A 229061-nucleotide genomic window follows, 5' to 3' on the forward strand; every position below is an offset into this window, starting at 1 on the left:
TTCCGACCTGGCTGCTGCGTATGACCAGGCGGCGGGAGTGGAACGCCTCGCCGAGCGGCAGGCTGACCTTCCGGTCGCCGTACCAGCTCAGTTCGAGGACGGTGCCCTCCGGGGCGAGGAGTTCGAGCGAGCGGGCGAGCCCTGCCTCGGTGGCGCTGGCGTGGACGACCAGGTCGCGGTCGCCGTCCGCGTCCGCCGGGAGCGCGAAGTCGACGCCGAGGGCCTGTGCGATGTCGGCGCGTGCCGGGTTGGCGTCGACGAGTTGGACCCGGGCGGCGGGATACCGGGCCAGGAGCGCGGCGACGCTCGCGCCGACCATGCCGGCGCCGACCACGGTGATCCGGTCGCCGATCAGGGGTGCCGCGTCCCACAGGGCGTTGACCGCGGTCTCCACGGTTCCGGCGAGTACGGCGCGCGAGGCGGGCACCGTCTCGGGCACGGGAGTGACGGCGCTCGCCGGGACGACGAACCGGGTCTGGTGCGGATAGAGGGAGAACACGGTCCGCCCGAGGAGATCCGTCGGCCCCGCCTCCACCACTCCCACGTTCAGGTACCCGTACTTGACCGGGCCGGGGAAGTCGCCCTCCTGGAAGGGCGCCCGCATGGCGGCGTGCTGGCTCTCCGGCACGCCGCCGCGGAAGACGAGGGTCTCGGTTCCGCGGCTCACCCCTGAGAAAAGTGTTCGCACCACGACCTCGCCCTCGGCGGGTTCGGGCAGTTGGGCGTCCCGGATCTCGCCGAGGCCGGGAGAGCGGAGCCAGAAGGCGCGGGCGGAGCGGTCCATTCGGCATCCTCCTGGGTGGTCCATGTGAATGGGCTGAGCAAATCGGCTGAACGATCGGGCGGCGAGCCACGTACCGACCTTTGCGAAGCCGCGCACAAGGTACGCGGCAATGATCGACTCTGTCACCTGGCCGGAGGATGTGCGGTGGCCCTGAACAACACGTACGACGCGAGGCTCTTGCAGCAGGAGACGGCCGTGGGAGCGGGTGTGCAGCTTCTGTTGCTCACCGTGCTCGGCACGGCGCTCGGCATGGGGCCCGCGGGCTGGCTGACGGGACTGGCGTTCGCGCTCGCGACGTGGGCGGTGCTCTCACGCGCCCTGCATCGCACGCGGCCCCGTTCCTTCGGACCCGCGAACCGCGTGACCCTGGGCCGGGCCACCCTCGTCGGCGGAGTGACCGCGCTCGTCGCGGACTCCTTCCAGAGCCCGCCGCCCGTGACGGTCCTGGTGGCCCTCACGGCGGTCGCCCTGATTCTCGACGCGGTCGACGGCAAGGTCGCCAGGCGGACAGGTTCCTCCTCCGCGCTGGGCGCGCGGTTCGACATGGAGGTCGACGCGTTCCTCATCCTGGTGCTCAGCGTGTATGTCGCCACGACCGTGGGCCCCTGGGCCCTGCTGATCGGCGGCATGCGCTACGCCTTCGTCGCGGCCGCCCGGTTCCTGCCCTGGCTGAACAACGCCCTCCCGCCGAGCACGGGCCGCAAGACCGTGGCCGCCCTCCAGGGCGTCCTGCTGCTGCTCGCGGGCTCGGGAATCCTCCCGTACGCCCCCACGTTCGGTGTCGTCGCTCTCGCCCTCGGTCTGCTGACCTGGTCGTTCGGCCGTGACATCGCATGGCTGTGGCGAACGCGAGGCTCTGCCGAGCGAGAGGTCGCGGCGGTCGAGGTGGAGCTCCTCCACCGGGAGACGGCGGGTGTGGGCGCCCCGTAACGGGGCTGTGCCCCGTAAGGGGCGCGGGGAACTGCGCGGCCAGCCCCCACAGACCCGCAGTCGGCGTACGACGTTGGCTGCGGGTTGTGTGTGGCTGATCGCGCAGTTCCCCGCGCCCCTTAGGTGGTGAATCAGCGTCCGATCTTGTCCAGTTCCGCGATCTCATGGTCCGGCAGGACCAACTCCGCCGCGGCGATGTTGTCCCGCAGGTGGGCCCGTGACGACGTGCCGGGGATCAGGACCGTGGTCGCGGAGCGCTGGAGCAGCCAGGCCAGGGCCACCTGCTGGGGCGAGGCGTCCAGGCGGGCGGCCACGTCGGTCAGCGTCTGCGACTGGAGCGGGCTGAAGCCGCCGAGAGGGAAGAACGCGGCGAACGCGATGTTCTCCGCCGCGCACCTCTCGACGAGCGCGTCGTCCTGGCGGTTGGCCAGGTTGTAGAGGTTCTGCACGGTGACCACCGGGGCGATGGCCTGCGCCTCGGTCAGCTGGGCGTCGGAGACGGAGCTGACGCCGAGGTGGCGTATCAGGCCCTCCTTCCGCAGCTCGGCCAGGGCGCCGAACTGGTCGCTCAGCGGCTCCTCGTCCGTTCCGCCGTCGTTGGAGCCGACGCGCAGGTTCACCACGTCGAGGGCGTCCACGCCGAGGTGCTGAAGGTTCTCGCGGACCTGGGCCTTGAGGTCCTCGGGGTCACGCGACAGGATCCAGCTGCCGTCGTCACCGCGGCGGGCGCCGACCTTGGTGACGATGCGCAGGTCGGCGGGGTAGGGGTACAGGGCCTCCTTGATGATCTCGTTGACGACGACGGGCCCGTAGAAGTCGCTGGTGTCGATGTGGGTGATGCCCCGCTCGACGGCCTCCCGCAGTACCGCGACGGCCTCGTCCCGGTCCTTGGGCGGCCCGAAGACGTTGGGACCCGCCAGTTGCATGGCTCCGTATCCCATGCGGGTGATCGTCAGACCGTCCGCCGGGGTGAGGGTTCCGCCGGAGACCGTGCCGGTTGCGTCCGTCATGGTGTGCCTTTCGCTGCGTGTCCATGGCTGTTCTGTGTCTGTTTGTGCGGAGACGGGATCGTCTTGATGTGCGTGGACGGATTCGTCCTCCGCCGCTGCCGACTCTGCGCCCGATCGACGACGGTCGGCAGTACCCCGCTGTTCCTGGTAGTGACAGGGACAGTCACCGGCGCCGGGACGGACCTACGGTGGAGTCATGGACGCCACGAACGCCCTCGGAGAGTTCCTGCGGGCCCGCCGCGCGCTGATACGGCCCGAGGACGCCGGGATCCGCCGCGGCGGCGGTCTGCGGCGCGTACCGGGACTGCGGCGCGAGGAGGTCGCGATGCTGGCCGGGATCAGCGCCGACTACTACCTGCGTCTGGAGCAGGGCCGCGACCGCAACCCGTCGCTCCAGGTCCTGGAAGCGCTGGCCGACGTGCTGAACCTGGACGCCCCCGCCACCGCGCACCTGATCGGCCTGACCCAGGCGCGCCCGTCCCGGGCCCGTCGGTCTGAGCGCTCCGGCGACCGTGGACGCGCCGCGCAGAAGCCCGAGCCGGTGCCGCCCGGCATTCTGCAGCTCATCGACGGTTGGCCGAGCAATCCCGCGTACGTCGAGAACAGGTTCACCGATGTGCTCGCGGCCAACCCGCTGGCGACGGCCCTGTCCCCGAGCCACTCCCCCGGCGTCAACCTCATCAGGGCCATCCTTCTCGACGAGAGCGAACGGGAGCTGCGCCGGGACTGGGAGGAACTGACCGAGGCGGGGGTCGCCGCTCTGCGGGCCAATGTCGGACCCGATGTCGACGATCCCCGCCTGGTGGAACTCGTGGGCGAACTGTCCGTACGCAGTGAGCGTTTCCGCCGTCTGTGGGGCCGTCACGATGTGCGGCCCAAGCACGCGCGCGTCATGCGGCTGCGCCATCCGAAGGTCGGCGACCTCGAACTGCAGTCCAACAAGCTGGTCATCAACGGCACGGACGGCCTGATCCTCAAGGTCTTCCACGCCGAACCGGGCAGCCGCGACGCCGAACTGCTGGCCATACTGGGGAGTTTGACGGCGCCCACCGGCGAGAGCCGGAACCCGACCGGCTCCGTCGAGCACCAGGCCGTCGACGAACAGTGACGGCCGTCGCCCGGACCCCTGGTGAGGGCCCGGGCGACGGCCGGTCCGTCGGCCTCCGGTCGCGTCAGCCGCGCACGCCGGGGGTGACGGTCTCCTGTTCCGTACGCGACACCTCGTGGTCGTCGGCGGCGGCCCGGGGTACCCGGGACATACGGTTCGTCCGCTGGACCGGGACGAGGAGTGCGGCCAGGGCCGCGGCGAGGCAGAGCAGGGCGAGCAGCGTGAATCCGTGGGTGTAGCCGGACGCGTACGGCAGACCCGAGGGCTGCAGGTGGCCGGTCACCAGGACGCTGGTCACGGCGGCGCCGATGGATCCGCCGATGGTGCGGATGTTGGCGTTCATGCCGGTCGCGGCGCCGGTCTGCTCGGCCGGGACGCTGCCCACGATCAGGTTGGCCATCGAGGCGAAGGCGAGACCGATGCCGAGGCCGAAGACGCCCGACACGAAGGCGATCTGCCACTGCTCGTCGTGCCAGAGGGCGAGGAAGCCACAGGCGACCGCACCGAGCGCCGCACCGGTGGTGAGCAGCTTCTTCGCTCCGAGCACCGGCTCCAGACGGCCGCTCAGGATGCCCGAGACGAACATCGCGATCAGCATCGGCAGCATGAGCAGTCCGGACGCGGTGACGCTCGCGCCGAATCCGTACCCGGCGGAACTGGGCGTCTGGACGAAGCCGGGCAGGAAGGACCAGATCGAGTACATACCGGCGCCGAACAGCAGTGCGGCGGCGTTGGTGGTCCACACGGCGGGCAGCCGCATGACGCGCAGGTCGATCAGCGGGGAGCGGGAACGCGACTCGGCGAGCAGCCACAGCGCGAAGAGCACCACGGCGGCGGCGAACAGTCCGACCACCCGGGCGGAGCCCCAGCCCCACTGGCCCGCCTGGCTGAGCGGCAGCAGCAGCGCCACCAGCCACGCCGACAGCAGGACGGCGCCGAGCCAGTTGACGCGGCCCTCTGCACGGCTGGGCGACTCAGGGACGTACCGCAGGGCGATCAGCGCGGTCACCGCGACGATGCCGACGGGGAGCCAGAAGAGCCAGCGGTAGCCGAGCGCGCTCACGACGGGACCGGCCGCGACCATGCCGACACCGCCGCCGGCGGCGATCACGGCGGACAGGTTGCTGATGCTGGGGCTCACCCGGTGCGCGGCGAACTCGTCCCGGATGATGCCGAAGGACAGCGGGAACAGCGCGCCGCCGATGCCCTGGACGACCCGGGCGACGATCAGTACGCCGATGGTCGGGGCGAGCGCGGCGAGCAGACACCCGAGCAGCACGGCCACCAGGACGGCGACGAGGGTGCGCTTCTTGCCGATCAGGTCGCCGACCCGGCCGAGGATCGGCGTGAAGACCGAGGCGGACAGCAGGTACGCCGTCATCACCCAGGTCGCGGTGGACTGGGAGGTGTTCAGTGCGTGCTGAACGGTCGGCAGGGCCGGTGCGATCAGCGACTGGAGCATGGAGAACACGCCCGCACCGGTCGCGAGGACCGCGAAGGTGAGGCGGGTGGACTTGCGGGGCATGAAGAGCCTCTCCGAACTGGTTGCGGCCGAGAGCCTCGGACCGCGACCGTACGGGCCCGGGGACTGCCCGGGGGCAGCACAGGGCACGGCGACGATCACGGGGTGGCGGCCCTCCCGGCTTCGGCGCGGCCGAGAGCCGGGAGGAGGTCGCGGAAAGTGTCAGGGGACGGGCGATGCGCTCAGGCGCAGGACCCGCACGGGTCCGGGCCCGGGGGCCCGCCCGTATGCGGGGTGGCGTCGCGTCGTCGATGCGTGCGGCCGCACGCGTCCACGTCGTACGCACCCCGCACTGTTAAAGTGGAGGTACCCCTCCACTGTAGCGGAGGCACACCTCCGCTTCAACCTCGTCCCGCCTCTGGAGGCACCAGTGACCGCCCAGTCGTTCCCCGTCAGTGAGATCGTCGCGTCCCGGCGGCCGCACCGGAAGGACGCGGCGCGCAACTACGACGCCCTGCTCACGGCCGCCCGCGAGGCCTTCACGGAGCACGGCGCGGAGGCCTCCCTGGAGGACGTCGCCCGTCGCGCGGGCGTCGGCATCGGCACGCTGTACCGGAACTTCCCCACCCGCAGGCATCTCTTCGAGAGCGTCTACGCGGACGAGGTCATCGCCCTGTGCCGGGTCGCCGAGGAGGTCGCCGAGCTGGAGCCGTGGGAGGCGCTGACGACGTGGCTCGACCGGTTCGCCGACTACATGGTGACCAAGCGGGCCGTCCGGGAGGCACTCAACGACGAGTCGGAGATCTTCACCGCCTGCCGCGAGTCGATGTACGCGGCCGGCGGCCCGCTGTTCGAACGGGCCCAGCGGGCCGGCGCGGCCCGCACGGACATGGACTTCGTCGATCTGCTGCGCATGGTCGCGGGCATCACCGCGACGGCCTTCGACGACGACGCCCAGCGCGACCGGGTTCTGGCTGTCGCACTGGACGGCGTACGCGCGTCCCGCTGACCGGGGTCAGTACTCCAGCTCGGGGCGCAGCCGCAGCGGCCCGGCGACGCCGTGGAGGTGGCGCAGTACCTGGCCGTAGGAGTCGAGGAGCCCGGTCTCGTGGTACGCGATGCCGTGGCGGGCGCAGTAGGTGCGCACGAGTTCCTGGGCGTGGCGCAGGCTGGGCCGCGGCATGGAGGGGAACAGGTGGTGCTCGATCTGGTAGTTGAGCCCGCCGAGCGCGAAGTCGGTGAACCGGTGGCCCCGGATGTTCCGTGAGGTCAGCACCTGCCGACGCAGGAAGTCAATTTTGTCGTCCTTGGCGAACATGGGCATGCCCTTGTGGTTCGGGGCGAACGAGCACCCCATGTAGAGCCCGAACAGCCCTTGGTGCACAAGGAGGAAGACCACGGCCTGGAGCGGGGTGAGGACCAGGAACAGGGCGGCGAGATAGCCGCCGAGATGTGCCGCCAGCAGGCCCGCTCCCACCAGCCTGCTCCGCCGCGGGGTCGCGCTGCCGGTGCGGTCGAACAGCGCCTTTACACCGGCCACGTGCAGGGCGAAGCCCTCCAGGAGCAGCATCGGGAAGAACAGCCAGGCCTGGTGACGGGCCAGCCATGCGTACGCCCCGCTGCGGACGCGGGCGTGGTCCTCGGTGAAGGCGATCGCGCCGTCGGCGATGTCGGGGTCGCGGTCGACGTGGTTGGGGTGGGAGTGGTGCCGGTTGTGCTTGGCGATCCACCAGCCGTAGCTGAGGCCGATCAGCAGATCGGCGTGGACGCGGCCGAGCAGCGTGTTGACGCGCTTGGAGGAGGAGATCTGGTGGTGTCCGGCGTCGTGCCCGATGAACCCCGTCTGGGTGAACATCACCGCGAGGAAGGCAGCGGTCAGCAGCTGCCACCACGACGGGCCGATCAGGGCGAACGCGGTCCATCCCGCGGCCAGCAGAAGCAGGTTCGCGCCGACCTTGACGCTGTAGTAGCCGGGGCGTCGCTCGAGGAGCCCGCGCTGCTTCACCTCACGGGACAGCGCTGCGTAGTCGCTGCCCCGGGTGGCGGGCGGGGGTTTCGTCGTCTCGGCGTGCAGGGCCGTCGGATCGTTGCCCCGGTGCATGAAGTCAGTGCTCACGGTCTTCCTTTCGGGATGCCCGGGCCGATACCGCCGGCGCGGGGGCAGGGCGCCGGACGCGAGGAGCCCGTACGGCAGTGCGTGGATGCGGAACATGCAGACGCATGCAGCACGGGACAGGCCCGCGGTGCGGGCCTGTCCCGACGAGATGTCCTCAGAGGGCGCGGACCTGGTCGGCCTGCATGCCCTTGGGGCCCTGGCTCGCGGTGAACTCCACCCGCTGGTTCTCCGCCAGGGAGCGGAAACCCTCGGTGTCGATCGCCGAGTGGTGCACGAAGATGTCGGCGCCGTCCTCATCAGGGGTGATGAAGCCGAAACCCTTCTCCGCGTTGAACCACTTCACGGTGCCCTGAGCCATGTGATGTCTCCTTCGAGATGACGAGCCGTGCGGGAGGTCGCGCGCTCGCGCGATCCCGGGCTGTCGGTCGCCAGCCGTCGAAGAAAACCCCCGAAACGACGAAACGCCCGCTGTCGAAACTCCGCGGGCGCTTCCACGTTCGCAAACTTCAACTACAACCACTCCCTACAACGTCCGGGATGTCGGCAACGTTCCCGGTCGGGCCCCGGACGGCCCTGTGACGCCCCGGCGGGCGGGCTCCGGGGTGTGGGATGCGGCACGTGGCGGGTCCGGAGGGGAGTACGGTTGGAGGACCGAGCGCACCTCGCATGCCGTCATCCGTTTCGGCGTCGCCCTCGGGGAACGGCACAGGCCGGCGCACCTCGGATCCGGCCGGAAATGGGCCGCACATGCATTCTGGCTCGTACCGTCTCGCCGCCTTCCGTATCCGTTCCCGCGCAGCGCGGTAGCGAATTTCCCGCCCACCGGGATGCCTCCGAGGCATTTCGGCGTCCTTCGCACGGCTCTGAACCGATCAAGAGGATGCGGATACATGTATTCACAGGACTCGATCTCCGGCCACCGCCGCGGCCGTCCCGAACCGACCGCCGAGATGCTCTCCGGGCTGGCCTGTCTCATCTGCGGTACCGACTACCGCAACGCGCCCGACCCGGAGGCGGTGGTGGTCTCCCACCGCGACGGCAAGCAGCTGCTCGCCTGCCACGGGACGTGTGCGCGCATGGCGTGCGGGTCGGTGAACGGTCTGGACGAGGCGCCGCTCCCGCTGACCGAGCGCGTCCGCGGGCACCGGCCCGGCGGCTCCTGACCGGAGACCGGACAGCCGCACGCAGCACGCAGCACGCAGCACGACGAGAACGATCTGGCGCGAACGCCATGACACGAACGAAATGATGATGAGGAAGCGCATGAGCCTGCTGAGTCTCGGAGTACTCGCCTCCTCCCACAAGGAAAACGAGTTCCGCCTGCCGTTGCACCCGGCCCACCTCGGCCGGATCGCACCCGACGTACGCGAGAAGATCTTCCTCGAACAGGGCTACGGCGAACGGTTCGGCGTCGCGGACGATGCGCTGCGGCCCCAGGTGGCGGGCCTGCTCCCCCGCGAGCAACTCCTCGACGAGTGCGATGTGTTGCTGCTGCCCAAGCCGATGCACGACGACGTCGCCGCACTGCGCCAGGGCCAGGTGCTGTGGGGATGGCCGCACTGCGTCCAGGACGAGACGATGACCCAGCTCGGCATCGACCGCCAGCTGACGCTCATCGCCTGGGAGGCCATGAACCACTGGACGTCCACGGGCGCCTTCAGTGTCCATGTGTTCCACAAGAACAACGAGCTCGCGGGCTACTGCTCGGTGCTGCACGCCCTGCAGCTCGGCGGGCTGACCGGCAGCTACGGGCGGCGGATGCGCGCGGTGGTCATCAGCTTCGGCGCCACGGCACGCGGAGCGGTCACGGGTCTGGGCGCCATGGGGGTCTCCGACGTCACGGTGCTCACCCAGCGCGCCGCGGCGGCGGTTGCCTCGCCCATGCCGTCCGTCGTGATGGGCCACTTCGAGGAGCGTGCGGACGATCCCACGCGACTGCAGGCGCTCACCGGGCTCGGCCCCGTACCGCTCGCGGAGTACCTGTCCGGCTTCGACATCATCGTCAACTGCATCCGGCAGGACACCGACGCGCCGCTGACGTTCGTCACCGACGAGGAGCTGGCCCTGTTCAAGCCGGGGACCTTCTTCGTCGACGTCGCCTGCGACGAGGGCATGGGCTTCACCTGGGCCCGCCCGACGACCTTCGGCGATCCGATGCCCACGGTCGGTCCCGGCTGCCACTACTACGGGGTGGACCACAGCCCGTCCCACCTGTGGAACTCGGCCACGTGGGAGATCAGTGAGGCGCTCCTCCCCTATCTGCGCAAGGTGATGAGCGGGCCCGCCGCATGGGAGGCGGACGCCACGATCAGCAACGCCATCGAGATCCGCGACGGCGTCGTCCTGAACCCGAAGATCCTCTCGTTCCAGCACCGGGCGGCGGAGTTCCCCCACACCCGCGAGATGCCGGACCCGGTCCTCGCCCCGGCGCTGCGCTCCTCCGCACAGCCGGTCTGACCCACCTCCGGCCGTCCGGCGCGACACATCTCCGGCCGTCCGGCGCGACACATGTCCGGTCGGCCGGACCGGCGCTCCCCGAACCGGGCAGGTCACTTCCCGGGCGGGAGCGTCACCGGCCGGTCGTCCCGCAGTTCCGCGAAGAGCTGCTGGGCCCGACGGTCGTCCCACTTCACGGCGCTGCCCTTTGAGGTGGCGAAGCCCGGGTCGGAGACGGGCACGTTGATCTGCCTGCCGTTGCCCGCCGAGACACTCTGCATCGCCTGGAACAGCGACATGAGGTCCCGCAGGCCCGTGTCCTTGTCGACCACGAGCGTGTCGAGGCCCGCGCCGAGTGTCGGGAAGGACCTGGACGGGTTGAGGAGCGTGCCCGGGGTGACCGCCTTCTTGGCGAGCGCGGTCAGGAACTTCTGCTGGTTGCGGGTGCGGCCCAGGTCGCCCTCGGCCTCCTGCTTGCGCTGCCGGACGAACGCCAGCGCCTCGGCGCCGTCGAGGGTCTGGCAGCCCTGGCGCAGGTCCGCGCCGGACTTCTCGTCCTTGACGGCACGGTCCAGGCACATGTCCACACCGCCGACCGCGTCCACCACCCCGACGAAGCCCGCGAAGCCGATCTCCGCGTAGTGGTCGATGTGCAGCCCGGTGTTGCGTTCCACGGCCCGCACGAGCAGGTCGGGGCCACCCAGCGAGAACGCCGCGTTCAGCTTGTTCGGCTCGGCACGATAGCTCCTGCCGGTCTCGGGGCGGACGTACGGCGGGACCGTCACCCACGAGTCGCGCGGCAGGCTCATCATCGTGGTGCCGTTCGCGCCGGTGTGCAGCAGGATCATCGAGTCGGTGCGGCGGCCCTCGGCCGAGCCGGTGCGCAGGCTCTTCCTGGCCTGCTCGGACAGACCGGCGCGGCTGTCGGAGCCCACGATCAGGTAGTTGGTGCCCTTTCCCTCCTGCGGGCGGTCCCGCAGCGCACCGAGGTCGACCTCCTGGTCGAGCTTGGTGTCGGCCCACACATACGTCCCGGCGGCGGACGCCACCAGCGCGACGACCAGGAGGATCGCGAGCCTCGTGACCTTGCGGCGCCGGGTGGGGGGCGGCTTGGGAGACCTGCCGCCTCCCTCGCCCCCCGGCGGCCGGCGTCCGTGCCCGGTGCGTCCCGGGGTGGCGGGTGAGGGCATGCCCGGCAGTGGTGCCGTACGTGTCGAGGGCGGGGACGCGTTTCCGCGTGCCACCCGGCCCGTGACGGCACTGGGCGGTCGAGTCGCTCCACCGCTCCGGTCGTAGCCCACCGGCAGGTCGGTCCCTTCGCTCATCGGCCTGTCCAGTCCCTCACCACATGGGGTCATCTCGTCGGCACGCTCTTATACGGCGTCGGACCCTCGATCTGTTCAGCGGCCGTGCCCGAACGCTTCATCCGCTGCCACTTCAGCCGGCTGCCGAGGAGCACGGCGACCACGGACTGGATGACGACCAGGTACATCAGCTGCCGGTAGACGACGAGTTGGAACGGCATCCACCACAAGGTCCGTACGCGCTCGCCGTCGAGCTTCAACGCGTAACCGGCACAGACCAGTTGGACGCCCATGAAGCCGAACCACACCCCGGCCGACGTGAGCGGGTCGAGGAACAGCACGCCGTACAGGGCGAATACATCGATGACCGGCGCGAGCAGCGGCAGGGCGACCTGAAAGAGCGCGAGGTAGGTGAGTCCGCGCCGGCCGAAGCGTCCCGCGACGCCCATCTCCAGGACGGCACCGCGGTGCTTCCACATCGACTGGATCGTGCCGAAGCACCAGCGGTAGCGCTGACGCCACAACTGCCGCAGCGAGGTGGGCACTTCGGTCCAGGCGACGGCGGACTCCTCGTAGAGCACCCGCCAGCCCGCCCGCCACAGGGCCATCGTCAGGTCGGTGTCCTCGGCGAGGGTGTCGTCGCTGACCCCGCCGACGCCGATGAGCGCGTCCCGGCGGAACGCCCCGATGGCGCCGGGGACGGTGGTCATGCACTCCAGCACCTCGAACATCCGGCGGTCGAGGTTGAAGCCGAAGCAGTACTCCAGGTGCTGCCACTTGGCGAGCAGGCCCCGCCGGTTGCCGACCTTCGTGTTGCCGCTGACCGCGCCCACGGCGGGGTGCGCGAGCGGCTGGACCAGGTGGTGGATGGCGTCCGGTTCGAAGACGGTGTCGGCGTCGACCATGACCAGGATGTCGTGACTCGCGTGTGCCAGACCGGTGTTGAGGGCCTCGGCCTTGCCCCCGTTGGGCTTGCGGACCACCAGCACGCGCGGATCCTCGATGCCTTCGGCGAGTTCGGCCGTACGGTCCGTGGAGCCGTCGTCGATGACGATGATCTGCAGTTGCGGATAGTCGGAGGCGAGCAGCGAACGGACGGTGGACTCGATCCCGGCCTCTTCGTTGTAGGCGGGCACGAGCACCGACACCGGTTCGGTGACCTCCCGCAGCCAGGGCGCGCCGGGCCGGGAGCGTTCGAGCCGGCGGACGTGCGCCCGGGCGAAGACGACGAGCAGCACAAGGCGCAGCACCCCGAGAGCACCCGCGATACCGAGTATCCAGGTCATCGCGTTCGAGAACGCGCGCCCGAGGGTGGTGGCCCAGACGAGGGCCGTACCGCGCCATCGCTCCACGGCCGAGACCGGCTCGTACGGGGTCAGGCGGAGGCCGGCCGAGACGGTGGTGAAGCGGTCGACGCCCGGGTTCTTGAGCAGCTTCTCCGTCTCCCGGTACGCGGTCGCCGTCTGGCTGAGCTGTCGGACCAGGCCCTGAGCCGGTTTCCGGGACCCCTTGTCGGCGGCGACGAGGACGTATCCCTGGGCGGCGGCGCGCCGCGCGGCGGTCCACTCGCGGCCGCAGAGGGTGTCGGGCGAGGTGGTCCGCGGCATCCGCAGCAGATTGGTGCGGATGCCGGTGGTGCCCGCCAACGCGGCCTGGGTCAGGTCCAGTTCGGCGGCGAAGCGGACGGACGACGCCTCACCGAGGGCGCCCCCGGTGTAGGTGTTCGAGCCGATCTCGTGTCCCTCGGCGCGGATCCGCCGCACCAGGTCCGGATGGCGGGCCGCCTGGGAGCCGAAGAGGAAGAAGGTGGCGCGGGCCCGGTGCTGTCGCAGCAGGTCGAGCAGGCGCGGGGTCCACACGGGATCGGGGCCGCCGTCGAAGGTGAGCGCGACGGTGCGGGCGGGCATCGAGCCGGTCTGTATCCCGTTGCCGTTGATCCCCACCACGGGACCGCCGGCGGCCACGGCATCGGGTGCGGGTGAGGTGCACGCGGACTTCGTCGTCGCGGCGTCCACCTCGTGGTTCGTCCAGCCCTCGAAGAGCAGGGCCGCGAACATGGCGGGCAGGACGAGGATCAGTAGCAGCCAGTGTGCGCGGGGGTCACGGGACTGCTTGTGCCGAGCCTTCACGGGCCGTCGTCCCCCCTCTCGGCGGGTATGCGGTACGGCTCGCGAGCGGTGTGTCCGGCGTGCTCCCCCGGCAGGTCGAGGCGCGTCCGGCCGCCTCGGGGGTCCATGTGCCGGGTCGTTCTTCTCCAGCCGTGAACGTCGGCGCGCGATGCGCGAGGGGATGTCGTCTTCCACTGCCGGATGGGGCTGGCGCTACGCATGGGGCGCGAGTCTAGTCACAGCTTTGCGACTGCACGGCCGCAACAGCGAGCCTCACAGAAAAGCGGCGAATCCTGTCACGACCGTGAGCGCGCCCCGCCCGACCTTCGTCAAGAGGCAAGCGGGGCAAGCGTTTTCGGGAGGTGCCGGGCGTCGGGCTTTCTCCTCCAGGGTGTGCCGCACGAGTCGAACAGACATGGGTGGGGGAGCCGGGTGAGACGTGGCACGCCCCGCCCCGCGGCCGAGGTGGCGAACCGGGGTTCCTCGGTGACGCGACCGCCCTTGTCAGTGGCCGGCCTTAGCGTGGCCGCGTGACATCACTCATACATTCGTACACCTACTTACAACCCTCGGCCGTCAGCGAGTCCGCGGCCGGACGCACCCTCGCGCTGGAGACCTCGGGCGGCGCGACCCCGGCAGGCGAGGTCGCCAACCCGCGGTTCTTCCACGGGTTCCTGACCGCGCCGGCCGCCGCCGCGGCGGCGCTGCTGACGGTCGCCGACGTGGCGGCCACCCGCTACTACCAGCCGACGGCGTCCGCCTCGCTGGACCCGGTGGTGACGGCCGACGGAGACCGGCTGCGGATGGAGTCCTTCTCCGGCTGCTGCGGGGTGTACGCGCGCCTCGACGTCCTCGCTCCCGGTCTCGACGGTGACGACGTCGGCCACGGGACCACCAACGTCGACATCAACTCCCCGCTCCGCAGGGCCCTCGCCAGGATCGGCGGACTCGACCCCCTGCAACTGACCGTCGGACCGGGCAAGTTGGAGGTCACGACACTCGACGGACAGTTCGTGGAGAAGCAAGTCCCGCTGCCCGAACGCTGGTTACGTGGTTTCGCCGAGGCCCAGGTGCTCGCGGCGGGCTTCACCCTGCGCGCGGAGATCCCGGCGACGGAGGCGTCCGCCTTCGTGCGGACACTGCCACGCCCCACCCTCCGGTCCAGTGCCCGTACGACGCGTTGGGTGGTGCCCGTGGGCGGCCGCACCCTGCGCCCGACGAGCCGACCGTCACCGGACGCCGTGTGCCTGCCGGGCCCCGAACGACTGCCGGCGCTCCAGCAGGTGCTGCGCCACGCGACGACCGTGCGGGTGTACGCCCCGGTCCGCGCGGAGTCCGATGCGGCAGCCGTCGTCTGGGAGGTGCAACTGCCGGGAATGCGGCTGACGTTGATGCTCTCCCAGAACGCCTCGCGGGGGTTCTCCGGCGAAGGCGGCGTACTGCACGATCTCGCCACGGGTGCGGCGGCGGACGACGCGGACCTGGTCTCCGCGCTGCTGGCCTGGGAGCCGAGGATCGACGTGGACGAGCTGTCCAGGCAGGCCCGCCTGCCCGCCGAGCGGGTGCGCGCCGCGCTGACGGTGCTGGGGACCTCCGGACAGATCGGCTACGACCTCGCGGAGGAGGCTCACTTCCATCGGCACCTGCCGTTCTCGGCGGGCGGTGCGGAGGCACGCAATCCCCGGCTGCGCGGTGCGCGGGCGCTGGTCGCGGAGGGGGCGGTCCGCCTCGACGGCGCCCTTGCGCGGGTCGGGAAGGGCGATCACGTCCATGTGGTCCGCGCCGACGACACGGGACGACTGAGCTGCACCTGTCTGTGGTGGGCGAAGTACCGGGGAGGACGCGGCCCGTGCAAGCACGCGCTCGCGGTGAGCATGGTCAGGGACACGACGACGAAGGCGGCACGATGAAGCTGATCGAGCTCGTGGAAGCCGGCGACGTCGCCGGAGTGGTGCGGGAACTGGGTGCGCTGACGCCGGATCAGCGAGGGGCGTGCGCCACCGAGTTGACAGCCCACTTCGAGGTCATCGCCCGGCGTGAGAGCACGGAGGCGCAGAGGATCGCCATGTTCGCCGCCCGACTGGGGTGTCAGGTCACCCCCGAGGCCACGGCGGCCTGGATCCGGTCGTACGCGTACTTCACGATGGACGCCTGGACCGTGGACCTCCTGGACCTGTACCCAGTCGCATGGCGGACCGAGTTGGTCGCGCAGCTCGGCGAACGGGCGACGACCGCCGGCGCGGTGTTCGCGGTCACCGAGCACCTCGTCCGCGACACCGGCTGTCCGCTGCCGACCTCGCACGAGTTCGTCCTGGCGTGGCTGTACGACCGCGCCGACAGCCCGGAGCGGCAGCCGCGGGTGCTGGGCGGAGCACCCGGTACCGACTTCCTGGAGCGGCTGCGCGGAGACGACTTCACCCCGAAGCTCCTTCCACTGGCCGTGGCCCGACCAGGGCGCCTCGTCTTCGCCCCGCACACGTCGGAACGGCCGCTGGAAGCGCTCGTCGGCCTCGCTGCCGAAGGCGTCGTCGACCGTGCCGAGCTGATCCACAACCTCTTCGCGGACATGGTCGGCGATCCGCCGCACGGGGCGCAGGCGGTGGTCACGCTGGAAGCACTCGCGCTCACCCCTGCCGAACACGCCGCGGTGGCCCGCGAACGCACCGCGCTGGTCGAGCATCTTCTCGGGCGTCTCCTCGAAGACGGTACGCGCATGGAGATCGCGCCCTTCATGGTGTTCCTGCGGGCCTTGGCCCCCACACCGGCCGAAAAGGCGCTCGTGGTGCGGGACTACCTGGCGTTGCTCGACCGGTCGTTGCCCGTCGCCACGTACGCCCAGGAAATGCTGATCGGGCTGGACGAAGCGGGGCTGCTGGAGCCCGAGTTGTTCACCGAGGCGTGCGAACGGGTCCTGCTCCGACCGGAGAAGAAGCTGGTGCGCGCCCAACTCGGGTGGCTCGACCGGGTGGTGCGGCGGGATCCGGCGCGGGCAGGCCGTGCTCTGGTCGACGCGGCGGCGACGTTCGGTCACCGGGAGATGACGCTGCAGGAGCAGGCGCTCAAGCTGATCGCAAAACACCTCAAGGCCGCCGACGACTCGGTGCTGCGGGAGCTGCGGACGGCCGCCGAACAGCTCAGCCCGGGGCTGTCGGCGCGAGCCGCCGAACTGTTCGGCACACCCCGACAGCCCGGCGCACCGCAGGACGCCGGCACCGAGCAGCCGTACGCCGACGTACTGCCCGCCGTGCCCGAGCCGCGCCCGGTGCCGGGCCCCATCGCGACGGCCGTCGAGGTCGCGCAGGAGGTCGCGGCGGTCGTCGCGAACGACCAGGACGTGGTGGCGTTCGAGCGCGCCCTGGACGGACTGGTCCGGCACGCCCACCTCGACCGAACCGCACTGGCCGAGGTACTGAAGCCGGTCATGCGCACGGAACCGAAGAGCAATGTCGACTGGGTGCAGTCCGACCTCTACGACGTGGCGCGCGCGCTGCGCGGCGACGAGCCGAGAAGCCGCGTCGCCATCATGCACCGGGCCGTCCACATCAACCGGACCGCCCCGAGCCGCAGCTACTCGCTGGCCGGCTCGATGCTCGCGGCACGCCTGGCCGAGGCGATGGAGGTCATCGAGTCCGGCACCCAGCCGTTCCTGCTGGCCGTGCCGACCTTCGCCACCGGCGCGCTGGACGCCGCCGTACTGGTGGAGCGGATCTCGGCGCTCGACGAGCTCGGTGTCACCCCCGCGCCCGTCGACCTGGCACAGGCTCTGCTGCGGGTCACGCCGACAGCGGACCAACAGGTGCTCCGCGCGGCCGAGTCACTCGCCTCCGACGCCGGACGACGGCTGGCCCGCTGGCTGCGCGAGGGCGGCCCGGCACACCAGGACTCGGAGCCGAAGGGGTGGCCCCACTGCAAGCCGCCGAAGCCCGCGTCGCAGGGGTGGTGGACACCCGCATACCCCGGAGTCGACATCGATCCCCCGCTCCCGCGGGTCGCCGCGGCCCTGATCGGGCCGTACGTCGGCAACTCGGGCCTGTCCGACCCGATGGCACCCTTCTGGGTGGCCCAACTGCCGCATCACCGCGACGAGTTGATGGCACGCGACTACTTCGAGCCGCGCATGTCCCACCGTGGGTGGCCCCGCAACCTGCCGTATGTCGCGGAGTCCGGCGGGCCGGCGGGTTACGCCGTGCACCTCGCCCTCGCGTTCGGACTGCTCCAGCAGATTGACGGCGACGCGGTGGTGGACGCCATGCTGGTACTCGCCGCACGGAAGCAGCTGGACACGGACCTGCTCGGACGGCAGTCGGAGGCGCTGCTGAACCACGGGTTGTCCAACGCGGACAAGGCAAGCGGCTCGCTGCGAGCCGCCGCCGAGACGGGCGCGTACGCCACCGTGTGGTCCGTACTCCGAGCCGCCCTGCCCGGTCTCCTGGGCGACACCCAGGTCCGGGGCACGGCAGCTCTGCTGGCACTCGCCGTCGAGTGCGCTTCCCGGTGTGGCGCCAAGGGAGAGATCGCCGAGGTCACGGCGCTGGCCGACCGCAAGGGATCGAGCCAGGCGGTGAAGAACGCGCGGTTGCTGCGCGACGCGTTGCGCTGACGAGGACGCCGGTACGCGCCCGCCGGGTCCGATGGATCCGGCGGAGTGACGGTCCCGCCCGCGTACGGGCAGGACCGTCGTTGCGGGCGGGACCGTCGTCGCGGGCAGGACCGTCGTCGCGGGCAGGACCGTCGTCGCGGGCGGGACCGGACCGCGGCTCCGGCTACCGGCGAGGTGTCCCGTCGGCAACCGAACTCATGCCGAAGCCTCCGCCGATGCCGACACCGTTGCCGGAGCGGGGGCGTAGCCGGTGGGCCGGGTGGTGAAGACTCCCCGGCCCTGCGTCCGGCTGCGCAGCCGGGTCGCGTAGCCGAACAGCTCGGCCAGGGGCACGGTGGCGGTGAGCACCGCCGTGCCCGCTCCCGTTCCCGCTCCCCCGCGCGTGGTCGAGTCGGTGACCCGTCCGCGCCGCGCCGCCAGGTCGCCGAGCACCCCGCCGAGGAAGTCCTCGGGCACGGTGACCGTGACCTCGACCACCGGTTCCAGGAGGACCATCGCGCAGGCGCGCAGTGCCTCCCGGAGCGCCTGCCGTCCGGCCGTCCGGAACGCCATCTCCGAAGAGTCCTTCGAATGGGTCGCGCCGTCGGTCAGGACCACCCGCAGCCCGGTCACCTGATGACCGCCGAGCGGCCCTTCGCCCAGCGCGTCCCGGCAACCGGCCTCCACCGCCCGCACATACTCCTGCGGTACACGTCCGCCGACGACGACCGACCGGAACTCGAAGCCCGTCGCACTGTCACCGGCCGCGTCCGAGGCGTCCGGCAGGGGTTCCACGTCGAGGACGACATGCGCGAACTGCCCCGCGCCGCCGTCCTGTTTGACGTGCCGGTGGACGTGTCCCGTGACCCCACGTACGACGGTCTCCCGGTACGCCACCTTCGGCCGGCCGACCCGGACGTCCAGCTCGTGGGCGCGCCGGATCTTCTCCACCGCCACCTCCAGATGCAGTTCGCCCATGCCGGACAGCAGTGTCTGTCCGGTCTCGGGGTCGGTCCGGACGACCAGCGAGGGGTCCTCCTCGACCAGCCGCGCCAACGCCGACACCAGACGGTCCGTGTCCGTACGGGCACGGGCCTCGACCGCCACGGAGACGACCGGCTCGGCCGTGGTCGGCGGTTCGAGGACCAGCGGGGCTCCGGGCGCGCACACGGTCGCACCGGCGCGGGCCGTCTTCAGCCCGACCACCGCGACGATGTCCCCGGCCACCGCCCGGTCCAACTGGGCGTGCCGGTCGGCCTGGACGCGCAGGATCCGCCCGATCCGCTCGGTACGCGGCGCGCCGGCGTCCCACACGGTCACAGCTTCTCCCTTCCGGATCGTTCCCGAGTACACCCGCAGACAGGTCAGCCGCCCGGTGGCCGTGGCGTTCACCTTGAACGCCAGTGCCGCGAACGGCGCCGCGGGGTCGGCAGCCCGCTCCTCCTCTCCTCCGTCCCCGTCCCGGACACCGCGCACGGCGGGTACGTCCAACGGCGAGGGCAGGTAGGCCACCACGGCGTCCAGCAGCGGCTCGATCCCCCGGTTGCGGTAGGCCGAGCCGCACAGCACGACCACCCCGTCACCGGTACGGGTCAGGTCGCGCAGCGCGCCTTCGAGGGTCCGCGCGGAGACGGCCGACTCCGCGCAGAACTCCTCCAGCGCTCCGGGATGAAGTTCGGCAACCGCTTCTTCCAGCACTCGACGCCGCCGCTGGGCCTCGTCGACCAGCGCATCGGGTACGGGCCTCTCCTCGACCGAGTCACGGCCTTCGGCCCAGACCAACGCCCGCATACGCAGCAGATCGACGACCCCGCCGAACCCGTCCTCGGCGCCGATCGGCAACTGGACGACCAGCGGGGCCGGGTGCAGCCGCTGCCGGATCGACTCGACAGCCGTGTCGAGGTCGGCGCCGGCCCGGTCCAGCTTGTTGACGAAGGCGATGCGCGGAACCCCGTACCGGTCGGCCTGGCGCCATACGGACTCGCTCTGCGGCTCGACGCCCGCGACGGCGTCGAACACCGCGATCGCCCCGTCGAGCACCCGCAGCGAACGTGCGACCTCGTCGGAGAAGTCGACGTGCCCCGGAGTGTCGATGAGGTTGATCCGATGCCCGTCCCAGCCACAACTCACGGCCGCGGCAAAGATGGTGATCCCCCGGTCCCGCTCCTGGGAGTCGAAGTCGGTGACGGTCGTGCCGTCATGGACCTCGCCCCGCTTGTGCGTGGTCCCGGTGACATACAGGATCCGCTCGGTGACGGTGGTCTTCCCGGCGTCCACGTGGGCGAGGATGCCCAGATTGCGGACGGTGGTCAGTGGGTTGACGGGATTTCGGTGGGGTTCGGTACGCACGGCCCATGGCCTTTCAGGATGTTCCAGAAGGGGTCGGCGCAATTCCCTGACGAACGGGCCATGACCTGCGGGCACTCCGGAACCCGCGCGGCCGCAAACCGCAAGCGGACGGGCATGCGGGGCGGGGGTGGGGCGTGCGGAGATCAGGCGTTCGTCAGGGTCATCCGGGGCCGGCCGCGCAGCCGACACCGGACACCCGAAGACACGAGGATCACCTCGTACCGCGACGGGGGAACAACAACAGCGGTGCGGTAACGCATGGCCGGGCTCCCCTCAATTGGTCACGGGACGCGCCACGTTGGTGTGCGGCGCGCGTTGTGGGGCGAGTCTAGGGAACCAGGCGGGGGCGCGGCACCGGGTTTTCCGGGGCTCAGTTCGTCGCCTCGCCCCGCCGCTGTTCCGGACGGGCGGGCGCGATGATGGTGGGGGCGTGGCCGGGCGGTGCGAGGCTGTCCGTGCCGAGCACCTGGCAGCGTGTCAGGCCGTGTCGGGACCACAGGGCCGCCGTCCACGCGCAGAGCAGGGCGTCGATGAGGTCTTCGCGGTGCTTGTAGAGGGCGTCGCGCTCCGGTGAGGGCTCGGTCACGAGTTGCCGGGACACCGGGTGGGAATCGAGGAGCAGCGGCGGATCGGCCTCGGCCAGGCCCGAGAGACGCGCGATCAGTTCGTCGCACGTGGCCGCCCGAGTCGCACGCCACCCCTGCTGCGGTCTCCGTCCCGGCCGCTTGTACCTGGGGCGTTCCTGGCTGTAGCCGAACTCCTCGGCGCCGACCAGGGTCGTGTACGGATAGCACTCGGACATGACCAGGCCGTCGGTCGGGGGCCCGCCCCTGCCGTCGTCGTAGGCCCAGCCGGACTCCTGCAGTCTTTTCCGCAGCAGGACGCCGGCCTGGCGGGGAGAGCCCTGGTTGGTGCTGTTCGCGCTCACCTTCCAACGCCCGTACCGTCGGCCGACGTCACGCTCGCACGGCCGCTGGCCGGCCGGGTTGTCGACGACCAGCGGCGCGTCGACGAAGACCAGGGTCGATCCGTCGACGGCTGTCCCGGCAAGCCACTCCAGCGTCTCCTCGACCCCGCGCGTCCAGCCGCAGTCGATCACCACGCCGCGGCCGTCGACGGCGGCCACCCCGGTCTCGTTGGGCTTGACCCGCGCCCCGCCGTGCGACCAGGCGAGGTCGATACCTATGAACCGCTCCATCCCCATGCGTCGGTGGTACCAGACATCGGACTCCGTCGCGCAGGGCGGCAGGTCCTGGCTAGCCCATCGCCTGGTTGCTGTCCTTGTGACTGCCCCAGCCGTGCCAGCGGTCGATCTCGATCCACGCGCTGATCCGGCGGCGTTTCCGGCTCGTGTACGCGTGGCCCAGGTATTGCGTGGACAGCCGGTCGATGTCGGCCAGGCCCTCGTCGTCGCGCAGTTCGGCGACACGGCCGATGAGGGTCACATGGGTGTACCAGCCGGACTCGTCCAGCACGGTCAGGGTGACCCGCGGGTCGTTGCGGATGTGGTCGAGCCGCTTGCGGCCCTCGTCCATGTTGACCAGCACGCGCCCGTCGTCCCAGAGGTACCAGGTGGCCGCGGACACCGGCTGTCCATCGGACCGGAGGGTGGCGATGACGGCGGGGTTGGGCTTCCTCAGCATGGCGACCACGGCCTCGGGAAGCGGCGGCTTCGACACGAACTCTCCTCTGCGTCATGGCTTCACGTTCCGCACGGCCCCGCCCCGTGCGTCCGGCGTCCGGCGTCCGGCGACTGAAGCTCGTCAACTGGTCCACGGGGGCACACACCCACGCTGCCACATCCCGGGGCCGAAGCCGCGACGCCTCCCGGGGCGCAGGCGGTGGAACCGGCTCGGGGGGCCTCCGATATGCCCGTATGCCCGCCCGCCGTTGTATAACCGGCCCATGATCTACCACGCTGTGACGCTCGGTGACTGGACCGCCCGTCCCGACCAGCCGTACGCCCCCGCCTCCCTCGCGGAGGACGGTTTCGTCCACTGCTCGCCCGACGAGACGACCACGCTGGCCGTGGTCAACGCCTTCTACCGGGACGCGCCGAGGCCCCTGCTGGCACTGCTCCTCGACGAGGACCGGCTCGCCGCGAGGTGCGTATGGGAGGCGCCGGATCCCACCCCGCCGCCGGGGGTCGACGAAGGTGTCCTGTTCCCCCACGTGTTCGGCCCCCTCAACCGCGACGCCGTCGAACGCGTCCTGGAGATCCAGTGGGACGAGGAAGGCCGGGCGACGGGTCTCAAGGACCTGAACTGACGGTCCGTCGAGTCCGCACTCCGGGCGCCCAACATGGCTTTTCCCGGCCCGACTTGGCCTCCCTCGCCCTCACTCGGCCCTACTCACCCTTGAGTTCCGCGATGCCGACAGGGACGCCGGTGGTGACCGACCGGACGGCCGCGAGCGCGATGGACAGTGCGGCCCGGGCGTCCTCGCCGGTGGCGAAGGGGGTGCGACCGGTACGGACGCTGTCGGCGAAGTCGGCGAGTTCGGCCACGTACGCGTCGTGGAACAGGTCCTGGTCGTAGGTGACGCAGTCGGCGGCTGCGCCGTCCGGGCCGTACGAGGTGAGATGGGTGCGGCGGATGTCGCCCATGGTGAGCATGCCGGCGGAGCCGAAGACCTCGCCGCGCACGTCATAGCCGTACACCGCCTGGAAGTTGGCCTCTGCGGTGGCGAGGGCGCCGTTGTCGAAGCGGATCGTGACCACGGCGGTGTCGAGCAGGCCCCGGTCCTTGAAGTCGGGGCGGACCAGGGCGTCGGCCCAGGCGAAGACCTCGACCGGTTCGGCGCCGGGGTTGAGGAAGCGCAGGGCGTCGAAGTCGTGGATCAGGGTTTCGAGGAAGATCGTCCACGGCGGGATACGGGACGGGTCGTCGAGCCTGGGATCCCGGGTGAGTGAGCGCAGCAATTGGGGTGTGCCGATGTCACCGGCGCCGATCTTGTCGTGGGCGGCGCGGAAGCCGGTGTCGTAACGACGGTTGAAGCCCACCTGGAGCGGCACACCCGCGTCGCGAGCCGCGGCGATGGCCCGGTCGGCATCCGCGAGGGTGACGGCCATGGGCTTCTCGCAGTAGACCGCCTTCCCCGCCCGGGCCGCCGCCACGACCAGTTCGGCATGGGTGCGGGCCGGCGTCGCGATCACCACCGCCTCGATCCGCGGGTCGGCGAGGAGTTCGCCGATCTCGGTGTACGCCGTGGGACGGCCGAGTTGGTCCGCGAGCCGGTCCGCCAGTTGGTTCGCGGCGCCCGGCGCCGGGTCGGCGACGGCGGCGAGGCGGACACCGGGGAGGCGGCGGGCGAGCGTCTCGGCGTGGAAGGAGCCCATCCGGCCGGCACCGATGAGGCCGACGGCGAGAGGCTGGTGTGTGGTCATCCGGGTTCTCCGTACGTCTGCGGGGCGGGCGTTGGCGGGAAGGGACGCGTGTGGAATGCGGTGCCACGCGGAACGCGGCCCGTGTGGAATTGCGGCGCCGCCCGGAATCGCAGCGCCGTATGGAATTGCGGCGCCGTCAGGGCGTGAAGGCCGAGCGGAACCTCTCCAGAGCAAGGTCGCTGTCGGTGGAGGCCCATGCCTCCATGGCGACGGTTCCCTCATAGCCGAGGTCGACGAGGGCGCGCGCGACGGCCGGGTAGTTGATCTCCCCCGTCCCCGGTTCGCAGCGGCCGGGAACGTCGGCGACCTGGATCTCGCCGATCAGGCCCAGGCCGTGGGCCCGGCGGACCAGTTCGACGAGGTTCCCCTCGCCGATCTGCGCGTGGTAGAGGTCGAGGTTCATCCGCAGTCCGGGGCGGTCCACGGCGGCGACCAGGGCCAGGGTGTCGGCGGCCTTGGCGAACGGCACCCCTGGGTGGTCCACGGCGGTGTTGAGGTTCTCCAGAGTGAAGGTGATCCCGGCGCTCTCACCCAGCTCGGCGAGGCGGGTGAGCGTACGGTGGGCGGCGATCCACATCTCGCCGGTGGGCTCGCTCGTCACCGGCACCACGGGCAGGCCCTCGCCGTCCAGGCCGGTGCCGTGGAGGTTCAGCCGGGGGCAGCTGAGCTGCTCGGCCGCGCGGACCGACTCCTCGGCGGTACGCAGGAGTTCGGCGGCCCCGTCCTCGTCGGTGAGGCTGCCACGGATGTAGCCGGTCATCGAGGAGAACTCGGCCGGGGTCCGGGCCAGGGCGTCGAGGTCGTGCCGGGTCCAGTCCCAGATCTCGACCTGGAATCCGGCGTCGTGAATGCGACCTGCCCGCTCGGATATCGGCAGGTCCCGGAAGACCATCTCGGCACAGACCGCCAACGTGAACATCGCTGCTCGCCCTCTCTCGGTTCGCCACGGCACCCCCGACTAGAACGTTCTAGGTTCAGTCGGGAGTAGCAGTACGCCAGCCACCGGGGCGCCCTGTCAAGCTCCGGGACGGCCCCGAGCTAGAACGTTGCAGTTCTCTCCGACCAGCACGTTCACTCTTGGTCTACGATCGTCGGCGGAAGCAGACAGCTCGGCGGGGCGCGCCCCTCGACCGAGTCACCCACCTCGACCGGGGAGGCCGGCGATGCCAGCGACCCCCGTGGTCCCCGACGGAAGGCGGCCGACCCTCGCCGATGTGGCGGCACGGGCCGGGGTGTCCACGGCGCTGGTCTCCATCGTGATGCGCGAGGCCAAGGGCGCCAGCGCGGCGACCCGCGAGCGGGTGCTGGAGGCGGCGCGGGAGATCGGCTACCGGCCCGACTCCCGGGCGCGGTTGCTGCGCAGCAACCGCTCGCGTCTGCTCGGGGTGCAGTTCGGCCTCCAGCATCCCTTCCACACCGACCTCGTGGAGGGCATCTACGCGGCGGCCGAGTCCGCCGGCTACCAGGTCGCCCTGAGCGCGGTCGCGCCCAGCCGCAGTGAGCGGCAGGCGGTGGAGACGCTGCTCGGCGACCGGTGCGAGGCCCTGATCCTGCTCGGTCCGCAGGCCCCCGCCGCACGGCTGGCCGAGTTGTCCGCGCACCTGCCGGTGGTCTCCGTGGTGCGGCGGCTGCGGCCGGCCGCCGCCGGGGTGGACGTCGTGCGCACCGCCGACGACGAGGGTGCGCGCCAGGCCGTCGACCACCTGGTGGCCCTCGGCCATCGCGACATCGCCCACATCGACGGCGGAAAGGCACCCGGCGCCGCCGACCGGCGCCGTGGCTACCGCACCGCCATGAACCGCCACGGGCTCGCCGACCGTACGCGCGTTCTGCCCGGTGGCCTGACCGAGGAGGACGGTGCCACGGCCGCCCGCGCGCTCCTCGACGCCCGGCCACGGCCCACCGCCGTGCTCGCCTTCAACGACCGCTGCGCCACGGGCGTCCTCGACGCGTTCCTCCGCGCCCGGGTGGCCGTCCCCGACGAGATCTCCGTGGTCGGCTTCGACAACAGCCACCTCGCCCGCCTCGCCCATATCGACCTCACCACCGTCGGTCAGGACGCCTCCCGCCTCGCCGAACTCGCCGTCGGCCGGGCCGTCGCACGGCTGGAGGGCGAGGAGCCCTCCGGCACGGAGACCGTCATCGCCCCGCACCTCGTGACCCGCGGAACCACCGCGGCACCGCCGCACGGCGTCCGGTCTTCACGGCCGTAGGGAGAGGCGCGGGATACTGGACGGGATACAGGATTTCCTCTGCTTGCGGGGGCCGGTCTCGGTGAACGTGTTCGTCCTCGGCGCGGGCAGCACACCGCTCCCGAACGAGACGTTCCACCTCGCCGGACTCGTTCCCGACCGGGTGCTGCCGGTGCCCGGTCGGTCGGCCTCGGAGTGACTGCCAAGCCAGCAGGAACGGCCGGAGCGGAACGACTCTCCGGTCACCCTTTGGTGCGTGGTGAGGCAGCCGAACGCATCGGTCAGGAATCGAGAAGCGTCTCATCCGGGCCGCGGCTAGCGTGACTGCCATGTGCTTCACCAGTCAGCCAGGATTCCCGCCGCGCTTCGACACGACCGCTTCAGGAGTGACCATGACCAGCTCTGCCACACAAGGAATCAAGACCGTGCTGCATCCCGTGTCCGACCTGGCGTCGGCCAAGGCGGTGTACACCGCGCTGCTCGGAGTGGCGCCGCAGACCGACGAGTCGTACTACGTCGGCTTCGAGGCCGCCGGCCAGCACATCGGGCTGGTGCCGAACGGTGGGCAGCAGGGCATGAGCTCGCCGGTGGTGTACTGGCACGTGCCGGACATCGAGGCGAAGCTGGCCGAGGTGACGGCTGCCGGTGCCACCGTGAAGGAGCCCGCGCACGATGTCGGTGGCGGACGCCTGGTGGCAGCCTTCACCGACCTCGACGGCAATGTCCTCGGACTGCTGCAGGACCGATGAGCGCCGCTCCCCGCAGCCGCGACCGGCGTCGTCGCGACACCGAGCACCGGCTCGCCCACGACGTCGACCTCTGGGTGGCCAGCGCCTCTGCGGACGGTACGCCCTACCTCGTACCGCTGTCCTTCGACTGGGACGGCGAGGCGCTGCTGGTGGCCACGCCGACGAACAGCCCCACCGGCAGGAACCTGGCCGCCACCCGGACCGTTCGGCTGGGCCTCGGCCCGACCCGGGACGTGGTCATGATCGACGGCGAGGTCGAGGTCCTGGAGCTCGACGCGCTGCCGAAGGAGAGGGGTGACCGGTTCGCCGAGCACACCGACTTCGACCCGCGGACGCTGACGACGCCGTACCGCTGGTTCCGTATCTCTCCGCGCCGCATCCAGGCCTGGCGCGAAGTGAACGAACTGGACGACCGCGAGCTGATGCGCGACGGCCGCTGGTCGGTCTGACGCCTCGGCCGGGCGGGCCTCGGGCCACCCCCGCCGACAGCGCCGATCAGGAATGACGGCGTCCCGTTGCCGCGACCGGCGCCGACGAAGTAGAACCAGACATGCTGCTCGAAGCCGGTCGGATCGATCGAGCCAGGCGACGCCGACGGAGCACCGCGAGAGCGGTCCCGTCCCACGGAGGGAGACACGATGAGCAGGACCACGAGGACGGACGCGCAGTCGCCTGCGACGCACGATGCCGACAGCCACGACATGATCCGCGTGCACGGCGCCCGCGAGAACAATCTCAAGGACGTCAGCATCGAGATCCCCAAGCGGCGGCTGACGGTGTTCACCGGTGTCTCCGGCTCGGGCAAGAGCTCCCTGGTGTTCGACACGATCGCCGCGGAGTCGAAACGGCTGATCAACGAGACGTACAGCGCCTTTTTGCAGGGCTTCATGCCGACGATGGCGCGGCCCGAGGTGGACGTACTCGACGGGTTGACGACCGCGATCACCGTCGACCAGCAGCGGATGGGCGGGGACCCGCGCTCCACGGTCGGTACCGCCACCGATGCCAACGCGATGCTGCGCATCCTCTTCAGCCGGCTCGGAAAGCCCCACATCGGCCCGCCCAGCGCGTACTCGTTCAACACCGCCTCGGTCCGGGCGAGCGGCGGCATCACCGTCGAGCGCGGTGCCGACAAGACCAAGACCGTGAAGGCGACCTTCAACCGCACCGGCGGTATGTGCACGCGCTGCGAGGGCCGGGGCAAGGTCTCCGACATCGACCTCACCCAGCTCTACGACGACTCCAAGTCGCTCGCCGAGGGCGCGTTCACCATCCCCGGCTGGAAGTCGGACAGCCAGTGGACCGTGGGGCTCTACGCCCAGTCGGGATTCCTCGACCCGAACAAGCCGATCCGCAGTTTCACCAAGAAGGAGATGCAGGCCTTCCTCTACGGCGAGCCGACCAAGGTGAAGGTCAACGGCGTCAACCTCACCTACGAGGGGCTGATCCCCAAGATCCAGAAGTCGTTCCTGTCCAAGGACAAGGAAGCGATGCAGCCGCACATCCGGGCGTTCGTGGAGCGGGCGGTCACCTTCGCCACCTGTCCCGAGTGCGACGGCACTCGGCTGACCGAGGGCGCCCGGTCCTCGAAGATCAACCGGAAGAGCATCGCCGACGCCTGCGCGATGGAGATCAGAGACCTGGCCGAGTGGGTCCGCGGCGTCAAGGAGCCGTCGGTGGCGCCGCTGCTCACCGCGCTCCAGCAGACCCTCGACTCGTTCGTGCAGATCGGTCTCGGCTACCTCTCGCTCGACCGGGCGTCGGGCACGCTGTCCGGCGGCGAGGCCCAGCGCGTCAAGATGATCCGCCACCTCGGCTCATCGCTCACCGATGTCACGTACGTCTTCGACGAGCCGACCGCGGGCCTGCACCCGCATGACATCCAGCGGATGAACAACCTGCTGCTGCAGTTGCGGGACAAGGGCAACACCGTGCTCGTCGTCGAGCACAAGCCGGAAGTGATCGCGATCGCCGACCATGTGGTCGACCTCGGCCCCGGCGCCGGCACGGCGGGCGGCACCGTCTGCTTCGAGGGCACCGTCGAGGGGCTGAAGGCCGGTGACACCATCACCGGCCGCCACCTCGACGACCGGGCCTCCCTCAAGGAGGAGGTCCGCAAGTCCACCGGTGCACTGGAAATCCGCGGCGCGACGGCGAACAACCTGCGGGACGTGGACGTCGACATCCCGCTCGGGGTGCTCAGCGTCATCACCGGCGTCGCGGGCTCCGGCAAGAGCTCGCTCGTGCACGGGTCGGTCCCCACCGACGAGGGTGTGGTGTCGATCGACCAGAGCCCGATCCGCGGCTCACGGCGCAGCAACCCGGCGACGTACACCGGGCTGCTCGACCCGATCCGCAAGGCGTTCGCCAAGGCCAACGACGTGAAGCCCGCGCTGTTCAGCGCCAACTCCGAGGGTGCCTGCCCCACCTGCAACGGCGCCGGCGTCATCTACAGCGACCTGGGGATCATGGCCGGCACCTCCACCACCTGCGAGGACTGCGGCGGCAAGCGGTTCGACGCGTCGGTGCTCGAGTACCGCCTCGGCGGGCGGGACATCAGCGAGGTGCTCGCGATGCCGGTGACCGAGGCCGAGGAGTTCTTCGGCTCCGGCGAGGCGGCCACGCCCGCCGCGCACAGGATCCTCCAGCGGCTCTCCGACGTCGGACTCGGCTATCTCACCATCGGCCAGCCGCTCACCACACTGTCCGGCGGCGAGCGGCAGCGGCTCAAGCTGGCCACCCACATGGGAGACAAGGGCGGTGTCTACGTACTGGACGAGCCGACCACCGGCCTCCACCTCGCCGATGTCGAGCAGCTGCTCGGTCTGCTCGACCGGCTCGTCGACTCCGGCAAGTCGGTCATCGTCATCGAGCACCACCAGGCGGTCATGGCACACGCGGACTGGATCATCGACCTCGGTCCCGGCGCCGGCCACGACGGGGGAAAGATCGTCTTCGAGGGCACTCCCGCGGACCTCGTCGCCGACCGCTCCACCCTCACCGGCGAGCACCTGGCGGCGTACGTCGGCGCCTGATCGCCTATCTTGACGCGTATGCAGTCCTACACGATCGGCCAGGCAGCGAGGCTGCTCGGAGTGAGTCCGGACACCGCTCGGCGGTGGGCGGACGCGGGCCGGGTGGCCACGCACCGGGACGAGGGCGGGCGGCGCCTCGTCGACGGGCGGGACCTGGCCGCCTTCTCCGTCGAGCTGGCCAAGAGCGGCGGAGGCGACGAGGACGTCTCGTACACCTCCGTCCGCAATGCATTCCCCGGCATCGTCACCGCGGTGAAGCTCGGCGATGTAGCCGCCCAGGTCGAGATCCAGGCCGGTCCGCACCGGCTGGTGTCGTTGCTGACCCGGGAGGCCGTGGAGGAGCTGGGTCTTGAGGTCGGGGTGGAGGCCACCGCCCGGGTGAAGTCGACGAACGTACACATCGACCGCGCCTGAGGGAACGGGGGTGGCCTCCGCCGGTCACATCTCGACCGGGAGGGCGGTCAGTTGGTGGCCGAGCACCGGTGCGCGGTCACTTGGTGGCTGCGTGTCGGTGCGCGGTCACTCGGCGGCCGAATCGGTGCGCGGTCGCTTGGCGGGCCGAGTACCGGTGCACGGTCATTTGGTGACCGAATACGAGTGTGCGCCCGTTCCCGCCAGGGCGCCGCCGTCCACGATCAGGTACTCGTCGCGGATGGGGCGGCCGGTCAGCCACGACTCCAGGATCTCCCGGGTGCCCGCCGCGTAGCGGGCCTGGGCGGAGAGGGAGGAGCCGGAGATGTGCGGGGTCATGCCGTGGTGCGGCATGGTCCGCCAGGGGTGGTCGGGCGGGGCGGGCTGCGGGTACCAGACGTCGCCCGCGTAGCCCGCCAACTGGCCGCTGCGCAGCGCCCGGTCCACGGCGTCCCGGTCAGCGATCTTCGCCCGCGCGGTGTTGATGAGATACGCGCCGCGCTTCATCTGGGCCAACAACTTGTCGCCGAACAGCCCTTCCGTCTCCGGGTGCAGCGGCGCGTTGATGGTGACGACGTCGCAGTGCGGCACCATGTCGGCGGCCGACTCGTGGAAGGTCAGGCCCAGTTCCCGCTCCACGTCCTCGGGCAGGCGGTGGCGGTCGGTGTAGTGCAGCTTCACGTCGAAGGGCGCGAGTCGGCGCAGCACGGCGAGCCCGATGCGCCCGGCGGCGACCGTACCGACGTGCATGCCCTCCAGATCGTACGAACGGGCCACGCAGTCGGCGATGTTCCAGCCGCCGTCGAGCACCACCTGGTGGGACGGCAGGTAGTTGCGGACGAGGGACAGCGTCATCATCACCACGTGTTCGGCGACGCTGATGCTGTTGCAGTACGTCACCTCAGCGACCGTCACGCCGTGCGCGATGGCGGCGTCGAGGTCGACGTGGTCGGAGCCGATGCCCGCGGTGATCGCCAGTTTGAGGTTCTTCGCGGCGGCGACACGTTCCGGGGTCAGATACGCCGGCCAGAACGGCTGGGAGATCACCACCTCCGCGTCGGGCAGCTCACGGTCGAAGACCGAGCCGTCGCCGTCCTTGTCGGAGGTGACGACCAGGGTGTGCCCGGCGGCCTCCAGGAAGCGGCGCAGGCCGAGTTCACCGGAGACGCTGCCGAGCAGGTGCCCCGGTGTGAAGTCGACCTCGGACGGGGTCGGGGCGCTCTGACCGCCGGGGTAGTGGTCGATCACGGGGAGGTCGTCACGGGCGTACGAGGTCGGGTATCCGTCGGTGGGGTCGTCGTACAGGACGCAGAGCACCTTGGCCATGTCGCAGCTCCTCGACTCCGGGGTGCGGGAGTTCGGCTCAACTCCCGTGCGGGAAGGTGGAATTCACGATCCTCCGGGTCGAATGCGCTGGTCAAAGCGAACTTCGCTATGCCCGTATAGCCGACGGCTATCAACCCGTATCCGCGGTTTCCAGGTACGTCCGCAGCCGCTCGTCCAGTGCCTCCCGTACGCCCGCCTCCCGCGCCACCGCCACCAGCGCCGCGGCCAGTACGGAGGGAGGGTCGTCCGGGCCGGTCACCAGTCCCACCCTCGGTCCATGGGCGGGCCCCTCCAGGGGCACCACCCGCATCCCCTCCGGTACGCCGAACATGTGCAGCCACGCGTGCGAGATCACGCTGGACCAGCGGCCGCCGGGGAGGTGCGCGTACAGCCCCGCCACGCTGTCCGACTCGATCGCGGGGGCGGCCGTGGCGCCGTCGGCCGCGAAGCACTCGTCGATGATGCGGCGGTTGCGCATGCGCGGGCCGAGCAGACAGAGCGGGAGGGCGGCGGCCTGGGCCCAGCGGGCCGTGGAGGCCGCGGCGAGCGGGCCGTCGGTGGGGGTGAGCAGGACGTACCGCTCCTCGTACAGCGGCAGTCGGCGCATCGAGTCGTCGTCGAGGTACGTCATCGCCGCGTCCAGCTCGAACTCGGCGAGCCCGTGGGTGATGTCGGCCGACGACAGGGACTCGATGCTGACGCGGGCGCGCGGGTGGCGGTCGCAGAAGGGGGTCGTCAGCAGGGAGGCGGCAGGCAGCGCCGTGGGGACCACCCCGAGGCGGAGCGTGCCCGTGAGGCCGTCGCCCAGGGCGGACAACTCCTGGCGGAGGGCGTCGCGTTCGGCGAGCATGCGGTGCGCCCAGGCCAGGACCACCTCGCCCTCCGGGGTGAGGCCCTCGTACCGTCTCCCCCGCCGCACGATCGGGACGTGCAGTTCGTGTTCGAGGCGGCGGATCGCGGCGGACAGCGACGGCTGGGAGACAAAGCAGGCGGCCGCCGCGCGGGCGAAGTGGCGTTCGCGGGCGAGGGCGACCAGGTATTCCAGCTGGCGCAGTTGCATGCGTGACCTCCGCGGGAGGGGGCTGCGCGCCCGGGGTGCCGGTGTGCCGACGTACAGCATGGGCCGGGCTGCGCGCGTCCGGGGAGGCCGACCCCTGGCGGCGGCCTCCGGGAGGCCGACCGCGGGCGGCGGGGCTCCGGGAAGCCGACCGCGTCGGCTGGTGTCACGTGCCGGCCGGTGTCACCGTCCACGGGGTGTAGCCGCCGTCCACGCGGATCGTGTCGATGCCGCTGATGTGCCGGGCGCCGCAGCGGTCCTGGGGCAGGACGAGTTGGGGTCCCTCCCGGTCGAGCGGGGTGTCGTCGATGCCGACCGCGAGCAGGACCGGCGCGCGGCCGAAGTCGGGGTCGATCTCGGCCCAGGACAGCAGCGCGTGGTGGCCGTCCCCGCTGGACACGGCGATGAGGAAGCGCAGCCTGTCCTTGCGGCGGTCGGGGTCGAAGGCGGGGCCGGCGGCCGTCAGCACGTCGTGCAGGAGCGGTCCGGTGAAGCGGTGGTGCCGGATACCGCTGGTGGCGCACTCGAAGCTGACCTCGGCCTCGCGCTGCGGCCAGGCGAGCAGATCGGGCACCGTCAGCCGGGCCGGGCGGGCCAGATCACCGGCGAGCACCAGTTCCGCCACGGGACCGGCGGCTGTACGGGCAGCTGCGAGGGACTGGCTCACGGGCTACCACCTCCCGCATGACCGTACCCGGACACCCACCTCGCACAAACGCACTTGCCACCCCTACGGATGGCAACTCCGGCTGATGCTAAGCACAGAGGGGTTTCCCCTTGCATTTGCTGCACGATCGACGGCGTACGTACGCCTGCCGTGCCCCCGGCCGGCCGTCGTCAGGCGTCTTCGGGTTCCAGCTCGAACGTGAAGTAGATGCTCAGCGTGTAGGGCTCGTCCTCGTCGTACGCGAAGTCCCATGAGACATCCAGCAGGAAGACCTGGTTCTCCCCCACCCACTCCTGGGCTTTCCCGAAGGCTTCCGCGGCGGTTGTGGCCGGGAACAGCTTCCTGGCTATGGGATGCACCTGGCTCTCGGCATCCGTGTCGTCGAAACCCTCCGGAACATCGAGGCAGAGATTGGGATCGAGCTCCATGGACTGCGCCCTTTCAGTCGGCTCCAAGTACGCGTGGACAGAGGCTCATCCTGATCCTGATCCTGACCATGATCTTGATCTTGATCCTGATCCTCCGAACACGACGCCGGGAAGGACGCCCGCGCACCGGGAAGGGTTGCTTCGCAGGGCGCCGGTGATATGGCCCAAGTCACAACGAGCCGCGGTATCGAGAGGAGGAGTTGGAGCGTCCTCTCCCCCACGGGGATCATGCGCCGTCCTGCGGACGAAGCCGACGGACGTGCGGCCGGTAGCACTACGCCACAACGCATGGTCGGAGACAGGGGGAACCGACGTTGCGCCGCGGATACAAGTGGGTGGACCGCGAACTGTCCCGGATGGACCCGGAGACCGATTGGGAGCGGATGGTCTCGCTCTATGTCGGCCACCGCGTCCCGGAGTTCGCCCTGGCGATGATGATCTATCCGGGCACCATGCGCATGATGCAGCCGAGTTTCGGATCCGCCACACTGGCCCACACCTCGAAGTTGGAGAGGCGGCCCCACCGGCGTTTCCAGGACGGCAACGACTTCCTGATGGCCTGGATGGTGGACGGCTTGTCCAGTACGGCGGGCCGCGGGGCCGCCGCGCGGCTGAACCGTATCCACCTGGCCATCGCCCGGGGAACCCCGCACTTACCCGGCAACTTCGACGACACCGACGACTTCGTCTATCCACTGGTGCTGCTGGCCACGTTCGGCGACCGTCTCCAGACCTCGCTGGGCCTGCCCGGCACCAGCGAACCCATGAAGACCGCCTGGCACCGATGGGCGGAGGCGCTCTTCCTCCTCCTGGAACGCGAGTCCGGCCCACTGTCCGACGAGGCCTTCCCCAAGGACTGGGACGCGATGATCGCGTTCGCCGTCGAGTTCGAGTCCAGGCCGTACGAGCCGACGGAGTCCGGCCATCGTGTGGCGACCGCGATGATGGAATTCTTCGCGGAGCGCTGGTTCCCCGCCCCCTTCCGGGCGTTCGGCAGCGATCTGACCCGCTACCTCGCGGGCGAGCGGGTCTGCCGGCTCCATCGCATCGGCTGGATCAGCCCCCGCCGCGAGCGTCTCGTACGCGCCTTCCTGAAGTCCGCGTTCCGCGCCCAGCACCTGCTGCCCGACTTCCGCACACCGCTCCCGGAACGCCTCCGACGGAACCGGCGCACCGACGCACAGCTCACGGAGCTTGAGCGGTAGTTCTCGACCGCGTCATCGGAATGCTCGGCAATCAGGGTTGGTGGGTGACGGTGACTTGGACGGTCAGGGTGCCTTTGTTGTCGTGGACGCATCGGTCGGCGATGTCGTTGATGGCCAGTTGCAGGGTGCCTTCGTCGGCTGCTGTGAAGGTCAGTTTCCGTCCGGCGGAGTGGAGGGGAGGATTCTGTTGGCCGGTGAGGCGGGCCAGGAGGGTGCCGAACGGTGCCGCGGGTTTGATCTTGCAGTCCTTGGCGCCGGCGAGTGACTGGTCGATGGCGGTGGTGTAGCCGGCCGGGCCGGTCATGGGGATGTTGACGTGGTCGACGGTCCACTGGCCCGAGAGGAAGCGGACGGTGACCTTGTCGCCTTGTTGGATGGTCATCCCTCGCACTGGCTGCCAGCCGGTGGTGGATTTCACGGCCTGCCGGGTGGTCGTGGTGACCGGGTCCTTCGTCAGGGGCAGGACTCCGGTGAGGAACAGGCTCCCGGCAACGCCCGCCGCCAGTACGGCCGTTGCGGCCAGGGTCCAGCCCAGCCGCTTCGCGCCGCGGGAGCGGGAGCTGGAGGAGGGCTGGGGCGTGGGCCGGAGTGAGGTGGTGTGCGTGGCTGTCTGCCCGCTCCGCCCGCTGTGTCCTGCGGGGGCCGGGTGTCGGCGGCCGCTGGTGAGGGTGTCCGCGTCGGCCAGCTGGGGCCCGGGCGCAGGCGTGGGCGTGGGCGTGGGCGTGGGTGTGGGCCGGGTCGTGTGTCCGGTGGGTGAGGGCAGCAGTGGTCCGGGGTCCGTGTGGCCGGTCGCGATGTGGTGCAGTGCCTGGCGGGTGTGGGTGGTGGTGGGGCGTTCGTGGGGGGACTTGCGCAGCAGGGCTTCGATGACCGGGCGCAGCGGGCCGAGCCGTTCGCTGAGGGTGGGTTCGGCGTAGGCGACGGCGTGCAGGGTGGCGGGGCGGGCGGGTCTGCGGAAGGGGGACTGGCCGCCGCAGACGGTGGCCAGGGTGGCGCCGAGGGACCAGAGGTCGGAGGCGGGGCCGACCTCGGCTCCCATCACCCGCTCGGGGGCCATGAATTCCAGGGAGCCGATCAGTTCGCCGGTGGTGGTCAGGAACTCGCCGTCGTCCAGGACCGCGATGCCGAAGTCGGTCAGGACGGCGTTGCCGTCGCGGCGCAGCAGGACGTTGGCGGGTTTGACGTCGCGGTGCAGGGTGCCGGCGGCGTGCACCGCCACCAGTGCGTCGAGCAACTGTAGTCCCAGCGTGGCGGTGTGCTGCGCGGTGAGCGGTCCGTGTTCGGTGAGGTGCTGGGCCAGGGAGGGGCCCTCGATGAGTTCCATGACGATCCACAGCCGGTCCTGGGATTCGGCCAGGTCGTGGACGCCCACCACGTGCGGGTGCGGTACCCGTGCGACCGCGCGTGCCTCGCGGACCGCACGGCGCAGCCGGATGCGGTGTTCCTCGTCGCCGTGGGTGAGGATGTGGAGTTCCTTGACGGCGACCGGGCGGTCCAGCAGCTGGTCGTGGGCGCGCCAGACGGTGCCCATGCCGCCTTGGCCGAGGATGTCGTGGAGCAGGTACCGGCCGGCGACCAGCCGTCCCGAGCCGCGTCCCGAGCCGCGTCCCGAACGTGTCCCCGCCTGGTGATCGCCATCTCCGGACAACACGCGCTCTCACATTTCCTTCCCGGCGATGTCAATGCCCACCGGCCGTCATTCACTCGAACGGGGGCGAGCATAGCGGAGCGCCTCGCGCCCCAGAGGCCGGTCCGAGGCATTTGCAATCGGCCAACGAGCAATTCCACCGGGGCGTCGATCCGGGGATTGAGCCGTGCGTTGAGCCGTGCGTTGAACCGGTAGATGGTCCGGGGGTTGAACCGCGAGATGGTCCGGGAGATGAACCGCGAGTTGGTCGGGGCCGACCCGCCGGAATTCGTCACCGCCGGACGCACCGGCGCTACAAGAGGTACTGCCACTTGGTCATGCGGTCCTTCAGGTCGATGGTCGGCCCGTCAAGAGTGAAGGTTCCGTCTCCGCGGTGGTGGAACAGCTGTGGTTGCGGCTGCGAGGGGTCGGTCCACGCCCTGACGGGTTCGAGAACGAAGAGGCTGTAGGGCGCGACGAGGCTGGTGTCGGCGACCCTGCACTCGATGTTGGCGAAGCATTCGGCCACGAGCGGTGCCTGGACCTGCTCACCGGGCACGGCGGTCAGGTCGAACTCCTCGAACTTGTCCACGTCGGCGCCCGAGCAGTTGCCGATGTCGACCACGGTTGCGGCCATGTCAGCCGTCGGGACCGAGACGACGCACTCGCCGGTCTCGACCAGCGCCCGGTATCTGTGGTCCCAGGGACCGATCGTGCACGCGATCAGCGGCGGGGCGTGGCGCACCATCATGTTGAACCCGTTGGTCATCACGTTCGGGATGCCGCGATGCCTGGTGGTGACCAGGATGACGGGGCCGGGTTCGATGAGTCGGTGAACCTGGTGCAGGGGGTGGGACTGAAGGGCCACACCCAGGAACGTGGGTCCTGCCGCACCCGGGCACCTGGTCCTGCTACGCCCCGGAGCCTGGTCCTGCCGCACCCAGGAACAACGTCAGCTCGGTGACTGGGCCTGCTCCGGCGCGGCGGCCCGCGCCTGCTTCGGCTCGACCGCCATGGCCCTCAGCGTCTCGAAGGCGGCGGCCGTCGGGCCGGCCGGTTCGGCCTGGTAGACGACCAGTTGCTGATGCGGAGCCCCGTTGACCGTGAAAGCCGCGAACTTGATGTTCAGGTCTCCGACCTCGGGATGCTTGAGATGCTTGCCCTCCTGGGACTTGCCCTTGACCTCGTGCATCTTCCAGAGACCGGCGAACTCCTCGCTCTGGGCGGACAGTTCCGCGACGACCTCGGCGATACGGGCCGATTCGGGATCGTGGCCGTAGGCGGCCCTGATCTCGGCGACGCAGGAGTGCGCGGCCCGCTCCCATTCCTGGTAGAACTCGCGCCCTGCCGGGTCGACGAACACCATGCGGGCGAGGTTGTCGAACTGGTCGAATCCGCTGTGGAGAGCCGTGGCGAGGGAGTTGGCCGCCATGATGTCGAGGGCCGGGCCAACCACGAAGGCCGGGGTGTGCTCCCATCCGTCCATCAGCTGCAACAGTTGCCGGCTGACCTCCGCCTCGCCCCAGCCGCGCGGGCGCTGCGAGGCGGTGAGGCAGAGGCGGTTGAGATGGTCGGCGGCCTCCGCGTCCAGTTTCAGCGCGACGGCCACTGCCTCGACCACCTGCGCGGAGGGGCTGCTTTCACGCCCCTGTTCCAGCCTGATGTAGTAGTCGGAGCTGACTCCTGCGAGTAGCGCGACTTCCTCTCTGCGCAGTCCCGGCACCCGACGTCGCCCGTATTCGGGGAGACCGACATCGTGCGGCTTGAGGGCTTCTCGACGGGCTCTGAGGAAATCACCCAAAGGTGTCCCATTGCTCATGCGGCAAGCCTAGATGGTTTCCGGCCGACCAGAAGTCCAGGTTGTGCAATATGACACCAGGCGACAAGAACGTATACGCAGAGTAGCCGTGGGGCGGAGTGCATCCCGCAATCCTGGGTGTAACGCACCCACCGTCCGCGCACCATTTCCGGGCGTTCTCCGCCTAGCCTCGAAAGCATGGACAACGACACGCGCCCCGACCTGGTTGAAGGGCTGGGTCAGTTTCTCCGCTCCCGCAGGGAACGCCTCACCCCCGCGGCCGCGGGACTGCCCGGCGCCGGCCGACGCAGGGTGCCCGGACTGCGGCGCGACGAGGTCGCGACCCTTGCGGGTGTCAGCCTGAGCTACTACAGCCGGCTGGAGCAGGGCCGTGAACTGAGCCCCTCGCCGCGGGTTCTGGAGGCCATGGCCCGCGTGCTGCATCTCGGGGAGGAGGACAAGCGGGAACTGTTCCGGCTGGGCCGGCCGGCCACCCGCCGCACGAAGTCCCCTTTCCGGGTCGAGCGTGTCCGCCCGCACCTGCGGCAACTGATCGAGGGCTGGACCAGGACACCGGCCTTCATCATCGGCCACGCCCAGGACCTACTGGCCACCAACGCACTGGCCGACGCCCTCTACGGAGACTTCGCGCAGCACGACAACGTACTGCGCATGCTCTTCCTGGACCCCGCGGCGAAGACCTTCTACCGGAACGCGGACCGGGCCAAGAACCGCGCGGTCGCCGACCTTCAGCAGACCGCCGCGAGCACCCCCGAGGATCCCCGCATCCTGGAGCTCGTCGGTGAACTGTCCGTGCGCAGCGCCGAGTTCCGCTCCCTGTAAGCACGCGAGTACACCCGGGTCCCGCCGTACGAGGTCAAGCAGATGTACCACTCGGGCGTGGGAGAACTGGAGTTGAGGCACGAGGCCCTCAACATCCGCAGCGCTCCGGGGCAGCAGTTGGTGATCCTCCAGGCGGAGCCTGGTTCTCCCTCCGAGGATCGCCTGTCCCTGCTGGGTTCCATCAGCGCGCGCGAGGTACCTCACCAGCAGAATCCCTCGCACGGCACCTGAGCCGAGTTCATCCCCCGGACGTACCGCGGAAAGCACTGAAGGCCACGCAGTTCGCTGCGTGGCCTTCAGTGCTTCGCCCGCGTGTTCACCCCGCCTTCCTAGGTATGGGACTCCCAGGAAAAGCACGGCCTTCATCGCGCCATGACCGACGGGCAGACTCGAATACGTCAACAGGAAATCCCCGAAAAGGGGAAACGACGAAAGAGGTTTTTCAAATGGCTACGTGGTTTGTCACCGGCGCTTCCCGCGGAATCGGTGCTGAAATCGCCCGGGCCGCCCTGGCGGGCGGAAACGATGTCGTGGTCGCCGTACGGAACCCGGAGCGTGTGCCGGCCGATCTCAAGGATTCCGACCACGTCTTCGCGGTCGCCCTGGACGTCACGGACAACGACAGCATCCCGCAGGCGGTCGACGCCGCCGTGGAGCGGTTCGGCGGCATCGACGTCCTGGTGAACAACGCGGGCCGCGGCCTGCTCGGCGCGTTGGAGGAGATCACCGACGCGGAGGCCCGGTCGCTGTTCGACCTCAACGTCTTCGGCCTGATCAACGTCACCCGCGCCGTGCTGCCCGTCATGCGCAGGCAGGGCTCGGGCAAGCTCGTGCACATCGGCTCCCGTTCGGGCTTCGAGGGCGAGCCCGGTGTCAGCCTGTACTGCGCGTCGAAGTTCGCGGTCGCCGGTATCAGCGAAGCGCTCTCGGCCGAGATGGCCCCGTTCGGAATCCAGTCGGTGGTCGTCGAGCCGGGTGTCTTCCGCACCGACTTCCTCGACTCCAGCTCGCTCTCCGTGGCCGCGAACCGTATCGCCGACTACGACGACACCCCCGCGCACGTGACGCTGGACTGGATCGACCGGGCCAACCACGCGCAGCTCGGCGACCCGGTCAAGGGCGCCGCCCTCATCGTCGAGGTCGCGTCCGCCGAGAAGCTGCCCACGCACCTCTACCTGGGCCGCGACACCCTTGAGCGGCTCGACGTCAAGTACCAGCAGGTGCAGGACGATCTCGCCCCGTGGCGCGAGAAGTCCGCCGCCACCGGGCACGACGACGCCGCCTGACCCACGGCCGCCTCTCCCCACCCTCCGAGCCCTCCCTATCAAAGAGCTCCACCCCTCCCGATCAAACAGATTGAGGTTTTGTGATGTCTGCTGCTCTGCTCACGGGCACTCCCCTGGCCGGTCGTGTCGCCGTCGTCTCCGGCGCCTCCAGCGGCATGGGTGCCGTCACCGCCGAACGCCTCGCCGAACTGGGCGCCACCGTGGTCGTACTGGCCCGGCGCAAGGAGCGCCTCGACAGCCTGGTCAAGAACATCGAGGCCGCCGGCGGCACCGCGTTCGCCCTGGCCGTCGACGTCACCGACCGCGCCGCCGTCCAGACCGCCGCCGACCAGGTCGCCGCCCGCTTCGGCAAGGCCGACCTCGTGTTCAACAACGCCGGTGTCCAACTCATCTCCGGCATCGAGGAGTTGAAGGTCGACGACTGGCAGCGCCAGATCGACCTCAACATCAGCGGTCTGATGAACGTAATCGCCGCGTTCCTCCCCCACCTGACGGACTCCGCCGCCCAGGGCAGGCCCGCCGACCTGATCAACACCTCCTCCATCGCGGCCACCCGCATCCTGGCGAAGTTCTCCATCTACTCCGGCACCAAGGCGTACATCAGCCACCTCACCCGGCTGCTCCGCGTCGAACTCGGTCCCAAGATGGTCCGCGTCGCCACCGTCGAGCCCGGCATGGTCGACACCGAGCTGCCCGACCACGTCACCGACCCCGACGCGTCCAAGCTGATGGCCGACCTGATCCACGACATCGACGTCCTCCAGAGCGCCGACGTCGCCGAGACCGTCGCCTTCATGGCCGCCGTACCGCGTCACGTCAACCTCACCGAGATCACCATCCTGCCCACCGCCCAGGTCGTCTGAGGTCCGGCCCGTCATGGCGGGGGAGGAACGGCCGAGCGCTGTTCCTCCCCCGCCATGACGCGTCGGCGGACATGACGGCCCGCACGGCCGAGCGACTCCCGGGCCCTGGTGCCCGCAGCGTCTGAGCTCCGGGCCATGCGCGTATTGGTCTTGGAGGACGATCCCGAGCTGGGCCCCGTCGTCGCTACTCAGCTGCGTGGTGCACCCCCGGCACCTACCGCGTCGTCCTGACCGGCACCGCGGCAGGCCGCTTGCCCGCGTTCCGCATCGCCGGGTCCCGCGAAACGACCCAAGCGAGCCGATCACCCCCAGCCTGGCGGGACACCCGCTATGCGGCCTTCGCCGGTCGGCAGCGAGGTTGGGCGCTGGGCGCCAAAGCCTGGGGAAACAGCTTCGTGATCGGCGCGGGTGAGGTCCATCCGCATTGCCCGGAACACCAGTTGGCCAATCTCAGGGGCAGCCACGACGGCGCGGCTGGCCTTCGCCCTGACCGCACAGGCCGACAGTCAGTAGCCGGTAACCGGTGGGCGACAGTCGGTAGCCCGTAACCGGTACAGCCTCTGAGCCTCCTCAAGTCGCTTTGCACTCATGGGACATGACAGCGAGGCTGATCCCCATGACAGGAATCATGGGACTGAGCAAGAAGAACAACTTCGTGCTGGCCATCCGGGACGCGGACGTGGTCGCGGCGGCCCTGCGCCAGGCGCTGGCCGAGGCCTCGCCGGAGGAGCGCCCGGGCCTGGAACGCGCCGCCGCACTCGTCGAGTCCACCGCCGCCGCCACCGAGAGCCAGCTGCGCGCCCGCTGGGTACGCTCCCGGCTGACCGACGTCGGCTTCACCGGGGACATCACCTCGGTCTCGGCGGTGAAGGCACTGCGTCAGGCCGAGCCGCAACTGAGCCTGCTGGCGGCGGTGCAGCTGCAGAAGGACGCGGCGGCCCACCCGGAGTGATCCGGCAGCCCCCGAACACGCGGGGAGCGGGGGCTGCCGGAGGCGTCGTACCGCTCAGGACGTGAGGTAGCAGGACTTGCTCACACCCGGCAGCGGATCGGTGCCGAATGCCGCGGTCGTGCAGCCGGAGCCGCCGGTGAACGACTTGTACACGAAGCTGCCCCGCGCTCCGTAGGCGACGGTTCGCTGGCCGCCGAAGGCGCACGTGCCCGCTTCGGCGGAGCAGGCCGTGGCATAGCCGGCCGGGCCGCCGGTGGCCGTGTAACAGGCCTTCGACTCCCCCGAGATCGGGTCGCCGAACGTGGCGTCGGTGCACGGGGTGTCACCGGTCGCCGTGACGGTGGCGAACGCGCCGAAGGCTCCATACATCACCGGCTGTCCGGCGGCGGCCGGGCAAGTGCCGTTCTGGTCCGCGCACTTGGTCCAGCCACCGGGCGGTCCCCCGGCCGGCGGCAGGTAGCAGGACTTGGCCACGCCGTCGATGGGATCGCCGAAGTGGGCGTTGCTGCAGGCGACGGAACCGTTGGTGACCTGGTGGGCGAAGTTGCCGTTGGCGCCGTACGCCACGTCGCGGTTGTAGCCGGGAACGGAGCAGTTGGCGCCCTCGGCCGCGCAGACGGTGTAGCCGGGCGGGCCGCCCGCGTCGGCGACGTAGCAGGACTTGACGAGATCCGACGCCGGGTCGCCGCCGAAGGAGGTGTTGGTGCACGCGGTGCTGCCGTTCGCCGTCTTGTACCTGTACGTTCCGGCCCCGTAGGCCACCGCGCGGGTGCCGCTGAAGGAGCACGTACCGCCCTCGCCCGCACAGCGGGTGAAGCCCGCGCGCAGGGCGCCGGTACCCGGCTCGGCGGGCGGAGCGGGATTGCCCAGTCCGGTGGCGGTCACGGTGTAGCCGCCCGGGGCGACACCGGTGAGGTAGACATAGGTGTCGTCCTGGCTGCCGCCGGTGATGCCGGAGGTGGGCGTGAAGGTTCCGTTGCGCCAGACGACGTTGCCGTTCACGGAAACGGAGACGTTGTCGCCGCCGAACTTCGGGACACCGATACGGCCGGTGGTACCGGCCGGGCTGGTGAGGTGCGCCGAGTAGGTGCCGGCGGCGGGGTCGCGGGACCAGGACGCGTTGAGGGCGCCCTGCGGCATGGTGATGCGGCCCTCGGCGCTGGTCAGATCGCCGGGGTGCGGGACGAAGCGGTACGCGCCGGTCGCCGACTCCGGCGCGGTGCCGAGCACGTCGAAGGTGAGCGTGGAGGTCGGCGCGCTGGACCAGCCATGGGCCAGGCTCATGAACGAACCGCCGTAGGCGAGGCCGCCGTCGGCCCTGATGCCCTCCCAGAACGTGCTCCTGGTGCCGATGTCGCTGTTCAGCATGTGGCCCCAGGTACGGCGGATCTGGTTCAGGGCGCCGTGGTCGTCATTGGCGGTGAATCGGGCGTTCAGCTCCATGCCGCCCACGAAGGGCGAGACGTTGCCGCCCCACTCGGGAGTGGTCGGACCGTAGGTGCCCCAGCGTGTGCCGAGCCCCGCGATGACACTCTTCGCCTTGGCCGTGGAGTCGGTGAGTCCGTACCAGACGGCGAGCGAGTTGCCGTCCTGCGGGTACAGGCCGCTGGTCGGGTTGTCCTTGTACATCCCCTTCGAGGGGTCCCACAGACGGGAGTTGGCCGCGGTCTTGAGGGCGGCGGCCCTGCTGTTCCAGCTCGCGGCGAGCGCGCTGTCGCCCTCCACCGTGGCCAGGGTGGCGCCGCCTCTGAGCGCGGCGTACAGCAGTGCGTTGGCGGAGATGTTCTCGCCGCCCTGGCCGGAACGGGCCCAGTCCTGTGTGCGGGTGACATTGAGCAGGTTGCTGCCGCCGATCTTGTTGATGATGAAGGCCATCCCACGCTTGTAGTCGGCCCATTGGGAGTCCAGCCACGCCCGGTCGGCCGTGTACGTGTAGTACGTCGACGTGCCCAGCAAGGTCCAGGTGTGATAGGTGTCCGAGCCCTTGAGGTTGAACGGCGGCCCCGACCAGGGGATTTCACCCTCCGCGGACTGCGCGTCGAACATCGTGGTGAGCGCGTTGCGGGTCGAGGTGAGGTCGCCCGAGTACGCGTACTGGCTGGGTACGGCGATGCCCAGGTCGCCGGGCCACACCGTACGGTCGCGCTTGGCCCCGTCGACCAGGATGGAGTCACCCACGCCGACGGTTGCGCCGTTGTCCCACTCCGAGGCCGGCGGGGGCCAGGCGCGGCCCTGGTTCGAGGCGATCGTGTTGAGCTGCACGGTGTACGCCCCGGCGTACCAGATGCGGTTGAGCAGTTCGTCGTTGGAGTGGAAGTAGTTGGCGTAGTCGGCCGGGTTGCTCTTCCCCGGAGCCGCCGTGAAGTCGAGACTCACGCCCTTGAGGTCCACCCATCCCGAGGTGTCGAGGAAGACGGTGAGGTAGCGGAAGCCGCCCCGCTGTTTCGCGGTGGGCACGGTGTACGTGCCGTTGGCGGAGGCCGTGGCGTAGAGGGCCCCGTCCTCCCCGTCGCGGCCGCTGCTCCGGTCGCTGTTGTTGCCCACGTACAGGGACGACTCGCTGAAGGCCAGGCCGACGCGTTGGCCGGCGCTGCTGACACTCCCGAAAGACAACGTTGTCACACCACCGACTTCCTTGCCGAAGTCGAGGGTGATGGCCGACTGTGAGCCGGAGATCCTCGTCGACTGTCCGCTGAGGACGTTCTGCGGGTTCGCGACACTGCCCGACGTTTTGTGGACGGCGGTCGGCTTGAGGGTGCGTGACGTCGGCGAGTAGTTCAGGGGGTCAACGGCCGCTCGGGGTGCGACAGTTGGGGCATCCGCCGTCGCCGGGGACGCGGGAGCGGATGCGTCGGCGGACGGCGCGGGAGCCACGGCCAGCACGGAGGCCGCGACCATGGCGAGGCCGACCAGGTGCCCCGGCAAGGGCGTTCGGTGGAGCAGGAGACGGCGGCGCCGCATGGATACCTCCCGGATCGGTTCCGAAACAAGCTGCCTGAATCGATTCAAATCGATCGCCCACGAAGGCCTGGGACTCATGGAACGGTGGGTCTGCGAGGCGCCTCGCCGAAGTTGCACCGATGATGGGCGCCCGTAAATGGACTGTCAACCCATCACACCCCTCCTGAACTCCACTGAAAATGCCGCCTCTTGAGGCATTGACAGGGACTCGCCAAAACGATTCACTCCCCGGGGACAGGTATGGACCACTGCTGGATTTTCTGGGCGGCGGGGTGGGGCGTACGACGGCACTGGTGGTTTCCGGTGCCTCGGCGAGGGCTTCGCCGTGTCGCCGCCCCTGTCCAGTGGTACGGGGCCGGTGGCGGCCCCGCCCCCGACCGGACGGCGTACCGACCGGACGGCGTACCCAGGCCTGTGCCCTCGGAGCGCTCACCGTCGGCGCGGGCTGACGCGCGGCTGGCGCGCGGGCTGACGAACGGAGCTGGAAGCTCACGGCACCCAGGCCCTCGGCACGGGTGGGCGCAGGCGCTCGGGCCGTCGATGCCGCTCGCCGCGCGCCGGTCGGGGACTGGCCGCGTGCTGATCGAACCGCGGCCAGGTCGGGGACCGTCGCCGGACGTGCCGCCGCAATGCAAACGCATACGAACCGGCGCGCAAGGTGGGTGCCATACACCTGGGTAAACGGCGGCCTGGTTCCGTTCCGTGGCCGCGACCAGGCTGGCCGTAGGGCAGCCGCAGGGAGCTGCCGACCCCGCCTCGGCCGGCGCGAACGCGCTCGACGCAATCCACAGGCCGACGGACCCACTCACCTGAGGAGCAGGCGATGAGCGACACCGACACGGACACCGTCAACTGGAACAGCAAGGCCTTCGACGAGATCCTCTCGAACGACGCGGGACGTCCCGTCCTGTTCACCAACGCCCGGGTCCTGACCATGGATCCGCTGATCGGGACCATGACGGGCGCCGACGTCCTGCTCGTGGGCGCCCTGCTCGTGGGCGTGGGCCCCGGCATCATCACCGCGGCACAGGACGACAACGCCATCGTCGTCGACTGCACGGGCATGACCGTCGTACCGGCCGTCGTGGACACCGTCGCCCTGGTCGGCGGACGCGGCCACCGCTCGGAGTACGTCGCGACGCTGACGCCTGGGAACGTCGGCGACCTGCTTGTCGTGCCCGACGAGCTCGCCGCCGACGTGCCGAGTGCGCAGGCCACACTCCTGACCCGCCCGGACCAGGTCCGCGCCCTGGTCGCGGGCGGCAAGCCCGTTCTGTGGGCCGGCGCCGACGCCCCCGACCGCCCCACCGCGCCCGAGGCGGGCATCCCGGCCGCCGGGGACATGACCGGCAGCCCGCGCGTCGGCGTCTGGATCGACAAGAACGACTTCCTGCACCAGGAACTCACCGCCGACGGCCGCTACGACGAGACCCGGGGCGGCCGCCCGCACGCCTACCAGGGCCGGTACTGGGTCGACGGCGACCGCATCGACTACCTCGACGACCTCGGCTTCTGGGCCTTCGGTGAGTTCCAGGGCGAGGAGCTGCATCACGCGGGGTACGCCATGCGACTGGGCTGACGCCCAACGCCGGTACGGGCCTTGCCCGTACCGGCGTTGACCTGTTCTGGCCCTGACCCGTACCGGCGTCGACCCGTACCAGCGTTGACCCGTACGGGCGTTGAACAAACCAGTGAGCTCCAGCCCCCGTTCGCCATCAGGCGGAGGGGCTGGAGCTCTCGCTTGTCCGCGACGGAGCCACGTCGGGCTCCGCCAGGTTTCACAGGTCGCGCCGGCGGCCGGTCAGGGCAGGTAGAGAGAGCAGCGTGCCCACGACCAGCAGTACGGCGACGGCGCGGAGGATGCCGCCGAAGCCCTGCCCGGACAGGGCACCGGCCAGTTGCGGGCCCAGGCTGGCACCGAGGAACATGCTGCAGGCGTAGAGGGCGACACCCGCGCCCCGGGCATGGGACGCCATGGCGTGAACGATCTCGACGACGGCGGGAGCGGCCATCGCCACCGCTGCCACGAACACGAGCAACACCAGCGCGAGGACGCGGACATCGCCGCCCGGCGCGGAGCCCGCCGCGACCGCTCCGGCCGCCACGAACATCGCCAGTACGACGCGCACCGGCGCTGCCAGGCGATGCAGGACAGAGGTGAGGAGCGGTACGGCCACGAGGGCGGGCAGGGCGCTGGCCCGCAGGGCGAGCAGGGCGGCGTTGTCGCCCGCGACGCCAGGGGGCCCGGCGACGACGACCGCGGTGTAGACGGCCACGAAGGAAGCCATGACAGTGGCCGTCGCGAGGTACAGGGCGACGAGGCGAGGCTTGCGCAGGAGACGAGGTACCGCGACGAAGGCCTGGAGCAGACTGGGGCCGGAGTCCAGTGCCGCCGTGGGGCGCAGGATGTGCAGGACCGGCCAGAGGCTGAGTGCCATGAGGGCGGCGCTGAGGACGAAGACCATCCGCCAGCCGAGTCCGGCCGCGACGATCTGAGCGCCGATCTGCATGAGCACGGCCGAGGCCAGCATCCCGCTGGTGACGCAGGTGAGGGCGATGCCTCGGCGGTGGGGCGCGAGGTGGCCTGCGATGTACGAGAACGCCGAGGGCGCGAACGTCGCCGCGGTGAGCCCTTGCACGATGCGCAGCGCGACGGCCCAGGTGAGACTGGGAGCGGCGCTCACTGCCAGTGTGGTGACGGTTGTCCCCACCAGCCCGCCAGTGATCACCGTCCGGGGACCGTAGCGGTCGGACAGCGGTCCGGCGATCAGGAACCCCGCCGCATAGGCGAACCCGAACGCGGTGGCGGTCCACGTCGTCTGTGTCGGAGTGGTGGCCAGGGAGCCGGCCATGAGGGCCGGCATGGCGAGCACGGTGTACATCTGGCCGACGACGAGGACGCCGAGGGTGGTCAGCAGAGCCACGGTGGAGGCGGTACGGCTGCCGGTCGGCGCTGGTGGGTCCGTCGCGAGCCGATCTACTGCAAGCCGATCCACTGCGAGCCGGTCCGATGCTTCGGGTGACGCGGACCGGTCTGCCGCGGTGGGCGATGGGGATCGGCGGAGGATGGTGAGGCGGGACATGGGGACTCCGGTTGTGCGCACACGTCAGTGGCGCTGATTTCTGGGTGTTGGTGCGGGTGTTGGTGCGAGTGATGGTGCTGGTGGCGAGTGTCGGGCCGTGTCCGACGGGGCGCTGCCCGGCTCGGCCGAGCCGGGCAGCGCCCCCGAACTCCGGTCAGCCGGCCGGTGTGTTGAGCACGTACGTACGGGACGCGCTGACCTCGCTGCGCAGTGCGGGCAGGTCCACGTCGAGGACCTGGCCGTTCCACTTGCGGGGCTCGCCGCCCACCAGGACGCCGGTGATGTTGCGGGCGTCTGAGCCCAACACCAGTGTGCCGATGGGGTCGTTGAGGGGCATGTTGTTGAGGTCCTCGGCCTGGACGACCAGCAGGTCGGCCTTCTTCCCGGGCGTGAGCGAACCGGTGACGTCGCCGAGGCCGTTGGTCCGCGCGCCCTGGAGAGTGGCGAAGTCCAGGACGTCGTGCGTGGTGATGCGGGAGAGATCGCCGCCCGTGCCGTAGGCGGCGTTGACCGCGCGCATCCGCTGGATCGCGAGCAGGGCCCGCATCTGGGTGAACATGTCGCTGGCCAGGGCGACTTCGACGTCGATGCTCAGACCGGGGCGGATGCCGACGGCGAGCGCCTCGTCCACGGCGGGGATGGCTGTCTCCAGCCCGATCTGCGCGTCCGAGGTGGGCGCGAGGGCGACCGTGGTGCCCGACTCCCCCATCACCTTCCATGCCTCGGAGGTCAGACCGGTGGCGTGGATCAGGGTGACATCGGGGCCGAGGATTCCGTGCTCGGCCCAGGACAGTACAGCCTCGGACGAGGCCGTACCGAAGACTGCGTCGACGCTGACGCCGATGCCCAAGTCGGCTGCGGTACGGGCGAGTTCGGGGCCGTACGCGAGGACGGGTCCTGCGATCTCGTCGGTGGCCAGCGTCGCCATGCGGAGCGTGAGCAACTGGTCGTCGCTGCTGAAGTACTGGTCCTTGAGGCGGGTCAGGTCGGCCGGCCACTGGCGGTCCCACTCCCCGAAGTGCGGCCCCATCGAGGCGTGCACCCCGCGGATACCGGTGTCCCGCAGCGCTTCGATCGCCGCGTCGGAGTGCTCGCGGGTACGGGAGTTGTGGGAGAAGTCGAGCATGGTGGTGATGCCGCTGTCGATCGCGGTCAGCGCCGCCAGCTTGGTGCCGACGTACATGTCCTGCGGGCGGTAGACGGTGGCGTATCCGGCGAGCGTGGACATCACATAGCCGCCGAGGTCGTCGACGTCGGGCATGATCCGGCGCAGCTGGGCCTCCCAGGCGTGCCGGTGGGTGTCGACGAAACCGGGAGCCAGGATCGTGCCGGAGGCATCCACGACCACCGCGCCCTCCCCGGCCTCCGCGGTCAGGTCCGGCCCGATCGCGGCGATGGCGTCGCCCTCGATGAGCAGGTCGCTGTCGTGCAGGACGCCCAGTTCCGGGTCCATCGTGACGATGGTGGCGCCGGTGAACAGGATCCGCCGACGCGGGTCGGCGGACTGGCGTCGCAGTTGTTCGAGAAGACGGGCGCTGGTGGTGTCGTCGGTGCTCATGGCGGGCCCCTTTCGGGTGGCTCTTCGCAGGCGCCGCGGGAGGCGCCGAGTCTGGGCCGAGTGGCTTCTGGTCCAAGACTCGATCCACGCCCGCACGGCAACCAGGCCGCCGTTTCCCTAGGTGCGACGCACCCAGGACAGCCCGCGACGACAGGGCGGCCCCCACCGCCAAGAGACGTGGCGATCGACCGCCGGGCCGGACCGAGAGCACCTATGCCCTCAGCGCGGGGCCACCCTGGACGCTTCTCCTCAGCGCCGGGCCACACCGGGCGCTTCGCCTCAGCGCCGAGCCACACCGCGCGCACCGCCCTCCGCACCGGGCCACCCCGGACGCACCACCCTCGGCGCCGAACTACGCCGCGCGCACTGCCCTCGGCACACCCCCGACAACGCACACACCAACGGCACTCTCGGCACACCCCCGAGAACGCACGCGCCCTGACACCTCAGCCTTCAGAGGCGAGGCGGTCCAGCCACTCCCTCAGCAAGTGCTGCTCCGCGCCGCTGAGAGTCGTCTGCTCGGGCAGCGTGGCGCGCAGGGCGCGGGCGGCACCGGCCGGGCCCGTGTCCTGCACGGCCGGCTTCTGGTTGGTCACCGCGGCGACCATGGACTCCCGAAGAGTGGTCAACAGGGCCGGGTTGCGCCGGTCTTCGGGCAGGGACAGCCAGGTGAGCACGGCGCCGCGTGCCGTGGCGTGGATGAGCGTGGCCGCTAGTTCCTCGTCGACGCGGAGCCGGCCACCGGCCGCCAGGCGGCGGACACGACCCATCAGGATCTCCATGCCGGCCCTGAAGGCGGGCGATGTGGCCCTCGTGGGCTCGCTGTACATCAGTGTGTACAGCGCGGGGTTGGCCAGACCGAACTCGACCGCCAGGTCCCAGCCGTCCCGGAGGTCCTCGATGAGGTCCTGCGGGTCCGGGTCGACGTGCTTCGCCGCGAGAAACGTGGCGAAGCCATGCTCGGCCACCGCTTCGAGCAGCCCCTCCTTGTCACCGAACAGTCGGTAGATGGCAGGTGGTTGCAACCCTGCCGCAACCGCGACCGCGCGGGTGGTGACGGCGTCACGGCCCTCGCGCGCCAGCAGATCGGCGGCGGCCTCGATGACGCGTTGCCGGGTCTGCCCACGGCCGACAGCTGCGGAGTCGGAACCGGAATCGGAATCGACGGCGGCAGCACCGACCGTGGCGCGCGAACGTGATGGCATATATCAACGATACCGCATGCACGTTTCCAGCGTTAATATCAGTGATACGCTCAACTCGTTTCCACTGGAACCAGACCGCTGGAGCACAACATGATCATCGTGACCGGAGCCACCGGACAGCTCGGACGCCAGACCGTCGAACGGCTGCTGACCCGCGTACCAGCGGATCAGGTCGGCGTCAGCGTCCGCGACCCACAGAAGGCGCAGGCGCTCGCCGACCAGGGGATACGGGTGCGGCAAGGCAGCTTCACAGACGCCGCGAGCCTCGCCCACGCCTTCGAGGGCGCCTCCCAGGTGCTCATCGTTTCCGTCGACAAGATGGGCGAAGAAGCCGTGCGGCAGCACCGCGCCGCGATCGACGGTGCCGTCGCGGCCGGCGCCCGCCGCATCCTCTACACCAGCCACATGGGCGCCAGTGCCTCGTCGCGCTTCCAGCCCTGCCGCGACCACGCCGCCACCGAGGACGCGCTGCGCACCTCCGGCGTAGCGTTCACCTCACTGCGCAACGGCTTCTACGCCACCAGTGCGGTGCAGTTCCTCGGTCACGCCATGCGCTCCGGCGACGTTGCGCTCCCCGCGGACGGACCCGTCAGCTGGACCGCACACGCCGACCTCGCCGACGCCGCCGCCGTCATCCTGGCCGACGACGGCCGCTTCGACGGCCCCACTCCCCCGCTCACCGCGGCACAGGCGTTGACCTTCGACGACATCGCACGCATCGCCACCGACGTCACCGGCCGCACCATCACAAGGAGCACCGCACCGGACGACCGGTTCCGGCAGCAGCTGATGGGCCGCGGCGTCCCCGCCGAGGCGGCGGACCAGCTGCTGGGCCTCTTCGCGGCGAGCCGCGCCGGTGAATTCGCCGCCGTCGACCCGACACTGGCCACCCTGCTCGGCCGCGAACCCACCACCCTGGGCACGGTCCTGCGCAAGGAACTGCCCGACAACGACGGGCACTGACCGGCCAGGACGGACACCGACCGACCAACCGATCAGGCACATGGACCGGTATCCGCCGAGGCCAAGGCTCAACCTTGCGCGGGCGGCACCGGAAAGAGCAGGCAGCTACTGGTGGCGTGGGCGAGCAGACGGTCCTTCGCGTCGACCAACTGCGCCTGGGCGAGGGCGGTTTGACGGCCCTGGTTGACGATCGTACCGATGGCTCGCACCCGGCCCGTGTCCACGGTGATCCGCCGCAGGAACTTCACCGTCAGGTCGAGCGAGGTGTACGCCATGCCCTGCGGGAGGGTGGACTGGACGGCGCAACCCGCCGCCGAGTCGAGCAGGGTGGCGAAGATTCCGCCGTGCACGCTGCCGATCGGGTTGTAGTGCTCCTCCCCCGGCATCAGGGAGAAGACCGCCCTGCCGGGCTCCACCTCGTCCAAGGCGAAGTCCATGCTGCAGCCGATGGGCGGCGCCGGCAGTCGCCCCGCCTGCACCTCGCGCAGGAAGTCGATACCGGCCATGCGCCCGGCGGCCTCCGCCAGGATCGCTGGGTCTTCCCATTCATACGTTCGTGTTCGTCCCACGATCCAGCGCCTTCCCGTCTGACTTTTGCAAACGAAGCTAGCTTCCGGCTCACCTGACTGTCAATGACGAAGCCAGGCCCTTAGGATGGCGAGATGGAGTGGCTTGAGGCGAGCACGGAGAACTGCCCCATCCAGCGGACGCTCGACGTGGTCGGGGAGAAATGGACGCTGCTGATCCTGCGTGACGCCGTCAACGGCGTCCGCCGCTTCGACGACTTCCACCGCCACATCGGCCTGTCGGAGGCCGTCCTCAGCGACCGCCTGCGGAAGCTGGTCTCGACCGGGATCCTCAAGACCGTCCCCTACCAGGAGGCGGGCAGCCGCTCCCGCAACGAGTACCGGCTGACCCGCAAGGGCTGGGACCTGTGGCCCGTCCTGATGGCACTGAGCCAGTGGGGCGAGACCCACGCCCTCGACGCCGAGGGCCCCGTACTGGACGTCCGCCACACCGACTGCGACGCTCCGGTCCGCGTCGTCGTGGAGTGCTCCACGGAACACTCCACGCTCACCCCCAGGGAAGTCACCGCCCGACTGGGACCCGGCGCCCGCCTCCGCTCCTGAACCCCGGGCCCGCTCGGGATGGTTCGTTCCCGAGGGGCCCGTACTCAGCGACGCAGGGCGGTCTCCCGCTCCATGTGGGACAGCTTCTCCGGATTGCGTACGGCGTAGAGGCCGGTGATGAGGCCGTCGTCGATGCGTACCGCGACGACGGTGTCGAGCTCGCCGTCGAGTCGGACGATCAGCGCCGGGTGGCCGTTGACCTGCGCCGGCCGCAGTGACAGCGCGTCGGCGACCCTGCCCATCCCCGCGACCAGCAGGCGGGCCACCTTGTCGGCGCCCATGATGGGTCGCAGTACGGCCTGCTTGACCCCGCCACCGTCGCCGAGGAGGACGACGTCCGGCGCGAGGATGTCGAGCAGGCTCTGCAGATCGCCCGTGTCGACCGCCCGCTGGAACGCGTCGAGCGCGTCCCGGGTCTCGGCCGGGGAGACGACCCCGCGCGGCCTGCGCGCCGCGACATGCGCCCGGGCCCGGTGCGCGATCTGGCGGACCGCGGCCGGGTTCTTGTCGACGGCCTCGGCGATCTCGTCGTACGCGAGGTCGAACACCTCGCGCAGCACGAACACCGCCCGCTCGGTCGGCTGCAGAGTCTCCAGCACCAGCAGCATCGCCATCGAGACGCTGTCGGCCAGTTCGACGTCCTCGGCCACGTCGGGCGCGGTGAGCAACGGCTCGGGCAGCCAGGAGCCGACGTAGGACTCCTTGCGGCGGCCGAGCGTACGCAGCCGGCTCAGCGCCTGCCGGGTGGTGATCCGGACCAGGTACGCGCGCTGGTCCCGCACGGTGCCGAGGTCGACGCCCGCCCATCGCAGCCAGGTCTCCTGAAGGACGTCCTCCGCGTCGGCGGCCGAGCCGAGCATCTCGTAGGCGACGGTGAACAGCAGGTTCCGATGGGCGACGAACGCCTCGGTGGCGGGGTCCGTGCGTCCGCCCTCGGCGAGTTGCCCGGCCGTGTCCTCCGCGCGCTCGCTGTACTCGCTCATCACCGGCTGCTCCTGCCTGTGCGCTGTCGACGGTTTCACGCGCACAAGACGCCGGTCGCCGCCGCTCTGTGACATCCACTGGCCGTGGCGCACGTCACACCATCGCCCCGTCACAGGGAGCGAGGCGCCGGCATCTCGTGTTCGGCCAGTGCAACACCACGAGTCCACCGCGACACCACGAGTGAGGACGAAGCCATGGACACCCGATTCAACCTGTTCGACAACGAGATCGCCGGCAGGTTCGCCAAGCGGTTCGCAGGCGCCGGCCTGCTGATCCAGCAGTCACCGCTGCCGAAGTCCACACAGGAGCTGGTGTCGCTGCGCGCCAGCCAGATCAACGGCTGCGGTTGGTGCATCGACATGCACACCAAGGAGGCCGCGGCCGCCGGTGAGACCGCGGTCCGGCTCAACCTGGTCGCCGCCTGGCGCGAGTCCACCGTGTTCACCGAGGCCGAGCGGGCCGCGCTGGCGCTCACCGAAGAGGGCACGCGGCTGGCCGACGCCCACGAGGGCGTGTCCGACGAGACCTGGGCCCAGGCACGCAAGCACTACAACGACGACCAGATCGCCTCGCTGGTCTGCCTGGTCGCCCTGATCAACGCGGCCAACCGGCTCGCCGTGATCGTCCACCAGCGGGGCGGCTCCTACGAGCCCGGCATGTTCGCCGCCGCATTCGACTGACCGACGGCCGAAGCCCGCCTGCTCGCCCGCCTGCTCACCCACTCGCCCGCTTGCCTGCCGATCGTAATATTACGTACGTCAGCCCATGTCTTAGGCTTGGGTGCGAGGCATCGGCCTTACGGAGCGAACGGAGGAAGCTCGTGGTGCGCTACGCCAAGGAGCACAAGCAGGTGACGCGGCAACGCATCATCGAGAAGGCCGGCCATCGGTTCAAGCAGGACGGCATCGACGGCTCGGGCATCTCCACACTGATGTCGGATGCCGGGCTCACCAACGGAGCCTTCTACGCCCACTTCGCGTCCAAGGACGACCTCGTCGCCCATGTCGTGGCCGAGGAACTGCGCACGCAGGTCGCGAGCTACGGCACACTGCGCCCCGGCCGCCCGGGGCTCGAGGACTTCGTGCGCGAATACCTGTCGCCCGAGCACCGGGACCACCCCGGTCTCGGGTGCCCCTCCGCCGCCCTGCTCGACGAGATCGGCCGCTGCGGGGACGAGACCAAGCACGCCTACACCGACGGCGCGCGGGACATCGTGGAGGAGATCGCCGCCCGCCTGACACCCGAGAACCCGCGGTCCGCCCGGGGCAGGGCCATCGGGCTCTTCACCATGGTGGTGGGGACGTTGCAACTGTCCCGCGCCCTGTCCGACCGGAAGTTCTCCGACGAGGTCCTCGATCAGGGAATCGAGAACGCCCTCGCGTTCATGCGCTGAGAGGGTTGAGGGGGGCCGAGGCGGCCGAAGGGGCCGAGGGGGCTGGGAGAAAGGCACACGGCCGCACTCGGCGCCTGCCGCCCCCTACCGTTCGAGAAACTCGACAGCCGTCGCCACGAACTCCCGGTGGAACTGGAAGATGCCGCCGTGGCCGGCGTCGGGGTAGATCACCAGCTCGCTGTTCGGCAGTCGCCGCGCCAGGTCGTACGAGTTCTGCGACGGAACCATCCTGTCGCTCTCACCGTTCGCGACGAGCACGGGCTGCCGGATGACGGAGAGATCCTGGGGCCGCTCCAGCCCCCACCGGTGAATGGCCTTGAGCTGGTTGCTGTACGAAATCGGGGAGATCGCCTTGTCCCGGTCCTGGGTGCGCTCCTTGAGGCGGGCCAGGAACTCCTTCCCGGCCTGTCGCCCGGCCGCGGTGCGCGTGAAGAAGAGGAACTGCTTCGGATCCTGAAGCGTGAACAGCCCTCGGACGGTGTCGAGATGGGACAGCAGGGTCACGTTCTTGATGCCCTCGCCGCCGGCGGGTCCGGTACCCGTCAGAATCAGCCTGCGGACGAGGTCCGGATCGGTCTGCGCGATCACCTGGGCGATCATGCCGCCCATCGACAGGCCATGAAGATCGACGCGGTCGAACCCGAGCGCCCGGACGAAGGTGACGGCGTCCTTCGCCATCGCCTGGATGGTGCGCGGTGTCGAACCGGTCGAAGCGCCGACGCCTCTGTTGTCGAACGTGACGACTCTCCGCTTGCCTGCGATGCCGTCGACGACCCGCGGGTCCCAGTTGTCGAGGACCGCGGCGAGGTGGGTGAGAAAGACAACCGGGACACCGGACCGGGGCCCGAGCTCGCGATACGCGAAGGTCACTCCCCCGGCGGTGACGGTGCGGGTCGGTGCGTTCTTGTACGACGTCACCTCGTGCCCTCGTACGTCCTGTGAGTCGTTCATGGTCCTGCCCTTCGGTGTGGGGGTTCTCTGTGAGCGCGTACCGGCTCCTCCTCCCTTGCCGGAATCTCGGACCGGCCCTGGTGTCAGCCGGCCAGTTTGTTGAACTTGCGGATCTGCTTGTCGAAGGTCCGGGCGGGAGCGATGCGGCGCAGCACGCTGAGGCGTCCGGCCAGCGGGCCGGCGGTGTAGCGCAGCTTCGGCGTCGGGTCGGTGGCTGCCGCGACGATCGCCTTGGCGACGACGGCGGGGGCGTCGCCGCCCCTGACCGCCTCCGCGACCAGCCGGTCGGCGATGTGGCGCTGCTCCGCGTAGACCGGCAGCGGCCTGTCGGGCTGCACGATGTTCCCTTCGAACGCGGTGTTGGTCGCGCCGGGCTCGACGAGGAGGATCCGGACGCCGTGCTCGCGGACCTCGTGGTCCAGGGATTCGGAGTAGCCCTCGACCGCGTGCTTGGACGCGACGTACACGGCCATGTAGGGCTGGGGGATGAAACCGTAGATCGACGACGTGTTGATGATGCGTCCGCGGCCCTGGGCGCGCATGTGAGGCAGGACGGCCTTCGTCATGCGGATGAGACCGAACACGTTGATGTCGAAGACGCGCCGGTCCTGCGCCAGGGAGCTTTCCTCGGCGGCGCCCGTCGAGCCGATGCCGGCGTTGTTGACCAGGACGTCGATCCGGCCGAACCGGTCGGTGACCTGCTGGACCAGGGCGGTGACGGACGCGTCACTGGTCACGTCGAGGTCCAGGAAAGTGACGCCGTCGAGCGGAGTGACCTGCGAGGTCTTCCGGCCGGTTCCGACCACCTCGAAGCCCGCTTCTACGAGCGCGAGGGCGGCCGCTCTGCCGATGCCGGAGGACGCACCTGTCACGAGTGCCACCGGCTGTGTTGTCGTCATGTGGAGTCCTTGAGGAATTGATGATGCTCATGCGCTCTACGGGGATTCGGAACGCCGTCGACGCCCCACGGCAGTCCCGGGACCAGCGATTCCGTACCGGCGAGTCCATTTGCGGACCGCTGACTCGCAGCATAACATTATGACCGTACTTTAATGAGCGACGGCACCCTCGTCCGCCTGCGGACGGGACAGGGAGACGACGATGAGGGCTTTCACTGTGGAGCGCTACGGCAGCAAGGACGGCGTGCGTGTCGGCGACGTGCCGGAGCCGGACGTGGGCGCGGACGACGTGCTGGTCCGGATCGTGGCCGCGAGCGTCAACCCGCTCGACCGCATGATCCGGGACGGCGAGATGAAGACGATCCTGCCGTACAAGGTCCCGTTCGTCCTGGGCAACGACCTGGCCGGAGTGGTGGTCGAGGTGGGCGCGGCCGTCACACGGTTCGCGGTAGGCGACGAGGTCTTCGCGCGGCCCGACAAGAACCGGATCGGCACGTTCGCCGAACGCATCGCGGTGCACCAGGACGACGTGGCGATCAAGCCGGCCGCGCTGACCATGGAGGAGGCCGCGTCCCTTCCCCTGGTCGCCCTGACCTCATGGCAGGCGCTGGTCGAGCGGGCACACGTCCAGCCGGGCCAGAAGGTCCTCATCCACGCGGGCTCCGGCGGCCTGGGCACCATCGCCGTCCAGTTGGCCAAGCAACTCGGCGCGTACGTGGCCACCACCACGAGCACGGCCAACGTCGACCTGGTGAAGCGGCTGGGCGCGGACGTCGTCGTCGACTACAAGAAGCAGGCGTTCGAGACGGAGCTGCGCGACTACGACGTCGTCCTCGACTCGCTCGGTGGCGAGACCCTCAAGAAGTCCCTGGACGTGCTCAAGCCCGGCGGGAAGGTCATCAGTGTCGCGGGCCCTCCGGACGCCGCTTTCGGCAGGGAGCTGGGAGCGAACCCGGTCATCCGGCTGGTGATGTCCGCGCTGAGTCTCCGGATCCGACGAGCCGCCCGGCGCCGCGGCGTGACGTACTCGTTCCTGTTCATGAGGGCCAGCGGCGACCAGCTGCGCGAGCTCACCCCTCTCATCGAGACCGGAAGGATTCGGCCCGTCGTCGACACCGTGTTCCCGTTCGAAGCGGCCCGGGAGGCGCTGGAGTACGTCGAAGCGGGGCGCGCGAAGGCCGGCAAGGTCGTCGTCAGGATGCCGTGAGGGACATGGACACACCGCGGGATCGACACCGCCGGGCGAAAGCCACTGGGTGCTATTGGCCGTGGGCCGTGAGCTGTGGGCTATGGGGTGTGGGCTGTGGGCACCACCCGGCCTCGTGGTGGTGCCCACAGCGTCATGCCCGGCCCGAGGGACTCAGGACGACGGCACGGGCCTGGTGGCGAAGTACGGCTTGCAGACTCCGCCGACCCAGTCGGTGGCGATCTCCAGCAGGCTGTTCCCGTCCGCTGACGGCAGCAGGGCCGAACTGTAGTTGGGGCAGTAGTCGACGACCGTCGAATCGACGGTCACCGGAGCCGGGATCTCCCGCCAAGTGCCGCTGCCGCCCGCGCTGTTGACCCACACGGTCCTTCCACTGCCGGCGGCCCGCGTGCCGTCCTTGTTGTAGAGGACCTGGCCGATCAGGAAGAGCCGGCCCAGCGGATTGCCCGCCTCGGGAGCCCAGGCCACGGTCGGGGCGTGCTTGAAGTACTTGCCGTCGGCCGTCTCGGGCCGGAAGCCGAGGAACGGACCGCCCGTCCAGTCCCAGCCGTCGGCCGAGGTCCGGTAGTGCACGACGCACTGGTACTGCCCGGGGGCGGCACAGATCTCGTACGACATGAAGTAGGTGCCGTTGCCGAGCTTGCGGACGACTGCCATGCCGGGGCGGTCGGTGACGAGCGGGCTGATGACGGTGGCACGGTGCCCGGTCCAGGCCAGGCCGTTCGAGGTGCGGGCCGCCATGAGCTTCTGGCTGTGTGCGGGGTCGGTCTCGTCCGAGTAGTGGGCGACCAGTTGGCCGGAGGCGTCGACGGAGAACTCGGGCTCCCACAGGCCCCCCGTACTGCCCGCGGTGGCGATGGTGGACAGATAACTCCAGCTGCGTCCAAGGTCGTTGCTCTTGAAGACCCGCAGGGCCATGCGCCGGTTCGTCTCGTCCTGGCCGACCGAGGCCGACCAGAGCAGCGTGCCGACGGGCAAATTGCCGATTCTCTGCGGGAGTTCGAAGAGCGTGGAACAGCAGAGTCCCTGGCCGCCTGCCGCCTCCGGGTCGCTGACCGTGCCGACCTGCCGGAAGGAGGCGCCGGAGTCGGTGCTCTCGTAGATGGCTCCGAGTCCGTTGTTTCCGGAGAACGTGACCACCGACGACAGGATGCGGCCGTTGGCGCCCGGGTTGTGTGCGAGGCGGACGGCGCGGGGGTACAGGCCGGTGTCGTTGCGCAGCACGGTGCCGGTCGCCGCGTCCGCCGTTCCGGACTGCGCGGTGAGCAGGGCCGCCAGGAGGGCGATCAACGCGGAGACCAGGGCGGCCAGTTGGAGCGAACGCAGTGGTGTACGGGGTCTTGCCGACATCAGATTCTCCCATCGGGGTGCGGGCTGGATCTGTTCGGACGGTGACGTCGGAGGGGACGCCACCAGGGGCGGGACGTCACCGGGCGCGGGACGTCACTGGGCAGGGGACGTCACTGGGCAGGAGCCAGGCGGATGACGTGCCAGGACACCGGGGCCAGTTCCGCCTCCAGTGCCCCGTCGGCGGTGACCCGGGCCCCGCCCCCGGTGCGCGGTGTCACGCGCTCCGGCTCGGCCTCGGTGTTCACGGCGTCCGGGTCCGGGTCGGACAGGACGAGGTGCTCCAGCACCCGGTATCCGGACAGCGCGCCGCGCAACTCGGCCCGCAGAAGCAGAGGTTGGTCCTGGCCACGGTTGACGGCGAGGACCGTGAGCGCACCGCTCTCCTCCTCGTAGGTCACGACCGTGTCGAGCGCCGATACGTCGCCGTGCTGCCGTGTGTCGATGCGGGACCCGGTGATGTCGGTGCGCAGCACCGTTCCGGAGGCGAACCGGGCGGCCTGTGCGAACGGGTGGAAGATGGTCTGCCGCCAGCTCGCGCCCCCCGGTTCGCTGCGGATCGGGGCGATGACGTTGACCAGTTGGGCCAGGCACGCGATGGCCACCCGGTTGGCGTTGCGGAGGAGGGTGATGAGCAGCGAGCCGACGACGACGGCGTCGGTCACGCTGTAGGTGTCCTCGATCAGACGGGGTGTCTCGGCGGTCTCCAGGTTGCGCTCCCCGACGAAGCGGGCGGCGTACCAGACGTTCCACTCGTCGAACGAGAGCCTGATGTGCTTCTTGGCGCGGCGCGTGGCCCGTACGTGGTCCGCGGTGGCGACCACATCGCGGATGTACTGGTCCATGTGCGCCCCGGAGGCCAGGAAGCTGGCGCGGTCGCCGTCGAGCTCCTCGTAATAGGCGTGCAGGGAGAGGTAGTCGACCTCGTCGTACGTCTGCTCCAGGACCTCGCGCTCCCAGGTGCCGAAGGTGGGCATGCCCGCGTTGGAGCTGCCGCAGGCGACCAGTTCGATGGACGGGTCGACCTGGCGCATCGCCTTGCCGGTCTCGGCCGCGAGCCGTCCGTACTCGGTGGCCGTCTTGTGGCCGGTCTGCCAGGGGCCGTCCATCTCGTTGCCGAGGCACCACAGTTTGACGTCGTGCGGTTCGGGGACGCCGTGCTTGATCCGCAGATCGGACCAGGCGGTGCCGCCGGGCTGGTTGCAGTACTCGACCAGGGCGCGGGCGGCGTCGATGCCGCGGGTGCCGAGGTTGACCGCCATCATCGGGTCGAGGCCGAGCTGCTTGGCCCAGGTGAGGAACTCGTTGGTGCCCACCTGGTTGGTCTCGATGGAGCGCCAGGCCAGGTCGAGCCGGCGCGGCCGTTCGGAGGTGGGGCCGACCCCGTCCTCCCAGTGGTAGCCGGAGACGAAGTTGCCTCCGGGATAGCGGACGAGTCCGGTGCCGAGTTCCCGTACCAGGTCGGCGACGTCCGTACGGAATCCGGCGGCGTCGGCCGAGGGGTGCTCCGGCTCGTGGATGCCGGTGTAGACGCAGCGCCCCATGTGCTCGACGAACGTTCCGTACAGGCGCGGGTCCACCTCCCCGATGGCGAACTCGGGGTCGACGGTGAACCGTGCGGTGTGCGGCATGCTGACGCCTTTCTCGGTTGGGCGAAGGGGTCGGTTTGACGAAAGGAGGTGAACTGGCAAGCGGGGACGGCTACTTGAGGCCGGTTCCGGCGATGCCCTCGACGATGCGGCGCTGGAACAGCAGGAACACGGCGAGGAGCGGGATCGCACCCAGTACGGCGGAGGCCATCAACTGGGCGTAGGGCACGCCGAATACGTCCTGGACAGAGGTCAGCCCGACCGGGAGGGTCATCATTTCCGGGTCGGTGACGACGAGGAGGGGCCACAGGAAGTTGTTCCAGACCCCGACGAACACGAAGATCGTGACGGCGGAGATCACCGGCCGCGAGATGGGCATGACGATCTGCCGGTACGTACGCAGCCAGCCGGCGCCGTCCGCGCGTGCCGCGTCGATCAGCTCCCTGGGGATGCCGTCGAAGAACTGCTTGAACACGAACACGGCGACGACGTTGGGGACTTGGGGCAGCACGACGCCCCAATAGGTGTTGAGCAGCCCTACCGACTGGAGTGCCAGGAACTGCGGGATCATGAGGACCTGCCCCGGAATCATGATCCCGGCGAGGAGTACGACGAACGCGGCGCGGCGCGTCCTGAAGCGGGTCTGGGAGAGGGCGAAGGCCGCCAGGGATGCGGCCGCCACGGTGAGCACCGTAGTCAGGATCGACGTGATGAAGCTGTTCGCGTACCAGTAGGGCAGCTTCCCCGCGTCGAAGATGTCCCCGTACGCCGCGAGGGTGGGGTTGGCCGTGAACCAGTTGGTGGGGTCGGTGACGACTTCCTGCGCGGGCCGGATGGAAGTGGCGAGCGCCCAGGCCAGCGGCACCAGCCACAGCAGCGCGAAGGCGATGAGGGTTCCGAGGGCCACCCGGTTGAACAGCCGCTCGGCGTCATACTTGCGAGGCGGCCCGGCTGTGGTCGTCTTCTGCTCGGTCACGGGCGGTGTGGCGATGGCGGTCATGATCAGCGCTCCTTCTCGGCGCGGCGGACGAGTGCGAACCAGACGAGCGAGACCAGCAGGATCACCACGAAGAGCAGCAGCGAGACGGTCGACGCATAGCCGACGCGGCCCTCGACGAAGCCCGTGTCGTAGATGAGTTGGAGGGAGGGGCGGGTGCTCCCGTCGGGGCCACCCATGGTCAGCATGTAGATCTGGTCGAAGACCTTCAGGGAGGCGACCGCCTGGAGGACCGTCACGAGAGTCGTGGTGCGGCCGAGCATCGGCACGATCACATGGCGGATGCGCTGCCAGGGTCCGGCCCCGTCGATGGCCGCGGCCTCGTGCACGGAACGCGGGATGTCCTGCAGACCTGCCAGATACAGGACGAAGTTGAAGCCGATCGTCCACCACACGGTGGCGGCGGCGATGGAGATCATCGCCCAGTCCGGATCGCCCAGCCAGGACGGCGGGGTGTCCACGCCGATCCACTTCGCGGCCTGCTGGGCGAGGCCCACCTGATCGGCGTAGATGAACGTGAAGATCAGTGAGATGACCGCCGAGGGCAGCACGAACGGCGCGAAGAAGGCGAAGCGGAAGAACCAGCGTCCGCGGACGAAGCGGTCGGCGAGAATCGCCAGCACCAGGCTGAGCAGCACGAGCGGAACCGTGGTCAGCACGGTGAACCACAGCGTGTTCCCGAGTGTGCGCCAGAACTCGTCGTCGCCCAGCACGGCCGCGTAGTTGGACAGTCCGGCGAAGTCGCCGAGGCCCTTCTTGAGCAGGCTGGCGTCGAAGAAACCGGCTACGACCGTATAGATCAGCGGTCCCACCAGAAAGACCAGGTAGAACAGGGCGAAGGGCAACAGCATCCCCGGACCGGCCCAGCGGTCACCTCTGCCGGGGGCCTTGGTCGGTGCGGTTGTCGTGGCCATGGGACGGCCCTTTCAGTCAGGACATGCGGAATCTCAGACGTGCGGGGCCCGATACGGGCCGTGACAGCGGCAGTCGGCGGCCGGGCGGGGCGGCCTGCAGCGGTACGGACTACAGGGGCCGCGGCCTACAGGGGTGCGGGCCGGCTCGCGAGTTCGCGCAGTTCGCGGCGCATGCGTGCGGCTCCGGCGGTGGGGCTGGTGGCGCCGGTGAACACGGACGTCACGGCGTTGCCGACGACGACCTGCAGCGTGCTGCCCGCGCCGCTGTACCAGGCGGCCGGGTCGTAGGCCGCGCCGTCGGCGGCAGCGGCGTAGTGGGACTGTGGTGCGAGGTCCCGGTAACCGGGTGACTGCTGGGTGGGCAGCCACGCGGGGACGTGTCCGCCCTCCGCCCACAGCTTGCTGGAGTTGAGCAGGGCGGCGACGAACCCCAGGGAGAGGTCCAGGCGTTGTGCCGCGGCGGAGGGCGCCTTGGGCAGGACCAGGGAGTGCGAGTCGGCGGCGCAGGCGTAGGGCGCGTCGTGGAAGATCCTCGGCAGTGGCCGTACGTCGAACTTCACCTTGGCGCCCTGGACCGTGAGGACCTGCCAGACGCCGTCCATCAGGAATCCGGCCTTGCCGGTGGTGAGCATCGTGATGGCGCCCGGGCTGTCGGTGCTCGCGGGGACGACCTTCTCCTGGGTGAGGCGGCGGATGTACGCGAGGGCCTCGGCCGCGGCCGCCGTGTCGATGACGACCTTCTTGCCCTGCTCCGCGACGAGATCGCCGCCACCTATCTGCCGGTAGAACGACCAGAAGAGCCTGAACTGCGTCGAGGCGTCCTTCACCGAGGCGACCGAGCCGCCCCAGGCCCCGGTCACCTCCTTCGCGGCGCGCAGGGCGTCGATGAACGCGTCGGGCCCGTCCACGTCCGCCAACTGGCCCTGTCCGTCAAGGAGTCCGGCCTTCTCGGCGATGTCGGTCCGGAAGTAGAGCACGAAGGGGTGGGTGTCGAGCGGGACGGCGTACAGCTTCCCGTCCACCTGGGACTTCTTCCAGGGCCGTGGGTCGAACTTGTCCTCGGTCAGCCCGTGTCGGGCCAGATCGGATGTCCGCAGTTCGGTGAGCAGGCCCGCCTCGGCGAGCGTGGGCACCTTCGACAGGTGGGTGACGGCGACCTGCGGCGGCCGTTCGCCGAGCGTCGCCAGGGTGAGCTTGGTGTAGTACGGGCTGCCCCAGACGAAGGTCGCCGACTTCAGGTCCGTCGTCCGGTGCCGGGCCCGGTAGACGTCCTCCATGGCCAGCAGCCGCTCGCCGTCACCACCGGTGAAGGGGTTCCAGAAGTTCAGGCGTGACGGTGAGGGCGACCCTCCGGTGAACCCCTGCGCGAGCGTGCTGCCACAACCGCCGAGGGCGACGGACGAGGCCGCGACTGCGCCGAGGGACAGGGTGCCGCGCAGAAGTCCACGCCTGGACGGTGGGGACGGGAGCGGGGGTGGGGGCGGCGAGTTGTGCGGTGTGCGGTCCCGCATGGGCAGGCGTCCTTCCACGACAGGGAACCCAACGAGTACAACGTTGGAATGAGTGACAAGTCCGAACGGACGAGTCGATGCACGGAGGCGGTTACAACGTTGTATCCCCGCGGAAATTCGACGTCAACACCTGTGCAGGAACTGCTTGCCCGTCAGGGGTCGAGTGCCTCATCGGGGCATATCGCCCACGCGGGTCGAGAATCTCCCGCACGGGGACGGCGACCTCTTACAACGTTGCAACATGGCTTACGCTGGTCGGCACACCGGAATCGGCCCGCGTGGTGCGTCGGCGGCGAGGGCCGCCGGAGGAGCGACGAAAGCTGCCGCAAGAGTGCCGGGGCCGCCGGAAGAGTGCCGGGGAGGGAGGGCGAGCGTCATGGCAGGTGCACGCCTCAAGGACGTCGCCGAGCGCGCGGGCGTATCGATCAAGACGGTGTCGAACGTCGTCCGGGGCGAGATCCGCGTCGCGGAGCAGACCCGGCAGCGGGTGCTGCGCGCGATCGCCGAACTCGACTACCAGCCCAACGCCTCCGCACGCCATCTGCGCACCGGCCGCAGCGGCATCATCGCGCTGGCCGTCCCCGAGCTGGTCGCGCCGTACTTCGCGGAGCTCGCCGCGGAGGTCATCGCGGCCGCCAAGAAGCGCGGCTGCACTGTCCTCATCGAGGACACCGGCGGAGACCCAGCGGAGGAACTCCGTATCGCCTGCGGCCTGAGCGACCCGCTCATCGACGGTGTGCTGCTCAGCCCCCTCAGCCTCGACGAGGCGATGCTCGCCACTCGCGAGCGCCGCGTGCCGCTCGTCCTCCTGGGCGAGCAGTCGTACAGGATCCCGGCGGACCACGTGCTGATCGACAACTCCGCGGCGGCACGCGAGGCGACCGAGCACCTGCTCCGGCTCGGCCGCCGGCGCATCGCAGTCATCGGCCAGCCGTCGGACCGGGCGCATGCGACGACGGTGCAGCGCATGCACGGCTTTCTGACCGCGCTGCATGCCGCGGGTGTGCCGCACGACCCCCGGCTGGCCCCGGACACCGTGGCGTTCACCCGCGCCGACGGAGCCTCCGCCATGCGGGTCCTGCTCGGTCTGGACGAACCGCCGGACGCGGTCTTCTGCTTCAACGACCTGCTCGCCTCCGGCGCGGTGCGCGCGGCACACGAACACGGTCTGCGAGTGCCGCGCGACCTGGCGGTCGTGGGCTTCGACGACATCCAGGAGACCGGCTACAGCGTGCCGTCACTGACCACCGTGTCGCCCAACAAGCGAGAGATCGCCGAACTGGCGGTGGACGCGGTGCTGCGGAGGATCACCACCGACGCGGAGGCCCCCCACACGAGACTCACCGCGGGGTACTCGCTGGTCGTGCGGGAGAGCACGCAGCCGAGTTCGACCACGGGGTGACGGAGGGGCGGCCACACGCCGGGCAGGTCACCCCTTCGCCGCCGCGGACCAGCCGATGAGGGCGCCGCGCAGGGCGCTGACCAGACGGGTGGCGGCCTCGTCCTCGGTGTGGCCGCTCTTGATGAGGTCGAGGATGTCGCGGGGGTCGAACAGGAGGTTCCAGAGGAACAGCGCCTCTTCGCCCAGGTCGCCGAGCCCGAGTTCCTCGGTGGTCTGCCGCAGCGGTTCGGCGAGTGCCTCGGCCTGCGGGGCGAGATAACCGGTGCCCTCGCGCAGCCGCTCCAGGTATCCGCGGTGCGAGCGCATCTGTGCCATCGCCCCGCCGTGTTCGAGGACGAGCGACACCCAGCAGCGGGACACAGCCTCCAGCCTCTCCATGCCCCGGGTGGTCTGCCGTGCGCTGAAGTCGCGCAGTTCGGAGCCGACTTGGGCCCGGAAGGCGTGCAGGATCTCCTCGACGGAGGAGAAGTGCCGGTACGCCGTGGCGGTCGACACCTCGGCCTGCTTGGCGATCTCGGCCAGGCTCACGGGCGTCGGCGAGTTCTCGAACAGCAGCGCGGCGGCCTTGATGAGGTACCTGCGGTTGCGTTCGGTGTCACTGCGCATGGGTCGACTCCCCGTTGCCTGTGGGACGGCGTTCACTGAAGGGCCGAGAGGCCGTACGCCAGCCGGCGAACACCCTCGGAGATGGATTCCGGGCTGGCAGCGTACGACAGCCGCAGGTGCCCCTCGCCCCGCGCGCCGAACTCGCTGCCCGGCCGGACCGCGACGCCGTGCGTGCGCAGTGCCGCCACGACCTCCACGGCGGGCAGGTCGAGGTCGTAGCGCGGGAACTGGTAGAACGCCCCCTCCGACGTGCTCAGCGTGAGGCCCGGGATCTCGGCGAGTCCCGCGCGCATGATCGCGCCGCGCTCCTCGTAGGCGGCCCGCATCCTGGCGATGTCGGCGTCGCAGGTCCGCACCGCGACGAGGGCGGCGTCCTGGATGAAGGTGTTCACGGAGCCGTTGAAGGTGTTGTGGATGCGCGCGGCCGCCTTGATGAGCGGTGCGGGTCCCCAGAGATAGCCGACACGCCAGCCGGTCATCGCGTAACTCTTGGAGAAGGTCTGGCAGTAGACCGTACGGTCGCGCAGTCCGTCGAGGGAGATCGCCGAGGTGAAGGGGCGGCCGGTGTAGTCGAGGTCGGAGTACGCCTCGTCGGAGACGACGATCGTGGACGTGCCGTCCAACAGCTCGGCGAGCGCGTCGAGTTCGGCGCGGCTGTGCACGATGCCGGTCGGATTGCTCGGGTTGCAGAAGACGAAGAGCTTCGCGCCGTCGAGCGCGTCGGCGAGCAGGTCGAGGTCCCAGTGCAGGTCCGGGGCGAGCGGGACGGGTACGACGATGCCGCCGGCCATGCTGACCAGGTCGGCGTAGAGGGAGTAGGTCGGGTCGGGGACGACCACCTTGTCGCCGGGGTCGACGATGCCGAGGATCGCGGCGGCGAGTCCGGCGGTGCCGCCCTGGGTGATGAGGATGTCGGCGGCGGAGATTGGCGCTCCGGCGATGCCGTGCAGCTTCTCGGCGAGCGCCTCGCGCAGCTCGGGTTCGCCGAGCAGCGGCGAGTAGTGGGTGCGTCCGGCGCGCAGCGAGGCGTCGGCCGCCTCGGTCACCTGCCGGGGTGTGTCGAAGTCGGGCTCGCCCATGGCGAGGGAGACGAGGTCGCCCTTGGACTGGGGCTGCTGCGTCCGGCGGGAGGCGGCGGCTATCCGGGCGACGGCCTCGGCGGTGGCGAACCGGGGCGGGTACGTGGAGACGGTGGACGGCATGCGCTCCTCCTGGAAGCGAGGTGCTGGAAGCGGGTGCTGCTGAGCTGGAAGCGGGTGTTCGAAGCGGGGGCCGGAGACGAGGTTGGTCAGGGCTGCGGTCAGAGCTGCGGTCAGGGCTGTGGTGAGGCGTCGGCGGGGGCGCCCGCCCAGCGGCTGATCTCCAGGTCGGCGGAGGTGTCCCGCTGTCGGGTCGGGGCGACGACGATCTCCTGGAGGACGACCCGCTGGGGCAGGGCGACAGCCAGGCGGACGGCCTCGGCCACGTCCTCGGGTTGCACCATGTGGGCGCGTTCCTCGGCGGCCGGCGGTCGCGCGCGGTTGTCGAGGATGGGAGTGTCCGCCTCGCCGGGGAGCACGGTGATGGCCCGCAGTCCCTGGTTGCGGAAGGTGTTGTGCAGGAACGTCATGAAGTTGCGCACCCCGGCCTTGGCGGCGCCGTAGGCCGCGCCGCCGAGCAGGTTGGGGTTGACGGCTGCGAGCGACGAGACGGTGACGATGGTTCCGGTGCCGCGGCCGAGCATGTCGGGCAGCACGGCCTGGGTGAGCTGGAAGACGGCCGTGAGGTTCACGTCGAGGACCTGGCGCCACTCGTCGTGCGGGAGCCACTGCGGGTTGAGCACCGTCGACGCGCTGCCCGCGTTGTTGACGAGGATGTCGACCGGGCCGAGGTCGGCGTGGACGCGGTCGAGGACCCGAGTGACGTCGTCCGGGCGGGTGATGTCCGCGGCGAGGGCGAGGGCGGTTCCACCCTCGGCGCGGATGGTGGCCGCGACCTCGTCGAGCGCCTCCTGTCTGCGGCCGACGAGCACAACGGTGGCGCCGTCCCGGGCAAGGAGTCTCGCGGTTTCGAGCCCCATCCCGCTGCCGGCCCCTGTGATGAGCGCGGTTCTGCCGGCCGACGTCGTCACTGTTCCTCCTCCATGATCAGCGTGCTCGACACGATCGATATGAGATTTGAAGCCCAAATGAGAATATCTTCTCAACTAATGTCGGGGCAAGGACGTCTCGAAGCCGAGCGCGGCGAACGCCTCCGCGACCGCGTGTTCGAGCGCGCACACCTCCTCCTCGCGCCGCGCGAACCGGCGGAGCGAACTCTCGCGGTCGGTCCAGCGGAACCGCAGTCGCCGCCCAGGACCGGCCTGCCCGAGCAGCGGCAGACAGGCCCGCGAGGCGACGCCGACGATCGGATAGCCCGCCGTCAGGCTCCGGTATCTGCCGAGCACGATGAGCTCGTCCGCGTGCGGGATCTGCAGCGCCCCGACGGGAACCCCGTGCGACACGATCTCGGTGTCGGTGTCCGGGTGGAGCACCGGGCCTTCGAGCCGCAGCCCGACGTGGTTGGAGCGGGGGGTGACGACGTACTCCGCCTCCTCGATCACCTCGCGGATGCCGGGGATCGCGTGGATTCCGTGGCTCGCGACGACATCGACGACCCAAGTCCCTTCGTCGAAGCGCGGGACGGGAACGGGCAGCCGGAACAGCGGCGGCTCGAACAGTCGGCGCCGGAATCCCTGGAAGTCCGTTTCCAGCAGTACGCGCGAGCCCCGGGTGACGACCTGCCCGAACCCCATCCGGGCGTCCGGGGCGGCGCTGCCCAGCAGGGTCTCCGCGGCGAGCGTGCCGTTCACGGCGAGATAGGTGCGGGTCCCCCGGCCGGCATAGGCGTGGACCCGTACCTCATGACCCTTCGGCACCACGAGCGGCGACCAGCTGTCGACGGGGGCGCCGCCGACGGTGACCCGGGCGGGGGCGCCGGTCACCGCGAGCAGGACGTCGGCGTCGGGAACGAGGGCCAACTCGCCGCCGAGGTTCTCGATCAGGGTCGCGCCACGTGGGTTGCCCACGAGGAGGTTGGCGACGACCGCGGAGTGCTGGTCGGCGGCACCGCCGGTGGGGACACCGCGCCGTTCCGTGTCGCGGCGGCCGAGGTCCTGGAAGGTGGTGGTCCATCCGGTGCGGGTGAATTGGAGCGCCACGGTCTTCATCGCCGTCGCCGTCGTCTTCATCCTCTTCGTCGTCATAGGGACACCTCCACCGGCAGCAGGAAGCCTGCGTCCAGCGCGGCCGCCTCGTCCCGTGTGACGGGAACGAAGCGCATGATGTCGCCGGGGCCGAACGAGACGGGGTCGGGGCGGGAGATGTCGACGATGGTGTGCGGGGTGCGCCCGACCACACGCCAGCCGGTCGGGCCGGGGAACGGCTGGATGATCGCGTTGTCACCGGCGATCATGATCGATCCGGGAACGACGTCCGTACGCGGCTCTGCGCGTCGGCGTACCGGCCCGGGCAGTTCGAGCCCGTCCATCATCGGAGCCATCGCCGCGCCCAACAGGGCAATGGTGAAGGTGGACTTGGCGATCCCCTCGACCACTTCGGCGGGTTTCAGGCCCACTTCCTCGGCGACGGACAACAGATCGGGTCCGGTCTCCTCGTCGAAGACGACCGGGACGGCGAACTCCCGTACCGCACGGGGGAGTTCCGGACCGCCGTCCGAACCGTCGCCCGGCGCCCGGCGGGCCAGCAGCCGGACCGCGTACTCCACATGCTCGAGCGCGGTCCGCAGTGGATCGAACTCGATGAGCAGGGACTCCAGACCGGAGACGACATCGAGCACGCCGTGGGGGCGGTGCGCGAGGAACCGGTCGCGGAAGGCGACGATCGCGGACCTGCGGATCGCCTGTTCGGCGTGGGGGACGGTCACCATCACCGCCGAGTCCCCGAAGGGCTCGACGGTGACGGTACCGAACGGTGCAGTGGTCATGGGCTGGCTCCCGCGCGCTGCCCTCAACGGGCGAGCGCGACCTCGGCCTTCTCCTTCAGGACGTCCCGCAGACCCGCGACACGCACGTCCGCCTTGTCGAGCGCGGCCCGCAGCGCGATGCCGTTCTGCAGGACGGTCGGGTGGTCCCCGTGCAGAAGCAGTACGTCGGCGTCGTGGCCTAGCGGTACGACGTTGCCGTCGACCGAGCGCACGGTGCCCTCCTGTACGACCTGGACGGAGCGTTCGCCGATGAGCTCGGGGTCGAAGATGAGCCCTCCTTCGTGCGAGCGCGAGACGGGCATGCCGTCGTCGCCGTAGCCGCGGTCGGCCAGGAACACGTAACCGACTTCGAGACCGCGCCTGCGCGACTCCTCGGCGAGCAGGCCGCGTTGACAGATCACGACGTAGTCCGTGTTGTACGCGGCGATCGCGTCCGTGATGGCACGGGCGTGCTTGGCGTCGGTCTGCGCGATCGACCCCATACGGCCGTGCGGCGCCACATGTGTGATCGTCCCGCCGTGCACGCGCGCGAACGCGTCGAGCGCGCCGAGCTGGTAGAGGACGTCGGTGCGGATCTCCTCCTCCGACGCCTCGATGAGCCGGCGGCCGAACCCGACGAGGTCGGGGTATCCGGGGTGCGCGCCGAGTTCGATGCCGCGCTCCACGCAGTCGGCGACCGTCTTGTCCATGACGCGCGGGTCACCGGCGTGGAAGCCGCAGGCGATGTTCGACGCGGTGACGAGGCCGAGGAGGGCGTTGTCGTCGCCGATCGTGTAGTTGCCGAAGCTCTCTCCGAGGTCGGCGACGACGGCTACCGAGTTGATTCCCATGGTGTCTCCCGGGTGTTGGCGGTCAGTGGGCGGCCAGCGGACGACCCTTGGTCTCACGTACGAACGCGATGGCGACCAGGGTGATCAGGGCGGTGGTGATGGCGGCGAAGGCGGGGATCAGATTGGACCCGGTCGATTCGATGAGCTCGGTCATCAGCAGCGGGGCGCTGCCGCCGAAGATGATCGTGGAGATGCTGAACCCGATGCTGTAGGCGGAGTAGCGCACCGTGGTCGGGAACATCTCGGCGAGCACGGTGTGCACCACGGCTGCGTGGCCGGAGAAGGCGATCGCGAGCACGGTGGTGCCGATGCATGCCAGCGCGAACTCACCGGTGGTGATGAGCAGGAACATCGGGTACGAGACCACGGCCATCGCGACGGCGGAGAACACCAGCACGGGTTTGCGGCCGATACGGTCCGACAGCCGGGCCATGAGGGGGATGCAGACGGCGATGGCGACCAGGCTGACAGCGGTGACGGTGAGCGCCCGCAGCATGGAGAAGTTGTTGTCGTCGCCGAGCGAGGTCTTCAGATAGGTCGGCATGTAGACGAACAGCAGGTAGTAGCCAGGCCCGTTGAGCGCGGGCAGGAAGATCGTGAGCACGATCGCCTTCAGGTGCCGCGGGGAGGTGAGCGCGTCCTTCAGCGGGTTGCGTACGACGGTGTTGCGCTCTCGCAGTGCCTTGAAGTGCGGGGTCTCCTCCAGCTGGCGGCGGATGTAGAAGCCGACATAGCCGAGCGGGACGGCGACGAGGAACGGCACCCGCCAGGCCCAGGAGGCCATGGCGTCGTCGCCGAGCGTGGAGATGAGGATGGCCGAGAAGGCGCTGCCGACCATGAGCGCGATGAACGAGCCGACGGCGATAAAGCTCATCATGTAGTTGCGGCGGGCGTCCGGGGCGTACTCGCCGACGAACGACATGGCACCCGCCACCTCACCACCGGCCGAGAAGCCCTGCAGCACCCGGAGCGCGACCAGCAGAACGGGCGCGGCGACGCCGATGGCGGCGTGGGAGGGGATGAGACCGATCGCCGCGGTGGCGGCCGAGATGAGTACCAGCAGGCCGGCGAGCAGTCTCTTCCGCCCGAGCCTGTCTCCCAGGTATCCGCAGATGACGCTGCCGAACGGCCGCGCGACAAAGCTGACCAGGAAGCCGACGTTGGTGAGGAAGAGCCCGCCGGCCTCCGCCTCCCCCATGATGTTGATCGCGAGATAGGTGACGAGCAGGCCGTAGATGCCGTAGTCGTACCACTCGACGAAGGAACCTATGGCTCCGGCGACGGTGGCCTTGCGGACCACCTTGCCGTCCGCGGTGACCACACCGGCCGTGGTCGCGTCGAGCTGGTCCGACGATGCCTCGTGACGATCTGACGTCGTGTCGAGCCGATCTGACGTTGTCATGCGTTCACCTTCGGTCGCGGACTCCGAGGACGGTGTCCTGAACAGTCGTACGCTGAACGTCGTCGCTGCCGGCGGTCGCCCATGTGCCGGGGTGTTCCGCCTGCGTTCCGGATCCTCGTGGGAAGGCGACGATGACACCTCGGCGGTCAAGCGGCGTCGGTGTCGTCGGAGGATGTCTGGAGGTGTCGGTGGACGGCTGGTGACGCCCCCACCCGCCCCCTTCGCGCCGGTGGAGCAGGTCCTGGAGCGGGCTGTAGGGGCACATCCGAGCCAAGTTGCGACTCAAATCTCGAATGAGAATAGATTCGCATTCCGGGGTGGTCAAGGACGGAAGTTGCCGCCAGGTAAAACTTGCGATTCCGGCGCGGTTCCACCCTCGGCAACCGGGACTTCACCGGAGGGACGGCGGCCGGGCGACCGCCAACCAACCACTCACCGGCCACCCGTCGACCGTCCGGCGACCGTCGGCGAGGCACCCCGTGAGGCCGTCACCCCTCCCGCCCACTCTTGTCCCGCGGCACGGATGGATGCACACTGACTCTCGCGAAACGCGAAACTTTTCGCATTTCCCGGCCGTGACGGGGCGGACGGCCTCTTGGCCCCACCCCCAACACCACCCGCAGGAGACCGTGATGACCCAAGACAACGTGCGTGTGGCCCCGGCCTGGGACCGCCCGGACCAACAGGTGCTCCAGCGGTTCCGCGAGCATTCCGTGGCCAATCTCGGCGACGCCCTGGACCGGCTGAACATCGTGGACGGCGGGATCTCGCCGGTCTGGCGGGGAGCGAAGGCGGTCGGCACCGCGCTGCCCGTGCTCACCGTCGCCGGCGACAACAAGGCGGTGATCGCCGCGCTGGACCACATCCGCCCCGGGGACATCCTGGTCATCAACGCCTTCGGCTACGACGGCCGCGCCGTCATCGGCGACAACCTCGCCCAGCGGTTCGACGTGTTCGGCGCCGTCGGCGCGGTCGTCGACGGCTACGTCCGTGACCGCGCGATCATCGAGAAGCTCGGCGTGCCCGTCTTCGCACGCGGGCTCACGCCTGCCGGCCCCTTCAAGAACGGACCGGGCACGATCGGCGAACCCGTCGCCCTCGGCGGTGTCGTGGTGAACCCCGGCGACATCGTCGTCGCCGACGACGACGGCGTCATCGTCATCCCGCCCCATCGCGCCGAGGAGGCGCTGACGGCGGTCGAGGCGATCGTCGCCCGTGAGGCCGACCTCGACGCCGAGGTCGCGGAACTGCGGAGCCGAATCGCCTGATGGGAACCGAGGAACGAGCCCCCGGCAGGCTCCGCGTCGCGGTCGCCGCGCCACTGTCGGAGGACAACCGCGCGCGGATCCTCGCGCTGGAACCACGGATCGACCTCGTCGTCGACCAGTCCCTGTTCCCACCGATGCGGTGGCCGGCCGACTTCGCCGGTGACCCGTCCTGGCACCGCACACCGGCACAACAACGGGCCTACGAGGAGTCCCTCGACTCGGCCGACGCGCTCTACGGCATCCCCGATGTGGACCCGGCCGCCCTGGCACGTACGGTCCGCGCCAACCGGGGGCTGCGCTGGGTGCACACGATGGCGGCGGGCGGCGGCAGCCAGGTGAAGGCCGCACGGCTCACCGCCGACGAGCTCGAACGGGTCCTGTTCACCACCTCCGCCGGAGTGCACGGGCAGCCGCTCGCGGAGTTCGCCCTCTTCGGCGTACTCGGCGGAGCGAAGGGCCTCCCCCGCCTGATCCGAGGGCAGCGCGATCACGAGTGGGGCGGCCGCTGGACGATGGGGCAGGTGAGCGAGCAGACGATCCTGCTGCTCGGCCTCGGCGGCATCGGCCGGGTCGTCGCCCAACAGCTGCACGCGCTGGGCGCCAAGGTCATCGGAACGAGCAGGAACGGCACCGGCGTTCCCGGGGTCCACGAGGTCGTACCCCTCGACCGGATCGCCGAGGTGGCACCGACGGTGGACGCCGTCGTGAACACGCTCCCCGGCACCGCGGCGACCGAGCACCTGCTCGACAAGCGGTTCTTCGACGCCCTGAGGCCCGGCGCGACCCTCGTGAACGTCGGCCGCGGAAGCGTTGTCGACGAGAACGCCCTGATCGAGGCCCTCGACTCCGGCCGAGTCGGCTTCGCCGCACTGGACGTCTTCGAGACGGAACCACTCCCGGCCCACAGCCCCCTCTGGAACCACGACCACGTCCTGGTGAGCCCCCACACCGCCGCCCTCAGCCCCGCCGAGGACCGCCTCATCGCGGAACTCTTCGCCGCCAACGCCACGCGGCTACTCGACGGAGAGAGCCTGCTGAACCGCGTGGACACGGTCGAGTTCTACTGACGACCGGGCAAACGAACACACGGATGGCGCCGACCGAAACCGGCCGACGCCATCCGTGTGCACAAAGACCGCGTCCGAGAGCCGACACGCGGCGATCAGTAGAAGCGGCGGATGAACACGTCCGACTTGCCGTTGGTGTCGCCGGGCACGATGTCGTCGGCCGTGGAATGGAAGACCACGTCGCGCCCACCGGCGCTGACCGCGTCGGTCCCGGCCGAGGCGAGTTGGTTCGAGACGATCTCGTCGGTGCCCGTCTGCAGGTCGCGCAGCATGAGCGACGGTCCGCTCGTGTCGTGCGGGGCGTACAGCAGATAGCGTCCGGTCGGATCGATGGCCACGCCCCGCACGTTCGGCACCAGTTGGTCGGTGCCCGAGCTCTCGTCGTGGACGTAGGTGTCGGAGCCCGAGAGGTACACGACCTTGCCGCCGTCCTTGCTGAGCTGGACGAGCGCCGCCGCCTTGGACGGGCCCTCGATCGGGCCGGAGGAGGTGTTGTCGGTCCGGTCCCACACGAAGACGTCCTCCGCCTGGCCGTCCTGGTAGGCGACAAAGCGGCCGTCACCGCTGATGGACGGCCGGGACGGGACGGTGTGGGCGAACTCGGCGACGGTCTCCGTGGTGTCGGCGCGCCAGTCCCGTACCTCGATGCGCTGCCGGGACGGCGGTCGACTGAAGGTGGCGACCTGGGCGATGTGGCGGCCGTCCGCGCTCAGCGACGGCTGACTGCAGCTGAGGCCCGGGCAGTTGATGCCGATCGTGCTTCCCGAGCTCACCTGGGACAGGAAAGTCTTCGTGTCCCTTTGCAACAGCCCCCACAGGGCGACGTATTGCCCGTCACCGCTGATCACCGGGCGCTGGGCCGGGGAGGTGAGGGTGCTCATCAGCGTGGTCCGGCTCGTCCGCTGGTCGCGGACGAACACCCTCTCCCCCGTCGCCGGGTTGGCTGGGGTGAGGTTCTTCGCCAACGACGAGAAGGCGATACGCCGGCCGTCGGTGGTGATCGTGGCGCCGACGGAGTCGCCGTCGCCCTGGGTACCGTCGCTTGCGACACTGATCCGCTCGACCCCGGCTCCGCTGTCGCTCGCGACGCCCGCCACGGTCATGGGCTCGGCCGAAGCGGCTCCGGGCAGCCCCGTCATGACCGCGCACACCACGACCGTGGCGCCTAAGGCGGCCCGCACACGTCTGGCACCGCTCCGGTTCGTGTTTCCCCTCATGTTTCCCCCCTCGTACAGAACATGGCTCTTCTCCCCGGTTCCCCACCCGAGGGCCACAAGCATGCAACCGCGACGGCACTGTGGGGTCAATGCGTCGCATGGCTGTTGAGGGGCGCAGTTCCGGCCAGGTGAGAGTGGTCGGCCTCGCAACACGCAGCGCCATGGAATCCGCCCCGCGTCTGGCCAACGGATCCTCACCACGGAAACGTGGGGGCCTATACCTCTCGTACGGCATTCAGGCAGCGGGTGCCTTGGGTGCGGAGAGCGTCGGCGAGTTCAGGTGGGGCGTGGGTGAGGGTGAAGTCGGCGTCGACCGAGGTGATCATCCACGCGAGGTCGCGGGGGGTGCCGGCGCCCAGGTGCAGCAGACAGCTGTGGTCGTCGACGGGTTCGATGACGCCCATGCCGGGCCAGACGCGGTCGGCGACCGCTGCGGCGGGCTCGTGCAGGGTGACCGTGGCCCGGAAGGGCCATGTCTGCGACGACAGTTGGTGGGCCAGGTACGTGGCCACGTCACCGTCGGGGAGTTCGCGGGGGCTGAACCGCGGGCCGGTCGGCGTGCGTGGGGTGAGCCGGTCGACACGGAAGGTGCGCCAGTCGGTGCGATCGGTGTCCCAGGCGACCAGGTACCAGTGGCGCCCGAAGCTGACCAGGCTGTGCGGCTCGACCGAGCGGATGCTGTGGCCGCTGCGGGGGCTGATGTAGTCGAAGCGCAGCCGCTCACGCCGACGACATGCCTCGGCGATGGCCATGAGGGTGCCCGCGGAGACCTCTGGGGCCGGGACGGCGCCGGCCCGGACGGTAGCGGTGTGCAGGGTGTGCACCCGGTGCCGCAGCCGGGACGGCAGCACCTGCTCCAGCTTGGTGAGTGCGCGCAGGGAGGACTCCTCGATCCCGGTGACCGAGCCGTCGGCCGCGGTGCGCAGCCCGATCACGACGGCGATGGCCTCGTCGTCGTCGAGCAGCAGCGGGGGCAGTTCGGCGCCGGCGCCGAGCCGGTAGCCGGCGGCGCCCTGGGTGGCGTGCACCGGGTAGCCGAGCTCGCGCAGCCGCTCCACATCGCGGCGCAGGGTGCGCCGGCTGACTGCGAGGCGTTCGGCGAGCTCCGTGCCGGACCAGGCGCGGTGGCTCTGCAGCAGGGAGAGCAGCTTCAGCAGCCGCCCGGAGGTCTCGACCATGTTTCCAGAGTGCCCGAAGGTTAGGACCGAAACTGACCTAAGCACGTCCTAGCGTCACGGCCATGGCAGACACGACACCCGGTATCCGCTCTTTCCGCATCGACATCCCGCAGACCCGGCTCGACGATCTCCACTCCCGTCTGGCCGCCACCCGCTGGCCGGACGAGCTGCCCGGTGTCGGCTGGAGCCGGGGCGTTCCGTTGGCCTACCTCAAGGATCTCGCCGAACACTGGCGCACCACATACGACTGGCGGGTCCACGAGGCGGCGCTCAACGAGCACCCCCAGTACATGACCACCATCGACGGGCAGAACATTCACTTCCTGCATGTGCGCTCCCCCGAGCCCGACGCCACGCCGCTGGTGCTGCTGCACGGCTGGCCGGGCTCGGTGGTGGATTTCCTCGATGTCATCGGGCCCCTGTCCGATCCCCGCGCGCACGGCGGCGATCCGGCCGACGCCTTCCACCTGGTCGTCCCCTCGCTGCCGGGGTTCGCGTTCTCCACCCCACTGGCCGGTCCGGGCATGGGCGCGGCCACGATGGCCGGGGCTCTCACCCGGTTGATGTCCCAACTCGGCTACGCGCGCTACGGCGTCCATGGTTACGACACCGGCTCGTGGGTCGCCCCGGAGATGGGCAAGCAGGCCCCGGACCACGTCATCGGCATCCACGTCAACGCGATGATCACGTTCCCGGTCGGCGCGGAGGGCGAGATGGACGGCCTCACCGAAGTCGAACAACGACGCTGGCAGGCCATGCAGAACTTCAACGACGGCTACCTGCAGTGCAACTCCAAGCGGCCACAGACGGTGGCCTACGCCCTCACCGATTCCCCTGTCGGTCAGCTGGCCTGGGTCGTGGAGAAGTTCAAGGAACTCACCGACCCGGAAGACGGGTTGCCCGAGGACAGCATCGCCCGGGACCGCATCCTGACCGAGGTCTCGCTGTACTGGCTGACCGGCACCGCCGCTTCAGCCGCGCAGGTCTACTACGAGGAGATGTCCGCGAACGCCTGGAGCGAGGCCGTGGCCGACGACTGGAGCACCGACCCGGGCATAGACACCACGCAGGACACCGGCTGGGACAACGGCCAGGACGACTGGGCATCCGACCGACGCGGGACGGTGCCCACCGCCGTGCTGGTCTCCACCCACGACGTGACCATCCGCCGCTGGGCCGAACGCGACCACAACGTCGTGCGGTGGACCGAGCTCGACCGTGGTGGCCACTTCCTCGCGATGGAGGCCCCGGACCTGCTCGTCGGCGATGTCCGCGAGTTCTTCGACAAGAGCTCGTGACACGATCTTCTGCGTCGCCCCCGGGTGCAGGGCAGCCGACTCCTCCCGCGTGAGATCGCGGCGCCTTGGCGGGGTGACGGGGTGACGGGGTGACGGGGGAGTTTCTGCTGAACGGCCACACGTTCACGGATGCGGAGCTGTGCGTCAGGTGCTGATGGGCGAAGGGGCTGGTGGCTTCAGGAGAGGACGGCGGGCTTGAGGGTCCGGGCGCACCAGTGCTCGAAGGTGGTGGGACCGGCGGTGTCCGGGGTGCGGGTGACGCCGGCATCGAGGCCCTCGTCCTTGGCCCGCTTCATGTCGGCGATGCCCTGGACGAACGCCTCGTCGAGGCCGTGGCCGACGAGGGTGGTGCGCAGCTCGTCGAGCGACTGGCGTTCGTAGCGGACGGGGCGGCCGAACCGCTCGGTCATGATGCGGGCCAGGTCATTGGGTGACAGGTCCTGCGGTCCGAGGACCGGGACGCTGCCGGTGCCCGTCCACGAGCGGTCCAGCAACAGGCCGGCGGCGACGGCCGCGATGTCGGCGACGGCGACGAGTGGCGCCTTGCGGTCGGCGTCGACGACGTCGGTGAAGACGCCCTTGTCGCGGATCGAGGCGGCCTCCTCCAGGAGGTTCTCGAAGAAGGACGGGTTGGCCAGGGCCCGGTAGGCGACGCCCGTGCCGGCCAGAAGGTCGTCCATGGCCAAAGAAGCGGTGACGAGTCCGGCGCGGTCGGCCAGCGGGGTGCCGCGGCCGAGGGCGGAGACGCCGACGACGTGGCCGACCCCGTGGGCGGTGAGCGCCCTCGCAGCGGGGCGGGTGAAGCCGGTGTAGGCGTCCTCCGGGGTGCGGGAGGCGTCCGGGGGGACGAGCCAGAAGACGGCGTCCGCGCCCTGGAAGGCCCTGTCGACCACTTCGGCGTCGCCGTGCGAGCCGGTGATCACCTCGACGCGGCCGCGTGCCGTGTCCGGCAGCCGTGCGGGGTCACGCACGATCACGCGCAGTTCCTCCCCGTCGGCGGGGGCGGACTCCAGGAGCCGGGTGAGCAGATGGCGGCCGATGTTCCCGGTGGGGGCCGTGATGACGATCATGAAAACCTCAAAAGTCCGTGTCGGATCGGTACGCCCCATCCTGGGGAACGCCACGGTGATGCCACAATGGGAACTTCAGCAACGAGGTATTGCCTGAAATGGAATAACGCTGGTGAACAGCCCACATTCGGCCCTTGACGCCAACCTCGCCGTAGCCCTGGACGCCCTGCTGACCGAACAGAGCGTCACCCGCGCCGCCGCCCGCCTGCACACCTCCCCCGCCGCCATGAGCCGCACCCTCGGCCGCCTGCGCCGTACCCTCCAGGACCCGCTCCTCGTACGGGCCGGACAGACCATGGTCCCCACCCCTCGCGCCCTGGCTCTGCGCGAGGAAGCCGCCGCAGTGGTGCGCCGCCTCGGATCGCTGCTCAGTCCCGGCGAAGGGGCCGACCCCGCCACCCTGAGCAGCACCTTCACCCTCCAGACCGCCGACCTGGTCGGTGCGGCACTGACGCCCGGACTGCTGCATCTGGCCCGGCAGGAGGCGCCGGGCGTCTCGTTCCGGCTCCGGGCCGAGGAGTTGGAGGCCGGTCCGGCCCTTCGCGACGGCCGGATCGATCTGGAGATCGGATCCATCGACCACGTGGACCCGGAGACCCAGGTCGAAGAACTGGTCACGCTCCGGATGATGGCGGCCGTCCGTCCGGGGCACCCCCTCGCCGAAGGGGCCCTGGACCCGGCGCGGCTCGCTGCCGCCGAGCATGTCGTGGTCAGCCGGCGAGGGCGGTTCACCGGCCCTCTCGACAGCGCCCTGGCCGAACGGAACCTCCACCGGCGCGTCACGGTCGTCCTCCCCGGCCACCTGGCGGCGATGACCCTCGCGGCCCGCAGCGACGTCGTCTGCCTCGTCCCCGCCGCACTCCCCGGCAAGCCCGAGTCACCACTCACGCACACCGCCACCGCCCTCGGCCTGCGCCTCCTCGACATACCCCTGCCGCTGCCACCCCTGACCATCGGCATGGCCTGGCACCCCCGCCACACGGCCGACGGAGCCCACGACTGGCTCCGCAACGCCGTTCGCCGCACACTTCGCGCGCCCGCGACCACCTGACGTGATCTCAGAGGTGCGACGTCAGCGGCCGTGAGAAGGTCCGCAGACCCGGCGTCAGACCTTCCGGATCCGGTCGGCGATCTCCGGCCTCGCCGCGAACCCGGCCGCCTTGTACGTGGCGACGCCGCCGACGTTGGAGCTCGGCGTGCACACGCGCACGCTTGACGAGCCCATCTCCCGCAGTGCGGCCGCCCCCGCGACGGTGATCGCCCGGCCATAACCGCGGCCGCGGTGGTCCGTGTGGACGCCCATCGGCTCGACCAGTCCTGGTTTCCCCGGGCCGGCCGACCAGACCGTCACCACCGCCGCGGGGTTGCCCTGGTCGTCGTAGGCACCCAGGCAGCGGGCGTCGGCGTAGAACGGTGCGGCGGACATCCTGTGCCGGTACTCGCGCGTGGGCTTCGAGGTGTTGAACGCGGACCGCAGGACGTCGGCGAAGTCCTGTGCCTGCTCCGGGCCGATCTCCTTGATCCGCGCGCCGGGGTCCTCCACCGCTTCGGCGAGGTCGCGGAAGAGCGGCGTCCACGGATCGTCGACGCCCCAGCCCTCCTTGGTCAACAGGTCGTGGAGCAGCAGGCCCTGAGGCGCCTCGATGGACACCTCCCCTTCCGGCAGCACGCCGCGCTCGGGCAGCGAGAAGTCCTCGACGAGCCGCCGTGCCAAGTCCTCGTCATGGAACGCGTCGGAAGCGACCGTCATGCGCACGAGCGTCGGCGAATCCAGCATCCCGACGGCGAGGATCCGTCCGTTCCGGCTCCAGGTCCGTACCGCCGCGGCCGTCTCGGCCGTTCCGAACCGGTAGTTCCAGCCGATGTCCCCGGGATGCAGCTGCATCGGCGTTTCGTCGTGCTGCCACTCCCGCAGCGCCGCAATGGCCTCGCGCACTCCGTCGGCCGTCGGCGTCCTCAGCACAATCGTCATAGCCGGGATCAGACATCCCGTCTCGGTGGCGTGCAACCGAATAACCACGACGGGAAGGCCGCCCGCACGACGACGAAACACGGATGGTGCCGACCGAAACCGGCCGGCACCATCCGTGTGTAAAAGCTGTGTCCGAGGGGGGACTTGAACCCCCACGCCCGATAAAGGGCACTAGCACCTCAAGCTAGCGCGTCTGCCATTCCGCCACCCGGACTAGGTGTCTGCCGCCTGGACGGGGGTGTTCCCCGTGGCGACATGGACAACAATACCAAGCTTTCGGAGTGGCTTTCACCTGCGTTTCCTCGCCCCGGCGGGGGTTCCCGACAGGTGTGGAGGGTGCGCCTACAGTCTCACCATGGGTGACTGGAAGACTACGGACGGGTTGCCGCGCAGACGGCGGCACCGGGCTCTGTCGCCGTGGCGGGAGCATCTGCGGGACACGTTCTGGTTCGCTCCGACCGCCGCCCTGGTCCTGGTGTTCGTGGTGTGGTCCGCGGCGACGGCGGCGGACGACGCGATCCTGACCGCGCTGCGCGACTCGGGCGACGAGGACGCCGTGAGCGACCTGCTGGGGATCGCCGAGGACGCGAAGACCGTGGTCACCACGATCAGCGCGGCCATGATGACCTTCATCGGCGTCGTCTTCAGCATCTCGCTGGTCGCCGTGCAGATGGCCGCCGGGCAGTTCAGCCCCCGCGTCGTACGGATCTTCGTGCGGAGCCGGATCACCAAGGCCACCTTCGCGGTGTTCCTGGCCACCTTCGTCCAGTCCCTGCTCGTCCTCACCTCGTACGACAGTCAACGTGATCCCGCGCTGGTGGCCTCGATCCCGCTCGTCCAGTCCGTCCTCACGCTGATCCTGGTGGGGCTGAGCGTCGTCCTGTTCGTGATGTACGTGAACTCGACGCTGCGGTTGATGCGGGTCGCGCACGTCGTCGATCTGATCACCAGGGAGGCGTTGCGGGTCGTCGCGAACATGCCCCTCGACGTTTCCGCGGAGGAACCCGTCGGTACCGGTACCGGTTCCGGTTACAGCTCCGGCCTCGACCTCGCCCCGGAGACCGCCCGCTTCGCCCATCACGGTCGCGCGGGCGTGCTGCGGGACGTCGACATCGTGCGGCTCGTCCGGATGGCGCGGCAGAGCGGTGTCGTGCTGCGGCTCGTCCCGCGGATCGGGGACTTCGTCGTGCCGGGCACGCCGGTGTTCGCCGTACACGGCGGGCCCGCCACGAAGGCGCTGCGGGCGCTGAGTTTTCAGGTGTCCGTGGGTGCCGAGCGGACGTTCCATCAGGATCTGGGGTTCGGGCTGCGGCAGTTGTCGGACATCGCGCTGCGTGCCCTGTCGCCCGCCGTGAACGACCCCACCACGGCGGTTCAGGCCGTGGACCGGATCGTGCAGTTCCTGTCCTCGGTGGCGCGGCGCCCGCTCGGGGCCCTGTTGCACCGGGACAGGCGAGGCGCCGTACGGCTGGTGCAACCCGTGCCCGGCTGGACCGAGTTGGTCGACCTCGGCTTCACCGAGATCCGGGGGTGTGCCGTGTCCAGTCCTCAGGTCACCCGCCGTCTGCTGGCCGGGCTCGATGATCTCCTCGCTGCTGTTCCCGAGGACCGTCGGGCGCCGTTGGTCCGCCATCGCACGTTGCTGACCCAGGCCGTGGAACGGACCGTGCCTCAAGCCGCGGACCGCGCCTTCGCCCTCCACCCGGACCGGCAGGGCATCGGGTAGAGCAGGGCTTCGGGCAGACGGGCCGTACGACCGCCGACGCTCCCGAAGCCAGTGGGCGGCGCACCGCATGGCGCCCCGCGGAACGCCGCCCACCCGCCGTCACGGCATGAGGTGGTACTCCGGGAAGTTGCCCGGCAACCGCTCCCCCGCCGGTCCTCGCGTCACCGCGCGTATCAGCAGTTCGCCGCCCACGAACGCGCCCCGCCAGGACGCGCCGAAGCCGCCGAAGAGCTCGTCGCGGTCGCCGCGCGAACGGGGTTTGCCGTGGCCGACCTTGAACGCGCGGATCTGCGGGGCCAGTCGGTCGTAGGTGGCCTCGTCATCCGTAGACAGGGTCGCGACGAGCGCGCCGTTCGACGCGTTCATGGCGGCGAGCAGCTCCGCCTCGGTGTCGACCAGGACGATGGTGTCGACCGGGCCGAAGGGTTCCGCGTGGTGGAGGGGCGAGGACGGGGGCGGGTTGAGGAGCGTGACCGGTTGGACGTACGCGGCCGTGTCCTGGCCGGGCAGGAAGCGCGCGTCGGTGAGCCGGCCGCGGTGCAGTGGGACCGCGCCGCGGTCGATCGCCTCGGCGACCTGGTCGTGGAGGTCCTTCGCCTTGGCCGCGTTGATCACAGGACCGAAGTCGAGCTGCGGATACGGGTCGTCGGGGTGCTCGACCGCCAGCGGGTGGCCGACTCGCAGCGTACGGACGGCCGGCAGGTACGCCGCCAGGAAGTCGTCGAACAGCTCACGCTGCACGACGAATCGCGGGTAGGCGGTGCAGCGCTGCTTGCCGTAGTCGAAGAGCTTGGGGATGACCGCCGTCAGCGTGTCCCAGTCCGTGTGGTTCCAGATGCCCCAGGTGTTCAGGCCCTCCTGTTCGAGTACGTGTCGTTTGCCGAGGTCGGCGACGGCCGTGGCCACCGCGGCGCCCGTGTCGCGGCCGCCGACGAAGGAGACGCAGCCGATCTCGGGCGCGCGCACGAGCGCCTCCGACAGCTCGCGCCCGCTGCCGCTGACGAGGGTGACGGGAATCCCCTCGCGTGCGGCGAGTGCGCAGGCCAGAGTGAGACACGCGACGCCGCCGTCGGTCGGGGTCTTGGCGATGACCGCGTTCCCTGCCAATGCCTGTATCAGCATTGCGTGAACGAGCACGCTCATCGGGTAGTTCCAGCTCGCGATGTTGGACACGGGCCCGTCGAGCGGGGTCCGGCCCTCGACCATGGGCTCGATTCCGTCCACGTACCAGCGCACGCCGTCGATGGCCCGGTCGACGTCGGCCTGCGCGAGCCGCCAGGGCTTGCCGATCTCCCAGACGAGGAGGAGGGCGAGCAGTTCGCGGTGTTCGGTGAGCGCGTCGAGCGTGGCCGCGACGCGGGCCCGGCGTTCGTCCAGGGGCACGTGCCGCCAGGCTCGGTGGTGGTCGAGTGAGGCGCGTACGGCCTGGTGGGCCGTCGGGCCGTCGAGGCGCGGCGGCCCTGCGATGGGGCTTCCGTCCACCGGGCTGGTGGCGGGCAGCGCCCTGCCGTCCGCCTGCCAGGCGGCGCCCCAGAGGTTGAGGACACGGTCGTCCCGGAAGGCTTCCGGCGCCACGGTGAGGCAGCGTTGCCAGGCGTCTGTCCAGGATGTGTGGGCCTTGAGGGTGAGGGTGGGTGCCATTCGGTTGCTCCGCTCTCGGTGCACAGTCGGGGGCGGTAGTGCATGGCTCGTCTCCCGTACGGGAGTACTGGGCGCGCTTGGAGTACCTGGAGTGCTCCGAGTGCTCGGTGCACTCGGAGCGCTTCGTGTACTCGGAGTGCTTGGCGTACTCGCGTACGGAGACGTCGTACGAAGGACGCTAGCGAGGCATCTCGACCTCGGAAAGTAACGCCGTGTCAACTATGAGTGACATCACGCTTCTTCATCCGGATTCGCCCAGTGCGGCTAGGACCAGCCGGGCCGTCTCGGTCGGGGTGTCGCCGACCCGTACGCCGGCCGCCTCCAGGGCCTCCTTCTTCGCCTGGGCCGTGCCGGACGAGCCGGAGACGATCGCGCCCGCGTGGCCCATCGTCTTGCCCTCGGGGGCGGTGAATCCGGCGATGTAGCCGATGACGGGTTTGGTGACGTGGTCGCGGACGTACGCGGCCGCGCGTTCCTCGGCGTCGCCGCCGATCTCCCCGATGAGGACGATGAGTTCGGTGTCGGGGTCGTCCTGGAAGGCGGCCAGGCAGTCGATGTGGGTGGTGCCGACGACGGGGTCGCCACCGATGCCGACGCAGGTCGAGAAGCCGATGTCGCGGAGTTCGTACATGAGTTGGTAGGTGAGCGTGCCGGACTTGGAGACGAGGCCGATGCGGCCCGACTTGGTGATGTCGGCCGGGATGATGCCCGCGTTGGACTGGCCGGGAGTGATCAGGCCGGGGCAGTTGGGGCCGATGATCCGGGTGCCCTTCGACCTCGCGTACGCGGTGAAGGCGACCGAGTCGTGGACCGGGATGCCCTCGGTGATGACGACGGCGAGTTCGATGCCGGCGTCGGCGGCCTCGACAACTGCCGCCTTGGAGAAGGCGGGTGGGACGAAGACGACGCTGACGTCGGCTCCGGTGGCCTCGATGCCTTCGCGCACGGAGCCGAAGACGGGCACGGCGCGGTCGTCGAAGTCGACGCTCTGCCCGGCCTTGCGCGGGTTGACGCCGCCGACGACGTCGGTGCCTGCCGCGAGCATGCGCCGGGTGTGCTTCATGCCCTCGCCGCCCGTCATGCCCTGGACGAGGATCTTGCTCTCCTTGGTGAGGTAGATGGCCATGTCCCGCTCCTTCAGCTGGCGTTGGCGAGTTGGGCGGCACGGCGCGCGGCGCCGTCCATGGTGGTGGCCTGCTGGACCAGGGGGTGCGCCCGGTCGTCGAGGATGGCGCGGCCGCGTACAGCGTTGTTGCCGTCGAGGCGGACGACCAGTGGCTTGGTCAAGTGGACCGATTCCAGGGCCTGCACGATGCCGTCGGCGACCGCGTCGCAGGCGGTGATGCCGCCGAAGACGTTGACGAAGACGGACTTCACCGCCGGGTCGGAGAGGATGACGGAGAGGCCGTCGGCCATGATCTGGGCGGAGGCTCCCCCGCCGATGTCGAGGAAGTTGGCGGGGCGCGCGCCGCAGCCGGCGACCACGTCGAGGGTCGACATGACGAGGCCGGCGCCGTTGCCGATGATGCCGACCTCGCCGTCCAGCTTCACGTAGTTGAGGTTCTTGGCGGCGGCCGCCGCCTCCAGCGGGTCGTCGTGCGTGGACTCCTGGTCGCCCCAACGCGCCTGCCGGAAGCGGGCGTTGTCGTCGAGGGTGACCTTGCCGTCGAGTGCGAGGATCTGCCCCTGGGCGGTACGGACGAGGGGGTTCACCTCGACGAGTACGGCGTCCTCGCGGATCAGTACGTCCCAGAGCCTGACCAGGACGTCGACGGTCTGCGGAGGCAGGCCGGCGGCATCGGCGATCTCGGCCGCCTTGGCCGAGGTGACGCCCTCGGCGGGGTCGATGTGGACGCGCGCCACGGCGTCCGGCCGGGTGGCGGCGACCTCCTCGATGTCCATGCCGCCCTCGGCCGAGGCGATCGCGAGGAATCGGCCGGCGGCCCGGTCGAGTACGTAACTGACGTAGAACTCGCTCTCGATGTCGACCGGTTGGGCCAGCATCACCTTGCCGACGGTGTGGCCCTTGATGTCCATACCGAGGATCTGGCGTGCCGTCAGTTCGGTGGCGGCGGGGTCCGCGGCGAGTTTCACGCCGCCCGCCTTGCCGCGTCCGCCGGTCTTCACCTGTGCCTTGACGACGACGCGGCCGCCGAGCCTGCGGGCGATCTCGCGTGCCTCCTTGGGCGAGTCCGTGACCTCGGCCCTCGGCACCAAAATGCCGTGTTCCTCGAAGAGTTCCCTTGCCTGGTGCTCGAACAGGTCCATCTCGGCTCCCTCTTAAAAGTGCCGCACGCCCCCTGGACACCACCCACTGGATGCGGGATAACAAGCTTCATACAGTATTCGTCGACTGTATGCAATGTACCGCGACGGCATCCACGAACAGTGCGCGCACCACGTCTGAGCTGCACTTCCGCGCGCCCAATCCCCTACGAAGGGACAGGACTTCGCCATGCCCGACGACAACAGCCAGAACCTCATATCCGGTGGGCACCTGGTCGCCAAGGCACTCAAAGCGGAGGGTGTGGAGGTCATCTACACGCTCTGCGGCGGCCACATCATCGACATCTACGACGGCTGCGTCGACGAGGGCATCGAGGTCGTCGACGTACGCCACGAACAGGTCGCCGCCCACGCCGCCGACGGTTACGCGCGCATCACCGGCAAGCCCGGCTGCGCCGTCGTCACCGCCGGTCCCGGCACGACCGACGCCGTGACGGGTGTCGCCAACGCCTTCCGCGCGGAGTCCCCGATGCTGCTGATCGGCGGCCAGGGGGCCCACACCCAGCACAAGATGGGGTCCCTCCAGGACCTGCCGCACGTCGACATGATGACGCCGATCACGAAGTTCGCGGCGACCGTGCCGGACACCGCGCGGGCCGCCGACATGGTGTCCATGGCGTTCCGCGAGTGCTACCACGGGGCGCCCGGCCCGTCCTTCCTGGAGATCCCGCGCGATGTCCTCGACGCAAAGGTGCCGGTCGAGAAGGCCCGGGTCCCCGCCGCCGGCCAGTACCGGGCCTCGACCCGCTCGGCCGGTGACCCCGAGGCCATCGAGAAGCTCGCCGACCTCCTCGTGCACGCCGAGAAGCCCGCGATCCTGCTGGGCAGCCAGGTGTGGACGACCCGGGGCACCGAATCCGCCATCGAGCTCGTACGCGCTCTCAACATCCCCGCGTACATGAACGGCGCCGGGCGCGGCACGCTGCCGCCCGGGGACCCGCACCACTTCCAGCTCTCGCGCCGGTACGCCTTCTCCAACGCCGACGTCATCGTCATCGTCGGTACGCCCTTCGACTTCCGTATGGGCTACGGGAAGCGGCTGTCGCAGGACGCGACCGTCGTGCAGATCGACCTCGACTACCGGACCGTCGGCAAGAACCGGGACATCGACCTCGGGATCGTCGGTGACGCGGGACTCGTCCTGAAGTCGGTCACCGAGGCGGCCTCGGGGCGCATCAACGGGGGCGGGTCGAAGCGCAAGGAGTGGCTCGACGAGTTGCGCGCCGCCGAGCAGACCGCCATCGAGAAGCGGCTGCCCAACCTGAAGTCTGACGCCTCGCCGATCCACCCGTACCGCCTGGTCAGCGAGATCAACGACTTCCTGACCGAGGACTCCATCTACATCGGCGACGGCGGCGACATCGTCACCTTCTCCGGTCAGGTCGTGCAGCCCAAGTCACCCGGGCACTGGATGGACCCGGGACCGCTCGGCACGCTCGGCGTTGGCGTCCCCTTCGTGCTCGCCGCCAAGAAGGCACGGCCCGACAAGGAGGTCGTCGCGCTCTTCGGGGACGGCGCCTTCTCGCTCACCGGCTGGGACTTCGAGACCCTCGTCCGCTACAACCTCCCGTTCGTCGGCATCGTCGGCAACAACTCCTCCATGAACCAGATCCGCTACGGCCAGGCCGCCAAGTACGGCCTGGAGCGCGAGCGGGTCGGCAACACCCTCGGCGACGTCCACTACGACAAGTTCGCCCAGATGCTGGGCGGTTACGGCGAGGAGGTCCGCGACCCCGCCGACATCGCCCCCGCCCTCCAGCGCGCCCGCGAGTCGGGCAAGCCGTCACTGATCAACGTCTGGGTCGACCCGGACGCGTACGCCCCCGGAACCATGAACCAGACGATGTACAAGTGAGGTGGCCCCGATGACAGCGACGATATCGACGGCAGCGACGCCGGCGACCTCGACCAAGGCCCTCGAAGGCATCCGCGTCCTCGACATGACGCACGTCCAGTCCGGTCCCTCCGCCACCCAGCTGCTCGGCTGGCTCGGCGCGGACGTCGTCAAGCTGGAGGCGCCGACCGGGGACATCACGCGCAAGCAGCTGCGCGACCTCCCGGACGTCGACTCCCTCTACTTCACGATGCTCAACTGCAACAAGCGGAGCATCACCCTCAACACCAAGACCGAGCGCGGCAAGGAGATCCTCACCGAGCTGATCCGGCGCTCCGACGTCATGGTCGAGAACTTCGGACCGGGCGCGGTCGACCGCATGGGCTTCACCTGGGACCGCATCCAGGAGATCAATCCGCGGATCGTCTATGCCTCCATCAAGGGGTTCGGGGACGGCCCGTACACCAACTTCAAGGCGTACGAGGTCGTCGCTCAGGCCATGGGCGGGTCGATGTCGACCACCGGCTTCGAGGACGGGCCGCCGCTGGCGACGGGAGCCCAGATCGGTGACTCGGGCACGGGCATCCACGCGGTGGCGGCGATCCTCGCCGCCCTGTTCCAGCGGGAGAACACGGGGCGCGGGCAGCGCGTGAACGTGGCGATGCAGCACGCCGTGCTGAATCTGTGCCGGGTGAAACTGCGGGACCAGCAGCGCCTCGGGCATGGGCCGCTGGCTGAATATCCCAACGACGACTTCGGCGACGAGGTTCCCAGGTCGGGCAACGCGTCCGGCGGCGGCCAGCCCGGCTGGGCGGTCAAGTGCGCGCCGGGCGGCCCCAACGACTACGTGTACGTCATCGTGCAGCCCGTCGGCTGGAAGCCCATCACCGAGCTCATCGGGCGCCCCGAACTCGCGGACGCCCCCGAGTGGGCGACCCCGGAGGCCCGGCTCCCCCAGCTCACCAAGATGTTCCAGCTCATCGAGGAGTGGTCGTCGACGCTCCCCAAGTGGCAGGTGCTCGAGCAGCTCAATGCCCACAACATCCCGTGCGGTCCGATCCTCTCCACCAAGGAGATCATCGAGGACGAGTCGCTGGTGGCCAACGAGATGGTCGTGACGGTGCCGCATCCCGAGCGGGGCGACTTCGTGACCGTGGGCAGCCCGCTGAAGCTCTCCGACTCCCCCGTGGACGTGACCAGTTCGCCGCTGCTCGGCGAGCACAACGAAGAGGTGTACGTCGGCGAGCTCGGTCTCGGCGACGAGGAGCTGCGCCTGCTCAAGTCGAACGGAGTGATCTGATTGATGGCCGAAGACCGGGTGCTGAGGGTGCGTACGCTCCTCGAAGCCGTGCGGGCCGAGGGGCGGACGGCGCTGACCGCGCCCGAGGGCAAGGTGATCGCCGACGCGTACGCGATCGCCGTCCCCGGCGAGGAGCTGGCGACCGACGTCGACGAGGCGGTGTCCTACGCGGCGCGGTTCGGCGGGCCCGTCGTGATGAAGATCGTCTCCCCGGACATCCTCCACAAGACCGACGCCGGCGGTGTGATCGTCGGGGTGGAGGGAGCCGCGGACGTACGCGCCGCCTTCCACAAGATCATCGAGAACGCCCGGACGTACGACTCCAAGGCCCGTATCGAGGGCGTACAGGTGCAGGAACTGCTTCCCAAGGGGCAGGAGGTCATCGTCGGCGCGGTGACCGATCCGACGTTCGGGAAGGTCGTGGCCTTCGGGCTCGGCGGTGTGCTCGTCGAGGTCCTCAAGGACGTCACGTTCCGGCTGGCCCCGGTTGACGCGGACGAGGCGCTGTCGATGCTGGACTCGATCCGGGCCGCGGAGATCCTGCGCGGCGTGCGGGGCGCTCCGGCGGTGGACCGCTGGGCGATCGCCGAGCAGATCCGCCGGGTCTCCGAACTGGTCGCGGACTTCCCGGAGATCGCCGAGGTGGACCTCAACCCGGTGATCGCCACCCCGGAGGGCGCGGTGGCCGCGGACATCCGGGTCATCCTCGCCGAGGAAGTGGCCAAGCCGCGACGGAAGTACACGCGCGACGAGATCCTCACCACCATGCGCCGGCTGATGCAGCCGTCGTCGGTGGCCGTGATCGGGGCCTCCAACGAGCAGGGCAAGATAGGCAATTCGGTCATGCGCAACCTCATCGACGGCGGCTTCTCCGGGGAGATCCACCCGGTGAACCCCAAGGCCGATGACATTCTGGGCCGCAAGGCGTACAAGAGTGTCACGGACGTTCCCGGTGAGGTGGATGTGGCGGTCTTCGCTATTCCCGCCAAGTTCGTGGCCTCGGCCCTGGAGGAGGTGGGACGCAAGGGGATCCCCAACGCTGTCCTGATTCCCTCGGGGTTCGCGGAGACCGGTGAGCACGAGCTCCAGGACGAGATCGTGGCCATCGGCGAGCGCTACGGAGTCCGGCTGCTCGGGCCGAACATCTACGGCTACTACTCGACGTGGCAGGACCTGTGCGCCACGTTCTGCACGCCGTACGACGTCAAGGGCGGAGTCGCGCTCACCTCGCAGTCCGGTGGCATAGGGATGGCCATTCTGGGCTTCGCACGCACTACGAAGACGGGTGTTTCCGCGATCGTGGGGCTCGGAAACAAGTCGGACCTGGACGAGGACGACCTGCTGACCTGGTTCGGCGAGGACCCCAACACCAAGTGCATCGCCATGCACTTGGAGGACCTCAAGGACGGCCGCGCCTTCGTGGAGGCCGCGCGGGCCACCGTCCCCAAGAAGCCGGTGGTCGTCCTGAAGGCGGGCCGTACGGCGGCCGGCGCCAAGGCAGCGGGCTCGCACACGGGCGCCCTCGCGGGCGACGACGCGGTGTACGAGGACATCCTGAAGCAGGCCGGTGTCATCAGGGCGCCCGGTCTGAACGAAATGCTGGAGTACGCGCGCGCGTTGCCGGTGCTGCCGACCCCTCAGGGCGACAACATCGTGATCATCACCGGCGCCGGCGGCAGTGGCGTACTGCTGTCCGACGCGGTGACCGACAACGGCCTCTCCCTGATGGAGATCCCGCCGGACCTGGACGCGTCCTTCCGGAAGTTCATCCCGCCCTTCGGCGCGGCCGGCAATCCGGTGGACATCACGGGCGGCGAGCCGCCGTCGACGTACGAGGCGACGATCCGGCTCGGTCTTGAGGACCCGCGGATCCACTCACTCGTCCTCGGCTACTGGCACACCATCGTGACCCCTCCCATGGTCTTCGCCGAGCTCACCGCGCGCGTGGTGGCCGAATTCAGGGAGCGCGGGATCGAGAAGCCCGTCGTGGCGTCGCTCGCGGGCGACGTCGAGGTCGAGGAGGCCTGCCAGTACCTCTACGAACACGGGGTCGTGGCATACCCGTACACGACCGAGAAGCCGGTGGCAGTGCTCGGCGCGAAGTACCGCTGGGCGCGTGCGGCGGGGCTGTTGTGATGCCACCGGCGTGCGGCGGGGCTGTTGTGACGCGGCGGCGCGCGGTGGGCGCTGTTGGGGGGCGGTTCATGACTTGACCCGGTGAAGGGGCGGGCCGACGGTGCGCGTCGGCCCGCCCCGGGACCCGTGCGCACACGAAAGGAATTGGACAGGGGGCGCTGGCCAGATCTTTCGACGCAAGGGGTGCATTCGCGAAATGACAACCACCGATCTGCCCACGACGGCGGCATACCGAGAGGTGGCCGACGCGAACGGACGCGTCTACCGCATCGGTGAGACCGACCTCGACATCATGGGCCGCAAACGCAAGTGGATGGTCATCCTGCCGTGGGTCGGCATGATGGGAATCAGCTCGGCCGAGTACGCCTTCGCGTCCGCCGAGGACACGCTGCACAGCGCGCACCACTGGACCGACGGTCACATCTTCTGGATGCTCGGCGTGTGGGTGTTCTTCCAGGCCGCGGTGGCCTTCCCCGCGGGCAAGCTCCGTGAGTCCGGCAAACTGCCCGCGCGCTGGGCGATGATGCTGGGCGCGGTCGGCACCCTGCTGGGCTACGTCTCCCTCGCCTTCGCGCCGCATGTGATCGTCGCGTACATCGGATTCGGCATGTTCAGCGGTATGGGCGCCGGCATGGTCTACGCGACCTGCGTGAACATGGTCGGCAAGTGGTATCCGGAGCGCAAGGGCGGCAAGACCGGCTTCGTCAACGGCGGTTTCGCCTACGGCTCGGTGCCCTTCGTGTTCATCTTCACCGGCTTCATGGACACCAGTAACTTCAAGTGGGTCCTGGTGTCCGTCGGTGTCTTCCTGGCCGCGGTGGTGGCCGTGGCCGGCTACTTCTTCCAGGACCCGCCGAAGAACTGGTGGCCCGCCGAGGTCGACCCGCTGAAGAAGCCCGACGACCCTCGGGCACGGCGCGCCATGGAGAAGAACCCGCCCGCCGTGAAGCAGTACACCCCCATGGAGGCTTGGAAGACGGGCCGGGTCGGGCTCATGTGGTTCTGTCTGCTCTGCACCTCGGGCGTGAACATCTTCGGTATCGCCTTCCAGGTGCCGTTCGGCAAGGAGGTCGGCTTCGCGGGCGGGATCGTGGCGACGGCGATGTCCATGAAGGCAATCGTCAACGGCACCGGACGTGGCGTCATCGGCTGGCTCTCCGACCGGTACGGCCGCAAGGAATGCCTGATCTTCGTCTGCATCGTGCTCGGTCTTTCCCAGTACGGAATCCTGTGGTCGGGCAACATCGGAAACCTGCCGCTGTTCCTGCTCTTCTCGTCCATCTCGGGATTCGGCGGCGGCGCGATCTTCCCGATGTTCGCGGCCATGACCGCCGACTACTTCGGTGAGAACAACAACGCGTCGAACTACGGGCTCGTCTACAGCTCCAAGCTGGTGTCCGGCCTGCTCGGCTCCGGCATGGGCGCCGTGGTGGTGGCGAACTGGGACTACGCCGGCGCGTTCATCCTGGCCGGTTCGATCTCCCTGTTCGCCGGCTGCATGGCTCTGTTCCTGCACCCGCCCGGGCGGCCCAAGGGCAAGCGCATCGAACCGAATCCGCAACCGCTCGGTGAGGAGATGGCCTGAACCGGTACGCACACGCATCGAGCCGGTGAGGGGATGCCCCCTCATGAACCCTGCGGCGCGGAACGGTGCCGCGCAGTGTCCGCCGCACACGTCCCCTACGTACTAGAACCCCCACAACCGCTCCCAGGCTTGGAAACGCAGGCGGTCCTCCCCACCACACCACGTGGGGAGGACCGCCTGCCGTGGTCCGTGGTCAGTGACGCCTTGACCGGAGGGCCGCGAGGTTGTCGTAACTGATCTTGGCCTCGCGCAGCGACTGTGCGGGGTCGGTGGCACTGGGCGAGTTGTCGTCCTCGACCATCGGGTTGTGGTAGTTCCGCTCCCCGACCCGTGAGAAGAACGTGGTGTAGTCGATGACGCCTGTTCCGAAGGGCACCATGTCGTAGCCCATGCCGTTGGTGGTGCTCACGACACCGTCCTTGGCGTGGAACAACGGGTAGCGCTTGTTGTTGCGGGCGACGAGCCCCGCCGGGTCGAAGACCTTCTTGCGGGTGGAGCCGTCGTGGGCGGTGTAGGTGTGGAACTTGTACTGGGCCACGTGCGCCCAGAAGATGTCCATCTCCAGCCAGACCAGCTTCGGGTCGGTGGCCTTCAGGAAGTACTCCAACTTGCGGATGCCGGAGCTGCGGGTGGGCCGGCCCTGGGCGTCCAGCGGGCCTCCGTCGAGCAGGAATCCGTAGGCGGAGTCGTGGTTGTGCGTGTACAGCTTGATGCCCTCGCGGCGGGCGATCCTGCCCAGCGCGTTCCACTTGTCGGCCGCCACGTCCCAGTCGGCCGGGTAGGAGCTGCCGGTGGGGTCTCCGCCGGTGCCCATGTGGTCCATGCCGATGATGTTGGCGATCTCCAGGTGCTTCTTGAAGTTGTCCAGATCGGCGCTGGTCAGCGGCCAGGAGGACGGTATGAAGCCGTGGTTGCCCTGGGCGCGCAGGCCGTAGTCGTCGAGCCAGGAGCGCAGCAGCTTGGCGCCCGCGACGGACTCCAGGCTGGCGCCGCCGGGCGCGTTGGCGTGCTGGTTGTAGCCGGCGAACTCCACCTGGCGGTATCCGTGGCGGGCCAGTTGCTTGAACACCTCACGGAAGCCGGAGGGCAGGTCCGAGGCGAGCGGGTCGCGGGCCGTGGCGTCACGGACGGTGTAGAGGATGATGCCGCGCTTGCCCGGCGGAACGAGGACGTGGCCGCGGCCGTGGTCATGGTCGTGGCCTCTGCCCCGGTCCTGCGCCAGGGCGGGTGAGGCGCCCACCACCGGTGCGGCGATGGCCCCGGCGGCGACGGCGGTGCAGGTGCTGAGGAAGCGGCGGCGGTTGACTCCGAGCGCGCGACGCAGGGCGTCGCCGGATCCGGATTCGTCGTTGAACGCGGTCACGGTGTCTCTCTTTCGGGTAGGGGCCCACCGTGTTCGGCAGGGGCCCAGCCATGTTCGCCAGATGTCCGGCTGTGACGTGCGCCGTGCGGTGTGCCGGTTGTCCACAGGCCGAACGCACTGTCAGTGCCGTCTGATTCACTTTCCGTAGTCGCTCGTCCGGTCCTTCCCGGGTTCCGTCACCCGAGGCCGGCCAGGTCGAGCAGCAGAGATTTCACATCGGTGGCCGCGACGCGGTCGCCGACAGCGCGGGGGGTGGAGCAGATGATGAGCGGACCTTCGTCGTCGCTCAGGGGGAGGCGGCCGTGGCTGCCTCGAATAGGTGAGGGATCGAGGGGCACGACCGCCATGCGGTAGCGCATGCCGAGCTTCTTGCGGGCCAGCGCGCCCGCGGCCTTGACCTTGACGTAGGGGTCGAGCGGATCCATGAAGAGCTCGACCGGGTCGTAGCCGGGTTTGCGGTGGATCTCGACGAGCTGCGCGAAATCGGGCGCGCGGGCGTCGTCGAGCCAGTAGTAGTACGTGAACCAGGCGTCCGGCTCCGCGACGGCGACGAGTTCGCCGGAGCGCGGATGGTCGAGGTGGTGGGTCTTCTTGCCCTCGTCGTCGAGGAGTTGCTCGATGCCGGGCAGATCGGCGAGCGCCGCCTTCGTGGCCTCCATGTCCTCGGGGCGGCGTACGTAGACATGGGCGATCTGGTGGTCGGCGACGGCGAAGGCGCGTGAGGCCATCGGGTCGAGGTACTCCATGCCGTCCTGCGTGTGCACTTCGAGGAGTCCGGCGCGGCGCAGTGCGCGGTTGATGTCGACGGGACGGTCCGCGCGGGTGATGCCGTACTCGGACAGGGCGACGACGGTGCGGCCTTCCGCCCGGGCGTCGTCGAGGAGGGGGGCCATGGCCGCGTCCAGGTCGGCGGCCGCTTTGAGGGAGCGCGGGTCGTCGGGGCCGAAGCGCTGCAGGTCGTAGTCGAGATGAGGGAGGTAGCAGAGGGTCAGGTCCGGGTGGCGGGTGCGGATGATGTGCCGGGTGGCGTCGATGATCCAGCGGCTGGAGACGAGGTCGGCGCCTGGACCCCAGAAATGGAAGAGCGGGAACGTGCCGAGTTTCTCGGTGAGTTCGTCGTGCAGGGCCGGGGGCCGGGTGTAGCAGTCGGGTTCCTTGCGGCCGTCGGCGTAGTAGATCGGACGAGGAGTGATGGTGATGTCGGTGTCGGCGCCCATGGCGTACCACCAGCAGATATTGGCGACCGTGTAGCCGGGGTGCGCGCGCCGGGCGGCGTCCCACAGTTTGTCGCCGGACACCAGACCGTTGTGCTGGCGCCACAGCAGTACGTCGCCCAGGTCACGGAAGTACCAGCCGTTGCCGACGATGCCGTGCTCGGACGGGTGGGTGCCGGTGAGGAACGTCGACTGGGCGGCGCAGGTGACGGCGGGCAGGACCGTGCCGAGGGTGGCCTGCGAGCCGGACTGGGCGAGGGTCTTGAGGTGGGGCATGTGGTCGAGGAGACGGGGGGTGAGGCCGACGACGTCGAGGACGAGGAGCGGGGTGGGGGTCGTGGAGCCGTCGGTGCCGACCGGCGCTGCCGGGGTCTCGTGGGTGCTCATGGGAGTTCCTTCAGGCCGAGGTCCGTCAACAGGTCTCGGGCGAGGGTGAGTTCCGCGGCGATGCCGTCGGCGAGCTGGGCGCGGGCGCGGGGGCGCAGCTCGGGCGGGAGGGCCTGCCAGGTGTAGGTCTCGACCTCGAGGTGGCTGGTCAGCGGGTGCGGGCCGCCGACCAGTCGGGTCAGCGTGTCCTGGAGTACGGGCAGCGTGGAGGTGAGGGGCGCGTCGGGGGCCGCGTGCAGCGGGACGTGGAAGTGGGCGCGCCACGGGGATGCGTCGGGCAGTGCCTCCTCGTTGACGGCCTCGCCGAGGTCGTCGGTCCCGCGGAGTCCGGCGGCGGTGAGGGTGCGGGTCTGGTGCAGGAAGCGGGGTTCGTCGAAGGCGGCGAGTGCCTCGCGGACTTCGGGGAGGTGGGGGTTTTCGGCGTGCAGGGCGGCCGAGAGCTGGGACTTGACGACGGGGATGCTGGCCGCGGCCAGCGCGTCCAGGGCGGTGTTCGGATCTTCGAAGGAGGTGGCGAGGTGGCAGGTGTCGACGCAGACACCGATGCGGGGGTGGCCGATCGCGGTGAGCGGGGCGATGGCGTCGGCCGTTGTCTCGACGGTGCAGCCCGGCTCCGGCTCCAGGCCGATGCGGATGGAGCGGCCGGTCAGCTCCTCCAGCGCGTCGAGGCGTTCGGCGAGGGTGGTCAGGGCCGCGTGGGCCTTGGCGGCACGGCCGTCGTCGTACACCGTGCGCCAGGCGAGCGGCAGGGTCGAGATGGTGCCTTCGGTGACGTCGTCGGGGAGGAGGCCGGCGAGCACGCGGGCGAGGGCCGTGGTGTGTTCGAGCCGCTCGGGGTCGGCCCAGTCCGGCTTGTAGACGCGGTACTTGACCTCCTCGGCGCCGAACCCTTCATACGGGAAGCCGTTGAGGGTGACGACTTCGAGGCCGCGGAGGTCGAGTTCGGTGCGCAGCCCGCGCAGGGCGGACGGGTCGCTGACGAGGGCGTGCGCGGCGTCCTTGGCGAGCCACAGGCCGATGCCGAGACGGTCGCGGCCGAGGCGTTTGCGTACGGGTTCGCAGTGGTCGCGGAGCTGGGCGAGGACGCCGTCGAGGGTCTCGGCGGGGTGGACGTTGGTGCAGTAGGCGAGGTGGACGGTGGAGCCGTCGGGGTGGCGGAAGCGCATGGGTCACGCCCCCGTCGTCGTGGCGGCGGCCTCGGGAGTGGTGCCCGGGTCGGTCCCGGGGTCGGTCTTCGGGACGCCGCGGAGGATGGAGTTGCCCTCGTGGGTGGCGTCCGTGCCGGCGACGTCCAGGTCGAGGCGGCCGCTGAGTCCGTAGAAGGCGACGGGGTTGCGCCACAGCACCTGGTCGACGTCGTCCTCGGTGAACCCTGCCTTCAGCAGGGCGTCCGCGACCTTGCGGGTCTTCAGCGGGTCGCTCTTTCCCCAGTCGGCCGCGGAGTTGACCAGCACTTTCTCCGGCCCGTACTCCTGCAGGACCGCGACCATGCGTTCCTCGTCCATCTTGGTGTCCGGATAGACGGAGAAGCCGAGCCAGCAGCCGCCGTCCTTGGCCTCCTTGACCGTGGTCTCGTTGAGGTGGTCGATCAGGACGTGGTCCGGGGGCAGTGCGGACTCCCGGACCACGTCGAGGGTGCGGCGCAGACCGGCCAGCTTGTCGCGGTGAGGCGTGTGGACGAGCGCGGGCAGCTCGTAGGTGGCGGCGAGCTGGAGCTGGGCGGCCAGGGCGGTGTCCTCGGCGGGGGTCATCGAGTCGTAGCCGATCTCGCCGACGGCCACGACGTGGTCCTTGACGAGATACCGGGGCAGTTCGTCGAGGACGGGCACGCAGCGGGGGTCGTTGGCCTCTTTGGGGTTGAGGGCGAGGGTGCAGTGGTGGGCGATGCCGTACTGGGCGGCGCGGAAGGGTTCCCAGCCGAGGAGGGAGTCGAAGTAGTCGAGGAAGGAGGCCACCGAGGTGCGGGGCTGGCCGAGCCAGAAGGCGGGTTCGACGACGGCTCTGACACCGGCCGCGTGCATGGCTTCGTAGTCGTCCGTGGTCCGTGACGTCATGTGGATGTGGGGGTCGAAGATGCGCATCAGGACTCCTTGCCGTCGCTGCCGTGGGGGGCGTCGGTGCCGGGCGGGGTGGCCGGGTGCTCGGTCAGGGCCAGGACGTGGTGCAGGTCCTGGGGTACGGGACGGCCCGCGGCGGTGCGTTCGTCGGCGTAGTCGGCGAGCATGCGGGCGAGTTCCGCGTCGGCGCGGGCGCGGCGGGGCAGGTCGGCCACCGCCTCGACGGGGACACCGGTGAACAGGCACTTGAGTACGGCGTGCCGCCAGTTGTGGGCATCCAGGTGCAGGGCGGCGTACGGGCCGACGGCGGCGGCCACGAGCCGGGTGTCGTTGGTGCGCAGGGCGTCCTCCACGATCGGCAGGCCGTCGGGGCCGCGCACGAGGTGGGGCAGGGCCTGGAGGACGGCGCGGCGTTCGTCGGCGGTGCCCTGGCGGTAGACGCGGGCGAGGGTGGTGGCGTCGGCCCGGGCCGCGTGCAGGAGGAGGACGCGGGCCGCCTCCGCGTGGTCGGGGCCGCAGCGGCGGCCTGCCTCGGCGATCCTCAACTCCCATACGGAGATGGGCCCGTGGGTGCCCGGGTGGGCGGCCGCCTCGTCGAGGGCCTGGTCCAGCCAGGCGCGGGCGGCGCCGTCGAGCCGTCCGTTCAGGCGGGTGTGCAGGGCGGTGAGGGCCGGCGGGGCGACGTCCGTCGGGGTGCCGAGGTCGTCGTGGAGGTCCTTCACGGGGTTCTCCCTTCGGAGGCGGTGGAGCCCTCGCCGGGGATCGGCGGCCGGCCGGCGTCCGGGGGTGTGGAGACGGCGGCCGCGTGGTGGAGGAACGGGAGGGACTGCTGGGCGAGTTGAGGGCCGGCGTGGGAGTGGCGGGGCAGTTCGACGGAGACCAGGCCCTGGTAGCCGACGGCGGCGAGGGCTTCCAGTACAGGAGGGAAGTCGATCTCTCCGTCACCGAAGGGGAGATGTTCATGGACACCGCGCCGCATGTCCTCGATCTGGACATGGCGCAGCCAGGGGGCGGCGGCGCGTACGCAGTCGGCGGGTGAGAGGGGTTCGAGGCACTGGCAGTGGCCGATGTCGAGGGTGAGGCCGAGGGCGTCGGGGCTGCCGAGGGCGGTACGCAGACGGTGGAAGTCGTCGAGAGTGGCGAGGAGGTGACCGGGCTCGGGTTCGACGGCGAGTGGAATTCCGGCGGCGGTGGCGGCGTCGAGGACGGGGGTGAGGGTTTCGGCCAGGCGCTTCCAGGCGGCGTCCTCGGCGGCTTCGCGAGCCACGGCGGCATCCCCTTTGGCGGCCCCCTCGGTGTCCGCTTTGGTGTCTGTTTCCTCGGTCGTGTCCTTCGGGAGGATGCCGCTGAAGCAGTGGACCGCGTGGGCGCCTAGGTCGGTGGCGATCTGGACGGCTCTGACGAGCAGGTCGGCGCGGCGGGCGCGTTGGGCCGGGTCCGGGTCCAGGAGGGACGGGCCGTGCTTGCGCCTCGGGTCGAGTACGTAGCGGGCGCCGGTCTCGATGGTGACGCCCAGGCCGAGCTGGTCCAGTCTGCGGGCCAGTTTGTGGGTGCGGGCCGCGAGGTCGGGGGCGAGCGGGTCCAGGTGCATGTGGTCGAGCGTCAGGCCTACGCCGTCGTAGCCGAGGTCGGCGAGAAGGGAGAGGGCGTCGTCCAGGCGTAGGTCGGTGAGGCCGTTGGTGCCGTAGGAGTAGCGGAGGGGGTGCGCGGTGGAGCGGAGGCTCGGCCGAAGGCTCATGTCATGCTCACCTTCCGGCCGAACCGGCGGGCGGCCGGAGCGAGCGCCGCCGTCAGCAGGGCGGTGACCGGGGCGCCGGAGCGGGCCGCGAGGGCGGCCTGCAGAGGGATCATGGCTCGGATGCCGCCGCCGACGGCCCGTTGGGTGAGCTGGGGTGACGGGTTGAGGGCGGCGTGGAAGAGGGGGCGGGCGGCGGTCGCCGCGTAGACGGCGGCGAGTGCTCCGCGCAGGGACACGAGGCTCGCGGCGGTCGCCGCCGCGCGTCCTGGCTGGCGGTCCGGTACCTGTTTCCAGGCCTGCGCCGGGTGGCGGTCCCGTGCCGGCTGACGGTCTCGTGCCGGGGCGTCGCGGGTGATGGACCAGGCCAGTGCCGCCGTCGTGGCCAAGCCGCTCAAGGGGGCCCAGGGTGAACCGCCCTGGGTCTCGTGGCGGGAGACCGTGGTGACGGCCAGGGTGTGGGTGCCCAGGGCCAGTGCGGAGGGCAGGGCCCTGCGTATGTCGCCGTTGGCGGCCGCCCCGCCGAGCAGGAGGTCCAGGGCGCGGGCCGCGGCCATCGCCACGGGGCCCGCGGATGTGCGCTTGAGGACCAGGTCGTACGACCAGACCGTGGTCGCCAGCGCGCCTGCGACCGCGAGGGGGCGGCGGCCCGCTGTGGACGCCAGGGCCAGGCCCGCCGCCGTCAGGCCACCGGCCGCCGCCAGGGCCGCGGCCGGCCTGATGCGGCCGGAGGGCAGGGGGCGGTGCGGGCGGTCCACGGCGTCCTCCTCGCGGTCGGCCCAGTCGTTGAGGGCCATGCCGGCCTCGTACAGGCAGAGGGAGGAGGCGATGGCCGCCAGGGTTCGGGGGGTCGGGCGCGCCCCGGCCGCGGCGGCGCCGGCGAGCGCGTCGCCGGGGACGGTGAAGAGGGCGGGGAGGCGCAGGAGTTCCACCCAGGCGTTCACGTTCACTCCCTGCCTCGCGGTCCGTGGTGATGTCGTCCTCGCGGCGTCCCGTGGCACCGGGCTCACACCTCGCGCCCCAGGGCCCGCCTGCTGTTCCGCGAGATCCGCCCCCAGCGACACCGGGCTCGTGTGCAACTGGCCCGGGCTGCCATGCAGCTCACTCGGGCTCGTGTGCAGCTCGCTCGGGCTGCCGTACAACTCGCCCGCGCTCGCGTGCAACTCGCTCGGGCCGCCGTGCGGCTGACCTGGGCTGACGTGCAGCTCACTCGGGCTGACGTGCGGCTGACCCGCGCTCGTGTGCACCTGGCCCGGGCTCGCGTGCAGCTCGCTCGGGCTGACGTGCGGCTGCCCCGGGCTTGCGTGCAGTTGGCCCGGGCTGACGTGCAGTTCGCCGCTCGGGCCGCCATTCAGCCCACCCGCGCTCGCGTCCTGCGACACCGGCCCCCCGCTCCCACTCATCGCCGCTCCCCCGAAAGGCCTCGCCGCTCACCTGACGAGGCCACCCGCTCGCCCGACGAGGCCGCCCGGTCGTCCGACGAGCCAAGCCGCTCGCCCGAAGGCAGTTGCGGATCCCCAACGCCCCGCAGCGGACCCCCGGACCCCGTTCCGGCTCCGGCTCCGGCCCCAGCCCCAGCCCCCCGCAACCGCCCCGCGAACCCCACCAGTTCCGCGTACTGCTCGCCCAGGGCCGCGGGCCCCTCCCCCACCGGGTCCTTGAAGTAGAAGCCGAGTTCGGAGAGTGGGCCGGAGAGGCCGGTCTCGTGGGCTCGGGCGACCAGGCGGGCCAGGTCGAGGATCAGTGGGGCCGCGAGGGAGGAGTCGCAGCCCTGCCAGGTCGTCTGGAGGACCATCCGGGTGCCGAGGAAGCCGTCGAAGGCGATGTGGTCCCAGGCGGTCTTCCAGTCGCCGAGGGACGGCACGTCGTCGATGTGGGTCTCGCCCTCGGGAACCCCGCCGAGGGTGTCGGCCAGGACGCGTTCCTTGCCCGCGTTCTTCGCGGCCGCGGCCCCGGGATCGGCGAGGGCCGCGCCGTCACCGCCGCCCAGCAGGTTCGTACCGGACCAGGCGCGGACCGCCAGCGCGCGCTGCGCGAACATCGGGCCGAGGACCGACCGCAGCAGGGTCTGACCGGTCTTGCCGTCCCGGCCCGCGTACGGCAGCCCGGACGCCGAGGCGGCCGACGCCAGTGCCGGGTGGTGCAGACCCATGGACGGGGTGAAGTTGACGTACGGGCAGCCCGCCCGCAGCGCGGCCGCCGCGTACAGGGAGCTGGCCGGGAGCTGCGCGCCGGTGGGCACGGGTTCCGTGGACGCCACGTTGACCACGACCGTACGGTCAAGACCGCATCGGTTCGTGAAGTCGCGGATGTCGGAGGCCAGGGCCTCGACCAGTTCGTCCTCGTCGCGCGTCTCACCGGACAGCGGGCCACCGAGCCTGATCTCCCGGTCGGCGGCGGCGAGTTCGGCGGTGACGGCGGCCGGAAGTCCGGGCGGCAGCACGCCCCCGGCGGCGAGCGCCTCCGCCCGCTTGGGCAGGGGGCAGTCCACCATGTCGTGACCGCCGAAGACGAGGGACGACAGCGGGGGCAGTCCGCAGTCGGCGAACGCGGGGGTCTCGGTGACCATGCCTGTCGGTGGGTGCAGCCCCGCGGTCACCGCGGCGCAGCCCGTGACGGCCGTGGTGGCGACAGAGCCACGCGCTCCGATCAGCCACACTCCCACCCGGGACGGGGAGACGGAGGATTCGGCGGACATGGGCAGCCTCCTTGTCGTACGTGCGGTCGTTCGCAAGCCGGAAACACTTGCCGGAAACGCTTGCCGGAAACGGCAGCCGGAAAATCAGCTGCCGCAGAGCGGACACATGGAACAGATGGAGGGACAAGACGGCGGGCGGAGGTCCGGCGTCCCCCGCCCGCCGCCGCTCAATCGCCCTGCGCGCCGGATCGCGCCGGCAGTTCCTTGATCCGGATGTCCCGGAAGGACACCTGGTCCTCGGCTCCGTGGTTCTGGATGCCGACGTGACCGTCACGCAGGCTGCGCGCCGGATCGGTGTTGGTGAAATCGTTGATCTTCACGCCGTTGAGCCAGACGCGGAGTCGTTCGCCCTCCACGCGGATCTCGTACGTGTTCCACTCCCCCGGCGGGTTCAGCGCACGGTCGCGCTGCCTGATGTCGGCGGACTGGAAGCTGTACACGGCCCCGGTGGTGCGGTCGGGGGCGTCGGACGCGTCGATCTGGATCTCGTAGCCGTTGTTGACGGCCGACCAGGGGTCGTCGGAGGCCGGGAAGCCCACGAACACACCGGAGTTGTCGTCCCCGGAGGCACTCGCCATCTTCCAGTCGAGCTTCAGCGAGTACGAGCCGAGGCCGCGGTCCGCGTACCAGAGCATGCCCAGGCCGCCGGACGACGTGAGTGCGCCGTCGTCCGAGAGCGAGAACGAGCCCGGTCCCGCCTGCTTCCAGTCCGCCAGTGACTCGGCGGTCCCGTCGAAGAGGGGTGAATACCCCTTCTCCGGGCGGCAGTCGGCCTCCGCGGCGCCGACGGCCCACCGGATGCCGCCCAGCAGGTGCTGCCGGAAGGCGGGATCGGCGTACGACTCCTTGGTGTGACCGCTGCCGGTGTAGAAGGCGCGGCCGCCCCGGTACTCCTGGCACCAGGCGATCGGATGGTCGCCGCTCATCGTGCCGCCGCTGTACGACGACTCGTCGAGCGAGGCCAGGATGTGGGCCCGGTCCCGGGGATTGGAACGGTAGTTGTACCACTCGTCCGTGCGGTTCCAGGACTCCCCGAGGTGCGAAGTGGCCGGGTGTGCCCGGTCCTCGACCTCGATCCGCGCGGGCTGGATCGCCGGGTGCGACTGGAAGTAGGCGCCGGCGAGGCCGCCATAGAACTCCCAGTCGTACTCGGTGTCGGCGGCCGCGTGGATGCCCACGTAACCCCCGCCGCGCTTGATGTAGCCCTCGAAGGCCCGCTGTTGGGCGTTGTTGAGGACGTCCCCGGTCGTGGAGAGGAACACGACGGCGTCGTACCGGCCGAGGTTGCGCGAGGAGAAGGCTCCCGCATCCTCGGTGGCGTCCACCCTGAACCCGTTCGCGGCGCCGAGGCTCTTCACCGCGGCGACCCCTTCGGGGATCGAGTCGTGCCGGAACCCGGCGGTCTTGGAGAACACCAGCACCCGCTCACCCGCCGAGGGCTTCTTCGACGCGGCCGCTCCGGAGGACCCCGACGAGCCGGAGGGTCCCTTCGACGCGGCCGGGCCCGACACACACCCGATGAGCAGGGCTGCGCCCATGACGGCGGTCACTGTTCGGCCAGTTGCTCGCATGGCGCACCTTCCTCAGCGGGTTGTGAAGGTGAAGTCGTCCACGTCGTACAGGGCTCCGGTCCCGCTCCCCTTGAAGACGAGGTAGAGCGTGGTGGTGCCGCGCGGCGCCTTCGTCAGATTGGCGGTGACATCCTGGAAGTTCTCCCAGCCGCCGGTCACCGGCACGGTCGCGGTGCCGAGGAGGCGGCCGGTCGGCGAGCCCGCGCGTACCTCCAGCTTTCCGCCGGTACCGCCGGAGGAGATGCGTGCCGTGATCTTCGTGGCGTTGCTCAGGACGTACGGCTCGAAGGAGATCCAGTCGCGGTTGTTGATGTCACCGACGGTCCTTCCGCCGTGTGCGGTGGCCTTCGTCTGGATCGTGACGCCCTCCGACTTGCCGTAGTGCTCGGCCTGCCGGTGCCTGGGCTGGACGACGTTCTGGTCGTGCGTGGTGAGGGCCTCCTGGCCGCCGCCTCCGTTGTCGGTGTACTCCGCGTCGAAGACACCGAAGATGTTGGCGTCCTCGTCGTGGCCGCCGTCGGCGCTGGTCTGGATGGTGCCGGAGCAGCCGTTTGCGGTGGTCAGCGGGTGGCCGTGGCTGTCGTGGCCGAGGACGAAGCTGACCTTCACCTTGGCGCAGTCGATGGACCTGCCGTCCTCGGGGTCGGTCACCTTGACCTTGAAGGGCACGGCGTCACCGAAGCTGAACAGCTGCCCGTCCTCGGGGAGTTGGAGGGTCACCTTCGGCGCGGTGTTGCCGACGACGATCCGTACGCTCGCGCTGCCGGTCCGCCCGGTGGCGTCCTTCGCGGTCAGCGTCGCCGTGTAGGTGCCGTTCTTCTTGTACGTGTACGTCGGGTTCGCCGAGGTCGACGTGCCGCCGTCGCCGAAGTCCCAGCTGTACGTGAGGGCGTCACCGTCGGCGTCCGCGGTGCCGGCCGAGGAGAACTTGACCTTCAGCTTCGCCTGTCCCGAGGTGCGGTCGGCCGCGGCCTGCGCCACGGGCGAGTGGCCGTCGGTCGCGTTCTCGATCCGGTACAGGGCCGAGTTCTCGTCACCGCCGAACCACGCGAGGCCGTAGTCGAGAACGTACAGCGCGCCGTCCGGGCCGAAGGCCATGTCCATGATCTGGGTGCCGGTCCACGGCACGTTGTTGATGGACTGCACGGTGCCGCTGTCGTCCGAGGCGATCCGCTTGATCCAGCGGCGGCCGAACTCGCCGGCGAAGAAGTCCCCGTCGTACGCCTCCGGGAACTTGACCGGGGAGTCGAGCGAGGCGTCGTAGTCGTAGACCGGGCCGCCCATCGGGGACTCGGAGCCGCTGCCGAACTCGGGCACGGATCCGCCGTCGTAGGGGATCCACGCGGTCTGGGCCGGGGGCAGGTCCGTCAAGCCCGTGTTGTTGGGCGAGGTGTTCTTGGGTGCGGAGCAGTCGAAGGAGGCCCCCGACGCGCCCGTGCCGAAGTCGTAGTCCACATAGGCGTCGTTGTTGCCCGTGCAGTAGGGCCAGCCGAAGTTGCCGGGCTCGGTGACGCGGGCGAACTCGACCTGGCCGGCCGGGCCGCGCGCGGGATCGGCGGCGCCGGCGTCCGGGCCGTAGTCGCCGACGTAGAGGATGCCGGTCTTCTTGTCGACGCTGAAGCGGAACGGGTTGCGGAAGCCCATCGCGTAGATCTCGGGCTTCGTCTTGTCCGTGCCCGGTGCGAAGAGGTTGCCTTCGGGGACCGTGTACGAACCGTCGGCGTTCACCTTGATGCGCAGGATCTTGCCGCGCAGGTCGTTGGTGTTGCCGGAGGTGCGCTGCGCGTCGAAGACGGGGTTGCGGTTGGCGCGCTCGTCGATGGGCGAGTAGCCGTCCGACTGGAACGGGTTGGAGTCGTCACCGGTCGACAGGTAGAGGTTCCCGGCCGCGTCGAAGTCGATGTCCCCGCCCACGTGGCAGCAGATGCCGCGGGTCGCCGGGACGTCGAGGATCTTCTTCTCGCTGGCGTTGTCGAGGGTGCCGTCCGCCTTCAGGACGAAGCGCGAGAGCCGGTTGGCGCCGTCGAAGGGCGCGAAGTCGGCCGCGGTGCCCGTCTCGGGGGCATCGCCCGCCGGGGTGTCGAGCGGCGGGGCGTAGTAGAGGTAGATGAAGCGGTTGTCGGCGAAGCCGGGGTCGATGCCGACGCCCTGCAGGCCTTCCTCGTCGTGCGAGTAGACGGCGAGCTTGCCCGCCAGCTTGGTGTTGCCGGCGCTGTCGGTGATCCGCAGTTCGCCGTCGCGCGAGGTGTGCAGGACCGAGCGGTCCGGGAGGACGGCCAGCGACATGGGCTCGCCGACCTCGGGCTCGCCCTTGGCGAGCGTGACCTGCTGGAAGTCCTCGGCGGCCGCGGGCGCGGCCGGCGCGGCGGCCGGGTCGGCGACGGCGGCGCCCGCCGGCGGCGCGGCCAGAGTGAGTGAGGCACCCGCGAGGAGCGCACCGGTGAACAGGGCGAGCGCCTTGCGCAGTCGGATTCTCGGGCGTCGTCTGTGGCTCTCGGTTCTGGTGGTGCGTATGTGGTCGTTCCCGTGCACTGAATGCCTCCAGAGTGGGGCTGGTTGTACATGCGGGTGCGATGCGCCGGGGTGCGCCGCCACCCCGGAACGAACTCTGTGAGGGGGGTGGCTAGTCGTTGCCGCCGAACGCCGCGTCGAAGGACGCCGTCGGAGGTTCGAAGTCGTACGCCTTCAGCCGGGTGAGTGCCTCGGGTGCGCCCTGGAGGCGGTCCATGCCCGCGTCCTCCCACTCGACCGAGATGGGGCCCTTGTAGTCGATGGAGCGCAGCATCCGGAACACGTCCTCCCAGGGCACGTCGCCGTGGCCCGCGGACACGAAGTCCCAGCCGCGGCGCGGGTCGCCCCACGGCAGGTGGGAGCCGAGCCGTCCGTTGCGGCCGTCGAGGCGCTTACGGGCCTCCTTGCAGTCCACGTGGTAGATCCGGTCGCGGAAGTCCCACAGGAAGCCGACCGGGTCGAGGTCCTGCCAGACGAAGTGCGAGGGGTCGAAGTTCAGCCCGAAGGCCGGCCGGTGGTCAACGGCCTCCAGCGCGCGCTGGGTCGTCCAGTAGTCGTACGCGATCTCGCTGGGGTGGACCTCGTGCGCGAACCTCACTCCCTCGTTGTCGAAGACGTCGAGGATGGGGTTCCAGCGCATGGCGAAGTCCTCGTAGCCGCGCTCGATCATCGACTCGGGGGCCGGCGGGAACATCGCGACCAGGTGCCAGATCGCGGAGCCGGTGAAGCCGATGACGGTGTCGACGCCGAAGGCCGCCGCGGCGCGCGCGGTGTCGGCGATCTCGGCCGCCGCGCGCTGCCGTACGCCCTCGGCCTCGCCGTCGCCCCAGATGCGGGAGGGCAGGATCGCCTGGTGGCGTTCGTCGATGATGGCGTCGCAGACGGCCTGGCCGACCAGGTGGTTGGAGATGGCCCAGCACTTGAGGCCGTACTTGTCGAGCAGTTCCCTGCGCGAGTCGAGGTAGGTGGAGTCCGCGAGCGCCTTGTCGACCTCGAAGTGGTCGCCCCAGCAGGCGAGTTCGAGTCCCTCGTAGCCGAAGTCGCGGGCGAGCCGGCAGACCTCTTCGAGCGGCAGGTCGGCCCACTGGCCGGTGAACAGCGTGAAGTTGCGCGGCATGGACTGGCCTTCCTCAACTCGCGATGGGGGTGTAGACGGAGTTCTTCTCGGCGCTCTCCTCGACCGCCGCGAGCACACGCTGCACCTGCAGCCCGTCGGCGAAGGAGGGCAGCGGCTGCCCGCCGTCCGCGATCGCGTGCACGAGGTCGCGGGCCTGGTGGGTGAAGGTGTGCTCGTAGCCGAGGCCGTGGCCCGGCGGCCACCAGGCCTCCAGGTAGGGGTGGTCGGGTTCGGTGACGAGGATGCGGCGGAAACCGGCGTGGGTGCCGGGCTCCGTGCCGTCGTGGTAGGAGAGCTCGTTGAGGCGTTCCAGGTCGAAGGCCAACGAGCCGTTCTCGCCGTTGAGTTCGATGCGCAGGGAGTTCTTGCGGCCGGTGGCGAACCGGGTGGCCTCGAAGGACGCGAGGGCGCCGGAGGCGAACCGTCCGGTGAACAGGGCGGCGTCGTCGACCGTGACGGCCCCGAGTTCGCTGCCCCCGGCCGCCGAGAGGCCGCTGGAGGATCCGGACAGCAGCGGCCGCTCCCGTACGAAGGTCTCGGTGAGGGCGGACACTCCCACGACCGGCTCGCCCGCCAGGTACTGGGCGAGGTCGACGATGTGCGCCCCGAGGTCGCCGAGCGCTCCCGAGCCCGCCGTCTCCTTGCGCAGCCGCCAGGTGAGCGGGAACTCCCGGTCCACCAGCCAGTCCTGAAGGTAGGTCACCCGGACGTGCCGCAGGGTGCCGAGGCGCCCCTCGGCGACCATCTTCCGGGCGAGTGAAGTGGCGGGCACCCGGCGGTAGTTGAAGCCGACCATCGCCACCTGGCCGCGCTCGGCGGCGGCCTGGGCGGCCTCGGCCATCGCCTCGGCCTCCTCGACCGTGTTGGCGAGGGGTTTCTCGCACAGCACGTGCTTGCCCGCGGCGAGCGCGGCGACGGCGATCTCGGCGTGGCTGTCGCCGGGGGTGCAGATGTCGACGAGGTCGACGTCCTCGCGGGAGATCAGTGCCCGCCAGTCGGTCTCGGCGGCCGCCCAGCCGAGCCGGTCGGCCGCCGCTCGTACGGCTCCTGCGTCACGGCCGCAGACAGCGGCGAGGACCGGTCGGCGTGGCAGGTCGAAGACACGGCCCACGGTGCGCCAGCCCTGTGAGTGGGCGGCGCCCATGAACGCGTATCCGACCATGCCCACGCCCAGGGGCGGCCTTCCGGCCGCTGCCCCGGCCTGTGCCTCGTCGGGCTGCTGCGGCTGTCCCATGCGGAGGTCCTCCTCTTCGTGGTGGCGCGGTGGGGGGTGTCGTGCGACAGCGCTCCGCGGGGTGCGCGGGTGATCTGCGGGTCCGTTGTGGCTGGTCGCGCAGTTCCCCGCGCCCCCGGAGGGCGCCCCCGACGGGGCGCCCCTGGCGGGGCACGGCCTACTTGAAGCCGGTGGGCAGGTACTGCTTGACGTTGGCCTTGTCGACCACCGCCGAGTAGAGGGTCAGGGACGCCGGGATCTCGAACTCGGCGAGGCCGCCGATGCCCTTGCTCTGGCCCAGCGCGCGGGCGAGGTCGATCGCGGACGCGGCCATGGTGGGCGGGTAGAGGACGGTGGCCTTGAGGACGCTGTTGTCCGACTCGATGGCCTGCATGGCGGACAGGGCGCCCGCGCCGCCGACCATCAGGAAGTCGTCGCGTCCGGCCTGCTCGATGGCGCGCAGGGCGCCGACTCCCTGGTCGTCGTCGTGGTTCCACAGGGCGTCGAAGTTCGACTGGGCCTGCAGGAGCTGGGACATCTTGGCCTGTCCTGACTCGACGGTGAACTCGGCGGCCTGGCGGGCGACCTTCTTGATGTTCGGGTAGTTCTTGAGAGCCGCGTCGAAGCCCTGCGTGCGCTGCTTCGTCAGCTCCAGGTTGTCGAGGCCCGCGAGCTCGATGACCCGGGCGCCCTTCTTGTCCTTGAGCTTCTCGCCGATGTAGTGGCCGGCGTTGAGGCCCATGCCGTAGTTGTCGCCGCCTATCCAGCAGCGGTACGCCTGCGGGGAGTTGAAGATCCGGTCGAGGTTGACGACCGGGATGCCGGCACGCATGGCCTGGAGGCCGACCTGGGTGAGCGCCTTGCCGTCGGCGGGCAGCACCACCAGGACGTCGACCTTCTTGTTGATCAGCGTCTCGATCTGACCGATCTGCTGGGCGGTGTCGTTGGAGCCCTCGGTGATCTCCAGCGTCACGTCCTTGTACTTCTTGGCGCGGCTCTTGGCGTTGTCGTTGATCGCGTTGAGCCAGCCGTGGTCGGCCTGCGGGCCGGCGAAGCCGATGGTGACCTGCTTGCCGGGCTTGTCGTCGGCGGCGGGCTGGTCGTTGGAGGCCGGCTCGTCGTCGGATTCATTGCTGGTGCAACCGGCGAGGAGGACACCGGCCGAGACGGCGGCGGTGCCGAAGAGCAGTCCTCTGCGGCTCGTGATCTCTGGCATGGCGGTGAACCCTTTCCTCAGGTCGTGCTGGCGGTACGGCGCTGGACGAGCACGGCGGCGACGATGATCGCGCCCTTGGCGATCTGCTGGACGTCGCTCTGCAGGTTGTTCAGGGCGAAAATGTTGGTGATCGTGGTGAAGATCAGGACTCCGAGCACCGAGCCGACGATGGTGCCGCGTCCCCCGGTGAGCAGGGTGCCGCCGATGATCGCGGCGGCGATGGCGTCGAGTTCGTAGAGGTTGCCGTTGGTGTTCTGGCCCGAGCCGGACAGGATGATCAGCAGGAAGGCCGCGATGCCGCAGCACAGTCCGGACAGCAGGTAGAGGTAGAGGCGCTGGCGGCGTACGTCGATGCCGGCGAGCCGGGCCGCCTCCGCGTTGCCGCCGACTGCGACCGTGCGTCGGCCGAAGGTGGTGCGGTTGAGCACGAGCCAGCCGATGATCGTCACGACCGCGAACACCATGACGAGCGGCGGGACGCCCAGGACGTAGGAGTCGCGCTCACCGAGGTCGAGGATGCCGTCGACGGTGACGACCTGGGTGTTGCCGTCGGTTATCTGGAGGGCGAGACCGCGGGCCGAGGCGAGCATGGCCAGGGTCGCGATGAACGGCACCATGGTGCCGTACGCGATCAGTACCCCGTTGACGAGTCCGCAGCCGACGCCGACGATCACCGCCGTGAAGAAGATGCCGACGAAGCCGTAGTCCTGGGTGGCGACGGTCGTCGCCCATACCGAGGCGAGCGCGACGATCGCGCCGACGGACAGGTCGATGCCTCCGGAGATGATGACGAAGGTCATGCCGACCGTGACGACACCGATCACCGAGGCCTGGGTGAGGACGAGTTGGAGGTTGCGGGTGTCGAGGAACTCGTCGGGCTTGGTGATGCCTCCGATGAGGATCAGGGCGGCGAGCACACCGAGCAGCGAGAGCGTGCGGACGTCGGCACGGGCCACGACCGCCCGCCACGGACTGGGTTCCACCTGTGGTGACAGCTTCGGGGTGTCGTCCCGGGGCGGGGACACGGGCTGCGTCATGACGCCGGGCTTCCTTCCATGACGAGGTCGAGTACGCGGTGTTCGTCGAGCTCCTGGGCGGGCGCCGTGTGCACGACCCGGCCCTCGCGGAGCACCAGGACGCGGTCGGCGAGGCCGAGGACCTCGGGTACTTCGCTGGAGACCATGAGCACGGCCAGGCCTTCGTCGGCGAGGCGGCGGATGACGGCGTACAGCTCGGCGCGGGCGCCGACGTCGACGCCGCGGGTCGGTTCGTCGAGCAGCAGCACCCGGCAGCCGCGCAGCAGCCAGCGGGCGAGGACCGCCTTCTGCTGGTTGCCGCCGGAGAGGGTGCGCACGGGTGCGTTCGGGTTGTCCGGGCGCAGCGACAGTTCGCGGGTCGCCTTCTGCGCCGCGTTCCGCTCGGCGCTCCGGTCGAGCCAACCCCCGTACGAGAAGCGGGACATGGAGGACACCGACACGTTCCGGGTGACGGACTCCAGCATCAGCAGGGCCTGTGCCTTGCGTTCCTCGGGGGCGAGTCCGAGTCCGGCGCGGACGGCGGCGCGGACGCTGCCGGGCTTCAACCGCTTGCCGTCGACGAGGACTTGCCCGGTGCTCGGTTTGCGGGCGCCGTAGATGGTCTCCAGGATCTCGGAGCGGCCGGAGCCGACGAGTCCCGCGAGGCCGACGATCTCGCCGGGGCGCAGGGTGAGGTCGAGGGAGGCGAACTCCCCGTACCGGGCGAGGCCTTGGACCTCCAGCACCGGATCGGGCAGCGCCTGGTGCGTGGGCCGCTCGGGGAAGACGTACTCGACGTTCCGCCCGGTCATCAGCGCGACGACCTCGCGGGTCGGCGTCGACTTCGCGGGCAGTCCGCCCGCCACCGCCCGGCCGTCCTTGAGGACCGTGACCCGGTCGCCGATGCGGCGGATCTCCTCCAGCCGGTGCGAGATGTAGACGACGGCGACGCCTTCCGCGGTGAGGTCGCCGACGATGCGGAAGAGGTTGTCGACCTCGTCGGGGTCCAGGGCCGCGGACGGTTCGTCCATGACGATGAGGCGTACGTCGTGGGAGAGCGCCCGTGCCATGGAGACGATCTGCTGCTGGGCCGCGGACAGGTCACCGACGAGCCGCGCGGGATCGACCTCCGAGTGCCCAAGTCGCTTGAGCAGGGCGGCAGTTGAAGCCTTGGCGTCCTTGCCGCGCACGACGAAGCCGGCGGTCGTCGGTTCATGGCCGAGGTAGACGTTCTCGGCCACCGACAGATGCTCCACCAGGTCGAGTTCCTGGTAGATGGTGGCGATGCCGAGGCGCATGGCGGCGATGGGCGAGCGCAGGGTGACCTGTTCGCCGCGCCAGGTGATCGATCCGTCGTCCGGTTGGTGGGCGCCTGCCAGGACCTTGATGAGCGTGGACTTCCCGGCGCCGTTCTGGCCGAGCAGGCAGTGCACTTCGCCGGTCTGGACGTCCAGGTCGACGCCGTCGAGGGCCCGGACACCGGGGAACGACTTGGTGATGCCGGACATGGTGAGCAGGGGTGGTTCTGGAGCCATGACGGTTCCCCTCGGCGTGCGGGCCGGTCTCAGGGCAGGGCGGAGTGAGGCAGGGCGAAGCAGGGTGTGGTTGCGAGGTGTGGTGCGGATGCGCCTCGGGAAGAGGTGCGGCTCGTGGAGAATGTGGCGCTTTGGCGACTCGTGCGGAAGTGGCGCTCTTGCGGCTGGTGAGGCTCGTGAAGGCGTGGTTGCGCTCTGGCGGCTCTGGAAGCAGGCGTTACGCGGGTGAGAAGAGGTGGTCGCTGATGAGCCGGGCCGCGCCGATGACTCCGGCGGTGGGGCCCAACTCCCCCAGAACGATCGGGAGGTTGCCGGTCGCCAGAGGCAGCGACTGGCGGTAGACCTGGGTGCGGATCGCGGCGAGCAGGGTGTGGCCGAGTCCGGTCACGCCGCCGCCGATCACCACCAGGCCCGGATTGAAGAAGCTGACGAGTCCGGCGATGACCTGGCCGGTGCGGTTGCCGCCCTCGCGGATCAGATCGAGCGCGGTGGCGTCACCCGCGGCGGCCGCGGCGGCGACGTCGACGGCGCTCAGGGCGCCCGCCGCCTCCAGTCGTGCCGCCAGTTCCTGGGAAAGCCCCTGCTGGGCGGCCTCCGTGGCGTCGCGGGCGAGCGCGGCGCCGCTGAAGTGGGCCTCCAGGCAGCCCCGGTTGCCGCACGCGCACGGGCGGCCGTCCGGCACGGCCTGGATGTGGCCGATGTCGCCCGCACTGCCCGTCGTACCGCGGTAGACCTCACCGCCGACGACGATCCCGCAGCCGATACCGGTACCGATCTTGACGCAGAGGAAGTCGCCCACGGAACGCGCCACGCCCGCGTGCTGCTCCCCCATCGCCATCAGGTTCACGTCGTTGTCGACCATGACGGGGCAGCCGAGGTCCTGACTCAGTGCCTCCCGGACCGGGAACCCGTCCCAGCCCGGCATGATCGGCGGGGCGACCGGGACGCCCTCGGGGAAGCGAACCGGACCGGGCACGCCGATACCGGCGCCGTCGAACCCCTCCGCGAGCCCCGAAGCCTTCAACTTCGCCGCCATGGACAGAACCTGCTCGAAGACCGCGACCGGGCCCTCTCGCACGTCCATGGGCTGGTTGATGTGCCCCAGCACCTCCAACTCCGCGTTGGTGACGGCGACATCGACCGAGGTGGCGCCGATGTCGACCCCGAGGAAGCGCAGCGCGGGAGCGAGCCTGATGTTGTGGGAGCGGCGGCCACCGCGCGAGGCGGCGAGTCCGTCGGCCACGACCAGGCCCGTTTCCAGCAGCCGTTCGACCTCGACGGCCAGTTTGGACCGCGAGAGGTCCACCTGATCGCCCAGCTGGGCCCGCGAGTTGGGACCCCCGTCACGCAACAGCCTGAGCAGCCGCGCCTGGTGGGCGTTTCCGGGTCGCGCCGTCATACGTCTCACGAGCCCCTCCCCGCCTCATCGGCACCGCCGTCGTTGGCTTTCGAGTGGAACGTAGCAGTGGCTGCCGAAGCTGGGAAGAAGTTGCGCACGAATTGCCGACGACTTCTTCCACTCAGAGGACAAAGCGAGTTGGAGCGGTGGCCCCGCGCGGAAGGACACAGCAGGATGGGCACCCTGTGCTCCGGGCTGCCGTGGCCCGGGCGGGAGAGGGGGCAACTCATGATCCTGGTGACGGGTGCCACGGGGAACGTAGGCGCCGGTGTGGTGCGCGCGGTGGCCGCCGCGGGCGAGCCGGTGCGCGCGATGAGCCGATCGGGCGAGGGGGCCGGGCTCCCGAAGGGTGCCGAGGGGGTGGCCGGCGATCTGAACCGCCCGGAGACCGTACGGGAGGCGCTCGACGGGGTGCGGGCCCTGTTCCTGATGCCCGGGTACGAGGGACAGCGGGCCGTCCTCGCCGACGCGCGGGCGGCGGGTGTCGAGCGGGTCGTGATGCTCTCCGGCAAGTCGGCCGCGGTCGACGACGGCAACGCGGTCACCCGCTATCTGCGGGCGGCGGAGGACGGGGTGCGCGAGTCAGGGCTCGACTGGACCTTCCTGCGGCCCGTGAGCTTCATGTCGAACGCGGTGTCGCTCGGGGACCAGATACGCAAGGGCGACGAGGTGCGGGTGCCGTTCCCCGGTGTCCGTACGGCGGACATCGATCCGTACGACATAGCCGAGGTCGCCGCCCGGGCTCTTCTCTCGCCCGAACACGCGGGCCACGTCTACACCCTGACGGGGCCTCAGTCGCTGCTGCCCGCCGACCGGATCGCCGTCCTCGGTGAGGTGCTGGGCCGCGAGCTGCGTACCGTCGGCCTCACGGACGAGGAGGCCCGCGAGGCGCTGGGGGCCGCCTTCCCGGCTCCGTACGCCGAGGCCTTCCTGCGCTTCTTCGCCGACGGGATCCTGGACGAGTCCCAGGTCCTGCCCACGGTCGAGGAGGTCACGGGACGACCGCCGCGCACGTTCCGCGAGTGGGCGACGGAACACACGAACGCGTTCTGACGACGCCCCTCCTCCGAAACAGGGGGAGCCCCGTAAGGGGCGCGGGGAACTGCGCGCCCAGCCACGACGCACCCGCGGACGACACCGAACCGCCCAGACGCCCACGGCACCCAGCGGGCACTCAGTCGCGAGGGCGGGCGTGATAGGTCCGGCGCGTGTGCTCCGTGTGAGCGCGCATGACCTCGGTCGCGCGCTGTTCGTCGCGGGCCGCGATCGCGGCGATCAGCTCGCGGTGCTCGATCCAGGACTGGTGGCCGCGCTGCCGGGCGACGGGCGTGTAGTACCAGCGGACCCGCCGGTCGACCTGGGCGGCCAGTTCGGCGAGGACCGTGTTGCCCGCGAGTTCCATGACCTTCGCGTGGAAGCGGGCGTTCATCGCGACCGCCCCGTCCACGTCGTCGGCGCCGACCGCCTCCTCGCCCTGGGCGCACAGCTCCTCAAGGGCGGCGATGCCCGCCGTGCCCGTGTTGGCCGCCGCCAGCCGGGCGGCCTCGGCCTCCAACAGCGTGCGCACCGTGAGGAGTTGGTCCGCCTCGGCCTCCGTCGGTTCGTGCACGAAGGCACCCTGGGCGGGGCGCAGATCGACCCATCCCTCGGTGTTCAGCCGCTGCAGCGCCTCGCGCACGGGCTGCCGGGAGACCCCGAGGTGTCCCGCCAACTCGCTCTCGACCAGATGCTGGCCGGGCTGCAGGGCACGGGTCGTGATGAGTTCGAGCAACGCCTCGTAGACACGGTCCCGGAGCGGCCCCGGCCGTTCGAGCTTGGGCACCGACCCCTGCGGCAGTCCGGTCGACAACATCGCGGTCCCCCTCCTGGGCAGTGGCGGCGTGCGCGCCGACAGCACGGCAGCCTCAGAGCCAGTATCAATTGTCTTTCGTCTACAGTCTACGGCGCACAATGGCCAGGCCAAGGGGGAGTTGACCTCGTCACACCATGGAATACCCGCACGTCACGGGCAGCGGATGACCTGTCCCGCGTAGGAGAGGTTGCCGCCGAAGCCGAAGAGCAGGACCGGGTCGCCGGTGGAGATCTCGCCGCGTTCGACAAGCTTGGACAGGGCGATCGGGATGCTGGCGGCGGAGGTGTTGCCCGACTCGGTGACATCACGCGCGACGACCGCGTTCACGGCGCCGATCTTCGCGGCGAGGGGCTCGATGATGCGCAGGTTGGCCTGGTGCAGCACGACCGCGGCGAGGTCCTCGGGGGTCAGGCCGGCGCGCTCGCAGGCCGCGCGCGCGAGGGACGGGAGCTTGGTGGTCGCCCAGCGGTAGACGCTCTGGCCCTCCTGCGCGAACCGCGAGGGGGTGCCCTCGATGCGGACAGCGTGCCCCATCTCGGGCACCGAGCCCCACAGCACGGGCCCGATGCCGGCGCCCTCGGCGGCCTCGACGACCGCGGCCCCCGCCCCGTCCCCGACGAGCACACAGGTCGTACGGTCCGTCCAGTCGGCCACGTCGGACATCTTGTCGGCGCCGATGACCAGCACCCGGGTCGCGGCACCCGCGCGTACGGCGTGGTCGGCGGTGGCCAGCGCGTGCGTGAAGCCCGCGCAGACGACGTTGACGTCCATGGCGGCGGGCGACGGGATGCCGAGGCGGGCGGCGACCCGGGCGGCCATGTTCGGCGACTTGTCGACGGCGGTGGAGGTGGCCACCAGGACGAAGTCGATGTCGTCGGGGGCGAGGCCGGCGGCCGCGAGCGCCTTGGCCGCCGCGTGCGCGGCCAGCTCGTCGACCGGTTCGTCGGGACCGGCGATGTGCCGCGTACGGATGCCCACCCGGCTCGTGATCCACTCGTCGCTGGTGTCGACCAGGTCCGCCAGGTCCTCGTTGGTGAGGATCCTGGCGGGCTGGTAGTGGCCGACAGCGGCGATGCGTGAGCCGTTCATGGGCGGTCCCCTTGGTTGCCTGGGTAACGGGACTCACCAGTCTGATCAGGTACTCACGGGTACGAGGGCACGTGATGCCACAGGATTGGTGTGCCACCCTTGTCGGCTTCTGTCAGGCCCTCGGACACCCGAACACCTACCCTGTGAACAATTGGGTGGCCTTCTGCACCAGCTCGTACAGACCATAGGCCAGCGGCGCCCCCACCCAGAGCCAGGCGAACGCGATCAACGGACGACGGTCGGGCGCGCTGCCCTCAGGCGGACTGCTGTCGCTCGTGGACATCGGGGGCCTCCCTCTGGGCGGGGATGTGATGGCGGGCGTCGACCGGGCGGACGAGCTCGTTGGCGACGAAGCCGACCACGAGCAGCCCGATCATGATGATCAGTGACACTCCGTAGAGGGACGCTCCGGATTTGCCGGCCTCCTCCTGCCGGTCCGCGATCCAGTTGACGATCAGCGGTCCGAGGACTCCGGCGGTCGACCAGGCGGTGAGCAGCCGCCCGTGGATCGCGCCGACCTGGTAGGTCCCGAAGAGGTCCTTCAGATAGGCGGGGATGGTCGCGAAGCCGCCTCCGTAGAAGGAGAGGATCACCAGGGCGCAGCAGATGAACAGCGGCTTCGAGGAGTCCCCGACCCAGGCGATGAGGGCGTACATCAGCGCGCCGACGCCCAGGTAGACGCGGTAGATGTTCTTGCGTCCTATCAGGTCGGACGTGGACGACCAGCCGATACGGCCCGCCATGTTCGCCGCCGAGAGCAGCGCGACGAACCCGGCCGCCGCCGACACCGAGACGGGTGTGGAGGTGTCCGAGAAGAAGTCCGTGATCATCGGGGCGGCCTTCTCCAGGATGCCGATGCCCGCGGTCACGTTCATGCAGAGCACCACCCACAGGCACCAGAACTGCGGGGTGCGTATGGCGCTGTTCGCGGAGACCTGTACGCCTTCGAGTGGCGCCGGAGCGCCGTCGGCCGCGGTCTTCGTGGGGCGCGGCACTCGGACCAGGAACACGCCGAGGGACATGAAGACGGCGTACGTCAGTCCGTGCACGAGGAAGGCCTGGGCGATGCCGGAGCTGTCGGAGCCGAAGGACTCCAGCATCTGCGCGGACCACGGCGAGGCGATGAGCGCGCCGCCGCCGAAGCCCATGATGGCGATGCCGGTGGCCATGCCGGGCCTGTCCGGGAACCACTTGATGAGCGTGGAGACGGGCGAGATGTAGCCGATACCCAGGCCGATGCCGCCCACGAAGCCGTAGCCGAAGACGATCAGCCAGTACTGCTCGGTGGCGGCGCCGAGCGCGGAGATCAGGAAGCCCGACGAGAAGCAGATCAGGGCGACCGTCATCGCCCAGCGCGGGCCGTTGCGCTCGACGAGTGTGCCACCGAACGCGGCGGACAGGCCGAGCATCACGATGCCGAGCTGGAAGGGCAGGGCGCTCTGGGTGCCGCTGAGGTCGAGCGCGGACTCCAGGGACGGCTTGAACACGGACCAGGCGTAGGCCTGTCCGATGGAGAGGTGGACCGACAGGGCCGCGGGCGGGACCAGCCAGCGGCTCCAGCCCGGTGGGGCTACAGGGGGACTCATGATCCCGGACGATAGGAACCGGTCGGCCGGTTGGGAAGACGGCCACACGAACGCGTATGCCATATGCGGTGAACGGTATCCAGGGCGCGACGAACGGTCGGTTCGGTCCGACGAACGGCATTCGGGCGCCGGAGCCGACCGCGTCCCGCCGAACTCGACTGCTCCACCAAGGGTGTTCGGGGCGCGACGCTCAGCGAACTCCTGAGCCGTGTCCGGCGATACCCGGCGGATCCCCGAAGCGTGTCGCAGGTGCTGCGCGAACCCTTGCTGCCCCAACTCCCATACTGTAGACAATATTCAGTCGACATGGTTCAACGCTGTTCAGCGTCTCCTCGGTACCCTCGACCGAACGGAGCCCCCAAGTGAAAGTGGCAGTTCTCGGCGCCGGTGCTATCGGCGCCTACGTCGGTGCCGCGCTGCATCGCGCGGGTGCCGATGTGCACCTCATCGCCCGTGGACCGCATCTTGCGGCCATGAGGCAGCACGGAGTGCGAGTGCTCAGCCCGCGCGGCGACTTCACCGCGCGGACGCACGCCACCGACGACCCGGCCGAGGTCGGCCCGGTCGACTTCGTCTTCCTCGGCCTGAAGGCCAACTCGTACGCGGCGTGCGGGCCGCTCATCGAGCCTCTCCTGAATGACACGACAGCGGTGATCGCCGCTCAGAACGGCATCCCCTGGTGGTACTTCCACCGGCACGGCGGCCCGCACGACGGCCACCGTGTCGAGAGCGTGGACCCGGGCGGCGCGGTCAGTGCGGTGATCGCGCCCGAACGGGCCATCGGCTGTGTCGTCTACGCGGCGACCGAGCTGGAAGGACCGGGAGTCGTCCGCCATCTGGAAGGCACCCGGTTCTCCGTCGGGGAGCCCGACCGCTCGGTCTCGGTGCGCTGTACGGCGTTCAGTGAGGCCATGATCGCGGGCGGACTCAAGTGCCCCGTCGAGCCCGACCTGCGCAACGACATCTGGCTCAAGCTGCTCGGCAACATCTCCTTCAACCCCATCAGCGCCCTGGCCCGCGCGACCATGCGGCAGATGTGCCTGCACGGCGGTACGCGCCGGGTCATCGAGATCATGATGACCGAGACGCTCGCGGTGGCCGAGGCGCTCGGCTGCGAGGTGGGCGTCTCCATCGAACGGCGGCTGGCCGGCGCGGAGCGCGTCGGCGACCACCGCACCTCGACGCTCCAGGACCTGGAGCGCGGCAAACCGCTCGAACTCGACGTCCTGCTCGCCGCGGTCGTCGAACTCGCGGAGATCACCGACGTCCCGGTGCCCACGCTCCGCACCGTCCACGCCATCTCGGACCTGCTCGCCCTGAGGACCGCCGCATGAGGACAGCCATGAGCACCCGCATGAGGACCGTGAGGACCACCGCATGAGGAAGCGCGACCGAACTCCCAAGACGTACACCCGACTTGAGTATCCGCTGGTCCGCGACTCGCGCGACGAGCCCTTCCGCAGGGCGAGTTGGGACGAGGCCCTGGACCGCGCCGCCCGGGGCCTCGGCGCGGCACGCGACGCGTTCGGCATGTTCTCCTGCGCCCGCGCGACCAACGAGATGAACTACGTGGCGCAGAAGTTCGCCCGCGTGGTCATGGGCACCAACAACGTCGACTCCTGCAACCGGACCTGCCACGCGCCCAGCGTGGCGGGCCTGTCGGCGGCCTTCGGATCCGGCGGCGGCACCTCCTCGTACGGCGAGGTCGAGCACTCGGACCTCATCGTGATGTGGGGTTCCAACGCCCGTTTCGCGCACCCGATCTTCTTCCATCACGTCCTGAAGGGGATCAGGAACGGCGCCCGGATGTACGCGGTCGACCCGCGCCGCACGTCCACGGCCGAGTGGGCGGAGAGCTGGCTCGGGCTGAACGTCGGAACGGACATCCCGATGGCGCACGCGATCGGCCGCGAGATCATCCACGCGGGTCTGGCGAACGAGGCGTTCATCGAGCGGGCGACCACCGGCTTCGAGGAGTACAAACAGCTCGTCGAGCCCTGGACGCTGTCCCTCGCCGAGAAGGTGACGGGCGTACCGGCCGCCGCGATACGCGAGTTGGCGCACGCCTACGCCCGCGCCGAGCGCGCCCAGCTGTGCTGGACGCTCGGCATCACCGAGCACCACAACGGCACGGACAACGTCCGCGCGCTCATCAACCTGTCGCTCCTGACCGGCCATGTGGGGCGGTTCGGCTCCGGGCTGCAGCCGCTGCGCGGGCAGAACAACGTGCAGGGCGGCGGCGACATGGGCGCCATCCCGAACCGGCTGCCCGGCTTCCAGGACATCCTCGACCCCGACACCCGGCTGAAGTTCGAGTCCGCCTGGGACACCGTCATCCAGCCCCACTACGGGATGAACCTCACCGAGATGTTCGAGGCCATGGAGGAGGGCACGCTCAAGGCCGTCTACTGCATCGGCGAGAACCCGGCGCAGTCGGAGGCCGACAGCGAGCAGGCGGTACGGCGTATGCGGGCCCTCGACTTCCTCGTCGTCCAGGACATCTTCCTGACGAAGACGGCCGAGCTCGCGGACGTCGTCCTGCCCGCGACGGCCGGCTGGGCCGAGACCGAGGGCACGACCACCAACAGTGAGCGGCGCGTTCAGCGGGTGCGCCGGGCGGTGATCCCGCCCGGTGAGGCCCGCGAGGACATCGACATCCTCTGCGACCTCGCCTCCCGAATGGGCCACGAGTGGAAGTACGCGGACTCCGAGGCCGTGTGGAACGAGCTGCGGTCGGTGTCCCCGGACCACTTCGGGATGACGTACGAACGCCTGGAGGAGCATCAGGGCATCCAGTGGCCGTGTCCCCAGACCGACCGGATCGAACCGACCTATCTGCACGGCCGGTTGTGGGAGTCCGACCCGGCCGCGCGGGGCCGGCTCGCGCCCTTCGGTCTGGTCCAGCACGACCCGCCGGTCGACCTCACGGACGAGGAGTACCCGATCCGGCTGACCACCGGGCGGCGGCTCGACTCGTACAACACCGGGGTGCAGAGCGGCGGTTTCGCCTCGCCGCTGCGGCGCGGTGAGTACGTCGAGCTGTGCCCGGAGGACGCGGAGCGCTACGGCGTGGTGGTCGGCGAGGAGGTCCAGGTCTCATCGCGGCGCGGGGCGGTTGTGGCGCCGGTGTGGGTCGACACCGCGCTGCGGCCCGGGCTCGCGTTCATGACCATGCACTTTCCCGACGAGGTGGACACCAACCAGCTGACGATCGAGGCCAACTGCCCGATCGCGGGGACGGCGGAGTTCAAGGCGTCGGCGATCCGGATCGACAAGCTGCCGGTTGCTATTCAAGTGAGGTGATGTGTGGTGGACCTGCACTTCGGTGACAGCAAGCCGACGGACGAGGAGCGGGCGGCCATCGACGCACTGCTCGGTCCTCCGGAGTCTTCGTGGGAGGGCGCCGACCGTTCCGACGCCGACCTGAGGTGGGCACGCGGCGGGCGTGAGGCCCGGGAACGCCGTGACCTGCTGTTGCCGGGGCTGCACGCCGTCAACGACCGGATCGGCTGGATCAGCGAGGGCGCCCTCGACTACCTCTGCCGGCGGCTGACCGTGCCACCGGCGGAGGCGTACGGGGTCGCCACCTTCTACGCGATGTTCTCGATGAAGCCGCGGCCCGCGACGGTCCTGCACGTCTGCACGGACCTCGCGTGCGCGGCGGCCGGGGCCTCGGAGCTGTGCGCGGGCGTCGAGGCCCGGCTCGGCCTCGGCAGCGGGGTCGCCGTGGAGCGCAGCCCCTGCCTGGGCCTGTGCGAGCGGGCTCCGGCCGCGCTGGCGATCAAGGCCGGGGATCCGGTGCGTACGGCCGTGTCGGCGCCCGCGACCGTCGAGCGGGCCGTGCTCGCGGCGAGCTCGCCCGACTCGGCGCCCGAGGAGCCGTCGGCGGCCCTGGCGGTGCCGCAGGCGGCCGAGGCGGGCCGTGAGGAGCTCGTGCTGCTGAGCCGCGTCGGCGTGGTCGACCCGGCCTCGCTGGACGACTACCGGGCACACGGCGGCTACACGGCCCTGCGGCAGGCCTTCGCGATCGGCCCCGCCGGGGTCATCCGCGAGGTCACCGACGCGGGCCTGGTCGGGCGCGGCGGCGCCGCCTTCCCCACCGGCCGCAAATGGCAGGCCACGGCGTCCCAGCCCGACCATCCGCACTACCTAGTCTGCAACGCCGACGAGTCCGAGCCGGGCACCTTCAAGGACCGTGTGGTCATGGAGGGCGACCCGTACTCGCTCGTGGAGGCGATGACGATCGCGGGCTACGCGGTCGGGGCGCACAAGGGCTACCTGTATCTGCGCGGCGAGTACCCGCGGGCCCTGGAACGCATGGAGCACGCCATCGGACAGGCACGCGCGCGTGGGCTGCTCGGCGACGACGTCCTCGGCCAGGGGTACGCCTTCGACATCGAGATCCGGCGCGGCGCGGGCGCGTACATCTGCGGCGAGGAGACCGCCCTCTTCAACTCGATAGAGGGGTACAGAGGAGAGCCGCGGTCGAAACCGCCCTTCCCCGTGGAGAAGGGTTTGTTCGGCAAACCCACCGCCGAGAACAACGTCGAGACGCTGGTCAACGTGCTGCCCATCCTCACGATGGGGGCGCAGGCGTACGCCGCGATCGGCACCGGCAAGTCCACCGGACCCAAGCTGTTCTGTGTGTCGGGCAGCGTGGACCGGCCCGGCATCTACGAGTTGCCGTTCGGCGCGACGCTCGGCGAGCTGCTGGACCTCGCGGGCGTACGTAAACGTTTGCGCGCGGTGCTGCTCGGCGGCGCGGCCGGTGGTTTCGTACGGCCCGACGAGCTGGACATCCCGCTCACCTTCGAGGGCACGCGGGAGGCGGGCACGACGCTCGGCTCCGGGGTCGTGTTGGCCTTCGACGACACCGTGCCGCTGCCTCGTCTGCTGCTGCGGATCGCCGAGTTCTTCCGCGACGAGTCCTGCGGGCAGTGCGTGCCGTGCCGGGTCGGGACCGTGCGCCAGGAGGAGGCGCTGCACCGCATCGTCGGGCGGACGGGCGCGGACGCGGCACCCGACATCGCCCTGCTGCGCGAGGTGGGCCGTGCCATGAAGGACGCCTCGATCTGCGGTCTCGGGCAGACCGCGTGGAACGCCGTGGAATCCGCCATCGACCGCCTGGGGGCGTACGAATGACCTTGATACCGCTGGGGATCCCCCGCCGTCTGCTGGAGTTCACGATCGACGGTGAGCCCGTGCGGGCCCCTGAGGGATCGACGATCCTCGACGCCTGCAGGTCGGTGGGCAAGGACGTCCCGACCCTCTGCCAGGGCGACACCCTGACCCCCAAGAACGCCTGCCGCGTCTGCGTCGTCGAGGTCGAGGGCGCGCGCACCCTCGTCCCGGCCTGCTCCCGAAAGGCCGAGGCGGGCATGCAGGTGCAGACGGACACCGAGCGCGCCCGCCACAGCCGCAAGATCGTCCTCGAACTCCTCGCGTCCTCGGTCGACCTGTCGACCACACCGGAGGTCGCCGGATGGCTCAAGGAGTACGAGGCGAAGCCCGACCGGTTCGGCCCGGACGCGGCCCGTCTCAATGAGGAGCCGAAGATCGACAACGACCTGTACGTGCGCGACTACGACAAGTGCATCCTCTGCTACAAGTGCGTGGACGCCTGCGGCGACCAGTGGCAGAACACTTTCGCGATCTCGGTCGTCGGGCGCGGCTTCGACGCCCGGATCGCCGTCGAGCACGACGCGCCGCTCACCGACTCGGCGTGCGTGTACTGCGGCAACTGCATCGAGGTGTGCCCGACGGGCGCGCTGTCGTTCAAGTCGGAGTTCGACATGCGCGCGGCGGGTACGTGGGACGAGCCGGCGCAGACCGAGACGACCACGGTGTGCGCCTACTGCGGAGTGGGCTGCAATCTCACGCTGCACGTGCAGGACAATGAGATCGTGAAGGTCACCTCGCCGCACGACAACCCGGTGACCCACGGCAACCTCTGCATCAAGGGCCGCTTCGGCTACCAGCACGTACAGAACCGGGACTGATCAGGACATGGGACGAGTCACGGAACGACGCAAGGTGATCCGCATCCGGGACGGGGTGGTCTCCGCCCGCCCCGACACGCTCGTCGCGGAGGAGCCACTGGAGATCCGCCTCAACGGCAAACCCCTCGCAATCACGATGCGCACCCCGGGCGACGACTTCGCGCTCGCGGCGGGCTTCCTGGTCAGCGAGGGGGTGCTGGGCGCGGCCGACGAACTCCAGAACATCGTCTACTGCGCCGGGGCGACGGTGGACGGCTCGAACACGTACAACATCGTCGACGTGCGGACCGCGCCCGGCGTCGTCATCCCCGACATCACCCTCGAACGCAACGTCTACACGACCTCGTCCTGCGGCCTGTGCGGCAAGGCGAGCCTGGACGCGGTCCGTACGACCGCCCGCTGGTCGATCGACGACACGGCGGGCGACACAGCTCCCCCGGTGCGGCTCGGACCCGAACTGCTCGCGAGCCTCCCCGACCGGCTGCGCGCGGCGCAGCGCGTGTTCGACCGGACCGGGGGTCTGCACGCGGCCGCGCTGTTCACGGAGGACGGCGAACTCGTCGACATCCGGGAGGACGTGGGCCGGCACAACGCGGTCGACAAGCTGGTCGGCCGCGCCCTGCAGAACGGCTCGCTGCCGCTCTCCCGCACCGTCCTGCTGGTCTCGGGCCGGGCGTCCTTCGAGCTGGCGCAGAAGGCCGTGATGGCGGGCATCCCGGTCCTCGCGGCGGTCTCTGCGCCGTCCTCGCTGGCGGTGGACCTGGCCGCCGAGTCGAACCTCACGCTGGTCGGCTTCCTGCGGGGCACCTCCATGAACGTGTACGCGGGCGAGCACCGCATCGCTCTGCAGGCCGCGGCCGCCCAGGGCTGACCGGTCTCCCCGCTGCACGGCGGCGGGGCCCCACCCGGCGGGGAGCGCCCCCTGCGCCGGAGGGGCCCTGCTGTTTCAAGTGCTCGGTTCGCCTCCGGGGCGCTACAGCCTGTGTCGAGAGGGCGACCGTGCTCGACCCTCCTTCGTCGGGCCTCCGCGCTCCCCCAGACTCCGTCCGGGGGGACCCCCAGACCTCTCGACACAGGCGCGCCCCTTCGGCTCACTCGCAAGCCAGTAGCTGGCCTGCTTGCCGATCAGCCCCTTGCGAAGCGCACATCCTCGGCCGTGACGACCGTGCCCAGGCGTGGGAAGTCCAGCTTCACCGAGGCCTCGTGTTCCGGGCCGGTGAGGGCCGCCATGGCGTTCTCGACGAAGACGAGGTCGTAGCCGAGGTCGCCGGCGGCACGGGCGGTGGACTCGACGCCGAGGTTGGTGGCGATTCCACCGAACACCAGCGTGGAGACACCGTGTTCGCGGAGCCGCTCGTGCAGCCCCGTGCCCTGGAAACCGCCGATGGTCCGCTTCACGATCTCGACGTCGCCCTCCGCCGCGAGCCCCGCGACCAGACCGCTGCCGGGCGGCTGTTCGTGGACACCGGGCCGCTCCACGCGCACCAGTACGACGAGCGCGCCCACCTCCCGGAAAGCAGACGCCAACTCCTCGGCGACGGCGAGGACTTCGGTCCCCTTGTGGGGCTCCAGGGGCAGTCCGACGATGCGGTCCATCAGATCGACCAGCACAAGGGCGGTGTGTGCGGGGTCGAGGGCCAGGCGGGGTTCCATGTCCGGTGCGTTCATGACGGAACGTTAGCCCGCATCAGCCGTCCGTACCGGAAATCCGGATCAACAGGCCCGTGAACTGCTCGGGTTGGCCCCCTTCGCCGCCAACCGGTGGTACAGCCGGACATGACGCTCCGTCAGCACCCGTCCGGAGGTACGAGCAAGGCGGGCGCGTACCCCGGAGGCACTTGCCTCGCTGCTCCGGACAACCTCGAACGGGCCCCGTACGCACGACCCGTCGTCCAGGTAGGAGGCAGTTACCTGGATGCCGGCACCCCCCTGCTCGGCTCGATACTTGCCTGCGCGGGCGTGCTGGGCGCGGCCGTCGTGGCGAGGCCGTGTCGACGCTGGCGCAGGACGTACGCGATCTGCGCGCCCAGGTCGAGGCCGGTGGCGGCACCCCGGCGGCACCCGATCCGTCCGAGGCCGTCGACGACCTGCTCGACCGGGTGCGCGTACCGGCCGCCGCCCCCCGGCGAGCCCGGTGCCAAGGGTGACCGGGGCGCGACCGGAGCGGGCGGGGCACCCGGCCCCGGCGGTGACCGCGGACCGCGCGGCGAGAGCGGGCCGCCCGGACCGTCGGGCTCCCCGGGCCCCGCAGGGCCGTCGGGAGAGCCCGGCGAGCCGGGTCCCGCGGGCGCCGACGGGCTCAACGGGCTCAACGGGGCGAACGGCACGGACGGAGCGGGGGGTCCCGCCGGGCCGCCCGGCTCCGACGGCTCGCAGGGCTATCAGGGGCCGAAGGGGGAGCCCGGCCCCAAGGGCGAGAAGGGCGACCCCGGACCCTCGTGCCCGGACGGCTACAGCCTCCAGGCGCCCGCCGGCGACCCGGACGCGCTCGTCTGCCGTCGAGGCGGCGGGGCCGCCCCCGCCCCCGAGCCCGCGGGGCTCCTCCCCGTGCCGCCGCCACTGCTCCGACGGAGGGAACTCACCTAGCCCGGCCCGCGTCCTCACCCGCCCGCGGCACCGGGTGTTCCACAGTCTCCGGGCGGGCTCCGAGGCGTACGGAACGGAACCCGCCCGACCGCCGAAACGCGAACCGCCCGACCGCCGAGGGGAGGCGCACACCACCAAGCGGCACCGAGCCCTCGTCCGCCGTGCGCCAACTTCCCCCGGCACGACCCGTGCACGCTTCTTGTGGGGTGCCTGAGAGCCCAAGTAGCGTCTGTGGCGCGCACGTTGGACGTGGGATGTCCAGATGTCCAGACGTATCCAGATGTCCAGACGCATGAAGGGCAGGTCGCACCATGCCGTCAAGCATTCGCGCACGTCTCAGATCCACTGCTCGCGCACGACTCGGCTCCACCCTCACAGCTGTTCTCACCGCGACCGCGCTGCTCGGGCTGCCGAGCACCGCGCACGCCCAACCGGCCGACGGGCCCGCCCAATCCGTCGGATCCGCGAAGTCCACCGCGACCACCGCGTCATCCGCGGCCACCGCTCCCACCGGGTTCGAGCAGCAGGTGCTCTTCAAAGCCTCCCAGGATCCCGGTTACGCCTGCTACCGCATCCCCGCCGTCGTGAAGACCACGAAGGGCACGCTGCTCGCGTTCGCCGAGGGCCGGGTGAACGACTGCAGCGACGCCGGCGACATAGACATCGTGCTCAAGCGCTCCACCGACGGCGGCCGTACCTGGAGCCCGCTCCAGGTCGTCAACGAGGGCGCGGGCGACACGCACGGCAACCCCGCCCCGATCGTGGACCGCGAGACCGGCCGCGTCGTGCTGGCGGAGACGTACAACACGGGCCGTACGGACGGCCGCAACTGCGATGTGCCGTGCGACCGCACCCCGCACATGCAGCACAGCGACGACGACGGCCGCACCTGGTCCGAGCCGCGCGACCTCAGCGACGAGATCCTGCCCGCCCACTGGAACTCCTGGTACGCGACCGGTCCCGTCCACGGCATCCAGCTGACCCGGGGCAGGCACGCGGGCCGGCTGGTCTTCGGCGTCAACACCGAGACGTGGAACGGCAGCCGGGTCACGGCCAACCATGCCGCGCTCATCGTCAGCGACGACGGCGGCGACCACTGGCGGATCGGGGCGACGGACTCGTGGCCGATCGCGGACGACGGCACGTTCCGGCAGAAGCCGTCCGAGATGACGATGACCGAGAGCGCCGACGGGACGATCCTGGTCAGCGGCCGCGAGCAGGACGGCACCGATCTCGGGCACCGCACCCAGGCGTTCAGCCGTGACGGCGGCAACAGCTTCACCTCGCCCTTCCGTGCGCTCCCCGACCTCTACACGCCCCAGGTGCAGGGCTCCACGCTGCGCCTTGGCAACCGGATCCTGCTCGCCTGCCCCGGCGACCCGGACCGCCGCCGCACGATGATGGTCCGCTCCTCCTACGACGGCGGGCGCACCTGGGACAGCGTGGACCGCGGCACGGTGGTCACGACGGACTGGTCCGGCTACTCGGACATGGTGGGCATCGGCGGCAGCACGGTGGGCCTGATGTACGAGGGCGGGGCGATAGACGCGCGCGACGAGATCCGGTTCGCGCGGTTCACCGAGGACTGGCTGCAGCCCCGCCGCGGCCCGGACCCGACCACCGTCGACCGTGCCCCGCGCGCACCCCGCGCGGCGGTCCTCGGCGGGGCCGGGGAGACGGACGGCGTGTTCGGCGGCGCCCTCGAGTTCGACGGCACCGACGACGCCGTACGCCTGCCCTACCGCGACCGACTCCCGCTCGGGGCGAAGGACTTCACCGCGTCCCTCTGGTTCCGCTACACCGCCACCACCGGTGAGCAGCCCCTGCTGTGGATGGGTGGGGTCGGCGGCACCCAGCCGCAGGTGTGGCTGCGCGGCGAACCCGCGAGCGGTCGCCTCCAGGGGCTGATCACCGTGCGGGACGGCGCGAGCGCTCCGCGTTCCGCGTCCGTGCGCACGACCGGCGCGTACAACGACGGCCAGTGGCACCATCTGGCGCTGCGCCGCGGCGGTGGACAGCTCACGCTGTTCGTCGACGGGACCTCGGTCGGCACCGCGGACGTGCCGGGTTCCGTGAGCCGCAACGCGCCGTTCGGCGTGCACATCGGGCAGAAGCTGGACAGCCGGGCGCACTTCACCGGCGCGATCGACGACGTACGGGTCTACGACCGGGCGCTGAGCGACGCCGAGTTGACCGACGTCCGCACGACGAACGCGCCTGTGACCCGGGACACCGTGCTGTGGCTGCCCATGGACCGGGTGAGCGGCAGCCACTAACGTCCCGGGCGTGCCCGACGACGCACGAGCACGACAGCGCACGGGGACCGGGCTGGGCCTGCTCCTGGCCCTGGTCCTCGGCGCCGTGCTGCTCACCGCCCTCCCGGGGGACGACGACCGGGAGGGCTCCTGCCAGGCCCGTACGGTCACGTCCTGGGCCGCGGACCGGGACCTCACGGGCGAGTTCGCGCGGTACGGGGACGACGCCTCTCGGGCCGACGACTGGACCGGCGGCGACGGCACGCACTCGGTGCGGCTGCCGGACGGCCGGGTGCTGTGGCTGTTCTCGGACACGTATCTCGGCCAGGTGTACCGCCCTCCCAACCCGGCGGGCGAGTCCTACGCGTGGCGGGACACCACCGCGCCCCTGGTGCGCAACTCGGCCGTGGTCATGGACGACGGCCGTCTCCAACGGACACTCCCGGCGCCGCTGTTCGCGGACCCGGCGCCCGGTCAGTGGCGCTGGCCGGTGGCCGCCCGGGTCGAGCCCCGCTCCCCCGGCTCGTCCGAGCAGGTCGTACGGGTCGTGCTGTGGACCCGTACGACCGGCACGTACCCCTGGATCTACGGGGTGCCGACGGCCACCGAGGTGGCCACGCTCTCGCTGCCCGACCTGCGGCTCGAAGGCATCGTGCGCGTCCTCGACCAGCAGCGGGTCCAGGACCCGGCGAAGCGGGTGCTGTTCGGCACGACCGCGCTGACCGACGACGGGGACTGGACGTACGTCTTCGGCGGCGACGACGCGCGGGCGGCCGCCCAGCCGGCGTCCAAGGCCTACGTCGCGCGAGTCCCCCGGGGCCGCCTGGCGGACCCCGGCGCGTGGCGGTACTGGGACGGCAAGCGGTGGACCATCCCCTCGCTCATGAAGCCCGTGCTGGGCGACGGCGGGCGCAAGGGGGTGGGCAGTGCCTTCACGGTCGCCCGCGACGGGGGCACGTATGTGCTGTTCACGATGGCGGCGGGCGCCGAGGGGCTGACGACCGTCACCTCGTACTGGGCGTGCTCCCCCACCGGGCCCTGGCACGGGCCGGGCAAGGGCTTCAGCCCGCCGCTGCCGGAGCAGCGGGCGGGCGTGGCCGCGTACAACCCGCAGCTCCATCCGACGGTGAGCCGGGGCAGGCTCGTGCTCAGCTACGACGTCAACTGGCTGGACGCGAGCGGCGGGGTCACGGCGCAGGCGAACCTCAGCCGGAACGTGTCCCTGTACCGACCGCGATTCGTGACTCTGCGGCTGGGGCCGGGGTGACGGGCTGCTCGGCCTCCGGGTCGCGCGAGCGGCGTTTGGCGATGACCGCGCAGACCATGAGCTGCATCTGGTGGAAGAGCATGAGCGGCAGGACGGCCAGCGAGGCATGGGCGCCGAACAGCACGCTCGCCATGGGCAGTCCGGACGCCAGGGACTTCTTCGACCCGGCGAACTGGATGGCGATGCGGTCCTCGCGGTTGAAGCCCAGTGCCTTCGAGCCGTACCAGGTGATCGCCAGCATCACGGCGAGCAGCACGGCCTCGACGGCGAGCAGGCCGCCCAGGCGCAGCGGGCTGACCTGGTGCCAGATGCCCTGCACCATGCCCTCGCTGAACGCGGTGTAGACGACCAGGAGAATCGAGCCGCGGTCGACGTACCCGAGGACCTTCTTGTGGCGGCTGATGAAGCCGCCTATCCATCGCCTCAGCAACTGCCCCGCCAGGAACGGCACGAGCAGCTGGAGCACGATCTTGAGAAGCGAGTCCGCGGAGAAGCCACCTCCGCTGCCGCCGAGGAGTGCCGCGGCGAGCAGCGGGGTGAGCACGATGCCCACGAGGGAGGAGAAGGAGCCCGCGCAGATCGCCGCCGGAACGTTGCCGCGCGCCATCGAGGTGAAGGCGATCGAGGACTGGACCGTCGACGGGACCAGGGTCAGGAAGAGCAGACCGGTGTAGAGCGAGTGGTTCAGGATCACCGGTTCCAGACCACGAGCCGCCAGCCCGAGCAGCGGGAACAGTACGAACGTACAGGCCAGGACCGTGATGTGGAGCCGCCAGTGCCGTACGCCGTCCATCGCCTCACGGGTGGACAGGCGGGCCCCGTAGAGGAAGAAGAGGAAGGCGATCGCCGCGGTGGAGGCGCCGGACGCGACATCGGCTCCGGTCCCCCGGGCGGGCAGAAGGGCGGCGAGCCCCACCGTCCCGAGCAGCAGCAGGATGTACGGGTCGATCGGCAGCCAGGACGGCCACTTCAGGCGTTTCACGGTGCTCCGTTGCTCAGTCGGTTCAGTGCGGTGGTGCAGTGCTGGGTCGTGCCCTCTCCATCGTCCTCCTCGGACCCTTGATCGGGAATCCGTCATACCACTCTGACTGTCATCACGAATCGCGATAGCCTGAGAGGTGTGTACGACCCTTCACAGCTGCGTACGTTCCTGGCGGTGGCCCAGACGCTGAGCTTCACGCAGGCGGCCCGGCGGCTCGGGCTGCGCCAGTCCACGGTCAGCCAGCATGTGCGGCGTCTGGAGGACACCGCCGGGCGGCAGCTCTTCACGCGGGACACCCACTCAGTGGAGCTGACGGAGGACGGCGAGGCCATGCTCGGCTTCGCGCGCCGGATCCTGGAGGCGCACGAGCAGGCGGCGGCCTTCTTCACGGGGACGCGACTGCGCGGCCGCCTGCGTTTCGGCGCCTCGGAGGACTTCGTCCTCACCCGCCTCACCGAGATCCTGGAGGGCTTCCGTCACGAGCACCCGGAGGTCGACCTGGAGCTGACGGTCGAGCTCTCGGGCACCCTGCACGAGCAACTCGCCGACGGAAAGCTCGACCTGGTGCTGGCCAAGCGCCGCCCCGAGGACCCGCGCGGCGAACTGGTCTGGCACGACCGCCTGGTCTGGATCGGCGCGGAGCGGCTCCGCCTGGACCCCGAGCGTCCGGTGCCGCTGATCGTGTACCCGCCGCCGGGCATCACCCGCGCCCTGGCCCTGGAGGCGCTGGAACGCCAGGGCCGCGCCTGGCGCATCGCCTGCACCAGCGGCAGCCTCAACGGCCTCATCGCGGCCGCCCGGGCGGGCCTCGGCGTCATGGCCCACTCCCGCGGCCTCGTCCCACCGGGCCTGGTCCGCGTCCCCGACCGCGTCGGCCTCCCCGAACTGGGCGAGGTCGACTTCGTCCTCGTGCACGCCAAACGCCACACGGCGGCCAAGAGCGCGGCGGACGCGTTGGCGTCGTCGATCCTGGCGGGCGGCGACAGACTGCACCGATCTCGCTGAGTCCCGGGGGCGCCCGTAAGGGGCGCGGGGAACTGCGCGACAAGCCACAACGAACCCGCGGCCGACAACGCACCCCCGCGAAGCGCTAACGCGTCCGCTGCTGATACGTCAGCTGCTTGACCCGCCGCAAGAACGGCGACGTCTCCACATGCTGCACCCCATCAAGCCGCCCAAGCTTCCCACTCACATACGCATAGAGCGCGGCGGTATCCCGCGCGACAACGGTGGCGACCAGATTCGACGGCCCCGCCGTAGCCGCCGCATGCGCGATCTCCTCGTGTTCGGCGAGCGCACTCCCCACCGCGTCCATCGCCCCCGGCGCCGCCGTGATCCACAGGATGGCCCCGACGGAGAACCCGACCAGCGCGGTGTCGTACTCGATGTCGACGAACAGCGCACCGGAGCCGAGCAGTTGACCGAGCCGCCGTTTGACGGCGGACTCCGAGCGCCCGGCGGCCCGCTGCAACTCCGGGTACGTGGCACGGCCGTCCCGTTCGAGGGCTGAGACCAGCGGCTCGTCCTCGGCGGTGATCCGCGCGGGCCCGGCATCGGGAACCGGCGCCGGACGCAACGCGGCGACCTGCTCACCGGTGAGCGGCCCGTGCTTGACCAGCCAGCCCACCGGGCCGCCGAAGAACGTGTGCAGCAGCTGGAAGGCCCGGATCTCCACGATGTGCGGTGTGCGCGGAAGCTTGCCGAGCAGCAGGTCGTCCTGGTCGCCCGCGGTACGCGGCCGGGTCATGCACACGACCTCCGTACCGCCCGAGGTGAGGCCGATCCAGGCCGTGTCGGGGCGGCGCGCCAGGGCGTTCGCGATGGTCTCCGCCCCGTCCGGCGCGCAGCGCAGCCGCAGGATCCAGTCCTCCCGGCCGAGCTTCCTGTTGTTGCGCACGGCGACGACCCGCAGACCGCCCTCGGAGAGCAGCCTGCGGTAGCGGCGGGCCACGGTCTGGTCCGAGACACCGAGGACGGCGGCGATCCGGCTGAAGGGGGCGCGTCCGTCGACCTCCAGGGCGTGGAGGAGTTCCACGTCGAGCGCGTCGAAAGTGGTGGATTCCATCGGTGGACCGCATTCCCGTGTCGATATCCGGCGTCGTTTCGTCGCCGATCACCTGGATCGTCCGGCGGCATCTCATCGTACGAGGAAGGCAGGACTCGGTACGCCCGGCGCGTGCCGTGGGACGACGAGGAGTTGTTGAGGATGCGTACATGGGGACCGCTCACGGCGGTCTGTCTGGGCACGTTCATGCTGCTGCTGGACGTGACGATCGTGATCGTGGCGCTGCCCGACATCGCGCGGGCGCTGGACGCCTCGCTGAGCGATCTGCAGTGGGTCGTCGACGGGTACGCGCTCGCGCTGGCCGCGCTGTTGCTCGCCGCGGGCGCGGCGGCCGACGTGCTGGGCCGGCGGCGGGTGCATGTGGTGGGCGTCGTGCTGTTCGCGGCGGCCTCGCTGTGGTGCGGGCTCGCGTCCGGGCCCGGGATGCTGATGGCGGCGCGTGCGGTGCAGGGGGTGGGCGCGGCCGCGATGTTCGCGACGACGCTGCCGCTCCTCGGCTCGGTGTACCAGGGACGGCAGCGGTCGGCGGCGCTCGGTGTGTGGGGCGCGGTGAGCGGTTCCGCGGCCGCGGTCGGGCCGCTGGTCGGCGGGCTGCTCGCCGAGGGGCCCGGCTGGCGGTGGATCTTCTTCGTCAACCTGCCGGTGAGCGTGGCCTCGGTGTGGCTGACCCTGCGGGTGGTGCCCGAATCGCGCGGCCCGCGGGAGATGCGGGTCGACTGGGCGGGTACGGCGACGTTCGCGTGCTTCGCGGCGGCGACGACGTACGCGACGGTGCGGGCGGGTTCGGACGGCTGGACGTCGACGACCACCGTCGTGTCGTACGGGCTGGCGGCGCTGTCGCTGTTCTGCTTCGTCCTTGTCGAGCGGCGGGCCGCCCATCCGCTGCTCGAACTCGCACTGCTGCGCAGGCCGGCGTTCGTGGGTGTGATGCTGGGGGCGCTGGCCTTCAACGCGGCGGCGTTCGGCGTGATCCCGTATCTCTCGATCTGGCTGCAGACGCTGCAGGGGATGAGCCCGGTGCGGGGCGGGCTCGTGCTGCTGCCGCTGACCGGGGCCTCGGTCGTGGCGTCGGTGCTAGTCGGCAAGCTGCTGCACGGCGTCCCGGCGCGGATCACCGTCGGCGGCGGGCTGCTGCTGATCGGGGCCGGCATGTTCTGTCAGGCGGTGCTCGACGCGGGCGCGACCTGGACGGTCCTCGTGCCGGGTCTGGTCCTCGTGGGCCTCGGTACGGGGCTGGTGGCGCCGACACTCGCGGGCGCCGCGCTGGCCACCGTGCGGCCCGAACGCGCCGGCATGGCGGGCGGCGCGGTCAACACGTCCCGGCAGCTCGGGTACGCGCTCGGTGTCGCCGTCTTCGGCACGGTCGTCACGTCCCGGATGCGGGACACCCTCCCGCGCGAGGCCGCACACACCCTCGCGGGCGGCGGCGCGGAAGCCCTGCGAGGCGCTTTCTCCCCCCACACCCTGAACGCGGCCTTCACCTCGGGCCTGAACACGGCGGCCGTGGTGGCGGGCGTGACGGGAACGCTGGCGGGTGCGCTGATCCTGGTGCTCGTGCGCGCACCTCGCCCACGCCAGGGACCACCACTGGACAGCCCGGCCCCGGCGGACAGGGTCCCTGCACCGCACCTCTGACCTGGCCCGACGCCCTTGGGGCAGCCCCGCAGGGGCGCCCCAAGGGGCGCGGGGAACTGCGCGCTCAGCCCGTACGAACCCGCACTTCACCACGACAAGCACCCCCACCACCCGCCCGGCCCAGCCGGCGCAGCGAACCGGTAAGTGGCTCGTACAGATTCCGTGGAGATTACGGGTCCGAAACTTACGGAAGAGTAAGGATTCTGTCCCGGCCTCCCCCCTTGTGGCCGTATTTCAACGGTTGACCAGTGCGTACACCCGCCCTCACACCGATTCGGCGCCCCTCCCGCCGCGGGGCATGGTGGGGTAGCTTTCACGGCGCTGTGGAGCACCACAAGGAGCGGGGATTGCGCGAGTTCACCAACCCTCCCCTGGCGTCGGCACCGCCGGTGGGCGGTCTGGCCGATGCCGTGTTCGAACATGCCCAGGAGGATCCGCTCTACATCGCGCTCGGCCGCAAGGACGACCAGGGCCAGTGGCGCGATGTGACGTCCGCCGAGTTCCGGGACGAGGTCCTGGCGCTGGCCAAGGGTTTGCTGGCGCACGGCATCCGGTTCGGCGACCGGGTCGCGATCATGTCCCGTACGCGCTACGAGTGGACGCTCTTCGACTTCGCGCTGTGGTCGATCGGCGCACAGGTCGTGCCCGTCTACCCCACCTCGTCCGCCGAGCAGGTCTTCTGGATGCTGCACGACGCGCAGGTGTCGGCCGCGATGGTGGAGCACGAGGACCACGCGATGACCATCGCCACGGTCATCGACCGGCTGCCGACACTGCACAAGCTGTGGCAGCTGGACACGGGCGCGGTGCAGGAGCTGTACGAGGCCGGTGGCCACATCGACGACGAGGTGGTGCACCGGCACCGGCGGGCCGTCACGCCCGAGTCGACGGCGACGATCATCTACACGTCCGGAACGACCGGCCGCCCCAAGGGCTGTGTCCTCTCCCACGCGAACTTCATGTTCGAGTCGGACACGGTCACCGAGCGCTGGGAGCCGCTGTTCCACTCCAAGCGCGGTGACCAGGCGGCCACCCTGCTGTTCCTGCCGCTCGCGCACGTCTTCGGGCGGATGGTGCAGGTCGCGGCGATCCGCGGGCGGGTCAAATTCGGCCATCAGCCACAGCTGAACGCGGCGGCCCTGCTGCCGGATCTGGCCGCTTTCCAGCCGACGTTCTTCCTCGCGGTGCCGTACATCTTCGAGAAGGTCTTCAACGCGGCGCGCAGGAAGGCGGAGCGGGAGGGCAGGGCGGGCCCGTTCGAGAAGGCCGTCGAGGTCGCCGTGCGCTACGCGGACGCGGCGGAGGCGAAGGCGTGGGGCATCGGCCCCGGGCCCTCGGCGGCGCTCCGGGTGCAGCACCAGCTGTTCGACAAGCTCGTCTACTCCAAGATCCGTGCCGCGATGGGCGGTCGCGTCAAGCACGCGATGTCCGGCGGCTCGGCGATGGACCGGCGGCTCGGGCTGTTCTTCGCGGGCGCCGGCGTGCAGATCTACGAGGGGTACGGGCTCACCGAGTCCACGGCGGCCGCGACCGCCAACCCGCCCGAGCGCACCCGGTACGGCACCGTCGGGCAGCCCATCCCGGGCACGACCGTGCACATCGCGGACGACGGCGAGATCTGGCTGAGCGGCTCCAACGTCTTCCAGGGCTATCTCAACGACCCGAAGGCCACCGACGCGACCCTGCACGACGGCTGGCTCGCCACCGGTGACCTAGGCGCGCTCGACGAGGACGGCTATCTCACCATCACCGGGCGCAAGAAGGAGATCCTGGTGACCTCCGGCGGCAAGAGCGTCTCGCCGGGGATCCTGGAGGAGCGGGTGCGCGACCATCCGCTGGTCGCGCAGTGCATCGTCGTCGGCAACGACCGGCCGTACATCGCGGCGCTCGTCACCCTCGACGGGGAGGCCGTCGATCACTGGCTGCAGATGCGGGACAAGCCCCAGCTGACTCCGTCGGAGCTGGTCCGGGACCCCGACCTGGAGACCGAGGTGCGGCGCGCCGTGGTCGCCGCGAACACCCTCGTCTCCCAGGCCGAGTCGATCCGCACGTTCCGGATACTGGCCCACCAGTTCACCGAGGAACACGGCCTGCTGACCCCCTCCCTGAAACTGAAGCGCAAGGCGATCGAAAACGCCTACAGCGCGGAGGTCGAGGCCCTTTATCGGGCCTGACGGCCGATACGCGCCGGGCGACCGCGGTTCATCTGTGAGCTGCGGGTTGCGTGTGGCTGATCGCGCAGTTCCCCGCGCCCCTGAAGGGGCACGCCTCAGCCCGACCACTTCTGATGGTTCGTCAGGTATCGATGCGTCAGATATTGACGGGTCGTCAGATCGCACGGATTATTTCGGTCACCCGACGGAGGGGGACCGACCGTGTCGCGACCGACCCGTACCATCGCCGCCGCGGTGGCCGTAACCGCACTTCTACTGGCGAGCGCCTGCAACTCCGCTTCCACCACAGGGAGTTCGGAGGCCGAGGATTCCGTACGCGGAGTCTCCGACACCTCCGTCAAGGTGGGCGGCATCGTCTCGATGACCACCGCCAGCGGGTACTCGAAGAAGGACACCGACCTCGGGGCCAGGGCCCGCTTCCACCGCGCCAACACCGAAGGCGGGGTGAACGGACGGAAGATCGACTACCTGGGCGCCGAGGACGACGGCCAGGATCCGGCCAAGAACCTCACGGCGGCCCGCAAACTCGTCCAGCAGGACAAGGTGTTCGCGATCGCGCCCATGAGTTCGACGACGTTCTCCGGCGCGGACTTCCTGCAGAAGCAGAAGGTGCCGACCTTCGGCTGGGGCACGCTGCCGTCCTTCTGCGGGCCCACGTACATCTACGGTTTCGGCGGCTGCATGGTGCCGATGCCCGGTGGCACCATCTCGCAGACCTGGCCCGAGGGCCTCAAAAAGGTGCTGGGCGGTTCGGCGGGCAGGAGTGTGGCGATCCTCGCCAACGACAGTGACGCCGGGACGTTCGCGATCCGCACGTACAAGCAGAGCTTCGCGTCGGCCGGATTCAAGGTGACGTTCGCGAAGCCGTCGGTGCCCGCGACCTCCGTGCCGAACGACTGGTCGGCGTACACGAAGGAGATCCTGCGGAGCAACGGCGGCAAGGCACCGGACGCGATCGTCTCGGTGATGCAGACCCCGTACAACATCGGCCTGTTCACGGCGATCAAGCGCACGGGGTACACCGGGCTGCTCACCGATCCGACCGACTACGACCCCGGGCTGCTCGCGAAGAGCGCGACGAAGAAGGCGCTCGACGGGGTGCACGTCCTGCTGTCGTTCCAGCCGTTCGAGCAGGACAGCCCGGCGATGACGCAGTTCAAGGAGGACATCAGGAAGGCGGCCGGCAAGGACGTGCCTCTGAACATGCACATGATGACCGGCTATATGTCGGCCGATCTCTTCCTCGCGATCGCCGAGAAGGCCGGCAAGGACCTGACGGTGGCGTCCTTCCAGAAGGCGGCGGACGGGTTCACGGACACCGGCACGATGGTCGGCGACCGGGCGGAGCCCAAGGGGCAGAAGGAGTCGTTCGGCTGCGGGGCGCTCGTCCAGCTCAAGGACGGGAAGTACGTCGTCTCGTCGCCCTTCAGGTGCTATCCGCCGATCCCCTTCAAGTAGGCACGACTCCACGTAGGCGCGGCTTCACGTAGGCACGACTTCAAGTGGGCGCGGCCGAAGGCGACTTGACGACTCGGGGATTTGGGGATTTGGGGATTTGGGGACTCGGTATGGCGGACCTTCTCGGATTCGTACTGAGCGGACTGGTGTCGGGTGCGCTGTACGCGCTGCTCGCCACCGGTCTCGTGCTCTCCTACTCGGCCTCGGGCCTCTTCAACTTCGCCCACGGCGCGACCGCCTACCTCTGCGCGCTCGTCTTCTACGAGCTGCACTCGGGCTTCGGCTGGCCCGCCGTGCCGACGGCCGTGCTGCTGGTCTGTGTGGCGGCACCCGCGCTCGGCTGGGGACTCGACCGGCTGATGTTCCGCAAGCTGGCGCGGGTCGGTGAGACGGCCCAGATCGTCGCCACCATCGGGCTGTTGGTGGCGCTGCCCGCGCTCGGGCTGTGGATCGTCGAGCTGCTGGAGGACGCGGGCGCGTCGGTGAAACCGGCCGAGAACCAGTTCGGGCTGCCCGGTGTCGGGCCGAGTCCGGCGAAGTCCTGGCAGCTGACGGACGGTGTGGGGATCGACTCGGACCAGCTGATCACCTGGGTCGCGACCGCGGTGGTGGCCGTCGGACTCTGGATCCTGATGCGGCACACCCCGCTGGGGCTGAAGCTCAGGGCGGCCGTCGACGACCGTTCGCTGGTGGAGCTGCGCGGGCTGAGCGCGGACCGGCTGTCGTCGATCGCGTGGATGCTGTCGTCGGGGCTCGCGGGCCTGGCGGGCGTCCTGGCCACCCCTCTGCTCGGCCTGTCGGCCCACGACTTCACGCTCTTCCTCTTCGTCTCGGCGACTGCCGCGGTGCTCGGCCGTTTCGTCTCCGTCCCGTTGGCGTTCGCGGGCGGGCTCGGGCTCGGGGTGCTGCAGAACCTGGTCGCCGGGTACGCGGACTTCGCCGAGCGGATCACCGGCTTCCGAACCGCCGTACCGTTCCTGATCCTCTTCGCCGGTCTGCTCCTGCTGACCAGGCGCAGCCGTACGGCGGGGACGGCGGCCGTGGACGCGCCGCCGGTCGACTATCTGGCGGGCCGGTCCCGGCTTCGGCGGTGGGGACCGTGGGCGGCTGCCGCCGTGCTGCTGGCAGCGGCCTTCTACACGGTGACGACCCCCTTCTGGAGCGGCATCCTCGCCCAAGGGCTCGCCCTGTCCCTGGTGTTCGTCTCCTTCACGGTGGTGACGGGGCTCGGCGCAATGGTGTCGCTGGCGCAGGCGACGTTCGTGACCGGGGCGGCGCTGGTGGCTGGGCTGCTGATGAGTCATGGCTGGCCGTTCGTGGCCGCGGCGGCCGTGGGTACGTGCGCGGCGGCCGTGCTCGGTGCCCTGGTGGCGCTTCCGGCGCTGCGGCTCGGCGGACGCTCGCTCGCCCTCGCGACCCTCGCGCTCGCCTTCCTGGCTGACCAAGTCCTTTTCCAGATCGGCTGGTTGAGGAACGGCGACACCGGTTGGTCGATCCCCCGGCCGGTCTTCGGTCCGGTGGATCTGAACGACGACCGGGCGTTCGGCGTCGCGCTGCTCGTGCTGGTCACCGCCGCCGTCGCCGCGCTCAGCGCACTGCGCGGCTCACCGTCCGGGCGGGCCATGCTCGCGGTGCGCTCGGCGCCCGCGGCGGCGATGGCCTCCGGGGTGTCGGTCGTCCGCACCAAGCTGGTCCTGTTCACCCTGTCGGCCGGGCTCGCGGGCTTCGGCGGCGTGATGTACGCGTCCTACAACACCCGTGTCACCGCTACCGACTTCACCGCGATGACAGGACTGATCTGGCTCGCGGTGGTCGTCGCGGCGGGCCTGCGGCGCCCGCAGTTCGCGGTCGTGGCCGGGCTCGTCTACGCCCTCGTACCGCACCTCGTCTCCGACTACGTCACCGAGTCCGTCCACCTCCCGGTGATCCTCTTCGGCCTCGCGGGCCTGGCCCTGGCGAACGACCCGGACGGGTACTGCGCCGCGGTGTCGGTACGGGTGCATCGGAGGCGGTTGGCGCGCGGGGGGCCGGCCGGGGCCGGGTCGAGTGCCATGGCCGGGGCAGAGGGAGGCGCCGTAGCTGGGGCCGGAGCGAAGTCACGGCCGGCGAGTGGTGTGACGGGCGTCGAGCCCGAATCGGGGACTGGCATGGCGGGAGGTCCGGTCGAGGCGCGGAGCGGCAACGGGGCGGGGGTGTCCGGGGCGCCGGGTGGGAGCCCGGCCGACGCGTTGCGCGTGCCGGGCGAGAGCCCTGTCGGCGCGTCCCAAGCCCCGAGCGGGGGGCCGGTCGGCGTCGCCCAAGTCGGTACCCCGCTCACAGTGTCCCCCTCCCCCGCCGAACCGCCCGCCCTCGAACTCCGCGCCGTCCGTGCCGGATACGACGGCGCGCCCGTGCTGCACGGGGTGGACCTCGCCGTGCACCCAGGCGAGATCGTCGCGCTCCTCGGCCCGAACGGGGCCGGGAAATCGACGACGTGCCGTGTCGCGGCGGGCCTGGTCGGTCCGCTCGGCGGCCAGGTGTACGTGGCCGGGCGCGACGCCACCCGCGAGGGAGCCGTACGCCGGTCGCGGGCCGGGGTGGTCCTGGCACCGGAGGGGCGGGGCATCTTCCCGGCGCTCACCATCGAGGAGAACCTCGCCCTGTATCTGCGGGAGAAGGACCAACGCGAGGCCGTGTACGAGCGGTTCCCCGGCCTCGCCGGACGACGCGGCGTGCCCGCAGGCTCCCTCTCCGGCGGCGAACAGCAGATGCTCGCCCTCGCGCCGCTCCTCCAACGCCCCCCGAAGGTCCTGATCGCGGACGAGCCGTCCCTCGGCCTCGCCCCGCGCATCGTCGAGGAGGTGTTCCGCCTCCTCACCGAACTCCGCGACACCGGAACGGCGTTGCTCCTGGTCGAGGAGAAGGCGACCGAGGCACTGGGGGTCGCGGACACGGTCGCGTACCTCGCGCAGGGGCGGGTGACGTGGTGCGGTCCCCGGGCATCCGTGGAGACGGCCCGGCTGACGGAGGCGTATCTGGGCCTGGCGGCGGGGCCCGAAGCGGGTGCGGGTCCCGAAGCCGGGTCCGAGGCCGGTCAAGCCCCGGGTTCCGAGGCCGAACCCGGGCCTACCCCGAGTTCGGGGGCCGAGGCCGAGCCCGCCCCGAGTCCGGAGGCCGAAGCTGGCCCCGCACCGAGTTCGCAGGCCGAGGCCGAGCCCGCCCCGAGTCCGGAGGCCGAAGCTGGCCCCGCACCGAGTTCGCAGGCCGAGGCCCGGCCCGCCCCGAGTCCGGAGGCCGAAGCTGGCCCCGCCCCGGGTTCGCAGGCCGAGGCCCGGCCCGCCCCGAGTTCGGAGGCCCAAGCCGAACCCAGCCCCGGCCCCGATCCCGATCCCGATCCCGATCCCGGTTCCGGTGCCGATCCAGGCCCCGCGTCCCCCGTGAATCCGACGATCCCGTCCCAGACCCGGGGAGGGGTCCGGCCATGAGTAGCACCCCCGAGCACCCCGAGCACCTCGAACACCCCGTGCCGCCCGCCCTCCAGGCCACCAGCATCGGCGTCCGCTTCGGTGGCATCCGGGCGCTCGACGACGTGAGCCTCACCCTCCGGCCCGGGGAGATCTGTGGGCTCATCGGCCCCAACGGCGCGGGAAAGACGACCCTCTTCGACGTGCTCTCCGGCATCCGGCGCCCGGACGAGGGCCGGGTCCGTCTCGACGGAACGGACGTCACCCGACGCTCCCCCGTATGGCGCGCCCGCCACGGTATGCGCCGCACCTTCCAGCGCCAGCAGCTGTTCGGCCAGCTCACCGTGGCCGACAATCTGGTCGTGGCCCAGGAGTGGCGCGGCGGCGGAGGCGGGCTCGCGGCAGATCTGCTGGCGTCCCCGACTCGGCGTACGTACGAGCGGGACCGCCGCGCCCGGGCGGCCACCGTCCTGCGCACCTGCGGGCTCGACGACCTCGGTGAGACCTACGCCGGTGCCCTGCCGGTGGGCCGGGCCCGCATGGTCGAGCTGGCGCGGGCGGTCGCGGACCCGCCCAGGGTGCTGCTGCTGGACGAGCCCGCGTCCGGGATGACCGCCGACGAACGCCGTCAACTGTCGTCCGTCGTACGCCGACTCTCCGAGGAGGAAGGCTGTGCCGTCCTCCTCGTCGAGCACAACGTCGCCTTCGTCATGGAACTGTCGGCCCGGGTCGTCGTACTGGACCTGGGCCGCGTCCTCGCGGAGGGCACCCCCGCCGAAGTACACGCGGACCGGCGGGTGAGGGACGCGTACCTGGGCACGACCACGAACTGACGGCCCGCGCCGGCCACTCGCATCGGCCGCTCACACGAGCCGCCGACACGAACCACCGACCGGAGCGGCCCGCGCCAGCGGCTCACGGCTCACGGCTCACGGCTCACACCAGCTGGTAACCCCGCATGTTCGAGAGCAGCAGATAGCAGTCCTGGAGGGAGCCGGAGGTGTCGCCGAGGGAGCGGTAGATGCCCCACTTGGGGCGTACGCGGTCGGCCAGAAACGTGTCCACGCCCGTGCGGGACGCGTCGACGACCGTCGTCGAGCCGTTCTTCAGGATCCAGCGGACCGAACCGGCCGATCCGTTGCCGACCTTGATCTGGAAGTCGACGTCGATCCACTTGTTGTGCAGGGGTTCGAGGTTCGTGCGGCCGACGAGGATGTCGCTCTCGAAGAGCTTGAGCTCGATGGTCTGCACGCCGTTCACCCGCCGGAGCGACTGCACGACGATCGGCGAACTGCCGGTGCCGGGCTGCTTCATCTGCATGATGTGGGTGAAGGTGGTGGTCGCCTTCAGGGAGCTGGGGATGTACATCGAGTACGTCACCCGCCAGGTCTGGCCCTCGGTCCACTTGAGGTAGTTGCTGCCGGAGCCGTTGCGCAGGCCCGTGACCTCGTGCCGCTGACGGTCCGTCGACGTGTCGCGGTCGACGGTGTGCATGTTGAACCGCCAGTTGTCGCCCGTGGCGAAGATGTGCGGGGAGGCCGCGGGGTGCGAGTCCGCGCGGTCGTCCTCCAGGGTCTCGAAGGCGCCGAGCCCGTTGGTGCGCGCCGACGGGGACCACTTCAGCTGCCAGGACGCGGCGGGAGCCGCGAGGGCGGGTGGACCGACGGCCGCGGCGGCAACGCCGCCCAGTGCCGCGCCGAGCAGGTTCCTTCGTGTGGGGGTCATGGGTCTCTCATTCTTCTCGTCGTCGAGTTTCTGAGTTCACATACGTGCACCCCGTTCACCAACATGCAGAAGAGTCCCGGTACTGACAGGACGCGGTCAATGGTTCGGACCTGCGAACCCGGGTAGGTTTCCAGCCAATCTCCGATTCGCTCGGCGCTCGCACGGGGCCGGAAAGCGGGACAGGAATGCACGACGGCCCGTGATCGTTGACGATGGGAGTACCACCCGACGACTGAAGGATCGAGAGCTCGTGAGCAAGGTCCCCCCGATCATCCTGAACAACGGCGTCGAGATGCCTCAGCTGGGCTTCGGTGTCTGGCAGGTGCCGGACGACGAGGCGGAGCGGGCCGTCGCCACCGCGCTGGAGGCCGGGTACCGCAGCATCGACACTGCGGCGATCTACGGCAACGAAAAGGGCACCGGCAGGGGTCTCGCCGGCTCCGGCGTCGCCCGCAAGGACCTCTTCGTCACCACCAAGCTCTGGAACGCCGACCAGGGATACGACTCGACGCTGCGCGCCTTCGACGCGTCCCTGGAGAAGCTCGGCCTCGACTACGTCGACCTGTACCTCATCCACTGGCCGATGCCGGCCAAGGGGAAGTACATCGACACGTTCAAGGCCTTCGAGAAGCTCTACGCGGACGGCCGCGCCAAGTCGATCGGTGTCTCCAACTTCCTTCCGGAGCACCTGGAGAAGCTGATCGGGGCGACGTCCGTCATTCCGGCCGTCAACCAGATCGAGCTGCACCCGCACCTCCAGCAGCACGCGTCCCGCGAGTACCACGCTGAGCAGGGCATCGCCACGGAGGCCTGGTCCCCGCTCGGTTCGGGCAAGGGCCTTCTTGAAGTCCCGGCCATCGTGGCCATCGCCCAGAAGCACAACCGCACGCCTGCCCAGATCGTCCTGCGCTGGCACATCCAGCTCGGGAACGTGGTGATCCCCAAGTCCGTGACCCCGTCCCGGATCAAGGAGAACATCGACGTCTTCGACTTCTCCCTCGACACCGAGGACATCGCCGCGATCAGCGCGCTCAACGAGGACCGCCGCGTCGGCTCCGACCCGGCCGACGTCAACGACTGACGTCAACGACTGACCGTACGGTCGCACGACCCGCGGCACCGGAAGCCGTCGCCCGACACGCTCGGGCGGCGGCTTCGTCGTGTGTTCGGGGCTTCCCTGCGTCCCGGCCCCCGGCCATCGGGCGACCGGCCGACGGCGGCTCTGCCGACACGGTGTCGTGGATGCGGCGGGCGGGTGAGACAAGGCGCGGCATCCTCGCCGACGGAAGGGGGATCGGTCAGGCTCGCCCGAGTACCCGTTCAGCGAACACACATATGCCCCGTCGATGTCCCCTCGTCCACGTCGATGTCCCCTATACGTCCCATACGTCGGATGCACGTCGCCCCGCCGCGTGACGTCCCCAAGGCCCAGAAGGGTCCTCCCACAGTGCGCACTCGAACACTGACCCTCGCCGCCGCAGCCGCCGGCACCGCGCTCATCGCCGCCGCGGCCCTCCCGGCGGGCGCCGCCCCCGTACAGGCTCCGGAGGGTGCGGTCGCCGCCTCCGACCTGCTCGCCGAGATGACGTCCTGCTCGCAGATCTCGAACGGCAAGTACAGCCTCGACGTCGGGGCACCGGCCACCGTCCCGGTGTGCGGCATGAACGGCGCGGTCTTCTGGAAGGCCGACATGGACATCGACTGCGACGGCCAGGTCACCATCGAGTGCAACAAGCGCACCGATCCGTGGTTCCAGGACCAGACGGCCTTCCACCAGTCCGACGGCAGACCGCTGAACTCCGCGCATCTCCCCTACATCGTGGTACCCGGCCCCAGCGGCATCTGGAACTACACGGGCTCCGGCATCAGGGGCGGCAGCGTGGCGGCGGTGATCCACGGCGACCAGGTCCAGTACGCGGTCGTCGGTGACACCGGCCCCACGAAGATCATCGGCGAGGCCTCGTACGCCGCCGCGCGGGCCCTCGGTATCAATCCCGACCCTGCGACCGGCGGCGCGGCCTCGGGAGTGACGTACATCGTCTTCACCAACTCCCGGGTCTCCCCCATCGAGGACCAGGAAGCGACGGCGTCCCTCGGTGAAGCGCTCGCGGAGCAGTTCCTCGAGGACAACTGAGACGAGCACGACCGAGAAGCCACGCACCAGTGAGTCGACCGGCTGACGGAGGCCGGTCCCGGTCGCGGATTCCGCCGCGGCCGGACCGGCCTCCCGTGTCCCCCGCCTCGGACCGGCGTGGAGCCGCTGCTCAGACCGGCTGGCCGATCGGCCGTACGACGACGGTGTTCACGTCCACCCCGCTCGGCTGCCGGATCGCCCAGACGACCGACTCCGCGAGCTGGTCCGAGGTGAGCAGATGCCCGGGCGGCAGGCTGCCGTAGTTGTCCCAGAACGGTGTCTCCACCCGGCCGGGCGAGATCAGGGTCACGCCCACGCCGTACTCGGTGACCTGCCGCCGGGTGTTCTCGGCGAGCCCGGTCACCGCCCACTTCGTCGCCCCGTAGATGTTGCCGGGCCCGTGGATGTGACCCGCGACGCTGCCGACGAGCACGATCCGCCCCCGCGTCTCCTTCAGCCGGTCGATCGACGCCCGGATCAGCAGCGCGGGGCCGAGCACATTGGTCAGCACCATGTCCCGCCAACCGGCCGGATCGCCCTCGGCGACGGTGTCGTGCGTGGCGTACCCGGCGTTGGCGACGACGGTGTCGAGCCGGCCGAACTCCTTCACCGTCGCCTCGACGGCCGCCTGGACGTGGTCGTAGTCGGCCGCGTCACCCCTGATCGTCAACAGCCCCTCGGGCTTGCCGAGTTGTTCGGCGAACCCGCGCAGCCGTTCCTCCCCGCGCCCCGTCACCGTCACCCGGTGCCCGGCGTCGAGCAGTTGCCGCGCCACGGCCGCGCCGATCCCGCTGCCGCCGCCGGTGATCAACGCCACTGGTGAGTCAGTCATACGTTCCCCCAAGTCGTGTCCGTCACGAAGTGCCCGGAGTCCATCACTTGGAGAGCACTCGATGTCAACACGTCCCGCAGGGTGCCCCGTAAGGGGCGCGGGGAACTGCGCGACCAGCCCCCACGACCCGCACTGTGAACACCAGCCACGGTGCCGTCGCCCTCGGCCGGGTCCCACGCGAAGCGCTAGGCCTTCACCCCGACATACACGGTCATCGCGGCGAGCAGGAACACGTCCGACCGCTGGAACACGCTCGCCTTGTCGTCCGCGTCGAGAAGCCGGTCGAGCAGGGCGAGGTCGTCGGCCTCAAGGCCTTCCGCGAGCCCGGTCCGGCGATGGCCGAGGCTGGTCGCGACAAAGGCACGCCCCTCCTCGGACAGCGGCGCGGGCAGGTCGAGCAGGAACGTACGGGTCGCCGTATGCCGCAAGCCGACGGCCGTCAGCAGTCCGGCCCAGTCCTCGGTCTCCTCGACCGCCCCCGGCAGCTCACGGCGCATCCGCGTGAACCACTCCTGCTCGACCGCGTCCAGCCGGGACTGCAGACCGGGCCGGCCGATGCCGATGTCACGCGGCAGATAACGCGAGGGCAGGCCGCCCTCCAGCAGCGCGAGGACCCCGCCAGGCGCGAGCCGCTCGGCGAATCCGGCGAGGGCGGCCCGCTGGTCGCCGACGTGGTGCAGGGACCTGCTGGCCCAGAGAAGATCGGCCGGGTACTCCAGGTCGCCCAGCCCGTCGCCGAGTTCGGCCTCCAGCGTGCTGAAGCGGTCGGCGAACCCGAGGCGGGCGGCGCGGGCGACGGCCGCTTCCAGGAGGGGCCCGGCTCCGTCGACGGCGACGACCCGTGCCTTGGGAAACGTGTCGGCGAGCAGACAGGAGATGACACCGGGACCGCTGCCCGCGTCCACGATCATCTCGGGTTCCGGCTGCCGCTCCCGCAGCCAGCCCGCCGCCTCCGTGTAGAGCGGTGTGAACAGCTCGGCCTCCTGCTCCAGCATCGGAAGCATCTCGGCGAAGTCGATGTGGGTGTGCGTGTGACCGTGACCCTGTTCCTCGTGCTGCCCGTGGTCGTGTGCCATGGTTCCAAGCCTCTCGTCCGGGATACGGCCAGCGTGCTACCACCTCCCCAAAACAGCCACTCACCTTGCCGGAACAGCAAAGAGTCCCCCACGCCCCCCGAAAGGGGCGCGGGGAACTGCGCATTCTTTTAGGGGCGCGGGGAACTGCGCGACCAGCCGAACTCAGCCCGCGGACGAACAATCAGCTCAGGTGACCCCGCACCAGCGGAAGGTCACAGCGCCGGATACGCGTTCCTCATGAGCTCCTGGAACTGCGCCGAGAACCAGTGCCCGGACAAAGGCGCATTCGCCAGCGCGCCCGACATGTTGTTGTTGTTCCGCGGGTTACCGGTGTACGTCGGGTCGCACATCCGGTCGAAGCCCTTGCCCTCGTCGTTGGGGATCGCGGTGCTCGACCCGTCCGACTCACCCGGCGGCTTCATCCACACGTACGCGTCGATGCCGGTCGCCGGTGAGGCCTGCGGGCGTTCGCCGAGGCCGGCGCCCGACTGGTTGCACCAGTTGCCGAGGTGGATGCGCCGGTCGTAACGGCCCCCGTTGACGTAGGTGTCGACGTTGGTCGTCGCCCCGGGCCCGGTGGGCCTGGCCGTGCCGCCCCAGCCGTTGCGGGAGGTGTCGATCAGCATGCCGATCCCGGAGGGGAAGCCGATCGAGACCAGCTGGCTGCGCATGGCCTGTGCGTACGACTGCTCGTCGACGTACCGGTTCCAGTCGATCCACTTCGACGTACGGACCGACGCGCCGTTGACGGAGTCGTTGATCGTGAAGTGGTTCTCCTTGAGGGCGCTGTAGTTGGCGGTGTTCACGATGAAGCCGTGCACATCGGCGACGGTCGCGCCCTCGGCGGTGGCCGCCTCCTTGAACAGCGCGGCGGAGGGTGCGAAGTTGTCGTCCCAGCCGAGCCAGCCGTGGTGTCCGGCGTCCACGTAGTTGTAGACGTTGGGCGCGTCGCCGAGCTTGTTCAGCGCGTAGCCGACGCCCTTGACGTAGTTGCCGTTCGCCTTCATCGTGTCGCAGTTGGCGGTGGCGGTGGCACGCGGCGAGACGTTCGTGACGAGGTTCGGCAGTGAGTCGATCTCGACGGTCGTGACGATCCGCAGACCCGCGTACTTGCTGTCGGCGAGGATCGCCGCGATCGGGTCGATGTACTGGGTCCTGTACCTGTCGATCTCCGTCGCGCCGAGCTCGCCGTTGGAGGCGAGGGCCGCGCAGTCACGGCCCGGCAGGTTGTAGATGACCAGCTGCACGACCAGTTCGTCGGAGCCCTTCTGCGCCAGCGCCGCGTCCAGGTGGGCGCGCAGGCCCATGCCGCCGTTCACGCCGTTGATGGCGGCGATCCGGTCGAGCCACACGCCGGTGGGCTGGTTGGCGATCCGGCTGCCTCCGGTCTCCGCGGTGGCCTTCGCCTTCCACTCCGGGTTCACGTACACCTTGGCGCCCGCGTACGGGTTGTCGACCTTGGTGCCCGGGCCCGGCGGGTCCGTGGGTCCGGGGCCGCTGCCACCGTCGTCGACGTTGCAGGTCACGCCGTCCAGGGTGAACGTCGTGGGCAGCGCGTTGGTGCCGCTGTAGGTGCCGTTGAAGCCGAAACTGACCGAACTCCCGGTCCCCAGCGTGCCGTTGTAGCTCTCGTTGGCCGCGGTGACTGCGGTGCCGCTCTGGCTGAGCTTCGCGTTCCAGCCGCTGGTGACCTTCTGGTTTCCGGCGTACGACCACTTCACGGCCCAACTCGACTTGGCCGCACTGTTGTTGGTGACCGTGACCGCGGCGGTGAAGCCGGAGTCCCACTGGTTCTGCACCTTGTAGTCGACAGTGCAGGGGATGGCGGCCACGCCGACGTCCGGGGGTATCGCCGCGACGGCGGCGCCCGCGGTGCCGGCGACCAGCGCCATCGCCGCGAGGATTGCTGTTCTGGTACGGCTCATGTGCGGGGTGTCCTATCCGTCGAGGGAGCGCACGCGATCGCGCAGCCCGATGCCGTACGACGGCATGGGAGTGCCGTCGCCATGGGGGATGAGGGTGAGCTCGGAGCACTCCACCGGGCAGGCGGACGCGACTCCCGAAGCCGTGACACGACCGAGGCGCTCGCGGTGTTCATGACAAAGATCCGCGGCGCCGGCCACTAAAAGAGGTAAACGCGGGGGGTGTCGCATGAGCGACTCCTTGCAGTTCTGACGCGCCGTGACGGACGTGTCGACTGATGGAACCGCTCCCACTGGTGCCGAAGAAGGTAGCGCCAAGTGTTGGTAAAGGACAGAGGAGTTGCACTCTTGATCTATCGAATCATTTCGACTCTTCAAGCACCTTGACCCCTTCGACCCTCATCCCCACTATGGGAGCGCTCCCACTGGTTCAAGGCTTGTTGCCCCTCCCCCCATCTCCGAGCCGCATGGAGAGGAACCAGAACATGGCACCCAGACGGAGACGCCGCCTCGCGCGGCGGATGTGGACCGCCGTGGTGGCGGCCCTCGCCCTTCCGTTGACCACACTGGCGACCGGCGTGACCCCCGCTCAGGCGGCGGCCGTCCAGTGCAGCGTCGACTACAAGACGAACGACTGGGGCTCCGGTTTCACCGCCGAGCTCACCCTCACCAACCGCGGCACGGAGGCGATCAGCGGCTGGGCCCTGACGTACGACTACGCGGGCAACCAGCAGCTCAGCAGCGGCTGGAGCGGTACGTGGTCGCAGTCCGGCAGGACGGTCACCGCGAGGAACGCGTCCTGGAACGGGACGATCGGGGTGGGTGCCGCGGTGACGACCGGCGCCCAGTTCACGTACAGCGGCACCAACGCCGCGCCCACGTCCTTCGCGATCAACGGCACGGCCTGCACCGGCGCCCACCAGCCGCCGATCACCGTGCTGACCAGCCCCACCGCGGGCGCGGTCTACTCACAGGGCGCCGCCGTCCCGCTCGCCGCGACCGCCGCGGCCGCGGACAACGCGACGATCAGCAAGGTCGAGTTCTACGACAACACGACCCTGCTGGGCACCGACACCAGCTCGCCGTACTCGCTCTCGGCCTCCGGATTGACCGTGGGAAGTCATTCGCTGCTCGCGAAGGCGTACGACAGCCTGGGCGCGTCGGCGGAGTCCACACCGGTCGGCATCACGGTCGCCTCGGGTCCCGCCGTGGTGGTCTCGCCGACCCAACTGGGCGTCCAGCAGGGCAAGTCGGGCACGTACGACGTGAAGCTCTCGACCCAGCCGTCGGCGAACGTCACAGTGGCGACCGCTCGGGCGAGCGGCAACACGGGTCTGTCCGTCACCGGCGGGGCGTCGCTCACCTTCACGCCGTCGAACTGGAACACCGCCCAGAAGGTGACCGTCACGGCCGCCGCCTCGGGCACCGGTTCGGCGACCTTCGAGTCGACGGCCACCGGGCACGCGAAGGGTGCGGTCACCGTCACGCAGCTCGCCGCGTCGAAGGAGTACGACGCCCGCTTCCTGGAGCTCTACGGGAAGATCACCAACCCGGCGAACGGCTACTTCTCGCCGGAGGGCATCCCGTACCACTCGGTGGAGACGCTGATCGTCGAGGCGCCCGACCACGGCCATGAGACGACGTCGGAGGCGTACAGCTATCTGCTCTGGCTCCAGGCCATGTACGGCAAGGTGACGGGCGACTGGTCGAGGTTCAACGGCGCCTGGGAGATCATGGAGAAGTTCATGATCCCCACGAAGGCCGACCAGCCGACCAACTCGTTCTACAACGCCTCGAAGCCGGCGACCTACGCGCCCGAGCACGACACCCCGAACGAGTATCCGGCGCAGCTCGACACCGGTGTGTCGGTCGGCCCCGACCCGATCGCCGCCGAGCTGAAGAGCGCGTACGGCACGGACGACATCTACGGCATGCACTGGCTGCAGGACGTCGACAACGTCTACGGGTACGGCAATTCGCCCGGCAAGTGCGAGGCGGGTCCGACGGACTCCGGTCCCTCGTACATCAACACGTTCCAGCGCGGATCGCAGGAGTCGGTGTGGGAGACAGTGCCACAGCCGACGTGCGACGCCTTCAAGTACGGCGGCACGAACGGGTACTTGGACCTGTTCACCAAGGACGCCGCGTACGCCAGGCAGTGGAAGTTCACCAACGCCCCCGACGCCGACGCGCGGGCCGTGCAGGCCGCGTACTGGGCCGACATCTGGGCCAAGCAGCAGGGCAACGGCTCCGCCGTCACGGCGACCGTCGGCAAGGCCGCGAAGATGGGCGACTACCTCCGCTACTCCATGTACGACAAGTACTTCAAGAAAATCGGCAACTGCGTGGGACCGTCGACCTGCCCGGCCGGCACCGGCAAGGACGCCTCGCACTACCTCCTGAACTGGTACTACGCGTGGGGCGGCGCCACCGACACCTCGGCGGGCTGGGCCTGGCGCATCGGCTCCAGCCACACCCACGGCGGCTACCAGAACCCACTCGCCGCGTACGCGCTCAGCTCGTACGCCGACCTGAAGCCCAAGTCGGCCACAGGGCAGGCGGACTGGGCCAAGTCCCTCGACCGGCAGCTGGAGTTCTACCGCTGGCTGCAGTCCAGCGAGGGGGCCATCGCGGGCGGCGCGACCAACAGCTGGCAGGGGCGTTATGCGACGCCGCCCTCCGGGACGCCGACCTTCTACGGCATGTTCTACGACGAGAAGCCCGTCTACCACGACCCGCCGTCCAACCAGTGGTTCGGCTTCCAGGCGTGGTCGATGGAGCGGGTCGCCGAGTACTACCAGCAGACGGGTGACGCCGATGCCAAGGTCGTCCTCGACAAGTGGGTCGACTGGGCGCTGGCCAACACCACGGTCAACCCCGACGGCTCCTTCCGTATCCCCAACACGCTCCGGTGGTCGGGCAAGCCGGACACCTGGAACGCGTCAAGTCCCGGCGCCAATACGGGACTTCACGTCACCGTCGCCGACTACACGGACGACGTCGGCGTGGCGGCCGCGTACGCCAAGACCCTGACGTACTACGCCGACCGCTCCGGTGACACACAGGCCGGAACCACGGCCAAGGCGCTGCTCGACGGCATGTGGAAGAACAACCAGGACGCGCTGGGCATCGCGGTCCCGGAGACCCGCGCCGACTACAACCGCTTCGACGACGGCGTGTACGTCCCGAGCGGCTGGAGCGGCAGGATGCCGAACGGGGACACGATCAACTCGTCGTCGACCTTCGACTCGATTCGTTCCTTCTACGAGGACGATCCGGCCTGGTCGAAGATCGAGGCGTATCTCGCGGGCGGGGCCGCGCCCTCGTTCACGTATCACCGGTTCTGGGCCCAGGCGGATATCGCTCTCGCGATGGGCTCGTACGCGGAGCTTCTCGAATAGCCCCGTTGTTGCTCCGCGTGGCGCTCCGCGGGTCGGGCGGTACGAAGGCTGCGGGCCTGATGTGGCTGGTCGCGCAGTTCCCCGCGCCCCCAAAGGGCGCGGGGCGCCCAGAGCTTCGCGTGCGCCGGGTCGGACGGCCCCCACCCCACCGGGGGCCGTCCGGTCCACACGCGCCCTACGCGTCTTCGTCCCCCCACGCAAGGAGAGGGTCACCGTGCGAAGAACCCCCGTCCTGACCGCCGTGCTCGGGCTCGCGGCCGGGCTGCTCGCGGGTGTGCCGCCCGCGCTGGCCGCGCAGCCCGTCGAGAGGGCCGCGCCTTCGGCGTCCGTCGCCGCCGACACGTACACCTGGAAGAACGCGCGCATCGACGGCGGCGGGTTCGTCCCCGGCATCGTCTTCAACCGGTCCGAGAAGAACCTCGCGTACGCCCGGACCGACATCGGCGGCGCCTACCGCTGGCAGGAGTCGTCGAAGAGCTGGACCCCGCTGCTCGACTCGGTGGGCTGGGACCGCTGGGGCCACACCGGTGTCGTGAGCCTGGCCTCCGACTCGGTGGCGCCGAGCAAGGTGTACGCGGCCGTCGGGACGTACACGAACAGCTGGGATCCCGGGAACGGGGCCGTGCTCAGGTCCTCCGACCGGGGAGCGACCTGGCAGAAGGCCGATCTGCCGTTCAAGCTGGGCGGCAACATGCCCGGACGCGGCATGGGCGAACGGCTCGCTGTCGACCCCCACAGGAACAGCGTGTTGTATCTGGGCGCCCCGAGCGGCAAGGGACTGTGGCGGTCCACGGACTCGGGCGCCTCCTGGTCGCAGGTGACGAACTTCCCGAACGTCGGCAACTACGTGCAGGATCCGACCGACACGAGCGGGTACGCCTCCGACAACCAGGGCATCGCCTGGGTGACCTTCGACGAGTCGACCGGCACGGGCACCAATGCCACCGGGACCATCTATGTCGGTGTCGCCGACAAGGACAACGCCGTCTACCGCTCCACCGACGCGGGCGCGACCTGGTCCCGTCTCGCCGGACAGCCCACGGGATACCTGGCCCACAAGGGGGTCCTGGACGCGACGAACGGCTACCTCTACCTCGCGTACAGCGACAAGGGCGGGCCGTACGACGGCGGCAAGGGCCGGCTGTGGCGGTACGCGACGGCGACCGGTACCTGGACGGACATCAGCCCGGTCGCGGAGGCCGACACCTACTACGGCTTCAGCGGACTGACGGTCGACAGGCAGAAGCCGGGCACGGTCATGGCGACGGCATACAGCTCCTGGTGGCCCGACACACAGATCTTCCGCTCCACGAACAGCGGGGGCACCTGGACCAAGGCCTGGGACTACACGTCGTACCCCAACCGCTCGAACCGCTACACGATGGACGTCTCGTCCTCGCCGTGGCTGAGCTGGGGCGCCAATCCGTCGCCGCCCGAGCAGAGCCCCAAACTGGGCTGGATGACCGAGGCGTTGGAGATCGATCCGTTCAACTCGGCCCGGATGATGTACGGGACGGGCGCGACGGTCTACGGCACCGAGAACCTGGGCCAGTGGGACAGCGGCGGCCAGTTCACCATCAAGCCGATGGTGCAGGGTCTGGAGGAGACGGCCGTGAACGACCTGGCCGCTCCCCCGTCCGGCGGGGCCCAACTCCTCAGCGCGCTGGGCGACATCGGCGGCTTCCGGCACACGGATCTCACCAAGGTCCCCTCGATGATGTTCACTTCGCCGAACTTCACCACGACGACGAGCCTCGACTTCGCGGAGTCCAACCCGGGCACGGTCGTGCGGGCCGGCAATCTCGACTCGGGTCCGCATGTGGCGTTCTCCACGGACAACGGCGCCAACTGGTTCGCGGGGACCGACCCTTCGGGTGTGAGCGGCGGCGGCACGGTCGCGGCGGCGTCCGACGGCAGCCGGTTCGTGTGGAGTCCGGAGGGCGCGGGCGTGCACCACGCGACGGGCTTCGGCACCTCGTGGTCGGCCTCGACCGGCATTCCGGCCGGTGCGATCGTCGAGTCGGACCGGGTCGACCCGAAGACCTTCTACGGCTTCAAGTCGGGCAGGTTCTACGTCAGTTCGGACGGCGGAGTCTCCTTCACGGCCTCGTCCGCGACCGGGCTGCCGAGCGGCGACAGCGTGCGGTTCAAGGCGCTGCCCGGTACGAAGGGTGACGTGTGGCTGGCGGGCGGCGCTAGCGACGGCGCGTACGGGCTGTGGCACTCCACGGACGGCGGCGCGACCTTCACCAAGCTGTCGGGCGTCGAGCAGGCCGACACGATCGGCTTCGGCAAGGCCGCGGCCGGCGCCTCCTACCAGACCCTCTACACGAGCGCGAAGATCGGCGGCGTACGCGGCATCTTCCGCTCCACGGACAAGGGCGCGACCTGGACACGCATCAACGACGACGCACACCAGTGGGGTTGGACGGGCGCGGCCATCACCGGTGATCCGCGCGTCTACGGGCGTGTGTACGTGTCGACGAACGGCCGGGGTGTCGTCTACGGCGACTCGTCGGACTCGGACGGCGGAGGCGGGGGCGGTACGGATCCGACGCCGACCGGCGCCTGCGCGGTGACGTACAAGATCACGAACCAGTGGTCGGGCGGCTTCCAGGCGGACGTACAGCTCAACAACACCGGCTCGACCAACTGGAACGGCTGGGCACTTGGCTGGTCCTTCCCCAACGGCCAGAGCGTCAGCCAGGCCTGGAACACCGAGCACACCCAGTCCGGAGCGGCGGTCACGATGAAGAACCTGGGCTGGAACGCGAACGTGGCGCCCGGCTCGTCGGTGAGCTTCGGATTCACGGGGAGCTGGTCGGGGACGAACGGGAAACCGACGGCATTCAAACTCGGCGACCAGTCCTGCACGGTGACCTGACAACCGGGCCGGACGAACGGGAGGGCGCGGGCCGGGCAAGGCCCGCGCCCTCCTTGCGTACTCGACGGCTGCGGGCATCGTGGTCGACGGCTGCAGGCATCGATTGTTCACATCACAACCAAGTCACCATCCATTCACATCCCTCACACTTTCTTCACTCCTCCCGTTACGGTCATTCCTCCACAACCCCGGGGGGAACCATGTCTTTCGGACCACCGCCGTCCACGCCTCCGCAGCCGCAGTGGGGCCCGCCTCCCCAGCAGCCGCCGGCGCCTCCCCGTCCGGGCTGGGCGCGCAAGCGCATCGTGATCCCCGCGGCAGCCGCCCTGTTGCTCGTCGGCGCCGGCATCGGAGCATCCGGCGGAGAGGACTCCGGCAAAGAGGCGTCCGCGCGGCCGACCGTCACGGTGACCGCCGGTGCGGCCGAGCTGAAAGCCGACGCCGAACCGGCACCGGAGGTCACGGTCACCGAAACGGTCACCGAAACGAAGACCGTCACGGCGAAGCCGTCGAAGAAGCCTGAGCCGAAGGTCGCCACCATCCCCGGCGAGGGAACCTTCGTCGTCGGGGACGACATCAAGGCAGGCACCTACAAGACGGCGGGCGCGGAGGACTCGGTGATCCCGAACTGCTACTGGGCGCGACTGAAGGGCACGTCGGGCGACTTCGAGGACATCATCACCAACGGCAACGTCGAGGGCCCCACCACGATCACCATCGCCGGCAGCGACGGGGCGTTCCAGTCCACCGGCTGCAAGACGTGGAAGAAGGTCGGCTGACGGGCCGTATGCGAGTTCGGCGGCCGTCCCACGGGCTCGGACGGCCGCCCCTTCATCTCACCCTGGAACCCGTTTCAGCAGGTCACGGTGTGTAGACCGCCGGCCTGGGGGCCGTCGGCATGCCGTTGCCGATGAAGAAGCTCGGGTGCGGCGGCTGGTTGTAGGCGGTGTTCTGCCAGGCGATGCCCGTGCGGTACATCGTGTCGTGGAGAAGAGTCGTGATCTTCGTGGCGGTCTCGTTCGGGGTGGAGTAGACGCGCAGGGCGGTGTTGTCACCGGTCGCCCAGACGACCTCCTCGCGCCAGTCGCCGAAGAGGTCGCCGGACAGCGCCGGGGTCGCCTTCGTGCCGTTGTTGGAGTGGACCGAGGCGCCGGTCAGCAGACGGGTCTCGCCGGACGTGCCGTACTTGTCGATGCGGGTGCCGTCGAGGAGTTCGCGGGTGGTGTCCCCGTCCCACCAGGACAGGAAGTTGACCGAGGACGGCTCGCGGCCCTTGGTGGCGCCGGACTCGTCGCGGATGTTCGTGTCGGAGGCGGACCACAGCTCGGCGCCGTCGTTGCCGGCGTAGATGTCCCCGGCCCCTCCCCTGCCGTTGTCGCAGCAGGCGGCGAGCTGCCAGCGAACCGCGCCGCTCGCGGGGTTGATGTACAACTCGGCGGGCTGGGAGGTGGATTCGGAGACCTTGAAGTACTCCAGGCCCGACGTCCCCGGGTCGAGGTCGCCCAGGTGCTGGGCGTCGCCGTGCCCGGTCCTCGTGGTCCACAGGCCGTTGCCGTTGTCGTCGACGGCCATCGCCCCGTAGACGATCTCGTCCTTGCCGTCGTTGTCGACGTCCCCCACGGACAGACTGTGCGAACCCTGGCCGTCGAACCCCTTGCCGCTGTTGGTCGAGGAGTTGGTGTCGAAGGTCCAGCGCCGCGTGAACGCCCCGTTGCGCCAGTCCCAGGCCGCGATCACCGAACGCGTGTAGTAGCCGCGCGCCATGATGAGCGAGGGCCGGGCGCCGTCCAGATAGGCGGTACCGGCGAGGAACCGGTCCACACGGTTGCCGTACGAGTCGCCCCACGAGGAGACCGTGCCGCGCGCCGGGACGTAGTCGACGCTCTGCATCGCCCTGCCCGTCTGGCCGTTGAACATGGTCAGGTACTCGGGCCCGGCGAGGACGTATCCACTGGAGTTGCGGTGGTCGGCGGAGGCGCTGCCGATGACCGCGCCCGTTCCGTCGACCGTGGCGTCGGCGGTCTTCGCGGCCACCTCGGCCTTGCCGTCGCCGTCGTAGTCGTACACCTGGAACTGTGTGTAGTGCGCGCCCGAGCGGATGTTCCGCCCCAGGTCGATGCGCCACAGCCGGGTGCCGTCGAGCTTGACGCCGTCGATGATCGTGTTGCCGGTGTAGCCGGACTGGGAGTTGTCCTTGGCGTTCGTCGGCTGCCACTTCAGGACGAAGTCGAGCGCGCCGTCGCCGTCGAGATCGCCGACGGAGGCGTCGTTGGCCTCGTAGGTGTACGCGACACCGTCCGGGGTGGTGCCGCCCGCGGGCGGGGTGATCGGCACGTCCTTGTATCCGGTACGGAACTGGATCGCGTGGACCGAGTCGCCCTGCTCCACGCCGCCCACGACCGCGCGGACCGTGTAGTCGGCCTGGGCGGGCGCGCCCGCGTGGAAGTAGTTCGTCGAGCCGGTGACCGGGGTCGGGTTGACCTTCGTACCCGCCCGGTAGACGTTGAACGACACGTCGTTCGGGTCGGTGCCGAGCCAACGCCAGCTGACGAGGTTGCCGGCGTCCGTATGGACGCTGACCACACCCCGATCGAGCTTCTCGACCTGGCGCGCGGTCGCGGCATGCGCCGGGGTCGCGGTGAGCGAGGTGAGACCTGCGGCGGCGAGGGCGCCGGCGACGACGGTGGTCAGGAGGAGCCTGGTTCTGCTGCTGCGTCTGCGTTGCGGGTGCTGCACGGTGACGTACCTCCCTGGGAGGGGCAGACGGGTTCTGCTACCTCAGTTGCCGCTGGAGGCACGGGAGTTGCCGCAATTCGGCAAGCGCTCTCTATGTGTCGTGCGTGCGGGATTCGTTGTACGCAGGAGATACGTCGTACGTGCGGGACAGCGCGGCGACCGTCCCGGCGACGCGGTCGCGCAACTCGGCCGGTTCCAGCACCTCCACGCCCGCTCCGAGACGCAGGAATTCACCGTGTGCGTGGTCGACGGACTCGATGGGGACGGTGGCCACGGTCCAACCCCGCGGGTCCGTACGGCCGTTGGCCCGCACCGCGTCGCCGGCCGGGCCGGTGAGACGGACGCCCGGGGCGAGCCGGACCACCGCCTCGGCCCGGTACAGCCGGTCGTGGAAGTCCCTCTGGTACGCCGTCCAGTACGCGGCGAGGTCGAAGTCGTCGGGGCGGGTGAACTCCTCGCCGGACGCGGCCAGTTCGAGGATCTGGTCGACGCGGAACGTACGCGGCCCGGGTCCCGCGACGACGTACCAGCGGCCCGCCTTGAGGACGAGTCCGTACGGTTCGAGGCGGCGCTCCACGTCGGTGGGCTCTCGCCAGCGGCGGTACAGGACGTTCAGGACGCGGCTGTTCCAGACGGCGTCGGCAACGGCCGGGAGGTACGGAGCTCCCCCGCTGTCGGTGTCGGCGTACCAGCCGGGCGCGTCGAGGTGGAAGCGGCCGCTGATGCGGTCGGCGTGCTCGCGCAGTTCGCGAGGGAGGGCGGCGCGCACCTTGAGCTGGGCGGCGGCGAGGACGGGGCCGAGGCCCAGCTCGGCGGCGGGGCCGGGCGCGCCCGCGAGGAACAGGGCCTCCGCCTCGCCCGCGGTGAGGCCGGTGAGGCGGGTGCGGTAGCCGTCGAGGAGGCGGTAGCCGCCCGCGTGCCCGGCATCGCCGTACAGCGGGATGCCTGCGGCGCTCAGTGCCTCGACGTCCCGGTAGACCGTGCGCACCGAGACCTCCAGCTCCTCGGCGAGGTCGGCGGCGGTCATCCGGCCCCGGGTCTGGAGGAGCAGGATGATCGAGACGAGCCGGGCTGATTTCACCTCTCCAGAATGTCAGGCTTCACTGACAGAAGGTGTCAGTGAAGCGGCCATAGCGTCCTCTCATGACCTCCAAGACCCCCGGCACTTCCAAGACCTCCGCGACCTCCGGCATCTCCCGGAACTTCGCGGAGAAGCTGCTGACCGTGCCGCCGCCCATCGAGGTGGCGGGGCGGCGGATCAAGCGCTACCACGTGACCGCCGACCCGGCGGGCATCGCACCCGACGTCCAGGAGGCGGCGTACGCGATGCTGCCGAAGCTGCTGCCGGAGGCGGACGGCACACCGCCCGTGACGTTCGTCGTGCTGCACCGAGGCGGCGACGACGGTGCCTATCTGAACGCGTACAGCTGGGTGTGGGACAACGTCCTGCACTTCAAGGGTGCCTCGGCGGGCCAGCCGGTGCTCGGCTGTCCGGACCGCGACCCGACGCACTTCATCGCCCCCGACCTGCCGTGGATCGGCTGTGTCTGGGAGCTGCCGCCGATCCTGCACGAACGCGACGCCTGGGTACGGCACATCCTCGCGCCCGACGTCCCCGACCTCGACGCCTATATGGCCGACTGCCTGCCCGAGGGCACGACTGGAGACCGCTCATGAGCGCGCCGCACGACTTCGACTTCTTCGTCGGCGAGTGGGACGTGGCCCACCGCCGCCGCACCGACTTCCTGGACGCCGGGAGCGACTGGGAGGAGTTCCCGGCCACGAACCGCTGCTGGAGCCTCTTCGACGGGGCCGGCAACATCGACGAGATGGACGTGCCCGGCCAGGGCTGGAAGGGGCTGACCCTGCGCCTGCGCGACCGGGAGACCGGGCAGTGGTCGCTGAACTGGTCCAGCAGTCGCAGCGGCCGGCTGTTCCCGCCCGTGATCGGCCGATTCACGGACGGGCGGGGCGAGTTCTACGGCGACGACACGCACGACGGCAAGGACGTGCGTGTGCGATTCGTGTGGTCGGGCATCTCATCGACCACGGCCCGCTGGGAGCAGGCGTTCTCAGTGGACGGAGAGAAGACATGGCTGACCAACTGGGTCATGGACTTCACACGCCGGGACCCGGCGGGCTCAACGCCGGACCCGGTTTCCGGAACGCCCGCAGCTTGAACTTCGGGTCGGGGCGCGGGACATGCTGGTCCGGGAGCTGTTCCAGGCGTTGGGCGAGTTTCTCGGTGAGGGGCGCGCCCGGCGGCAGCAGCGTGTACCAGCCGCGCCGTACGTCGGCGGCGGCCCGCGCCGGAGCCCGGCCCTGGCCGAAGCCGCGGAAGCACGCCCGTCCCGCCGGGATCAGGGCGTGCCGGTCGGCGAACGACCCCACGAGGTCGTCGCGGTCACGGGCCGCGCGGCGCGGGCGCGGGGCCATCACGGCGTCGATGTCGCTGCGGACGTCGTGCGAGGCGGCCTTGTCGACGGTCGTGACGAAGACGCCGCCGGGCCTCAGCACCCGGGCCGCCTCGGCGACGACACGCTCCGCGTCGTCCAGCAGATGCAGCAGCCAGACGGCGGTGACAGCCCCGAACGAGGCGTCGGGAAAAGGGAGTTGGCGGGTGTCCGCGAGAACCACCCGGCCGGGTACGCGCTCGGCGGCCCGCCGCAGCATGCCGTACGCCGCGTCGACGCCCGCCACGTCGAGACCCGTCGCCGCGAGCTGGCGCGTCACGATGCCGGTGCCGCACGCGATGTCGAGGAGGTTGCCCGTGCCCTCGGGGATCAGTCCGAGTACGGCGCTCGCGGCCGCGGCGGCACGGGGTTCGCCGCCGCGGGACACGTCGTACCGCTCGGCCTCCTCGTCGTAGTCGAACACCAGCGGGCTCAATGTGCGCCGTGCCCGGCGGAGAGCTCCTCGACCCGGCGGGCCAGGTCGAAGTCCAGCTCGGTGACGGCTCCGCCCACGCTGTGTGTGTTCACGGTGAGGGAGACGGTGTGGTAACCGAGCGTGAGGTCGGAGTGGTGGTCCAGCTCGTCCTGCACCTGGGCGATGTGCACGACCAGCGCGGCTGCCGCGAAGTGCGAGCCGAGCTGATAGGAGCGGGCGATCCGGTCTCCGTCCAGGGACCAGCCGGGCAGCTCCGCGAGCCGGTCCTCGATCTCCTTCTGCGACAGCGGTGCAGGGGGCATGATCGCGCTCCTTCCGTGACGTCCGGATCTCTTCAGCCTGCCACAGTCCGGCCGTCCCGTCCCTGGTCAGGCGCGTCCGGCGCAAGGGGCGGGGTAGGCATTCGGCCGCCGGGCCGCTCATCGACTCCCGGGCGGCGGATCGACTACGGTCGGTACATGACCGCCGCCGCGTCCGCCTCCCCGTCCGCTGCCACGTCCACCGGCGCGTCCGCCTCCCCGTCCACCGGCGCGTCCAGTACCTCGTCCGCCGTCACATCCACCGGCGCGTCCACCGCCCGCTCCGTCTCGGGGGCCGGGGGCGCCTCCGGCGTCGACAAGGGTGTCGGTCCGCTGCTGCGCGGCTGGCGGGAGCAGCGCCGGGTCAGCCAGCTGGAGCTGGCCCTGCGGGCCGGGTCGTCGGCGCGGCACATCAGCTTCGTCGAGACGGGCCGCTCCCGGCCGAGCGAGGAGATGGTACTGCGGCTGGCCGAGCACCTGGACGTACCCGTGCGGGACCGCAACGCCCTTCTGCTGGCGGCCGGTTACGCGCCCCGCTATCCCGAGACCCCGCTCGACGATCCGGCGCTGGACGCGTTGCGCGAGGGCGTGGAGCGGCTGATCCAGGGCTACGAGCCCTATCCGGCGTTCGTGGTGGACGCGACGTACAACGTGGTCGCCGCCAACCGGGGCATCGCGATGCTGCTCGACACCGTCCCCGAGCACCTCCTCGCCCCTCCGCTGAACGCGATGCGACTGACGCTGCACCCGGAGGGTCTGGCGCCGAGGATCCGCAATCTGCGGGAGTGGCGCGGCCATCTGCTGGCCCAGATGGAGCGGGACATCGCCCTGCGCCGTTCCGAGCCGCTGCGCGCGCTGTACGAGGAGGTGGCGGCGTATCCGTATCCGTCGGAGGGTTCTTCGGAAGGCTCCTCGGAGGGCTCTCCCGAGAGCGGGAGCGGGAGCGACGAGGGGATCGGGGAGACCGTCCCCTATTTCGCCCTGCCGATGCAGATCGAGCACGACGGACGGGTGCTGTCCTTCATCTCGTCCATCTCCACGTTCAACACGCCCATGGACGTGACCGTCGCCGAGCTGGCCATCGAGACACTGCTCCCGGCCGACCCCGCGACGGTCAAGTACCTTCAGTCACTGATGTCCTGAGGTTCGGTCAGCGCTCGCAGCGCCACGTACTGCGCCAGGGCGAATCCCGCAACGGTCAGTGCCTGCAAGGGAATCCACACCGCTCCGGCGGTGCTCGGCGACAGCCACACGGCGAGCGCGACGAAACTCAGCACCGCCCAGGCGAGGTTGATCTCGATCACGGCCCGTACCGGTAGGACCGGCGGCCGGCGGTGCGAGGCCAGCCAGGCGACGCCGGCCGCGTACACCGTGAGAACCAGGCCGAGTACGAGCAGCAGGCCCGGGCCGACATCGAGCAGCCGCCCCAGCGGTCCGGACGCGACGAGGTAGGCGACGCCGTTCACCCCGGTCACCGCCGCGTCGAGCGCCAGGAAGCGGCGCAGCATGGTCTGCGGCTCGGTGGTACGGGCCAGGGCGGCGAAGTGGGTTGCGGACATGGCGGATCACCCTCCGTCGAGGTCGTGGCGAACTGGTGGGACCCGGTTTCCGGACCGGAGTGCGCCGCCCCGGAAACCGGTACACCCACCATGGCGTGCGCCCCGGGTGACGGTCGATTACCGCTGAGGTAATGACAACGCCCCGGATCAGGTGAGGGTTGAGCGGGAACATGGCACACTTCTCGCCATGCTCGGCGCTTGGGGAGGCGTGGCGTGAGTGAAAGGCGTCCTGCGCCGACCGTGGGGCAGGTGGTGCTGGGTAGACGGCTGCAGGAGTTGCGCGAGGCGTCCGGTCTGAGACGGGACGAGGCCGCGCGGATCCTGCGGGTCACGGGCGCGACCATCCGCCGCATGGAGATGGCCGAGGTCGCGCTGAAGATCCCGTACGTCCAGGTGCTGCTGTCGACGTACGGCGTGCCCGACGACGAGATCGCGGCGTTCGTCCGGCTGACCGAGGAGGCGAACCAGCCAGGTTGGTGGCAGCGCTTCCACGACGTCCTGCCGGACTGGTTCAGCATGCATGTGAGCCTGGAGGGCGCGGCCTCGATCATCCGGTCGTACGAGCCGCACTTCGTGCCCGGGCTGCTGCAGACCGAGGACTACGCCCGCGCGGTTCTGGAGGCGGGCACGGTCGGGCAGACCGGGCCCGAGGAGATCGAGCGCCATGTGTCCCTGCGGATGGCCCGGCAGAAGCTGCTGACCGGGGAGAACCCGCCGCACCTCTGGGTGATCATGGAGGAAACGGTACTGCGGCGGCCGGTCAGCATTCGCTCCGAGGTGATGACCGAACAGCTCGACCATCTGCTGGAGGCCGTCGAGAACGACCACATCACGCTGCAGATCGCCGAGTTCGCGTCCGGGCCTCATCCGGGGACGTACGCGCCGTTCGTGCTGTTCCGCTTCGCGGAGCCGGAGCTTCCGGACATGGTGTACACCGAGTATCTGACCGGGGCGCTGTATCTCGACTCTCGCAACGAGGTGGCTGCGCATCTGGAGGTGCTGGACCATATGACGACCGGGGCGGCGGGGGCGCGGCGGACCGCGGAATTGATTCGGGCGCGGCGGGCTGATTTCTAGAGTGCGGGGCTTGTTGTTGTTCGCTGGCTGACGGCCGTCGTGGGCTGGTCGCGCAGTTCCTCGCGCCCCTGGGTGGGTGGGGGCTGCTGTTGATTGTCGGGTGACGGCCGTCGGTGGCTGGGCGCGCCGTTCCCCGCGCCCCTGAGGGGGCTTCGCCCCTCAGGGGCCGGGCGCCATCAGGTCGGGGTGTCCTTTGTGGTGTTGCCCGGCTTGCCCTCCGTCGGGTCTTTTTCGTCGTCGACGATCTCCGCGTCGACCACGCCCTCCTCGTCCCCCGGTGGGGACTGTTCGGTGGGCGGCTGGTCCTGTGGGGGTGACTGCTGGGCCTGGGCGTACATGGCCTGGCCCATCTTCTGGCTGACGGTGGCGAGTTTCTCGACGCCGGTGCGCAGGGTGTTCGTGTCCGTGGCCTCGCGTTGCTCCAGGAGGGCCTTGAGCTCGGTGATCGCGGACTCGACCTCGGTCTTCGTGTCGGCCGGGACGCGTTCCTCGTTCTCACGGATGAACTTCTCGGTCTGGTACACGAGTTGCTCGGCCTGGTTGCGGGTCTCCGCGGCTTCCCGGCGCCCCCGGTCCTCGTCGGCGTACTGCTCGGCCTCGCGCATCATGCGGTCGATGTCGTCCTTGGGGAGCGCCGAGCCGCCCGTGACGGTCATCTTCTGTTCGCGGCCGGTGGCGAGGTCCTTCGCGGAGACGTGCATGATGCCGTTGGCGTCGATGTCGAAGGCGACCTCGATCTGCGGGACCCCGCGGGGCGAGGGCGGCAGCCCGGTGAGGTCGAAGACGCCCAACTTCTTGTTGTAGGCGGCGATTTCGCGCTCACCCTGGAAAACCTGGATGCCGACCGAGGGCTGGTTGTCCGTGGCGGTGGTGAAGATCTCCGAACGCCTCGTGGGAATGGTCGTGTTGCGCTCGATGAGCTTCGTCATGATGCCGCCCTTGGTCTCGATGCCCAGGGACAGCGGGGTGACGTCGAGGAGCAGCACGTCCTTCACGTCGCCGCGGATGACGCCCGCCTGGAGGGCCGCGCCGAGGGCCACGACCTCGTCCGGGTTGACGCCCTTGTGCGGGTCCTTGCCGGTGAGTTCCTTGACCAGCTCGGTCACCGCGGGCATCCGGGTGGAACCACCGACGAGGATGACGTGGTCGACCACCGAGAGCTTCACACCCGCGTCCTTGACCGCCTGGTGGAAGGGGTTCTTGCAGCGGTCGAGCAGGTCGGCGGTGAGCTCCTGGAACTGGGCGCGCGTCAGTTTCTCGTCGAGGTGCAGCGGGCCCTCGGCGGAGGCGGTGATGTAGGGCAGGTTGATGGTCGTCTCGGTGGACGAGGACAGCTCGATCTTGGCCTTCTCCGCACCCTCGCGCAGCCGCTGGAGCGCCATCTTGTCCTGGCCGAGGTCGATGCCGTACGAGCCCTTGAAGCGTTTGACGAGGTGCTCGACGATCCGGTGGTCCCAGTCGTCGCCGCCCAGCTGGGTGTCGCCGTTGGTGGCCTTGACCTCGATGACGCCGTCGCCGATCTCCAGGAGCGAGACGTCGAAGGTACCGCCGCCCAGGTCGAAGACGAGGACGGTCTGCTCCTCGCCGCGGTCGAGTCCGTACGCGAGGGCCGCGGCCGTCGGTTCGTTGATGATCCGCAGGACCTTGAGGCCCGCGATCTCGCCGGCCTCCTTGGTGGCCTGGCGCTGGGTGTCGTCGAAGTAGGCGGGCACGGTGATCACCGCGTCGGTGACGTCCTCGCCGAGATACGCCTCGGCGTCCCGCTTCAGTTTCTGGAGCACGCGCGCGGACAGTTCCTGCGCGCGGTAGCGGGTGCCGTCGACCGTGCCACTGTCGGGGAACCGCCAACTCGGTTCGCCCATATGGCGTTTGACGGAGCGCGCGGTGCGCTCGACGTTCGTCACGGCCTGCCGTTTGGCGACCTCACCCACCAGTACCTCGTTGTTCTTGGCGAAGGCCACCACCGAGGGGGTGGTTCGCGCGCCCTCGGAGTTGGCGACGACCGTGGGCTCACCCCCTTCCAGAACAGCCACCACCGAGTTGGTGGTACCGAGATCGATCCCGACCGCACGTGCCATGTCCGTCCCCTTCCGCCCGGGCCCTAACGCCTACCATCACAAAACTTGAGTGCCTCCCTGTCAATGGGGCGGGTACCCCGACGGAAGCGGACGATCCCGGACGACGGCTCCGGACATGACGATGCCGCGGCCCGAAGCGATTCGGGCCGCGGCCGGTGCCAGCGGCAGAACCGCGCCCCTAGCGGAGAGCGCGCTTGTCCGCCTTCAGGCTCTGTGAGAGCCGGATGGTGATGAACTCGTTGTTGTCCGCCTTGCCCGGCGTACGGCCGGAGGAGAACGGGAAGTTGTTGTCGTTCAGGACGGCCAGCGTCCGGTTGTCGAGGAGAACCACGTCCTCGATCGTGGTGAACGGGAAGGTGAAGGTCTCGCCGAAGCCGCCGAGGCCCTTCGGGTTCGCGATGTTCATCAGGTCGGCCACGAGGGTCTTGTCCATGACCCCGTCGCCGTTGCGGTCACGCGTGTCCGCGAGGTAGATCCGCTTGAACTTGGCGTCGGCGCCCTGGCCGCCGTCGCGCTCGATGACGAGGAAACGGTTCCTGTCGACGGCGATGGCGTCACCGATGGCGTTGGAGGGCGACTCCAGGCGGTAGGTGAAACGCTTCCCGGTGTAGTCCCGGCTCTTCAGGTCGAACTCGCTGAAGCGCAGGTCACCGGGGGTGTCACCGTTGACCGTGCCTTCGAGGAGCGGGTAGAGCCGACGGCCGTCGACCGAGCGGACCATGCCCTCGAAGCCCTTGCTGCCACCGATGGTGGGCTGGGCGCCGTTCAGGTACGGGTTCTCCGGCGCCCGCACTCCGTCGAGCGAGATGGGGGCTTCGAGCAGCCTGCCGGTCGACGAGAAGTGCAGCAGGAACGGGCCGAACTCGTCGCCCAGCCAGTACGAGCCGTCGTACGCCCGCACGATCGACTCGACGTCGAAGTCGGCGCCGGTCAGCACCCGGTCGGCCCGGGTGAGCGGGAACGGCACCTTGCGGTACGGGTCACTGAGGTTGAAGCCGCCCAGGACCTTGACCTTGCCGCTCTTCGTGTCCGGCTCGACGCGGTGCACGCGGAGCAGGAAGTCGGCGCTGTTGGCCTTGCCGCCGTAGCCGTTGTCGGACAGCACGTCGTAGCTGCCGTCGTGGCGGTTGACGGCGCCGCTGAAGCCCTGGACGGGCTGGTCGGCGAACGGGCCGGTGATGCCGTTGAACGGGCCCGCCCCGATGGCAGAGCCGGACGGCTCGCTGTTCGGGACGAACGTCTCGGCCGGGAGCGAGGCGAAACCGGTCAGCTTGGCCTGGCCGAAGGCCGTGGTGGCCCGACCGTGGTCCTTGGAGTCGCGGTCGGCCACGGCGGGCGACGCGAGTCCGACGGTCAGCGCGACAACGCCGGCCGTGATCGAAAGTCTGTTCATGGCCCGCACATTAGGGAGCCCGGGTGAAATGCGGTCGAACACAGGACGACGCGCACCACGGAGATCCGGTGCGGCATCGCCCATCCAGGTCGTGCCCGCATCGGTCTGGTCCTGCTCCGGCCGCCGGGTCCTGGTCCGGCCGCCGGGCAAGCTCCTGTCAGTGAAGCAGCTTGCCCGGCGGCCGATCCGAGTCGCCTCAGATGGCCGGTCGTCTCGGACGACCGGCCAGGCAGAATCGCAGGTCAGGCGAGCTTCGCCGACAGCGTGATCGTCGTGCCGGTCAGCGCCTGGCTGACCGGGCAGTTCTTCTTGGCGTCCTCGGCGGCCGCGACGAACGCGTCTTCCTCGATGCCCGGCACGGTGCCCTCCACCGTGAGGTGGATGCCCGTGATGCCCTCGCCCGGCTGGAACGTGACGTCGGCGGAGGTGGTGAGCTTGGTGGCCGGCGTGCCGGCCCCGGCCAGGGCGTGCGAGAACGCCATGGAGAAGCAGCTGGAGTGCGCGGCGGCGATCAGCTCTTCGGGGCTGGTCTTGCCGTTCGCGTCCTGGGAGCGCGACGCCCAAGTCACGGGCTGCTGAGCGATGGCGCCGGAGGAGTCGAAGTTGACAACTCCGTTGCCCTCGAGCAGGTTGCCTTCCCAGACGGTGTGTGCGGAGCGCGTTGTTGCCACGATGAATCCCTTTCGATCAGGTCCCGGTTTTGGGGTCCGTAGCACTATCCGATCACACTCGGGCTCAGCGCACGCGAAAGACGGGCCCACGTGCGGTGAACGGCAGGGACGAACCCTGTGGGATCAGGTAGGCGTGCTCGCGCCGGACGCGCAGGACGTCGCACCAGCCGTCCGTGATGATCAGGATCGGGGCGCCCGGCGGGAAGTCCTCGGCGCGGTGCAGCAGATCGACGCCGGGCTGGAGGATGGTGCCGCCTCGGCCGTGGACCCGTACCCGGCCCGCGATGTCCGTGACGGGGAGGAAGCCCGCGTCGTGCGGGGCCGCGTCGCAGAAGACGACCCGGGCGGCCGGCACGTCACGGGCCTCGGCGTACGAGGCGATGGCGCCCAGTGCCTTGCCGAGGAGGGTGCGGTCCATGGAGCCGGAGGTGTCGAGGACGACGCCGAAGGTGCAGCGGGCGATCTCCTCGGGCGGGAAGTAGCGTCCGGCGCGCGGGATGTCGGGGGTGGCCGCCTGGCGGCGGGCGGGGCGCGCGTAGGTCCGTACGGGCTCCGGGCGGGGCACGAACTCGTCGAACCAGCGGGCGAGTTGGGCGTCCCAGGGCAGCGGCGGGTGGTTGAGCGCGCGGATCTCCTCCACCAGTCCGCCGGGCAGGAAGCCGCGGCTCTGCTGCTGGTGCAGGTCGAGACCGTTGCCGAGGCCGCGGCGGTAGAACTCGTCGAGGTCCACGTAGTCGCGCGGTGAGCCGAGCGGGCCGCCGAGGATGTCGCCGACGCCCTTGCCTCGCAGGGTGGCGAGCCGTCGCACGCGGCGCAGGTCGGTGGCGATCCGGTCGTAGACCTCCTCGGCGGAGAGGTCCTTCAACTCCTGGTCGTACAGCAGCCCTTCGGGCATCGTGCCGACCTGCATCTCGACCAGCCAGGCGTTGATGACGTAGTCGCAGGCGACGTTGAAGAGGTAGGGGTCGCGGGCGCCGCAGCGGTCGCCGTGACGCAGCGCGGCGTGCAGCATCTCGTGGGCGAGGACGAACCGCCATTCCTCGTCGTCGAGTTGGCGCAGCGGGTTGATGTAGATCTCGGCGGCCCCCGCGTCGACCGCGGCGACGGAGATGCCGTGCGCGCGGGCGAGTTCGGCGTCCGCGACGATCGTGATGCCGGCCGCGATGCCGCCGAGGAGGGGGTAGGAGGAGACGAACCAGCTCAGCGCCCGCTCCCAGGGCTGCAGCGGGGTGAGACCGCCGCGCATCGAGTCGCGGCGGCCGCCCGCCATGTCCATCGCGGTGGCCACCGTGCGGGTCAGCGCGTGGGCGAAGGCGAGCTGCCAGTCCGGCGGCCGGCCGCCGAGCCAGCTGTCCCAGGGCACCAGGAGCTGGTCCGGCTCGCCGCCCGCGGTGCCGCAGCGCTCGTACATGGGCGGGATGCCGTCGCGGCGCCAGCGCGCGGCGAGCTGCTCCTCGTCGCCGTCCGGGTACGACATCGGCAGATCCGCCGGGGTCCGGCCGATCGGGAAGCCGAGCAGGAAGCGGTTGACGACGACACAGCGGGCCGCGATGTCGAACCGGTCGGGCTGGGCGCGCAGGCCGGTCGCCGCCGTGACATGGCCGAAGCCGAGATGCAGGGCGCTGTGGGCGACCGCCCAGGCCCACTCGACGGGGTCGGCGCGGCGCTTGGGGTGGACGTGCAGCACGCCGTCGGAGTCGACGCGTACGAGTCCGTCGTCCGGCGCCTCCTCGCAGTCCTCCTGACGGCAGGTGCTGAACCCTATGGCGGCCAGCGCGCGGTTGGCCCGCACGAGCCGCATCCCCTCGGCGAACGCCTCGGCTGCCAGGTCCTTCTTCCGGGGCGGCTCCTGATTGCGCGTACGGCTCATCGCGCGGCCCCTTCCCGGCGGTCGGCCGCGCGCCCGCGCGGAGCGCTCACCGACGCGCCTCCACCAGCCGGGGCATGTCGCGGGCCGCCTCCACCAGGAACCAGGCGGGCAGTACGGGGTTGCCGTCCTCGTCCGCGGCGATGACGCTCTGGGCGACCTCGACGGAGATCTCGGCGAGCTGCACGAGCAGGGACTTCGCGCGGTAGGCGGTCTGGCGGCCGCTCGCCGAGGCGTGTTCCTTGCTGGCGGGGAGTTCCTTGACGAGGCGGCCCCGGAAGGACTCCGCGAGGTAGTACAGGAGGTCGCGGTCCTCCAGGCGGTTCGGCCAGCGGGCCTCGCCCTTCATGATGGCCTCGATGCCGAACCGGCTGCGCACGATCTTCACGTAGCCGCAGAAGGCGACCGCGTGCGCGGGTGTCAGCGTGCCGTGCGCGATCACCTTCAGCGTCGGCTCGTCGAGCGTCGGCCCGAAGGAGTGCAGCGCGTCGGAGAGCATGTGCCAGGAGCGGGGAGTCGAGAAGGGCTCCTCGGTCTTCGGCGGCTTGGACCACAGGTGGTCGGGGCGGTCGACGAGGTGGTCGAGCACCCACGGGTGGATGCCGTTCGCCCCTGCCCACACCAGCCAGTCCTTCGGGGAGGCCTCGAGGTGTACGTGCGCGAGCCGGTTGACCAGCGCGGACGCGATCGGGCGCGCGAGCGCGTTGTCCGTCGCCCGGTTGCCCGCGCCGATCACGATCGAGCCCGCCGGCAGCTCGTAGTTGCCGATGCGCCGCTCCAGGATGAGCGAGTAGAACGCCTTCTGGACGTCCGGCGTCGCCGCGTTCAGCTCGTCCAGGAACAGGCAGTACGGCTCGTCGCGGGCGATCGCCTCGGGCGGGCAGAAGACCGAGCGGCCGTCGCGGATCTGCGGTACGCCGATCAGGTCCTCCGGCGCCAGCTGCGTACCCAGCAGGCTCACGCACTCCAGTCCCAGCGATTCGGCGAACTCCCTCACCAGGGAGGACTTTCCGATGCCTGGAGCGCCCCAGATGAAGACCGGCCGCACGGTCGCGAGGCCGAGCAGCAGTTCCGGTATTCGGGCGGGAGTGACGGTGACGGCTGCCTGCACGCAGTGGCTCCTGAGGGGGGTGTTCGAGCGGGGCGCGCCGGTGCGCGATGTCCGATGCGGACAGTGTGCGCGGTTCCTCCCCCGGACCGCAGCCCATTTTCATGGCCCTTGAGGAGCGCGGGGACCTAGGCGACCCGCCGCTCGGGCTCGGTCTCGACGGGCACCTGCGGGCCGTCGCACTCACGCAGCCAGCGCCGCAGTACGTGGTGCACGTGCTCGGCGCCGACCAGTTCCGCCCCGTCCTCGACGGGCGCGGAGAACGTGAGCGGCGACATCAGGAAGGGCCTCCCCTGCGCTCCGCCGAGGCCGCCGTGCGAGCCGATCTGCTCCTCGAACGCGAGGACTTCGCCCTCCTGGGGGTCGTACCAGGAGTTGATCATGATGTCGGCGGTGTGCGGGAACGCGTGCGTGCGGCGTACGGCGTCGGCGGCGCCCGGGCCGAAGTCGGCGAGCGGGCCCGGGTTGTCGTCCAGTTCGTCCAGGGGGATCTCGGCGCCGTTCGCGCCGAGCACGAGGCCGCCGTGCTCCTCGCTGCGCACGAGGACGAAGCCGACGCCGGGGTGGTTGGCGAGCGTGGTCAGCAGGGCCGGGTGGCGGGCGTCGATCTCCTCGCGGCTCATCCGGTGCGGTACGTCCGGGAAGGACACGAGGCCGAGGTTGCCGGAGGCCAGCACGAGCGGCTCCGAGTGGCGGCTGGAGGGGCGGTACTGCTCGTGGCCCTCCTCCACCGGCCTGCGCAGCGCGGCCCGTACGGCGGACCTGGCCTCGGCGCCGCTGTGGGTGCGGCGCGCCTTGCGGGGCACGGGCAGCCCGCAGCCGGCCCGGACCAGTTCCCCGAGGCCGAGTCCGTAGCGGGTACGGAAGGTCTCGCCGGGGCTCTGGCCGTGGTCGGACAGCAGGACGACGCGGTACGCGCGCGGGGCGTGCTCCGTGACCTGCGCGATCAGGGCCAGTGAGCGGTCCAGGCGTTGCAGGACCTTCTCCGTGTCACGGCTGCGCGGGCCCGAGTGGTGGGCCACCTCGTCGTACGCCACCAGGTCGGCGTAGACCGAGGAGCGTCCGGCGAGCATGTCCCCGATCACCGCGGCGACGACGACATCCCGCTCGATGACCGTCGCGAAGGCCCGGATGAACGGATAGAGGCCGCCGCGGCCGACCCGCGGGCGCCGCTTCTTGAGGCGGGCCCAGGTGGACTCGCCGATCTCGCGGCCGACCTCGGCGACGAAGGACATGGCGGTACGGACGGCGTTGGCGGGGTCGGAGAAGTACGCGAAGTAGCCGGCCCGCGAGCGGTTCTCCCGGCCCCTCCTGGCCGCCACGGAGAGCACCAGGGCGAGCTGGTCGGCACCGCCGCTGAAGAGGTTGCCCCGGCTGGCGCCGTCCATGGTGAGCAGGCCGCCGTCACCGGTGTGGGCGATGGCGCGGCGCTGGAGTTCGGCGGCGCTGGTGGGGCGGTTGCAGACCATGACCTCCCGGGTGTCCTTCTCGTACCAGCGGAAGGCGGGGATGTCGTGGTTGGAGCCGTGCAGGATGCCCAGCTGGCTGGCGCCCGTCTGGCTGGACCAGTCGGTGCGCCAGGGGGTGAGCCGGTGGGTGGTGCGGGCCCCCTCGCCGTCACCGAGCCAGGCGGCGACGGTCGGCATCAGACCGCGTCCGACCGCCTCCAGGAGTACGTCATGGCCGACGCCGTCGAGCTGGAGGAAGACCACTCCGGGGGTGGACGGGCCCGTGCCCGGCTCCAGTTCCGACCGCCGTCGGTCGGAGAGCCGGTAGAGCCTGCGCCTGTACGCGTCGTCGTCCCGGACGGCCAGGGCACCGCCGGTGGCGGAGGCGACGGCCGACATCACCGCGGCGACCACCACGGCGGTCTCCGGCGCGGCCTCGCTCTCTCCCGACGGGATGATCCGCAGGGCGAGCCACAGGAGCGAGCCGTTGAGGAAGAAGACGAGCAGGCCGAGGACGAGGGCGGGGACGAGGAGCAGGGCCCGGACGAGGAGCGGCCACACCACGGAGGAGAGCACACCGAACGCCCCGGCGCCGAGTGCGGCCGTGATGGCGATCTGGGTCGCGCTGTCGCCGTCGGCGGACTGGATTCTGAAGTCCGGCAGGATCCCGGCCAGCGCCAGCATGGTGACCGTGGACACGGCCCACACGGCGACGCTCCGCCAGAGCGCGCTCACCAGCCTCCGCCATCTCGCGCCGCTCACGCCACGCCCACCTCCACCCCGCTCTCAGACCTGCCCCAACCCTGTCACAAGCACGCAAGCCGTTTCGGCGGTGCACAAGGGCACGGTTGCTCACCGCGCACACAGGGTGACCGCGGGCCACCGCACGAGGTTGCCTCTGCTCGGCCCGGGCCCGGCGGCGCCGGAGTTGTCAGCGGCCGTCGTAGCCCGCCGTCGGCATCGACAGCCGGCGGTGGACATGGGCCTTCATCTGGGCGTCGTACGCGGGTTCCGCGTGGCCGACCGTCTCGACCCGTACTCCGCGGCGGGCACACTCGGCGGTGAACTCGTCGACGGAGGCGAGCGCGCGCTCCAGGACCCGGCGGCTGGGCGCCACGAACAGGTCGACGAGGCCCGCCTCGACGTCCTCCCAGAGCGCGCAGTGGTCGGGCCGCAGCCCCCGTACGAGCAGTTCGCGGGTGACGACATAGCCACGCTCGGCGGCCCAGCGCGCGCACATGGCGTGCTGGCTGCGCGAGTCCACCAGGAAGGGGTCCGCCTCCAGCTCCTCCAACGGCGTCAGACTCGCGATCGTCGTCACGCGAAGCATGCCGGAGGCACGGCGTGTGTCTCCCATGGCGTCCCCCCCTCACCTCCGGGTTTCGTCGCCGACCCTACTCCTGCCCGTACGCTCGGGGGGAGTCGCGCGAAGGAGGCAAAGGAGTGCCGGTGGAGATCACTTGGTGGGGGCACGCCACCTGCACCGTCGAGGACTCGGGCGCGCGCGTGCTCACGGACCCGCTCTTCGCGCGCCGGCTCGCGCATCTGCGCAGGCGCCGGGGCGCGCCGCCCCCGCCTGAGGCGGCGGTGGCGGACGTGGCCCTGGTGTCCCATCTGCACGCCGATCATCTGCACGTCCCGTCGCTGGCGCGGCTCGCCCCGGGCACCCGGCTGCTGGTGCCGAAGGGCGCCCCGCGGGCCGTCCCCGGGCTGCGCCATCTCGGTCATCTGCAGATCACCGAGATGGCGAGCGGCGACCGTACGCGGGTCGGTGACCTGGTCGTACAGGCCGTTCCGGCGCGGCACGACGGGCGGCGGCTGCCGGTCGGGCCGCATCGCGCGCCCGCCCTCGGCTATGTGATCGAGGGCGAGGCACGGACGTACTTCGCCGGGGACACGGGCCTCTTCGAGTCCATGGCGAAGGAGGTCGGGCCGGTCGACGTGGCGCTGCTGCCGGTCGGCGGCTGGGGTCCGTATCTGGGCGAGGGCCACCTGGACGCCGGGCGGGCTGCCGAGGCGCTGGCCCGCCTGCGGCCGGGGAGCGCGGTGCCGGTGCACTACGGCACGTACTGGCCGATCGGGATGGATGCCGTGCGCCCCCATGAATTCCACGCGCCCGGCGAGGAGTTCGTGCGCCTGGCCGCCGAGCGTGCGCCCGAGGTGGCGGTGCACCTTCTGGACCACGGACAGCGTGTGCGGCCGCGGGTCGCGGGGTACCGGTCATCCCCGAGGGACGCGCCGGCCGGCCGGGGCGACGACGAGCGGGAGGGCGAAGCCCGGTGAGGGATGTGCTCGCCGCCGCGGTCACGACCGTGCCGCCCGAGTCCACCCAGCAGGCGCTCGGTTATCCGTCGCTGTTCCTGCTGGTGCTGATCGGGGCGCTGGTGCCCGTCGTGCCGACGGGTGCCTTGGTGAGTTCGGCGGCGGTGGTGGCGTTTCACCAGACCGCGCCGTTCTCGATGGTGCTGGTCTTCGTGGTGGCGGCGTTCGCGGCGTTCCTCGGGGATGTCGCGCTGTACTGGCTCGGGCGTCGTGGCATGAAGTCGAAGAACGGGTCGCGTTGGCTGGCCGCGATACGGGATCGTGCGCCGGAGGATCGGCTGGCGCAGGCGCAGGAGAAGCTCGCGGAGCATGGTGTGGCCGTGCTGGTGTTGTCGCGGCTGGTGCCGGCGGGGCGGATTCCTGTGATGCTGGCCTGCTTGATGGCCAAGTGGCCGTTGCGGAGGTTCGCTCGCGGGGATGTGCCGGCTTGTCTGGCCTGGGCCGCGACGTATCAGCTCATCGGGGTGGCCGGGGGGTCCTTGTTCAAGGAGCCCTGGGAGGGTGTGGTGGCGGTTGTTGTACTGACCGTTGTGATCAGCGTGGCGCCCGGTCTTTGGCGGCGGTTGCGTAGCGCTCAGCGGTAGGGGTGAGTGGGTGCGGGGGGTTTCTGTCGTGTGTTGGCTGCGGTTTGTGTGTGGCTTGTCGCGCAGTTCCCCGCGCCCCTGAAAGCAGCCGTTGCCCGTGGCCTTGGAAGAACCCGACAGAGGCGCCTCAGTCGAGCACCCTTGACGCGCCCACCGGCAGGTCCCAGAGGTTTTCCCTTGTCAGGCCTGCTTTTTCCCAGGCCGTACGTACTCGCGTCAGGGGTTCCAGGACCGGTTCTGCGGAGAGGACGAAGGTGGCCCAGTGCATGGGGGCCATGCGGTGGGCGCCGAGATCCTGGGTGGCTCGGACCGCGTCCTCGGGGTCGCAGTGGACGTCGCTGAGCCACCAGCGGGGGTTGTACGCGCCGATGGGGAGCAGGGCCAGGTCGATGCCGGGGTAGCGGGCGCCGATGTGGGAGAACCAGTGGCCGTATCCCGTGTCGCCCGCGAAGTACACGCGCCGGCCGTCGGACGCGGTCAGGACCCAGCCGCCCCACAGGGTGCGGCAGGTGTCGTGGAGGCTGCGCTTGGACCAGTGGTGGGCCGGTACGAAGTCGAAGCGGACTCCGCCCAGTTCGGCCGCCTCCCACCAGTCCAGCTCGGTGACGTGCGAGAAGCGGCGGCGCCTGAACCAGCTGCCGAGCCCGGCCGGGACGAACACCGGGGTGTCGCGCGGGAGTCGGCGCAGCGTCGGCGCGTCCAGGTGGTCGTAGTGGTTGTGGCTGATGACGACCGCGTCGACGCGCGGCAGTGCGCTCCAGGCCACGCCGACGGGCGTGATCCGGGCGGGAGTTCCGAGGATCTTGCGGGACCACACCGGGTCGGTGAGCACGGTGAGACCACCGATCCGGACCACCCAACTGGCGTGCCCCGCCCAGGAGACGGCGATCGTGCGCGCGTCCACCCGGGGCAACGGGCCCGGCTCGTACGGAAGTCGGGGAATGTCGGCGAGGCCCTCCGGGTCGGGCCGCAGCGCGCCCTCGCGGGCGAACCGGGCGAAGCCCCTCAGGCCCGGCAGCGGGGCGGTCAGCCGGTCCGCGAACGAGCGGGGCCAGGCGCGGCGTTCGCCGAGCGGACGGGGTTCGGCGAGGGGCCGGGGCCCGGCGGGCGGAGTTCCGACGGCGGGTACGAACGCGGCGGAGGACACGGAGGACAGAGGTGAGGGCGACGCAGGGACGTCGGCGTCCGTGGTCGTGGTGGTCGTGGTCGACTCGGACTGCTGCGTCATCGAGGGGACTCCCGTCGCCGAGCGTCATCGTCATCGCGGAGATCGGCGAATGCCGAGCCCAGCAGACTCAACGCGCGTTCCACATGCGGCAATTCCAGAGGTTCCGGTGACGTGAGAGACGCCATTCGCTGCTCGTGGGTTGTGCCGAGGAACGGGCCGGTGGCCAGGCGTACGCGCAGTGCGCCGAGGTCGTCGCCGAAGCGGTGGCCGCCGGGCACGGGCATGCCGAGGCGGTCGGTGAGGAAGTCCTCCAGTTCCTGGGCGTCGCCGACACCGCGAGCGGTGAGCGCGGAGCGCAGCGGGCCGAGGTCCGCGTACAGATGGCGGCCCGCGCGCGGGGGTCTGGCGAGGGCGCCCGCGGCCACGAGGACGTGGTGCGCGGCGGTGGCCACGCGCCCGTGCAGGCGTACCGACGCGGCGAGGCGCCGCGTGATGTCGTCGGGCTCGCCGAGCGCGTACGCGGCTGCCGCGGCGACCGGGGCCGCGATCCGGGCGTCGAGCGCGGTCAGTACGTCGAGGACGCGGTCGTGCAGCCGGGTGCCGGTGTCGTTGGCGGGGAAGCGGGCGATCGCGGCGGGCCAGCCGGGTGGCAGGAAGGGTCCCGCGAGGTCGGTCAGGACCGTGACGTGCTCCGGCAGCATCTCGGCGGGGCTCAGGAACACGGTGTCGTGCGGTTCGTGCAGGGTGTCGCGCCAGGTCTCGTCGCTGATCACGTGCAGCCCCTCGCCCACGGCCGCCTCGATGGCCTCGTGCACCACCTCGGGCGGTGCGACGGTGGCGGTGGGGTCGTCGGCGACGGACAGGACGAGCAGCCGCGGGTCGCCGCCCTCGGCGCGTACTCGGCGCACTGTCTCCAGGAGGGCGTACGGGTCCGGGACGCCGCCGCACTCGGCGGGTGTCCCCACGTGGAAGACGGATCTGCCCAACAGGCGTGCCTGCGGCGCCCACCAGGCCGCGCAGGGGCGCGGCACGAGAACGTCGCCGCCGAGCGCGGCGGTCAGTGCGAGGAGCAGTGCGGGGGCGCCGGGCGCTGCGGCCGTCCGGTCGCGGTCGGCGGAGAGTCCGCGCCGGGCCCAGTGGGCGAGGGCGGCGTCCAGGAGTGCGGGTCCCCCGCCGGTCGGTTCGGTGTGCGCGCCGGTCGCGGCCGCGGCGAGTCCGGGCGGCACCGGCAGGTCCTGGCCGGGGAGCGGTGGGCCGTAGCGGACGGGGCCGTGGCCTTCCGGATCGGTCCGCCGCATATGTGCCTCCGCGCAGTGATCCGCGGACCGGCCGTCGTTCCGTGGACCGCGCCTCCGTGGATCGCCGATCCGTGGACGCCGGTCCGTGGTCCGTCGTGGTTCCCACGGTGCCTGTCGTGCCCCTGTGCTTCGAGTATCCAAGGCTCTGCTTACCCAGTGGATCGGGTCGCCAACTCAGCCGTTCGAGGAGGACTCCCGGCGGAGCAGTCTGTGGGCGGCGGCGCCGGCCGCGCCCGCGATGAGGACTCCGCCCGTGACCAGGGCGAGGGTGGAGTCGGTGAAGGTGCCTCCCTCGCCCGCCTGCACCCCGTGCTTGACCGCGGCTCCGCCGTCACGGGAGTCCTCGAGACGGGATGCGTCGTGGGAGCCCTCGCGGGAGGCGTCACGCGAGCCGTCACGGGAGGCATCGCCCGAGCCGTCACGGGAGGCGTCGCCCGAGCCCTCGCGGGAGCCGTCGCGGGACGCCGTGAAGGACGCGCTCCACTGCTTGCCCTGGCCACCGGGCGCGGCCGGGCAGGTGCCGTCGACGCTCCAGTCGGAGCCCTTGCCTGCCGCGTCGTCCCTGCCGACGGCACCGTCCTTGCCGACGGTGTCGTCCTTGGCGAGGGTGTCGGGCCCGCCCTCCTCGAAGTTCTCGGCGGGTGCGATACGGGCGGTGCCGCTGTAGGCCGGGCCGCCCGCGGCGTCCTCCTCGCCTCCGGTCCTGTGCAGCTGGACGGTGCCGTGCTCGAAGGCCCGCGAGGTGGCGTCGATGGTCTCGGGCGCCGGACCGCCCGTCGGTTCGCAGGCCACGGAGACGGTGACCGTGCCGCCCGGGGCCACCGTGCGGGGGCTGACCTCCGCCCCCGGGTTCTCGGCGGCCGCCGCGGTGGTGGTGCCCAGGGCTACGGCGGTGAGGGCGGTGGCGGACAGGGCGCGGACGGTACGGCGCATGCGCATGGGCTCGGGCTCCTTCGGCCGGCGGCTGGGGACCCCCACGCCCGTGGACGGCGGCGGAGGCGGGGCACGACCGACATGCCCCGCAGCCCATCAGAGCCCGGCCGCCGCCCGGGCGCGCGCGGCCGGACACCATTCGTGCCACACGGACGCCCGAGCGGGTGACACGTCACGGACGACGTACCGGTGCGGTTCGACGTCAGTTCGACAGGGAGACCAGCTCCTGTTCCAGGCCGCGGCCGCGTGAGTCCACGAGGGCCGAGGCGACCTCGGACAGTTTGCGGTTGGTGCCCTGCGAGATGCGGCGCAGGACCTTGAAGGCCGCGTCCGCGTCGCAGGCCAGCACATGCATGACGATGCCGCACGCCTGGTCGACGACGGGGCGGGTGCGCATCGCGGCGCCGAGCTGGTCGAGCTCGGTGAGCGCGGCGCGGTAGGAGCGGTCACGGACGAGAGCGGTCGCGGCGAGATCACCGAGAGCCCGGGCGGGCCCGTGCGGGGCGTCCTCCAGGCCGCCCGCACGGAAGCTGTAGAGGCTGAGGGTGACCGTCAGGCCCGCCCGGCGAAAGGGAAGGGTGACACTGGAGCGCACGCCGGAGTCCAGCGCCATGGCCCGGTACTGCGGCCAGCGCTCCTCGCGCAGCAGGTCGCCCGACTCGACGGGCTCACCGCGCTCCAGTGCGGCCGGGATCGGGCCCTCGCCGGAGCGGAGCTGCATCGAGACGAGCGCGGCGAGATCCGGGTGCGTCACCGCGGCCGGCCTCTCCGTGCCGCCGTCGGAGACGGTGGTGCCCGCGCCGCAGCAGTCCGTCGTGCAGCGGACGGCCTGCTCGGCGAGTTCCGACAGCCGACGACCCGGAAGTGCAGATTCCGGAGATGCCGTCCCGCGGTGGCCGAGATGTTCCGTATCCGGCATGTTTCGCACCTCCTCGTTCCTCCGCCTTCCCGCTCACCTGCGGAGAAAACGACGTCGAGGCGTTCCACCCCGGCCTCCCCGGGCGCGCTCGTGACGAGCTACGTTCATGGCATGGCGCAGACGGAAGAATTCGGTGAGGAACTTGCGGATTTCGTGCGCCGTGTCGCGGAGTTGAAGGCGGCACGGTCCGTGCCCCACGACGACCTGCCCACCGTGCTGGACACTGCGATCTTCGAACTCGACCATGTGGCCGACCAGTTGTGGCCGTGGTACGAGCGCCTCACGGCAACCGGCACGGCGACCACGTCCTCCGCCGACCGTCAGGAACAGCAGCTCCTGAAGGGGATCTTCCAACGGCTGCCGCTGCCCGTCGCGCTGATCGACCGCGAGACGGTGGTCCGCAGGCTGAACTTCGCGGGAACCAACTTCACGGGTGTCAGGGCGGGTTACGCGACGGGCCGCCCGCTCACCGGCTTCCTCGCACACCCGGACCGGGCCGCGTTCCGCTCGCAGACCGCAGCGGTGGCACGCGGTGACGGCGACCGCAGTCTCACGGTCCATCTTCAGCAGCGCCCCGATGTTCCCGTGCACGCGACACTCACCGCGCTGCGGCCGGGCGGCGAGCCGCGTACCGCCGTACTCGTGGTGCTCCAGTCCGCCGGAGCACGGACACCGTCGGCCGGGGGCGGCCCCGGCCCCGTGCCGGACCTCGGCGAGACGACACGGCACGCGACGCTGATGGACCTGCTGGACGAGATGACCACGGCCCTGCTCAGCGAGCCCGCCAGGACCCGGGCCGCCGTGCTGGAGCGGGCGGCCCGGGTGCTGCACGGGCGGTTCGCGGACTGGGTGGTGGCGGACGAGGGAGCCGTACAGCTGTGCCGTACGACCGTCCTCGGACCGGCGGACCAGCGGGACGTACGGGCCGAGGACCTGGAGGCGCAGAACCCTGCCGCGTGCCCCCTCGTGGTCGAGGCGGCACGCGGCGGTTCCACGGCCCTTCAGGTACGCCCGGAGGACCCGGACGCCTTCGGCCGCGACGCCTCCGACGCCCCCGTCCTGGTCCGCGCGAACGTCACGTCCCTCCTCTGCGTCCCCCTCACCCTCGACGGCGCGGTCCAGGGCGTCCTCACCCTCTTCCGCACCGGCCCCCGCCTGGCCTTCTCCATGGCAGAGGCCCAGACAATGGACATGATGTCCCGCCACATAGCCCTGACGATGGCCAACTTGGACCGAAGGTAGCTCGGGCGCCCTTCAGGGGCGCGGGGAACTGCGCGACCAGCCACAACGAACCCGCAGCCGACAACGAGACCGCAGCCCCCGCCAAACCGCCGGAGGCTCACGCAACGTCTTGCAGAACCTGCTCCCGCAACCGACTGCAACACCGGCTGATCAGCCGGGACACGTGCATCTGCGAGATCCCGAGCTGCTCCGCGATCCGACTCTGCGTCATGTCCGCGAAGAACCGCATGTACAGGATGGCCTGTTCACGCTCGGGCAACGCCTGCAACCGCGGCTTGACCGCCTCACGGTCGATGACGATGTCGAGCGCCGGATCGGCCGAGCCGAGCGCGTCGCTCAGCGAGTATCCGTCCTCGCTGCCCGGGAGTTCGGCGTCGAGCGAGAGCGCCGTGAAGCTCTCCAGGGCCTCCAGACCGGCGCGTACGTCGTCCTCGCTCATCTGCGCGTGCTCGGCGATCTCGGCGACCGTGGGCCGGCGGCCCGGGATGGTCTGGGAGAGGTCCTGGCGGGCGAAGCGGACGCGGTTGCGCAGGTCCTGGACCCGGCGGGGTACGTGCAGGGTCCACATGTGGTCACGGAAGTGGCGCTTCACCTCACCCGTGATGGTCGGTACGGCATAGCTCTCGAAGGCGTTGCCGAGTTCGGGGTCGTAGCGGTCGACGGCCTTGACCAGGCCCATGGCAGCGACCTGCCGCAGGTCGTCGTAGCTCTCGCCGCGGTTCCGGAATCGGCCTGCCAGGCGGTTCGCCATGGGCAGCCAGGCCTCGATGATCTGCTCTCGGAGAGTGTCGCGCAGCCGGCCCGGAGGCAACGAAGCGAGCCTGCGGAAGTCCTCCGCGGTGTCCGGGGCGTCGTCATGAGGGTGCTTGGCGCTCGCGTGAGTTCGCATGGTGCGTGCAACTCCCTTGAGTGGTGCCTTGGTTGGGCGGTCACCGTGGGAGCGCACCCCGTAGCCGGACGGGCACACCCGTGGTGGGGGATACACCGCTCCCACGGACGTGCCTCCTGTCCGAAGCACTGTGCTTCGCCTGCCCCTCGACCTGCCCTGCAAACGCGACTTGCCCGGCTCAATGGCTCAGCGGGTCGGTCAGCGGGTCGGTCGCTCAGTGGCTCAGCGTGGCGCCGTCGGTCGTGCCCGGCCGCTGGGCGGGCCGAGCCGGCGGAAGCAGCCAGTCCTCGTTCGGGAGCAGCCATTCCTCGTAGCGGCCGAGTGCCAGGACGACGCCGAGCATCAGGACCGGAATGATCACAGCGACTACCGCCATGGTCCCGTCCTTCCCCAAAGGGATCGCAGTGGAGGGTGGAGGCCGAGTCTCCCGGTCGCGGGCGGACAAACCTCCTGCGCACAGGCCGGTGCCAACCCGATGCCCGTGCCACTGCAAACCCCCGGTGCAAACCGTCCGTGTCGATGTTCGGGAGACGGGTACGCGTGGGTCCACCCGCGAACATCTGGAGGGACACATGGAGCGAGGCAGCAACCGCCTCAGCGTCCACCGGGACGACGAGATGAAGCACGAACTGCAGGGCCTGCTGAGGTCCGGCCGGCCGACCCGCGTGGAGGAGTGGCACGATCCGGAGCCGATCGCCGACGACGATCCGCCGGTCGCCGGTGGCCCGGTGACGCCGGGCTCGGACCGCGGCTCCCTGGCCGCCGTCCGCCTGGATCTGGCGCGCCACCTGGGACGTACGTCGTTCCCCGCGGGTCCCCGTGAGCTGACGGGCGTCCTGCGGGCCCAGTACGCGCCGGACGCGCTCGTCGAAGCGCTGGAGCGACTGCCGGGCGGTGCGCGCTACGCGAACGCGCAGGAACTGGCCGAGGCCGTCGTGCGCTCCGCGGAGACCGGGTCGAAGGCGCCCTGAGAGCTCGCCGGACGCATGGCCGGCCGTCTCAGGGGTACTGCGGGCGACGTCAGGCCGACATGGCCGTACCCCTTTGCAGGGGAACGCAGGAAAGGCCCACAGCCATGGCTGTTTTCGTGAGGGAAGTCATGACGCCAGGCGTCGTCTCGGTCCGCCCGGACGCCTCGCTCGTCGAAGCCGCCCAGCTCATGCGGGCCCAGGACATCGGTGATGTCCTGGTGGCGGGCGACCACGCGCTCATCGGCGTCCTGACCGACCGCGACATCGCGCTGCGCGCGGTCGCGAACGGTGTCGACCCGCTGACGGTGAGCGCCCGGTCGGTCTGCACGCCCGATCCGGTCGTGGTGAGCCCCGACGACGGGGTGGCCGCGGCGGTCGCGCTGATGCGCGACCACGCCGTGCGCCGCCTCCCGGTCGTCGAGGACGGCCGGGCGGTCGGCATGGTCAGCCTGGGCGACCTGGCCATCTCCGAGAACCCGGATTCGGCCCTCGCGGAGATCAGCCGCGCCGCCCCGGACGGCCGCGGGCACGAGACCCGCGCATGACGCGAACAGAACACGCGGCCGGAGACGAAAGCAGGAGACAACCGCAGGAGACGAGAGCAAAGACCGCGCGACGGACCGCGCGGCCGGAAAGGATGTGGAAGACCCATGCGCATCGCGTTTCTGATGGCGCCGGAGGGCGTCGAGCAGATCGAACTCACCGACCCCTGGCACGCCGTCCACGACGCGGGCGGCGAACCCGTGCTGCTGTCGACGAGGCCGGGGCGGATCCAGGCGTTCAACCATCTCGACAAGGCGGACGTGTTCCCGGTGCAGCAGGTCGTGGGCGATGCCTCGGCCGACTCCTTCGCCGGTCTGGTGCTACCGGGCGGCGTGGCCAATCCGGACGCGCTGCGCATGGACGAACAAGCCGTGTCGTTCGTGCGCGACTTCTTCGAGCAGGGCCGTCCGGTGGCCGCGATCTGTCACGCCCCGTGGACACTGATCGAGGCAGACGTGGTCCGCGGCCGCACCCTCACCTCGTGGCCGAGTCTGCGTACGGACATCGGCAACGCGGGCGGCACCTGGGTCGACGAACAGGTGGTCGTCTGCGAGGCCGGCCCCGCGACCCTCGTCACCAGCCGCAAGCCGGACGACCTCAAGGCGTTCCGCGAGGCGTTCCTGCCGGAGTTCCTGAAGCGAGGCTGACCGCGGCGGCCGTCAGAGGAGGGCCGGCACTGCTTCAGGGCCGCCATCCGGTCGTCGGGGGCGGCCGTTCGGCAGGGCCGGCCGCAGGCGTCACCGGCTCGCGTCAGGATGCCTGTCCCGCGCCCCCGCCCGCGTCCGGCCCAGGGCGACCGGGCGGCGCGGGTTCCGGCGCAGATACTCGCCCTCCAGTTCCGCCATCCGGACGTTGTGCGTGCGCAGCGCGTCGTTCGAGCCGTGCAGCAACGTGTCGTGGCGGGTGCGATGGATCGTCTCCAGCTCTTTCATCAGCTGCTGATCATCCAGGAGGCCCGGGTCGACTCCGGTCATGGCGCTACCCCGATCGTCGTGTCTCCCTCCACCCTACGAACACCCGGGGCACAACGCGCCCCAAAGGGGCGCGGGGCTGTGACATATACGGCTCCGCCGTGCGGGCGCGCCCAGCCCCATCGGCCCCGCAGACAACGAACGACCCTCCAGTTGCCTACCGAACCCGCTCGACCCGCCGCTCATCCCAAACCGGCTCCGCCGACTCCCGCACACGACCGTCGCTGCCGAACACCAGATACCGATCGAACGAACGGGCGAACCAGCGGTCATGCGTGACCGCGAGAACCGTGCCCTGGAAAGCCTCCAGCCCCTCCTGAAGCGCCTCGGCCGACTCCAGGTCGAGGTTGTCCGTGGGCTCGTCCAGCAGCAGCGCCGTACAGCCCTCCAGCTCCAGGAGAAGGATCTGGAAGCGGGCCTGCTGCCCGCCGGAGAGCCGGTCGAAGCGCTGCTCGGCCTGGGCGGTCAGCTCGTAGCGCCGCAGCCGGGACGCGGCGGCACCACGGTCCTGGGAGTGCTCGGACCACAGGATGTCGAGCAGGGTGCGCCCCTCCAGCTCGGGATGGGCGTGGGTCTGCGCGAAGTGGCCGGCCACGACACGCGCACCGAGCTTCCACTCCCCCGTGTGCGTGACGTCTCCGCCCGCGAGGAGCCGCAGGAAATGCGACTTGCCTGAGCCGTTCGAGCCGAGGACGGCGACCCGCTCGCCGTAGAAGACCTCCAGGTCGAAGGGTTTCATCAGCCCGGTGAGTTCGAGCCCCTTGCAGGTCACGGCCCGTACGCCGGTGCGGCCGCCGTGCAGGCGCATGGTGATGTCCTGCTCGCGCGGCGGCTCCGGCGGCGGTCCCGCCTCCTCGAACTTGCGGAGCCTGGTCTGCGCGGCCTGGTAGCGGGAGGCCAGCTCATGGCTGATGGAGGCCGCCTGCCGCAGGTTGAGCACCAGCTTCTTCAGCTGGGCGTGCTTCTCGTCCCAGCGCCGCCGCAGCTCCTCGAAGCGCGCGAAGCGCTCCCGGCGTGCCTCGTGGTACGTGTCGAAGCCGCCGCCGTGCACCCAGGCGTCGGCGCCGGCGGGCCCGGGCTCGACGCTCACGATCTTCTCGGCGGAGCGGGCGAGCAGCTCCCGGTCGTGGGAGACGAACAGGACCGTCTTGCGGGTCTCCCGCAGCCGCTCCTCCAGCCAGCGCTTTCCGGGCACGTCGAGGTAGTTGTCCGGCTCGTCGAGCAGCAGTACCTCGTCGGTGCCGCGCAGCAGGGCCTCCAGGACGAGCCGCTTCTGCTCACCGCCGGAGAGCGTGCGCACCTCGCGGAACTGCGCCTTGTCGTACGGGATGCCGAGCGCGGCCGTGGTGCACATGTCCCAGAGGGTCTCCGCCTCGTACCCCTGGACCTCCGCCCAGTCGGAGAGCGCCTGCGCGTAGCTCATCTGGGCGGCTTCGTCGTCGACGGTCATGATGAGGTGCTCGGCGCGGTCGACGGCCTGGGCGGCCTCCCGGATCCGCGGCTGGGCGACCGACACGAGCAGGTCCCGTACGGTCGACTCGTCCCGTACGGATCCCACGAACTGGCGCATCACGCCGAGACCGCCGCTCACCGTGACGGTGCCGGCGTGCGGCTTGAGCTCGCCGGAGATCAGCCGCAGCAGTGTCGTCTTCCCGGCTCCGTTGGGCCCGACCAGCGCGACCGCGGCCCCTTCGCCCACCCGGAAGGACACATCGCCGAGCAGCGCCCTCCCGTCGGGAAGGTAGTACTCCAGGTGCGCGGCTTCGAGATGTCCCATGGTTGGGCATTGTCCGGGGTGGGCGGGGCGCGCGGCAAACGGGTTACCCGGTCGGCGGCCGCCTCCGCACGCGGGCTCGGACCGGAGCGGCGGTCGGAGCGGCGGACGGAGCGGCGGACGGAGGACAGACACGTCACACAACCCGTTCTCGTCGAACAGACATGCGCGGCGGAGCCCTGTCTGGGTACACGATGGTGCATGACCGCAGACCTGGATCTCACCGTCACCGGACCCGGCCACGCCCTGCGCGACCGGCTGCTGGCCCTCGACTGCCGCCTCTTCGAGGCCGTGGCGGCCCGGCACTGGCCGGGCGCCGACCCGCTGCTGCCGAAGCTGAGCCGCAGCGCGAACCACGGCCTGCTGTGGTTCGGCACGGCGGCGGCGCTGGCGGCGACCCGCTCGCCGCGGGCCCGCCGCGCGGCCGTCCGCGGTGTCGCCTCGCTGGCTCTGGCCTCGGCCACCATCAACACCCTCGGCAAGCGCTCGGTGCGCCGGCCGCGGCCTCTGCTGGACGCGGTGCCGATGGTCCGGCAGCTGAAGCGCCAGCCGATCACCACCTCGTTCCCGTCGGGGCACTCGGCGTCGGCGGCGGCCTTCGCGACGGGTGTCGCGCTGGAGTCCCGCCCCCTGGGCGCGGTGGTGGCCCCGGTGGCCGCCGCGGTGGCCCTCTCCCGTATCTACACGGGCGCGCACTTCCCGAGCGACGTGCTCGTCGGGGCGGCGTTCGGCGCGGGCGCCGCCTTCGCCGTACGCGGACTGGTGCCGACCCGCGACCAGCTGCCGCCTCCCGGCCGTCCGCGCGCGGACGCGCCCGCGCTGCCGGACGGGGAGGGCCTGGTCATGGTGGTCAACAGGGCGGCGGGCAGCTCGGACCGTGTCCGCGCCCTCGGTGACGCCCTGCCGCGCGCCGAGCTCGTGGAGTGCGAACCGGCCGATCTCCGGTCCGAGTTGGAGAAGGCGGCGGCCCGCGCCGAGGTGCTGGGCGTCTGCGGCGGCGACGGCACGGTGAACGCGGCCGCCACGGTGGCCCTGCGTCACGGCCTCCCGCTCGCCGTGCTGCCCGGCGGCACGCTCAACCACTTCGCGCAGGACCTGGGCGTGGAGGACGTACGCGATCTGAGCCAGGCCCTGCGGGAAGGCGATGCCGTACGGGTCGACGTGGGCCTCTTCTCCGCCGACGGCACCGAGGGCTACTTCCTCAACACGTGCAGCCTCGGCGTCTATCCGGAGCTGGTGCGCGAGCGGGACCGCTGGTCGAAGCGGATCGGCGGCTGGCCGGCGGGAGTGGTGGCGACCCTGCGCGTGCTGCGCGCCGACCGGCACCCCCTGAAGGCCGAACTCGGCGGCAAGGAGCACCCGTTGTGGCTCCTGTTCGCCGGAAACGGCACGTACCACCGGATGGGTCCGCTGCCCGCCCGCCGCTACGACCTCGCGGACGGCCGCCTGGACGTACGGGTCGTGCACGGGGGCCGCTTCCCGGCCGTACGCCTCCTCGCGGCGGCCGTCGCCGGGCCTCTCACTCGCTCCCCGGCACACGCGGCGGTCCGCGTCGGCGCGCTCCGCGTGGAGGGCGTCGAGCCCGGCACTCTGCTGGCCTACGACGGCGAGGTCACCACCGTGGAGGGCGAGGTGACGCTGCGGAAGCTGCCCGAGGCACTGACGGTGTACCGGCCGCTCCAGCAGCGACGCTGACCTCACGCGACCGGTCCGCATGGCAAGACGCGGGTCTCATCATTCGACATGGCGGCGTACGGTGACACGTATCGCTCGCGGAGCAGCTCCGCAGGCCCGGTCCGAGGGTTACGAGGGAATGGGGACGCCATGTCGAAGGAGACCGCCGTCTACACGCACGGCCACCACGAGTCCGTGCTGCGCTCGCACACCTGGCGCACCGCCGTGAACTCGGCGGCCTACCTCCTCCCCTCGCTGAAGCCGCACATGAGGATCCTGGACATCGGCTGCGGGCCCGGGACCATCACCGCCGACCTGGCGGAACTGGTCCCGGACGGACACGTCACCGCCGTCGACCACGCGCCGGGCATCCTGGAGCGGGCCCGGGCCACCGCGACCGAACGGGGCCTGGACAACGTCGAGTTCGCGGTCGCTGACGTCCACGCGCTGGAGTATCCGGACGACACCTTCTGCGTCGTCCACGCGCACCAGGTGCTGCAGCACGTGGGCGACCCGGTGCAGGCGCTGCGCGAGATGCACCGGGTCACGAAACCGGGCGGCTTCGTGGCCGTGCGCGACTCGGACTACGCGGCGATGACCTGGTACCCGCTGTCGCGGGGCATGGACGACTGGCTGGACCTCTACCGCCGGGTGGCCCGCGCGAACGGCGGCGAGCCGGACGCCGGGCGGCGCCTGAAATCCTGGGCGCTGACGGCCGGCTTCACCGACATCACGAGTTCGTCGAGCACCTGGTGCTACGCCACCGCCGAGGAGCGCGCCTGGTGGAGCGGTCTGTGGGCGGACCGTACGGTCGCCTCCGCGTACGCGGACCGCGCCACGGAGGGCGGTCACGCGACGGCCGAGCGGCTGGACGCGGTCTCGGAGGCGTGGCGGGAGTGGGGCCGGCAGGAGGACGCCTGGTTCTCCGTCCTGCACGGGGAAATTCTCTGCCGGAAACCGGCCTGAATTCCTTGATCCGGGAAACCCGGCCAGTAGGAGGTAATAAACTATGGTTCCCATCCTGCTGGTACTGCTTCTGGCGCTCATCCTTTTCGGCGCCGGATTCGCGTTGAAAATTCTCTGGTGGATCGCACTGATAGTAATCGTGGTGTGGCTACTGGGATTCCTGGTGCGCGGCACGAGCGCGAGCGGTTCCAGGGGCCGCTGGTATCGCTGGTAGTTCTGCCGGTATTTCCGTATCCACCGGTGGCTCTACACCCTGGGAAGTAGCGGTCCGAGCGGCCCGAGGTCCGGATTCAGGTCCTCGGGCCGCAACCCGTAGCGGTGGAGCAGGTCGACAAGAGCGATCTAGCGGCGTGCCACGACGGTCACGGGTCCTCCCCGCTGAACGAGTAGGCCGCCCAGGGGCCGGTGAGTTCGACACGGAGTCCGGGAAAGCCGTCCTTCGTACGGTCCACCAGTTCCACGAACGCCTCGGATTCCGAACGCGGCACCAGATAGGCGGCGTTCAGTACGTTCCGGCCGGACTCACGGGAGAGCGTCGCGTTCCGCGGCGCATGGATCCGGGAGTCCTCCGCGTACCCGGAAAGGAACTCGTGCAGCCGGCGCGCGAACTGCCCGGCCTGCTCCCATTTCTCCTCTTCCGGCGATTCCACGTACACCTTCACTCCCCACTCGACCCGCCCGTCGAGCCGGTCGAGTGTCCGAAGGAAGGTCTCCTCGCGCTGTTCCATCATCGTGCGGACACCGCTGTCGTCCCGGAACACGGTCGCGAGCCGGAGCGGCAGCGGCGAGGTGACTACGGTGAGCGCGTCGATCACGTTCTGGTGCGCCCGCGCTGTCGCGCCGAGCCAGTCCAGGTCCTCCAGATGGGCCCGCAACGGCCCCTCTGCGAAGTCCCCCTCCGGCACATGACCCACCACGGCGACGAGGCCGTGGTGGGTCAGCTGCTTGGGCGGAACACCCGCGACACCCGTCAGCTGGGCCGACAGCGGTGTGCCGAAGGGTCGGCAGACGGCGTAGACGTAGCGCAGACCACTCATCCCTGAGCTTCCTCCTCCGTGCGTTCGCGCTCGCGCGCGGGTGCGACCTCATGCCCCTGCCCAGCACTCGTCCGAGGATGTCCGCGTGGTCGGCGCCACCGTCGTGCCCACAGGGGTCGGGCAAGCACTGTGCCGTGGTCGCCGACGGCTCCGGGCATGCCGCCGCCGGCCCACGTGTCTCACCACGGGCAAGGTCCCCATCCACAACCAGGCCAACGACCGAGTCGGCCAACAGCCACGGCGAGCACCGTTTCAGTACTGGTGCCCCTCATGCCGCGGCAGGAGGGGACCGAGTGGGCCGAGGTCGAGGTTGAGGTCTTCGGGGCTCAGGCCGTATCGCTCGCGCAGTTCCGTCATGCGGTCGTCGAGGATCATGAGCGTCATGCCGATGCGTTCTTCCTGTTCCTCGGTCAGGTTGTTCCTCTCGACTCGGCGGATGGCCTGCCGTTCCATGAGCTGGCGCAGCAGCTCCACGACGGTGAGCACCAGTCGGACGAGGTCGCGTTCGACCGTGTCCTTGTCCAGGTCGAGGCGTCGGGCCGGGGACTGCCCGGAGTCGGGTGCGGGCGTTGCCTCAGCACCGACAGGAGGCGGAGGTTCCGTATCAGGAGGCGAGGGCGAGGTACGCGAGCCGGGCAGCCGGCCGGGTGCGTGTTCACCGTGTGCTGTCACGGCAGGATTCCTTCCGTGGCTTCCTCGACCGAGGTGAGCAGGGCGCGCAGCGAGACCCTGACCAGTTCCACGTCGGCGATGCAGAGGCTGAGGTCTCCCGTGATGACGACGCCTCCGGCCAGGAGCCGGTCGAGGAGGTCGACGAGGGCGACCTCCGCGTGGGGCGGGACCGCGGCCGTCACGACGTCGTCCGCGGGATCGCGGGGTCCGTCCGTTCGGCCTGTTCCGGCGGGGGCGAGGCGAAGGAGTACGGGGCCCAGGGTCCGGTGATCTCGACCCGGACGCCGACCGTCCCGGCGGCGAGTGCCTCCACGCGCTCCTGGAAGCTCCGCGTGTGCTGTCGCGGGACAAGGTAGGCCGCGTTGACGACGTTCTCCCCCGGTTTCGCGGACAGGGCAGCCGGCTGGGGACGATGGTGCCGGACGCCGGTGGCCAGGTTCGCCTCCGCGAGCGTACGGTCCACGCGTGCGCCGAGGTCCGCGGCGGCCTGGTGAGCCAGTTCGTGGCCCTCCCGGCTCGTGCGGCGCGCGCGCAGGTAGTCGCGCCCGGAGCGTGGCCGGTCTCCGGGGGGCGCGGTCGTGGCAGGCGGGTGGGCGTAGATCTTGACGCCCCATTCGTCGTGGCCCTCCAGCTGGTTCAAGGTGGTGCGGAAGTGGCCGGCGTCGGCGTGCAGTCGTCGCAGCAGGCTGTCGTCGTCGAGGTACACCGTGGCCAGCCGAAGCGGCAGCAATGCCGCATGGGAGGCCAGTGCGGCGATCACCTGGTGATGGTCGCGGGCCAGGCGTTCCAGGTCGGTGATGTCGTCGAGCCGCTGTGCGACGGCCTCCTCGGTGAAGGCGTCGGCGGGTACGTCACTGACGACCGCGGCCGTGTCGGTGCCGCGCAGGATCCGTACCGGCAGACCGTCGACGCCGCACAGTTCTCGGGCGGCCCGCTCGACCGCCTCGTTCCGCAGCAGTACCGCGTACGCGTAGACCGCGTCGGTACGGTCTGCCGGGGGCGGGGTTTCGGGCTCACAGATCATCGGGTTCCTTCAACCGGGCGTTGAGCGACTGGAGTTCGGCGCGAAGACGTGCGTTCTCGGCGGCGAGTTCCTCAGTGTGGGCGGGTTCGGGTGGCGGGGCGGGACGGACCGCGCGCGAGGACAGCGTCGGGTCGTGCTCCCACCAGTCGATGCCCATCTCGCGCGCGGTGTCGACAGAGACGATGAGCAACCGCAGCTTGATGGTGAGGAGTTCGATGTCGAGCAGGTTGATCTTGATGTCTCCTGCGATCACGACCCCTTTGTCGAGGACGCGTTCCAGGATGTCGGCCAGATTGCCCGCGCCGCCCGGTTGGGGCGACAGGGCACCTGAGCGCCGCGCGAGGGCGTCGGTCACTGGGAGCCTTCCTGTAGTACCGGACCGTCGGGGCCTGCCGGATCCTCGCCGCTGCCGGCCGTGATCTCTTCCAGACGATCCAGGAGTTCGTCCTCCCGAAGGCCGAACTCCTCCTCGGTGATACGGCCGGCCAGCAGATCGGCCTCCAGTTCGGCCAGTTCACGGTGGATGGGGGCCGGGTCGGCGTACTGCCGTTCCGCCTCCTGCACCACCTGTTCCAGCACCCAGCCGACCCCGCGCAGCGGAGCCAGTGGCAGGCCGAACAGGCCGCTCAGCAGACCCATACGGCGCCCTCCTTCCGGTAGGGAGGTGGTGGGTGGGGCATGGTGCGGTCACACGGTCAGACGAAGCTGTAGGGCGGAAGAGGACCGGTCACCCGGAGTTCCAGCCCGTGCCCGAGGCTCTCGGCGACCTGGCCCACGGACGCGGCGAACGCGTCGGCCTGCCCGCGTTCGATCAGCAGGCTCACGTTCAGGAAGACCTCGCCCGTCGGGTCACCCGCGGCGATGCGGTGGGCCAGCGGCTCCAGTCGGCGGGCGATGTCCTCGGCATGCCGCGCCTGTAGCGCCTCGACCCCGGCGGCGACGACCGTGCCGAGGGCCACCTGGTCGTCGTGCGTGCCGGTGCCGTCCCGTGTGAGGGCGCTCAGGCGTCGGGCTTCGGCACTGTCCCGCAGGACATCGCGCAGGGCGGTGTCCTCGTCCTGCAGGGCCTTGACGTTGAACTCGACGCGGTCCTCGACCTCTCGGAGCCGATCGGTGAACAACGACTCCTGGTCCGCGAGCGCGCGACGCACCGCGCCGTCGTCGGGGGCAAGCGTGCCGAAGCGCAGGGGCAACACGGCACCCGCGGCACCGAGCATCAGCAGCACTCTCTGATGGGCAATCAGATCTCTTCGCTTGGCGCGTAGTTGGGCCGGCGCCTCGCTGACGACGGCGGCCACCCGGGCGGCACGCACCGCCCTCAAGGGCGCGGGCGAAGCCCCGATTCCGGTGGCACCGTCGACCGGCAGCGGATGGTCCGCGTCCGTGACCGCATAGAGGTAGAGCGGCATCCGTCAGGCCCCCTCGCCCTGCTGCCCCTTGCCGCGCCGGGTCTTGTCGCGTGCGGCGGTGGGAGCCTTCTCTTGGCCGGCCGCGGCCGAACCCGAGGCGTCGGCCGCTTCCTGCGCGGTGGGCTCCGTCACCTGCTCCACACCACCGACATCGTCGGCGGCGGGCACCACGGGATCCGTCACCGGGGCCGCGGTGCCAGCCACTGGAGCCGCGGTACCGGCCACCGGGACGACAGCACTCACGCCGGCCGTTGTCGTCGGGACGACGGCCCCCACCACGGTGTCGGCCGTCCGACCGACTGTGCCGACCACTCCACCGACGGCCGGCGCCACACCGCCGACCACTCCGCCGACAGTCGGCGCCACACTGCCGACCAGTCCCCCGACAGTCGGGGCGACGGCGCCGACGACGCCACCGACCGTCTGTCCGACCGCCCCGAGTGCCTGCCCCACCGTCTGTCCCAGGTTCCCGACCTGCCCGACCGTCTGTCCGAGGTTCCCGACGACCGGGACCACAGCACCGGTACCGGGCGGTCCAGCGGTGACGGGCGGTCCCTGCGTGACGACAGCGCCGGGAGCGGGAACCGCCGCGACGCCCGGCGGGACAGCCAGCTGACCTCCCGGCGCCACGGCAGTGGGCAGGGCCGGTGCGAACACCGTGGGCGCCGGAGTCACCACGGGAGTACCGCGGTTCTCCAGGTCAAGGCGATTGGTCGCCGCCGCGAAGCGCAGATAGGTGTCGACGCTGGCGATGACGATACGGATGTCGACGCGCAGGATCTCGATGCCGATCACCGAGACCCGGATGAAGACATCGATCACGAGTCCGCGGTCGAGGATCAGGTCGAGGATGTCATAAAGGCCTCCGTCGGTCTTCTGGGCGCGGGGTGCGGCGGTCTGGGCGAGCACGGTCATCGGTGAGGTCCCCTCTCAGAGGTGGGGCGAGTACGTGCGGGGCAGTCGTCGGCGCTGGGTTTTCGTGCGGTCGGCGTACGGCAAGCGGGCCGAGGTCCCGGACCGGCGCGACGGGGCCGGGGGTCAAGGACGTCGCGGACATGGACGCCGCGACAGCGGGCGGGGCGGTCGTGCACAGGGGACCGCGTCGCGCGGAGGAAGTCGACGGACCGGCATCGCGGTCACGGCGCGGACCGCCTCGCACGCTCTCACTGCCGGTCGACCTGGCCTCGGGTGTAGCGACGGCTGCGGGCGTAGCCGAGAAGCAGGCCGTCGGAGTCGAGCCGCACCCGGTAGACGGCAAGGACGCTGGTGGAGTCGGGGATGCGCTCCAGCTCCACAACCTCGACATCGACCTGCCAGCCCGTCCCGTCGCGGCTGATGGCCGAGACCGACTCAGGTGTACGGCCCAGAAGTTCGGCAAGTTGGGTGCGCGCGTTGCGCATCGCGGCCACGGCATCCCCGACCACCGGGGTCCCAGCGGCGGGTGGCGCCGGCGCCGAGGGCGGCGCGGGATCGGGTAAGTCGCTCGTGCTCATAGTTCGTCCGGTCCGTCCGACTGGAAAGTACGTCCGACAAGGTCACGACGTGCCGGCAAGCCTTTCGCGCGCCCACCGGGCGGCACGTCCGACATGCTCCGACTCACCAAGCGTCATGCACATGATCTCAACACATCTTGACCACGCGATACCCACACCTTCGCCATACTAAGCACACGAATTTTCGCGACCCCACCCGTCCCACGCGGGACACCTGCACCCACAGCAGCTGAAACCGCAGGCCAACTGGACGCACGCGTCGTGGGGTTCGGCACGGAGTGCCGGTGATCAGCCGCGCAGCGCGTTCAGCCGGCGCCGGGCGGGTCCGAGCGCGCGGCCTCTGCGGAGCAGCCCCGCCCAGGGGTCGGTGCGCGCCTGGTCGACGGCGTCCGCGATGGTCCAGCGGCGGGGGCCGAGTCCGGGGTCGTCGAGCTGTTCCCAGGTGAGCGGTGTGGCGACCGGGGCGCCGGGCTTGGCGCGGACGGTGAAGGGGGCGGCCGAGGTCTGGGCGTAGGCGTTGCGCTGGATGTCCAGGTAGAGGCGGTCGCCGCGGTCCTTCTTGCGGGCGGCCGTGGTGAGTTGCTCGGGGTGCGCCTCGGTGAGGGTGTCGGCGACTGCCTTGGCGAACTCCCGTACCTCGTCGAAGTCGTGCCGTCCGTCGAGCGGTACGACGACGTGCAGTCCGCGGGAGCCGGTGGTCATCAGGGCGGACGGCAGCCGGAGTTCGTCGAGCAGCTCGCCGACCAGCCGGGCGGCCTCGCGCACCGGCTCGAAGTCGTCGCCGGAGGGGTCGAGGTCGAAGACCAGCCGGTCGGGACGGTCGACCCGGCCGTCCCGCGAGACCCGCGACAGCCACCGGTGGAGGGTCAGACAGGCCTGGTCGGCGAGGTACACGAGGGTCGCGGTGTCGTCGCACACGGGGTGGACGACGGTCCCGCCCTCCTTGTTCACCTCGACCCGCCTGATCCAGTCCGGGTCGTGGTTCTGGACGTTCTTCTGCATGAACCGGGGCCCGCCGAGCCCGTCCGGGTACCGCTCCAGCATCAGCGGCCGTCCCCGCAGGTGCGGCAGCATGTACGGGGCGACCTCGCGGTAGTACTCGACGAGGTCGGCCTTCGTGTACTCCTTCGCCGACCCGTCGCCGGGGAACAGCACCTTGTCGGGCCGGTGGACCTCGACGGTCCGCCGACCGGCCCGTACGGACCGTGTGCCGGCCATGGTCACTCCTTCCGGACGCCCGTGTCCCGTACGGACCGGGCGGGCCGCGTCATCGCATGTACCGGTGGGGACGGGTCATCGCACGATCGCGTTCTCCACCAGCAGCTTCGCCGCGGCCGCGATCGACTCGGCGTCGATACCGGCGGCGTGCAGCTGCTCCTCGGGCGAGGCCGAGCCGGGCATGGTGCGCACGGCGAGCCGGACCAGCCGGGGTGTGGGGCGCCCGTCGAGGAAGGCGTCGAGGACCGCGTCACCGAGACCGCCCTCCTCGTGGTGGTCCTCCACGGTCAGCAGGCAGCCGGTGTGCTCGGCGGCCTCGCGCAGGGCCCGACGGTCGACGGGCTTGACCGAGTACAGGTCGATGACCTGCACGGAGATGCCGTCGGCGGCCAGCGCGTGCGCGGCCTTCAGCGCCTCGTGCACGGTCGCTCCGGCGGCGACGACCGTGAGCCGGTCCTGCGGGGAGACCCGCAGCACCTTGCTGCCGCCGACCGGGAACTCCTCGTTCGGGCCGTACAGGACCGGCATCCCGCCGCGCGAGGTGCGCAGATAGCGAACGCCCTCGCAGCCCGCCATCTCGGCGACGAGCTTGGCGGTCTGGTTGGCGTCGCACGGGTAGAGCACGGTCGAGCCGTGCACCGCCCGGAACATCGCCAGGTCCTCAAGACCCATCTGCGAGGGCCCGTCCTGCCCGATCGCGACACCCGCGTGGGAGCCGACGAGGTTGATCCCGGCCCCGCTGATGGACGCCATCCGGACGAAGTCGTGGGCACGCGTCAGGAAGGCGGCGAAGGTCGACACGTACGGTACCCAGCCGCGCGCGGCGAGCCCCACGGCGGCAGCGACCAGCTGCTGTTCGGCGATGTAGCACTCGAAGAACCGGTCGGGGTGCTCCTTCGCGAAGAACTCGGCGCGCGTCGAGTCGCTCACCTCGCCGTCGAGGGCGACGACGTCTCCGCGCGCGGTGCCGAGCGCGGCGAGCGCCTGCCCGTAGGCGTCGCGGGTGGCGACCTCGTCGCCGGTCTCGTAGCGCGGCAGTTCCAGGTGCCCGGCGCGTACGGCGTGGAGCATCCGGGCGGCGGGCGGCTGCCGGACCTCGATACGCAGGTCGCGCACCCCGCCGAGTTCCTCGATCGCCTCGTCGGCGTCGGGCAGCGGCTTGCCGTGCAGGCCCTCGCGGTCCTGGACGGACGCGACTCCCTTGCCCTTGAGGGTGCGGGCGATGATCGCGGTCGGCTGTCCGACGGTGGAGACCGCCTCGCCGTACGCCCGGTCGATCGCGTCCACGTCGTGGCCGTCGACCTCGACGGTGTGCCAGCCGAAGGCCCGGAAGCGGCGGGCGTACGCGTCGAGGTCGTGGCCGTGCCGGGTGGGGCCGCGCTGGCCGAGCCTGTTGACGTCCACGATCGCCACGAGGTTGTCGAGGTGCTCGTATCCGGCGTGCTCGGCCGCCTCCCACACGGAGCCCTCGGCCATCTCGCTGTCGCCGCACAGCACCCACACCCGGTAGCCGACCCGGTCGAGCCGCTTGCCGGACAGCGCGATGCCCACGCCGACGGGCAGGCCCTGCCCGAGCGATCCGGTGGCCGTCTCGACCCACGGCAGTCGGCGCGGGGTCGGGTGCCCTTCGAGGCGGCTGCCGAGCCTGCGGAAGGTCATCAGCTCGGTGTCGTTGATGGCCCCGGCCGCCTTGTACGCGGCGTACAGCAGTGGTGAGGCGTGTCCCTTGGACAGGATGAAACGGTCGTTGCCTGGGTGGGCGGGGCGGTCGAAGTCGTAGCGCAGGTGGTTGGCGAACAGGACCGCCAGGAGGTCGGCGGCGGACATCGAGGAGGTGGGATGCCCGGATCCCGCCGCGGCGGCCGCGCGGACACTGTCCACGCGCAACTGCTGCCCCAGTTCGGTGAGTTGACGGGTGTTCATGACTCTCCTTCGACAGGGCGTACGGGGCCGGGGGCGGCGGGGTCGTCGGGGTCGGGAGCGGCTGGCTCGTCGGGGCCGGGGCCCACGGATTCGGCGGGGCCGCGCGAGGCCGGGCTGCCCGGGGCCGCGTCTGCCGGGCGGGCGGAATCACCGCCCGCCGGGCGAACGGCTGCTGGGCCCCCGGGACGGCCGGGAGCCGGAGCGCCGGGGGCGTCGGGATCCCGGCCCGCGAGGGCGTCGGGATCCGGGGCCGGGCGGTTGCCCGGGTCACGCACCGCGGAGGCCTCGGCCCTGGGCACCCGTGCCGCACCGGATCCACCGGATCCACCGGCCCCGGAGTCCGCCGGGCGCCCGTCCCCGCCCGCGGCGGGCGCCCGCTGCTCCGGGCCGCCCGCCACCCGCGCCAGCTCCGGCGAGGCGGACTCCAGCGGTACCGACCAGGAGCGGACCAGGCCCAACTGGACGCCCTGGCGCGGGAGTACGGCGTCCAGGAGCCAGTCGGCGGCGACCCGGACACGATTTCCGGGCATCGCGGCGAGGTGATAGCCGCGGGCGACGACTCCGGCGAGCGGCCCGGACAGCGGGATGCCGAGCGGGTTGGCGGCGGCCTTCACCCCACCGAGGTCGACGACGAAGCCCAGGTCGCGGTGCCGGTAGGCACGCCGGGTGCCGACACCGAACGAGGCGGCGACGTTGTGGCCGGCGACCTTGCCGTGCCGCCAGGCGTGCTGCGCGGTCATCGCCGTGTACTCGCCGGGCTTCTCCAGATCGGGCACGGCGGCCGCGTCACCGCAGGCGAACACCTCGGGATGGCCCGGCACCTGGAGGTACGGGTCGACGAGCAGCCGGCCGCGCTCCATCGGCCGCCCGACCCCTGCCACCAGCGGATCGGGGCGCACCCCCACGCACCACACAAGGGTCCTGGTGTCGACGAACTCCCCGTCGCTCAGCCGGACTCCGGTCGAGGTGGCCTCCTCGACGGACGTCCCGGTGCGTACGTCGACACCGCGCTCGCGCAGCACCCGGTCGGCGGTGGTCGACAGCCGTTCGTCGAGTTCGGGCAGCACCCGCGGGGCGATGTCGAGCAGCAGCCATCGCGGCCGCATCCCCTCCCTGAGCGGCTGTTTGCGCACCAGCTGGTCGGTGAACAGCTGTCCCTGTGCGGCGACTTCGGTGCCGGTGTAGCCCGCGCCGACCACCACGAAGGTGCAGCGCGAGGAACAGTTCTTGAAGTCGTCCGCGGCGGCGGCGAGTTCGATCTGCCGGGTCACGTGGTCACGCAGGTACAGGGCCTCGGGCAGTCCGCGGAAGCCGTGCGCGTGCTCGGCGACACCGGGCACGGGCAGCAGTTTGTTGACACTGCCGACGGCCAGGACGAGCCGGTCGTAGGACAGGGTGCCGCCGTCGCCCTCGGGGTCGGTGTAGTGCACGGTCCGCGCTTCGAGGTCGATGCCGTCGGCCTCGCCCAGCACCAGCCGTACGCGCGGCAGGGTGCCCGTCAGCGAGACGGTGACGCGGCGCGGCTCCAGGACACCGGCGGCGACCTGGGGCAGCAGGGGAAGGTAGAGGAAGTAGTCCGTGGGGTTCAGCAGGACGATGTCGGCCTTGTCCCGGGTCAGCCGGGACAGCGTGCGCGCCGTCTGGTACCCGGCGAATCCTGCTCCGACGATCACGACACGAGGTCGGCTCATGGGGCGCCTCCGGCGGAGTCATCCTTCGGGGCCTTCCGCGTCCCCCCGGCCGGGACGCCCAAACGTCGCTTTCCCCGCGCGAGGGCGTTTCGTGCCGGGCGCCGGGCACACCGGAAAAACCGGCGGGACCGGTTCGGGCGCGGTTCCGGCCGTGCGGATCCGCGGACGGTGTCTCCTCCCCCGATTGTCCGGGGCGCGGCCCCTCACCGCATCCCACGCGACGGAGACGCACCGGTCCGGTACGCCTCCGTGGCTTCACCGGGCCGGGTGATGCGGTCCCCCGGGATCCGTCGCACCTGGCAACGGGGTCGCACCCGCACCGGAGGGGCCGGGCGCCCGCTCACGCCGCCGGGGGCGACGGGCGGAACCGGCGGGGCGGAGGGCCCGGCGAGCCCGCCGGGCGGCGTTCCGGGAGCCGTACCGCCGGCGACCCTCGCCGCCTGCCCCGCAGCCGTCTGTCCCTCGGCGGGCTGCGTCGGCGCGGCCGGGGTGCCGTCGGCCTCGCCGCGTTGCGCAGCGCGTAGGCCGCGGCTCCGGAGGCGGCGTACAGCGCGGCCGTGCGGCACTGCTTGACGGTCTGCTCCCTCAGTTCCCCGCGTAAGGCGTCGCGGGCCGCCCGTGCCAGTTCGTCGACCAGGCGTTTGTCCAGACGTTCGGTGTGATCGGTGTGTTCGACCGGCAGGGCCCCGGCCCGCGCCCCGGGATCCGGGCGAAACGATCTCGTCCCCGGCCGGCCCCAACTAGGCTCGTCCGCATGGACATTCTGGGAGCCACGCTGCGCATCTGCGTCGACGACCTGGAGACTGCGGTCCCCTTCTACGAGAAGCTGGCGGGCGGACCGGCGCTCCGCTTCGAGCGCGGCGGGGTCTCCGTCGCCGCCGTCGGCTGCTTCCTGTTGATGAGCGGGCCGGAGTCGGAGTTGGAGGTGCTCCGCAAGGTCTCGGCGACCATCGCAGTGACGGACGTCGACGAAGCCCACCGGGTGCTCACCGACTCGGGGGCCCACGTCGTGGCGGGCCCGGTGGCGACACCGGGAGGCCGCAACCTGATCGCGATGCACCCGGACGGCTATGTGTACGAGTACGTGGACCGCCGCGCGGCCGAGTAGGCCACCCGGCGCCCACGCCCGCGTCATCCCGCGCCGTCGGTGCCGGGCGGCCGCATCCGGAAGTCGTAGCGCTCCGGCAGGGGTTCGTCGGCGAGACGGGACCACGCCGCTCCGATCGCCTCGGCGCCCTCACGCAGGTCGGCCACCTCGAAGCCCGCGTCGAAGACGGCGCGTGCCGCTGCCCTGTCGCCCTCGGCGAGCAGCAACTCCGCCTCGATCAGCCGGAACCGGCCGCGTTCGCGGGTCGCCGGGCGCAGCCGTTCCCACACGGAGCGCGCGTCCGCCGTCCGTCGCACGGCGAGGAGCGCGGCGATCGCCTCCCGTCCGAGCGCGGCCGTGGCGGCCGTCCAGGCCTCCCCGTCGTCGCGCCGCTCCCGGCAGAGGTCGTCGAAGGCCTCCGCGTACCGGTCGGCGGCCCGTTCCCGGTTGCCCGCGTCCTGGTCGGCGACGGCTAGGCAGCGCAGCAACGGCCAGAGGGACGGGGCGAGTTCCAGTGCCCGCTCCCAGCTGCGCACGGCCTGTGCCCGGTCGTCGGCGTGCCACTGGGCGACACCCAGGTGGTACTCGGTGAGCGGCTTCGCGGGTGCCGTCTCCAGCATGTCCCGCCAGTGCCGGGCGACGAGCGTCTCCCCTGGCGGTGTCACCCGGCGGGGCTCCGGGAAGGCCCCGGACCGGAGCAGCTCCGCCCAGGGCGCCTGCGCGTCCCCGAGCGTGTCCTCCTCGAACGGCGTGCCGGGCAACTTGAGCGTGCCGCGCAGGACTTCGAGCGCGCCCCAGCCGGATCCGACGGCCAGCACCTCACCGGGTTCGGTGTCGGCGGACGCCCGCCAGTCCTCGTACGCCGTCTCGAACTCCCGACGTGGCAGGACCTGTTGGAGCCGTTCCTCGACTCCGGCGCGTGCCGCGGCCCAGTCGGTGACGTGCACGGTGTCCGCGTCGGCCGTCAGCGGCCCGTACGCCTCCAGCCAGGCCACCTCGCTCTCGGCGTCGAGGCGGAGGTGCTCCAGCTGGGTGCGGGCGAGCCCGGCCTGGATCTCGCAGTAGCCGCCGGTGCCGGGCTCGGTGAGCCACTCCTGCCAGCGCCGCCCGCCGGTGCCCGACCCCCACACGAAGAGCTTGCGTCCGCGGAGCGCGTCGGTGGACGTCTGCACGAGCCCCTGTCCCGTCTCGTCCAGGGCGGCGATCCAGCGCCGCTGTCCGTCGGGCACCTCGTAGAAGTAGTCGGCCGGGTACTCGCCGCGCAGGGGATACGTCCGGTCGGCGCCCTCGCACACCGGAACCGGCACCCGGCGCAGCCGGCGCTCGTACCCGAAGTGCCAGGCCTCCTCGGCGGGCGCGAGCACTCTGCGCTCCTCGGGGACCGCGGTGTTGGACCACCAGTACAGCGGCGCGGCCTTCTCGTGCGGATTGCGGACGCGTACGCCTACGTACAGGAAGTCGGAGCCCTCGGGCAGCCAGAGGTCGACCTGGAACGGCAGGTCGCGCAGCCGTTCCCACTCCCACAGGCGCAGCATCTCGCCGCCGTCGGGCGCGGTGACGCGGGCCGCGTGCAGGGGTGCGCAGGCGAGGGTCGAGTGTCCGGTGGCGCCGATGTTCCATTCGATGCCGCCGGAGAACCAGGCGCCGTTGAGCGCGAAGTCGGCGGGCTGCAACACCGGGTTGCGGTAGAGGAGTTCACGGTCGGACGGCTTGTGGAAGAGGGACACGACACGGCCGCCGTAGCCGGGCAGCACGGTCGCGCGCAGCCGGTCGTTCTCGATGACGAGCGCCTCGACCTCGCGGGGCTCCCGCGTTCTCCCGTATCCGTCGCGGACGCGTTCGGGCAGGAGGCTGCGCAGCGGTTCGTAGCCGATCTGGCGGGCCATGTCGCGGGGCAGGCCCTCGCGTTCCCGCTCGTCCACGTGGTGCGTCTCGTCGAGCGGACGCAGTGGAGGGAGTGGGTTGCTGGGGCCCAGCTCCGCGACCGGCAGCGTCAGTACGTCACGTCGGATGGTCGTCACGTCGACCATGGAACAGCGTGGACGGCGAGCCGACCAGGGGCACTCCCGGTCAGGATTGCGCAAAGGCCGCGACGACGATGTCGGCGAGCAGGGCGCCGGCGGTGCCGTCCGGGTCCAGGTCGGGGTCGTAGATGGTGACGTTGAAGCCGGCGCAGTGAGGGGAGTTCACCAACGGCCGCAGCAGCGCGGTCAGTTCGTCGGGCAGCAGTCCGCCGGGGTCGGGGCTGTCGACGGCGGGCATCACGGACGGGTCGAGCACATCGGCGTCGAGGTGCACCCAGAAGCCGTCCAGCTCCGGCACGTCGAAGGCCTGGGCGGTGGCCCGGGCCAGGGCGTCTGCGCCCCACTCGCGCACGTCGCCGACGGTCACCGTGGGGATCTTCAGTGCGGCGAGTTCGGCCCGGTCCTCCTCGAACTCGTCCCGGATACCGAAGAACCGCACGTCCTCGTCCCGCAGATAGGGCTTCAGCCCCTCCAGGTCCGTCAGGTCGTCCTGCCCGCGTCCGGTCGCCAGGGCCACCTCCTCGCCGCCCGCCGCGCCGACCCTCTCGGAGTTGCCCGGGTGCCGGAAGTCGTGGGAGGCGTCCACGGCCACGAGCCCGTACCGGCCGATCCGCCGCAGCGCGAGCGAGGCGCCGAGCTGGATGGAGCAGTCGCCGCCGAGGACGACGGGCAGCTCCCCGGCCCGTACGTGCCCTTCGACGCGGTCGGCGAGCCTGCGTGTGTAGGTGGCGATCGCGGCGGCGTTGAAGACACCGTCGCCCTCCTGCCAGTCGCCCCGGTCGTAGCGCGGCGGTACGACCACCCCGCCCTCCAGGGCGTGCAGCCGCTGCACGATCCGCTGCTCGCGCAGGGCGCCGGCGAGCTTGTAGCAGCCGGGGACGGTGCCCGGGGCCGGTGGGCGAAGGCCCAGGTTCGACGGGGCGTCCAGGACGACGAGATTCCGCATAGGACTCATGTTCGAATCATATCGGCGGTGACGGCCCACCGTTCATGGTCCCGCCAGGCCCCGTCGATGAAGAGGAACTCCGGCGAGAAGCCCTCGAGTCGGAAGCCGCAGCGGCGGGCCAGCGCGATCGAGGCGGCGTTGTCCGGCTGGACGTTGATCTCCAGCCGGTGCAGTCCGAGGCCGCCGAACGCGTACCGCACCACCAGGTCGAGCCCCTCCCCCATCAGCCCGCGCCCGGCCGCGTGCGCGAAGGCCCCGTAGCCGAGCGCCCCGCACTGGAAGGCGCCCTCCACGATGTTGTTGATGTTGATGAACCCGGCGATCCCTCCGCCGTCCCTCTCGCAGACCAGGAACCCGGCCTTCGTCGGATCCTCGATCAGCCGTCCCGCGTACGAGGCGTAGGAGGCCGCGTTGGCCGGCGGGAACAGCCAGGGCTGGTGCAGCGCCTTGCTCTCACGCGCCCGGGCGATGAACTCGGCGCCGTCCTCGTGGGTGTAGTGACGTATCCCCACGCGGGAGCCTTCGGCGAGGTATTCGGTAATGCCATGCATCCCGTTACGGTACGCGGCCGGTCAGATTCGGCGCTTCATGAAATACGCCCCGCACAGCGCGCCGATCACCGCCGTGCCGAGGAGTGCCATCCACAGGGGCATGGTGACCTCGGGGATCAGCAGGCGGATCTTGGTGGCGCGGGTGTTCTCGAAGATGAAGATCAGCCCGAGCACGGCGAGCGCGATGACGGACACCCTCCCGGGCGTCATCAGGTTCCGTCCGCCTGCCTTGCCGCCGCCGCTGCTCTCCGAGGTCTTCGGGCTCATGCGACCAGGATGGGCCGGGGAGCGGGGGTCACGCGCGGTGAGAGGTGCCTCCGGGTGAGGCGTGGGGCCACTGGGGTGACGCGGGCGTACGGGCACGCGGCCGTGACCGGCGGCACGACCGCCACGGCCCGCACGGCCGTCACCGGCTCAGGCCAGCGCGGGCACGTCCAGCGTCAGCGTCCCCGCCCCGGCGTCCAGCTCCCCCGGCACCCCGAACGGGACCGTCAGCGCGCCCTCGCAGTGCCCGAAGCCGAACTCCTCGGCGATCGGCACCCCGAGCCCGCCGAGCCGGTCGAGGACGAGCGCCCTGATCCGGTCGTACGGGTCGCACCGCTCCCAGGACCCGAGCAGGATCCCGGTGACGCCGTCGAGCCAGCCGGCGCGCAGCAGTTGGGTGAGGTAGCGGTCCAGGCGGTAGGTCTCCTCGCCGACGTCCTCCAGGCAGAGGAGTCCGCCGCGCGCCGAGGGCCGGGCGTGGGGTGTGCCGAGGTCGGCGGCGAGCAGGCTGAGGCAGCCGCCGAGGAGGACGCCCCTGGCGCGCCCCGGCACCAGCGCGCTTCCGGCCGAGGTGATGATCCGCACCGACTCCGGTTCGAAGAGAGTCGCCCGCAGATGCTCCTGAGCGCGGGCGTTCTTGACGAAGTCGACGCCCGCGGCCATCGGCCCGTGCAGTGTGACGAGCCCCAGCCGGGTCGCGAAGGCCTCGTGCAGGGCCGTGATGTCGCTGAAGCCGAGGAACACCTTGGGTCCTGCGGCCCGCAGCGCGTCCCAGTCGAGCAGCTCGGCCATGCGCTGCACGCCGTAGCCGCCGCGGGCGCACAGCACGGCGTCCACACTCGGGTCGCACCAGGCGGACTGGAGGTCGGCGGCCCGGTCGGCGTCGGTGCCCGCCAGATAGTCGAACGTGCCGTGCCGGTCGAGGACATGGGGTGCCACGACCGGGTCCAGGTCCCAGCCGCGCAGGATGTCGAGGCCCGCCTGCAGCCGCTCCTCGGGCACGGGACCGCTTGGCGCGACGACGGCGACACGGGCTCCGGGAACCAGCCGCCGCGGTCGCACCAGTCCCTTCACTTGGCGAGCTCCAGAGTGGGGACGCCGGGCGGGTTCAGGCCGAACACCTGGGCGTACAGGGAGAGTTCGGACTCCAGGGCCCGCACCATCGTGTCGGCCCGCCGGAAGCCGTGGCCCTCGCCCTCGAAGGCGATGTAGGCGTGCGGCAGCCGCCGTGCCCGCTCCTCCAGTCTGGCCAGGAACCGCTCGCACTGGGCGGGCGGGCAGATGACGTCGTCGAGGCCCTGGAGGAGCAGGAAGGGCACGGTGACACGGTCGGCGTGCTCGGTGGGCGAGCGCTCGGCGTACCGGCCGGGGACCTCGGCGAGCGGTCCGACCAGGGTCTCCAGGTACTGGGACTCGAAGTCGTGGGTCTCGCCCGTGCCCCAGCCCGCCAGGTCGAGGATGGGGTAGAGGATCGTCCCGCAGGCGTACACGTCGGTGCTCACCAGGGACGCGGCCGTGGTCCAGCCGCCCGCGCTGCCGCCCCGGACGGCGAGCCGGTCGCGGTCGGCGGTGCCCTCCTCGGCGAGGGCCAGCGCGACGGCCGCGCAGTCCTCGACGTCCACGACACCCCACTGCTCGCGCAGCCGGTTGCGGTACTCGCGGCCGTACCCGGTGGATCCGCCGTAGTTGACCTCGGCGACACCGATGCCCCGCGAGGTGAAGTACGCGATCTGCAGGTCGAGGACGAGCGGGGCGCGGCCGGTGGGACCGCCGTGCGCCCAGACGACGTACGGCGGGAGCTCGTCGCCGGGGGCGACATGGCCGGGGTGGTGCGGCGGATAGATGTGCGCGTGGATCTCGCGCCCGGCGGGCCCGCTGAACGTACGGATCTGCGGTTCCGGGTAGTGGGCGGGGTCCACCGGGTCGTCGTGCGGGGCGCCGACGACCCTCGCCCGGCCGGTGCGGGCGTCCAGTTCGACGACCTCGTAGGCGCTGCGCGGGCTGGCCGCGACGGCGGCGACCCGGCTGCCGTCGGCGGCGAGCGTGGCCGCGTACTCGGTCCAGGGCCCGGCCGCGTCGACGACCTCGCCGGTCTCCGGGTCGAGGATGCCGAGCGCGGTGGCGCCCCGGCCGTGCACGACGGCGATCAGTCCGCTGTCCAGCGGCGCGAACCAGCGCCGCCCGACCGTCCACAGCGGCCCGGCGAACTCCTCCTCGCGTGTGCAGACGGCCTCGCCGTCGCGGTAGAGGTTCCACCAGCCGGAGCGGTCGCTCGCGTACAGCAGCGTGCCGTCGGCGGACCAGTCGGCCTGGGCGATCGCCTCGTCCGGGCCGCCGGCGGCCTTCCGGGTCCCCCGGAACGTGCCGTCCGGGCCGACGTCGGCCACCATCAGTTCGGTCCCGTCCCACGGCATCCGCGGGTGGTCCCAGCCCAGCCAGACCGCGCGCCGCCCGTCGGGCGAGATCCGCGGCCCGGTGACGAACCGGTGCTGCCCGTCGGTGAGTTCACGTACCGCGTCCTGGTCCTGCGCGGCCGAACCGTCCAGCGGCACCGCGGCGACGACCCGCCGGACATCGGTCGGCCCGTCGCCGGTGAACTCCTCCAGTACGCACCAGACTTCGCCGAGTTCGAGATGCATCCGCGGGTCCACCCACCGCAGTCCGCCACCCACCGACGACACGGGGGTCAGGGGGCGCGGCTCCTTGTCGGGGCGGGCGGGCTCGTACGCGTACAGGCGCTGGTCGGCGAAGTCGACGAACACCACCAGCGGGCCGTCGTCGCCGACCGCTCCGGCCCAGGGCTGTCCGCCGTACTCCATGACGCGGCTGCGCACGTTCCACGGGGCGGGCAGTACCGATTCCTCGGTGCCGTCGGCGCGGCGGCGCACCAGGGTGCGGCGGCCGCCCTCGGTCGGCCGGGGCTCGGTCCACCAGATCTCGTCGCCGACGAAGCCGACGAAGTCGGGGTGTCCGTCGTGCGCGGCGGCGAGCGACGCGTCGATGGGCGAGGGCCAGGAACCGTAGGCCAGGGTCTGCACGATGTCCCCCATTTTTCCCTAGGCCGTGCGCAGAAAGCGGTCGAGTACCCGGACGCCGAAGTGCAGCGCCTCGACGGGCACACGTTCGTCGACCCCGTGGAAGAGGGCCTGGTAGTCGAAGCCCGGCGGGAGCTTGAGCGGCGCGAATCCGTATCCGGTGATGCCGAGGCGCGAGAACTGCTTGGCGTCCGTGCCGCCCGACATGCAGTACGGCACGACATGCCCCTCGGGCGCGAACTCCTCAACGGCGGCACGCATGTTGGCGTACGTAGTCGAATCCACCGGTGCCTGCAGAGCCACCTCTCGGTGGTGGAACTCCCACTCCACGTCCGGACCGGTGAGATGGTCAAGGGTCGCGCGGAACTCGTCCTCGGTGCCGGGCAGATAGCGTCCGTCCACGTAGGCGACGGCCTCCCCCGGAATCACGTTCACCTTGTAACCGGCGTTCAGCATGGTGGGGTTGGCGCTGTTGCGCACGGTGGCCTCGACGAGCGAGGCGGCAGGACCGAGCTTGTCCAGCAGAGCGTCCACGTCGTCGAAGTCGGGCGCGATGCCGTACACGGCGGCCATCTCGGTGAGCGCGGCGCGGACCGTCGGGGTGATCCGTACGGGCCACTCGTGGGCGCCGATCCGCGCGATCGCGGCGGCCAGCCGGGTCACCGAGTTCTCCCGGTTCACCTTGGAGCCGTGACCGGCCCGGCCGCGTGCGGTGAGCTTCAGCCAGCCGGTGCCGCGCTCGCCCGCCGCGACGGGATACAGCTCGCGGCCGGAGCCGTCGTGGAAGGTGAAGGCGCCGGACTCGCTGATGCCCTCGGTGCACCCCTCGAAGAGCCCCGGATGCTCGTCGGCGAGGAAGCCCGAGCCGTCCTCGGCGCTCGCCTCCTCGTCCGCGGTGAAGGCGATCACAAGGTCCCGCCGGGGGCGCACGCCCGCGCGCGCCCACTGCCGTACGACCGCGAGGATCATCGCGTCCATGTTCTTCATGTCGACCGCGCCCCGGCCCCAGACAACTCCGTCGCGGACCTCCCCGGAGAACGGGTGCACGCTCCAGTCCTCCGCCTGCGCCGGTACGACGTCCAGGTGACCGTGGACGAGCAGCGCGTCGGCGGACGGGTCGGTGCCCTCCAAGCGCGCGACGACGTTCGCACGCCCCTTGGTGCGCTCCAGGAGCGTCGGCTCCAGGCCCGCCTCGGCGAGCAGCGCGGCCGCGTACTCGGCGGCCGGCCGCTCCTGGCAGTCCCCGCCGCGGTTGGTCGTGTCGATCCTGATGAGGTCGGAGGTGAACCGGACGACCTCGTCGAGGGCCTGCCCGTCGACCGATCCGACCGATCCCTCACCGGCCGCGTACTCATCGGTCGCGTACTCGTCGGTCGCGCTCTTGTTGTCAGCCATAGGTCTCCTCCACGGCGGCCGAGACGATCGTGGTGACCGCCTTGAAGGTACGAATCCCCTCGTACATGGTCGGGCTGGTGTATGCGACCTTCCGCTCCCCGATGCGCTCGACGCCCGGGACGACGGTGGCCGCCATCGCGAGGTGCTCGGCGTCGAACTCCAGGGCCACGGTGAACGGGCCGCCGTCCACGGGTTCGTGCCGCACCGCGAGCCGCGTGGCCTCCTTGGCCGCGGCGCGGATGTCGGACGCCGTACGCGCCGGTGTGCGGCACACGGCCGCGTACCGCGAGACATGGTCCTTGACGGCGACCTTCAGCGCCTCGGGTGCGTAACCGAGCGCGTCCTCGCAGGCCACGTCGTCGCCGGTGACGAGGACGACGGGGACTCCGTACTCGGCGACGACATGCGCGTTGAGCAGGCCCTCGCTGGCGCGTACGTCGTTGATCCAGACCCCGGTGATGGAGTTGGCGAGGTAGGTGTGGGCGAGGACGCCCTCCATGCCCGCGCCGGCGTGGTAGCCGACGAAGGCGATGCCGTCGACGTCGCCGTGCTGCACGCCCTCCACCATGGACAGCGACTTGTGCCGCCCGGTGAGCATCTGCGCCCGTTCGTCCAGCTGCTCCAGGAGCAGGTTGCGCATGGTCCAGTGGGCCTCGTTGATGAGGACCTCGTCGGCGCCGCCGTCGAGGAAGCCGAGGACGGCCGCGTTCACGTCCGAGGTGAACATCGACCGGCACCGCTCCCACTGCGGTGTGCCCGGCAGTACGTCGGCCGGCCAGGTCACCCCGGTGGCGCCCTCCATGTCGGCGCTGATGAGGATCTTTGCCATGCTCCAGTTGTATCGCAGTCGGGAGGAGCCCCACAGGGGAGGGCGGTCAGCCGGACGAACCGACCGAAACCTTCACTCGGCCGTCGGGGTACTCCTCGTCCACGGTGATCGTGGTGCCGTCGGGTCCGGCGAGGACCGGGACGCCCGGCCGGGACGGGATCGTCGTCTTCACACCGTTCTGGTGGAAGGTGAGCGCGGCGGTGGGCCGGCGGCCGAAGGGGGCGTCGTACGTCTGGAGGCGGCCCCGGATCACGGCCCCGGAGGTGGCGAGGGCGGGCTCGGCGTGTGCGTCGACGGGCAGGATCTGACCGTGGCCGCCGTTGGCCTTGGTCCTGTTGTCCCGGTACTTGGTGTTCCAGTACCAGATCAGCGCCCCGCTCTCGTAGTGCAGCCGTTCCTTGAGCTTGGGCAGTGTGGAGCGCCAACCCAGCTGGAACGGGCCGGACTTGAGGTATCTGTCCTCGCCGACGTACTGCCGGTTCTCGACGACGTAGTAGCGCGCGTTGCCTTCCGCGTCCGCGGGGAGTTTCACCAGGAGGGCTTCCTTGCCCTGCGTGGAGGAGTGGACCGACAGCGGGTTCAGGACGACGGTCGAGGCCGTACCGGCCTGCGCGGTCGCATGGTCGAGCCAGCCGAGCCGCAGCTTGGCCCAGGCGCCCAAATCGGCGGGATGGGCGGACAGTTCGGCCTCGTCCGAGAGCAGTGAGCCGTGCGACATGACCGACCAGAAGCCGGTCGAGTTCTCGCCGCCCGAGGTGTCGTACAGATCGGGCAGACCCAGGTCGTGGCCGTACTCGTGGGCGAGAGTGCCGAGTCCCCTGTTCTCGTTGGTCATCGTGTAGTCGTTGACCCAGATGCCCGAGTCACCGACCTGACTGCCGCCGTCCCGGTTTCCGTTGGCGGGGCCCAACTTGCCCGCGCCGGACTGGAGATAGCTGACGCTGCCGCGGTGGGAGCCGATGGCGTCGGTGCCGTTGGCACCGCCGCCGTTGGCCTGCGACTCCCCCGCGAACATCAGCATCACGCGGTCGAGATAGCCGTCGGGTTCGTTGAAGATCCCGTCCCGGTCGTGGTCGTTGCGGTCCCAGGTGTCGTACGTGGCAAGGTACTTGGCCAGCGAGGCGGCGGTCCGGCCCGTCGCGCGCTGGTCCTCGTACCAGCTGTTGAGGCCGTCGGTGACGAGCTGCTCGTTGCAGTAGTACGTCGAGACGGCCACGCCGTTCTTCCGGCAGGTGTCGGTGCCGTAGTGCGCGAGGGGGTGGTCGACACGGGTCCAGTCGTGGACGGTGCCGGTGATCGAGTAGACGCCGCTGGACTGGCGTTGGAAGTACGACCTGAGGGTGTCGCCCGCGGCCTCGTCCGCCGTGCCGAAGATCTGCCGCTGGTAGTAGGCCCGGCTGTAGTCCCGGGTCCACACCGTGGCGTTGTCGGCGGCGCGGTCGGGCTCGGGGATCCGGTTGTGCGTGTAGTCGCTGAACTCCACCGGCAGCACGAAGATCCGGTCCGAAGTGCGGGCCGTCTCCGCGTACGAGCCCTCGCGGTACTCGATGCGCTGCGAGGAGCCGCGCGTCTCGGGCGTCGCCTGCCCCGCGGCGACCTTGGCGACGGCCAGGGCCCGGGCGCGCCGGGTCCGCTCGCCCCTTTCGCTCAGCAGATCGTGGTCGGGGGCCTCCGCGGCGGCCTCGGTCTCCGGGGAGGCGACCGCGGCGGAGGCGCCCGGGGCGTGGACGGCCGGCGCGGCCACGGCGACAGCAACGACGGCGGCGACCAGGGATCCGCGCAGGCGCGGGGATCTGTGGAGGAGCGCGGATCTCTCGGGGAGCGGGGATCCGTGGAGGAGCGGAGAGCTACGGAAGAGCGGAGACCTGCGGATGCGCTTGCTCAACGTGCGTCCTTCTCGCGGCTGCCGGGGCGCACTCAGGAGAGCATGGAGGTGCGGATGAGGCGGGTTGCCCGGCAGCGTGTCGCCGCCGAGGTCACTCGGCCGCCCACAACCCCCGTACATGTCCGAGGTGGCGGGTCATGACGGCCCGTACCGCCTCCTCGTCGCGGGCGATGAGCGCGTCGAGGATGTCCAGGTGCTCGGCGGCGGAGGCCTCCAGGCGGCCCGCCTTCACCAGCGCGTGCAGGCCGTAGAGGCGGGAGCGCTTGCGGAGGTCGCGGACCACCTCGACCAGGTGTTCGTTGCCCGCGAGAGCGAGAAGGCCCAGGTGGAAGCGCATGTCCGCCTCGACGTGCGCGATGAGGTCACCGGTCGCGGCCGCGGTGACGCTCTCCTGGGCGGCCGGGCGCAGTGCCTCCAGGGCGGCGGGATCGGCGGTGGCGGCGAGTGAGGCGGTCGTGGGGATCTCGATGAGCGAGCGGATGTGCGTGTACTCGTCGAGCTGCTTCTCGGACACGGCGGTGACCCGGAAGCCCTTGTTCGGCACGGTGTCGACCAGGCCCTCCTTGGCGAGGTCGAGCATGGCCTCGCGGACGGGCGTGGCCGAGACACCGAAGCGGGCGGCGAGGCCGGGTGCGGAGTACACCTCGCCCGGGCGAAGTTCCCCCGCGATGAGGGCGGCCCGCAGCGCGTCCGCGACTCGCTCGCGGTAGCTGGGCTTCTTGCCGCCCAGCGTGGGCAGGGCGGGGGCGCTGGCGCGCTGGGCGGGCATCCGGGGGTCTCCTTGGAACGGGCGGTGCGTGAGGTGGAGCGGGCGGGCGTGTCGTGGAGCGGGCGGGCGTGAGGTCGGGCGGGGATCTCGCGCGGTTCGCGGGGGCTTCAGAGGACGAAGCCCGCCGGGAACGGATCGCTGGGGTCGAGCAGGTACTGGGCGGTGCCGGTGACCCAGGCACGTCCGGTGAAGCTTGGCAGGACGGCCGGGATCCCGGCGACCTCGGTGGTGTCGAGGAGCCGGCCGGTGAAGTGGGTCCCGATGAAGGACTCGTTCACGAACTCGGTGTTCAGGGGGAGTTCGCCACGGGCGTGCAGCTGCGCCATGCGCGCGGAGGTGCCCGTACCGCAGGGTGAGCGGTCGAACCAGCCGGGGTGGATGGCCATCGCGTGCCGTGAGTGCCGGGCCGTCGAGCCCGGGGCGGTGAGCTGCACATGATGACAGCCCCGGATGGACGGGTCCTCGGGATGGACGGGCTCCCCCTCGGCGTTGACGGCGTCCATCAGCGAGAGCCCGGCCGCGAGGATGTCGTCCTTGCGGGCCCGGTCGAAGGGCAGCCCGAACTGGTCGAGCGGCAGGATCGCGTAGAAGTTGCCGCCGTACGCCAGGTCGTAGGTCACCGTCCGCCCGTCGGCGAGCTCGATCTTGCGGTCCAGGGCGACGGAGAAGGACGGCACGTTCTTGAGCGTGACCGCCTTCGCGGCACCGTCCTCCACCGCCACCTCGGCGACCACGAGACCGGCCGGGGTGTCGAGGCGGATGGTGGTCACCGGTTCGACGACCTCGACCATGCCGGTCTCCACGAGAACGGTCGCGACACCGATGGTCCCGTGCCCGCACATCGGGAGATAGCCCGACACCTCGATGTAGATGACGCCGTAGTCGCAGTCGGGGCGGGTCGGCGGTTGCAGGATCGCACCGCTCATCGCCGAGTGACCGCGCGGCTCGTTCATCAGCAACTGCTTGATGTCGTCGCGGTGTTCACGGAAGTACAGCCGCCGCTCGTTCATGGTCGCGCCCGGGACCGTGCCGATGCCTCCGGTGATCACCCGGGTCGGCATGCCCTCGGTGTGCGAGTCGACGGCGTGCAGGACGAGTTTGCTGCGCATAGGTCTCCCTGAGGGGTAGGTCTCCCGCGAGTTCGCGTTCGCCGGTGTACCGCCGGGCCGTGCCGCGCCGCCCGGTGTCGCCGAGGTGGTGGGACGGGCGAGGTGGTGGGACGGGCTCAGGCGAGCCCGGCGGCGACGGCCCGTTCGGTGGCCTCGCGCACGGCCTGCTCCTGCTCGGGAAGGAGCGGCACACGCGGCGCCCGTACGGGACCGCCGTGCCGCCCCACGATGTCCATCGACAACTTGATGGCCTGCACGAACTCGGTCTTCGAGTCCCAGCGCAGCAAGGGGTGCAGCTGGCGGTAGAGCTTGCCCGCGGTGTCCAGGTCTCCGGCGACGGCGGCGCGGTACAGCGCGACGGACGCGGCGGGCAGAGCGTTCGGGTAACCAGCCACCCAGCCCTTGGCCCCCGCGACCGCCAGTTCCAGCAGCACGTCGTCGGCGCCGATCAACAGGTCGAGTTCCGGGGCCAGTTCGGCGATCCGGTAGGCACGTCGTACATCACCGGAGAACTCCTTGACCCCGTGGATGTACCCCTCGCCGTGCAGCTTCGCCAGCAGCTCGGGCACGAGGTCGACCTTGGTGTCGATGGGGTTGTTGTACGCGACGATCGGCACACCCGCCTTCGCGACCTCCGCGTAGTGGGCGAGGACCGAGCGCTCGTCGGCGCGGTAGGCGTTCGGGGGCAGCAGCATCACGGAGGCGCAGCCGGCGTCGCGTGCCTGCTCGGCCCAGCGGCGGGCCTCGGCGGATCCGTACGCGGCCACGCCCGGCATCACGCGCCGCCCGCCGATCGCGGCCACCGCGGTCTCGACGACCTTGGCCCGCTCCTCCGGGGTGAGCACCTGGTACTCACCGAGCGAGCCGTTCGGCACGACCCCGTCGCAGCCGTTCTCGACGAGCCACGTGCAGTGCTCCGCGTACTTGTCGAGGTTGACGGAGAGGTCGTCGTTCAGCGGGAGGGCGGTGGCGACGAGGACGCCGCGCCAGGGCCGGTTGTCGGTGACGTTGTCGTCGGTCATGAGGGTCCCATCCGGATTCGGTAGAGGGATTTCGGATTCGGCAGAGGGTTCTCGGCAGAGAGTTTTCGGTGGAGGGGTTCGGTCGAGGGCTTTCGGTGGAGGGTGACGTGTCATGAGGGTTCGCCGGGCTCGCGAGCGAGCACGCCGAGGGGCACCGGCCGGGCGAACGGCCGTCGGGAGGGTGCCTCCGGACAGCGCGCGAGCCCCGCGACCGCCGGGCCGCACATCCGCCCCTGGCACCAGCCCATCCCGGCCCTGGTGAGCAGTTTCACGGTGCGTACGTCCCCGGCGCCGAGCTCGTCGACGGCCTCCCGGATCGCGGAGGCGGGCACCTCCTCGCACCGGCACACGACGGTGTCGTCGGTGACCTGCTCGGTCCAATGGGCGGGCGGGACAAAGACCGTGTCGACGGCGGCGAAGAACTCCCGCAGCCCGGCACGCGTCTTGGCGGCCGAGACGTACGAACTCCTCTCGGGAGTACGGGAGTCGAGTCGCGCCGCGATGGACAGTCCGGCGATCCTGCCCTCGGCCGACGCGAGCACCGCGCCGCCGATCCCCGTGGTCTCGCCGGCGGCCCAGACACCGGGCACGTCGGTGCGCTGTTCGTCGTCCACGGCGACATCGACCCCGTCGAGACGGCAGCCGAGCGCTTCGGCGAGGTCGGTGTGCGGGAGCATGCCGTGGCCGACGGCGAGGGTGTCGCAGGGGACGCGCCGCCCGGTTCCCGGCCGGACCCGTCCGTCACCGTCGAGCGAGGCGACGGTGACGGCTTCGAGCCGGCCGGTGCCGTGCGCGGCGACGACCGTGCTGCGGAACCGGGTTCCGACGCGATGGCGTGCCAACTCGGCCGCGAACCGGGCGCCTTCGGCGAGTTTCGCGGGATGGGCCCCGAGCACGCGGGCCTGCCGGGCGAGGTTCCTGGGATCGGCGGACTCCACGAGGGCCGCGACCCTCGCCCCGGCCGAGGCGAGCCCGACGGCCACGGGCAGCAGCAACGGCCCGGTCCCCGCCACCACGGCGGTACGCCCCGGCAGCACGAGCCCGCCCTTGAGCATGGCCTGCGCCCCGCCCGCGGTGACCACTCCGGGGAGGGTCCAGCCGGGAAAGGGAAGCACCTTCTCGTACCCACCGGTGGCGAGCAGCACGGCGTCCGCGTGAACGGTGACGGGCTCCTCCTGCTCGGGACCGAGCAGAGCGTGGACGGTGAAGGAGCCTTTGGCGGTGTCATCGGCAGTGGCGGTGCCGGACTGCCGCTCCACGAACCACACATGATGATCCGTCAGGTGAGTGACACGTCCTGCGTCGATGTGCGCCGCGAGTCCGTCACGAAGCCGTTCCCAGGTACGCCACTGGTGGTGCAGTGCTTGCGGACGGCGGGCCCCGAGCCCCGGGGCGGTCTGGCGGTAGAACTGCCCGCCCGCCTGCGGGGCGGAGTCGACCAAGGTCACCCGCACACCGCGAGCAGCGGCGGCGAGGGCGGCCGTGAGCCCGGCGGGGCCGGCGCCGATCACCGCGAGGCGGCGTCGTTCAGTCATGGTGACCGGTCCCTTCCTGTGTGCGGATCACGTCCCCGGCCTCGGCCCGGACCAGACAAGCCCGTTGGTTCACCCGCCCGTTGACGCTCACCAGGCAGTCGAAGCACACCCCGATGCCGCAGAAGACACCGCGCGGCTCGCCGCTCCCCCGTGTTGTACGCCAGGACGTGATGCCCGCCGACCAGAGCGCGGCGGCGACCGTCTGACCGGGCAGGACGGTGATCTCCCGGCCGTCGAAGGTGACGGTGAAGGCGGGCCCGGGCCGGGCGTCGACCAGGTCGAGCGGAGTGCGGGGCGTCACGGAGCCTCCTGGGTCACCGGATCCGGAAAGCGGTCGGGGCGGAACGACGCGAGGTCCAGATCGGGGGCCTTCTCCGCCAGCACCTGCGCGATCAAGTGGCCCGTCCCGGTGGCGAGTCCGATGCCCGCGCCCTCGTGCCCGCAGGCGTGGAAGAGCCCGGGCACACGCGCGTCCGGCCCGATCGCGGGCAGATGGTCGGGCATGTACGGACGGAACCCGAGGTAGGCGCGCATGGCCCTGACCTCCGCCAGGAAGGGGAACAGCCGGGTCGCCCCCGCCGCGAGCGCCCGGGCGACGGGCAGCGAGAAGGAGCGGTCGAAGCCGACCCGTTCCCGGCTGGCCCCGATCAGTACCGGTCCCGCCGCCGTGCCCTCGACCACCGGGGAGGTCTGCAGCGCGGCCGAGTCACTGGCCACGTCGGCCACGTAGTCGGCGGCGTACACCTTGTGCCGCACCCGGCGGGGCAGCGGCTCGGTGACCAGGACGAATCCGCGCCGGGGCAGCACGGGCAGGGACACCCCGGCCAGCGCGGCCAGTTCCCCGCCCCAGGTCCCGGCGGCGTTGACGACGGCGGGCGCGTGGATGTCACCATGCGATGTACGGACTCCATTCACCGCTCCCGCCGCCGTGCGCAGCACCTCCGTGACCGTCCAGCCGGTCCGCAGCGAGGCACCGGCGGCGCGGGCGAGCCGTACGAGATGGGCGGCGGCCAGTGTCGGCATCACCTGGGCGTCCTGCGGATAGAGGACCCCGCCCGCGAGCCCCTCAGCCAAGCAGGGCTCCAGCTCATGGAGTTCACCGGCGTCGACGGACACGGCCTCGACACCGGCAGAGCGCTGCCCGACGGCGAACCGTTCCAGCGCGACGAGCCCTTCAGGCGCGGACGCCACGACGACCCCGCCCTTGGCCTCGTACTCGACGGCCCCGGCCACTCCGGCCTCGGCGGCAAGATCGGCCCACAACCGCCCTGACAGCAGGGCGAGTTCGAGCTCGGGCCCCGGTTCCTTGTCCGAGACGAGCAGGTTCCCCTCCCCCGCCCCGGTCGTGCCCCCGGCCACCGGCCCCCGGTCCACCAGAACGACACTCAGCCCCGCCCGAACCGCGTACAAAGCACAGGCCGCCCCGACCATCCCGGCCCCGACGACCACAACATCGCAGGTCAGCGACTTGGTCACGCTAGTACTATGTCACATACCTCTGTACGGGCCAAGGGTGCGCCGGCTTGCATCCAGCGCGCCGCGATGCTGCGATCACCGGCGCCCCTTCAGGCGTGCGGCAACCTGCGCCCCGTCAGGGGCGCGGGGAACTGCGCGACCAGCCCCCACGCGCCCGCAGCCGACCCACAACCCCCGTCGATCAGCCCCGCCCCACCACAACCCACTTCGACGGCAACTCGATCCGCGTACCGTCCGCCAGAGACTCCGTCGTCACAAGCGGCAGCTCCCCACTCGCCAGAACGACAAGCCCAGCAGCCCGCAGATACTCGGGCACAGCGGCATCAGCCACCTCCCCCGGCGCGATCCCATGCCGGAACACGGGCGCCAGCTTGGCCGGCGGCCCGCCCGGCCCCTGCGCAATCCCCCGCAGGATCACCCCCGCCGCCTCCGCAAGCTCCACGACGAAGGCCCGCCCCCGGTCACCCACAAGGGCGGCAAGCCCATCAACCAACGGCTGCCGATCATCCGGCTCGCACTGATGCAGAACACCCCGCATATACACGTTCGCGTCACCGAGCTCCGCGTGGAGCGTCTCCGCCTCGACCTTCTCGGCCGCGTCGAACAGCCGGTAGGAGGCCTGCCCCGCCGGGTCCGCGAGCCGGGCGTGATCGAGGGCGGCAGCCGACAGATCGGCACCGATGACATGCGGATAGCGGTCGGCGAGGAACCGCGTCTGGGTCCCGTTGCCGCACCCCAGGTCCACGAGAGGCAGGCCGGGGGCCGTCAGGTGCGGTTCGAACAGCGCGAGGTGGATCCCGACCGTGACCGCGGGCTCGGCGTCCCAGAAGACGGCCCCCTGCTCGCCGGGAGCCTCACGCCAGAAGCCCTCCCAGGCCTCTCTGTACCGAGTCGTCACACTCATGAAAGCTCCCCAGGACGCGACCACGGACCGCCGAAAAGTGACGGGCAGTCCGGTTTATCGCGCCCGGAGTGAAGCGACAAGCACGCGGCGCACACCTTCACGGCTCATTCGACAGCCGCACGCCGATGTGCGCCCCTCGTGCCCCTCACTCCCCAGAAACCGGCACTCTCCAGGACCCGGCAGCGGGGCAGGACCGACAGACCGACAGAGCTAACGGCGAGGCAAGGTCAGCTCGAACCACACCGTCTTGCCGGAGCTCGTCCGGCTGGTCCCCCACTCCCGCGCCAGCGTGCTGACGACACGCATCCCGCGCCCGAACTCGTCGAGCGGGCGCGCGCTGAGCAGCGTCGGCAGGGTGTGGTCGTCGTCGTCCACCTCGCACAGCAGCGTCTCGCCCCGGACGAGCCGCAGCTCGATGGGCCGGCTGTGGGAGTGGCGTACGGCGTTGGTGACGAGCTCGCTGACCATCAACTCGGTCGGGTCGACAAGGGAGTTCAGTCCCCACACATGAAGCTGTTCGCGGACCACGGCACGCGCCCTGCCGACCTCCTTCCGGTCGTGGCCGATCCGCCACCGGGCGACGTCCTCGGGTTCGATGCCGTTGAGCCGGGCCATCAGGAGCGCCACGTCGTCCTTGCGTCCGCCGCGGGTGTTGAGGGCGCGGATGATGGTGTCGCAGGCGTCGTCCATGGAGGCGGCCGGGTGCGCGGCGGACTCGCAGAGCGTGGCGAGTCCGACACCGATGTCCTCACCGCGGACCTCGACCAGGCCGTCGGTGCACATCACGAGCCGGTCGCCGGGCGCCACCCGGACTCCTACGGACTCGAAGGGCACCCCGCCGACGCCGATGGGCGCACCCGTGGGCAGGTCGAGCAGATCGCTGCGGCCGTCCTCGGCGCGGACCAACACCGGTGGGATATGGCCCGCGTTGGCTATCTGCAGCTCGCTCTCGATGGGGTCGTACACCGCGTACAGGCAGGTCGCGAGGTAGTGCTCGCCGAGGCGCTGCGCCAAGTCGTCGAGGTTGCGCAGGAGTTGGGCGGGCGGCAGGTCGAGGGCCGCCATGGTCTGTACGGCGGTGCGCAACTGGCCCATCATCGCGGCCGAGTTGAGCCCGTGACCCATCACGTCGCCGACGACGAGCGCGGTCCGTGACCCGGGCAGTTTGACCGAGTCGAACCAGTCGCCGCCGACCCGCCCCAGCAGCGTGCCCGGCAGATAGCGGGTCGCGATGTCGCAGCCCGCCATGCGCGGCGCGATGTGCGGCAGCATGCTGTCCTGGAGGGTCTCGGCGACGCTCTCCTGGTACGTGTACATCCGGGCGTTGTCGAGTACGAGCCCGGCGCGGGCGGCGAGTTCGGCGCCCGTGACGCGGTCCATGTCGTTGAACTCGACGCGCTCGGGGTGGCGCAGCAGGATCATGAAGCCGAGGACCACGTTGCGGGCCTTGAGGGGCACGACCAGCATGGAGCGGCCCGTGATGAGGGGCCGGATGTCGCGCTTCTCGAACTGCGCGGCGATCATGTGCCCCATCTGCTCGCTGATGCGGGGCACCAGGACGGGGTCGCCGGTGGTCATGCACTGGAAGAACGGGGTGTGTGCCGGGAACGGCATGGCCTCGCCGACGGGCACGACGTCGTCCCAGCGGCCCGGCTCGTCGGTGTGCTCCACGGCGACCCGGTGCCACATGGTGGTCGTGTCGGGCACGCCCTCGGGGAAGCCCTCACCCGCGACGACCTGTTCGCGGAGATAGGTCCCGGCCACGTCGGTGAAGCGCGGGACCACGGCCCGGCTGACCTCGACGATGGTGCGGGACAGGTCGAGGGAGGTGCCGATCCGCCCGCTGACCTCGTTGAGGAATTCCAGGCGCTCGCGGACCGCGGAGTATTCGAGGTCCTCGCCCTCGTCGGGTTCGTCCTGCGGCAGGGGTGCGCCTGTCGCGGCGGCAGCGGCCGCCCTCTCCTGGCGCGCCTTGCGCTCGGCGCGCCGGGGCACGCCCCAGTCGGGGGTGACGGGCACACGGTCGTTCTGGCTGAACTCCAGGACGGGATAACCCAGTTCGAGAACCTGGGCGACGATGCGGGCGCTCTCCCCGACACTCATGCTGGGGAGGATCTCGGGCAGCCTGCGGGCCAGTTCCTCGGCGCCGGGGAAGTCGGTGTGCAGCGCGAACCCGGGCGCGATGCGCTCCACGGCCGACCCCGCGCCGGTGTCCTCGTGGCGCAGCCCGCCCGCGTCGGCGGCGAGCACGAGCAGCCGCTCGGGGCCCGGCCCCACCAGCGGATACGCCCACCACAGCACGTCGATCCGGTCGCTGTCGGGCGCCGACAACCGCGCGCGCCCCGCCGCCGGATAGGAGAGCCGTCCGTCGAGGGACGACTCCAGGTCGGGTCCGAGGCCGTCGTACGGCGAGTACGCGCCGTAGGGGGCGACCTCGTCGTCATCGGGCAGGGCACCGGACACGGGCAGCAGATCGACGGCGGGCCGTCCCACCGCCTCGTCCTTGACGGCCCCGAACAGCCGCCGGGCGCCCCGGCTCCAGTGCGAGACCAGACCTTCGCGGTCGACGACCACCACGGCCAACGGAATCCGGCCCGCCGCGACCCCGTTACCGCCCGCACGGCCGTGAGCTGTGCCCCTCTCGGTGCCACGGTCCATGGCCCAGGCCCTCTCTCCCCACGGTCCGCAAGATCTGTACCGCCACAACCACGGTACGTCCGCGCCTGGTTGCCATGTGTGGCATTGAGGGAAATAACTCCGGCGCACACCCGCGCCCCGACAGGGGCTCTTTCCGGGGGCGCGGGGAACTGCGCGCCCAGCCCCCACCGGCCCGTGGCCGACGCACAACCCTCAATCCTCGTGCCCCAACTGCAGATCCCGCTCGGTCCGCCCACCCCCGGCCACCTGCAAAACGGTAGCCACCGGCGGATACCCCGCGGCGATCACCGTGTACTCCCCCGAGGAAAGATCAACGAACCGGAACGTTCCGTCACCCCCGGTGGTCAACGTGTCCACCACATTCCCCGCGGCGTCCAGCAGCGTCACCCGTGCGTCCTCGACGGGCCGCCCCCCACTGGCCCGCACGGTCCCCCGGAGCACCGCCCCACCGGCGAGCTCGACATCCTGGCGAGTCTCCCGCGCGGCCTGCACGCTCACCGGCAGGGCGGCGGGCCGAAAGGCCGGCGCACTCGCGGCCAGCGTGTACTCCCCGGCCACCAACTCCGTGATGACGTAACCCCCTTCACGCCCACTGCGTGTCGTGGCGACCACCTCACCGTGCACGTTCGTGAGCGTGACGGTCGCGTCCCGTACGGGCGTCCCGTCCGCCGTCACCACGCTCCCCGCCAGCCGTCCGGCGCCCCCGAGGACGACGTCCAGCTCGACCGGCCGCTCCCCGACGGTGACGCTGACGGCCTGCGGCTGGTGCCCGCCGGCCGCGGCGATGAGGACGTACGACCCCGCGCCGGGCGTCGATAGCGCGTACCGTCCGTCGTCCCCGCTCGCGCCCCGTCCGATCTGCTGTCCCGCGACGTCGATGAGGGTGAGCGCGGCGCGGGGCACGACGGTTCCGTCGGGGTGCTGGACGGTGCCGCAGACGGGCACCCCGGCGGCGTATGTCGAGCGAAGCGAGATGGGGGTCCCCCCGCCCGGAGGGTGGGGGAGCGCCTGCGGGACCGAGGAGTTGAAAGTCGCGGTGGTCTCGGGGGCGGCAGGGGTGTGGTGGGACACCAGCGGTTTCTCCTTGAGGAAGAAGGCGACGAGCAGGCCCAGGACGAGCACCGGCACGAGGTAGAGGAAGATCCGCGGCATGGCGTCGGCGTAGGCCGCGATGTAGCCGTCGCGCAGCTCGGCGGGCAGTGCGTGGACGAGCTGCGGGGTGATGGACTCGGGGTCGGGCAGGCCGGCCCCGGCGGGCAGCCGTTCGGCGAGGGAGTCGGCGAGCCGGTCGGCGAAGAGGGTGCCGAAGACCGCGGCGCCCACGCTGCCGCCGATCTGCCGGAAGTAGTTGTTGGCGCTGGTCGCGGTGCCGAGGTCGCGGGGTTCCACGGAGTTCTGCACGGCGAGGATCAGTACGGGCATGACCAGGCCGATCCCGGCGCCGAGTACGGCCATCCAGACGCTGTAGTGCAGCCGGGGTGTGCCGACTTCGAGCCGTGCCAGGAGCCACATGCCGAGTACGGACAGGGCGCCGCCGAGGATCGGGTAGATCTTGTAGTGGCCGGTGCGGCTGATGAGTTGGCCCGAGACGACCGAGGCGCCGACGATGCCGGCCATCATCGGGAGCATGAGCAGACCGGACTCGGTGGCGGTGGCGCCGTCGACCATCTGCAGGTACGTGGGCAGATAGCTGGCCGCTCCGAAGAGGGCGACCCCGACGATCACGCCCACCAGGGCGGTGACGTTGAAGACCCCGTCGCGGAACAGCCGCAGGGGCATGAGGGGTTCGACCGCGAAGTGCTCGACGACGAGGAACAGGGTCGTCGCGGCGACGGCTCCCGCGCCGAGTCCGAGGATGACGCGCGAGTCCCACGCGTACTCCGTTCCGCCCCAACTGGTCAGCAGGACCAGGCAGGTGGAGGCGGCGGCGAGCAGCAGGGCGCCGAGGACGTCGAGGCGGCGCCGGGAGGTCGGCTTCGGCAGTTTGAGCACGACGGCGACGACGACGAGCGTGACCAGGCCGAAGGGCACGTTGATGTAGAAGCACCAGCGCCAGGAGAGGTGGTCGGTGAAGTAGCCGCCGAGCAGCGGTCCCGCGACCGACGCGAGGCCGAAGGCGGCGCCGATCAGGCCCATGAAGCGGCCGCGTTCCCGGGGCGGCACGATGTCCGCGATGATCGCCTGCACGCCGATCATGAGTCCGCCGGCGCCGACGCCCTGGAGTGCGCGGAAGGCGATCAACTGGTCCATGGTGCGCGACCATCCGGCCAGCGCGGAGCCGATCACGAAGACGACGATCGCGAACTGGAAGACGCCCTTGCGGCCGTAGAGGTCACCGAGCTTGCCGTAGACGGGCAGCCCGACGGTGGCCGTGAGCAGATACGCGGTGATGGCCCAGGACATCCGGTCCAGGCCGTGCAACTCCCCGACGATCCTGGGGAGGGCGGTGGCGACGATCATCTGCTCCAGCGCGGCGAGCAGCAGCGCCAGCATCAGCGCGACGAACACCATCCGCACGCGGCCCGGGCTGAGCGCCTCGAACTGCGGTGGTTCGGGCGGTCCTTGGGGTGTGTCGGGGACCGGAGCCGAAACGCCGCGTTCGCTCGCCGCCAGAGTCGTCCCGCCCACGTGCTGCTCCCCTCGTCGCGCCTGCGCGGCCCATTTCTCGCATTACGCGACAACTGGGAGCAAGCGCGACGAGTCGCCCGTCAGTGGAGCTCAACAGGCGTAACCGCCGGTGGGAGCCCTACGGCGTACGACGGAGCCATACCGAAAACCACTCGAAACGGTGAGCGTGAGAATCGCCCGGCCGAGCGCGTGCACGCGCCCACCGGGACCGCCCCGAGAGCTACTTCTCGACCTCGGTGGCGAGCTTCGCCAGCACCTCGTCGTAGATCCGCCCGAGACCCTTGGGCGCGAAGGTCTTCTCGAAGAAGCCGCCGATGCCGCCCGCGCCGTTCCACACCGAGGTCACGACGACCCGGGACTTGCCCTCGCCGGCCGGGGTGACCCGCCAGGTGGTCACCATCGAGGAGTTGCGGTCCTTCTCGACGAGTTCGCCGTCGGTGGGCTCGCTCACTTCGAGCAGGCAGTCGCGGACGCGCTTGCTCGTGGCCTGGAGCTTCCAGTGGACGAGGCTGCCCTCGCCGTCGCCGCCCTCGCGCACCTCGTACTCGCTGAAGTGCTCGCTCAGGACCTTCGGACGCGTGCCGGTGTAGTCGGCCAGCGCGTCGAACACGTCGTCGGGCTGAGCCGCTACGACTCGCTCAGTGGTGGCCTCGACCTGCGCCATTGCGTTCCTCCAGCACTCGGGATCTCGGGGGTCAGCGCTCAGCCAACCATCAGGCGGCCGAGCCGCCCAAATCGGGGTCCCCTCAAGGCCCCGGAGCCTCGGACGCCACGCCCGTCGAAAGTGAGTTCGCACGATCAAGGGAACATGTGTTCTATTCTGTGTCCAGTGCTACCGAGGAGGCGTCATGCGCTGGGAGAACCTCACAGTGGAGTCCGGCGGCAACCTGCCGAGGGACGCCGCGCTGTTCGGCGCGGACGCGGTGACCACACGTACGTTCGACACCCCGGAGTTCCGTGGGATCACGTTCCACGAGATCCGGGCCAAGTCGATCGTGAACCGGGTGCCGGGCGCCTCGCGCATGCCCTTCGAGTGGACGGTCAACCCCTATCGGGGGTGCACGCACGCGTGTGTCTACTGTTTCGCCCGCAAGACCCACAGCTATCTGGACCTCGACACGGGCCTCGGCTTCGACAGCCAGATCGTGGTGAAGGTGAACGCCCCCGAGCTGCTGCGTCGGCATCTCGGCTCGCGGCGCTGGCTCGGCGATCACATAGCGATGGGCACGAACGTGGACTGCTACCAGCGCGCCGAGGGCCGCTACCAGCTGATGCCCGGCATCATCGCGGCCCTGCGCGACCACGCGAACCCCTTCTCGATCCTCACCAAGGGCACGCTGATCCTGCGTGACCTCGACCTCCTGAAGCAGGCGGCCTCGGTGACCGAGGTCGGGATCTCCGTATCGGTGGGCTTCACCGACCACGAGCTGTGGCGGACCGTGGAGCCGGGCACTCCCGCCCCCGAGCGCCGCCTCGACGCCGTCCGCACGCTGAGCGAGCACGGCATCGACTGCGGGGTCCTGATGGCCCCGGTGATCCCCTTCCTGGGCGACGATCCGTCCCAGCTCCGCGCGACGGTACGGGCGATCGCGGCATCCGGCGCGACCTCGGTCACGCCGCTCGTGCTGCATCTGCGGCCGGGGGCGCGCGAGTGGTTCATGAGCTGGCTGGCACACCACCACCCGTATCTGGTGCGCCGTTACGAGCGGCTGTACGCGGAGGGCGCCTACGCGCCGAAGTGGTACCAGCGCCGGATCACCCGTCAGGTCCACGAACTGGCCGAGGAGTACGGGATCGGTCCCACGCGCGCGGGGATGCCGCGCAGGATCCCGGCACCCGCCGAACCGGCCGTCCCGGAGCCGACCCAGCTCACTCTTCTCTGACCAACACCGACACCGACACCGACATCGGCACCCGCTCCGACCAGCGCTTCTCAGCTGCATCCGGGCGCATCGCGCGGCCCGATCGGGTCAAACTCCTGTCGGAATCGGTTCTTCCGGGCGCCCACCCCGGGACGATACGGCGAAGGCCGTGGCGAACACGGCCCACACCCTCCGTCCTGGGAGGTCCGATGCTGCATCTCCCCGGGGGACAACCCCCGGACCTCCGGCCCGAGGATCAGGCCAGAATCCCTGCCCGGAACATCCATGCGAGGCGATTCATCGTGAACCGACGCGCAGTCGCTCTGTGCGGTGCCGCTGCCGTGGTGGCCGGACTGGTCACCGCGATCCCGGCCGGCGCGAGCGCGGACTCCGCGACCGCACCGCGCACCACGCTCTCCGCAGACCAGGCGAAGCTCACCTGGAAGAAGTGCGGCACCACCTCCTATCCGACGCTCCAGTGCGCGTCCCTGAAGGTGCCGCTCGACCACACGAACCCGGGCGCCGAGCGCATCACGCTCGCGCTGTCGCGGGTCCCGCACACCGCCAAGAAGTCCCAGGGACCGCTCCTGGTGAACCCGGGCGGCCCCGGCGGCAGCGGTCTCACGCTCGCCGGGTTCGTCGCGTCCACGCTGCCGAAGGCGGTGGCCTCGCAGTACGACGTCATCGGCTTCGACCCGCGCGGCGTCGGCGCCAGCAAGCCCGCCCCGAACTGCAGGCCGGGGCACTTCACGCCCGTACGCCCCGACTCGCTGCCGACCACCCCCGCTCTGGAGAAGGCCAACCTCGACCGGGTCAAGGCCTTCGCGAAGGCGTGCGGCACGAAGTACGGCAAGTTGCTGCCGTACCTCGACACCGTGAGCGCGGTCCAGGACATGGACGCGATCCGGCACGCCCTCGGCGCCAAGAAGATCAACTACTTCGGGTACTCGTACGGCACCTACCTCGGCGCCGTCTACGCGAAGCTCCACCCGGACCGCGTACGGCGCATGGTGCTCGACTCCATCGTCGATCCCACCGGGGTCTGGTACGAGGACAACCTCGCGCAGGACTACGCCTTCAACGACCGTCACCGGGCCTTCATGGCCTGGGTCGCCAAGCACAACGCGACCTACAAGCTCGGCACCGATCCGGAGAAGATCGAGGCCAAGTGGTACGCGATGAGGGCGGCGCTGGCGAAGAAGCCCGCGGACAAGACGGTGGGCGCCTCCGAACTGGAGGACACGTTCGTCCCCGGCGGCTACTACAACGGCTACTGGCCGTATCTCGCCGAGGCGTTCGCGGCCTTCGTGAACGACAAGAACGACGACCCGCTGGTCGAGGCGTACGAGAACTTCG

192 protein-coding genes, 1 tRNA gene and 4 pseudogenes (2 of these 197 running past the window's edge) are annotated in these 229061 nt (G+C 70.6%); 71 read left to right on the forward strand and 126 right to left on the reverse strand.

From position 1 onward, the window contains the following. Positions 1 to 784, reverse strand: the 5' portion of a protein-coding gene (locus tag JEQ17_RS09560) for a zinc-dependent alcohol dehydrogenase (protein WP_200394827.1). The gene continues 257 nt to the left of window position 1, outside the view; the window shows 784 of its 1041 coding nt (coding positions 1–784); it begins with the start codon at positions 782 to 784; its stop codon lies off the left edge, out of view. Positions 785 to 928: 144 nt separating this feature from the next. On the opposite strand from JEQ17_RS09560, the gene JEQ17_RS09565 reads away from it, so the two are divergent. Then, the gene (locus JEQ17_RS09565) at positions 929 to 1714 is read left to right on the forward strand and encodes a CDP-alcohol phosphatidyltransferase family protein (protein ID WP_200394828.1); all 786 of its coding nucleotides are present in this window, start codon (positions 929 to 931) and stop codon (positions 1712 to 1714) included. 131 nt (positions 1715 to 1845) lie between these two features. On the opposite strand, the gene JEQ17_RS09570 is transcribed toward JEQ17_RS09565, so the two are convergent. Then, positions 1846 to 2724 carry an oxidoreductase gene (locus JEQ17_RS09570; protein ID WP_200394829.1) on the reverse strand — a complete coding sequence of 293 codons (879 nt, stop codon included), beginning with the start codon at positions 2722 to 2724 and terminating at the stop codon, positions 1846 to 1848. 196 nt (positions 2725 to 2920) lie between these two features. On the opposite strand from JEQ17_RS09570, the gene JEQ17_RS09575 reads away from it, so the two are divergent. Then, on the forward strand, positions 2921 to 3832 hold the full coding sequence (locus JEQ17_RS09575; RefSeq protein ID WP_200394830.1) for a helix-turn-helix domain-containing protein: 912 nt from the start codon (positions 2921 to 2923) through the stop codon (positions 3830 to 3832). Positions 3833 to 3896: 64 nt separating this feature from the next. On the opposite strand, the gene JEQ17_RS09580 is transcribed toward JEQ17_RS09575, so the two are convergent. Continuing rightward, positions 3897 to 5357, reverse strand: a complete 1461-nt coding sequence (locus JEQ17_RS09580; protein ID WP_200394831.1) for an MFS transporter — start codon at positions 5355 to 5357, stop codon at positions 3897 to 3899. Between the two features lie 367 nt (positions 5358 to 5724). Between JEQ17_RS09580 and JEQ17_RS09585 the strand changes: the two genes are divergently transcribed. After that, the gene (locus JEQ17_RS09585; protein ID WP_200394832.1) at positions 5725 to 6303 is read left to right on the forward strand and encodes a TetR/AcrR family transcriptional regulator; all 579 of its coding nucleotides are present in this window, start codon (positions 5725 to 5727) and stop codon (positions 6301 to 6303) included. A 6-nt stretch (positions 6304 to 6309) separates the two neighbouring features. Here the strand turns inward: JEQ17_RS09585 and JEQ17_RS09590 are convergent, their stop codons facing one another. Both JEQ17_RS09590 and JEQ17_RS09595 read right to left on the reverse strand, forming a co-directional pair. Further along, positions 6310 to 7410: a fatty acid desaturase family protein gene (locus tag JEQ17_RS09590; RefSeq protein ID WP_234048132.1), complete on the reverse strand. Its 1101-nt coding sequence runs from the start codon at positions 7408 to 7410 to the stop codon at positions 6310 to 6312. Positions 7411 to 7564: 154 nt separating this feature from the next. After that, positions 7565 to 7768, reverse strand: a complete 204-nt coding sequence (locus tag JEQ17_RS09595; RefSeq protein WP_200394833.1) for a cold-shock protein — start codon at positions 7766 to 7768, stop codon at positions 7565 to 7567. A gap of 532 nt (positions 7769 to 8300) precedes the next feature. Here JEQ17_RS09595 and JEQ17_RS09600 point away from each other — a divergent pair. After that, a complete protein-coding gene (locus JEQ17_RS09600; RefSeq protein ID WP_200394834.1) occupies positions 8301 to 8573 on the forward strand; it encodes a hypothetical protein in 273 nt (90 codons plus the stop codon). A gap of 100 nt (positions 8574 to 8673) precedes the next feature. Further along, positions 8674 to 9867: a N(5)-(carboxyethyl)ornithine synthase gene (locus tag JEQ17_RS09605; RefSeq protein ID WP_200394835.1), complete on the forward strand. Its 1194-nt coding sequence runs from the start codon at positions 8674 to 8676 to the stop codon at positions 9865 to 9867. Positions 9868 to 9959: 92 nt separating this feature from the next. On the opposite strand, the gene JEQ17_RS09610 is transcribed toward JEQ17_RS09605, so the two are convergent. Both JEQ17_RS09610 and JEQ17_RS09615 read right to left on the reverse strand, forming a co-directional pair. After that, positions 9960 to 11171 (reverse strand): LCP family protein, encoded by a 1212-nt coding sequence (locus JEQ17_RS09610; protein ID WP_200394836.1) that lies wholly within the window; start codon positions 11169 to 11171, stop codon positions 9960 to 9962. 29 nt (positions 11172 to 11200) lie between these two features. Beyond that, positions 11201 to 13207: a glycosyltransferase gene (locus JEQ17_RS09615; RefSeq protein WP_200401405.1), complete on the reverse strand. Its 2007-nt coding sequence runs from the start codon at positions 13205 to 13207 to the stop codon at positions 11201 to 11203. A gap of 593 nt (positions 13208 to 13800) precedes the next feature. Between JEQ17_RS09615 and JEQ17_RS09620 the strand changes: the two genes are divergently transcribed. Beyond that, positions 13801 to 15168, forward strand: a complete 1368-nt coding sequence (locus JEQ17_RS09620; protein ID WP_200401406.1) for an SWIM zinc finger family protein — start codon at positions 13801 to 13803, stop codon at positions 15166 to 15168. Further along, the gene (locus tag JEQ17_RS09625) at positions 15165 to 17858 is read left to right on the forward strand and encodes a DUF7824 domain-containing protein (protein ID WP_200394837.1); all 2694 of its coding nucleotides are present in this window, start codon (positions 15165 to 15167) and stop codon (positions 17856 to 17858) included. Before JEQ17_RS09620 ends, JEQ17_RS09625 begins: the two co-directional genes overlap by 4 nt. Positions 17859 to 18053: 195 nt before the next feature. Here the strand turns inward: JEQ17_RS09625 and fusA are convergent, their stop codons facing one another. From fusA to JEQ17_RS09640, 3 genes are all read right to left on the reverse strand, one after another. Then, entirely contained in the window at positions 18054 to 20186 is a 2133-nt protein-coding gene (fusA, locus tag JEQ17_RS09630; RefSeq protein WP_200394838.1) for an elongation factor G, read from the reverse strand. A 370-nt stretch (positions 20187 to 20556) separates the two neighbouring features. Further along, a complete protein-coding gene (locus tag JEQ17_RS09635) occupies positions 20557 to 21390 on the reverse strand; it encodes a DUF429 domain-containing protein (RefSeq protein WP_200394839.1) in 834 nt (277 codons plus the stop codon). Between the two features lie 52 nt (positions 21391 to 21442). After that, complete coding sequence (locus tag JEQ17_RS09640) at positions 21443 to 21865, reverse strand: PPOX class F420-dependent oxidoreductase (protein ID WP_200394840.1); 423 nt, start codon at positions 21863 to 21865, stop codon at positions 21443 to 21445. 226 nt (positions 21866 to 22091) lie between these two features. Between JEQ17_RS09640 and JEQ17_RS09645 the strand changes: the two genes are divergently transcribed. Then, the gene (locus JEQ17_RS09645) at positions 22092 to 22454 is read left to right on the forward strand and encodes a DUF952 domain-containing protein (RefSeq protein ID WP_200394841.1); all 363 of its coding nucleotides are present in this window, start codon (positions 22092 to 22094) and stop codon (positions 22452 to 22454) included. A gap of 79 nt (positions 22455 to 22533) precedes the next feature. On the opposite strand, the gene JEQ17_RS09650 is transcribed toward JEQ17_RS09645, so the two are convergent. Together JEQ17_RS09650 and JEQ17_RS09655 are read right to left on the reverse strand one after the other, a co-directional pair. After that, on the reverse strand, positions 22534 to 23571 hold the full coding sequence (locus JEQ17_RS09650) for a Gfo/Idh/MocA family oxidoreductase (RefSeq protein ID WP_200394842.1): 1038 nt from the start codon (positions 23569 to 23571) through the stop codon (positions 22534 to 22536). Positions 23572 to 23707: 136 nt separating this feature from the next. Further along, positions 23708 to 24490 (reverse strand): TIM barrel protein, encoded by a 783-nt coding sequence (locus tag JEQ17_RS09655; protein WP_200394843.1) that lies wholly within the window; start codon positions 24488 to 24490, stop codon positions 23708 to 23710. A 244-nt stretch (positions 24491 to 24734) separates the two neighbouring features. On the opposite strand from JEQ17_RS09655, the gene JEQ17_RS09660 reads away from it, so the two are divergent. From JEQ17_RS09660 to JEQ17_RS09680, 5 genes are all read left to right on the forward strand, one after another. Next, positions 24735 to 25784, forward strand: a complete 1050-nt coding sequence (locus tag JEQ17_RS09660; protein ID WP_200394844.1) for a LacI family DNA-binding transcriptional regulator — start codon at positions 24735 to 24737, stop codon at positions 25782 to 25784. A 371-nt stretch (positions 25785 to 26155) separates the two neighbouring features. Next, positions 26156 to 26512 carry a VOC family protein gene (locus JEQ17_RS09665; protein ID WP_200394845.1) on the forward strand — a complete coding sequence of 119 codons (357 nt, stop codon included), beginning with the start codon at positions 26156 to 26158 and terminating at the stop codon, positions 26510 to 26512. Beyond that, positions 26509 to 26961, forward strand: coding sequence for a pyridoxamine 5'-phosphate oxidase family protein (locus tag JEQ17_RS09670; protein ID WP_200394846.1), 453 nt, complete (start codon positions 26509 to 26511; stop codon positions 26959 to 26961). The genes JEQ17_RS09665 and JEQ17_RS09670 overlap by 4 nt, the downstream gene beginning before the upstream one ends. A 189-nt stretch (positions 26962 to 27150) precedes the next feature. Continuing rightward, positions 27151 to 29547, forward strand: coding sequence for an ATP-binding cassette domain-containing protein (locus JEQ17_RS09675; RefSeq protein ID WP_200394847.1), 2397 nt, complete (start codon positions 27151 to 27153; stop codon positions 29545 to 29547). 18 nt (positions 29548 to 29565) lie between these two features. Then, on the forward strand, positions 29566 to 29961 hold the full coding sequence (locus JEQ17_RS09680) for a TOBE domain-containing protein (protein ID WP_200394848.1): 396 nt from the start codon (positions 29566 to 29568) through the stop codon (positions 29959 to 29961). Between the two features lie 162 nt (positions 29962 to 30123). Here JEQ17_RS09680 and JEQ17_RS09685 read toward each other — a convergent pair whose 3' ends face one another. From JEQ17_RS09685 to JEQ17_RS09700, 4 genes are all read right to left on the reverse strand, one after another. Beyond that, on the reverse strand, positions 30124 to 31284 hold the full coding sequence (locus JEQ17_RS09685) for an NAD-dependent formate dehydrogenase (RefSeq protein WP_200394849.1): 1161 nt from the start codon (positions 31282 to 31284) through the stop codon (positions 30124 to 30126). Positions 31285 to 31414: 130 nt separating this feature from the next. Further along, complete coding sequence (locus JEQ17_RS09690) at positions 31415 to 32344, reverse strand: LysR family transcriptional regulator (RefSeq protein ID WP_200394850.1); 930 nt, start codon at positions 32342 to 32344, stop codon at positions 31415 to 31417. A gap of 163 nt (positions 32345 to 32507) precedes the next feature. Continuing rightward, positions 32508 to 33008: a molybdopterin-dependent oxidoreductase gene (locus JEQ17_RS09695; protein ID WP_200394851.1), complete on the reverse strand. Its 501-nt coding sequence runs from the start codon at positions 33006 to 33008 to the stop codon at positions 32508 to 32510. 170 nt (positions 33009 to 33178) lie between these two features. After that, positions 33179 to 33436: a hypothetical protein gene (locus JEQ17_RS09700; RefSeq protein WP_200394852.1), complete on the reverse strand. Its 258-nt coding sequence runs from the start codon at positions 33434 to 33436 to the stop codon at positions 33179 to 33181. 314 nt (positions 33437 to 33750) lie between these two features. On the opposite strand from JEQ17_RS09700, the gene JEQ17_RS09705 reads away from it, so the two are divergent. Next, positions 33751 to 34641, forward strand: coding sequence for an oxygenase MpaB family protein (locus JEQ17_RS09705; RefSeq protein ID WP_200394853.1), 891 nt, complete (start codon positions 33751 to 33753; stop codon positions 34639 to 34641). Positions 34642 to 34672: 31 nt separating this feature from the next. Here JEQ17_RS09705 and JEQ17_RS09710 read toward each other — a convergent pair whose 3' ends face one another. The 3 genes from JEQ17_RS09710 to JEQ17_RS09720 form a co-directional block, all read right to left on the reverse strand. Continuing rightward, positions 34673 to 36292 (reverse strand): serine/threonine-protein kinase, encoded by a 1620-nt coding sequence (locus tag JEQ17_RS09710; RefSeq protein ID WP_200394854.1) that lies wholly within the window; start codon positions 36290 to 36292, stop codon positions 34673 to 34675. 289 nt (positions 36293 to 36581) lie between these two features. Then, on the reverse strand, positions 36582 to 37136 hold the full coding sequence (locus JEQ17_RS09715) for a flavin reductase family protein (protein ID WP_234048133.1): 555 nt from the start codon (positions 37134 to 37136) through the stop codon (positions 36582 to 36584). Positions 37137 to 37220: 84 nt separating this feature from the next. Further along, positions 37221 to 38087, reverse strand: a complete 867-nt coding sequence (locus JEQ17_RS09720; protein ID WP_200394855.1) for a helix-turn-helix transcriptional regulator — start codon at positions 38085 to 38087, stop codon at positions 37221 to 37223. Between the two features lie 177 nt (positions 38088 to 38264). Here JEQ17_RS09720 and JEQ17_RS09725 point away from each other — a divergent pair. From JEQ17_RS09725 to JEQ17_RS09745, 5 genes and pseudogenes are all read left to right on the forward strand, one after another. After that, positions 38265 to 39140: pseudogene (locus tag JEQ17_RS09725) on the forward strand (helix-turn-helix transcriptional regulator). Between the two features lie 215 nt (positions 39141 to 39355). After that, a complete protein-coding gene (locus JEQ17_RS09730; RefSeq protein ID WP_200394856.1) occupies positions 39356 to 40195 on the forward strand; it encodes an SDR family NAD(P)-dependent oxidoreductase in 840 nt (279 codons plus the stop codon). 80 nt (positions 40196 to 40275) lie between these two features. Continuing rightward, positions 40276 to 41058: an SDR family oxidoreductase gene (locus JEQ17_RS09735; protein WP_200394857.1), complete on the forward strand. Its 783-nt coding sequence runs from the start codon at positions 40276 to 40278 to the stop codon at positions 41056 to 41058. A gap of 251 nt (positions 41059 to 41309) precedes the next feature. After that, a complete protein-coding gene (locus JEQ17_RS49945) occupies positions 41310 to 41606 on the forward strand; it encodes a glycoside hydrolase family 9 protein (RefSeq protein WP_234048134.1) in 297 nt (98 codons plus the stop codon). A 68-nt stretch (positions 41607 to 41674) separates the two neighbouring features. Next, complete coding sequence (locus JEQ17_RS09745; protein WP_200394858.1) at positions 41675 to 42010, forward strand: hypothetical protein; 336 nt, start codon at positions 41675 to 41677, stop codon at positions 42008 to 42010. A gap of 54 nt (positions 42011 to 42064) precedes the next feature. On the opposite strand, the gene JEQ17_RS09750 is transcribed toward JEQ17_RS09745, so the two are convergent. Then, a complete protein-coding gene (locus JEQ17_RS09750) occupies positions 42065 to 44971 on the reverse strand; it encodes an alpha-L-rhamnosidase-related protein (RefSeq protein WP_234048135.1) in 2907 nt (968 codons plus the stop codon). Between the two features lie 823 nt (positions 44972 to 45794). Here JEQ17_RS09750 and JEQ17_RS09755 point away from each other — a divergent pair. Further along, positions 45795 to 46550 carry an Atu4866 domain-containing protein gene (locus JEQ17_RS09755; RefSeq protein WP_200394859.1) on the forward strand — a complete coding sequence of 252 codons (756 nt, stop codon included), beginning with the start codon at positions 45795 to 45797 and terminating at the stop codon, positions 46548 to 46550. A 199-nt stretch (positions 46551 to 46749) separates the two neighbouring features. Here the strand turns inward: JEQ17_RS09755 and JEQ17_RS09760 are convergent, their stop codons facing one another. The 3 genes from JEQ17_RS09760 to JEQ17_RS09770 form a co-directional block, all read right to left on the reverse strand. Continuing rightward, the gene (locus tag JEQ17_RS09760) at positions 46750 to 47895 is read right to left on the reverse strand and encodes an MFS transporter (protein WP_234048136.1); all 1146 of its coding nucleotides are present in this window, start codon (positions 47893 to 47895) and stop codon (positions 46750 to 46752) included. Between the two features lie 313 nt (positions 47896 to 48208). Next, positions 48209 to 49612: an amidohydrolase family protein gene (locus JEQ17_RS09765; RefSeq protein WP_200394861.1), complete on the reverse strand. Its 1404-nt coding sequence runs from the start codon at positions 49610 to 49612 to the stop codon at positions 48209 to 48211. 446 nt (positions 49613 to 50058) lie between these two features. After that, positions 50059 to 50817 (reverse strand): TetR/AcrR family transcriptional regulator, encoded by a 759-nt coding sequence (locus JEQ17_RS09770; protein WP_200394862.1) that lies wholly within the window; start codon positions 50815 to 50817, stop codon positions 50059 to 50061. 90 nt (positions 50818 to 50907) lie between these two features. Between JEQ17_RS09770 and JEQ17_RS09775 the strand changes: the two genes are divergently transcribed. After that, positions 50908 to 51780: an SDR family oxidoreductase gene (locus JEQ17_RS09775; protein WP_200394863.1), complete on the forward strand. Its 873-nt coding sequence runs from the start codon at positions 50908 to 50910 to the stop codon at positions 51778 to 51780. A gap of 68 nt (positions 51781 to 51848) precedes the next feature. On the opposite strand, the gene JEQ17_RS09780 is transcribed toward JEQ17_RS09775, so the two are convergent. Then, positions 51849 to 52349 carry a PaaI family thioesterase gene (locus JEQ17_RS09780; protein ID WP_200394864.1) on the reverse strand — a complete coding sequence of 167 codons (501 nt, stop codon included), beginning with the start codon at positions 52347 to 52349 and terminating at the stop codon, positions 51849 to 51851. Positions 52350 to 52442: 93 nt separating this feature from the next. On the opposite strand from JEQ17_RS09780, the gene JEQ17_RS09785 reads away from it, so the two are divergent. Continuing rightward, on the forward strand, positions 52443 to 52910 hold the full coding sequence (locus tag JEQ17_RS09785) for a winged helix-turn-helix transcriptional regulator (protein ID WP_200394865.1): 468 nt from the start codon (positions 52443 to 52445) through the stop codon (positions 52908 to 52910). A 44-nt stretch (positions 52911 to 52954) separates the two neighbouring features. Here JEQ17_RS09785 and JEQ17_RS09790 read toward each other — a convergent pair whose 3' ends face one another. Continuing rightward, positions 52955 to 53893: an RNA polymerase sigma-70 factor gene (locus JEQ17_RS09790; RefSeq protein WP_200394866.1), complete on the reverse strand. Its 939-nt coding sequence runs from the start codon at positions 53891 to 53893 to the stop codon at positions 52955 to 52957. A 195-nt stretch (positions 53894 to 54088) separates the two neighbouring features. On the opposite strand from JEQ17_RS09790, the gene JEQ17_RS09795 reads away from it, so the two are divergent. Both JEQ17_RS09795 and JEQ17_RS09800 read left to right on the forward strand, forming a co-directional pair. Continuing rightward, positions 54089 to 54574, forward strand: coding sequence for a carboxymuconolactone decarboxylase family protein (locus tag JEQ17_RS09795; protein ID WP_200394867.1), 486 nt, complete (start codon positions 54089 to 54091; stop codon positions 54572 to 54574). Positions 54575 to 54714: 140 nt separating this feature from the next. Then, positions 54715 to 55287 carry a TetR/AcrR family transcriptional regulator gene (locus JEQ17_RS09800; RefSeq protein ID WP_200394868.1) on the forward strand — a complete coding sequence of 191 codons (573 nt, stop codon included), beginning with the start codon at positions 54715 to 54717 and terminating at the stop codon, positions 55285 to 55287. Between the two features lie 84 nt (positions 55288 to 55371). On the opposite strand, the gene JEQ17_RS09805 is transcribed toward JEQ17_RS09800, so the two are convergent. Next, entirely contained in the window at positions 55372 to 56238 is an 867-nt protein-coding gene (locus JEQ17_RS09805) for an alpha/beta fold hydrolase (protein ID WP_200394869.1), read from the reverse strand. An 83-nt stretch (positions 56239 to 56321) separates the two neighbouring features. After that, the gene (locus JEQ17_RS09810) at positions 56322 to 57137 is read right to left on the reverse strand and encodes an oxidoreductase (protein WP_200394870.1); all 816 of its coding nucleotides are present in this window, start codon (positions 57135 to 57137) and stop codon (positions 56322 to 56324) included. 202 nt (positions 57138 to 57339) lie between these two features. Here JEQ17_RS09810 and JEQ17_RS09815 point away from each other — a divergent pair, with 202 nt between their 5' ends. Continuing rightward, a complete protein-coding gene (locus JEQ17_RS09815; RefSeq protein ID WP_200394871.1) occupies positions 57340 to 58344 on the forward strand; it encodes an NADP-dependent oxidoreductase in 1005 nt (334 codons plus the stop codon). A gap of 153 nt (positions 58345 to 58497) precedes the next feature. On the opposite strand, the gene JEQ17_RS09820 is transcribed toward JEQ17_RS09815, so the two are convergent. From JEQ17_RS09820 to JEQ17_RS09840, 5 genes are all read right to left on the reverse strand, one after another. Beyond that, positions 58498 to 59694, reverse strand: a complete 1197-nt coding sequence (locus JEQ17_RS09820) for an exo-alpha-sialidase (protein ID WP_200394872.1) — start codon at positions 59692 to 59694, stop codon at positions 58498 to 58500. A 110-nt stretch (positions 59695 to 59804) separates the two neighbouring features. Continuing rightward, on the reverse strand, positions 59805 to 61322 hold the full coding sequence (gene arfA / locus JEQ17_RS09825) for an arabinosylfuranosidase ArfA (RefSeq protein ID WP_200394873.1): 1518 nt from the start codon (positions 61320 to 61322) through the stop codon (positions 59805 to 59807). Positions 61323 to 61392: 70 nt separating this feature from the next. After that, positions 61393 to 62280 (reverse strand): carbohydrate ABC transporter permease, encoded by an 888-nt coding sequence (locus tag JEQ17_RS09830; RefSeq protein WP_200394874.1) that lies wholly within the window; start codon positions 62278 to 62280, stop codon positions 61393 to 61395. Between the two features lie 2 nt (positions 62281 to 62282). Beyond that, the gene (locus JEQ17_RS09835; RefSeq protein ID WP_200394875.1) at positions 62283 to 63191 is read right to left on the reverse strand and encodes a carbohydrate ABC transporter permease; all 909 of its coding nucleotides are present in this window, start codon (positions 63189 to 63191) and stop codon (positions 62283 to 62285) included. A 125-nt stretch (positions 63192 to 63316) separates the two neighbouring features. Then, positions 63317 to 64702, reverse strand: coding sequence for an ABC transporter substrate-binding protein (locus JEQ17_RS09840; RefSeq protein WP_200394876.1), 1386 nt, complete (start codon positions 64700 to 64702; stop codon positions 63317 to 63319). A gap of 376 nt (positions 64703 to 65078) precedes the next feature. Here JEQ17_RS09840 and JEQ17_RS09845 point away from each other — a divergent pair, with 376 nt between their 5' ends. Next, the gene (locus JEQ17_RS09845; protein WP_200394877.1) at positions 65079 to 66104 is read left to right on the forward strand and encodes a LacI family DNA-binding transcriptional regulator; all 1026 of its coding nucleotides are present in this window, start codon (positions 65079 to 65081) and stop codon (positions 66102 to 66104) included. A gap of 27 nt (positions 66105 to 66131) precedes the next feature. Here JEQ17_RS09845 and JEQ17_RS09850 read toward each other — a convergent pair whose 3' ends face one another. The 7 genes from JEQ17_RS09850 to JEQ17_RS09880 all read right to left on the reverse strand — a co-directional run bounded on the left by JEQ17_RS09850 (position 66132) and on the right by JEQ17_RS09880 (position 72905). Next, on the reverse strand, positions 66132 to 66710 hold the full coding sequence (locus JEQ17_RS09850; protein ID WP_200394878.1) for a TetR/AcrR family transcriptional regulator: 579 nt from the start codon (positions 66708 to 66710) through the stop codon (positions 66132 to 66134). A 32-nt stretch (positions 66711 to 66742) separates the two neighbouring features. Further along, entirely contained in the window at positions 66743 to 67912 is a 1170-nt protein-coding gene (locus tag JEQ17_RS09855) for a pyridoxal phosphate-dependent aminotransferase (protein WP_200394879.1), read from the reverse strand. 110 nt (positions 67913 to 68022) lie between these two features. Further along, positions 68023 to 68820 (reverse strand): SDR family oxidoreductase, encoded by a 798-nt coding sequence (locus JEQ17_RS09860; protein ID WP_200394880.1) that lies wholly within the window; start codon positions 68818 to 68820, stop codon positions 68023 to 68025. Between the two features lie 75 nt (positions 68821 to 68895). Continuing rightward, entirely contained in the window at positions 68896 to 69933 is a 1038-nt protein-coding gene (locus tag JEQ17_RS09865) for a 5-oxoprolinase subunit C family protein (RefSeq protein WP_234048137.1), read from the reverse strand. Further along, positions 69930 to 70673, reverse strand: a complete 744-nt coding sequence (locus tag JEQ17_RS09870; protein WP_200394881.1) for a 5-oxoprolinase subunit B family protein — start codon at positions 70671 to 70673, stop codon at positions 69930 to 69932. The genes JEQ17_RS09865 and JEQ17_RS09870 overlap by 4 nt, the downstream gene beginning before the upstream one ends. 23 nt (positions 70674 to 70696) lie before the next feature. Continuing rightward, entirely contained in the window at positions 70697 to 71503 is an 807-nt protein-coding gene (locus JEQ17_RS09875; RefSeq protein WP_200394882.1) for a LamB/YcsF family protein, read from the reverse strand. A 22-nt stretch (positions 71504 to 71525) separates the two neighbouring features. Next, a complete protein-coding gene (locus JEQ17_RS09880) occupies positions 71526 to 72905 on the reverse strand; it encodes an MFS transporter (RefSeq protein ID WP_200394883.1) in 1380 nt (459 codons plus the stop codon). A gap of 632 nt (positions 72906 to 73537) precedes the next feature. Between JEQ17_RS09880 and JEQ17_RS09885 the strand changes: the two genes are divergently transcribed. Continuing rightward, entirely contained in the window at positions 73538 to 74173 is a 636-nt protein-coding gene (locus JEQ17_RS09885; protein ID WP_200394884.1) for an RraA family protein, read from the forward strand. Further along, positions 74173 to 75240, forward strand: coding sequence for a D-2-hydroxyacid dehydrogenase (locus JEQ17_RS09890; protein ID WP_200394885.1), 1068 nt, complete (start codon positions 74173 to 74175; stop codon positions 75238 to 75240). The genes JEQ17_RS09885 and JEQ17_RS09890 overlap by 1 nt, the downstream gene beginning before the upstream one ends. A 95-nt stretch (positions 75241 to 75335) precedes the next feature. Here JEQ17_RS09890 and JEQ17_RS09895 read toward each other — a convergent pair whose 3' ends face one another. Together JEQ17_RS09895 and JEQ17_RS09900 are read right to left on the reverse strand one after the other, a co-directional pair. After that, positions 75336 to 76421 (reverse strand): TolB-like translocation protein, encoded by a 1086-nt coding sequence (locus JEQ17_RS09895; protein WP_234048138.1) that lies wholly within the window; start codon positions 76419 to 76421, stop codon positions 75336 to 75338. Between the two features lie 251 nt (positions 76422 to 76672). Next, the gene (locus tag JEQ17_RS09900; protein WP_200394887.1) at positions 76673 to 77635 is read right to left on the reverse strand and encodes a helix-turn-helix transcriptional regulator; all 963 of its coding nucleotides are present in this window, start codon (positions 77633 to 77635) and stop codon (positions 76673 to 76675) included. Positions 77636 to 77697: 62 nt separating this feature from the next. On the opposite strand from JEQ17_RS09900, the gene JEQ17_RS09905 reads away from it, so the two are divergent. After that, on the forward strand, positions 77698 to 78933 hold the full coding sequence (locus tag JEQ17_RS09905) for an epoxide hydrolase family protein (protein ID WP_200394888.1): 1236 nt from the start codon (positions 77698 to 77700) through the stop codon (positions 78931 to 78933). 176 nt (positions 78934 to 79109) lie between these two features. Here JEQ17_RS09905 and JEQ17_RS09910 read toward each other — a convergent pair whose 3' ends face one another. Further along, positions 79110 to 80003: an NAD(P)H-binding protein gene (locus JEQ17_RS09910; protein WP_200394889.1), complete on the reverse strand. Its 894-nt coding sequence runs from the start codon at positions 80001 to 80003 to the stop codon at positions 79110 to 79112. A gap of 103 nt (positions 80004 to 80106) precedes the next feature. Between JEQ17_RS09910 and JEQ17_RS09915 the strand changes: the two genes are divergently transcribed. Next, on the forward strand, positions 80107 to 81054 hold the full coding sequence (locus JEQ17_RS09915; RefSeq protein ID WP_200401410.1) for a LysR family transcriptional regulator: 948 nt from the start codon (positions 80107 to 80109) through the stop codon (positions 81052 to 81054). 54 nt (positions 81055 to 81108) lie between these two features. Here the strand turns inward: JEQ17_RS09915 and JEQ17_RS09920 are convergent, their stop codons facing one another. Both JEQ17_RS09920 and JEQ17_RS09925 read right to left on the reverse strand, forming a co-directional pair. After that, positions 81109 to 81975 (reverse strand): GNAT family N-acetyltransferase, encoded by an 867-nt coding sequence (locus JEQ17_RS09920; protein WP_200394890.1) that lies wholly within the window; start codon positions 81973 to 81975, stop codon positions 81109 to 81111. 129 nt (positions 81976 to 82104) lie between these two features. After that, positions 82105 to 82189, reverse strand: a tRNA-Leu gene (locus JEQ17_RS09925). Between the two features lie 141 nt (positions 82190 to 82330). On the opposite strand from JEQ17_RS09925, the gene JEQ17_RS09930 reads away from it, so the two are divergent. Further along, positions 82331 to 83701 (forward strand): DUF2254 domain-containing protein, encoded by a 1371-nt coding sequence (locus tag JEQ17_RS09930; RefSeq protein ID WP_200394891.1) that lies wholly within the window; start codon positions 82331 to 82333, stop codon positions 83699 to 83701. 99 nt (positions 83702 to 83800) lie between these two features. Here JEQ17_RS09930 and JEQ17_RS09935 read toward each other — a convergent pair whose 3' ends face one another. The 3 genes from JEQ17_RS09935 to sucC all read right to left on the reverse strand — a co-directional run bounded on the left by JEQ17_RS09935 (position 83801) and on the right by sucC (position 87610). Beyond that, positions 83801 to 85342, reverse strand: a complete 1542-nt coding sequence (locus JEQ17_RS09935) for an aldehyde dehydrogenase family protein (RefSeq protein WP_200394892.1) — start codon at positions 85340 to 85342, stop codon at positions 83801 to 83803. Between the two features lie 241 nt (positions 85343 to 85583). Beyond that, positions 85584 to 86468 carry a succinate--CoA ligase subunit alpha gene (sucD, locus tag JEQ17_RS09940; RefSeq protein WP_200394893.1) on the reverse strand — a complete coding sequence of 295 codons (885 nt, stop codon included), beginning with the start codon at positions 86466 to 86468 and terminating at the stop codon, positions 85584 to 85586. Positions 86469 to 86479: 11 nt separating this feature from the next. Next, positions 86480 to 87610: an ADP-forming succinate--CoA ligase subunit beta gene (sucC, locus tag JEQ17_RS09945; protein WP_200394894.1), complete on the reverse strand. Its 1131-nt coding sequence runs from the start codon at positions 87608 to 87610 to the stop codon at positions 86480 to 86482. A gap of 187 nt (positions 87611 to 87797) precedes the next feature. Between sucC and JEQ17_RS09950 the strand changes: the two genes are divergently transcribed. The 4 genes from JEQ17_RS09950 to JEQ17_RS09965 all read left to right on the forward strand — a co-directional run bounded on the left by JEQ17_RS09950 (position 87798) and on the right by JEQ17_RS09965 (position 94483). Then, positions 87798 to 89483: a thiamine pyrophosphate-binding protein gene (locus tag JEQ17_RS09950; protein WP_200394895.1), complete on the forward strand. Its 1686-nt coding sequence runs from the start codon at positions 87798 to 87800 to the stop codon at positions 89481 to 89483. Between the two features lie 10 nt (positions 89484 to 89493). Next, positions 89494 to 90762, forward strand: a complete 1269-nt coding sequence (frc, locus tag JEQ17_RS09955) for a formyl-CoA transferase (RefSeq protein WP_200394896.1) — start codon at positions 89494 to 89496, stop codon at positions 90760 to 90762. Between the two features lie 3 nt (positions 90763 to 90765). Then, positions 90766 to 92898, forward strand: a complete 2133-nt coding sequence (locus JEQ17_RS09960; RefSeq protein ID WP_200394897.1) for an acetate--CoA ligase family protein — start codon at positions 90766 to 90768, stop codon at positions 92896 to 92898. Between the two features lie 196 nt (positions 92899 to 93094). Further along, on the forward strand, positions 93095 to 94483 hold the full coding sequence (locus JEQ17_RS09965) for an OFA family MFS transporter (RefSeq protein WP_200394898.1): 1389 nt from the start codon (positions 93095 to 93097) through the stop codon (positions 94481 to 94483). A gap of 193 nt (positions 94484 to 94676) precedes the next feature. Here the strand turns inward: JEQ17_RS09965 and JEQ17_RS09970 are convergent, their stop codons facing one another. The 16 genes from JEQ17_RS09970 to JEQ17_RS10045 form a co-directional block, all read right to left on the reverse strand. After that, positions 94677 to 95846 carry a sugar phosphate isomerase/epimerase family protein gene (locus tag JEQ17_RS09970; RefSeq protein WP_200394899.1) on the reverse strand — a complete coding sequence of 390 codons (1170 nt, stop codon included), beginning with the start codon at positions 95844 to 95846 and terminating at the stop codon, positions 94677 to 94679. 176 nt (positions 95847 to 96022) lie between these two features. Continuing rightward, positions 96023 to 97447 (reverse strand): nucleotide pyrophosphatase/phosphodiesterase family protein, encoded by a 1425-nt coding sequence (locus JEQ17_RS09975; RefSeq protein ID WP_200394900.1) that lies wholly within the window; start codon positions 97445 to 97447, stop codon positions 96023 to 96025. Further along, positions 97444 to 98613 carry a metabolite traffic protein EboE gene (gene eboE, locus JEQ17_RS09980; RefSeq protein ID WP_200394901.1) on the reverse strand — a complete coding sequence of 390 codons (1170 nt, stop codon included), beginning with the start codon at positions 98611 to 98613 and terminating at the stop codon, positions 97444 to 97446. Before eboE ends, JEQ17_RS09975 begins: the two co-directional genes overlap by 4 nt. Before the next feature lie 3 nt (positions 98614 to 98616). Then, the gene (locus tag JEQ17_RS09985; RefSeq protein WP_200394902.1) at positions 98617 to 99528 is read right to left on the reverse strand and encodes a TatD family hydrolase; all 912 of its coding nucleotides are present in this window, start codon (positions 99526 to 99528) and stop codon (positions 98617 to 98619) included. Continuing rightward, on the reverse strand, positions 99528 to 100226 hold the full coding sequence (locus tag JEQ17_RS09990; RefSeq protein ID WP_200394903.1) for an EboA domain-containing protein: 699 nt from the start codon (positions 100224 to 100226) through the stop codon (positions 99528 to 99530). Before JEQ17_RS09990 ends, JEQ17_RS09985 begins: the two co-directional genes overlap by 1 nt. Beyond that, complete coding sequence (locus JEQ17_RS09995) at positions 100223 to 101242, reverse strand: sugar phosphate isomerase/epimerase family protein (protein WP_200394904.1); 1020 nt, start codon at positions 101240 to 101242, stop codon at positions 100223 to 100225. The genes JEQ17_RS09990 and JEQ17_RS09995 overlap by 4 nt, the downstream gene beginning before the upstream one ends. Continuing rightward, positions 101239 to 102240, reverse strand: coding sequence for an SCO3242 family prenyltransferase (locus JEQ17_RS10000; protein WP_407700145.1), 1002 nt, complete (start codon positions 102238 to 102240; stop codon positions 101239 to 101241). The genes JEQ17_RS09995 and JEQ17_RS10000 overlap by 4 nt, the downstream gene beginning before the upstream one ends. 398 nt (positions 102241 to 102638) lie before the next feature. Next, complete coding sequence (locus JEQ17_RS10005) at positions 102639 to 103937, reverse strand: inositol-3-phosphate synthase (RefSeq protein WP_200394906.1); 1299 nt, start codon at positions 103935 to 103937, stop codon at positions 102639 to 102641. A gap of 167 nt (positions 103938 to 104104) precedes the next feature. Then, complete coding sequence (locus tag JEQ17_RS10010; RefSeq protein ID WP_200394907.1) at positions 104105 to 105508, reverse strand: ThuA domain-containing protein; 1404 nt, start codon at positions 105506 to 105508, stop codon at positions 104105 to 104107. 12 nt (positions 105509 to 105520) lie between these two features. Continuing rightward, entirely contained in the window at positions 105521 to 108040 is a 2520-nt protein-coding gene (locus JEQ17_RS10015) for a PQQ-dependent sugar dehydrogenase (RefSeq protein ID WP_200394908.1), read from the reverse strand. A 91-nt stretch (positions 108041 to 108131) separates the two neighbouring features. Continuing rightward, entirely contained in the window at positions 108132 to 109136 is a 1005-nt protein-coding gene (locus tag JEQ17_RS10020; protein WP_200394909.1) for a sugar phosphate isomerase/epimerase family protein, read from the reverse strand. 13 nt (positions 109137 to 109149) lie between these two features. Continuing rightward, complete coding sequence (locus JEQ17_RS10025) at positions 109150 to 110370, reverse strand: Gfo/Idh/MocA family protein (protein ID WP_200394910.1); 1221 nt, start codon at positions 110368 to 110370, stop codon at positions 109150 to 109152. Between the two features lie 157 nt (positions 110371 to 110527). Next, positions 110528 to 111565 carry a substrate-binding domain-containing protein gene (locus tag JEQ17_RS10030; RefSeq protein ID WP_200394911.1) on the reverse strand — a complete coding sequence of 346 codons (1038 nt, stop codon included), beginning with the start codon at positions 111563 to 111565 and terminating at the stop codon, positions 110528 to 110530. A gap of 17 nt (positions 111566 to 111582) precedes the next feature. Beyond that, positions 111583 to 112602: an ABC transporter permease gene (locus JEQ17_RS10035; RefSeq protein WP_200394912.1), complete on the reverse strand. Its 1020-nt coding sequence runs from the start codon at positions 112600 to 112602 to the stop codon at positions 111583 to 111585. Then, complete coding sequence (locus JEQ17_RS10040) at positions 112599 to 114116, reverse strand: sugar ABC transporter ATP-binding protein (RefSeq protein ID WP_200394913.1); 1518 nt, start codon at positions 114114 to 114116, stop codon at positions 112599 to 112601. The genes JEQ17_RS10035 and JEQ17_RS10040 overlap by 4 nt, the downstream gene beginning before the upstream one ends. 217 nt (positions 114117 to 114333) lie before the next feature. After that, the gene (locus tag JEQ17_RS10045) at positions 114334 to 115515 is read right to left on the reverse strand and encodes an ROK family transcriptional regulator (protein ID WP_200401411.1); all 1182 of its coding nucleotides are present in this window, start codon (positions 115513 to 115515) and stop codon (positions 114334 to 114336) included. 228 nt (positions 115516 to 115743) lie between these two features. Here JEQ17_RS10045 and JEQ17_RS10050 point away from each other — a divergent pair, with 228 nt between their 5' ends. Next, complete coding sequence (locus JEQ17_RS10050; protein WP_200394914.1) at positions 115744 to 116568, forward strand: NAD(P)H-binding protein; 825 nt, start codon at positions 115744 to 115746, stop codon at positions 116566 to 116568. Between the two features lie 121 nt (positions 116569 to 116689). Here the strand turns inward: JEQ17_RS10050 and JEQ17_RS10055 are convergent, their stop codons facing one another. The 4 genes from JEQ17_RS10055 to JEQ17_RS10065 form a co-directional block, all read right to left on the reverse strand. Continuing rightward, on the reverse strand, positions 116690 to 117367 hold the full coding sequence (locus JEQ17_RS10055) for a GntR family transcriptional regulator (RefSeq protein WP_200394915.1): 678 nt from the start codon (positions 117365 to 117367) through the stop codon (positions 116690 to 116692). A 150-nt stretch (positions 117368 to 117517) separates the two neighbouring features. Then, positions 117518 to 118456 carry a beta-ketoacyl-ACP synthase III gene (locus JEQ17_RS10060; protein WP_200394916.1) on the reverse strand — a complete coding sequence of 313 codons (939 nt, stop codon included), beginning with the start codon at positions 118454 to 118456 and terminating at the stop codon, positions 117518 to 117520. A gap of 136 nt (positions 118457 to 118592) precedes the next feature. Beyond that, entirely contained in the window at positions 118593 to 118739 is a 147-nt protein-coding gene (locus JEQ17_RS51045; RefSeq protein ID WP_419667826.1) for an MFS transporter small subunit, read from the reverse strand. Then, positions 118711 to 120042, reverse strand: a complete 1332-nt coding sequence (locus JEQ17_RS10065) for an OFA family MFS transporter (RefSeq protein ID WP_200394917.1) — start codon at positions 120040 to 120042, stop codon at positions 118711 to 118713. Before JEQ17_RS10065 ends, JEQ17_RS51045 begins: the two co-directional genes overlap by 29 nt. A gap of 362 nt (positions 120043 to 120404) precedes the next feature. Here JEQ17_RS10065 and JEQ17_RS10070 point away from each other — a divergent pair, with 362 nt between their 5' ends. Genes JEQ17_RS10070 through fdhD form a run of 5 tightly spaced genes read left to right on the forward strand, consistent with a single transcriptional unit; the run spans position 120405 to position 126912 of the window. Continuing rightward, the gene (locus JEQ17_RS10070) at positions 120405 to 121376 is read left to right on the forward strand and encodes a 2-dehydropantoate 2-reductase (RefSeq protein ID WP_200394918.1); all 972 of its coding nucleotides are present in this window, start codon (positions 120405 to 120407) and stop codon (positions 121374 to 121376) included. Positions 121377 to 121419: 43 nt separating this feature from the next. Next, positions 121420 to 123345, forward strand: a complete 1926-nt coding sequence (locus JEQ17_RS10075) for a molybdopterin oxidoreductase family protein (protein ID WP_200394919.1) — start codon at positions 121420 to 121422, stop codon at positions 123343 to 123345. A gap of 6 nt (positions 123346 to 123351) precedes the next feature. Then, on the forward strand, positions 123352 to 125184 hold the full coding sequence (locus JEQ17_RS10080) for an NAD(P)H-dependent oxidoreductase subunit E (protein ID WP_200394920.1): 1833 nt from the start codon (positions 123352 to 123354) through the stop codon (positions 125182 to 125184). Next, entirely contained in the window at positions 125181 to 126041 is an 861-nt protein-coding gene (locus JEQ17_RS10085; RefSeq protein ID WP_200394921.1) for a 2Fe-2S iron-sulfur cluster-binding protein, read from the forward strand. The genes JEQ17_RS10080 and JEQ17_RS10085 overlap by 4 nt, the downstream gene beginning before the upstream one ends. A gap of 7 nt (positions 126042 to 126048) precedes the next feature. After that, complete coding sequence (fdhD, locus tag JEQ17_RS10090; RefSeq protein WP_200394922.1) at positions 126049 to 126912, forward strand: formate dehydrogenase accessory sulfurtransferase FdhD; 864 nt, start codon at positions 126049 to 126051, stop codon at positions 126910 to 126912. A gap of 254 nt (positions 126913 to 127166) precedes the next feature. Here fdhD and JEQ17_RS10095 read toward each other — a convergent pair whose 3' ends face one another. Beyond that, a complete protein-coding gene (locus JEQ17_RS10095; RefSeq protein WP_200401412.1) occupies positions 127167 to 127694 on the reverse strand; it encodes an isochorismatase family protein in 528 nt (175 codons plus the stop codon). Between the two features lie 123 nt (positions 127695 to 127817). On the opposite strand from JEQ17_RS10095, the gene JEQ17_RS10100 reads away from it, so the two are divergent. The 3 genes from JEQ17_RS10100 to JEQ17_RS10110 all read left to right on the forward strand — a co-directional run bounded on the left by JEQ17_RS10100 (position 127818) and on the right by JEQ17_RS10110 (position 132149). Further along, positions 127818 to 128627 carry a hypothetical protein gene (locus tag JEQ17_RS10100; RefSeq protein WP_234048864.1) on the forward strand — a complete coding sequence of 270 codons (810 nt, stop codon included), beginning with the start codon at positions 127818 to 127820 and terminating at the stop codon, positions 128625 to 128627. 311 nt (positions 128628 to 128938) lie between these two features. Continuing rightward, on the forward strand, positions 128939 to 130903 hold the full coding sequence (locus JEQ17_RS10105) for a sialidase family protein (protein WP_200394923.1): 1965 nt from the start codon (positions 128939 to 128941) through the stop codon (positions 130901 to 130903). 10 nt (positions 130904 to 130913) lie between these two features. Beyond that, positions 130914 to 132149 (forward strand): DUF4185 domain-containing protein, encoded by a 1236-nt coding sequence (locus tag JEQ17_RS10110; RefSeq protein WP_200394924.1) that lies wholly within the window; start codon positions 130914 to 130916, stop codon positions 132147 to 132149. On the opposite strand, the gene JEQ17_RS10115 is transcribed toward JEQ17_RS10110, so the two are convergent. Next, the gene (locus tag JEQ17_RS10115) at positions 132088 to 133131 is read right to left on the reverse strand and encodes a bile acid:sodium symporter family protein (RefSeq protein WP_234048139.1); all 1044 of its coding nucleotides are present in this window, start codon (positions 133129 to 133131) and stop codon (positions 132088 to 132090) included. The two genes, JEQ17_RS10110 and JEQ17_RS10115, sit on opposite strands and share 62 nt — an antisense overlap. 138 nt (positions 133132 to 133269) lie before the next feature. On the opposite strand from JEQ17_RS10115, the gene JEQ17_RS10120 reads away from it, so the two are divergent. Beyond that, a complete protein-coding gene (locus JEQ17_RS10120) occupies positions 133270 to 134136 on the forward strand; it encodes a LysR substrate-binding domain-containing protein (RefSeq protein WP_200394926.1) in 867 nt (288 codons plus the stop codon). An 85-nt stretch (positions 134137 to 134221) separates the two neighbouring features. On the opposite strand, the gene JEQ17_RS10125 is transcribed toward JEQ17_RS10120, so the two are convergent. Beyond that, entirely contained in the window at positions 134222 to 135196 is a 975-nt protein-coding gene (locus JEQ17_RS10125; protein ID WP_200394927.1) for an Lrp/AsnC family transcriptional regulator, read from the reverse strand. 141 nt (positions 135197 to 135337) lie between these two features. Between JEQ17_RS10125 and JEQ17_RS10130 the strand changes: the two genes are divergently transcribed. From JEQ17_RS10130 to JEQ17_RS10150, 5 genes are all read left to right on the forward strand, one after another. Then, the gene (locus JEQ17_RS10130; protein WP_200394928.1) at positions 135338 to 136831 is read left to right on the forward strand and encodes an MFS transporter; all 1494 of its coding nucleotides are present in this window, start codon (positions 135338 to 135340) and stop codon (positions 136829 to 136831) included. A 347-nt stretch (positions 136832 to 137178) separates the two neighbouring features. Continuing rightward, entirely contained in the window at positions 137179 to 139005 is a 1827-nt protein-coding gene (locus tag JEQ17_RS10135) for an AMP-dependent synthetase/ligase (RefSeq protein ID WP_200394929.1), read from the forward strand. Positions 139006 to 139206: 201 nt separating this feature from the next. Further along, positions 139207 to 140463: an ABC transporter substrate-binding protein gene (locus tag JEQ17_RS10140; RefSeq protein WP_200394930.1), complete on the forward strand. Its 1257-nt coding sequence runs from the start codon at positions 139207 to 139209 to the stop codon at positions 140461 to 140463. A 110-nt stretch (positions 140464 to 140573) separates the two neighbouring features. After that, on the forward strand, positions 140574 to 143927 hold the full coding sequence (locus JEQ17_RS10145; protein ID WP_234048140.1) for an ABC transporter permease subunit: 3354 nt from the start codon (positions 140574 to 140576) through the stop codon (positions 143925 to 143927). After that, positions 143924 to 144739 (forward strand): ABC transporter ATP-binding protein, encoded by an 816-nt coding sequence (locus JEQ17_RS10150; RefSeq protein ID WP_200394931.1) that lies wholly within the window; start codon positions 143924 to 143926, stop codon positions 144737 to 144739. The genes JEQ17_RS10145 and JEQ17_RS10150 overlap by 4 nt, the downstream gene beginning before the upstream one ends. Before the next feature lie 103 nt (positions 144740 to 144842). Here JEQ17_RS10150 and JEQ17_RS10155 read toward each other — a convergent pair whose 3' ends face one another. Next, complete coding sequence (locus tag JEQ17_RS10155; protein WP_200394932.1) at positions 144843 to 145631, reverse strand: heparin lyase I family protein; 789 nt, start codon at positions 145629 to 145631, stop codon at positions 144843 to 144845. 292 nt (positions 145632 to 145923) lie between these two features. Here JEQ17_RS10155 and JEQ17_RS10160 point away from each other — a divergent pair, with 292 nt between their 5' ends. Both JEQ17_RS10160 and JEQ17_RS10165 read left to right on the forward strand, forming a co-directional pair. Continuing rightward, on the forward strand, positions 145924 to 146712 hold the full coding sequence (locus tag JEQ17_RS10160; RefSeq protein ID WP_200401414.1) for an aldo/keto reductase: 789 nt from the start codon (positions 145924 to 145926) through the stop codon (positions 146710 to 146712). 366 nt (positions 146713 to 147078) lie between these two features. After that, positions 147079 to 147765: a glycoside hydrolase family 75 protein gene (locus JEQ17_RS10165; protein WP_200394933.1), complete on the forward strand. Its 687-nt coding sequence runs from the start codon at positions 147079 to 147081 to the stop codon at positions 147763 to 147765. A gap of 130 nt (positions 147766 to 147895) precedes the next feature. Here the strand turns inward: JEQ17_RS10165 and JEQ17_RS10170 are convergent, their stop codons facing one another. The 3 genes from JEQ17_RS10170 to JEQ17_RS10180 all read right to left on the reverse strand — a co-directional run bounded on the left by JEQ17_RS10170 (position 147896) and on the right by JEQ17_RS10180 (position 151598). Next, entirely contained in the window at positions 147896 to 148597 is a 702-nt protein-coding gene (locus JEQ17_RS10170) for an SDR family oxidoreductase (RefSeq protein ID WP_200394934.1), read from the reverse strand. A 185-nt stretch (positions 148598 to 148782) separates the two neighbouring features. Then, the gene (locus tag JEQ17_RS10175; RefSeq protein ID WP_200394935.1) at positions 148783 to 149673 is read right to left on the reverse strand and encodes a class I SAM-dependent methyltransferase; all 891 of its coding nucleotides are present in this window, start codon (positions 149671 to 149673) and stop codon (positions 148783 to 148785) included. Between the two features lie 212 nt (positions 149674 to 149885). Beyond that, positions 149886 to 151598 (reverse strand): glycoside hydrolase family 6 protein, encoded by a 1713-nt coding sequence (locus JEQ17_RS10180; protein ID WP_200394936.1) that lies wholly within the window; start codon positions 151596 to 151598, stop codon positions 149886 to 149888. A 482-nt stretch (positions 151599 to 152080) separates the two neighbouring features. Between JEQ17_RS10180 and JEQ17_RS10185 the strand changes: the two genes are divergently transcribed. From JEQ17_RS10185 to JEQ17_RS10195, 3 genes are all read left to right on the forward strand, one after another. Further along, entirely contained in the window at positions 152081 to 154996 is a 2916-nt protein-coding gene (locus JEQ17_RS10185) for a glycoside hydrolase family 48 protein (RefSeq protein ID WP_200394937.1), read from the forward strand. 214 nt (positions 154997 to 155210) lie between these two features. Continuing rightward, positions 155211 to 157880 (forward strand): cellulose binding domain-containing protein, encoded by a 2670-nt coding sequence (locus JEQ17_RS10190; RefSeq protein WP_200394938.1) that lies wholly within the window; start codon positions 155211 to 155213, stop codon positions 157878 to 157880. Between the two features lie 200 nt (positions 157881 to 158080). Further along, positions 158081 to 158659, forward strand: coding sequence for a hypothetical protein (locus JEQ17_RS10195; protein WP_200394939.1), 579 nt, complete (start codon positions 158081 to 158083; stop codon positions 158657 to 158659). 82 nt (positions 158660 to 158741) lie between these two features. On the opposite strand, the gene JEQ17_RS10200 is transcribed toward JEQ17_RS10195, so the two are convergent. Continuing rightward, positions 158742 to 160616 carry a rhamnogalacturonan lyase gene (locus JEQ17_RS10200; protein WP_200394940.1) on the reverse strand — a complete coding sequence of 625 codons (1875 nt, stop codon included), beginning with the start codon at positions 160614 to 160616 and terminating at the stop codon, positions 158742 to 158744. A 91-nt stretch (positions 160617 to 160707) separates the two neighbouring features. Beyond that, entirely contained in the window at positions 160708 to 161697 is a 990-nt protein-coding gene (locus JEQ17_RS10205; RefSeq protein WP_200394941.1) for a helix-turn-helix transcriptional regulator, read from the reverse strand. A gap of 62 nt (positions 161698 to 161759) precedes the next feature. On the opposite strand from JEQ17_RS10205, the gene JEQ17_RS10210 reads away from it, so the two are divergent. Both JEQ17_RS10210 and JEQ17_RS10215 read left to right on the forward strand, forming a co-directional pair. After that, positions 161760 to 162293: a hypothetical protein gene (locus JEQ17_RS10210; protein WP_234048141.1), complete on the forward strand. Its 534-nt coding sequence runs from the start codon at positions 161760 to 161762 to the stop codon at positions 162291 to 162293. Next, positions 162290 to 162796: a hypothetical protein gene (locus tag JEQ17_RS10215; RefSeq protein WP_200394942.1), complete on the forward strand. Its 507-nt coding sequence runs from the start codon at positions 162290 to 162292 to the stop codon at positions 162794 to 162796. Before JEQ17_RS10210 ends, JEQ17_RS10215 begins: the two co-directional genes overlap by 4 nt. On the opposite strand, the gene JEQ17_RS10220 is transcribed toward JEQ17_RS10215, so the two are convergent. Then, positions 162735 to 163493, reverse strand: a complete 759-nt coding sequence (locus JEQ17_RS10220; RefSeq protein ID WP_200394943.1) for a class I SAM-dependent methyltransferase — start codon at positions 163491 to 163493, stop codon at positions 162735 to 162737. The genes JEQ17_RS10215 and JEQ17_RS10220 overlap by 62 nt on opposite strands. 8 nt (positions 163494 to 163501) lie before the next feature. After that, positions 163502 to 163807: a 4a-hydroxytetrahydrobiopterin dehydratase gene (locus JEQ17_RS10225; RefSeq protein WP_200394944.1), complete on the reverse strand. Its 306-nt coding sequence runs from the start codon at positions 163805 to 163807 to the stop codon at positions 163502 to 163504. Positions 163808 to 163963: 156 nt separating this feature from the next. Between JEQ17_RS10225 and JEQ17_RS10230 the strand changes: the two genes are divergently transcribed. Continuing rightward, entirely contained in the window at positions 163964 to 164947 is a 984-nt protein-coding gene (locus tag JEQ17_RS10230; RefSeq protein ID WP_200394945.1) for a helix-turn-helix domain-containing protein, read from the forward strand. Here JEQ17_RS10230 and JEQ17_RS10235 read toward each other — a convergent pair. Then, positions 164929 to 165363, reverse strand: a complete 435-nt coding sequence (locus JEQ17_RS10235) for a hypothetical protein (protein ID WP_200394946.1) — start codon at positions 165361 to 165363, stop codon at positions 164929 to 164931. The two genes, JEQ17_RS10230 and JEQ17_RS10235, sit on opposite strands and share 19 nt — an antisense overlap. Before the next feature lie 213 nt (positions 165364 to 165576). On the opposite strand from JEQ17_RS10235, the gene JEQ17_RS10240 reads away from it, so the two are divergent. Continuing rightward, positions 165577 to 166440, forward strand: a complete 864-nt coding sequence (locus JEQ17_RS10240; protein WP_200394947.1) for a helix-turn-helix domain-containing protein — start codon at positions 165577 to 165579, stop codon at positions 166438 to 166440. A gap of 176 nt (positions 166441 to 166616) precedes the next feature. Here JEQ17_RS10240 and dnaK read toward each other — a convergent pair whose 3' ends face one another. The 7 genes from dnaK to JEQ17_RS10275 form a co-directional block, all read right to left on the reverse strand. Then, the gene (dnaK, locus tag JEQ17_RS10245) at positions 166617 to 168518 is read right to left on the reverse strand and encodes a molecular chaperone DnaK (RefSeq protein ID WP_200394948.1); all 1902 of its coding nucleotides are present in this window, start codon (positions 168516 to 168518) and stop codon (positions 166617 to 166619) included. Positions 168519 to 168696: 178 nt separating this feature from the next. Next, on the reverse strand, positions 168697 to 169911 hold the full coding sequence (locus tag JEQ17_RS10250) for an esterase-like activity of phytase family protein (RefSeq protein ID WP_200394949.1): 1215 nt from the start codon (positions 169909 to 169911) through the stop codon (positions 168697 to 168699). A gap of 242 nt (positions 169912 to 170153) precedes the next feature. Beyond that, positions 170154 to 170582, reverse strand: a complete 429-nt coding sequence (locus JEQ17_RS10255; protein WP_200394950.1) for an OsmC family protein — start codon at positions 170580 to 170582, stop codon at positions 170154 to 170156. 64 nt (positions 170583 to 170646) lie between these two features. After that, positions 170647 to 172452, reverse strand: coding sequence for a vWA domain-containing protein (locus tag JEQ17_RS10260; protein ID WP_200394951.1), 1806 nt, complete (start codon positions 172450 to 172452; stop codon positions 170647 to 170649). 46 nt (positions 172453 to 172498) lie between these two features. Then, positions 172499 to 173560: an ATP-binding protein gene (locus tag JEQ17_RS10265; RefSeq protein WP_200394952.1), complete on the reverse strand. Its 1062-nt coding sequence runs from the start codon at positions 173558 to 173560 to the stop codon at positions 172499 to 172501. A gap of 125 nt (positions 173561 to 173685) precedes the next feature. Beyond that, entirely contained in the window at positions 173686 to 175767 is a 2082-nt protein-coding gene (locus JEQ17_RS10270) for a phage holin family protein (RefSeq protein WP_234048142.1), read from the reverse strand. A 169-nt stretch (positions 175768 to 175936) separates the two neighbouring features. Then, positions 175937 to 176362, reverse strand: coding sequence for a hypothetical protein (locus JEQ17_RS10275; RefSeq protein ID WP_143640931.1), 426 nt, complete (start codon positions 176360 to 176362; stop codon positions 175937 to 175939). A gap of 86 nt (positions 176363 to 176448) precedes the next feature. Between JEQ17_RS10275 and JEQ17_RS10280 the strand changes: the two are divergent. Further along, positions 176449 to 177216 (forward strand): annotated as a pseudogene (locus JEQ17_RS10280) (MBL fold metallo-hydrolase); the annotation flags it as partial. 68 nt (positions 177217 to 177284) lie between these two features. Next, positions 177285 to 177911, forward strand: coding sequence for a DedA family protein (locus JEQ17_RS10285; RefSeq protein ID WP_200394954.1), 627 nt, complete (start codon positions 177285 to 177287; stop codon positions 177909 to 177911). A 127-nt stretch (positions 177912 to 178038) separates the two neighbouring features. Here JEQ17_RS10285 and JEQ17_RS10290 read toward each other — a convergent pair whose 3' ends face one another. The 4 genes from JEQ17_RS10290 to JEQ17_RS10305 form a co-directional block, all read right to left on the reverse strand. Beyond that, positions 178039 to 179139 (reverse strand): MBL fold metallo-hydrolase, encoded by a 1101-nt coding sequence (locus JEQ17_RS10290; RefSeq protein WP_200394955.1) that lies wholly within the window; start codon positions 179137 to 179139, stop codon positions 178039 to 178041. Next, the gene (locus JEQ17_RS10295; RefSeq protein WP_200394956.1) at positions 179136 to 180377 is read right to left on the reverse strand and encodes an aminotransferase class I/II-fold pyridoxal phosphate-dependent enzyme; all 1242 of its coding nucleotides are present in this window, start codon (positions 180375 to 180377) and stop codon (positions 179136 to 179138) included. The genes JEQ17_RS10290 and JEQ17_RS10295 overlap by 4 nt, the downstream gene beginning before the upstream one ends. A 174-nt stretch (positions 180378 to 180551) precedes the next feature. Further along, positions 180552 to 181316 carry a hypothetical protein gene (locus JEQ17_RS10300; protein ID WP_325176249.1) on the reverse strand — a complete coding sequence of 255 codons (765 nt, stop codon included), beginning with the start codon at positions 181314 to 181316 and terminating at the stop codon, positions 180552 to 180554. A gap of 196 nt (positions 181317 to 181512) precedes the next feature. Further along, positions 181513 to 182229, reverse strand: a complete 717-nt coding sequence (locus JEQ17_RS10305) for an ANTAR domain-containing response regulator (protein WP_200394957.1) — start codon at positions 182227 to 182229, stop codon at positions 181513 to 181515. Positions 182230 to 182340: 111 nt separating this feature from the next. On the opposite strand from JEQ17_RS10305, the gene JEQ17_RS10310 reads away from it, so the two are divergent. Next, positions 182341 to 183471, forward strand: coding sequence for a GAF domain-containing protein (locus JEQ17_RS10310; RefSeq protein WP_200394958.1), 1131 nt, complete (start codon positions 182341 to 182343; stop codon positions 183469 to 183471). Between the two features lie 97 nt (positions 183472 to 183568). Here JEQ17_RS10310 and JEQ17_RS10315 read toward each other — a convergent pair whose 3' ends face one another. Together JEQ17_RS10315 and JEQ17_RS10320 are read right to left on the reverse strand one after the other, a co-directional pair. After that, positions 183569 to 184360 (reverse strand): RNA polymerase sigma factor SigF, encoded by a 792-nt coding sequence (locus JEQ17_RS10315; RefSeq protein ID WP_200394959.1) that lies wholly within the window; start codon positions 184358 to 184360, stop codon positions 183569 to 183571. 214 nt (positions 184361 to 184574) lie between these two features. Next, a complete protein-coding gene (locus JEQ17_RS10320; RefSeq protein ID WP_200402110.1) occupies positions 184575 to 184736 on the reverse strand; it encodes a hypothetical protein in 162 nt (53 codons plus the stop codon). A gap of 196 nt (positions 184737 to 184932) precedes the next feature. On the opposite strand from JEQ17_RS10320, the gene JEQ17_RS10325 reads away from it, so the two are divergent. The 3 genes from JEQ17_RS10325 (at position 184933) to JEQ17_RS10335 (ending at position 186521) form a co-directional block, all read left to right on the forward strand. Next, complete coding sequence (locus tag JEQ17_RS10325) at positions 184933 to 185331, forward strand: DUF2795 domain-containing protein (RefSeq protein WP_200394960.1); 399 nt, start codon at positions 184933 to 184935, stop codon at positions 185329 to 185331. A gap of 104 nt (positions 185332 to 185435) precedes the next feature. After that, a complete protein-coding gene (locus tag JEQ17_RS10330; protein WP_200394961.1) occupies positions 185436 to 185876 on the forward strand; it encodes a CBS domain-containing protein in 441 nt (146 codons plus the stop codon). 105 nt (positions 185877 to 185981) lie between these two features. Beyond that, positions 185982 to 186521 (forward strand): type 1 glutamine amidotransferase domain-containing protein, encoded by a 540-nt coding sequence (locus tag JEQ17_RS10335; RefSeq protein ID WP_200394962.1) that lies wholly within the window; start codon positions 185982 to 185984, stop codon positions 186519 to 186521. Between the two features lie 90 nt (positions 186522 to 186611). Here JEQ17_RS10335 and JEQ17_RS10340 read toward each other — a convergent pair whose 3' ends face one another. Beyond that, positions 186612 to 186848, reverse strand: a complete 237-nt coding sequence (locus JEQ17_RS10340) for a DUF6158 family protein (RefSeq protein ID WP_200394963.1) — start codon at positions 186846 to 186848, stop codon at positions 186612 to 186614. A gap of 154 nt (positions 186849 to 187002) precedes the next feature. Then, positions 187003 to 188622, reverse strand: coding sequence for an ABC-F family ATP-binding cassette domain-containing protein (locus tag JEQ17_RS10345; protein ID WP_200394964.1), 1620 nt, complete (start codon positions 188620 to 188622; stop codon positions 187003 to 187005). Between the two features lie 198 nt (positions 188623 to 188820). Here JEQ17_RS10345 and JEQ17_RS10350 point away from each other — a divergent pair, with 198 nt between their 5' ends. The 3 genes from JEQ17_RS10350 (at position 188821) to JEQ17_RS10360 (ending at position 191473) form a co-directional block, all read left to right on the forward strand. Beyond that, a complete protein-coding gene (locus tag JEQ17_RS10350) occupies positions 188821 to 190314 on the forward strand; it encodes a bifunctional phosphatase PAP2/diacylglycerol kinase family protein (protein ID WP_200394965.1) in 1494 nt (497 codons plus the stop codon). Between the two features lie 129 nt (positions 190315 to 190443). Beyond that, a complete protein-coding gene (locus JEQ17_RS10355) occupies positions 190444 to 191259 on the forward strand; it encodes a class I SAM-dependent methyltransferase (RefSeq protein ID WP_200394966.1) in 816 nt (271 codons plus the stop codon). 43 nt (positions 191260 to 191302) lie between these two features. After that, positions 191303 to 191473, forward strand: a complete 171-nt coding sequence (locus JEQ17_RS10360; protein WP_055615376.1) for a hypothetical protein — start codon at positions 191303 to 191305, stop codon at positions 191471 to 191473. Positions 191474 to 191505: 32 nt separating this feature from the next. Here the strand turns inward: JEQ17_RS10360 and JEQ17_RS49950 are convergent. From JEQ17_RS49950 to JEQ17_RS10420, 13 genes and pseudogenes are all read right to left on the reverse strand, one after another. Continuing rightward, positions 191506 to 191586, reverse strand: a pseudogene (locus JEQ17_RS49950) (gas vesicle protein K); the annotation flags it as partial. A 35-nt stretch (positions 191587 to 191621) separates the two neighbouring features. Next, complete coding sequence (locus JEQ17_RS10365; RefSeq protein ID WP_200394967.1) at positions 191622 to 192296, reverse strand: GvpL/GvpF family gas vesicle protein; 675 nt, start codon at positions 192294 to 192296, stop codon at positions 191622 to 191624. Positions 192297 to 192548: 252 nt separating this feature from the next. Then, positions 192549 to 192968 (reverse strand): gas vesicle protein K, encoded by a 420-nt coding sequence (locus JEQ17_RS10370; RefSeq protein WP_234048143.1) that lies wholly within the window; start codon positions 192966 to 192968, stop codon positions 192549 to 192551. Then, the gene (locus JEQ17_RS10375) at positions 192965 to 193150 is read right to left on the reverse strand and encodes a gas vesicle protein (protein ID WP_234048144.1); all 186 of its coding nucleotides are present in this window, start codon (positions 193148 to 193150) and stop codon (positions 192965 to 192967) included. Before JEQ17_RS10375 ends, JEQ17_RS10370 begins: the two co-directional genes overlap by 4 nt. Then, positions 193147 to 193992, reverse strand: coding sequence for a GvpL/GvpF family gas vesicle protein (locus JEQ17_RS10380; protein ID WP_200394968.1), 846 nt, complete (start codon positions 193990 to 193992; stop codon positions 193147 to 193149). Before JEQ17_RS10380 ends, JEQ17_RS10375 begins: the two co-directional genes overlap by 4 nt. Further along, positions 193982 to 194347 carry a gas vesicle protein gene (locus JEQ17_RS10385; RefSeq protein WP_200394969.1) on the reverse strand — a complete coding sequence of 122 codons (366 nt, stop codon included), beginning with the start codon at positions 194345 to 194347 and terminating at the stop codon, positions 193982 to 193984. The genes JEQ17_RS10380 and JEQ17_RS10385 overlap by 11 nt, the downstream gene beginning before the upstream one ends. After that, entirely contained in the window at positions 194344 to 194631 is a 288-nt protein-coding gene (locus JEQ17_RS10390; RefSeq protein ID WP_200394970.1) for a gas vesicle protein GvpG, read from the reverse strand. The genes JEQ17_RS10385 and JEQ17_RS10390 overlap by 4 nt, the downstream gene beginning before the upstream one ends. Positions 194632 to 194687: 56 nt before the next feature. Further along, positions 194688 to 195401, reverse strand: a complete 714-nt coding sequence (locus tag JEQ17_RS10395) for a GvpL/GvpF family gas vesicle protein (protein ID WP_200394971.1) — start codon at positions 195399 to 195401, stop codon at positions 194688 to 194690. A 690-nt stretch (positions 195402 to 196091) separates the two neighbouring features. Continuing rightward, positions 196092 to 196316: pseudogene (gvpJ, locus tag JEQ17_RS10400) on the reverse strand (gas vesicle protein GvpJ); the annotation flags it as partial. Between the two features lie 248 nt (positions 196317 to 196564). Beyond that, positions 196565 to 196894 carry a gas vesicle protein GvpO gene (locus tag JEQ17_RS10405; protein ID WP_200394972.1) on the reverse strand — a complete coding sequence of 110 codons (330 nt, stop codon included), beginning with the start codon at positions 196892 to 196894 and terminating at the stop codon, positions 196565 to 196567. Positions 196895 to 197182: 288 nt separating this feature from the next. Next, complete coding sequence (ligD, locus tag JEQ17_RS10410; protein WP_200394973.1) at positions 197183 to 198112, reverse strand: non-homologous end-joining DNA ligase; 930 nt, start codon at positions 198110 to 198112, stop codon at positions 197183 to 197185. Between the two features lie 75 nt (positions 198113 to 198187). After that, a complete protein-coding gene (locus JEQ17_RS10415; protein ID WP_200394974.1) occupies positions 198188 to 200035 on the reverse strand; it encodes a transketolase in 1848 nt (615 codons plus the stop codon). Beyond that, on the reverse strand, positions 200032 to 201726 hold the full coding sequence (locus JEQ17_RS10420) for an NAD(P)/FAD-dependent oxidoreductase (protein ID WP_200394975.1): 1695 nt from the start codon (positions 201724 to 201726) through the stop codon (positions 200032 to 200034). Before JEQ17_RS10420 ends, JEQ17_RS10415 begins: the two co-directional genes overlap by 4 nt. A 754-nt stretch (positions 201727 to 202480) precedes the next feature. On the opposite strand from JEQ17_RS10420, the gene JEQ17_RS10425 reads away from it, so the two are divergent. Beyond that, entirely contained in the window at positions 202481 to 202834 is a 354-nt protein-coding gene (locus tag JEQ17_RS10425) for a VOC family protein (RefSeq protein WP_055617463.1), read from the forward strand. A gap of 23 nt (positions 202835 to 202857) precedes the next feature. Here the strand turns inward: JEQ17_RS10425 and JEQ17_RS10430 are convergent, their stop codons facing one another. The 19 genes from JEQ17_RS10430 to JEQ17_RS10520 form a co-directional block, all read right to left on the reverse strand. Beyond that, positions 202858 to 204843 carry a DUF5107 domain-containing protein gene (locus JEQ17_RS10430; protein ID WP_200394976.1) on the reverse strand — a complete coding sequence of 662 codons (1986 nt, stop codon included), beginning with the start codon at positions 204841 to 204843 and terminating at the stop codon, positions 202858 to 202860. A gap of 40 nt (positions 204844 to 204883) precedes the next feature. After that, positions 204884 to 205783, reverse strand: coding sequence for an arginase family protein (locus JEQ17_RS10435; protein ID WP_200401420.1), 900 nt, complete (start codon positions 205781 to 205783; stop codon positions 204884 to 204886). A 5-nt stretch (positions 205784 to 205788) separates the two neighbouring features. Then, on the reverse strand, positions 205789 to 206334 hold the full coding sequence (locus tag JEQ17_RS10440) for a GNAT family N-acetyltransferase (protein ID WP_200394977.1): 546 nt from the start codon (positions 206332 to 206334) through the stop codon (positions 205789 to 205791). A gap of 21 nt (positions 206335 to 206355) precedes the next feature. Next, a complete protein-coding gene (locus JEQ17_RS10445; protein WP_200394978.1) occupies positions 206356 to 206601 on the reverse strand; it encodes a LapA family protein in 246 nt (81 codons plus the stop codon). 147 nt (positions 206602 to 206748) lie between these two features. Continuing rightward, entirely contained in the window at positions 206749 to 207672 is a 924-nt protein-coding gene (locus JEQ17_RS10450; RefSeq protein WP_200394979.1) for a S66 peptidase family protein, read from the reverse strand. Continuing rightward, a complete protein-coding gene (locus JEQ17_RS10455; protein WP_200394980.1) occupies positions 207669 to 209648 on the reverse strand; it encodes a prolyl oligopeptidase family serine peptidase in 1980 nt (659 codons plus the stop codon). Before JEQ17_RS10455 ends, JEQ17_RS10450 begins: the two co-directional genes overlap by 4 nt. Positions 209649 to 209654: 6 nt before the next feature. Further along, on the reverse strand, positions 209655 to 211028 hold the full coding sequence (locus JEQ17_RS10460; protein WP_200394981.1) for a M20/M25/M40 family metallo-hydrolase: 1374 nt from the start codon (positions 211026 to 211028) through the stop codon (positions 209655 to 209657). Beyond that, entirely contained in the window at positions 211021 to 211857 is an 837-nt protein-coding gene (locus JEQ17_RS10465) for a M55 family metallopeptidase (protein ID WP_189840910.1), read from the reverse strand. Before JEQ17_RS10465 ends, JEQ17_RS10460 begins: the two co-directional genes overlap by 8 nt. A gap of 46 nt (positions 211858 to 211903) precedes the next feature. After that, complete coding sequence (locus JEQ17_RS10470) at positions 211904 to 213742, reverse strand: immune inhibitor A domain-containing protein (protein ID WP_200394982.1); 1839 nt, start codon at positions 213740 to 213742, stop codon at positions 211904 to 211906. Between the two features lie 91 nt (positions 213743 to 213833). Continuing rightward, a complete protein-coding gene (locus JEQ17_RS10475; protein WP_200394983.1) occupies positions 213834 to 214511 on the reverse strand; it encodes a GntR family transcriptional regulator in 678 nt (225 codons plus the stop codon). Between the two features lie 107 nt (positions 214512 to 214618). Beyond that, positions 214619 to 215620: a proline racemase family protein gene (locus JEQ17_RS10480; protein WP_200394984.1), complete on the reverse strand. Its 1002-nt coding sequence runs from the start codon at positions 215618 to 215620 to the stop codon at positions 214619 to 214621. A 116-nt stretch (positions 215621 to 215736) separates the two neighbouring features. After that, positions 215737 to 216642 (reverse strand): dihydrodipicolinate synthase family protein, encoded by a 906-nt coding sequence (locus JEQ17_RS10485; RefSeq protein WP_200394985.1) that lies wholly within the window; start codon positions 216640 to 216642, stop codon positions 215737 to 215739. A 110-nt stretch (positions 216643 to 216752) separates the two neighbouring features. After that, the gene (locus tag JEQ17_RS50470; protein ID WP_200394986.1) at positions 216753 to 218177 is read right to left on the reverse strand and encodes an FAD/NAD(P)-dependent oxidoreductase; all 1425 of its coding nucleotides are present in this window, start codon (positions 218175 to 218177) and stop codon (positions 216753 to 216755) included. After that, positions 218170 to 218478 (reverse strand): (2Fe-2S)-binding protein, encoded by a 309-nt coding sequence (locus JEQ17_RS10495; RefSeq protein WP_200394987.1) that lies wholly within the window; start codon positions 218476 to 218478, stop codon positions 218170 to 218172. The genes JEQ17_RS50470 and JEQ17_RS10495 overlap by 8 nt, the downstream gene beginning before the upstream one ends. Then, a complete protein-coding gene (locus JEQ17_RS10500; protein WP_200394988.1) occupies positions 218475 to 219653 on the reverse strand; it encodes an NAD(P)/FAD-dependent oxidoreductase in 1179 nt (392 codons plus the stop codon). The genes JEQ17_RS10495 and JEQ17_RS10500 overlap by 4 nt, the downstream gene beginning before the upstream one ends. 181 nt (positions 219654 to 219834) lie before the next feature. Continuing rightward, entirely contained in the window at positions 219835 to 220557 is a 723-nt protein-coding gene (locus tag JEQ17_RS10505) for a class I SAM-dependent methyltransferase (protein WP_200394989.1), read from the reverse strand. A gap of 210 nt (positions 220558 to 220767) precedes the next feature. Beyond that, a complete protein-coding gene (locus JEQ17_RS10510) occupies positions 220768 to 223215 on the reverse strand; it encodes an ATP-binding SpoIIE family protein phosphatase (protein ID WP_200394990.1) in 2448 nt (815 codons plus the stop codon). A 192-nt stretch (positions 223216 to 223407) separates the two neighbouring features. Further along, a complete protein-coding gene (locus tag JEQ17_RS10515) occupies positions 223408 to 225843 on the reverse strand; it encodes an MFS transporter (protein WP_200394991.1) in 2436 nt (811 codons plus the stop codon). 220 nt (positions 225844 to 226063) lie between these two features. Continuing rightward, positions 226064 to 226507 (reverse strand): SRPBCC family protein, encoded by a 444-nt coding sequence (locus JEQ17_RS10520; RefSeq protein WP_189840899.1) that lies wholly within the window; start codon positions 226505 to 226507, stop codon positions 226064 to 226066. A gap of 184 nt (positions 226508 to 226691) precedes the next feature. Between JEQ17_RS10520 and JEQ17_RS10525 the strand changes: the two genes are divergently transcribed. Both JEQ17_RS10525 and JEQ17_RS10530 read left to right on the forward strand, forming a co-directional pair. After that, the gene (locus JEQ17_RS10525) at positions 226692 to 227726 is read left to right on the forward strand and encodes an Rv2578c family radical SAM protein (RefSeq protein WP_200394992.1); all 1035 of its coding nucleotides are present in this window, start codon (positions 226692 to 226694) and stop codon (positions 227724 to 227726) included. A 188-nt stretch (positions 227727 to 227914) separates the two neighbouring features. Then, positions 227915 to 229061 carry the 5' portion of an alpha/beta hydrolase gene (locus tag JEQ17_RS10530; protein WP_407700044.1) on the forward strand. It continues 536 nt past the right edge of the window, so only the first 1147 of its 1683 coding nucleotides appear in the window; the start codon lies at positions 227915 to 227917; its stop codon lies beyond the right edge, outside the window.

Source organism: Streptomyces liliifuscus (genome assembly GCF_016598615.1).
GTDB classification, from domain to species: Bacteria; Actinomycetota; Actinomycetes; order Streptomycetales; family Streptomycetaceae; genus Streptomyces; species Streptomyces liliifuscus.

Coding starts and splice junctions, on each gene's coding strand:
- JEQ17_RS10525 (WP_200394992.1), top strand. CDS start 226,692: ATGCGCTGGGAGAACCTCACAGTGGAGTCCGGCGGCAACCTGCCGAGG.
- JEQ17_RS10365 (WP_200394967.1), bottom strand. CDS start 192,296: ATGAGTGGTCTGCGCTACGTCTACGCCGTCTGCCGACCCTTCGGCACA.
- JEQ17_RS10415 (WP_200394974.1), bottom strand. CDS start 200,035: ATGAACACCCGTCAACTCACCGAACTGGGGCAGCAGTTGCGCGTGGAC.
- JEQ17_RS09575 (WP_200394830.1), top strand. CDS start 2,921: ATGGACGCCACGAACGCCCTCGGAGAGTTCCTGCGGGCCCGCCGCGCG.
- JEQ17_RS09900 (WP_200394887.1), bottom strand. CDS start 77,635: ATGGTCGAGACCTCCGGGCGGCTGCTGAAGCTGCTCTCCCTGCTGCAG.
- JEQ17_RS10505 (WP_200394989.1), bottom strand. CDS start 220,557: ATGAGTGTGACGACTCGGTACAGAGAGGCCTGGGAGGGCTTCTGGCGT.
- JEQ17_RS09910 (WP_200394889.1), bottom strand. CDS start 80,003: ATGATCGTCATCACGGCCCCCACCGGGAACATCGGCCGCCATCTGCTC.
- JEQ17_RS09775 (WP_200394863.1), top strand. CDS start 50,908: ATGATCATCGTGACCGGAGCCACCGGACAGCTCGGACGCCAGACCGTC.
- JEQ17_RS09805 (WP_200394869.1), bottom strand. CDS start 56,238: ATGAACGACTCACAGGACGTACGAGGGCACGAGGTGACGTCGTACAAG.
- JEQ17_RS09855 (WP_200394879.1), bottom strand. CDS start 67,912: ATGCCGTCCACCGTCTCCACGTACCCGCCCCGGTTCGCCACCGCCGAG.
- JEQ17_RS10380 (WP_200394968.1), bottom strand. CDS start 193,992: ATGATCTGTGAGCCCGAAACCCCGCCCCCGGCAGACCGTACCGACGCG.
- JEQ17_RS10300 (WP_325176249.1), bottom strand. CDS start 181,316: ATGCGCATGCGCCGTACCGTCCGCGCCCTGTCCGCCACCGCCCTCACC.
- JEQ17_RS10445 (WP_200394978.1), bottom strand. CDS start 206,601: ATGAGCCCGAAGACCTCGGAGAGCAGCGGCGGCGGCAAGGCAGGCGGA.
- JEQ17_RS10325 (WP_200394960.1), top strand. CDS start 184,933: ATGGAGCGAGGCAGCAACCGCCTCAGCGTCCACCGGGACGACGAGATG.
- JEQ17_RS09670 (WP_200394846.1), top strand. CDS start 26,509: ATGAGCGCCGCTCCCCGCAGCCGCGACCGGCGTCGTCGCGACACCGAG.
- JEQ17_RS10330 (WP_200394961.1), top strand. CDS start 185,436: ATGGCTGTTTTCGTGAGGGAAGTCATGACGCCAGGCGTCGTCTCGGTC.
- JEQ17_RS10100 (WP_234048864.1), top strand. CDS start 127,818: ATGACGCTCCGTCAGCACCCGTCCGGAGGTACGAGCAAGGCGGGCGCG.
- JEQ17_RS09600 (WP_200394834.1), top strand. CDS start 8,301: ATGTATTCACAGGACTCGATCTCCGGCCACCGCCGCGGCCGTCCCGAA.
- JEQ17_RS10155 (WP_200394932.1), bottom strand. CDS start 145,631: ATGACCCCCACACGAAGGAACCTGCTCGGCGCGGCACTGGGCGGCGTT.
- JEQ17_RS10105 (WP_200394923.1), top strand. CDS start 128,939: ATGCCGTCAAGCATTCGCGCACGTCTCAGATCCACTGCTCGCGCACGA.
- JEQ17_RS10180 (WP_200394936.1), bottom strand. CDS start 151,598: ATGAGCCGTACCAGAACAGCAATCCTCGCGGCGATGGCGCTGGTCGCC.
- JEQ17_RS09655 (WP_200394843.1), bottom strand. CDS start 24,490: ATGTTCACGTTGGCGGTCTGTGCCGAGATGGTCTTCCGGGACCTGCCG.
- JEQ17_RS10520 (WP_189840899.1), bottom strand. CDS start 226,507: ATGGCGCAGGTCGAGGCCACCACTGAGCGAGTCGTAGCGGCTCAGCCC.
- JEQ17_RS09985 (WP_200394902.1), bottom strand. CDS start 99,528: ATGCGCATCTTCGACCCCCACATCCACATGACGTCACGGACCACGGAC.
- JEQ17_RS09920 (WP_200394890.1), bottom strand. CDS start 81,975: ATGACGATTGTGCTGAGGACGCCGACGGCCGACGGAGTGCGCGAGGCC.
- JEQ17_RS09875 (WP_200394882.1), bottom strand. CDS start 71,503: ATGGGAATCAACTCGGTAGCCGTCGTCGCCGACCTCGGAGAGAGCTTC.
- JEQ17_RS09845 (WP_200394877.1), top strand. CDS start 65,079: ATGGCAGGTGCACGCCTCAAGGACGTCGCCGAGCGCGCGGGCGTATCG.
- JEQ17_RS10455 (WP_200394980.1), bottom strand. CDS start 209,648: ATGGGGGACATCGTGCAGACCCTGGCCTACGGTTCCTGGCCCTCGCCC.
- JEQ17_RS09960 (WP_200394897.1), top strand. CDS start 90,766: ATGGCCGAAGACCGGGTGCTGAGGGTGCGTACGCTCCTCGAAGCCGTG.
- JEQ17_RS10430 (WP_200394976.1), bottom strand. CDS start 204,843: ATGGTCGACGTGACGACCATCCGACGTGACGTACTGACGCTGCCGGTC.
- JEQ17_RS10480 (WP_200394984.1), bottom strand. CDS start 215,620: ATGCGCAGCAAACTCGTCCTGCACGCCGTCGACTCGCACACCGAGGGC.
- JEQ17_RS10005 (WP_200394906.1), bottom strand. CDS start 103,937: ATGTCCGCCGAATCCTCCGTCTCCCCGTCCCGGGTGGGAGTGTGGCTG.
- JEQ17_RS10225 (WP_200394944.1), bottom strand. CDS start 163,807: ATGCCCCCTGCACCGCTGTCGCAGAAGGAGATCGAGGACCGGCTCGCG.
- JEQ17_RS09840 (WP_200394876.1), bottom strand. CDS start 64,702: ATGCGGGACCGCACACCGCACAACTCGCCGCCCCCACCCCCGCTCCCG.
- JEQ17_RS09790 (WP_200394866.1), bottom strand. CDS start 53,893: ATGAGCGAGTACAGCGAGCGCGCGGAGGACACGGCCGGGCAACTCGCC.
- JEQ17_RS10425 (WP_055617463.1), top strand. CDS start 202,481: ATGGACATTCTGGGAGCCACGCTGCGCATCTGCGTCGACGACCTGGAG.
- JEQ17_RS10175 (WP_200394935.1), bottom strand. CDS start 149,673: ATGGCACACGACCACGGGCAGCACGAGGAACAGGGTCACGGTCACACG.
- JEQ17_RS10215 (WP_200394942.1), top strand. CDS start 162,290: ATGAGCGCGCCGCACGACTTCGACTTCTTCGTCGGCGAGTGGGACGTG.
- JEQ17_RS10060 (WP_200394916.1), bottom strand. CDS start 118,456: ATGAACGGCTCACGCATCGCCGCTGTCGGCCACTACCAGCCCGCCAGG.
- sucD (WP_200394893.1), bottom strand. CDS start 86,468: ATGGCCATCTACCTCACCAAGGAGAGCAAGATCCTCGTCCAGGGCATG.
- JEQ17_RS10320 (WP_200402110.1), bottom strand. CDS start 184,736: ATGGCGGTAGTCGCTGTGATCATTCCGGTCCTGATGCTCGGCGTCGTC.
- JEQ17_RS09665 (WP_200394845.1), top strand. CDS start 26,156: ATGACCAGCTCTGCCACACAAGGAATCAAGACCGTGCTGCATCCCGTG.
- JEQ17_RS09785 (WP_200394865.1), top strand. CDS start 52,443: ATGGAGTGGCTTGAGGCGAGCACGGAGAACTGCCCCATCCAGCGGACG.
- JEQ17_RS10475 (WP_200394983.1), bottom strand. CDS start 214,511: ATGCCCGCCCAGCGCGCCAGCGCCCCCGCCCTGCCCACGCTGGGCGGC.
- JEQ17_RS10020 (WP_200394909.1), bottom strand. CDS start 109,136: ATGCCGCGCAACTTCACGCTGTTCACCGGCCAGTGGGCCGACCTGCCG.
- sucC (WP_200394894.1), bottom strand. CDS start 87,610: ATGGACCTGTTCGAGCACCAGGCAAGGGAACTCTTCGAGGAACACGGC.
- JEQ17_RS10040 (WP_200394913.1), bottom strand. CDS start 114,116: ATGGCTCCAGAACCACCCCTGCTCACCATGTCCGGCATCACCAAGTCG.
- JEQ17_RS09745 (WP_200394858.1), top strand. CDS start 41,675: ATGACAGGAATCATGGGACTGAGCAAGAAGAACAACTTCGTGCTGGCC.
- JEQ17_RS09610 (WP_200394836.1), bottom strand. CDS start 11,171: ATGAGCGAAGGGACCGACCTGCCGGTGGGCTACGACCGGAGCGGTGGA.
- JEQ17_RS09830 (WP_200394874.1), bottom strand. CDS start 62,280: ATGACCGCCATCGCCACACCGCCCGTGACCGAGCAGAAGACGACCACA.
- JEQ17_RS10460 (WP_200394981.1), bottom strand. CDS start 211,028: ATGGCTGACAACAAGAGCGCGACCGACGAGTACGCGACCGATGAGTAC.
- JEQ17_RS10075 (WP_200394919.1), top strand. CDS start 121,420: ATGAGGAAGCGCGACCGAACTCCCAAGACGTACACCCGACTTGAGTAT.
- JEQ17_RS09580 (WP_200394831.1), bottom strand. CDS start 5,357: ATGCCCCGCAAGTCCACCCGCCTCACCTTCGCGGTCCTCGCGACCGGT.
- JEQ17_RS09625 (WP_200394837.1), top strand. CDS start 15,165: ATGAAGCTGATCGAGCTCGTGGAAGCCGGCGACGTCGCCGGAGTGGTG.
- JEQ17_RS10485 (WP_200394985.1), bottom strand. CDS start 216,642: ATGACCGACGACAACGTCACCGACAACCGGCCCTGGCGCGGCGTCCTC.
- JEQ17_RS10440 (WP_200394977.1), bottom strand. CDS start 206,334: ATGCATGGCATTACCGAATACCTCGCCGAAGGCTCCCGCGTGGGGATA.
- JEQ17_RS10025 (WP_200394910.1), bottom strand. CDS start 110,370: ATGGGACAGCCGCAGCAGCCCGACGAGGCACAGGCCGGGGCAGCGGCC.
- JEQ17_RS10185 (WP_200394937.1), top strand. CDS start 152,081: ATGGCACCCAGACGGAGACGCCGCCTCGCGCGGCGGATGTGGACCGCC.
- JEQ17_RS10125 (WP_200394927.1), bottom strand. CDS start 135,196: ATGGAATCCACCACTTTCGACGCGCTCGACGTGGAACTCCTCCACGCC.
- JEQ17_RS10055 (WP_200394915.1), bottom strand. CDS start 117,367: ATGTTGTCGACCGGACTGCCGCAGGGGTCGGTGCCCAAGCTCGAACGG.
- JEQ17_RS09995 (WP_200394904.1), bottom strand. CDS start 101,242: ATGAGCCTTCGGCCGAGCCTCCGCTCCACCGCGCACCCCCTCCGCTAC.
- JEQ17_RS10355 (WP_200394966.1), top strand. CDS start 190,444: ATGTCGAAGGAGACCGCCGTCTACACGCACGGCCACCACGAGTCCGTG.
- JEQ17_RS10195 (WP_200394939.1), top strand. CDS start 158,081: ATGTCTTTCGGACCACCGCCGTCCACGCCTCCGCAGCCGCAGTGGGGC.
- JEQ17_RS09835 (WP_200394875.1), bottom strand. CDS start 63,191: ATGGCCACGACAACCGCACCGACCAAGGCCCCCGGCAGAGGTGACCGC.
- JEQ17_RS09770 (WP_200394862.1), bottom strand. CDS start 50,817: ATGCCATCACGTTCGCGCGCCACGGTCGGTGCTGCCGCCGTCGATTCC.
- JEQ17_RS10420 (WP_200394975.1), bottom strand. CDS start 201,726: ATGAGCCGACCTCGTGTCGTGATCGTCGGAGCAGGATTCGCCGGGTAC.
- JEQ17_RS10230 (WP_200394945.1), top strand. CDS start 163,964: ATGACCGCCGCCGCGTCCGCCTCCCCGTCCGCTGCCACGTCCACCGGC.
- JEQ17_RS09675 (WP_200394847.1), top strand. CDS start 27,151: ATGAGCAGGACCACGAGGACGGACGCGCAGTCGCCTGCGACGCACGAT.
- JEQ17_RS09765 (WP_200394861.1), bottom strand. CDS start 49,612: ATGAGCACCGACGACACCACCAGCGCCCGTCTTCTCGAACAACTGCGA.
- JEQ17_RS10350 (WP_200394965.1), top strand. CDS start 188,821: ATGACCGCAGACCTGGATCTCACCGTCACCGGACCCGGCCACGCCCTG.
- JEQ17_RS10095 (WP_200401412.1), bottom strand. CDS start 127,694: ATGGAACCCCGCCTGGCCCTCGACCCCGCACACACCGCCCTTGTGCTG.
- JEQ17_RS09730 (WP_200394856.1), top strand. CDS start 39,356: ATGGCTACGTGGTTTGTCACCGGCGCTTCCCGCGGAATCGGTGCTGAA.
- JEQ17_RS09815 (WP_200394871.1), top strand. CDS start 57,340: ATGAGGGCTTTCACTGTGGAGCGCTACGGCAGCAAGGACGGCGTGCGT.
- JEQ17_RS10150 (WP_200394931.1), top strand. CDS start 143,924: ATGAGTAGCACCCCCGAGCACCCCGAGCACCTCGAACACCCCGTGCCG.
- JEQ17_RS09685 (WP_200394849.1), bottom strand. CDS start 31,284: ATGGCCAAGGTGCTCTGCGTCCTGTACGACGACCCCACCGACGGATAC.
- eboE (WP_200394901.1), bottom strand. CDS start 98,613: ATGCGCTTCCGCCACCCCGACGGCTCCACCGTCCACCTCGCCTACTGC.
- JEQ17_RS10260 (WP_200394951.1), bottom strand. CDS start 172,452: ATGAGCCGTACGCGCAATCAGGAGCCGCCCCGGAAGAAGGACCTGGCA.
- JEQ17_RS09905 (WP_200394888.1), top strand. CDS start 77,698: ATGGCAGACACGACACCCGGTATCCGCTCTTTCCGCATCGACATCCCG.
- JEQ17_RS09890 (WP_200394885.1), top strand. CDS start 74,173: ATGGGAACCGAGGAACGAGCCCCCGGCAGGCTCCGCGTCGCGGTCGCC.
- JEQ17_RS09635 (WP_200394839.1), bottom strand. CDS start 21,390: ATGGGGATGGAGCGGTTCATAGGTATCGACCTCGCCTGGTCGCACGGC.
- JEQ17_RS09935 (WP_200394892.1), bottom strand. CDS start 85,342: ATGGCACCCACCCTCACCCTCAAGGCCCACACATCCTGGACAGACGCC.
- JEQ17_RS09700 (WP_200394852.1), bottom strand. CDS start 33,436: ATGGAGCTCGATCCCAATCTCTGCCTCGATGTTCCGGAGGGTTTCGAC.
- JEQ17_RS10030 (WP_200394911.1), bottom strand. CDS start 111,565: ATGCCAGAGATCACGAGCCGCAGAGGACTGCTCTTCGGCACCGCCGCC.
- JEQ17_RS09810 (WP_200394870.1), bottom strand. CDS start 57,137: ATGACGACAACACAGCCGGTGGCACTCGTGACAGGTGCGTCCTCCGGC.
- JEQ17_RS10085 (WP_200394921.1), top strand. CDS start 125,181: ATGACCTTGATACCGCTGGGGATCCCCCGCCGTCTGCTGGAGTTCACG.
- JEQ17_RS10035 (WP_200394912.1), bottom strand. CDS start 112,602: ATGACGCAGCCCGTGTCCCCGCCCCGGGACGACACCCCGAAGCTGTCA.
- JEQ17_RS10145 (WP_234048140.1), top strand. CDS start 140,574: ATGGCGGACCTTCTCGGATTCGTACTGAGCGGACTGGTGTCGGGTGCG.
- JEQ17_RS09645 (WP_200394841.1), top strand. CDS start 22,092: ATGATCTACCACGCTGTGACGCTCGGTGACTGGACCGCCCGTCCCGAC.
- JEQ17_RS10305 (WP_200394957.1), bottom strand. CDS start 182,229: ATGCCGGATACGGAACATCTCGGCCACCGCGGGACGGCATCTCCGGAA.
- JEQ17_RS10405 (WP_200394972.1), bottom strand. CDS start 196,894: ATGAGCACGAGCGACTTACCCGATCCCGCGCCGCCCTCGGCGCCGGCG.
- JEQ17_RS10235 (WP_200394946.1), bottom strand. CDS start 165,363: ATGTCCGCAACCCACTTCGCCGCCCTGGCCCGTACCACCGAGCCGCAG.
- JEQ17_RS10315 (WP_200394959.1), bottom strand. CDS start 184,360: ATGCGAACTCACGCGAGCGCCAAGCACCCTCATGACGACGCCCCGGAC.
- JEQ17_RS09690 (WP_200394850.1), bottom strand. CDS start 32,344: ATGCAACTGCGCCAGCTGGAATACCTGGTCGCCCTCGCCCGCGAACGC.
- JEQ17_RS10435 (WP_200401420.1), bottom strand. CDS start 205,783: ATGCGGAATCTCGTCGTCCTGGACGCCCCGTCGAACCTGGGCCTTCGC.
- JEQ17_RS10390 (WP_200394970.1), bottom strand. CDS start 194,631: ATGGGTCTGCTGAGCGGCCTGTTCGGCCTGCCACTGGCTCCGCTGCGC.
- JEQ17_RS10170 (WP_200394934.1), bottom strand. CDS start 148,597: ATGACTGACTCACCAGTGGCGTTGATCACCGGCGGCGGCAGCGGGATC.
- JEQ17_RS09750 (WP_234048135.1), bottom strand. CDS start 44,971: ATGCGGCGCCGCCGTCTCCTGCTCCACCGAACGCCCTTGCCGGGGCAC.
- JEQ17_RS09595 (WP_200394833.1), bottom strand. CDS start 7,768: ATGGCTCAGGGCACCGTGAAGTGGTTCAACGCGGAGAAGGGTTTCGGC.
- JEQ17_RS10045 (WP_200401411.1), bottom strand. CDS start 115,515: ATGACGGCGCGACCCGGAAACGCCCACCAGGCGCGGCTGCTCAGGCTG.
- JEQ17_RS50470 (WP_200394986.1), bottom strand. CDS start 218,177: ATGACTGAACGACGCCGCCTCGCGGTGATCGGCGCCGGCCCCGCCGGG.
- JEQ17_RS09650 (WP_200394842.1), bottom strand. CDS start 23,571: ATGACCACACACCAGCCTCTCGCCGTCGGCCTCATCGGTGCCGGCCGG.
- JEQ17_RS09795 (WP_200394867.1), top strand. CDS start 54,089: ATGGACACCCGATTCAACCTGTTCGACAACGAGATCGCCGGCAGGTTC.
- JEQ17_RS09870 (WP_200394881.1), bottom strand. CDS start 70,673: ATGACCACTGCACCGTTCGGTACCGTCACCGTCGAGCCCTTCGGGGAC.
- JEQ17_RS10295 (WP_200394956.1), bottom strand. CDS start 180,377: ATGCGGCGGACCGATCCGGAAGGCCACGGCCCCGTCCGCTACGGCCCA.
- JEQ17_RS10345 (WP_200394964.1), bottom strand. CDS start 188,622: ATGGGACATCTCGAAGCCGCGCACCTGGAGTACTACCTTCCCGACGGG.
- JEQ17_RS09865 (WP_234048137.1), bottom strand. CDS start 69,933: ATGACGACGAAGAGGATGAAGACGACGGCGACGGCGATGAAGACCGTG.
- JEQ17_RS09570 (WP_200394829.1), bottom strand. CDS start 2,724: ATGACGGACGCAACCGGCACGGTCTCCGGCGGAACCCTCACCCCGGCG.
- JEQ17_RS09720 (WP_200394855.1), bottom strand. CDS start 38,087: ATGAGCAATGGGACACCTTTGGGTGATTTCCTCAGAGCCCGTCGAGAA.
- JEQ17_RS10310 (WP_200394958.1), top strand. CDS start 182,341: ATGGCGCAGACGGAAGAATTCGGTGAGGAACTTGCGGATTTCGTGCGC.
- JEQ17_RS09885 (WP_200394884.1), top strand. CDS start 73,538: ATGACCCAAGACAACGTGCGTGTGGCCCCGGCCTGGGACCGCCCGGAC.
- JEQ17_RS10335 (WP_200394962.1), top strand. CDS start 185,982: ATGCGCATCGCGTTTCTGATGGCGCCGGAGGGCGTCGAGCAGATCGAA.
- frc (WP_200394896.1), top strand. CDS start 89,494: ATGACAGCGACGATATCGACGGCAGCGACGCCGGCGACCTCGACCAAG.
- JEQ17_RS09965 (WP_200394898.1), top strand. CDS start 93,095: ATGACAACCACCGATCTGCCCACGACGGCGGCATACCGAGAGGTGGCC.
- JEQ17_RS09660 (WP_200394844.1), top strand. CDS start 24,735: ATGCCAGCGACCCCCGTGGTCCCCGACGGAAGGCGGCCGACCCTCGCC.
- dnaK (WP_200394948.1), bottom strand. CDS start 168,518: ATGGCACGTGCGGTCGGGATCGATCTCGGTACCACCAACTCGGTGGTG.
- JEQ17_RS10130 (WP_200394928.1), top strand. CDS start 135,338: ATGCGTACATGGGGACCGCTCACGGCGGTCTGTCTGGGCACGTTCATG.
- JEQ17_RS09605 (WP_200394835.1), top strand. CDS start 8,674: ATGAGCCTGCTGAGTCTCGGAGTACTCGCCTCCTCCCACAAGGAAAAC.
- JEQ17_RS09880 (WP_200394883.1), bottom strand. CDS start 72,905: ATGACAACGTCAGATCGGCTCGACACGACGTCAGATCGTCACGAGGCA.
- JEQ17_RS09930 (WP_200394891.1), top strand. CDS start 82,331: ATGGGTGACTGGAAGACTACGGACGGGTTGCCGCGCAGACGGCGGCAC.
- JEQ17_RS09680 (WP_200394848.1), top strand. CDS start 29,566: ATGCAGTCCTACACGATCGGCCAGGCAGCGAGGCTGCTCGGAGTGAGT.
- JEQ17_RS10050 (WP_200394914.1), top strand. CDS start 115,744: ATGATCCTGGTGACGGGTGCCACGGGGAACGTAGGCGCCGGTGTGGTG.
- JEQ17_RS10210 (WP_234048141.1), top strand. CDS start 161,760: ATGACCTCCAAGACCCCCGGCACTTCCAAGACCTCCGCGACCTCCGGC.
- JEQ17_RS09755 (WP_200394859.1), top strand. CDS start 45,795: ATGAGCGACACCGACACGGACACCGTCAACTGGAACAGCAAGGCCTTC.
- JEQ17_RS10510 (WP_200394990.1), bottom strand. CDS start 223,215: ATGGACCGTGGCACCGAGAGGGGCACAGCTCACGGCCGTGCGGGCGGT.
- JEQ17_RS10250 (WP_200394949.1), bottom strand. CDS start 169,911: ATGAACAGACTTTCGATCACGGCCGGCGTTGTCGCGCTGACCGTCGGA.
- fdhD (WP_200394922.1), top strand. CDS start 126,049: ATGGGACGAGTCACGGAACGACGCAAGGTGATCCGCATCCGGGACGGG.
- JEQ17_RS09820 (WP_200394872.1), bottom strand. CDS start 59,694: ATGTCGGCAAGACCCCGTACACCACTGCGTTCGCTCCAACTGGCCGCC.
- JEQ17_RS10340 (WP_200394963.1), bottom strand. CDS start 186,848: ATGACCGGAGTCGACCCGGGCCTCCTGGATGATCAGCAGCTGATGAAA.
- JEQ17_RS09950 (WP_200394895.1), top strand. CDS start 87,798: ATGCCCGACGACAACAGCCAGAACCTCATATCCGGTGGGCACCTGGTC.
- JEQ17_RS10160 (WP_200401414.1), top strand. CDS start 145,924: ATGCCTCAGCTGGGCTTCGGTGTCTGGCAGGTGCCGGACGACGAGGCG.
- JEQ17_RS10290 (WP_200394955.1), bottom strand. CDS start 179,139: ATGACGCAGCAGTCCGAGTCGACCACGACCACCACGACCACGGACGCC.
- JEQ17_RS09975 (WP_200394900.1), bottom strand. CDS start 97,447: ATGAGCACCCACGAGACCCCGGCAGCGCCGGTCGGCACCGACGGCTCC.
- JEQ17_RS51045 (WP_419667826.1), bottom strand. CDS start 118,739: ATGTCCACGAGCGACAGCAGTCCGCCTGAGGGCAGCGCGCCCGACCGT.
- JEQ17_RS09615 (WP_200401405.1), bottom strand. CDS start 13,207: ATGTTCGCGGCCCTGCTCTTCGAGGGCTGGACGAACCACGAGGTGGAC.
- arfA (WP_200394873.1), bottom strand. CDS start 61,322: ATGCCGCACACCGCACGGTTCACCGTCGACCCCGAGTTCGCCATCGGG.
- JEQ17_RS10395 (WP_200394971.1), bottom strand. CDS start 195,401: ATGCCGCTCTACCTCTATGCGGTCACGGACGCGGACCATCCGCTGCCG.
- JEQ17_RS10465 (WP_189840910.1), bottom strand. CDS start 211,857: ATGGCAAAGATCCTCATCAGCGCCGACATGGAGGGCGCCACCGGGGTG.
- JEQ17_RS09850 (WP_200394878.1), bottom strand. CDS start 66,710: ATGCGCAGTGACACCGAACGCAACCGCAGGTACCTCATCAAGGCCGCC.
- ligD (WP_200394973.1), bottom strand. CDS start 198,112: ATGGCCGGCACACGGTCCGTACGGGCCGGTCGGCGGACCGTCGAGGTC.
- JEQ17_RS10360 (WP_055615376.1), top strand. CDS start 191,303: ATGGTTCCCATCCTGCTGGTACTGCTTCTGGCGCTCATCCTTTTCGGC.
- JEQ17_RS10065 (WP_200394917.1), bottom strand. CDS start 120,042: ATGAGTCCCCCTGTAGCCCCACCGGGCTGGAGCCGCTGGCTGGTCCCG.
- JEQ17_RS10275 (WP_143640931.1), bottom strand. CDS start 176,362: ATGGGAGACACACGCCGTGCCTCCGGCATGCTTCGCGTGACGACGATC.
- JEQ17_RS10010 (WP_200394907.1), bottom strand. CDS start 105,508: ATGCGAGCAACTGGCCGAACAGTGACCGCCGTCATGGGCGCAGCCCTG.